This window comes from Streptomyces sp. CB02959 (genome assembly GCF_002803155.1).
Lineage (GTDB): Bacteria > Actinomycetota > Actinomycetes > Streptomycetales > Streptomycetaceae > Streptomyces.
The window spans coordinates 57,672-282,467 of record NZ_NNBP01000005.1 but is presented as its reverse complement, the minus strand read 5'-3'; the positions used below and the strand labels follow the sequence as shown (position 1 = coordinate 282,467).

The window sequence follows — 224,796 nt, the reverse complement described above, 5'->3', positions numbered from 1 at the left end:
TCGGCCTGTACGCCGGGTTCTGTCTCCGGGCGACCTTGCGGTCGGCCGGGAGGCGGCCATCCATCTAGGGCTGCCGTTGCCGACAGCCTCGTGCGGTCTACCCGCGGACTCGGGCTGGCAGCCCTCGAACGTCCGCGCAGGGCCATCAGCCGATGGCCCCTCTTGACCTTGCTCCGGGTGGGGTTTACCTAGCTGCCCAGGTCACCCTGGGCACTGGTGGTCTCTTACACCACCGTTTCACCCTTACCTGGGCCGTGCGGCCCTGGCGGTCTGCTTTCTGTGGCACTGTCCCGCGGGTCACCCCGGGTGGGCGTTACCCACCACCCTGCCTTGTGGAGCCCGGACGTTCCTCGGGGGGATCGATGATCCCCACGCGGCCGCCCGGCCGGCTCGTCCGCCGTGCCGACCATGCTACCTGGCGGATTCCGGCGGCTTGACCTTGCCGTTGCGGCAACGTTTCTACTGGGCTCATGCGTATCGGGGAACTCGCCGGGCTTGCCGGCGTCAGCACGCGGACCATACGGCACTACCACCAGCTGGGGCTGCTTCCGGAGCCGGTCCGGCGGGCCAATGGCTACCGGGAGTACGGGCTGCGGGACGCGGTCGCGCTGGCGCGGGTGCGGCGGCTGACGGAGCTGGGGCTCGGGCTGGAGGAGGTTCGGGACGTGCTGGCCGACGACGCCGGCCGGGAGCTGCGGGAGGTGCTGGCGGAGCTGGACGAGGACCTGGCGCGGCAGGAGGCGGCGATCCGGGCCCGGCGGGAGCGGTTGGCGGAGGTGCTGCGGCGCAGCGAGGAGCCGGGTGGGCTGCCGCAGGAGGGCCCGGTGTCGGAGCAACTGGCCGAGCTGTTCGCGGAGATGGCGCGGACGTCGGCGACGCTGCCGGGGCCGGAGCCGGCGATGGCGGTGCGGGAGCGGGAGGTGCTGGCCCTGCTGGACGCGTCGGGCGACGGCCGGGCGCAGGGGGCGATGGCGGCGGCGCTGCGGGAGATGTTCGTGGCGCCGGGCTCGATGGAGCGGGCGTATGCGGCGTACGGGCTGCTGGACGAGCTGGCGGGGGCGGCGACGGACGATCCGCGGGTGGTGGAGGCCGCGCGGGCGCTGGTGGAGTGCGTGCCCGACAGGGTGGTGGCGGCGATCGCCGCCGGGGCCGGGCCGGTGGCGGACTCGGGGCGGGCGACCGAGGTCTGGGCGGACCTGATGTTGGCGGAGCTGGCGCCGGCGCAGGCGGAGGCGATGCGGGTGGCGATGCGGATGATCGGGGAGGGGACGCGATGAGCGCGAGGAACGACGCCCGGTTCGGGGAGCGGGTGCGGCGGCTGCTGCGGCACGAGGGGCAGTGGCTGGCGAGCCTGGTGTGGTGGGTGGCGCGGCGCCGGGTGGGGGTGCCGGAGGGTGCGCGGGCGCTGCCGTACGCGGGCGCGCAGGCGGCGATGTCGTACGGGCTGGCGTTCGTGTTCGTGGTGGAGACGGTCGGGGTGAGCCTGCTGTTGCAGGACCATCCGGAACTGCACGCGGTGGCGCTGGTGGGCGACATCTACACCGTGCTGCTGGTGCTGGGGAGCCAGGCCGCGGCGGTGACCCGGCCGCATGTGCTGGGCGCGGAGGACCTGCTGGTGCGGAACGGTGCGCGGATGGAGCTGCGGATTCCGCTGGCGTCGATCGCGTCGGTCCGGTACGACCTGCGGTCCCGGCAGGACGGGCACAGCGGCGCGGGCGACGGCCGGCAGGACGCCGGCCGGCTGGAGTTGGCCATCGCCGGGCAGACCTCGGTGACGGTGGAGCTGACCGAGCCGGTGGTCGTGGTGCGGCTGCTGGGGCGGCGGGAGACGGTGCGCACGGTCCGGTTCCACGCGGATGACGCGCGGGGCGCGGTGGGCGCGGTGCGGGGCGCGGTGGAGGCCGTACGGGCGGCGCGGTCCGTGGCGGAGCGCGGGGAGCCGGTCACACCGGGGTGAAGCGGACCGGTTCGCGGCCCGGTTCGGCGCCGGCCAGGCGGACCCGGATGCGCCGGCCGAGGGGCAGCGCGGGGCCGCCGGGGGCGGTCTGGACGGGGCCGATGACGGCCGGTTCGCAGAGGTGGACGGTCCCCTGGGTGGGGTCGTCCTCGTGGCGGTCGACGACCAGGGCTTCGAAGGTCTCGCCGACCCGGTCGCGCAGCAGGGCCGCCTCAACGAGGTCGACGCAGGCCCGCTCGACCTGGTTGGCGCGCTGGCTGCCGGTCTCCATCTGGTGCGGGAGGGCGGGCAGGGCGGCGCGGACCCAGCCGGGCGGGGCGTGGCCGGCCGCGGCGGCCAGGCACAGCTCGGAGGCGTAGCGGTCGACGAGCCGCCGCAGCGGTGCGGTGGCGTGGGCGTACGGGGCGGCGACCGCGGCGTGCACGGTGGCGGTGGGCGGTGGGGCGGTGCCGTCGAAGACCGTGTAGCCGGCGCCGCGGAGCAGGGCGGTGCACTCCTGGAGGAAGGCCGCGTGGCCGGCGTCGCGCGGGTCCAGGGTGCGGAGCAGCGCCGCGTACGAGGTGTGGTGGGGCCAGTCGACGCCGAGGGCCTGGGCGGTGAGGCGGAGCCGGGCGACCGAGCCGTCGGGGGCGGAGGGCAGGGTGCGCAGGATGCCAGTGCCGGCGGCGAGCATCAGCTCGGCCGCGGCCATGCCGGTGAGCAGGGAGATCTGGGCGTTCCAGGCGGCGGACGGGAGCGGGGCGCGGTAGGCGAGGGTGTAGCGGCCGTCGCGTTCGACGATCTCCTGCTCGGGAACGTCGAGGGAGATCGCGCCGCGGGCCGCCGCCAGCTCCTCGCGGCGCAGCCCGATCTCGCGGAGCAGGGCGAGCGGTTCCTCGGCGGTGCCGTCGTCGAGGACGCGTTGGACGCCGGCGTAGTCGAGGCGGGCGCGGGAGCGGACCAGGGCGCGGCGGACGGTGGTGGCGGTCGGCGCGCCGTCGGCGTCGAGGGTGAACTCCCACAGGACGGCCGGACGGTCCTGGTCGGGCAGCAGGCTGGCGGCGCCCTCGCTGAGCACGGTGGGGTGCAGCGGGATCCGCTCGTCGGGGAAGTACAGGGTGGCCACCCGGTGGTGCGCCTCGGCGTCCAGGGCGCCGCCGGGGGTGACGAAGGAGGCGACGTCGGCGATGGCGTAGTGGACGCGGTAGCCGCCGCCGGGCCGCCGGGCGAGGAACATCGCCTGGTCCAGGTCCTGGGCGCCGGGCGGGTCGAGGGTGAACAGGGGCAGGTCGGTGGCGTTGTCCAGGGTGTGCTCGGTGGCCACCTCGCCGTCGCCCGCCGGGATGCGCGGGGCGCGGGCGGCGCTCTCCGCCTCGGCCTGCGCGGTGGGCGGGAAGTGGTCGGGGATCTCCAGCCGCATGCGCAGCTCCTGCAGGGCGGCCCGGAGGGGGGCCTCCGCTGCGTCGGTCACATGCATATGGCGACGGGGCATGGAATCGAGCGTATGGCCGCCGGGCGCTCCCGGCGCGGCGTACGGGGGCCGGGCGGGCGGCGTCCGGGGTCGGCCGGGCTTCTAAGCTTTCGGCGGGGCCGCACCCCTGCCCGTACCGCCGTGAAGGAGAAACACCGTGCTCGTGTTGTTGCCGCCGTCCGAGGGGAAGTCCGCGGGAGGGAGCGGGAAGCCGCTGGATCTGGGGGCGCTGTCGCTGCCGGGGCTGACCGCGGCGCGGACGGAGGTCCTGGAGGAGCTGGTCGGGCTGTGCGCGGCCGATGCGGCGAAGGCCCAGGAGGTGCTGGGGCTGAGCGAGGGCCTGAAGGGCGAGGTCGCCAAGAACGCGGGGCTGCGCACCGCGGCCACCCGGCCGGCCGGGGAGATCTACACCGGGGTGCTGTACGACGCCCTGGGGCTGGCCTCCCTGGACGCGGCGGCGCGGAAGCGGGCGCAGCGGTCGCTGCTGGTGTTCTCGGGGTTGTGGGGCGCCGTGCGGATCGGTGACCGGATTCCGTCCTACCGCTGCTCGATGGGGGTGAAGCTGCCGGGGCTGGGCGCCCTGGGGGCGTACTGGCGGGGGCCGATGGCGGAGGTGCTGCCGGCGGCGGCCGGGGACGGCCTGGTGCTGGATCTGCGGTCGGCGGCGTACGCCACGGCGTGGAAGCCCAAGGGGGAGGTGGCCGGGCGGACCGCGACGGTGCGGGTGCTCCAGTCGAAGATCGTGAACGGGGTCGAGAAGCGGTCGGTGGTCAGCCACTTCAACAAGGCGACCAAGGGGCGGCTGGTCCGGGACCTGCTGGTGGCGGGGCTCGAACCGGCGGACCCGGCGGAGCTGGTGGCGGCGCTGCGCGGGCTGGGGTACGTGGTGGAGGCGCTGGCCCCGGCGAAGGGTGGCAAGCCGTGGGGGCTGGATGTGATCGTCACGGAGTTGTGAGGGGCGACGGGGTGCCGGTGCCCGCCCGGAGGCCGGCGGGCCGCCGCACCCTCCCTCATGTTGCAACATGTGCAACGCTCGTTGCGGAGGGTGTGAAGCCGGCACAGTATGGGCGGCGTGACTGACGCCGCCGCCTCGCCCGCGCCCCCCGCCGTCCTCGGCCTCGCCCCCGTCCTTCCGGTCGTGGTCCTCCAGGACGCCGCGGATGCCGTACCGCTCGCCCGCGCGCTGGTCGCCGGCGGGCTGCCGGCGATCGAGGTCACCCTGCGCACGCCCGCCGCGCTGGACGCGATCCGGGCCGTCGCCGAGGAGGTCCCGGAGGCGGTGGTCGGCGCCGGGACCCTGCTGAATCCGGCGCACGTCGCGGCGGCCGGGGCGGCCGGGGCGCGGTTCCTGGTGAGTCCGGGCTGGTCGCCGCGGCTGCTGGGTGCGCTGCGGGACTCCGGGCTGCCGTTCCTGCCGGGCGTCTCGACGGCCTCGGAGGTGGTGAGCCTGCTGGACCAGGGCCTCACCGAGATGAAGTTCTTCCCGGCGGAGGCGGCGGGCGGTACCGCCTATCTCAGGTCGCTGGCCGCTCCGCTGCCGCAGGCCCGCTTCTGTCCGACCGGCGGGATCGGCCTGGCGTCGGCCCCCTCGTATCTGGCGCTGCCCAACGTCGGCTGTGTCGGCGGCACCTGGATGCTGCCGGGTGACGCGCTGGCCGCCAAGGACTGGGCGCGGGTCGAGCGGCTGGCCCGGGAGGCGGCGGCGCTGGGCGGCTGACCTGCTTCGCGGACGGCGCACGGGGGTCGGGGCACCGGCCCCGGCAGTCGCGCAACGGCCCGGCACACCGTGGTGGTGTGCCGGGCCGGGCGCGACGCGGGGTTCCGCGGGACCGCTACCGCAGGTGCGACGTGTCGTTCAGCAGCCGCAGGGAGGCGTTGCCGTCGGAGTAGTACGCGACCGCGGAGAGGGACGCCGCGGAGAGCTCCATGCGGAACAGGGACTCCGGTGGGGCACCGAGGGCCAGCCGCACCAGGGTCTTGATCGGGGTGACGTGGGTGACCAGGAGGACGGTCTTGCCGGCGTAACGGGCGATCAGCTTGTCGCGGGTGACGGCGATCCGGCGGGCGACCGTCGCGAAGGACTCACCGCCGCCGGTGGGCGCCGCCTTGGCCGAGCCGAGCCAGGCGTCCAGGTCGTCGGGGTAGCGCTCGCGGACCTCGGCGAAGGTCAGCCCCTCCCAGGCGCCGAAGTCGGTCTCGCGGAGCCCGTCCTCGATGCGGACGTCGACGCCGAGCCGGGCGGCGACCGCTCCGGCGGTCTCCTGGCAGCGGCGCAGCGGCGAGCTGACCACGGCCTGGACGGTGCCGCGGGCGGCCAGCGCGGCGGCGGTCGCCTCGGCCTGGCGGCGGCCGACCGCGGAGAGTTCGGGGTCGGTGCCGCCGCTGCCGGAGAAGCGCTTCTGGGGCGTCAGGGCGGTCTCGCCGTGCCGGAGCAGGACGAAGGTCGCCGGGGTGCCGAGGTCGGGCGAGCCCCAGCCGACCGGTGGGGCGGCGGGCGCGGCGTCCGCGACCTCCGCCGCTTCGGCGGCCGCGTCGGCGGCCCGGGCCGCGGCGCTGCGGGCGGGCGCCGCGTCGGCCGGGGCGGCGAGCGCCGCCCGGGAGTCGCGCGGCTCCCACTGCTTGCCGTTCTTGCCCGCGTCCATCGCCTCGTTGGCGAGCCGGTCGGCGTGCTTGTTCCGGGCGCGCGGGATCCACTCGTAGGTGACCCGGGCGGGCGGGAGGATCGCCGCGGCCTCGGCGGCGAGCGGCTTCATGTCCGGGTGCTTGATCTTCCAGCGGCCGGACATCTGCTCGACGACGAGCTTGGAGTCCATCCGGACGTGGACAGTGGCCTCCGGGTCCAGGTCCCGCGCGGCGCGCAGCCCGGCCAGCAGGCCCTTGTACTCGGCGACGTTGTTGGTCGCCGTCCCGATGAACTCGGCGGCCTCGGCCAGCGCCTCGCCGGTCGCCGGGTCGAGGACCACCGCGCCGTAGCCGGCCGGCCCCGGGTTGCCCCGGGACCCGCCGTCCGCCTCGACGATCAGCTCACGCGCCACGGCCTACAGCCCCGAGTCGGGCGTGCGCACCAGGATGCGGCTGCAGTTCTCGCACCGGACGACGGTGTCGGCGGCGGCCGCACGCACCTCGTTCATCTCGGTGATGTCCAGCTCCAGCCGGCAGCCCTCGCAGCGGCGCTGGTAGAGGCGGGCGGCGCCGATGCCGCCCTGCTTGGTGCGGATGCGGTCGTAGAGGGTGACCAGTGCCTCGGGGATGTCGGCGACGGTGAGTTCGCGCTCCTTGGCGACCGTGGCCACCTCGGCGTCGATCTCGGCGTGCGCGGCGTCCCGGCGGGCGGTGGCGTCATCGGCCTTGGCCTGGATGGCGGCGAGCCGGTCGGTCAGCTCGCGGACCCGCTCCTGGGTGGCCTCGCGGCGCTCCATGACCTCCAGGACGACGTCCTCCAGGTCGGCCTGGCGCTTGGCCAGCGAGGTGAGTTCGCGCTGGAGGTTCTCCAGGTCCTTGGGGGAGCTCACGGCGCCGGAGTCGAGACGCTTCTGGTCGCGGGCGGCGCGCTGGCGGACCTGGTCGACGTCCTGCTCCGCCTTGGTCTGCTCGCGGCTGGTGTCGCTCTCCTCGGTCTGCGCGGCGACGAGCAGGTCGCGCTGCTGGGTGAGGTCGGACTCCAGGGTCGTCAGCTCGGCCAGTTCGGGGAGGTTCTTGCGCCGGTGCGCGAGCTGGGTGAGCCGGACGTCGAGGTTCTGGACGTCCAGGAGGCGGATCTGGTCGGCGGGCGCGGCGTTCAGCGGGGGGCTCCTGTGGTGTGCGGGTTTTCCGGGGGACTGGTGAGCTGGGTGGACGCCGCGTGGGCGGTCCAGGGGTCGGTGACCGTGCGGGAGACGTGCGTGCGCAGTCCCCAGCCGTGCCGGTCGGAGACCGCGTCGAGTTGGGCCGCGGCCTGCTCGCACCACGGCCACTCGGTGGCCCAGTGGGCCGCGTCCAGCAGCGCCAGCGGGCCGTTCCGTTTGGTGGTCTGGGTGGCCTCGGAGGCCGGGTGGTGGCGCAGGTCGGCGGTGAGGAACGCGTCCACGCCGGCCGCCCGTACGTCGTCGAAGAGGCTGTCGCCGGAGCCGCCGGAGACCGCCAGGGTGCGGATCTCGCGGTCCGGGTCGCCGGCCGCCCGGATGCCCTGCGCGGTGGCGGGCAGGTGGGCGGCGGCGTACGCGGTCAGCTCGGTCAGCGTCATCGGGTGCGGGAGTTCGCAGATCCGGCCCAGGCCGCGGCGGCCGGCCGGATCGCTCGGGTCCGGCACCAGGGGGCCGAGGATCCGCAGGTCCAGTGCGCCGGCGAGGGCGTCGGAGACGCCGGGGTCGGCGGTGTCGGCGTTGGTGTGCGCGACGTGCAGGGCGATGTCGTGCTTGATGAGGGTGTGCACCACCTTGCCCTTGAAGGTGGAGGCCGCGACCGTGGTCGTGCCGCGCAGGTAGAGCGGGTGGTGGGTGACCAGCAGGTCGGCGCCGAGCCGCACGGCCTCGTCGGCGATCTCCTGGACCGGGTCGACGGCGAACAGCACCCGGTGGACCTCGGCGTCGGGGTCTCCGCAGACGGTACCGACCGCGTCCCATCCTTCGGCCCGCTCGGGGGGCCAGAGGACGTCGAGCGCGGCGAGGACTTCAGACAGTGCGGGCACGGGGGGAAGGTTACCTCTCCCCCGCGCCCGCGCGCCGGGCCGCGGTCCGCACGGGAACCGCGGGCCCGCAGGGGCAGCGGGGTTCCGGCCACCGGCCCCGACCGCCGCGGCAACCGCGTGCACGCGGGCCGCTACTTCACGAGGAAGCCGCGCAGGTCGTCCAGGACGCTGTCGGCCGCGGTGACGCCGAGGCCGAGGTACCAGGTCTCGTCCTTCACGTTCCGGGCGTGGCCGTCCTTGACCGCCTTGAGGTTCTTCCACAGCGGGTTCTGCTCGGCGGTGTCGCGCTTGGTGGACTTGGGGTCGCCGTAGACGCCGGTGAAGATCCAGTCGGCGTCGGCCTGGTTGATGTTCTCCGGGCTGACCTCGGTGGCGAGGTCGTCGACCTGCTGGTTCTTCGGACGGGGCAGGCCGACGTCCTTCAGGATGGTGCCGATGAAGGAGCGCTGGGCGTAGAGCCGGGTGAACTGCGGCATGTAGCGCAGCATCGTCACGGTCGGCTTCTTCGGGCCGATGTCCTCGCCGAGCTTCTTCGCCTTGGCCTCGTAGGCGGCCAGTTCGGTCCTGGCCTGCGCGGTCTTGTCCAGGGCGGCGGCGTTGAGCAGGTAGTTCTGCTTCCAGGTGAAGCCGGGGCGGATCGAGAAGACGGTCGGCGCGATCTTGCTGAGCTGCTGGTACTGCTTCTCGGCGCGCAGCTTGCTGCCCAGGATGAGGTCGGGCTTGAGGGCGTTGACGGCCTCCAGGTTGAGGCCGTTGATGGTGCCGACGCTCTTGGGGTGGCCGGCCTTCTCGGCGAGGTAGTCGGGGAGGGCGGCGTCGCCCTCGGTGGGCGCGTAGCCGACCGGCTTGATGCCGAGCGAGACGACGTTGTCGAGCTCGCCGACGTCGAGGACGACCACGCGCTTGGGCGCGGCGGGGAGGGTGGCGGTGCCCATGGCGTGCCGGACGGTGCGCGGGAACTGGCCCGGCTTGGCGTCGGTGCCCATCTTCGCGGTCTCGTCGGCGGCCTTGCCGAAGTCCTTGCCGCCCTGGGCCACGGACTTCGAACCGGCGCCGCGGTCGCTGCCGCCGTCCGCGCCGGACGAACCGCAGCCGGCGAGGGCGAGGGCGCCGGCGGTGGCGAGGGCTAGGGCGGCGCCGCGGCGGCGAAGGGGCATCAGGTCACTCCAGGTCGTATGCAGGCACCACGGGCATACGGGGAGATGCCCGGCCGCCCGACGGCAACTTAGGTCCGCCTAACTTTAAGCATCCTTGAATCTCGAAGCACACCCACCCCTCCCAGCACCGGCGAACCGGACAACAGCCACCCTTATGCGTGAAGACCAGCAACTGCCGTTGATCGGCCGGAAGTGCGAAAACTAACGTCCCTCCACTGGAGGTGGCCCCGATGACGATCTGTGCCGGTCAGGACGCCGCGGCGCTCGACAGCCCGCCCCGCGCGGCGCTGACCCTCGCCGCCGACGGCTCGTACGCGGCCCGGCTCACCCGTCACGACGACGCCGCCGGAAGCTGGTACCCGGAGCGCTGGACGATCGGCGGCCCGGAGCCGTACGCGGTCCCCCTGCCGGGCAGTCAGCCCGAGGAGCCGGACAGCGCCCTGCTGCCGCTCGCGGACGGCCGGGTGGTGATCGTCCGCCGGGTCGCCGACCGGTTCACCGTCTCCCTGCTCTCCCCGACCGGGCCGGGGACCCAGGAGGTCCTGGTCGGCGCGGTGGCGGCGCGGGCACTGACACTGCTGCCGCCCGCCCCCGGCGGGCTGCTCGGCTACGCGCTGGTGCCGGGCGCCGGGAGCACCGCGGTGTGGCGGGTGCACGGCGGGGCGGCGGGGCCCGAGCGGGTCGCCGTGGTGCCGGGCGGCTGCACCGGCGGGGTCTGGCTGGACCACGGCGGGCGGCTGCTGGCGGTCGACCGGGAGTTGGACGGCCGCACCAAGACCGTGGTGGTCGACCTGGCGCGCGGCGGGGAGGTCAGCCCGCTGCTCCAGATCACCGAGGAGAGCGACGACCGGCTGGTGCTCGCCGATCCGGACAGCGGGCTGCTGCTGGTCCGGTCCGACGCCCCCGGCCATGACCGGCTGGGCTGGGGCGTCCTGGGCAGCAGCCTGCCGGTGCGCTTCCCGGAGTGCCTGCGGGTGCCCGATATGGCGGTGACGCCGTTCGCGGTCCGACCGGGGCGGACGCTGCCGCCGGAGGACTGCGCGGTGGCGTTCCGGCTCGACGGTCCGGCCGGGACCCGGCTGGGCGTGTGGCGGCCCTCGGAGCGGCGGCTGCGGCGGTTCCCGGCCCCGGAGGGCTGGTTGGCGGGCAGCGGCCGGTGGGCACCGGACGGTGAACTGCTGCTGCCGTACGCGACGGAGGCGGTGCCGTGCGGGGTGGCGCGGATGGCCATACCGCTGGAGCCGGTCGCCGGAGCCGGAGCGCGGGCGGCGACGAGGGGGGAGACCGGGACGGAGGGGGAGCCGGGGGCAGGGGAGCCGGAGGGGGGAGAGCCGGAGGCGGGGGCGGGCGTTCCGGTGGAGGCGAGCAGCCCGACGGGGGCGGGCGTTCCTGCGGAACCAGGGGTTCCGGTTGCGGTGGGCGGCGCTGCGGAGGCCGCCGTTCCGCCAGGCGGTATCGCGGAAGCAAAGGTTGCGGATGTCGCGGTTCCGCCCGATCCGGGGGCCACGGAGGGCGCGTTGATTGTCCTGGATACGGTGGAAATCGGCGTTGACTCCACAGCATCTCCACAATCGGAGCCCCCGGCCGGGGAACCACTCGACCTCTCACCGCATCCCCGGATGTGCAGGCCAGTTCCCCTGCAACAGGCACCTCTCGCGACCCAGGAGTCCCGGTGGAGCGCCGATTCCCGCCCCGTTAGTATTCCGGCGGGGGCTGTGCAGCCGGTTGACCCGGCCACCGACGGCACCGCACGGGTCACGTCCCGGCGGGAGCCGGGGGAGGTCCCGACGCGTACAGCTGCAAGCGATCTGACGGAGTGACTCTTTCATGTCCGAAGCCCGAACCGACACGACCCAGGCGCGCCCGCAGGAGGCAGCCGCCCAGGCCGCAGGCTCCGGCAGGCACCGCGGTCCGGCCGCCGCCAGCACGGAGGAGACGCAGGACGCCGCGCACGGCCGGCACCGCCGGGAACACCAGGTCCCGACCGCCTGAGCGGACCGGACAGCGCAGGCCGTGGCCGCCACCCGCACCCGCGGGCGGCGGCCACGGCCGTTGTGCGCCCCGCCCCCGGCGGGCGCGGTCAGTCGTGCTTGAGGCCCAGCACCTCCGGGGCCGCGAAGGTCTCGTGCGCGGGCCGCCCGGCGTAGTACGGGGTGAGCAGACCGTCCAGCTCCTCGTAGCTGAAGACGTCCTTCGCGGTGTCGAACTTCGCGGCGATCCGCGGGCGTTCGGCGACCGCGACCATGCCGCCGTGCACGACGAGCAGCTGGCCGTTGATCCCGGCGGCGGCCGGCGAGGCGAGATAGCCGACGAGCGGCGCGACGTGCTCGGGCGCCAACGGGTCGAGCCGCCCGCCCTCCGGGACCTCGCCCCCCTGATAAGCGGGAACGGCGGCGAAGACGTCCTCGGTCATCCGGGTGCGGGCGCGCGGGCAGATGGCGTTGGCGGTCACGCCGTACTTGGCCAGCGCCAGCGCGGTGGACGTGGTGAGGCCGACGATGCCGCCCTTGGCCGCCGCGTAGTTGGGCTGGCCCGCCGAGCCGGCCAGGAACGCCTCGGAGGAGGTGTTGACGATCCGCCCGAAGACCGGGCCGCCGGCCTCCTTGGAGCGGGCCCGCCAGTACGCGGCGGCGAAGTGGGTGGTGTTGAAGTGGCCTTTGAGGTGGACCCGGATCACCGAGTCCCACTCGTCCTCGGTCATCGAGAACACCATCCGGTCGCGCAGGATGCCCGCGTTGTTGACCAGGATGTCCAGCTGTCCGTAGGTGTCGATCGCCAACTGGACGAGTGCGCCCGCCTGTTGGTGGTCGGCGACGTCGCCGGTGTGGGCGACGGCCTGGCCGCCGGCCGCGCGGATCTCCTCGGCGGCCTCCTCGGCGGGGGCGGCCGAGGCCGTGCCCGAGCCGTCCCGGCCCGGCTGGCCGAAGTCGTTCACGACGACCCGGGCGCCGAGCCGGGCGAGTTCCAGGGCCTCGGCCCGGCCCAGTCCGCGGCCGGCACCGGTGACGATCGCGGTCCGGCCCTCCAGTGGCTGTGCCATGCGTGTCCTCTCCTGTGCAGTCCCGTGCGGTCCGTCCCGGTGGCCGCCGCTCAGATCTCTATGCAGGTGCGCAGCGCGGTGCCCGAACGCATCTGGTCCAGGGCGTCGTTGATGCCGTCCAACCGGACCCGGTGGGTGATCAGCCCTTCGAGGTCGATCCGGCCGGCCCGCCACAGGGCGATGGCCCGCTCGTAGGAGCGCAGCACGTCCGCGCCCCCGTAGAGCGACGGCAGGATCCGCTTCTCGTCGAAGAACAGCTCGAACATGTTGACCTGGAAGGTGTCGTCCAGCGCGCCGGCGCCGACCACGCAGAGGGTGCCGCCGCGCCGGGTCGTCTCGTAGGCGGTGCGGGCGGTGGCGGACTTGCCGACGACCTCGAAGACGTAGTCGAAGCCCTCTCCCCCGGTGACGCGGGCCTTGGCGTCGGCGAGTTCCTCGGGGGCGACGGCCTCGGTGGCGCCGAACCGGAGGGCGGCCTCCCGGCGGGCCGCCACCGGGTCGACGGCGATGATCTGGGCCGCTCCGCAGGCCCGCGCCCCCTGGATGACGGAGATGCCCACGCCGCCGCAGCCGATCACCGCGACCGAGGACCCGGCCTCCACCTTCGCGGTGTTGAAGGCCGCGCCGAGCCCGGTGGTGACCCCGCAGCCGATCAGGGCGGCGATCTCGTAGGGGACGTCGTCCGGGATCGGGACCGCGCAGTTGGCGGCGACCACCACCTCCTCGGCGAAGGTGCCGGTCCCGGCGAAGCCGAAGACGTCGCCGCCGGGGCGCTTGAAGTTGGGGGTGCCGGCGTTCATGAAACCGGCCAGGCAGAGGTGCGTCTGCCCTCGCTTGCAGGACGGGCAGCTGCCGCAGGCGGGCAGCCAGCACATCAGTACCCGGTCGCCCGCCTTCAGGCCGGTGACCCCGTCGCCGACGTCCAGGACCTCCCCGGCCCCCTCGTGCCCGGGGACGAACGGTGCGGGCTGCGGCAGCACCCCGTTCATCGCGGAGAGGTCGGAGTGGCACAGTCCGGTCGCCCGGATCCGGATCCTGACCCGGCCCGGTCCGAACCCCACCGCCTCGACGTCGTCGAGCACCTCCAGCTTGTCCCGTCCCGTCTCGTGCTGTACGGCTGCGCGCATCCGAGCGGCTCCTCTCGTACGTACGACATTCCGGCGGGTCCGGCCGTACTCCGCCGGCCCGGACCCAGGGCGTGTCCGCCCTAGCTGTGCTCGACCACCGTGTCCGCCAACACCGGTGCGTCGTCCCGCTCGGCCGCGGTGACCGACACCCGGATGCGGCCGCCCGCGCCCTCCTCCGCCGGCTCCCGCCACAGCCGGATCCGCAGCGTCTCCCCCGGGAACACCACCCCGGCGAACCGCGTGGTGTACGACCGCACCCGCGAGACGTCCCCGCCCAGCGCGGTGTCCACCACCGCCTTGAGGGTCACGCCGTAGGAGCACAGGCCGTGCAGGATCGGCCGGTCGAAGCCGGCGAGCGCGGCGAACTCCGGGTCGGCGTGGAGCGGGTTCCAGTCGCCGGAGAGGCGGTACAGCAGCGCCTGGTCGGCGCGGACGAGGCGTTCGGTGGTCAGGTCGGGCGCCCGGTCGGGGAGTTCGCCGCGGACCGAGGGGCCCCGTTCGCCGCCGAAGCCGCCCTCACCCCGGACAAAGATCTGGGTGTCGCAGGTCCACAACGGGCCGTCGTCGTCTGCCACTTCGGAGCGCAGCACGATGACGGCCGCCTTGCCCTTGTCGTAGACGGCCGGGACGGTGGAGGTCTGGGTGGCGCGGCCGCGCACGGGGAGGGCGCGGTGCACGGTGACGGTCTGCCCGCCGTGCAGGACGGCGGCCAGGTCGACCTCGATGCCGGGGGCGGAGAGCCCGCCGGCCAGTGCCATTCCTTCCCCAAGCTCTCGGCTTCGCTCGACCAGGGGAGACCCCATCCCCGCGACGGTGGCGAAGCTGGGGAGCACGTGCAGGGCGCTCTCCAGGGTGTAGCGGAGTTCGTCGGGGTCGGTGGCGGCGTGCGGGTTCTCCGGGGTGGCGGCACCGGCGCCGATGCCGAGGTGGTAGAGCTGGACGTCCTTGTGGTCCCAGGCGAGTTCGGTGGTCCGCGGCTCGGCGGAGGTGGCCTTGGCGGCATCGATGGGCATGGAGGTGCTGCTCCTTCACCACGGTGTGAGACCCCGGCCCGACCGTCCGCACCGTCGGCCGCGCCGGGGTCGTATCGGATCGGCGGGCCCGCGCCCGTGCGTACGGTGCGCCGGCGTCCGGCACACCCGCACTTCTAGAACGCGTTCTAGCCGATGGCAGTCATGTATAGCCGATGCGGGCCACACCCGGAAGCCCCCTGACGGTATGTCAGATACGGGCGGCGACCGGGGTGGCCGCCGCGGCCGACCGCACCGGCCGGCACCCGGGGGCCCCGCCTCCCGGCCCGCCGACCCATGACATTTGTCAGGCGCGTTTCCCCACATTCGCATCTGCCGCCCCGACGGCGACTCTCCGTAATCTCTGAGACAGCCGGTGAAGACGTCACCGCGCACCGCACGACACGGACCGCAGGCGGCCGGTCGGCGACGACGGTCGGCCCGGAGAGCGGCGCCGGCACAACGGGGAGGCAGGGATGGCGGGGACCACGAGCAGGGTGCGGGCGCCCGGCGCGGCACGGGCGGCCGGGCCGGCGGGCAGCGCGGTGACGTTCACCGGCGTCACCCGGAGTTACGGCGCGGTGCGGGCCGTGGACGGGCTGGAGCTGACGATCGCCCCGGGCGAAACCGTGGCGCTGCTCGGGCGCAACGGCGCGGGCAAGTCCACCACCCTCAACATGCTGCTGGGCCTGCTGCCGCCCACCGAGGGGGAGGTCCGGCTGTTCGGCGGCACACCGGAGTCGGCCGTGCGGGCCGGCAGAGTGGGGGCGATGCTCCAGGACGGCAAGCCCGTCCCCCGGGTCACCGTCCGCGAGCTGGTCGGCTTCGTCGCCGCCACCTACCCCCGCCCGATGGACGTCGACGAGGCCCTGGCGCTGGCCGGGCTCGACGCGTTCGCCGGGCGCCGGATAGACCGCCTCTCCGGGGGCCAGGCGCAACGCGTCCGCTTCGCCGTGGCGCTCGCCGGCAACCCCGAACTCCTGGTGCTGGACGAGCCCACCGCGGCGCTGGACGTGGAGGCGCGGCGCGCCTTCTGGACCTCGATGCGCGGCTACGCCCGCCGCGGCAACACCGTGCTGTTCTCCACCCACTACCTGGAGGAGGCCGACGAGCACGCCGACCGGATCGTGGTGCTCGACCGCGGCCGGGTGGCGGCCGACGGCAGCGGTGCGGAGCTCCGGCGGCGGGCCGGCGGCGCGCTGGTCTCGCTCGACCTCGGCGGCGCGGGCAGCGCGCCGCTGGCCGGGCTGCCCGGGGTGAGCGCGGTGGAGATCCACGGCGACCGCGCCCGGCTGCGCTCCACGGACCCCGACGCCACGGTCCGCGCGCTGGCCGACCTCGATCTGATCCGCGGCCTCCAGGTCGCCCCGGCCAGCCTGGAGGACGCCTTCCTGGCCCTGACCGCCGCCACGCCCCCGGCCACCGGTACCCGCCCCGCGAAGGAGACGGTGTGATGCTCGACTACGTCCGCCTGGAAGTCCGCCGCACGCTGCGCGACAAGGGCTATGTGATCTTCGGGATCGGGATGCCGGTGCTGATGTACCTGCTGTTCACCCACGTCGGCGCCGGCGCGGGCGGGGCCGGCGCCGAGTGGAGGACCTACTCCATGGTGGGCCTGGCCGCGTACGGCGCGCTGGGTGCGGCGCTCACCCCCGGCAGCGGCGTCGCCGAGGACAAGAGCCTGGGGTGGCTGCGGCAGCTGCGGATCACCCCGTTGAGCCCGGCTCAGGTCGTGGCCGGGCGCGGGCTGACCGGTTCGGTGACGGTGCTCCCGGCCATCGGGGCGGTCCTGCTGGTCGGCGCGCTGGTCAACGGCGTGCGGATGGCCGCCTGGCAGTGGGCGGCGCTGGTCGTCCTGCTGTGGCTGGGCACCGTCCCGTTCACCCTGCTCGGCCTCGGCAACGGCTACCGCCTCTCCTCGCAGGCCACCGGCCTGGTCAACACCGGCTGCCTGCTGCTGCTCTCCCTGGTCGGCGGCCTGTGGTTCCCGGTCGAGGCGTTCCCCGGCTGGCTGCGCACGCTGTCCTCCTGGACGCCCGCCAACCGCTTCGCCGACCTCGGCCTGAGCGTCGCGCACGGCGACGCACCGGGACTGACGACGGTGGCGGTACTGGCCGCCTGGCTGGCACTCTTCGGCGGTTACGCGGTGTACGCGTACCGCAGGGCGGCACGGACGCTGTGACCGGCGGTACGACGGACGGCGGGCACGTTCCCGCCGGGCGGCACGAGCGGCGGAGCACACGGCATGAGGCAAGGAACGACATGCGACTGGGACAACCGCGGCAGGACGGGTGCGAAGGCCCCGACGGCGGAGCGGAACGGCACTCCTGCGGGCCGGCGCGGCCCGCCGAACGGGAGGAGAAGGGCCCCGGCCGGTACGCCTTCCTGCCCTGGCTGCTGATGGGGATGGGCGCGTTCTCCAACATCATCGAGGGCAAGTCCGGCAACCCCTGGCTGGCCGGCGTCGGCCTCCTCGCCTTCAACTCCCTCTATGTGAGCGTCGTCTTCACCGCCTTCAGCCCCCGGCGGCGCGACACCCGCTACCCGCTCTACGCACTGGCCGCGCTGACCGCCGTGACCTTCGCCATCGCGCTCGGCTTCGGCGGCGAGTGGTTCCTGTTCTTCCCGCTGCTGTCGCTGGCCTCGGGCACCGTGCGGGCGCTGCGCGGCAAGGCGCTCGGAATCTGGCTGATCGCGCTCAGCGGTACGGCCGGGTTCCTGACCGGCTGGTGGGACAACGACGCCTGGAACTCGTTCAGCATCGGCTACGGCACGTTCCTGTCCGGGATGGTGACGGCCACCGTCCTCAGCCTCTTCGACACCATCCACGAACTTCGGGCCACCCGCCAGGAGTTGGCCCGCAGCGCCGTGGAGAAGGAGCGGCTGCGGTTCTCCCGCGACCTGCACGACCTGCTGGGCCACACGCTGTCCGTGGTGGTGGTGAAGGCCGAGGCGGTCCGCCGGCTGGCGCCCCGCAACCTCGACGCGGCACTGACCCAGGCCGCCGACATCGAGGCGGTGGGCCGGCAGGCCCTGACCGAGATACGGGAGGCGGTCAGCGGCTACCGCGAGGGCAGCCTGGCGACCGAACTGGACCGGGCCCGTTCCGCGCTGGACGGCGCCGGGATCGAGGCGGTGGTGCGGCGCGCCGGGCCACCGCTGCCACCGCAGGCCGAGGCGCTGCTGGGCTGGGTGGTCCGCGAGGGCGTCACCAACACCGTCCGGCACAGCGGCGCCACCCGCTGCGAGATCGACGTGCACGCGGACGACGACCGGGTGCGGCTGACGATCACGGACGACGGGCACGGTCCCGTAAGCTCCGGTGCGTCCGAGGCGGGCGGGACCACCGCGCCGCCCGGCGCCGTCCCCGGTCCGGTGGGCGGTACGGGCCTGACAGGGCTGACCGAGCGACTGGCCGCGGCGGGCGGCACACTGCGCAGCGGCCCCGACGGCCGGCGTGGCTTCCGCGTCACCGCCGAACTTCCGGTGGGCGCGGGCGATCTGGCGGATACGGAGGAGTGGGCCGGGTGATCAGGCTCCTGCTGGCCGAAGACCAGCGGATGATGATGGGCGCGCTGGCGCTGCTGCTCGACCTTGAGGACGACATGGAGGTGGTGGCCCAGGTCCCGGCGGGTGATCAGATCGTCGACGCGGCGCTGGAGACCCGTCCGGACGTCGCGCTCCTGGACATCGAACTCCCCGGCCGCAGCGGCCTGGACGCCGCCGCCGACCTGCGCGACCAGCTGCCGTCGTGCAAGGTGCTGATCGTGACGACGTTCGGTCGGCCCGGCTACCTGCGCCGCGCCATGGAGGCCGGGGCGTCCGGCTTCCTGGTGAAGGACGGCCCGGTGGAGGACCTGGCGGCGGCGATCCGCCGGGTGCTGGCCGGTGAGCGGGTGATCGACCCCGGCCTGGCCGCCGCGGCCCTGAGCGCCGGACCCAACCCGCTGACCCCGCGCGAACGCGACGTCCTCACCGCCGCCGTGGACGGCGCAACGGTCGCCGACATGGCCGCCAAGCTGCACCTCTCGCAGGCCACGGTCCGCAACTACCTCTCGGCCGCCATCGGCAAGACCGGCACCCGCAACCGCATGGAGGCGGTCCGCGCGGCCCGGCGCAACGGCTGGCTGTAGCGGCGGGGGCGCCGGGCCGGGCCGCGGGCCGGCCGGTGTTCAGCCGTGGGCGACGTCCGTCCGCCGGCGCGGCAGGGCCAGCAGCATCAGCACGATGCTGACGCTCAGCGCCACCGCGCCGACCGCGAAGGCCGTGCCGTAGCCGTCGGCCAGGGCCGCCCGGCCGTGCCCCGCGGCGACCCGCGAGGCCGCGACGGTGGAGAGCACCGACAGGCCCAGCGCGCCGCCCATCTGGCGCGAGGTGTTGATCAGGCCGGAGACCAGGCCCTGGTCGGCCGGGTCGGCACCGGAGGTGGCGATGGCGGCGACCGGCGTCGCGGTCAGTCCGGCGCCCAGCGCCATCAGGATGCCGGGGCCGAGGATCGTCCCGAGGTACGTCCCGTCCACAGTCAGCGTGCTCTGCCACACCATCCCGGCCAGCGAGATCACCGCGCCACAGATCGCCAGCGTCTTGGCTCCGAGGCGGTTCATCAGCCGGGGCGCGGCCTTCGAGCCCAGCACGATGCACAGCGAGTGCGGGAGGAAGGAGAGTCCGGCCCACAGGGGCTGGTAGGAGAGGACGTTCTGCATGTAGAGCGACAGGAAGTACCACATGGAGAACATCGCGGCGCCGGACAGCACCATCGCCGCGTTCGCCGAGGAGACCGACCGCAGCCGGAACAGCCCCAGCGGCATCAGCGGCGCCTTGGTGCGCGCCTCCACGGCGACGAAGACCGCGACCACCATCAGCCCGGCCGCCAGCGGAAGCAGGGCGGTCGCCGACCCCCAGCCGTGCGTCTCGGTCTGCACGATGCCGTACGCCACCAGGCCGAGCCCGCCGGTCACCAGCAGCGCACCGGGCACGTCCAGCCGCCGCGCCGCGCCCTGCCGGCTCTCGGCGAGCCACAGCGCCGCGCCGGTCAGCACCGCCGCCCCCACCGGCACGTTGATCAGCAACACCCAGCGCCACGACAGGTATTCGGTGAGCACCCCGCCGACCAGGCCACCCACCGCGCCGCCGCCCGCGCCGACCGCCGTCCAGGTCGCGATGGCCCGCGTACGGGCCGGACCGGCCGGGAACGACGTGGTCAGGATGGTGAGCGTGGCCGGGGAGAGCACCGCGGCCCCCACGCCCTGGATGGTGCGCGCGGCGATCAACTGCCAGGGCTGCTGGGCGAGCCCGCCGGCCGCGCTCGCGACGGTGAACAGCGCCAGCCCGACGACGAAGATCCGCTTGCGGCCGAAGATGTCGGCGGCTCTGCCGCCGAGCAGCATGAAGCCGGCGAAGGTGATCACGTAGGCGTTGACGATCCACTGCAGGCCCAGCTCGGACAGACCCAACCCGGAGCGCATGGCGGGCAGTGCCACGTTCACGACGGAGACGTCCAGCACGACCAGGAACTGTCCGGCGCAGACCAGCAGCATCACCAGCCAGGCCGGCGCGGCCGTCCGGCGCGCGGACGCGGACAGCGTGGAGGAGGTGGCTATCGGGGGCATGCGCACCATGCTCGCACCGGACGCTCGCCCACCGCATCGGGATATCGGTGCATCTGACAACCTCTCGGGTCCTAGGCCCGGGGACGTAGGGCGAGAGGCGTAGGGCGGGGCAGGATCGGCGGGGAAATCTCTCGGCGCCGGTCGCGCTCGGCGATGTTCCCGGCGCGTGTCCAGGGTAGTGCCGAGGTGGTCAGCCGACGGGTGGTCAGCCGATGGGGTTGACGAAGGTGCCCGGGTGGGTGGCGGCGCGCTGGTCGACGAGGGTGCCCCAGGGCCAGGCGATGGTGATCGACTTGGTCTCGTTGGGCGGGGTGATCTGCGCCCAGGCCGGCTGGTAGAAGCCCTCGTTCTCCTCGGTCATGGCGAGGTTGATCGTGAAGTCGGTGCTGTCGCCGGGACCCAGGGTGATCGAGCCGTGCTTGGCCGAGGAGCGGGCCAGCGACCAGCGCTCGCCCCCGTTCTCGGACGTCAGGTCCACGCCCGGGAAACCACCGATCACGCAGGTGCGGCCGCTCTTGTTGGTCAGCACGACGCTGGTGGTCGTCGCGCCGCCCGCCTTCGGGTCCGGAGCGGCATCCCCACCGGTGGCGAACGACGCCTTCAGGCCGGAGGTGTGGCAGCGCTCGACACCCGACCCACGACCACCGGTGGCGTGCGCACCGCCCGACCGCTTGGCCTCCGCCTTCGCCTTCGCACCCGAACCCGCCCCGGTACCCGAGCCCGCCGCGTCGGCGGACGAACCGGAACCATCAGCGGACGAACCGGAATCGGAAGAGCCGGAACCGGAAGAACCGGGACCGGAGGAACCGGGAGCGTCCACGCCCGCGGCGTTCACACCGCTCGCCGTCCCGCCCGGGGCCTTCGCGCCGGTGATGTCCGCACCGGAGCAGGCGGTCAGGGTCAGACCGGCGACCGCGGTCAGGGCCGCGGCGGCGACGCGCAGGGTGCGGCGACGGGTGGTGCGAACGGCGGTGTCGGAGCTCATCTCAGGTCCCCCAGGACAGTCGGTGTCGTCGGTGCTTCCTCGGTACGACACCCACTTTGGCCGGGGTCCCTATCGCAGGGCTGCCGCGCCGCTAACAGCCGGCTAACACCGTCGTGAGCAGCGGAAAGACGCCGAGGAGGACCCGCACGGCCCCGCCGTCGCCCCCGCGCGCACCCGCCGCCCGCCGCCCGCCGCCCTCACTTCCGTAGCAGGGTGACCACCGCCGCGCCGCCCAGGCCGATGTTGTGGGCGAGGCCGACGCGGGCGCCGGGGACCTGCCGCTCGCCGGCCGCGCCGCGGAGCTGCCAGACCAGCTCGGCCGCCTGGGCCAGGCCGGTGGCGCCCAGCGGATGCCCCTTGGAGATCAGGCCGCCCGACGGGTTGACGACCCAGCGGCCGCCGTAGGTCGTGGCGCCGTCGGCGACCAGCTTCCCCGACTCACCCGCCGCGCACATGCCCAGCGCCTCGTACGTCAGCAGTTCGTTGATCGAGAAGCAGTCGTGGAGTTCGATCACGTCGACGTCCTCGATGCCCAGACCGCTCGCCTCGTAGACCTTCCGGGCCGCGGCCCGGCTCATCGGCGCGCCGACGACGTCGATGCAGGAGCCGGAGGCGAAGCTCTCCTCGGTGTCCGTGGTCATGGCCTGTCCTGCGATCTCCACCGCGCGCTCCGCCAGGCCGTGCTCGCGGACGAAGCGTTCGGAGACGACCACCGCCGCCGCGGCACCGTCGGAGGTCGGTGAGCACTGGAGCTTGGTGAGCGGGCGGTGCACGGTGCGGGCGGCGAGGATCTCCTCGACGGTGTACACGTCCTGGAACTGGGCGTTCGGATTGTGTGCGGAGTGCCGGTGGTTCTTGGCGCCGACCATGGCGAGCTGCTCGGCGGTCGTGCCGTGGCGCTCCATGTGCTCACGGGCCGCGTTGCCGAAGATCTGGGCGGTGGGCGGGGTCATCTCGAAGCCGTGCGCCGCGGCCATCACCCCGTAGTGGCGGGCGACCGGTGAGGACGCGAAGTCGCCGCCGTCCGAGCCGGCGCCCAGCGCGCCGCGCTTCATCTTCTCGAAGCCCAGTGCCAGGACGCAGTCGTTGAGGCCCGAGGCGACGAACTGGCGGGCCATCATCAGCGCGGTGGACCCGGTGGCGCAGTTGTTGTTGACGTTGTAGACGGGGACGCCGGTCAGGCCCAGTTCGTACACGGCGCGCTGGCCGGCCGTGGACGCCTGGTAGCAGTAGCCGACCGGTACCTGCTCGACGGCGTCGTAGCCGATACCGGCGTCGGCGAGCGCCGCGCCGCCCGCCTCCTTCGCCATGTCCCAGTACTGCCAGTCGCGGGTCTCCGGCTTCTCGAACCGGGTCATCCCGACGCCGATGATGTACGCCGTGCCGGCCATGCGAATCCTCCTGGGGCCAGGTGACGGGCAAATGCGGAGCGGAGGGGGAACGGGGTGGGGGAACGGAAGGTCAGATGAGGGGGCGGGGTTCCGGGTCGCGGGGCAGGCCGAGGAGCCGTTCGGCGACGACGTTCAGCTGCACCTGGGTGGTACCGCCGGCGATGGTCAGGCAGCGCGACATCAGGAAGCCGTGCAGGGCCCGTTCGCCGGGGCCCTCGCGGACCGCGCCGACCGGGCCGAGCAGTTCCAGGGCCAGGTCGGCGACCTTCTGCTGGTGTGCGGTCTGCACCAGCTTGCGGATGCTGGCACCGGCGCCCGGCTCCCGGCCCGACACCTGCTGGAGCGTGGTGCGCAGCCCGATGCAGCCGAGCGCGTGCGCCTCGGCCAGCAGCGCGCCGACCCGGGCGCGGACCGCGCCGTCCAGTTCGGCGGAGCGGCCCAGCAGCGCCTCCAGTCCGGTGTCGAAGGCCATCTGGTCGGCCATGTGGACGCGTTCGTTGCCGAGAGTGGTGCGGGCGACCCGCCAGCCGTCGTCGACCGCGCCGACCACCGCGTCCGCCGGGAGCAGCACGTCGTCGAAGTAGACCTCGTTGAAGAGGGCGTCGCCGGTGATCTCCTTCAGGGGGCGGATGTCGATCCCCGGTGTCGACATGTCGATGACGAAGAAGGTCAGGCCGCGGTGCTTGGGCGCGTCCGGGTCGGTGCGGGCGAGCAGGATGCCGTGGCCGGCCGTTCGGGCGGCCGACGTCCACACCTTCTGGCCGTTGACCCGCCAGCCGCCGTCCGCGGTGCGCTCCGCCCGGGTCCGCAGGGACGCCAGGTCGGAACCGGCCTCCGGCTCGGAGAACAGCTGGCACCACAGGAGGTCGCCGCGCAGTGTCGGCGGCAGGTACCGCTCCTGCTGCGCGGCGGTGCCGTGGGCGAGGAGCGCGGGCACCACCCAGGTGGCGATGCCCAGTTCGCTGACCCGGACTCCGGCGGCGGCCATCTCCTGCTGGATGGCGAGCTGTTCGACGGGGCCGGCGCCCAGTCCGTACGGGGCGGGCAGATGGGGTGCGGCGTACCCGGTGGGGGCCAGTGCGCGGCGGGCGGCGGCGGGGTCCAGGCCGCGCGCCAGGTCGACGGCGGTGCGGGCCCGGTCGCGGAACTCCGCTGCCTCGGCGGGCAGTTCCAGTCGGAGTGCGCGGCGGGCGCCGGCCGCGGCGTGCCGGGCGGCGTGCAGCCGGTGGGTGTCGGCGCCGCCGAGCAGTTGGCGGGCGGTGACCGCGCGGCGCAGGTGGAGGTGGGCGTCGTGTTCCCAGGTGAAGCCGATGCCGCCGAGGACCTGGATGCAGTCCTTGGCGCAGCCGGCGGCGGCGTCCAGGGCGGTCGCGGTGGCCAGGGCGGCGACCAGCCCGCGCACCTCGGACGGCGCGTCGGCGGCCCGGGCCGCGTCCCAGACCAGGGCGCGGGCCTGCTCGCAGCGGACGAGCATCTCGGCGCAGAGGTGTTTGACGCCCTGGAACTGGCCGATCGGACGGCCGAACTGCTCGCGTACCGCGGCGTGTTCGGCGGCGGTGTGCAGTGCCCAGGCGGCGGTTCCGCAGCCCTCCGCGGCGAACAGCGTCCCGGCGAGGTCGCGGACCAGGGCCCCGTCGACCGCCAGCCGCCGGTCGGCGGGGACCGCCGCGCCGTCCGCGCGGACCTCGGCGGTCGGCCGGGTCGGGTCGGCGCTGTCCTGGATGCGGACGGCGAGTGCGGCGGCGTCCACCGCCAGCCACACCGTCCCGGTGGCGGCCTCCGCGGCGAGCACGATCAGGTCGGCGTCGCCGCCGGCGAGGACGGGCGGGGCGGTGCCGTCGAGGAGGTAGCCGTCGGCCCCCTCCACCGCGGTGAGCGAGCCGCTGCCGAGGCCGACGGCGGCGATCCGCTCGCCGGTGACCAGCGCCCGTACCAGGTGCCGGGGTGCGCCGCCGCGGTGCAGCAGCGTGGCGGCGAGGACGGTGGGCAGGTACGGGCCGGGGAGCGCGGCGCGGCCGAACTCCTCCAGGACGACGGCGAGGTCGAGCAGGTCGCCGCCGCCCCCGCCGTCGGCCTCCGGGAGGTGGAGGCCGAGCAGTCCCTGTTCGGCGAGCCCGTCCCAGTGCGCGGGGCGGCCGGTCCGCGCCGGTGCGGCGTCGAGCAGTTTGCGCACGTCCTCGGGCGGTACGGCCCGCGCCGCCCAGCCACGCGCCGCCTCCGCGAGGTCACGATGGTCCTGCGTGATTCCGATGCCCATGCCCGGCAGAGTAGAACACGTTTCAATCTGACGGAAGGTCAGATGACCGTCGACTGCCCACCGCCCGGCCACCAGCCGCCAGCGGCCAGCGGCCAGCGGCCAGCGGCCAGCGGCCAGCGGCCAGCGGCCAGCGGGAAACGGTCCGGGTCCGGACCGGAAACGGTTCGGTGAATTTCGTGCGGGCCGTTCACTATTACGGCGCGGATCCGCGCGGCGGTTTATCGGCCGACCTTTCCCCGCGCGGTTTCGGGCCGCTTCCGGCATCCGTTCCGGAGTGGTTCGGCATCCGTTCCCGACGCCACCGCGAGCGGCGTTTGAACGCGTACGCGTTCCCCGCTCCTTCCCTCTCGCGTTCCCCCTCTCCTTCCCTCTCCCGTTCCACGGGTGTGGAATGCGGCGAATTCACGGATGCCGGGAACCGCCGTCCGGTAACCGGAGCGGGCGCGTCGCGAACGGAAGAGGGCGGAGCGCGAACGGGAGGGGCGGGAGCATCCCGCGGGACCGGCGCCCCGGCCGCCCCGCGGGCGCGCGGCGCGGCCCGGCGACCGCCCGGAATCCGGCCGGGAAACGGGCCATACGAACCCCCGTTCCTTTATCCCCGGGCCCGTACGGCACCATCCATAGCGCACGACCCGGACCCTGCCGGGCCGTCGACCGTCCACCGCCGCCGCACCACGGCCGCATCCACCAGGAGGAAGCCCATGACCGCCCCTACGGCCCCGACCGCACCCCGGCCGGAGATCCTCGCCGCGTTCGAGGCGGCGAAGGGTTTCATGCCGGTGGACGAGGGCCTCGCCCTGTACGCGGCGGCCGGTGAGGCGGCCGCGCTGGGGCTGCCGCTGGTGGAGATCGGCACCTACTGCGGCCGGTCCACGCTGCTGCTCGCCGAGGCGGCGCGCGCCGCCGGGGTGACGGCCGTCACCGTGGACCACCACCGGGGCAGCGAGGAGCAGCAGCCCGGCTGGGAGTACCACGATCCGGAGGTCGTCGATCCGGTCGTCGGCCGGATGGACACCCTGCCCGCCTTCCGCCGGACCCTGCACGCGGCGGGCCTGGAGGACCGGGTGATCGCACTGGTGGGCCGTTCGCCGCAGATCGCGGCCCTGTGGCAGGCGCCGGCCGGGCTGGTCTTCATCGACGGCGGGCACACCGACGAGCACGCCACCGCCGACTACGAGGGCTGGGCCCCGCATGTCGCGGACGGCGGGCTGCTGGTGATCCACGACGTCTTCCCGGACCCGGCGGACGGCGGGCAGGCCCCGTACCGGATCTACTGCCGGGCCCTGGCGTCCGGCGCGTTCACCGAGGTCGGCGCGCATCGTTCGCTGCGCGTCCTGCGGCGGACCGGGGCCGGAATCTGAGCAGGCTACGATCGCGCAGGTGTCGAACGGCAGTACTTTCCCTCCGCCCCGCCGCTCGCGCGGCATCCTGCTGATCGCGTTGGCCGTGGTGATGGCCGTCGGGGTCGGCGGCTGGCTGGTGTGGCGGTCGCCGGGTGGCGGCCCCTCCCCGGCCGGCGGCACCTCCGGCTCGTCGTCCGCGCACGGGGGCGAGGCCGGCAGCGGCGCCCCCACGGCCGGTGCGGGAAGCCCGGCCCCCGTGGGCGGGCCGCACAGCCTCCAGGGCAGAACCGTGTTGCTCGACCCCGGTCACAATCCGCGCAACCGCGACCACACCGCGCAGATCGCCCGGCTCGTGGACATCGGCAACGACCGCAAGGAGTGCGACACCACCGGCACCGCCACCGACGGCGGCTACGCCGAGGCGGAGTTCACGCTGGACGTGGCCCGGCGGGCCCGGACGCTGCTCCAGGAGGAGGGCGCCAAGGTCGTGCTCACCCAGGACGGCGACCGGGCGTACGGGCCGTGCGTGGACGGGCGGGCCGCCGCGGGGAACCGCGTGCACGCCGACGCCGCGGTCTCGGTCCACGCCGACGGGTCGGCCGCCGGCAACCGCGGCTTCCATGTCATCCTGCCGGCGCCGGTCGCCGCGGGCGCGGCGGACACCTCCCGGATCGTCGGGCCGTCGCGGAACCTGGGCGAGCGGCTCGCCGACCGTTTCGCGGCGGTGACCGGAAGTGCCCGTTCCAATTACGTCGGCCACGGAACCGGGCTGGACATCCGCTCGGATCTCGGCGGACTGAACCTCTCCACGGTGCCGAAGGTGTTCATCGAGTGCGGCAATATGCGCGATCCGAAGGACGCCGCGCAATTGACCGACGCGGAGTGGCGGGAAAAGGCGGCCCACGGGATCACGGAGGGCATTACGGACTTCTTGACGCGCTGAACGGACTTCCGGACCCGCCGAACGGACTTCCGACCGCGCCGCATCGATACCCGCGGGCGGCCCACAGGATTCGACGATAGGTTCCCTTTACGATGGGGGGCCATCGCCGTGCCTCGCACCGCGCGCCAGCGACAGCGTCGACGCCCTCACCGAGTCGACCAGGAACACGAAACCGACAAAGGACCTTTACGTGAACATCCGCTCCCTCAGTCGAGGCGACGGCGTGGTGATCGGAGCAGCGGTACTGCTGTTGATCGCCTCGTTCCTCAACCTCTCCTCGTACGGCAGCGCAAACGCCTGGCAATCGCTGGCGCTGCTGATGAGCGTCTACCTGGCCGGCGTCATCGCGGCCGCGCTGATCGTCACGGCGCGGGCCCTGCCGCAGCCGCGCAAGGTCGCCGGACTGGAGCTCGGGCAGTTCGGCGTGGCGCTGTCCGTGTTCGCCGCCTGGACCGCGTTCTGGGCGACCCTCGGCAGCGGTGGTGCGGGCGTGGGCCTGATCATCGGCCTGATCGCCGCGCTGGCGCAGGCGGGCGCCGCGGTGGCCACCCCGCTCGTCCCGGCGCTGAAGGTCGCCCTGGTCGGCGCGCCTCGCCCGCAGGCCCCCGGCCCGTACGGCGGCGGTGCCGCCGGCGGCACCCAGGGCTACGGCTACCCCGGCGCCCAGCAGCAGGGCGGCTACGGCTACCCGGGCGCCCAGCAGCAGCCCGGCGGCCCCCAGCAGCCCGGTCAGGGCTACGGCGGCCAGCAGGCCCCGGCCGGGGAGTCCGACGCCACCGTCGCCGGTGCGGCGGGCACCGGCGCGGCGGACTTCGCCCCGTTCTGGTTCGCGGTGCCGGTGGCCCGCCCGCTGTACGGCGAGGAGGGTTCGCCGTCGCCGATCGCCGAACTGGCGCCCGGCACCTGGTACCTCGCCGTCGAGCAGCGCGGCGCCGCGCTGATCGCGCAGACCCAGGACGGCCGGCGCGGCATCCTCCAGGACACCACCGGCATCCAGCGCGGCTGACGCCGCCGCACCCCGCGGTCCTGTCGCGGCCTCCGGGCCGGTCCGGCCCCTCGCCCTCGCGGGCGGGGGGCCGTTGCCATGTCCGCGGCGGCGCCGTACAGTGCGCGGACCAGCGAACTGACGCTCCGTCAGGACGCGGGTAGGCAACCGGTCGTCGAAAGAGGAGCGGACCCATGCGTCTCGGTCTGGCACTCGGCTACTGGGGCCGCGGCCCCGACCCCCGGCACCTCGAACTCGCCCGCGAGGCCGAGCGCCTGGGCTACGACTCGGTGTGGACCGCGGAAGCCTGGGGCTCCGACGCGTTCACCGCGCTCACCTGGATCGCCGCGCACACCTCCCGGATCAAACTGGGCACCGGCATCGCCCAGATGGCCGCCCGCACCCCCACCGCCACCGCGATGCACGCGCTCACCCTGGACCACCTCTCGGGCGGGCGGGTGCTGCTGGGCCTGGGGCTGTCCGGGCCGCAGGTCGTCGAGGGCTGGTACGGCCGCCCGTTCCCCAAGAGCCCGCTGACCGCGACCCGGGAATACGTGGCGGTCATCCGCCAAGTACTGGCCCGCGAGGGCCCGGTGACGGTCGACGGCCGCTTCCACCCCCACCCGTACCAGGGCCCGGACGGCACCGGCCTGGGCAAGCCGCTGAAGCCCATCACCCATCCGCTGCGGGCCGACCTGCCCGTCCTGCTGGGCGCGGAAGGGCCCCGGAACATCGCCCAGACCACCCGGATCGCGGACGGCTGGCTGCCGCTGTACTGGTCGCCCGCCCGCCCCGAGGTCTACCGGGAGTCGCTGGCCGACGCCCCGGAGGGCTTCCTGATCGCCCCCATGGCGCGCGCCGTGGTCTGCGACGACATCGCCGAGGGACTGCTGCCGGTCAAGGCGATGCTCGGCTTCTACATCGGCGGGATGGGGCACGCCGCCAAGAACTTCCACGCCGACCTGATGGCGCGGATGGGCTTCGCCGAGGAGGCCCGGCGGGTGCAGCGGCTCTTCGCCGAAGGCCGCAGGGAAGAGGCGGTACTGGCCGTTCCGGACGCCTTCGCCGACGAGATCTCGCTGGTCGGGCCCCGGGAGCGGATCGCGGAGCGGCTGGAGTCGTGGCGCGCGGGACCGGTCACCGACTTGCTGGTGACCGCCCCCGATCCGCGGACGCTGCGGGTGCTGGCCGAGCTGAACGGCTAGGCGCTGCGCTGGGCTTCTTCCCACGTTGTCGGCTGCGCCGAGCCTCGTCGTACGTTGTCGGGTTTCCCGCCGTTGCGCCTGCGGCGGGCGTTGCCGCTGCGCGGGGCTGATCGGCCGCGGTGCCGGGGGTGCGGGGTGGGGGTGTGCCGGACTGCTTCGCTTTACGTCCGGCACACCCCCACCCCGCACCCCCGTCCCCTCCCGTATGTGGGTGGGAAAGACAGGTGGGTGGGGCCCGAGGTGAGCGGTCCCCTTCCGGTCGTTGCCCGGCCGTCACTGGACCACTGGGCGATGCCGGCCCGGCTGCACCATGCCCACGGACCGCACCAGCCCGCTCACATCAACCCCACTCACTCGTATTCCCCCCATACGGGAGGGGACGGGCCGGAGGGGGTGGTGTGCAGGACGTAAAGCGCAGCAGTCCTGCACACCATCCCCGCAGGCCCGGCACCGGCACCCGACAGCCCCGCGCAGCGGACAACCGCCCGCCGCAGGCGCAACGGCGGGAAACCCGACAACGTACGAGGCAGCCCCGTGCATCGGACCCGCTACGCGCCGCAGGCGCACCAGGCAAACGCCCCACGGCGGGACGGCCGACAACGTGGGAAGCACGACCAAGCGCAGCGGCCCGTCAGCCCCCGCTCAGCTGCGAGGCGCTGGGGACCTGGTTCGTCACCTCGGCGCCGTTCTTCTTCCCGACGTCCTTGACGTTGTTGATGACGTTCTGGAACTGGTCGACGTCGCCTGTGCCGGCCTCGCCCTTGCGGAGCTTGGTGCCGAGGTTCTTCAGCGACTCGATGCCGCTGTTGAGCGGGGCCAGTGCCTTGGCGAGGGTCGGGTCGCCCTGGGCGTTGCGCACCGCGGCCTTGAGCCGGTTGTAGGTGAAGACCCCGGCCAGGCCCGCCTTGACCAGCGCGGTCTTGCGGTGGCTGGCGCCCGGCTTGAACCCTCCGGCCTTGTACGGCTTGATGATCCACTGGTAGGTGGCGCCGGCCGCCAGCCCGGCGTTGGCCACGAAGCGGGTCTTGGCGAACTTCTGCTTCTCCACCGAGCTGGTGGGGCTGGGCGAGGCGCTGGGTGAGGCGCTGGCCCCACCCTCGCTCTTCTTCGAGCCGCCGCAGGCGACGGCGCCCAGGGTCAGCGTGCAGACCAGCGGCAACGCGATGACGGCCCTGCGCAGGGCGGCGCGGTTGCGGACGGGGGACTGCGAAACGGTCACGGAGCGCCTCCGGCGGGCTCGGTTCGGCTGGGGAGCATCGTCCGCAGCCTGTCCCGCCCGCCGGAGCGCCGCCACTCGGAAACGGCCGTATGGGGGTGGCCCGTTGCCCGGGCGGGTGCACGGCGCCCGGGGCCGGGGGCTACCGGCAGCAGTCCGGCGCCAGCCCGGTCGGCAGCCGTTCGCCGCCGAAGACCGAGGTGGTGGCCTCGTCACCGCCCAGCGCGGCCACCGCCAGCAGCACCGAACCGGCCGTCCAGGACGTCAGCTCCTGCGGCCAGACCGCCTCGTCCTCGAAGACGTAGCCGGTCCAGTACATGCCGTTCTCGGCGCGCAGGTGCTGGATCCAGCGGAGGATCGTCACGGCCCGGTCGGACTCCCCCATCGCCCAGAGCGCCAGTGCCAGTTCCGCGCTCTCGCCGCCGGTGACCCAGGGGTTGGGCACCACGCAGCGCACTCCCAGGTCGGGGACGACGAAGCGGTCCCAGTCCGCGTCGATCCGCTCCCGGGCCGCCGCGCCGCGCACCGCTCCGCCCAGGACCGGGTAGTACCAGTCCATGGAGTAGCGGGACTTGTCCAGGAACCGCTCGGGGTGGTGGCGTATCGCATGGCCGAGGCGGCCGAGGGCCAGTTCCCAGTCCGGCTGCGGCTCCTCGCGCTGCTCGGCCATCGCCAGGGCGCAGCGCAGCGCCTGGTAGACGGAGGACGAGCCGGTCAGCAGCGCGTCGCGGACGGGTGTGCCGTCGTCCTCGCGCTTCCAGCCGATCTCGCCGCCGGGCTGCTGGAGTTCCAGGACGTACCCGATCGCCGCGTGCACCGCCGGCCACATCCGGTCCAGGAAGGTCTCGTCCCCGGTGGACAGGTAGTGGTGCCACGCCCCGACCGCGAGGTACGCGCAGAAGTTGCTCTCCCGGCCGCGGTCGGTGGGGGCACTCGCGTCGCCGTCGGCGTAGGCGGCGTACCAGGAGCCGTCCGGGTTCTGGTGCCGGACCAGCCAGTCGTAGGCGGCCTCGGCGCGCTCGTGTTCGCCGGCCGCGTCCAGCGCCATGGCGGCCTCGGTGTGGTCCCACGGGTCGAGGTGGTGGCCGCGGAACCAGGGGATGGCGCCGTCCGTGCGCTGGGTCGCCAGGATGCCGGCGACGGTTTCGGCGGCCTGTTCGGCGGTGAGCACCCCCGGCAGGACGAGCCGTTCGGTACGCCCGGGACTCGTCACTTGGCGGCCCCGCGGGCGGCGGCCGGCTTGGTCGCGGACCGGGTGCGCTTGGCGGCGGGCCGGGCGGGCTCGGCGGCGGCCGGCTCGGCGGCGGGCTCCGCGGCCCCGGTCTCGTCCCCCGACCCGGGCAGGTGCGGCTTGGTGGCGTAGGCGACGAAGCTCTTGCCGATGAGCGGGTTGAGGGCCTGCTCGGCGAGGCGGGTGGCCAGCGGCTTCTTCATGATGTCCCAGACCAGCAGCTTGTGGTACGCCTTCACCGGCAGCGCCTGGTCGTTGTCCACGCCGAAGGCGCACTTCAGCCACCAGTACGGGCTGTGCAGCCCGTGGGCGTGGTGGGTGCCGTAGGGCTCCAGGCCGGCTTCCCGCATCTTGCCGAGGAGTTCGTCGCCGCGGTAGATGCGGATGTGGCCGCCCTCGACCTCGTGGTAGGCGTCGCTCAGTGCCCAGCAGACCTTCTCGGGGCCGTAGCGCGGCACGGTGACCGCGATCCGGCCGCCGGGGCGCAGCACCCGGACCATCTCGGCGAGCACGCCCTTGTCGTCGGGGATGTGCTCCATCACCTCGGAGATGATCACGACGTCGAAGCTGTCGTCGGGGAACGGCAGCGCGAGGGCGTCCCCCTCCATGGCGACCGCGGAGGCGCCCGCCGGGGCCTCGCCGGCCTCCTTCATCGCGGCGAACCACTTGGCGACCTCGCGGATCTCCTCGCCGTTCCGGTCCAGGGCGACGACCTGCGCGCCGCGCCGGTAACACTCGAACGCGTGCCGGCCGGCGCCGCAGCCCAGATCGAGTACGCGGTCGCCGGGAGCGAGCGGGAAACGGGAAAAGTCGACGGTCAGCACGGCGTTTACGCTTTCGTCCGGCGGTCAGGGGCGGGGTGAAGTGCGGCGTGGGCTCCGGGAGGGCGGCATGGTGCGGTTCACCGGCGGCCGGTGGCCGTCGAGGCGGCGGAGCGGCCCGCCTGACGGGCGATCGCCTCGCGGTAGCGCTCGGCGGTGCCGATGGCCGCCTGCCGCCAGGTGAAGCGGGCCAGTACCCGCTCCCGGCCGGCCGCGCCCAGGCGGCGGCGGAGCCCCTCGTCGCCCAGCAGCCGGAGCAGGCCGGCGGCGAGCGCCCCGGCGTCGCCCGGTGGCACCGCGAGGCAGGTCTCGCCGTCCGGCCCGGCGACCTCGGGGATGGCGCCGCCGGTGGTGGCCAGCAGCGGGGTGCCGGTGGCCATCGCCTCGGCCGCGGGCAGCGAGAAGCCTTCGTAGAGGGAGGGCACGCAGGCGATCTGGGCGCCGCGCACCAGGTCGACGAGGTCGGCGTCGCTGATGCCCTTGACGAACTCGATGGCGCCGGACAGGCCGAGCCGTTCGATGGCGGCGGCGACCGGTCCGTCGTCGGCCCGCTTGCCGACCACGACGAGGTGGGCGTCGGGGTTCTCGGTGCGCACCTTGGCCAGCGCCTCGACGAGGTGGATCAGCCCCTTGAGGGGGACGTCCGCGCTGGAGGTGGTGACGATCCGGCCGGGCACCTCGGGGACGGCCGGGTCCGGGGAGAAGAGGTCGGTGTCGGCGCCGATGTGGACGACGTGGATCCGGCCGGGGTGGACGCCGAGGTCCTCGACGATCTCCTGGCGGGACGAGCCGGAGACGGTCAGCACCGACGGCAGCCGCCGGGCCACCCGCTTCTGCATCCGGGTGAAGCCGTACCAGCGGCGGACCGAGGCGCGGCGCTTCCAGTCGTGCGCGGCGGCCAGGTCGAGGCGCCGGTCGACGGTGATGGGGTGGTGGATCGTGGTGACCAGGGGGGCGCCGAGCGCCTCGGGGCCGCCGAGCAGGCCGTAGCCGAGGGTCTGGTTGTCGTGGACCACGTCGAACTGGCCGCGGCGGGCGGCGAGATGGCGCCGGGCGCGGAGGGAGAAGGTCAGCGGTTCGGGGAAGCCGCCGGTCCACATCGTGGCGACTTCGAGGCCGTCGATCCAGTCGCGGAACTCGTCGCGCCCGGGGGTGCGGAACGGGTCGGGCTGCCGGTAGAGGTCGAGGCTGGCCAGCTCGGTCAGCGTCACGCCCTCGTCGAGGACGGGGTAGGGCTGGGCGCCGATGACCTCGACGGTGTGGCCGAGGCGGGCCAGTTCGCGGGAGAGGTGCCGGACGTAGACGCCCTGTCCGCCGCAGAACGGGTTCCCTTTGTACGTGAGCATGGCGATGCGCAGGGGGCGCTCACGGTCCGTCGGAGCGGAGGCCGAGGGGGTCTCCGCCGGGCGGGGCGCGGCTGCCTGGACGGCCTCTGCGGTCACGCACGGCCCCCTTCTCACTGGACTTTCGCCGGAGCGTAACCGCTGGCGGTAATCTAGAACAAGTTTCAGAACTGAAAAGCTACTGATCAGTTCACCGAGTTTCGAATCTACCGGCCGGGAACGGAGCAAAAAGAGCCACACCAGGTGATTCGCGCCACGGCACGGGCCCTGCCATGCTGTGCCGATCGCACCACCGGCGCTCACCGCATCGCGGACGGAAAGCCATGGAATGGGACACATGACTACGGAATCCAAGGCGGCCAGGCCGGCGCTTCCGGCGAGTCCTCCCCTGACCGAGCGTCAGGAGGCCCGGCGCCGCCGCATCCTGCACACCAGCGCCAGGCTGGCCAGCCGCGGCGGCTTCGACGCCGTCCAGATGCGCGAGGTGGCCGAATCCTCCGGCGTCGCCCTCGGCACCCTCTACCGCTACTTCCCGTCCAAGGTGCACCTGCTGGTCGCCACCATGCAGGACCAGCTCCAGCACATGCACGAGACGCTGCGCAAGCGCCCCCCGTCGGAGGAGGACCCCGGCGCCCGGGTCGCGCAGACCCTGATGCGGGCCTTCCGCGCCCTCCAGCGCGAACCGCACCTGGCGGACGCGATGGTGCGCGCGCTGACCTTCGCCGACCGGTCGGTCAGTCCCGAGGTGGACACCGTCTCCCGGCTGACCACGGCGATCATCCTGGACGCCATGGCCCCGCCCGTCGCCCACCACCACCCTTCGAAGGAGCTGGCGCGCCCCTCCGTCTCGCCCACCCCCGAGCAGCTCTCCGCGGTCCGGGTCATCGAGCACACCTGGCACTCGGCGCTGATCACCTGGCTGTCCGGACGGGCCTCGATCGCCCAGGTGAAGATCGACATCGAGACGGTCTGCCGGCTGATCGACCTGACGGCCCCGGGCCGGGCACAAGACGGCCGGCCTCCCTCCGCATAACCGCCCGCCGCCTACGGGTAGTAGGCCCGCAAGGGGTCCGCCCGCCCCCTACAGGCCGGACCGCCCCACCCCTTACGGGCCCCGCTCCCGCCCCCGCTCACTCGTCCGGCGGGAAGACCGCCTCCCCGCCCTCCGCCGCGGTGATCGCGATGGCCTCCACCGGGCACCCCTCGGCCGCCGCCAGCACGCCGTCCGCGGCCTCCGTCTCCGGTTCGACGGGGTGCGACTGCCGTGCCGCGTCCAGGCGGAACCGCTCCGGCGCGGTCCCGGCACACAGCCCGGAACCGATGCAGACCCGCCGGTCCACCACCACCCGCCAGCGCTCCGCCATCAGGCACCCGCCGGCAGGTGGATCATCTTGTGCTCCAGGTACTCGGCGAACCCCTCGGGCCCGAACTCCCGCCCGATCCCGGAGTTCTTGTAGCCGCCGAACGGCCCGAGCATGTCGATGCTGAAGGTGTTCACCGAGTACGTCCCGGTGCGCACCCGCCGCGCGAGGTCGACGCCGTGCTCGGTGTCCGCCGTCCACACCGACCCCGACAGCCCGTACTCGGAGTCGTTGGCGATCCGCACCGCCTCCTCCTCGTCCCCGTACGGCAGCAGGCAGATCACCGGCCCGAAGATCTCCTCCCGGGCGATCCGCATCCCGTTGTCGACCTCGCCGAAGAGCGTCGGTTCGACGTACCACCCGGTCGGCTGCCCCTTCGGCCGGCCGCCGCCGGTCAGCACCTTGGCGCCTTCCTTCTGCCCCAACGCGATGTAGTCCAGCGAACGCTGCTGCTGGCGGCGGGCGACCAACGGCCCGAGTTCGGTGGCCGGATCCAGCGGGTCGCCTACGGTCAGCGCGCCCGCCGCGGCGGCGAACCGCTCGGCGATCTCGTCGTAACGGCTGCGCGGGGCGAGGATCCGGGTCTGCGCCACGCACGCCTGCCCGTTGATCATCCAGGCGAACGGCATGATCCCGGCCACCGCCGCGTCCAGATCCGCGTCCGGCAGGATCACCGCCGCCGACTTGCCGCCCAACTCCAGCGTCACCCGGGTGAGGTTGCGGGCCGCGACCTCCATGACCCGCTTGCCCGCCGCCACCGATCCGGTGAACGACACCTTGTCCACGCCCGGGTGCCCGACGAGGTACTCGCTCACCTCCCGGTCGGCCGGCAGGATCGACAGCACCCCCGCCGGCAGTCCGGCCTCCGACACGATCTCCGCGAGCAGATACGCGTCCAGCGGGGTCTCCGGCGAGACCTTCAGCACCACCGAGCACCCGGCCAGCAGCGCCGGCGCGAGCTTGGCGGCGGCGGTGAACTGCGGGACGTTCCACGGCACGACGGCCGCGACCACCCCCACCGGCTCCCGGCGCACCAGCAGCGGCCCCAGCACCCCGGCCCGCCGCTCCTCGAACGTGAACTCCCGTGCCACGGTGAGCGCCGCGTCCCACACCAGCATCGCGGCCAACGACTGCACCATCACGCCCGAGGTGACCGGCGTCCCGTTCTGCGCGCCGATGACCCGCGCGAACTCCTCGCTGCGCACCGCGAACGCGTCCTTGATGCGGGTCACCACCGCGATCCGCTCGTCCAGGGGGGCGTCGGCCCACACCCCGGACTCGAAGGACGCCCGGGCCGCGGCCACCGCCCGGTCGACATCGGCCCGCGCGGCGTGCGGGACCCGGCCGATGACCCGTTCGGTGTGCGGCGAGACGACCTCGATCGTGTCCGGCCCGGCCGGATCGACCAACTCACCGCCTATGTAGAGCTTTCCGTGCTCGACGAGGTCGCTCATAGCTGGCCGCCTCCCGACGGTCTCGACGGATCACGCTCTCGACGGACGATGATTTCTGACGCTCCATCAGAATCACGTACCACCAGAACTGATACCAGTTCCACCCCGCGGAGTCCACGCCGCGACCCGAATCCCAACACCCGCCGCCGGCAGGGCAGTCACTCTGTCAATGAAACGCGTTCTAGTTATAGTTGAGGCGACAACGGCACAGGAGAGGGCGGGACCCATGGCACCGCAGGTGATCGACCACAAGGGCGGGGTGTGGAGCATCGCCGTCCCCATCCCCGACAACCCCCTCGGCCACACCCTCGTCCACCTCCTGGAGACCGACCGCGGCCCGGTCCTCATCGACACCGGCTGGGACGACCCGGACTCCTGGGACACCCTCACCGCCGGCGTCACCGCCTGCGGCTTCGACCCCACCGACCTCCACGGCGTGGTGATCACCCACCACCACCCCGACCACCACGGGCTCTCCGCCAAGGTGCGGGAGACCTCCGGGGCCTGGATCGCCATGCACGCCGCCGACGCCGAGCTGGTCCGGCGCAGCCGCGCGGCCGCACCGGGGCAGTGGCTCGACTACCTGCTCGTCAAACTCACCGCGGCCGGGGCGCCCGACGACCACCTGGAGCCCCTGCGGGCCGCCCGCGCCGCCGGGCGCGGCCGGAAACGCCCCGGGCCGCGGGCCGCACTGCCCGACCGGGCCATCGAACCCGGCGCACTGCTCGACCTCCCCGGCCGCCGGATCCGCGCGATCTGGACACCGGGCCACACGCCCGGCCACGTCTGCCTCCACCTGGAGGAGGCCCACCCCGCACAGCGGGACGCCCCCGCCGCCACCCGCCCCACCGGCTTCGGCCGGCTCTTCTCCGGCGACCACCTCCTCCCCGGCATCACCCCGCACATCGGCCTCTACGAGGACCCCGACGACGTCGCCGCCGACCTGCTCGACCGCGGCGACCCGCTCGGCGACTACCTCGACTCCCTCGAACGCATCGCCCGCCTCGCGCCGGCCGAGGTGCTGCCGGCGCACCAGCACGCCTTCCCGGACGCGGCCGGCCGCGTCCGGGAGCTGATCGCCCACCACGAGGAGCGCCTCGCCGACCTCCGCACGCTGCTCCACGAGCCGCTCACCGCCTGGCAGCTCGCCACGTCCATGCAGTGGAACCGCCCCTGGGAGCAGATCCCGCCCGCCTCCCGGAACATCGCCGTCTCCGAGGCCGAGGCCCACCTCCGCCACCTGGTCAAACGGGGGCACGCCGAGCCGGTCGCCGACTCGGCGCCGGTGCGGTACGTGGCGGTCTAGCCGGGCCCCGGCGGGGCGGGGGCGGGGCGGCGGGCGCGGTGGGGGCGCTCCCGTCGCACTCCGATGCGCGCCCCACCGCCGTCGGGCCCGGCGTTAAGGTGTGCGGGACAACTTCATCCGTACCCGATCGGGGGAAGCCGGTGGAAATCCGGCGCTGACCCGCAACCGTGAGCAGGCCGCCCCGCGGCCCTGTAAGCCGGAGCACCCGATGGGGCACGACCAAGGCTCCCGCCACCGGACCCTCCCCCACTCTCGACTTCGCTTGAGCGGGGGACCCCCATCCCGCTTCTGCGGCTGGCCGGTGCGCGACACCGTCGAGGTATGCGGAACTGAGCCCGGTGCCACCGCGCCGCACCCCGGGGTGCGGCGGACGGTCGCCCGAGCGCGGCTGACGCTCCGCATCCCGCCGTGACCCGACCGACCCGAGAGGCACCCACCCGATGGCCCGCATGGCCCCCACGGCTGCGCCGCAGCCGCACTCCGCCGCCCCCCGAGCGCGCCGCGCCGCCACGGCGCTGGCCGCCGTGGCGACCGCCGCCGTGCTGGCCGGTGCCGCGGCCCCGGCCGCCTACGCCGACGGCCCGGCGGCGCCGTCACCGCAGAAGCTGCCGAAGGGGCTGTACGGGAGCGCGGATCCGCAGTACGACGGCGTGTGGCGGCAGTCGCTGGCGCTGCTGGCGCAGCACACCGTCGGGGTGCGCCCGGCGGCGTCCGCCGTGGACTGGCTGGCGGGCCAGCAGTGCGCCGACGGCGCGTTCACGGCGTTCCGGGCCGATCCGGGCAAGGCGTGCGACGCCGGCACGATGCGGGACACCAACCAGACGGCCGCGGCGGTCCAGGCGCTGACCGCGCTCGGCGGGCACGGCGAGGCGGTGCAGAAGGCCGTGGGGTGGCTGAAGTCCGTCCAGCACACGGACGGCGGCTGGAGTTCGATGCCCGGCGCGGAGGGCGGCGCGGACAGCGACGCCAACTCCACGGCCGTGGTGATCGGGGCGCTCGCCGCGACGGGCGCCAAGCCGGAGTCGGTGACGGCGAAGGGCGGCAAGTCGCCGTACGACGCGCTGCTCGGCTTCCAGCTCGGGTGCGACGCGAAGGAGGCCGAACGCGGGGCGTTCACCTTCCAGCTGAAGAACGCCGCGCCGAACGCCGACGCGACCGCGGCCGCGATCACCGCGGCGCTGGGCAAGGGCTTCGTCGTGGCGCCTGCGGGGAAGGCCGCGGACCAGCCGGTCAAGGCACTGGACTGCGCGAAGGGCGGCGTGTCGGGCAGCGGGGCGGATGCCCGCGCGGCGGTCGCGGACGGCGGCGCCGGCTGGCTGGTCGGGCAGTTGGACGCCGGTGGGCAGCATCTGAAGTCCGCGATGCCGGGCGCCGAGCAGCAGCCCGACGTCGGCAACACGGCGGACGCGGTGGTCGCGCTGGCGGCCGGCGGGCACGGTGCGGCCGCGCAGCAGCCGCTGGCCTGGCTGGAGAAGAACGCCGCGGGCTGGGCGAAGCAGCACGGCCCGGCCGCGTACGCCCAGCTGATCCTCGCCGCGCACGCCACCGGCACCGACCCGCGGTCCTTCGGCGGCACCGACCTGGTGGCCGCGCTCAACGCCACCGGCCCCGCGCCGGCCGGCAACAGCGCCGCGTCGCCGGCCGCGGACGACGACACCAAGGACGCCAAGGACAGCGACGGCGGCGGCATCGGGATGTGGTGGGTGATCGGCGTCGGGCTGGCCATCGGCGCCGGTGTCGGCTTCCTGATCAGCGGCCGCAACAAGAACAAGACCGGGCTGTGATGCGGGCGCGGCGGACCGCCGGGGTGCTGCTGCTGGCGGGGGTGGTGGCCGGTCTGGGCGCCGGGCCCGCGCAGGCGCAGCAGTACCGGTACTGGTCGTTCTGGGACGGGAAGCCGGCCGCGGCCGGCGCCGCCGCTTCGTGGGGGTACGCCACGGAGGGGCCCGGTACCGCGCGGCCGGCCGACGGCGCCGTCGTGGGGTTCCGCTTCACGGTGAGCGTCGATTCGGCGAAGGCGGCCGGACCGCGCACCGCCCCGGACTTCGCCGCGCTCTGCGACCGGACCCCGGCCCGGGCCGGTGCCAAGCGGGTCGGCGTGGTGATCGACTTCGGTACCGCGGCGGACGCCCCGTCGGGTGAGCGTCCGCCGGCGGGCCGGACGGCCTGTGCGCAGGTCCCGGCGGACGCCTCGGCGGGCGAGGCGCTGGCCGCGGTCGCCAAGCCGCTGCGGTACGACGCCGATGCGCTGCTGTGCGGGATCGCGGGCTATCCGCGGTCGGGCTGCGCGGAGCAGGTGGCCGGTGGCGGGGCGGAGTCGTCGGCGGCGCCCAAGGCCCCGAGCGCCGCGGGCAAGGACGCCGGCGGCGGACCGTCGGCCGGTCTGGTCGGCGGGATCGGGGCCGTGGTGGTGCTGGGCGCGGCCGGCGTGTGGCAGGCGCGCCGGCGGCGCGGATGAGCGCGCCGCGCGCCACCCGGAGTACCGCACTGCACGCGGGCGCCTGGTGGGTGTGGGCGCTCGGCCTGGCGACCGCGGCGTCCCGGACCGGCAATCCGCTGCTGCTGGGGCTGCTGGCGGCGGTGGCCGGCTACGTCGTGGCGGTGCGCCGGACGGATGCGCCGTGGGCGCGGTCCTACGGGGCGTTCGTCAAGCTCGGGTTGATGGTGCTGGGCATCCGGTTGGTCTTCGCGTTCGTGCTGGGTTCGCCCATCCCCGGGACGCACACCTTGGTGACGTTGCCCGAACTCCCGCTGCCCGACTGGGCGCAGGGGGTCCGGGTGGGCGGCCGGGTCACCGCGGAGGGCATGGTCTTCGCGCTGTACGACGGGCTGAAGCTGGCCGTGCTGCTGATCTGCGTGGGGGCCGCGAACGCGCTCGCCAACCCGGCCCGGTTGCTCAAGTCGCTGCCCGGTGCGCTGTACGAGGTGGGGGTGGCGGTGGTGGTCGCGATGACCTTCGCGCCGAATCTGGTGGCGGACGTGCAGCGGCTGCGGGCGGCGCGGCGGTTGCGCGGTCGGCCGGACCGCGGGGTGAAGGCGCTGCTCCAGGTCGGGATGCCGGTGCTGGAGGGGGCGCTGGAGCGGTCGGTGGCGTTGGCCGCGGCGATGGACGCCCGGGGGTACGGCCGGACCGCGCAGGTGCCGCCGGCGGTGCGGCGGTTGACGTCGGTGCTGACGCTGGGCGGGCTGCTCGGGGTGTGTGCGGGGTCGTACGGGTTGCTGGGTGATGCCGGCGGGGGTTACGGGCTGCCGCTGTTGCTGGTCGGACTGGTGGCGGCGCTGGCCGGGCTGTGGCTGGGGGGCCGGAGGTCGGTCCGTACCCGCTACCGGCCGGAGTCGTGGGGGCTGCGGGCCTGGCTGGTGTCGGGGTCGGGGGTCGCGGTGGCGGCGTTGATGATCGCGGCGAACGGGTACGCGCCGGGGGCGCTGCATCCGTCGGCGGTGCCGTTGGCGGCGCCGGTGCTGCCGCTGTGGCCGGCGTTGTCGTTGCTGGTGGGGCTGGTGCCGGCGGTGGTGGCGCCGGTTCCGGTGCGGGCCGGGGGCGGCGCGCCGACCGGCCGGACCGCCCCGTCCGGCTCGTCCGCCTCATCTGACTCGTCTGCCATGTCTGACTCGTCTGCCGCATCTGCCGCGTCTGCCGCGTCGGCCCGACGCTCCGATCCCGGTCCGTTCACGAAGGAGCCCACCCAGTGATCCGCTTCGAGCAGGTCTCGGTCACCTATGGGGACGCCGCCGCGCCGGCCGTCCAGGGGGTCGATCTGACCGTGCCCGAGGGGGAGTTGTGCCTCCTCGTCGGCCCGTCCGGGGTCGGCAAGTCGACCCTGTTGAACGCGGTGTGCGGGCTGGTGCCGCACTTCACCGGCGGCACCCTGCACGGCCGGGTGACCGTCGACGGGCGGGACACCCGGACCCATCCGCCGCGTGAACTGGCCGATGTGGTCGGCACGGTGGGCCAGGACCCGCTGGCGCACTTCGTCACCGACACCGTCGAGGACGAGTTGGCCTACGGCATGGAGTCGCTGGGGCTGGCGCCGGACGTGATGCGCCGACGGGTCGAGGAGACCCTGGACCTGCTGGGGCTCGCGGAGCTGCGGGACCGGGCGATCGGCACGTTGTCGGGCGGGCAGATGCAGCGGGTGGCGATCGGTTCGGTGCTGACCGCCCACCCGAAGGTGCTGGTGCTGGACGAGCCGACGTCGGCGCTGGACCCGGCGGCCGCGGAGGAGGTGCTGGCCGTACTGCAGCGGCTGGTCCACGACCTGGGGACGACGGTGCTGATGGCGGAGCACCGGCTGGAGCGGGTGGTGCAGTACGCGGACCAGGTGATCCTGCTGCCGGGGCCGGGTGCGGCCCCGGTGATGGGCGAGCCGGCCGGTGTGCTGGCCGCGTCCCCGGTGCGGCCGCCGGTGGTGGAACTGGGCCGGCTGGCCGGCTGGTCGCCGCTGCCGCTGTCGGTGCGCGACGCCCGCCGCAGGGCGGCGCCGTTGCGGGAGCGGTTGGCGGCGGTGGCCGCGCCGTCGCCCGGCCCCGCGGCGGCACCGGCGGACGCGGAACCGGTCGCCGCGGTCGAGGGGCTGGGCGTCCACCGGGACCGTACCCCGGTGCTGCACGGGGTCGGGCTGACGGTCCGGCCGGGCGAGACGGTCGCCTTGATGGGGCGCAACGGGGCGGGGAAGTCGACGTTGCTGCGCACGCTGGTGGGGATGCACCAGCCGGCGTCGGGGTCGGTGCGGGTCGGCGGGCTGGCCCCGCACCGGACCCGGCCGCGGGATCTGGTCCGCCGGGTCGGGTTGGTGCCGCAGGAACCGCGTGACCTGCTGTCGGCGGACACCGTGGCGGCCGAGTGCGTCGCGGCGGACCGGGACGCGGGCGCGCCGGAGGGCAGTTGCCGGGAGCTGGTGGCCCGCCTGCTGCCGGGGGTGCGGGACGCGGCGCATCCGCGGGATCTGTCCGAGGGGCAGCGGCTGGCGCTGGCGCTGGCGGTGGTGTTGACCGCGCGGCCGCCGTTGCTGTTGCTGGACGAGCCGACCCGGGGGCTGGACTACGCGGCCAAGGCCCGGTTGGTCGAGGTGGTGCGGGGGCTGGTGGCCGAGGGGCAGGCGTGCGTGTTGGCCACCCATGACGTGGAGCTGGCCGCCGAGTTGGCGCACCGGGTGGTGATCCTGGCGGACGGCGAGGTCGTCGCCGACGGTCCGACCGAGGACGTGGTGGTCTCCTCCCCCGCGTTCGCCCCGCAGGTCGCCAAGGTGCTGGCGCCGCTGCCGTGGCTGACCGTGGCGCAGGTGGCCCGTGCGCTGGACGGGGCTCCGTCGTGACGGCGGCCGCGCGGCGGGTGCGGGCGGTCCGGCTCGGTCCGCGGTCGGTGGCCGCGCTGTGCCTGGTGTCGGCGATCGGTGTGGTGGCTTTCGGGTGGCCGTTGTTGGCCGGTTCCGGTTCGGGGTTGGCGCATTCCCAGGACGCGCCGTGGCTGTTCGCCGCGCTGTTGCCGTTGTTGCTCGCGGTGGTGGTGGCGACCGTCGCGGACGCCGGTCTGGACGCGAAGGCGATCGCCATGCTCGGTGTGCTGGCCGCGGCGGGGGCCGCGCTGCGGCCGCTGGGTGCGGGGACCGCGGGCATCGAGCCGATGTTCTTCCTGATGGTGCTGTCGGGGCGGGTGCTGGGTCCCGGTTTCGGTTTCGTGCTGGGGTCGGTGGCGATGTTCGCGTCGGCGCTGCTGACCGGCGGGGTCGGGCCGTGGATGCCGTTCCAGATGCTGTCGATGGGGTGGGTGGCGATGGGCGCGGGCCTGTTGCCGGGGCCGGACCGGTTGCGCGGCCGCCGGGAGCTGGCGCTGCTGGCGGGGTACGGGGCGGTGGCGTCGGTCGGCTACGGGCTGGTGATGAACCTCCAGGGCTGGCCGTACATCGGGGGGTTGGCGTCGGGCGTGTCGTTCGTGCCGGGTGATCCGCTCGCCGCCAATCTGGCGCGCTACCTGGCGTACTGCCTGGCCACGTCGCTGGGGTGGGATCTGCCGCGGGCGGTGGTCACCGTCGTGCTCACGTCGACGCTGGGCGGCACGGTGCTGAAGGCGCTGCGCCGGGCGACGCGGCGGGCGGCGTTCGAGGCGCCGGTGGCGTTCGCGGATCCGGCCGGGCCGCCGGGCAGGCCCTCGGAGCCGGCCCGGCCCTGATCCGCCGGACCGGCCCTACAGCCGCTGGATGATCGTCGCGGTCGCCAGTGCCCCGCCCGCGCACATGGTGATCAGGGCGAACTCCTTGTCGCGGCGTTCGAGTTCGTGGAGCGCGGTGGCCAGGAGGCGGGCGCCGGTGGCGCCGACGGGGTGGCCGAGGGCGATGGCACCGCCGTTGACGTTGACCTTCTCCAGGTCCTGGCCGAAGACCTGGGCCCAGGACAGCACGACGGAGGCGAACGCCTCGTTGATCTCGACCAGGTCGATGTCCTTGAGGGACATGCCGGCCTTGCCCAGGACGGCCCGGGTGGCGTCGATCGGCCCGTCGAGGTGGAAGTGCGGGTCGGAGCCGACCAGTGCCTGGGCGACGATGCGGGCCCTGGGCTTGAGGCGGAGGGCGCGGGCCATCCTCTTGGAGGCCCACAGCAGGGCGGCGGCGCCGTCGGAGATCTGGGAGGAGTTGCCGGCGGTGTGGACGGCGGTGGGCATCACGGGTTTGAGGCCGCCGAGCGCCGCCATGCTGGTGTCGCGGAGTCCTTCGTCGCGGTCGACCAGGCGCCACATGCCGTGGCCGGCGGCCTGTTCCTCTTCGGTGGTGGGGACCTGGACGGCGAAGGTCTCGCGCTTGAAGCGCTCCTCGGCCCAGGCGGTGGCCGCGCGTTCCTGGGAGAGCAGGCCGAGCGCGTCGACGTTCTCGCGGGTCAGGCCGCGGTGGCGGGCGATCCGTTCGGCGGCCTCGAACTGGTTGGGCAGGTCGACGTTCCACTCCTCGGGCCAGGGCTTGCCGGGGCCGTGCTTGGAGCCGCTGCCGAGGGGGACGCGGGACATCGCCTCGACGCCGCAGCCGATGCCGATGTCGATGACGCCGCCGGCGATCATGTTGGCGACCATGTGGTTGGCCTGCTGGGAGGAGCCGCACTGGCAGTCCACGGTGGTGGCGGCGGTCTCGTAGGGGAGGCCCATGGCGAGCCAGGCGTTGCGGGCGGGGTTCATGGACTGCTCGCCGGCGTGGGTGACGGTGCCGCCGACGATCTGCTCGACGCAGTCGGGCTGGATGCCCGTACGGGCGAGGAGTTCGCGGTACGTCTCGCCCAGGAGGTAGGCGGGGTGGAGGTTGGCGAGCGCACCTCCGCGCTTGCCGATGGGGGTGCGTACGGCTTCGACGATGACGGGTTCCGCGGCCATGACTCAACTCGTCCTCTCCTCGCGTCCGTGGGCGTCCCGACGCCCACGGAGGGAAGAACTAGTACGCGTTCTAGTTCTGCGAACAGTCTCATGAGCCGTCCGGTATGGCGCAAGAGGGCTGCAACGCCCTTGTGCGCAAGATGTGTTGCCGTGGCCCTTGCCACTTGTAGAACTCGTTACTACCTTCACCGCGACCCGCATCTGATGGTCCGTCAGACCTTGTCGGGTGACGGTACCGTCAGGGCGTCCGACGTCAGCTCGACCAGGAGTCGCCGATGCACTGCCCCGCGCTGCCCGAAGGGTTCGACTTCACCGATCCCGACGTCTACCAGTCCCGGGTCCCGCTCCCGGAGTTCGCGCGGCTGCGGCAGACCGCGCCCGTGTGGTGGAACGCCCAGCCGCACGGCCTCGCCGGCTTCGACGACGACGGCTACTGGGTCGTCACCCGCCACCAGGACGTCAAGGAGGTCTCCACCAGACCGGAGGTCTTCTCGGCCAATCTCAACACCTCGATCATCCGGTTCAACCAGGGCATCTCCCGCGACCAGATCGAGGTCCAGAAGCTGATCATGCTGAACATGGACCCGCCGGAGCACACCCGGGTCCGGCAGATCGTGCAGCGCGGCTTCACCCCGCGGGCCATCCGCGCCCTGGAGGAGGCGCTGCGCCACCGGGCCGAGCACATCGTCGAGGAGGCCCGGCACAAGGGCTCCGGCGACTTCGTCACCGACGTCGCCTGCGAACTCCCCCTCCAGGCGATCGCCGAACTCATCGGCATCCCGCAGGAGGACCGGTCCCGGATCTTCGACTGGTCGAACAAGATGATCGCCTACGACGACCCGGAACTCGCCATCACCGAAGAGGTCGGCGCCAACGCGGCCGTGGAGCTGATCTCGTACGCGATGAACCTCGCCGCGGCCCGCAAGGAGTGCCCGGCACAGGACATCGTCAGCCGGCTGGTGGCGGCCGAGCACGAGGGGAACCTCGGCTCCGACGAGTTCGGCTTCTTCGTGCTGCTGCTGGCGGTGGCCGGCAACGAGACCACCCGCAACGCCATCACCCACGGCATGCACGCCTTCCTCACCCACCCCGACCAGTGGGAGCTCTACAAGCGCGAGCGGCCGGAGACCGCCGCCGAGGAGATCGTGCGGTGGGCGACCCCGGTGGTCTCCTTCCAGCGCACCGCCACCCAGGACACCGAACTGGGCGGCGCGCGGATCAAGAAGGGCCAGCGGGTCGGGATCTTCTACTCCTCCGCCAACCACGACCCCGAGGTCTTCGACCGCCCCGAGGTCTTCGACATCACCCGCGACCCCAACCCCCACCTGGGCTTCGGCGGCGGCGGCCCGCACTTCTGCCTGGGCAAGTCGCTGGCCGTACTGGAGATCGACCTGATCTTCAACGCCCTCGCGGACGCCGTGCCCGGGATCTCCCTGGCCGGCGACCCGCGACGGCTGCGCTCCGCCTGGCTCAACGGGGTCAAGGAACTCCAGGTGCACTACCGCTGAGGGAGAGCACCGCCAGGGCGAGCACCTCCAGGACGCCGACGCTCAGCAGCGCCACCACCAGGCGGCACCGCAGCGTGCGGTAGGCGCTCTCGTATTCGGTCCGCAGCGACGCGCTGCGGACCGCGATGCGCTCCAGATAGGAGCGGGACATCTCGCGCTGCTCGCGGCAGTAGTGCCGGACGACGTCCTCCCGCTGGGAGTCGGTGAGCCAGGGCAGCCGGTCGCAGAACTCCGCCGCCTGGCCGCGGGCCCGCTCCTTTTCCGCCTCCCACAGCAGATAGCCCTCGATCTCGTGGATGGTCCGCGCCGTCCGGAGGTCCTCTCCCCCGCCTGTCTCCTCGGCCATGGGGATGTCCTCACGCCTCGATCGCGGACGCGATGTCCGGGTGGTGCAGGTCGAATGCCGGGGATTCGGAGCGAATACGCGGCAGAGACGTGAAATTGTGCCGCGGCGGCGGACAGGACGTCACCCACTCCAGCGAACGGCCATAGCCCCACGGGTCGTCCACCTCGATCTTCTCGCCGTACTTGGCGGTCTTCCAGACGTTGTAGAGGAACGGCAGGATCGACATGCCCAGCAGGAACGAGAAGATGGACGAAACCGTGTTCAGGGTGGTGAATCCGTCGGCGGCGAGATAGTCGGGAATGCGGCGCAGCATGCCCTCGGCACCCAGCCAGTGCTGGACCAGGAACGTGCCGTGGAAACCGATGAACAGCGTCCAGAACGTGATCTTGCCGAGCCGCTCGTCGAGCATCTTGCCGGTGAACTTCGGCCACCAGAAGTGGAAGCCGGCGAACATCGCGAAGACGACCGTACCGAAGACCACGTAGTGGAAGTGGGCCACCACGAAGTACGAGTCGGAAATATGGAAGTCCATCGGGGGCGACGCCAGGATGACGCCGGTCAGACCACCGAAGACAAAGGTGATCAGGAAGCCGACCGCCCAGAGCATCGGCGTCTCGAAGGACAGCGAGCCCTTCCACATCGTGCCGATCCAGTTGAAGAACTTCACACCGGTCGGAACGGCGATGAGGAACGTCATGAAGGAGAAGAACGGCAGCAGGACACCTCCGGTCACGTACATGTGGTGCGCCCACACCGTCACCGAAAGGCCGGCGATGGAAATCGTCGCGGCGATCAGACCGATGTAACCGAACATCGGCTTCCGGGAGAAGACCGGGATGACCTCGGAAATGATGCCGAAGAACGGCAGGGCGATGATGTACACCTCCGGATGGCCGAAGAACCAGAAGAGGTGCTGCCAGAGCAGTGCGCCGCCATTGGCCGCGTCGAAGATGTGCGCGCCGAATTTGCGGTCCGCCTCCAGGGCGAACAGCGCGGCGGCCAGCACCGGGAAGGCGAGCAGGACCAGCACACCGGTCAGCAGCACGTTCCAGGTGAAGATCGGCATCCGGAACATCGTCATGCCCGGGGCGCGCATGCAGATGATGGTGGTGATGAAGTTGACCGAACCGAGGATCGTGCCGAAGCCGGAAAAGGCCAGACCCATGATCCACATATCGGCGCCGGCACCGGGGGAATGCACGGCGTCGGAGAGCGGCACGTACCCGAACCAGCCGAAGTCCGCCGCCCCTTGCGGCGTCAGGAATCCGCCCACCGCGATCAGCGACCCGAAGAGGTAGAACCAGTAGGCGAGCATGTTCAGCCGCGGGAACGCCACGTCCGGCGCGCCGATCTGCAACGGCATGATCCAGTTCGCGAATCCGGCGAACAGCGGCGTCGCGAACATCAGCAGCATGATCGTGCCGTGCATCGTGAACGCCTGGTTGAACTGGTCGTTCGACAGCAACTGGTGGCCGGGCCGGGCGAGTTCGGCGCGCATCAGCAGCGCCAGCAGACCGCCGAGGCAGAAGAAGGCGAAGGCGGTCACCAGGTAGAGCGTGCCGATGGTCTTGTGGTCGGTGGTCGTCAGCCACTTCACCGGGTTCCGCGGCGCGGCGGACCGCGCCGCGCCGGGCGGTTGCGCGGCGGACCCGGCCGCCGGTGACGACAGTGCGGGGAGCTTCATGCCCCGTAGGTGTCCGCCTCGCCGTGGAACGTCACCGCCGGCGGGCCGCGACGGCCGTCCCGAAGGGGTGTGAAGTCTCACCCCACCGGGGTGTGAAGATCGGGGCGATGCCGGACACAGGGGGTTCATGAGCACGGACGACGCCTTCGCCGAGGCCTATCGCGCGCACTACTGGGCGGTCAGCCGCTTCGTGGCGCGGCGGTTGGACGCCCCGGCACACGAGGTCGAGGAGGTGGTGGCGGACGTCTTCTCCATAGCGTGGCGGCGCCGGGCCGAACTCCCCGACGCGCCGCTCCCCTGGCTGTACGGGGTGGCCCGGAACTGCCTGGCCAATACGGTGCGCGGGATCGGCCGCTACCGGCGGCTGCTGAACCGGCTCGGCAACCACGAGGCGGCGCACGGCCGGCAGACCGTTGCGAGTCCGGACGCCGAGCGGCCCGGCTCCTGGGTGCACGAGGCGCTGACCCGGCTGTCCGCCGGCGACCAGGAGGTGCTGCGGCTGACCTCCTGGGAGGAACTGACCGTCGAGGAGCTGGCGGTGGCCCTCGGCTGCGGCCGGAGCGCGGCGGCCATGCGGCTGCACCGGGCCCGGCGCCGCCTCCGCACCGAGATCGACCGCACCCGGACCACCGTGTCCGTACGAGCAGGAGGCGACGGCAATGCGTGACGAACTGGAGCTGCTGCGGGCGGCCAACCCGGTACCGGCCGGTGAAGGCCGCTGGCGGGACCGCCCGTTGGACGCCACCGCGGAGCGCGGCCTGAACCGCCTGCTGCACCTGACCCGCACCCGGCGGGCCCGCCGCCGGCTGGTGCTGCGCGCCGAGGCGGCCGTGCTGGCACTGGTCGCGGTGCTCGCCTTCACCCTCACCGACGCCGGCAGCAGCCCGGCCGTCGCGGCGCCCGCCGCGCTCGTCCCGCACACCGCCGGCACCGGTGCCGCGCTCTCCCTGGACGGGCTGGCCCGCATCGCGGAGGCGCGGGCCCGGACGGCCGGCCCCCAGGACGGGCCGCGGCGCGGCAGCCACCTCCAGAGCTGGAGCCTGTCCATGGGGACGGGCCCGGACGCGGCGTCCCCGGTGACCGTCCCCGAGGAGCGCATCACCCGGTGGAACGCCGACGGCAGCGGCTCCGAACTGGTCGTGGCCACCGACCCGCGGCACCCGGGCCGCCCGGTCATCCACGACGACGACGGCCGCTGGCGGACCGTCAGCGACGGGAAGGTGCTGCACCGCGCGTCCTACCCGGCGGGTTCGGGCGCCCGGCACGACGGGCTCGCCGCCCGGACGAAGCCGCCCACCGACCCCACGGCGCTGCGGGCGCTGCTCACCTCCCTCTACGGTGCGGCCGACAGCGACGGCACCGACGCGTCGGCCGTCCCGCAACTGCTGATGGCGCTCTCCTCGTACCGCCAGGAGTGGACGCCGGGGCCGCGGGAGACCGCGGCGATCGTGCGGATGCTGGCGGACACCGAGGGCCTGCGGCCGGCCGGCGCGGTCACCGACCGACTGGGCCGTCGCGGGCAGGCGTTCGTGCACGACGGGCCCGACGGCGCGATGGACGCCACCCGGCAGATGGTGATCCTCGACCCGCGCACCGGCCGACTCCTGGGCACGGAGATCACCTTCACCAAGGACCTGCCCGACTTCCGGATCACCGCGGGCCAGGTGATGTCCTACGAGGCGTGGATGCCGTGACGCCTCCGTGCGGGGGCGCCGGAGAACGCCCACCGGGGGGCGGAGTGCCGAGGGCGGGCGCACACAGCGGTCCGGTCGCGGTGCGTAGCCGCCCGAGTGGCGGGGCAACGGCCGGTGGCCGATCCTGGAGGGACGCGACGATCCTTCGGCGCGGTGGTGCCCGGCGCACCGCCGCGCCGTTTCCGTATGCGAACGAACACGCGCCGGAGCGTCCATTCTTGCGTGACCCAGACCACAATTCACCTGCGGTTGCGGTCGATCCCCGCGAGATGGATCACAAAAGGAGGGTCCGCAAAAAAGTTCACGGATGCACGTTTACCCAGTATGGAGCGGGTAGGCGAGCGACTGTGCAGCCATCCGCACACCGTCCGTGATGACCCGGTCTGCCCCTATGGTCGTCCTTTGCCCCTCCACGCCATGGCGGGGCATGTCCTTGTAGTCGTCCCAGAGAGCGCAGGCGAGCGAACACGTGCCGACGCAGTCCCCCCTCGCAACCGGACCCCGTACGGGCGTCGGCAGAAGCGCCGACGCCGCCCCCGAGCCGCGGCAGACGGCCCCCGGGCAGCAGACACCCGGCGAGGTCACCGTCGTCGAGCCCGCGATGGTCAAGCGCGCGGTATCGGCGGCCGCCCTCGGCAATGCGATGGAGTGGTTCGACTTCGGCGTCTACAGCTACATCGCGGTCACCCTCGGCCACGTCTTCTTCCCGTCCGGGAACCCGACCGCGCAGCTGCTGTCGACCTTCGGCACGTTCGCCGCGGCCTTCCTGGTGCGCCCGCTCGGCGGGATGTTCTTCGGCCCGCTCGGCGACCGCATCGGCCGCCAGAAGGTCCTCGCCATCACCATGATCATGATGGCCGCGGGCACCTTCGCCATCGGCCTGATCCCCTCCTACGCCACGATCGGCGTCGGCGCACCGATCCTGCTGCTCCTGGCCCGCCTGGTGCAGGGCTTCTCCACCGGCGGTGAGTACGGCGGCGCCTCCACCTTCATCGCCGAGTACGCGCCCGACAAGAAGCGCGGATTCCTCGGCAGCTGGCTGGAGTTCGGCACCCTCGCCGGATACGTCGGCGGCGCCGGCCTGGTCACCCTGATCACCGCGCTGCTGTCCACCGACGCCCTCCACTCGTGGGGCTGGCGGATCCCGTTCCTGATCGCCGGCCCGATGGGCATCATCGGCCTCTACCTGCGGATGCGGCTCGAAGAGACCCCGGCCTTCGCCCGGTTGGAGAAGGAGGCGCAGGCCAAGGAGAAGGCGCGCCGCGAGGCCGAGAAGCGGATCGGCCTGCGCCAGATGATCTTCGGCCAATGGCGGGCGATGCTGCTCTGCGTCGGCCTGGTCCTGGTCTTCAACGTCACCGACTACATGCTGCTGTCGTACCTGCCGAGCTACTTCACCTCGGAGCTGAAGTACGACGAGACGCACGGCCTGATGGTCATCCTCGCCGTCATGGTCGCGATGATGTGCGTCCAGCCGTTCGTGGGCAAGCTGTCCGACCGGTTCGGCCGCCGCCCGATCATCGCCACCGGCTGCGTGGGCTTCCTGGTGCTGTCGGTGCCCGCGCTGCTGCTGATCCGTCAGGGCTCGCTGGCCGCCATCGCGGTGGGCACCGGCGTCCTCGGCCTGCTGCTGGTGTGCTTCACCGCCGCTATGCCCTCCGCGCTGCCCGCGCTCTTCCCGACCAAGGTGCGCTACGGCTCGCTGTCGATCGGCTTCAACATCTCGGTGTCGCTCTTCGGCGGCACGACGCCGCTGGTGGTCACCGCCCTCATCGGCGCGACCGGCAACAAGATGCTGCCCGCCTACTACATGATGGCGGCCGCCGTGATCGGCATCGTCGCGGTCGCACTGATGCCGGAGACCGCCCGCAAGCCGCTGCCCGGCTCCCCGCCGGCGGTGGAGACCGAGGCCGAGGCCCGGGAGCTGACCGCGGCGGCCGCGGCCCGCTGAGCCGCACCCGACCCGCGCGACGTCCGGTCGCCGGACCCCCTGGGGCCCGGCGACCGGCCGTCCGCCATACGGGGCAGCGGGCCGAAAAAGGGGAACCGGTGACACCGCCCATCCCGTCTGTGACCCTGGCGATCGTGGGATCGCCGGGCACGGAACAGGGGACCACCATGGCTGTGGCGGCAGGCGGAACGACGGGTACGGGCGGCGGGGCGAGGCGCCGACGGGCACTGTGCCTGGTCCTGGTGCTGCTGGCCGTGCAGCTGGGCTGGCTCGCGCGCCCCGCGTACGCCTGCGGTTGCGGCGCGATGGTGCACGGCCCGGACACCACGATGGCGGTGCACCGCGAGACGTCGGCGGTGCGCTGGGACGGCACCACCGAACGGATCGCCATGCGCCTGGCCGTCGACGGCACCGCCCCGGACGCCGCCTGGATCATGCCCGTCCCGCACCGCGCCACCGTACGGCTGGGCGACCCCGAACTCCTCGACGAACTGGACGAGATCACCGCCCCGGTCACCCGGCACCGCCACTACTTCTGGCCGCGCGCCGGCGACTGGCCCTTCGAACCGGACTTCGACGGCGCCACCGCCCCGCCACCCGCCGAGGCGTCGGTCGGCGTCGTCGACCGCGAGCGGCTGGGCCCCTTCGACGTCGCCCGGCTGACCGCCGACGACCCCGACGCGCTGCGCGGCTGGCTCACCGCCCACGGCTACCGACTGCCGCCGGCCCTGGCCACCGCCCTCCGCCCGTACGTGGACCGGCACTGGGAATACGTGGCCGTCCGGCTCGCCCCCGCCGACCACGGCACCCCCCTCACCGGCACCCTCGACCCGCTCCTCCTCTCCTTCGCCACCGAGCGCCCCGTCTACCCCATGCGGCTCTCCCGCCTCGCCACCACCCCGCAGGCGCTGAGCCTCTACTTCCTGGCCCCGCACCGGATGGAGCCCCGCAGCGCCATCGGCGGCGCACCACCGCACGTCGTCTACGCGGGCCGGATCCAACCGCAGGACGCCGTCCGCGACTTCGCCGGCCCCGCCCCCGCCTTCCTGACCGCCCTCGACCAGAACTTCCCCCGGCCGCAACACATCAACGGCGACCACGAGTTCCGACGCGCCACCGCGGACACCCCGTACCAGCGGGTGCGTTACACCGACACCCTCCTGGAAGTCGGCGGCATCCCCCTCTGGATCCCCACCGTCGGCGCCGCCCTGCTCCTCCTGATGGCCACCGCCGCCCTGACCGCCGGCCGCCTCAGACGCCGCCCGACCGTCCCGTACTTCCGCACACCGGCACCACCGGCCTGAACGAGGACGGCCGCCGGAGTCGGGCGCCATGCGGCACGATGGGGCCATGAGCATCGTGAAGATCAATGATGCTGCCAAGGCACGCGCATAGAGACCGCCCGCGCGCTACAGGGCAGCACACGGGCGGTTCGGATCGGGCTGGCTGTCAGCCGTCGCTGGGCGGGATGATGAAGCCCCGCGTAGGACCGCTCTGCGGCTTCCCGGGCGGCTCCGGGTTGGCCTCCCTGAACTTCGCCACAAAGGCGGCCAGGACGTCAGCGGTAACATCCTTGCGGTTCGCGGGATCGGCGCCGTCGTACACCCGCCACGCGCCCGCCGCGTGCTCCGGATCCTCCCGGCTGCGGCGTGTGCGAGCAGTTGGCCGCCACGGAGACCAGGGCTTCAGTCGGCCCCGTCCACAGTTCGCGGTCCACGCGGTGCCCTGCCTCCTCGATCAGTGCCATCGTTCGCGTCAGTACCTGCGGGTCGTGGCGCTGGGAGTCGGGCCGCTCCGGGTAGTGGTGCACGAAGCGCCCCAGGCCCTCGCACAGCTTGGCGTACGGCCCGGTGTGCAGAATCAGGGCGTGCCAGCCCTCGTCCACCACGTTCGACGGCGTGATCTTCACGGTGGGGAACTTGGCCGCCGTGTGGACGAACTTCAGCGCTTCCGTACTGATCCGGGCCGCCGTAGCCTCGTCCATACCCGGGTTGTTGTCGAGAACCGTTGCGACGACACCCCCGAACGCGGCAGGGGTGAGTAATGCGCGTACGTCCTGCATGTGCGTGCCTCCTTGTTGTGGTTCGTCGATAGCCCGTCCCGACTGCTGACCTGCCAGGGTTTCCCGCAGTCGGGGCGGGCGTTGGACACTTCGGCTTCCCTGGGTCCGAAGCGTTTGCCCTCACCGCCCAGGACGGCACCCCAGTGAAGGGGCGGACCGGAGCTTCAGCCTGAGCCGGTCACCTCAGAACGGGCACGTCTGCCCGTTCTCGGGGCTCGTCCGGTCGGGGGCGTCGCCGGTCCGGGGTGCGGAGCTGTCTTGCTTGCCATCGCTGAACGGACCGAGCTGGAAGGCCCCCAGCTCTGCAACGAGCGTCCCGCCGTTCACCGGGACACAGGAACCTCGTACGTTTCCCACTTTGGGACGTCCCGCGGGTGCTAGAACGTCCCTGGCAACGTCCAGCGATGCGGGGTGACACTGACCATGCCGAACGAACGCCTACGGGCTGCCATAACGCCGTGTTCCTGCACGAGGCGTACCCCAGGCTCAACGACCTTCTGCGGGAACGGGCGGCGGAGGGGTGCAGCGTCCGCATCGCCGTCGGGGACGCCGACAGCGACAACGTCCAACAGCGGGGAAGGGAAGAGAAATTCGGGCACGGCATCGAGTCCCGTTGCCGCCTCGCGCTGATGCATTACCGACCCTTGCTCGCGGTACCCGGCATCGAAGTGCGGACCCACGGAACGACTCTCTACAACAGCTTGTACCGCGCGGACGACCAGCTCTTGGCCAACGCTCATGTGTGGGGCGTGAACGCCTATGGGGCACCCGTATGGCACCTACGGCGCAACAACGACGGCGGCATGTTCGACACTTACACGGACAGCTTCGGCGCCGTATGGGGGACCGCACATCCCATGGAAAGCTGAGCCCATGGCACGGACCGAGTTCTACAACGATCCCGACGCGCCCGAGCCCAACAGTCTCGTCGTCGCCGCCTCCGCCGTCGTCACCGACGAATCGGGACGCGTCCTGCTCCAGCGGCGACAAGACAACGACCTGTGGGCCCTGCCGGGGGGAGGCATGGACATGGGCGACAGCCTGCCCGGCTGCGCCGTACGGGAGGTCAAGGAAGAGACCGGGCTGGACGTCGAGATCACAGGTCTCGTCGGCACCTACACGGACCCCGAACACGTCATCGCCTACAGCGACGGGGAGGTACGCCGCCAGTTCAACATCTGCTTCACCGCCCGCATCGTGGGCGGGACACTGACAATCTCCGACGAGAGCACAGAACTCCGATTCGTCGCCCCGGGTCAATTGGGCACCCTCGCCATGCACCACACTCAGCGCCTCCGAATTCAGCATTATCTGGAGCGGCGGTCCGCTCCTTATCTCGGTTAGACGCCTTGGCGGCCTTGGAACCCGTACAGAATCAGATCCAGGCATCCGTCGTTACCCGGGCACGACCACACGCAGGACGCTCGCCTCCGCGCTCGGGGTTACCAATGGCGGGGAACTTGGTTCCGGCGATTGCGGTGCCCACGCTGTCCACAGCTTCCGAGCCCGCCGAGCCCCCTCCCCGGAGGCAGCCGCGTCGCCGGTGAGCCCCGCCCGCCGGAGCCCGGCGCCATGCGGCACGATGGGGCCATGAGCATCGTGAAGATCAATGTGCTGACCGTCCCCGCCGAGCAGCGGGAAACCCTTGAGAAGCGTTTCGCCTCCCGTGCCGGTGCGGTGGAGAGTTCGGACGGCTTCGAGTGGTTCGAGTTGCTGCGCCCCGTCGAGGGGACCGACGACTACCTCGTGTACACCCGGTGGCGTGACGAGGAGTCTTTCCAGGCGTGGATGGAGGGCCCCATGAAGGCGGCCCACCAGGGCGGCGGCGACCGGCCGAAGCCGGCCGCCAGCGGGTCGACGGTGTGGTCGTTCGAGGTCGTGCAGCAGGCCGCGCCGAAGGGCGCGTAACTCCGTACCGAGTGGCCCCCGGCGGTAACCGGCGACACCGCGCGCCTGCCCAGGCGCTGCCGGCCGGACCGTGGACGACGGTCCGCGGCCGGCACCCGTGCGCGCGGTGTCGCCGGGGGCCGTCAGGTGTCGGGGGCGGCTCGCTTCGCGCGGTTCTCCAGGTGGTTGACGACCCCATCGGCCAGGGCCGCCAGGAAGGTGGCCGACCGGGCAGGGCGGAGGAAGACCGCGGCGAGCAGTCCGCAGGGCGGGCACAGCGCGGCGCCCGCGGCGGGCAAAACCGGTTGCGCCGCGGGCTCCGGCGGCGTGACATGGCCGCCATGAGTGATGCCGCCGCCCCGTCCTGGACCCTCGCCGCCGAGCCGGCCGCATCGCCGGTGGCGCTGGCCCTGTTGCGCGAGTACTACACCGATGTCGCCGACCGCTATTACCTGTTGCACGAGGGGCGCCGCTCGACGCCCGAGGAGATCGACGGGGGCGTGGCCGAGTATCCGAGCGACGCCCTGATGCCGCCGCACGGGGTGTTGTTGGTGGCGCGGTACGGCGGCGAGCCGGTCGGGTGCGCCGGGGTGCGGCTGCTGGACGCCCGTACCGCCGAGCTGAAGCAGGTGTTCGTCCGGCACGCCCGGCGGGGTCTGGGGGCCGCGGGCCGGCTGCTGCGGGCCGCGGAGGCGGCCGCGGCCGGACTGGGTGCCGAGCGGATCCGGCTGGACACCCGGCTGGACCTGACGGAGGCGGTCGCCCTCTACCGGCGGCGCGGTTACGTCGAGATCGCCCCGTACCACGACGATCGCTATGCGGAGATCTTCTTCGAGAAGCGGCTGGTGGGAGCGGCGGCGGGAACGGGGACAGGGGCGGAGACGGCCGTCGGTCGGTGACGGCCGTCTACTTGGTGAGGTCCGGTGGCCGCGGTGACCGCGGCGGGGTGCGGGTCGGGGTCCGCGGTACCGGCTGGCGGGCGTCGCCGTTGTGCGGCTCCTCGTCGTCGGAGCCGCACAGTTCCGCGGTCAGCTCCCGGACGAGGTCGGTGAGGTCGGTGGGCCGGTCCTTGGTCCACCAGTCGCCCAGCAGCCGCGCCAGCGACGCCTGGCGGGCCTCCGAGAGCCGCTCCGCGGCGTCCCGGCCCTCGTCGGTGAGCAGCAGCATCAGCCCCTCGCGTCGCGCCAGTCCGCGTTCCTCGACCTGCCGGACGCCCTCGGTGATCACGCCGAGCGGTACCCGGCTGCGCTCCGCGAGCAGTGCCGGTTCCACCGAGCCTTGGCGTTGGATGCGCAGCACCAGCCAGCTGGCGGCCGGTTTGAGGTCCAGGCCGGCGCGGGTGGTGATCTTCTCGTAGATGTCCTTGCGGCCCGCCAGGCTGCCGAGTTTGGACAGCGCGCGGGCGACCTCCTCGCGGGAGGACCGCTCGACGGGGTTGGAGCAGAGGACCTCGCTGGTGTCGGGGGCGGTGACGCTGCCGCGCAGCGGCTCCTCCCTGAGGAACCAGGCCAGGACGAAGGCGACGAGGACGACCGGCACGGCGTAGAGGAAGACGTCGGTGATGGAGGCGGAGTAGGCGCCGAGGACGCCGGCGGCCTGCGCGGGCGGCAGTTTGGTGATCGCCCGCGGGTCCTGGGCGATCACCGACGGGGAGATGCCGGGCGGGAGCTGCGCTCCGGCGAGGGCGTCGGCGATCCGCGGGCCGAGCCGGTTGGCGAAGATCGTGCCGAAGAGGGAGACGCCGAACGAGGCGCCGATGGAGCGGAAGAAGGTGGCGCCGGAGGTGGCCACCCCGAGGTCCTGGTAGGGGACGGCGTTCTGCACGATGAGGACCAGGACCTGCATGACCAGGCCGAGCCCGAAGCCGAAGACGAAGAAGTAGGTGCTCATCAGGGCGACGCCGCTGGTCGGGTCGAGCTGGTGCAGGAGCAGCAGGCCCAGGGCGACCACGGCGGTGCCCGCGATGGGGAAGACCTTGTAGCGGCCGGTGCGGGAGACGATCTGCCCGGAGGCGGTCGACGAGAGCAGCATGCCGAACACCATCGGCAGCATGTGCACGCCGGACATGGTCGGCGAGACCCGCTGGACGACCTGGAGGAAAGTCGGCAGGTACGTCATCGAGCCGAACATCGCGAAGCCGATGACGAAGCCGATGACCGAGCAGAGGGTGAAGGTGCGCGAGGTGAACAGGCGCAGCGGGATGACCGGTTCCGCGGCCCGGCGTTCGACGACGACGAACGCGGCGAGCAGCACGACGCCGAGTCCGGCCAGCAGGGCGGTCTGCCAGGAGCCCCAGGGGTAGCTGACGCCGCCGAGCGAGGTCATCAGCACGAGGCAGGCGGCGACCGCGGCGATCAGGGCGGTGCCCAGGTAGTCGATGCGGTGCGGGGTGCGGCGGGCCGGGATGTGCAGCACGGCCGCGATGACGGCGAGCGCGACGATGCCGATGGGGAGGTTGACGTAGAAGACCCAGCGCCAGCTGAGGTGGTCCACGAACAGCCCGCCGAGCAGCGGTCCCAGGACGCTGGTGCCGCCGAACACGGCGCCGAACAGCCCCTGGTACTTGCCGCGTTCGCGGGGCGGCACGATGTCCCCGACGATCGCCATCGACAGCACGATCAGGCCGCCGCCGCCCAGGCCCTGCAAGGCCCGGAAGGCGATCAGCTCCCCCATGTTCCGGGCGAGGCCGCAGAGCGCCGAGCCGATCAGGAAGATCACGATGGCGGCCTGGAACAGCTTCTTGCGGCCGTACTGGTCGCCGAGCTTGCCCCACAGGGGGGTCGCGGCCGTGGACGCCAGCAGATAGGCGGTGACCACCCAGGAGAGGTGTTCGAGGCCGCCGAGGTCGCTGACGATGGTGGGCAGCGCGGTGGCGACGATGGTCTGGTCGAGTGCCGCGATGAGCAAGCCGAGCAGCAGCGCGCCGATCGCGACGAGGACCGTCCGCCGGGAACGGTCCTCGCCGGGAACGGCAGGAGCGCCGGTGTCCTGCGCCATGAGCGTCGTCTCCCTCGTGTCCGGCTCGTACGCCCGTGACCGGCTCGTACGCCCGTGACCGGCTCGTACGCCCGTGACCGGCGCGCACGTCCGCTCCGGTCCGGGTGGTGTTCTCGGCCTTCCGGGCCTTCACTCCATCGTGGGCGTTTCCGTCCGATATGGCCCGCTGAACGGCCGCGGCCGGCTGCCGCCCCGGCGACCGCGGAACGGACCAGGGGCGGGGAAACGGGCCCGGAGGGAGGGGGGACGGGGCGGGCGGTACCGGGAGACGTCGGGCGGATGTCGTGGAGCGCCTGCGGGGACTGCGGGCGCTCTGAATAATCGGCTGCCGGTTCGCGCCTCCAGAGAGGGGACCACTCGTGACGGCAGCATCCACCTGCCCGCACTGCTTCGCCCCGGTACGCGGGGACGGTCGGCCGACCTGCCTGTGTGCGGCGGTCGAGTCGGAGGACTTCGATCCGCTGCGCGTACGGCCGTACGTCTCCCTGCCGGACCGGGGCGGCCGGGAGGACGACGGCAGGGGCGGGAGCGGGAGCAACGGCGAGGACGGTGGCGGATGGCGGCGGCCGGACGCGCTGGAGGACTTACCCGGGGTGGACGCCGCGGTCCACCGAGTCCCCCGCCCCACCGGCCCGGCCTCCGAGACCTTTCATTCCTCTGGTTCGCCCGACCCATCCGATTCGCCCGACTCACCCGATCCCTCCGATTCCTTTCGCCCCGCCGGTTTCGCTCCCTCCTCCGGGGCGGCCGCCGCTCCACCCGCACCGGCGGGGCGGCGCCGTACCCGGTCGGCCTTCCTGGCCGTCACCGGTGCCGCGGTGGCCGCCGCGGCGATCGTGCTCGGCAGCGGGGCGCTCCAGGGCGGCGACCGGGACCGGGCGGCGCCCCCGGACGGCGGCACCCCCGCCCCCACCTCGACGGTCCCCACCACCGCCGGTCCCACCGGCTCCGCACCGGCCCCGGACCGCCCCTCTCCCGCCACCTCGCGGTCCAGGAGTCCCGGGGCGACCACCCGCCCGCGCCGATCTCCGGCCCCCTCCCTTCCGCCAACCCCGGTACGGGCGTCCGGCAGCGTCGCGGTCCCCACGGGCGACGCCGCTCCCAGTGCGCCGCCGAGCGGGCCGATCGTGCTCCGTGAGGGATCCAGCGGCCCGGAGGTGGCCGAGCTCCAGGGGCGGCTGCGGCAGGTGGCCCTCTATACCGGGACGGCGGACGGCCAGTACGGCACGGCGGTACGGGAGGCGGTGGCGCGCTACCAGCGGACCTACGGGGTGCAGGGCGATCCGGACGGCGTCTACGGGCCCGCGACCCGGGTGTCCCTGGAGGCGCGCACCCGGCAGCCGTGAGCGGAGCGCCGCTCGCGCGGCTCCGGAGCGTGACATGTTCCGCGGACCGTGACGAATGCCATGCCGTTCGGGGCGGTGGGCGGTTGTCGGCGACCGGAACTGTTTTGTATCGTGAAAAAACAAAGTGGTTCCGCCCGCACTCCCTGACCGGCGGGCGGGACCGCTTGTGTTCTCCCGCCCGTCCTGACAGTGCAGCTGCCAGCCCCACCGCGCCCAGGAGCCCGCCCATGACGGCCACCACCACGCTCATAGCCCGCGCCCTGCTGCTGGACATGGACTCGACGATCGTGAACTCCGAGGCCGTCGTGGAGCGCTGCTGGCGGCGCTGGGCGGCCGAGCAGGGGCTGCCGTCGGAAGACGTACTGGCGGTCGTCCACGGCCGACAGGGTTGGGCCACCATGGCGGCGCTGCTGCCGGACCGCCCGATGGAACTGAACCTGGCCGACAACCGGCGGATGCTGGAGCAGGAGACCGCCGACATCGAGGGCGTCGTGCCGGTGCCCGGCGCGCCCGCGTTCATGGCGGCCCTCGCCCGGCTGCCGCACGCCCTGGTGACCTCCGCCGACATCGCGCTGGCCGAGGCCCGCATGGGCGCGGCCGCGCTGCCCATGCCGGAGGTGCGGATCACCGCGGAGTGCGTGAGCGCCAGCAAGCCGGACCCGGAGGGCTTCCTCAAGGGCGCCGCCGAGTTGGGCTTCGCACCCGAGGACTGCCTGGTCTTCGAGGACTCCGAGGCGGGTATCGAGGCCGGCCGGGCCGCCGGGATGCGGGTCGTCGGGGTCGGCGACCGCGCCGCCCGGTTCGCGCCCACCGCGCACGTCCGCGACCTCACCCAGGTCCGCGTCGAGGCGCTGATGGACGGCGGGATCGCCGTCCGGATCACGGCCTGAGCCACCGGCCGGACCACGCCCCGGGGGCGGGCCCCGGCCCTGCCGCGTGACGAGCGGTCAGCGTGTCGCCGGCGTGCGGTGGATCAGTCCGCGGGCGACCAGTTCCAGGACCACCGCGCACGAGACCACCTGTACGGCCAGGAGCGCGACCAGGACGAACAGTTGGACCGCACCGGCCTGTACGGGTGAGGCGCCGCCCAGCAGCATGCCGACGAACGCCCCGGGGAGGGTGACCAGCCCGACCGTCCGGGTCTGGTCGAGGCCCGGCAGCAGGGCGTCCGACGCGGCGGAGCGGGCCACCTCCATCCGCGCCTCCCGGTCCGGCAGCCCGAGCGCCAGCCCCGCCTCGAACTCCCCCCGCCGCAGCTCCAGTTCGTCCAGCGCCCGGCGGCCCCCGAGGACGGTGGCGGTCAGCGCGCCGCCGATGAGGATGCCGGTGACCGGGATCAGGGTGAGGCCGCCCGGCGGGAGCAGGCCGGTGAGCAGCAGCACCCCGACCACCGGCAGGACGCCGGCGGCGATCGGCGCCGCGGCCCACCACCAGGTGCGGTTGGCGGTGATCCGGCGGCCCGCCGTGCGGACCGCCACCGCGAACATCAGGACCAGGAAGCTCAGCAGCCAGGGCAGGGCGTGTACGACCCAGCCGATGAGGTAGGAGACGGCGGCGAGTTGGGCCGCGGCGCGCAGGCCGGCGAGGGCGATCGCGCGGGCGTGGCCGAGGTGGGCCAGCGCGGCGACGGCCACGGCGGCGAGCAGGAGGACGGCGAGGACGATCCCGAGGGTGGCGTTGACCGGCAGCAGCACCCGCTCACTGTAGGCGGCGGGTGCGGGCCTTCCCCGCGTACGGGCGCCGGGCGCCGGCACCGTCCCGCCCTCTCGCCCCCACCCCTTGAAGTGACGTGGACATGTCGTCACCCTGTTACCTGGTGCCCATGTCCCGGCAACCCCACGAACCCAGCATGGGCCCGATCGCACACCGACTTCCCCCCACTCCAAGGGAGTTCCGATGCCGCTGGGCTACGCGCGTCGCATGTCCCTCGCCGCGGCCACGACCGCCGCCCTGACCTGCATCCTCGTCCTGAGCGGGCAGACCGCCCAGGCCGCCCCGCCCGCTCCGCCCGGCGCCGCCACCGCGCGGACGTACCTCGCGCAGATCAAGGAACAGCCCGAGGGCCCCCAGGACGGTTACAGCCGCGCCAAGTTCCCGCACTGGATCGACCAGGGCAGCAGCTGCAACACCCGCGAGGTGGTGCTCAAGCGCGACGGCAGGAACGTCCAACAGGACGGCAGCTGCGCCGCGGTGAGCGGCACCTGGGTCTCCGCCTACGACGGGGCGACCTGGAGCAAGGCGTCCGATCTGGACATCGACCACGTCGTCCCGCTGTCGGAGGCGTGGAAGTCCGGCGCCGCGCAGTGGACCACCGCGCGCCGCCAGGAGTTCGCCAACGACCTGACGCACTCCCAGCTGATCGCCGTCACCGACAGCGTCAACCAGGCCAAGGGCGACAAGGACCCGGCGAAGTGGCTGCCGCCGAAGACCTCGTACCACTGCGAGTACGCCCGGATGTGGGTGTGGGTGAAGCACACCTACGGGCTGACCGCGGACCAGGCGGAGAAGGCCGCGCTGAAGAAGATCCTCGACGGCTGCTGAGGCGGCGGGGCGGGGTGCCGGTACGTCGCGACCGGATTTGCGCGGGTTCGCCGGCGCCGGCACCCCGCCCACCTGCGGATCCGGCCGATTTTTTGCCCACCCGGGTGCCGCGACGGCGCACCGGACGGTGATGATGGGGCGCACGTTCGCCGTCGTCCGCCCCCTGATGGCCGGCACGCTTTCCCGCGCGCCGGCCGTCCGCCGCCCCAGGGAGAGCCGCTCTTGGCCGCCGCCCACCCCGCCGACCGCTCCGACCGCCCCGCCGCCAGCCTCGCCGTCGTCGGGGCGGGGCCGCGCGGGACGAGTGTCCTGGAGCGGATCTGCGCCTCGGCCGCCGGGCTGGCGCCGGGCACCCGGCTGACCGTGCACGTCGTCGACCCGGCACCACCCGGCGCCGGCCAGGTATGGCGTCCCGACCAGCCCGCCGACCTGCTGATGAACACGGTGGCGTCCCAGGTCACCCTGTTCACCGACGCCAGCGTGGAGTGCACGGGGCCGATCCGCCCCGGGCCGAGCCTGTACGACTGGGCGGAGGGCGACGTCGGACCGGACGACTATCCGGGGCGCGCGCTGTACGGCCGCTATCTGGAGTGGGTGTTCCGGCACACGGTGCGGACCGCCCCGCAAGCGGTGACCGTCGTCCCGCACCGGGCCCGCGCGGTACGGCTGACCGAGGCCGCCGACGGCACCCAGACGCTCGCCCTCGACGACGGCCGGACGCTGTCCGGGCTGGGCGCCGTGGTGCTGGCCCAGGGCCATCTGCCGGCCCGCCCGGACGCCGGGCAGCGGCATCTGGCCGACCACGCCGCCGCCCACGGGCTGCACTACCTGCCGCCCGCCAACCCGGCCGATCTCACCGCCGAGTTGGCGGCCCTGCCCGCGGGCCGCCCGGTGCTGCTGCGCGGTCTCGGGCTGAACTTCTTCGACCATGTGGCGCTGCTGACCTCGGGCCGCGGCGGCCGGTTCGTCCGCGGCCCCGGCGGCACCCTGGCATACCGGCCCTCGGGCCGCGAGCCCCGGCTGTACGCGGGCTCCCGGCGCGGCGTCCCGTACCACGCGCGGGGTGACAACGCCAAGGGCGCGCACGGCCGGCACCTGCCGCTGCTGCTCACCGCTGACGTGATCGCGGCGTTCCGCAAGCGGGCGGACTCCGGCGACCCGCCGGACTTCCTGGCGGAGGTCTGGCCACTGGTGGCCAAGGAGGTGGAGGCGGTCTACTACGAGGCGCTGCTGGCGCGCCGGGCCGCCGCCCGCGGCGGCCCGGCGGGCGCCGAACGGGACCGCTTCCGGGAGCGCTTCCTGGGCAGCGCGCACCGCAGCCCCGAGGAGGCCGCAACCCTCGACGCCTTCGGCCTGGGGCCCGCCGACCGCTGGGACTGGGACCGGATCGCCCGGCCGTACCCGGACGGGCCGTTCGCCGACCGGGCCGCGTTCCGCGCCTGGCTGCTGGACCTGCTGCGGGCGGACGTCGCGCACGCCCGGCAGGGCAATGTGGCCGGCCCGGTCAAGGCGGCCCTGGACGTGCTGCGGGACCTGCGGAACGAGCTGCGGCAGATCGTCGACCACGGCGGGCTGGCGGGCACGTCCCGCCGCGACCACGTGGACCGCTGGTACACCCCGCTGAACGCGTTCCTGTCCATCGGGCCGCCGCGGCGCCGGATAGCGGAGCTGGCGGCGCTCATCGAGGCGGGGGTGCTGGAAGTGGTCGGCCCCGGCATGGAGGTCCGGGTGGCGGGCGCGGACGGGGCGGCGCCCGGTTTCACGGCACACTCCCCGGCCGTCCCGGGGTCGCGGATCACCGCGGAGGCCCTGATAGAGGCCCGGCTCCCGGAGCCGGACCTGCGGCGGACCGGGGACGCGCTGCTGGCCGGCCTGCTGGCGGACGGCGGCTGCCGGCCGCACACCGCGGACGGCTACGAGACCGGCGGCCTGGACGTGTCGCCGAGCCCGTACCACGTGATCGGGGCCGACGGCCGGCCGCATCCGCGGCGGTTCGCGGTGGGGGTGCCGACGGAAGGGGTGCACTGGGTGACAGCCGCGGGGGCGCGGCCGGGGGTCGGTTCGGTCACGTTGTCCGACACGGACGCGGTGGCGCGGGCGGCACTGCGTGCCGCAAAGGGAGCCTCAAATCTCATTGGTTCGGACCAATAACTCCCGCTACGCGCAGAATGTTGAACTTGCAAGCATTAGTTAGGTGGCCCTAATCTACAGGACTCCGACGGTCGCGACGTCCCCCGCGCCCGTCCGTCCCGAAGACCTAGGAGTCACCGCATGTCCGCTCCCCTGAGCTCCTTCACCCAGAAATCGACCCCGCACGCGCTGGCGCTCTTCCGCGTCGTCGTCGGGCTGCTCTTCGCCTGCCACGGCGCGTCGTCGCTCTTCGGCGTCCTCGGCGGCGCGATGGGCACCGGCCACGCCGTCCCGACCGGCACCTGGCCCGGCTGGTACGCCGCGGTCATCCAGCTGGCCGGCGGCCTCCTGGTGCTGCTGGGCCTGGGCACCCGCGCGGCGGCGTTCATCAGCTCCGGCTCGATGGCCTACGCCTACTTCTCGATGCACCAGCCCAACTCCCTGTGGCCGATACAGAACGGCGGCGAGGCGGCCGCGATGTTCTGCTGGGCCTTCCTGCTGATCGTCTTCACCGGCCCCGGCTCCTGGGCGCTGGACCGGCTCTTCTTCCGCGGGTCGGAGCCGGCGCAGGCACCCGTCGCCGAGCCCGCGACGACCGCCGTCTGACACCTTCCGCGACGGCCGAACGGGCCGGGGCCGGGGCCGCTTCCCGCCCCGGCCCGTTCTGCCGTTCGGGCCCGGCGTACGCTGTACAGCCGTAGTGCCGCCCCTGCCGCGCCGAGCGACGTCGCGGCGGGGACCGGACCGGGAGCAAGACGTTGGTGGAAAGCCTGGGGTCGCTCAGCGGCACCCCCTGGGTGTATGTGATCGTCGGCCTCTCGGTCGTCCTCGACGTCTTCGTCCCGATCCTGCCGAGCGGGGTCCTGGTGATCACCGCGGCCACCACGGCCGCCGGTTCCGGCCCCGCCGCCGACGTCGCCGCCTCCGTCCACGACGGGAACCACCTGGCCGAAATGGCCTCCCTGGTGCTCTGCGCGGCCACCGCATCCGTTCTCGGCGACCTGGTCGCCTACCGGCTGGCCTGGCGCGGCGGCGACCGTTTCGACCGCGCCATCGGCCGCTCCCGACGGCTGTCCGCGGCCCAGCAGCGACTGGGCGCGGCACTCACCCGGGGCGGCGGCGGCATCGTGGTGCTGGCCCGCTTCGCGCCCGCCGGCCGCTCCGTGGTCAGTCTGGGCGCCGGGGTGGCCCACCGGACGGTCCGCGAGTTCCTCCCCTGGTCGGCGCTGGCCGGCCTGGTCTGGGCCGCGTACAGCGTCAGCCTGGGCTACTTCGGCGGCCACTGGCTCGGCACGTCGTGGGTGAGCACCGGCTTCTCCGTCCTCGCGCTCTTCATCGCCGGCTCGGCGGCCGCCTACCTCATGCGGCGCCCGCGGCGGGAGACCACCGCGCACTGACCGGCGACCGCCCGCCGCGCGCCCCGGGGCCGCCCTACGAACCGCCGCCCTCCGAGCCGCCGCCCCCGCCACCGTCCTCGGCCGGGGTCTCCGGCACCACGGCGACCGGGCAGACCGCGTGCAGCAGCACCGCATGCGCCACCGAACCCAGCCGCGGGCCGACCGGCAACCGGCGCCGGTGCCGGGCCACCACCACCAGGTCGCTCCCGGTGGACGCGGCCACCAGCTGCCCCGCGGCATCCTCGGCGCGCAGCTGCACCAGCACCTCGACCCCGGGGTGCCGGACCCGGTGCGGAGCGAGCGCGTCCACCAGCCGGAGGCCGAGCGCGTCCTGGTACTCGGGCTGCGTGGACTCGTAGACCGCCGCGTACTCGAAGGCGGGCGGCAGCAGCATCGGCCAGGTGTAGCCGGAGACGACCCGGAGGCGGGCGCCCCGCCGGGCGGCCTCGGCGAACGCGAAGTCCAGCGCGGCGGGCTCGTCGGCGGACGCGTCCACGCCCAGGGTCACCTGCCGGACGGCCGGCGGCACCGCCTCGCCGTCCGGGCCCCGCTCCGTACCGGCGCGGTCCGGACGCGGCACCACCACGACCGGGCAGGCGGACCGGGCGGCGCAGGCCAGCCCGTTGGAGCCGAGCAGCAGACTGGCGAAGCCGCCGCGCCCGCGCGATCCCAGGACGAGCAGCTGCCCCTCGGCGCCGAGCGCGGGCAACTGGGTGTCGGCCAGTCCGCTCAGCCCGCGGAACTCCACGTCCGGCAGCTCCGCCAGGAACGGCCGGTCCCTCAGGCCGGCCAGCACCGGGTCGCCGCCCTGCTCACCGGCGGCGGCCCGCTCCGCGGTGGCGTACGGCCACACGTGCACGATCCGGAGCGGCGCCGACCGCGCCCGGGCCGCGTCCGCCGCCCAGCGCAACGCCCGCTCGCTGTCCGGGGATCCGTCCACGCCGACGATGACCGGCAAGGTGCCCATACATGCCTCCACCCATGAACCCGTTGAACCCGCGTACGCCGGTGCCCGCCCCCGTACACCGATCCCGGCGCCCGTACGTCCATGCACACGCGAATACGTCTACTTACACCGCTTACATCGCTTACACCGCTTACACCGCTTACACCGCTATAAAAACCGATCTGATCGCACCGGGCGGCTTTTGACCGACTCACCTCCATCCTGCCCCGGCACCCATGGGGGACACAGGGACGAAGGTCCCGCTCCCGGCACGGAGTAGAGTCGAACGTCCCCACCCCCGCCCCTCCTCCCGCCCCGGGCGCGGATCCGAACCACTGACGCGAGGCACACTGCGGTGAACCACCCCCCGGTCGTCGAATGGACCGAGGACGAGCAGGTCCGTACCGCCCACTGGCGTTCCGAGAACGGCGCCCGGCCACCCCGCCGGATCGCCATCGCGGACGACCGCACCCGGGCCGACGAGGCATACCGGCTCGCCTGCGAGGGCACCGCGCTGCTGTGGCGCGGCGACTTCCACAACGCCCGCCAGCTGCTCACCGCGCTGGCCCGCCGGGTCGACCGCCGCCCGCGCAAGGCACCGCCCGCCGACGTCACCCAGGCGTTCCACCTGCACCGCGCCGCCCAGAACCAGCGCGCCCGCATCCTCGGCATGCTGCTGGTCCCCCTGGACGCGGAACTGGCCGTCCCGTTGCACCGCGCCCCCGACGTCCGCGAGGCGTGCACCCGGGCCTACGGTCCGCCGGACGGGACCGGGCTGCCCGCCGGCGCCTCCGGCGACACCGCCGTCCTGGTGTCCCTGCGGGAGCTGCTCGGCGTGATCGGCGCCAACGAATGGCGCCGCAAGGGCGTGGAGATCCCGGCCCTCGGCGGCGACCGGATCCACCCCCACTACGGCGTCTTCTCCCCGGCCCGCGGCGAATACGTCGACCTGGTCGCGGAGGCCCCGCTGCCCGACCGGGACCTGGCCTTCGACATCGGCACCGGCACCGGCGTCCTGGCCTCGGTGCTGGCGCGCCGCGGCGTGCGGCGGGTCGTGGCCACCGACCAGGATCCGCGCGCCCTGGCCTGCGCCCGGGAGAACACCACCCGGCTGGGCGTCGCGGACCAGGTGGAGATCGTCGCCGCCGACCTCTTCCCGGCCGGCCGCGCCCCGCTCGTCGTCTGCAATCCCCCGTGGGTCCCCGCCAAGCCGACCTCACCCGTGGAGCACGCGGTCTACGACCCCGGCAACCAGATGCTGCACGGCTTCCTGGCCGGTCTCGCCGACCATCTGACTCCGGGCGGCGAGGGCTGGCTGATCCTCTCCGACCTGGCCGAACACCTCGGCCTGCGGTCGCGCGCCGAACTCCTCGCCGCATTCGCCGAGGGCGGCCTCACCGTCCTCGACCGGCTCGACATCGCCCCCCGCCACCCGCGCGCCCGGGACACCTCCGACCCGCTGCACGTGGCCCGCGCCGCGGAGGTCACCTCCTTGTGGCGGCTGGGCGCGGCGGAGTAGCGCAGCGGCGGCCGGGGAGCGGGGCTCGGGGCGGTAGCGGCACGGCGTCGCGGCGACCGGCCGGAGGACCGCTTCGCGCCGGGCTCCTCGACCGGCTGTGTGAGACCGGCGGCGGCCCGAGGGAGCCGAACACCGCCTCGACGGCCGCGGACAGCCCACGCTCGGCGTCGCGCGCCGCCGACGCCACTGGCCGCACACCGGGCGGAACCGGACGCCGGACGCCGAGCCTCCCCGACCGCCCGGCGGGCACCCCGGCCCATCAGGCACGATGGACCCATCATGAACCTCGACGACCTCGTGGCCCGTGCCCGCCGGCTCGCCGCTTCCGCGACGCCCGGCCGACGCCGGCTGCTCGGCATCGCCGGGCCGCCGGGCGCCGGAAAGTCCACCCTCGCCGCCCGGCTGGCGGCGGAGCTGACCGGCCAGGCCGCGCTCGTCCCGATGGACGGCTTCCACCTCGCCGAGGCGGAGTTGCGCCGCCTGGGCCGTACGGAGCGCAAGGGCGCACCGGACACCTTCGACCCCGCCGGCTACACGACCCTGCTGGCCCGTCTGCGCTCCCCCGAACCCGGCACGCCCGTCTACGCGCCGGCCTTCGACCGGCGTATCGAGGAGCCGGTCGCCGGCAGCATCCCGGTGGCCCCGCACATCCCGCTCGTCATCACCGAGGGCAACTACCTCCTCCTGCACTCCGACCCCTGGGCACAGATCCGCGAACTCCTCGACGAAGCCTGGTACATGGAGCTGGAACCCCAGGAACGGGTACGGCGGCTGATCGACCGGCACGAGCGGTTCGGCCGACTGCGGGTGGACGCCGAGGACTTCGTCCGCACCTCCGACGAGGCCAACGCCCGCCTCGTGGCGGCCACCCGCCCCCGGGCCGACCTCGTCGTCTCCTTCACCGCCGACGAGGCACCACCCCCACTGGACGACTGACCCCGCCCCGCCCTCCCTTCACGTTTCCCCACCGCGCATCAACACCCCTTCCAAAACGACATCATGAATGTCACCATGACATCAGCAGTGTCATTGCAGGGGATGGGGATGGGGCACGGACGGGCACGGCGGCGGTCGTGAACGGGGATGGGGACGGGGATGGGGATGGGGACATGGAGGGGGACATGGACACGGACAGGCGCCGGAACGTGAACGGGGACGGGGACGAGGGCGCGGAAGGGGACGCGGCGGCCGCCGAAGAGCTGCTGTACGACGTCATCCGGCGGCTGCGACCGCTGCACCGGACGGTCGTGCGCGCGACGGAGCGCGAGCTCGAAGGCACCGGCCTGACCGCCGGCGAGCACACCCTGCTCGACGCGCTGCGCGCCCACGGCCCGCGCACCGTCCCGCAGTTGGCGCGCTCGCTGGACCTGGACCGGCAGCCGGTGCAGCGCTGGGTGAACCACGCGGCGGAGCTCGGCCTGGTCGTGACGGCTCCCAATCCCGTACACCGCCGCTCCTCGCTGATCCGGCTCACCGACGAGGGCACGGCGGTCGTGCGCGGGATCCGGGAAGCCGAGGCGACGGAGCTCCGGCGCGGCCTGACCGACCTGTCGGCCGGGGAGGTCCGTACGGCGCTGCGGGTCCTGGACCGGCTCGGTGAGGAATTCCGGCACTTGGCGGACGGCTCGCGCGTTCCCCCGGAGGAAAGCGGCAATCCCGAAATGCGGGACGCCGCAGCCCTGGACGCCGCAGAGGACGCGATACCGCCCACAACAGGGCACCGGTCTCCGGCGCCCGCCCGTCCGACCGACCACCCGAAGCGCACAGAACGGCCCGCAGAATGACGCACGACTTCCAGGCCTGGTCCGAGATCGACAACGACACCGTTCCGGTCGACGACGGCGAGCTGTTCTACGAGACGGCCGGCTCGGGGCCCGCGGTGATACTGCTGCACGACGGGATGCTCGACCAGCACATGTGGGACGAGCAGTTCGCCTGGCTGGTCAACTCCGGCCTGCGGGCGGTCCGCTACGACGCCCGCGGTCACGGCCTCTCCTCCACGGTGACCGGCGACTGGGCCAACCACGACGACCTGGCGGCCCTGCTGGACGCGCTCGACATACCGCGCGCCGTCCTCGTCGGCCTCTCGCACGGCGCCCGGATCGCGCTGGACACCGCGCTCGCCCACCCGGACCGCGTCACGGCCCTCTTCCTCGCCTCGCCCGGGATCAGCGGCCGCGCCTTCACCGACCCCTTCCTCCTGGAGCACATCGGGGAGCAGGTCGCCGCGCTCGGCGAACCGGGCGGCGCCGAGCGCTATGTGGAGCACTTCCTGCGGATGTGGGTGGACGGCCCGCACCGCGCGCCGTCCGCCGTGCACCCCGGCTTCCGGGAGCGGATGCGCGCCTCCGCGTCCGCCAATGTCGAGGTGCACGCCGACGATGCGGGCCCGGGCATGCCCCTGGAGGTCGGCGCCTTCGACCGCCTGGGCGAGATCCGGGTGCCGACCACCGTCCTCGACGGCGACCTCGACTCCTCCGACATCTCCGCGAACGCCCACGCCATAGCGCTGCACGTCCCCGGCGCCCGCCGCATACGCGTGCCGGCCGCGGGCCACATGGTCAACCTGGAGAACACCCCGTTCTTCGACCAGGAGTTGCACGCCTTCCTGTCGTCCCTGGCCCTCTGACCCCAGCCTCCCGGCGCCCGGCAGCCGCCGGCGCCGGGCACCGGGCATGGCCGGTTCTCACCGGTGCCCGCTAGAGTGTCCGGGCCGTGGTGTTCGGGAAGACCGGTGCTGGACCTCGTGTCCCAAGCCGGCGCGGCCCTCGCCACTGTGATCGGGGAGTTTCCACCCCTCTCCGTACGCGCCGAGCGCGCGTACGGCGCCACTGACCGCAGCCTGCGGCCGGGAAGGCGGGGTGGACGCGTGCACCCGTAAGCCAGGAGACCGGCCACGGCATCTCACGAAGCAATCCACGAGGTGCTGGAGCGTGATGGCCTGATGGCCCTGTCCACTGATTCCACTGGCAACCCCTCTTCTCCCCGCAATTCCCCCCTGCTCGGCATACCCGGATCCACCGGGTCGTTCCGCTGGCAGCGCCGTGACACCGTCCGCACGGCGGGCCTGATGGCGGTGATCGCCGCACTGCACGTCGTCGCCTTCGGCGTGCTCTTCCTGCTGGTCGTGCCGGGCCACTACACGGTCGGCAGCCAGGTGTTCGGCGCCGGACTCGGCATCACCGCATACACCCTGGGCATGCGGCACGCCTTCGACGCCGACCACATCGCGGCGATCGACAACACCACCCGCAAGCTGATGGCCGACGGCAAGCGGCCGGTCTCGGTGGGCTTCTGGTTCGCCCTCGGCCACTCCAGTGTGGTCGTCGTGATGGCCGCGCTGGTGGCGGGCGGCGCCCAGCTCGCCGGCGCGCTGATGAACGACAACTCCGCCACGCACCAGACGCTCGGCCTTGTCGGCACGACCGTCTCGGGCACCTTCCTCTACCTCATCGCCGCCCTCAACCTGGTCGCCCTGGTCGGCATCCTGAAGGTGTTCCGGGCGATGCGGGCGGGCGCGTACGACGAGCAGGAGCTGGAGGCGCACCTGGATTCCCGGGGCTTCATGAACCGGATCCTCGGCCGGCTCACCAAGTCCATCAGCCGCCCCGGCCAGATGTACCCGCTGGGCTTCCTCTTCGGCATCGGCTTCGACACCGCGACCGAGGTGACGCTGATGGTGATGGCGGGCAGCGGCGCCGCGGCGGGCCTGCCCTGGTACGCGGTCCTGTGCCTGCCGCTGCTGTTCGCCGCCGGGATGAGCCTGTTCGACACCCTCGACGGCACCTTCATGAACTTCGCGTACCAGTGGGCGTTCGCCAACCCGGTGCGCAAGGTCTACTACAACCTCACCATCACCGGGCTGTCGATCGCGGTCGCGTTCCTCATCGGCACCATCGAGCTGGTGACCGTCCTGCACGACAAGCTCGGTCTCGACGACCCGCTGACGACCGGGATCTCCGCCCTCGACCTGGACAACGTGGGCTTCATCATCGTCGGCGTGTTCGTCGTGGTGTGGGCGGCGGCACTGGCGTACTGGCGACTGGGCGGCGTCGAGAAGCGCTGGGCCGCCAGGACCCAGGAGGCACCGCCCGCCCAGGGCACCGCCCCGGCCCCCCGCGCGGAGGAAACCGACACCGCCTGACACCCCTTGAGCGCATGACCGCCCATGCCTGCGGCCCTCCCCACCCCCGGTGGGGAGGGCCGCGGCACACCAACGGGCCATGCCCGGGCAGCGCCTCAGGTGGCCGAACCGGCCGCCGCGCCCGTCAGCAGGTCCGGACCCCAGCGCTCCAGCGCCGACGCCAGGTCGAGCGGCCGCAGCCGGTCCGACACGTCCGCCCCCGGCCAGTCCTTCCGGGGCACCCGCCACATCACCTCGAACTCGTTCCCGTCCGGGTCCCGGGCGTAGAGCGACTTGGAGACCAGGTGGTCGGTGGCGCCGACCAGCGCGCCCCGCTCCCGCAGCTGCGCCGCGATGGCCGAGAGGTCGCCGAGCGTCCCGACCTCCCAGGCCAGGTGGTAGAGCCCGATCCGGCCGCTCTCCGGCCCGGGCGCGTCCGGCCCCACCGCGAACAGCCCCAGGTCGTGGTCGTTGTCCGAACCGGGCGCGCTCAAGAAGGCCGCCCGTCCCGGAATCTCCACGTCCACCGTGAATCCCAGCACCTCGGTGTAGAACGCCACCGACCGTGCCACCTCACGGATGTACAACACCGCATGGTTGAGCCGCCGTACGGACATCAAAGCCTCCCGTCTTCCCTCACGTCGTTACTCGGCCGTTCCCCGGCCGTTCCTCTGACCGACCCCTCGACCGATCCCCCGGCCGATTCACCGACCTGACCGATCTCCCGAGACCGCCGCGCCGAGGCCGCCACCGCACCCCGACGGGCGCCCGGACTCACTTCCGGAGCAGCAGCACCATCGCCGCGAGCACCACACTCAGAACCAGCGCGCCCGCCCCGTACGCCAACCGGTGCGCACGCAGTCCGGGCAGGAAGCGGTCGACGGCGTAGCGGCCGGGCCCGGTCAGCGCCAGCGCGCCCGCCCCGGTGATGATCAGCAGCTCGTACTCCACACCCTGGGGCGCGAAGAAACCGCCGCCCCACTTCACCGCCAGCGCATTGATCATCGTGCCGACCACGGCTGCGCCGGCGAGCGGCGCCAGCAGCCCGAGCACCAGCCCGAGCCCGCCCAGCGTCTCGGTGAGCCCGGCGATCAGGGCCATCACCTTGCCCGACGGATAGCCGCTCGCCTCGAAGAACTTCCCGGTGCCGGCCAGGCCCGGACCGCCGAACCAGCCGAACAGCTTCTGGCCGCCGTGCGCCGCCATGGTCAGCCCGAGGACCAGCCGCAGCAGAAGCAGCCCGGCGTCATAGCCGTGCAGAGAAGGGGCGTACCGCACCGCGGCACCGGCGCGATCGGCTCCGTACGTGCTGTGGGGGGTTGTCATGACAAACGCTCATTCCCTCTGAACCGCGTGCCGGACCGACCGCACCGTGTGGCGGACCGGCCGGTCAGGCCACCGGTTGATCACTCCCGAACAATTTACTTGAAAGTTCAAGTCATCACCCACCATACACATCGCCCCGGAAACGCCAAAGACCCCCGATCTCCACCGATCGGGGGTCTTTCAGTCAGCACCGGCCCGGCGGCCGGTTCCCCATGGCCGACCAGGCCGTCTTGCACGGCCTCACGTTCCGTGGTGACCTCGACACGGATGATCGGCTTCGGGGGGAGCGCCGTGGACGAACTGGTGGTCAAGCGTTGGCGGAAGGGCGGCAAGGACCGGCTCTACGTCAATCGCCCGGGCCCGAAGGGCGAGGCCGTCGCCTGGTACGACTGCAAAACCGGTGAGCTGCACGTACACGTCGAAGAGCTACGCAAGGCCGCCTCGACGAAGATCACCGAGTGGCTTCGACACCAGGACGCTCCAGGCCGACGCAAGAGCGCCCACCCGACAACACCGAACCCACCCAGCTCATCAAGCCCAGCCGGCCCACCCAGCTCACCCAAACCGCCACAAAAACCTCCCCCAGCCACCCGTCAGCCCCCACCCGCCCGCCAGGCCGCTCAGACCCCGCGGGCGGCGGCCGTCCCTCCGCTCCCCACCCTGACACCGGGCGACGACCTGGCGTCGAACCGCCCGGGAGCCGCCCTCCAGGAAATGGCCCGCGCCGCGGAGTTGGAGCACAAATGGCTCGTCCGCATCGCCTCCCGCCTGACGCGGGGAACCCTCGTCCCCGAACGCATCCGCAGCGGCCTCGCCGGCGAGTTGGCCGTGGGAACCGCCCTTGAGCGGCTGACTCCGACCGGTTGGCACATCCTGCACGGGATCAAGTGGCCGCGGGGAAGCGACATCGACCACCTGGCCATCGGCCCGTCGGGCGTCTTCACCGTCAACGCCAAACACCACGCGGGCGCGAGCGTATGGGTCGGCGACGTGATGCTGCGGGTCAACGGCGGCAGCACGGACCACCTGCGCAACAGCATGTCCGAGGCGACGAGGACCGCCGAGCTGCTTCGCCACTGGTGCGGGCGGGACATACCCGTGCAACCGGTGATCGGAGTCGTGGGCGCCCAGTCCATCAAGATCGACGCACCCGATCCGCGGGTACTCGTGATCGACGGCACCACCATCGATCACACCCTGGCCGCCCGACCCCCGATCCTGTCGGCCGGCCAGGTGGCCTCGATCTACGCGGTCGCACGGCACCGCCAGGTCTGGCTCACCAGCCGACGCAGGAACCGGCCGCACTGACCTCTCGACGGCCCCGCGACGCCTTCACCCCGGCCCCGCGTGTGCGCTCACGCCCACACGTCCCGTCCACCGCCGCGCCATTCGAGCAACGCCGGGTCGTCGAACCACACGGGGTCCGGATCAAGCCCGGCAAGGGACAGGAACTCGACGATGTCACCGGGCTCGTATGCCGTCCCCAGGGTTTCAGCCCGCACCGTCACCCGCCGGCCACCGGTCGACGACGGCGGGTGCACCACCACGAGCGGGCGCTCGTCCATACCCCCAGAGTGCGCCCGCGCCACAAGCACGTCAACGACCGTTGGCCGACCACGTCCCCACCGGTGTGATCCCCACCAGACCAGACTGCGCCCGAGAACCCCGCTGTCAACCGGAGCACCACCCCATCCGCACTCCCCCCGCCCCGGCACGGCACAAGGCCGCCGCGGATACGAGAACCGCCGCAGCACCCGTACGGGCACAGCCGAGCCACGATCACCGACTCGGCGCCAACCTCCACACCAGCCCCAACTGCGCCGCACTGTCCTATCGTTGACCGATGCGCGCACACCGAATCGACCGCCCAGCCGATCTCGACGCGGTACGTGAGTCCTATGACCGGGTGGCCGACAACTACGCCCACATGGTGGTGACGACGGGAATGGGCGACATCCGTAGCCACCCATGGCTCAAGGCGTCCATAGACGCCTTCGCCGACACCGTGAGCGGGCTCGGGCCGGTCCTCGACGTCGGCTGCGGCCCCGGAACGGTCACCGCCTACCTTGCCGAACGCGGACTCGACGTGTCCGGGGTGGACCTCTCCCCTCGCATGATCGAGAACGCGCGCCGCCTGCATCCCCAGTGCCGCTTCGGCGTCGCCTCCGCCACCGAGCTCGACCTCGATGAAGCGTCCCTCGGCGGCCTGCTCGGGTGGTGGTCGCTGTTCAACCTCCCCCGTGACGTCCTGCCCCAGGTTCTCGCCCGGTTCGCGCGTGCGTTGAAGCCGGGCGGACACTTCATCACCGCAACACACGTCGGCGACGAAGACGTGGCGCGCACCGAAGCCTACGGAGGCGTACCCGTGCGCTGGACGACACACAAATGGCAGCCGCAACAACTCGTCGACCTGATCGAGCAGGCCGGACTGCGCCCGGTCGCCGAACTCCGACTCCCCCCGGACGAGCAAAGCGGGCCGGCCGTGGTCGTCATGGCCGAGCGGACGGGCTGAGGATCAGACCAGGCATCGGAAAGCGGCACAGGTTCTCGTGCCGTGCCGGGTACGGCCCCTTCGGACGGTCGCGGCGGCGATGGAAACGGCCGCCTCAGCAGGCCAGGCGCCCGCGAGATGATCTTCCATGCCCACCCCGCGCACAGGCCGCGCGAAACCGTGATCACAACGGGAGCGACGACGAAGGCCCAGGCTCCCCCTACGGGGCCGGCCTGGGCCTTCAACGTGATCGACGCTGGTGGAACTGGTGGAACTGGTGGGCACAGACGGATTTGAACCGCCGACATCTGCTTTGTAAGTTCGATCGGCCATCTCGCCTACCTTGCGACCAAGCTCGTCGTGAGGTTCAGCTCATGCATGCAAGGGCGTACACGAACACTCATGTGCGCCGACGTTGCCGTCACAAACTGCCGTCACCTCAACTGGCTGGTTGGGTCGTTGCCGGAAGTCGCCGAGCCCCTCTCCGGCCCAGGGACAGCCCAGCACCGTCGAGAAAACGCAGCGGTCGTTGTCAGTGCGGTGATCTACGGTGTCGCTCATGGCTCCTTCTGAGATCACCCGGGCGGGCATCTTGCAGGCGATTGCAGAGCATGACCAGCTCGGTCCGGAGGCTTTCCGGGGCACCTACGGCTACCGCGCCGCAGCTACGTACGTCCTCGTGCATGAGGACCGGCAGTACGACTCCAAGGCCATAGCTGGCGTGGCCCACAAGTTCGACTTCGGAACCGCCCTCAAGCCCTCCGAGTTCAGCGGCGGTCTCAAGCATGCGGTGACGTGGCTGAGGCGTGAGGGCTTCACAGTTGTCGAGCCACCGAGGTCGTTTCGACGGCGCGTGGGGGATGTACGGCCAGGGCGCAGTAAGTCTGGTGCGGCCCTGCATCGTCCGGTGCTTCTCTTGTGGGCGATCGGGCAGGCCGCGGCGGGGGCTCCCCGCATGCGGTCCTGGTCGACCGTTCGCGACGCAGTGGCGCCACTGCTGGAGAAGTACGCCCAGGTTGAAGATGGCGTGGACGCTGCCCGTTACCCCTTCTGGGCCCTCGTGCGTGACGGCCTCTGGAACGTCGAGCACGGGCAACAGCTCACTCTCACGAGCATGGGCCGGCGACCGACCGCGGAGTCCTTGAACCGCACCGACCCGGGCGGCGGACTTCCGGAGGAGGACTACGCACTTCTGCGCTCACATCCCGACGCAGCTGCGGAGGCTGCCGCCGGGCTGATCTTGCGCTACTTCCATCCCCTGCCTAAGGGGCTGTTGGAAGACTTTGGCCTTCATGGCTTGCTCGCCGGGAGGTGGGCAGACGGCCTGCGCCCACTACTTGGAGAGACCTTCAAGGACCGGGATGCCATCTGGCGGGCCTACGGCGGTCAGAAGATGGCGGGTATCGGCTGCCTCGGTGATGGCATCCTGAGCGTCTTCGCCGACGAGAAGGGACCCTATGCCGACGGACGCATCCCGGACACGAACTGGATCGCGTACGTTGGCGACGGCCTCACCGGTGACCAGAAGATCATCGACGGCAACGAGGCCATGGCCACTTACCAGGCTGATTGCCGCCCACTGCGCTACTGGCACAAGCCGCATCAGGGGCAATTCAACTTTGAGACCTGGGCCGTCATTGTGCAGCGCAGGCGGCGGTGGGGCGTTGGCTCCGACGGCAACTGGCGTCGCGAGTTCCTCTGGGTGCTGGCCCCAGTGCCCTCCCCTGAGCGTGACACATGGCCCCCCGAGGTCTTCGACGCGTTGGACATCGGCAAAGACGTCCTGCACGACGACACCGACGACTACCGTCCAGGCGACGTAGACCCAGAGGCCCGGGACACCTCCGAGAGCGACGAGGACGCGTACAAGCGCTTGGCAGCAAAGGCAGAAGCGAACGCCAAGCGACGCGGCCTGCTGAAAAAGCCAACGCTTGCCGACCGCTACGTCCGCGATCCCAGCGCCCGAGCCGCGGTCATAAGGCGCAGTACGGGAAACTGCGAAAGTCCCGAGTGCGCCGGCCACCCCAAGGAACGAACCACCGCGGGGTTGCCGATCCTGCAGGTCGACCACGTGCACGACCTCGCCAAGGGTGGGCCCGATGCCCCGTGGAACATGATTGCTCTCTGCCCGAACTGCCACGCCCTCAAGACCTATGGCGAGAACAAGGAAAAGCTTCGCCGGGTTCTCTCGGTCACGGCCAAGCGCCTACACAATGAGGCGCTTCGCTAGCAGTGGAATTACCGCCTTAGGCGGTGCGGAGGTGGTGCGCCATCAGTGCAGTGTTGATGACGCACCCAGCTCCACCTAGAACCGGTGCTCCGTAGCAACGGATCAAGCGTGTCACGAACGGCCCGATTACCAGTGCATCAATGAGCTTCACGTGCGATGACGTCCACCGCCTTGCGGTCAAAGACTTCTGTATAGGTAGAGGGCTAACCGTCCCTGTCCACAATCGCTCGGGCCAGGTCATCCATAGAGGTAACCACCGCCACGGCTCCAGCCTCAGTCAGTGCCGCGTCCTTGCCCGGCTTGTTCGCGTACCCAATCGCCTCCATGCCGGCAGCATGGGCGGCCTCGACATCACGCACCGCATCGCCGACGAAGATGCAGTCGCTCGGTTTCGCCTCAGCCGCCCCCATAGCCGCCGACAGGAGCCGCGGGGATGGCTTCATGGACTTCGGCTGACCGCTCACCCGGCCGAACTGGCCTGCGACGAACCGACCGAGACCATGGGTGCTCAGGTAGCGGTCGATGGCCACCGTCGCATTGTTGCTGACCATCCAGACCGAGCGCCCGCTCGCGGCGCACGCCTCAAGGAAGGCCACCCCGCCCGGTGTGGGCTGCGCCCGGTCGACGGCCTCCACCTCCAGCCGTGCCAGTACTTCGTCGGCCACGGGTACCAGGTCTTCCCGCTCTTCAGCGATCCGACGAAGCAATGCCAGCGGATCGGACTCTTCGCACCCCGGCGGCGGACCGTCAGGACCCGACAGCAGTTCAACCATGCGCCGCGCGACATCAGGGGCCGGAAACCCCGCGAAGACCGAGCACACAGGACCGTCGAAGTCGAGCAGTACGTGGCGCACCGGAGCGAGAACGGAGGCCAGCTCCTCCGGGGCCGCGCTCACGTCTCACGCTCGTACGCGATGCTGGTCCAGACGCTCTCGAACCACCTTGTGGCCTGCTGGACGTACTGCGACCCCATGGACTCACCGTCGGAGCCCGCGGCGTGGTGGAACAGCGTGGCGTCCTTACCGGTGACGTCGTAGAAGGTGCGCGACTCGCCAGCCACCTCCATCGTGCGTTCCCGAAGCGGGTAGAAGCCGAAGAACACGTCGCGGCGGTTGAGGACGTAGAGCTTGAACAGAGACGTGGCCCGGTAGACCTTCACGTTCACCGACGCCTTCTCGACCAGCCCGAGTTCGGCCAGCACTTCGACTGAGTGCCGGATCCCGGCTGCGTTCGTCAGCGCGATGTCCCTGGCTCGATCGCGGAGCACGGGGTCGTCTTCAAGCCCGTCGACCAGCGTCGGCACTGCCATCGGCGCCGTGGTGTCCGGCAACAGGAGCCGGACTTCAATCGACTCCGGGCGGAGTCGACCAGCGCGAATCTTGTCGAGCGGCTCTTGCATCGCGCTGTGGAGCGTCTCACTGCTGAATCCAGCGAAGTCGACCGTGACGTGAGGATCGGCGAAGGCCATCTCCAGGTGCGGCCGCAGGCCGACCGGCCGCTCCGTCCGCTCACGGACGAAAGACCCGGAGCCCTTGCGGGTCACGATCAGCCCTTCGTCCCTCAGCATGTCGAGGGCCCGAGTCACCGTTCCGCGGGCGACTTCGAACCGCTTGGCCAACTCAGGCCCAGACGGCAACTGCTTCCCGGGCTCGAACTTCTTCGTGAGGATTTCCGCGCGAAGCACGCTGCTGACCTGCAAGTACGGCGGACGCTCGTCGTTCGGGTCGAGGCTCATGCCCCCATGCTACCCACCTGCCTAACCTGAGCGACCTTGCCAACCATCTTGACCTGCTTAAGCAGGTTGCCTATGTTGAACATGTCGCCGTCGAGGAAACGAGGAGGCGGCCCGGAGGCCCTTCTTTGGGCTGCACGGATGCGTGACCAGAACCCGCCCGGAGGGCCCGTGAAACGGGTTCGAAGGAAGCGATTGTTCTTTGAGAACTCAACAGAGATTTGAAGGGACGGGGCATGTCCCCGTCCTCCCGCAACGGCCCGGGTGATGGCCGCCGGCGGCCACTTAGCGGCAGGTGAACTGGTCCTGCCCCGCGCGCCAGCTCTGGAGAACAGTCCTGGGGCTGACCTCCATCAATGGAGGTCAGCCCCAGGGGTGCCACCTGGTACGCGCCGCCCTGCTGGCGTCAGAGCAGTGACGATGACGCGCCCGATCCCGGCTCGGGACCGGTGCTCCGTGGCAACGGCGCACCGGTGAAGCCGTGCTCCATCAGCCCCGCCGTCTCTAGGCGGCGGCCGGTTGCCTCCTCCGCCCGTCCGGCTGTTTGCCGTACGGGCGGAGTGCAGGGAGCCGGACACCCTGAGCTGGCCCGCTTCACCTCAAACGGCACGCGCCCCGGAGTAGCCGCTCCGGGGCGCTGTCGGGCCGTTCCGCTGAAAGGAACCACGACCCATGAAGACCATCATCGCATTCACCCCCGACCCGGATCGCCAGCCCACGGCCGCGGAGTTGGACGCCATCGCCGCCGAGACGCCGCTGATCGAGGCGGAGGTCGAGCTGCTGGATGTACACATCGCCCTGCTGGACCGCAGGGCGACGGAGCTGGACCGGCGGCGTCTGCGCCGGGCAGAGAACAAGGTGCTGGCTGAGCGGCTGATGCTTGCCAACCGCCTCAACACCCCTGGGGAGGCGGCGTGAGCTACACCATCGATTCCGCTCTGACCGCCACGCACGCGGAGGTGAAGAGCGAGATCGCTCGGACCGACACCAAAGCTTCCCTGCTGCTGGCCTTCAACGGGGCCGTGCTCGCCGGGATCTGGTCGGTGGCCGGCAGCGTCCACCTGTCGACCGCGGCCCGGATCGTCGGCGCGGCGGGTGTGGTGGTGCTGCTGGGGGCGGTGGCCCTGCTGCTGCGCACGGTCCGCCCGAACTTGGGCGGCGCCCAACCGGCGGGGTTCCCGCGGTGGGCAACGCTGACCGCGGGTGAGATCGCGGACGCGCTGGAGGTGGACGGCCGAGCCGAGGACATCGCGGTTCTCTCTCGGATCGCGGTCGCCAAGTTCCAGCGGCTGCGGTGCTCGATCGATTGGACCCTGGTCGGCGGAGTTCTGCTGGTCGTCGCGGCTGTGGTCACGTGGGTGGGTGCGTCGTGATGAGTGCACGAAAGCCCCTGACCTTGGCGCAGAAGGTGGTCCTGACGGCCGCGTTTGTGCCGATGCTTGCCACTGGTGCCGCGGGTGCGGCGGGAACCTTCAGCAACGTCTCCAACGCCTACGGCACGGGCACGGCGTTGGGTGCGGTGGCCGCCGGTGAAGGTGCCACCGCGGTACTGGCGCTGGTGCTGCTGGGCCTGACGATGCTGGGCCAGTCCTCCCCGCTCGTGGTCCGGATGGGCCTGTGGGCGCTGCCGACGGCCGCATCGGCCATGTCGGCCATGGCTGCCCCTGATGCTGGCCGTACCGTCATCTACGCGATCACCCCGTTGGGCATGTGCGTAGCGGCGGAGGGCATGGCGTTCCTGGCTCGGCGCATCGTCGTCCATCAGGACGGTCGGGACGCTGAGGCGGAGCGGAAGGCAGCCTCGGTGGTTCAGGCGTTGGCGTATCACCGTGCTCGTGCGGCGAACCACCCTGATGCGGAGCTGCGGGCGGAGTCGGAGCGGACTTCGTGGAAGCTGGCCCGCAAGGTCGGTGCCGGGGACACGTCCCTGGGCCTGCGGCTGGTGGAAGTTCAGCGGGACCGCGTCACGGACGGCGCTGATGCTGCGTTGGCGTCGATGTTCGCCGTGACGCCTGCCGTCACGCCCGTCACGGCCCCCGTGACGCTGCCTCTGTCCACCAGGAGCCCCCGGCCGGAGCTGGACAGCACCGCACAACCCACCCGTGACGCTGAAGACACGCAGGTCAAGCCGCACACGCCCGCCTCGACCACTCCGGCCGTCACGGGCCCGCGGCCCGATGTCGAGACGCCCGTCACGGTGCCCTCGACACCGGCCCCGACCGAGGACGACACCGAGGACGACGGGCGGGCCGCGAGTGAGGCCGTGACGCTGGAGGAGGTGGCATTCGTGGCGGGCGTGACGTCCCCGCGTCCCGGCGACCAGCTCAGTGATGAACAACTGGTCGTAGTGCTGCGGCACCTGCGGTACTCGGTCGATCCGCCGATGTCCTACCGGCAAGCCGCCGCCGCGTTCCGGGAAGCCGGGTACGTCGGTGCGGAGAGCCGTGTGCGTGCCGCTTGGGGTGTCCTGATGGAGCAGGAAGCGGGTACCCCGTGACTGCCCTGCCGGTCTACCTGTGGCGCCTTGCCCCGGACGGTCTGGCTACCCGCCGTCAGCTCCGTACCCGCGGGCTGCGGCCGGGCGGTCAGCCGGTCGTAGCTCAGTTGGAGCGGCCCCGCCGTCGGCGCGGGCCGCTGGTCGCCTACCTCTACCGCATCGACCTCGCCCAGCCCGTCCGGCCGATGACCCCGGCCAAGTGGGCGGCCCTGGACAAGGCGCTCGCCGCTCGCCGCACCTGCCCCAACTGCGGCCGGGATGCGGGCTACACCCTCCCTACTTCCCTCAGCGTCTGCGCGACCTGCCCTCCGTGGCTGACGCCGTGAACCACTCGCCCAAAGGGGCCCGCGCACCGGTCGGTGCGCGGGCCCGTCGCTTCCTGGGAGTTTCGTCGTGCCTCGACCTCGTTCTCGTTTCCGCAAGGTGGCCCCGGAGGTCACCGCCGTCCACATCCCGCACCAGCGAGGCCACCGGCGCCAGGACGCGCCGTTCGTCGTGGTGGTGCCCCAACGCCCGACCCTGACCGCCCGCGCCGCGGCCGCTGTGGGGTGGTGGGTGTGGGAGCACCGGCTGGCCCTGGCCCCGACTCTGCTGGGCCTGGTCGCGTTACCGCTGTCGGCCGTCCTGCATCTGCTGGCCTGGTGGTCGGGGGTGCTGCTCACCCCGCTCGCCGTCGTCCCGCTGGCTTGGCTGATCACCCTCCAGCGAGACGCCCCGGCCCCTGACCGCGCCGCGTTCGGCTGGCGCCTGGCCCTGACCCTGGCCGCCATCACCGCGGTCGCGTGGCTGGCGCTGGCCGCCGCTTTCGGCCCGCTGACCGGCCCGCTGGGCTGGCTGTGGGTGTTCCTCCTGATCGCCGCTCAGACCATCTGGTCCCTCGTCCGCCGCTCGCACTGAAGGAGACCACCCCATGACCACGCCCGGATACGCCCACCGCGCCCCCGGCGCCGGCGCCAACGGCTCCCACACCAAGACCGACACCAACAAGGCCAGCACCTTCGCCTCGTTCGCCCCCGGTTTCACCGTGAACATCAACAAGACCACCAACGGCGCCGTCCCCGCCCAGCAGGGCGGTGGCGGCCCGGCCTCGGTCGGATCGCTGATGCCTGCACCGGAGTTCACCTCCCCGGCCCAGGTCCGCGACTACTGCAACTCCTTGCGCTCCGCCGCGGTGACGCTGTCCATCGAGGTGGCCATGGCCGCCGAGATCATGAAGGCCGTTCTCAGCGCCGTGCCCGACCCCGAGGGCCGGATCGGCGGTTCGAAGATCCGGGCGTTCAAGGTGGCCCACAAGCTCCAGAAGTCCGCCGACGCGCTGCGCGATGCGGCGAAGAACGCCGGCGCCACCTACGCCCTGTTCCAGCAGCAGTACGAGGAAGAGATCAACCGCGTCCGGCACCGGGCCCGGCGTCCGCAGACCCCCCGCATGGACTGGGCCCAGCAGTAAGCGAAGGAAGGAGAGTTGGTGATGGTCGAGCGCAACGCTGCTGAGCAGCAGCACGAGGAACAGCTCCGCGGTGCGACGGACGCCGCGGGCATCGGCCGGTACCTGATGCACCGGGCCAAGCCGCACCTGCCGCCCTGGATCGGCATGGGCGGGGTCGGTCTGGCCGGCGCGCTGGGCAGCTTGAAGTGGGCCAACGACACTGCTGCCGGCGTCGGGTTGACGCTCGCGTCGGTGGCGTTGACCAGCGCGACCTGGTGGGCGGGGCGGGCCAGCGGCCAGCAGCGGCGCCTGCACTCGGCCATCACCGTCGCCGCCGGCTCCGCGTGGCTGACCGCCGCGTGCCTGGCCGGGCCGACGGCGGGCCCGCTGCCGGACCTCTACCTGATGGGCGGGCCGGCGTTCGCGCTGTCGTGGAACATCCGGATGGTCATGCGCCGCAACCCCGACGCGTCCGGCGAGAGCACCGACAAGGGGCTGCTGGCCAAGGTCGGCCTGGCCCGCGCCCAGATCGGCGCGGTCAAGGTCGAGCCGAACCGCGTCACCGCCCCCGTCGCGCTGGAGGCCGGGGAGCAGACCAACGACGACGTGGCCAAGACGCTGCCGCGGCTGGCCTCCGCCCTGGACCTGCCGCGCGGCGCCGTCCGCTACATGCCCGACCCCGCCTCCGAACGACGCGGGGAACTGGTCATCGTCCCCGAGGACATGCTCGCCCAGGTGGTGGAGTGGGAAGGCCCCTCGAACCTGGGCGGCTCGATCGCTGAACCGCTGGTCATCGGCCAGTACGACGACGGCGCCGCACTGGTGATCTGGTTGCCCGGCGACCCCGAAGCCGAGCGCAACTCCACGCACGTGCTGATCGCGGGTGGCACCGGATCCGGCAAGGGCGACACTGCCCTGAACCTGCTCACCGAGATCCTGTCCCGGCGAGATGTGCTGGTGTGGTTCTCCGACCCGAAGGCGTTTCAGGACTTCGGCCCGCTGCGGCCGGGCCTGGACTGGAGCGCGGAGGGCGGAACCGACACGGAGGTCATGGTGGAGGCCATCAGGGCCGCCATCCCCGCCCGCACCCGCTGGCTGGGTGCTCACGGCTACCGCCAGTGGGTACCCGAGGCCGCCGGGCCGCAGAACAGCAGCAAGCACACCTGCCGCCCTGACGGTAAGGCGTGCGGCTGCGAGGGCATGCCGTTCCTGGTCGCCTGGGCCGAGGAAGCGGCCAACACGCTGCGCGCGTTGGGTGACGACACGTTCACCGGCATCGCCCAGGAGGCTCGGTCGGCGGGCATCTCGCTGATCATCTCGCTCCAGCGGCCGTCCTACGACCAAATGTCCACCAGCACCCGCGCCTCGCTGCCCTCCACCATCGCTCTGGGCTGCGACCCGCGCGATGAGGGGTTCTCGCTGCCGGAGGCGGTTATCGACGCAGGCGCTCACCCCGGCGCGTGGGGGAACCGCCGGCCCGGCTACTGCTACGTGGTCTCGCCCGGTATCTCGGAGGACCGCTACTCCTCCCCGGGCCGCACCAAGAGGTTCACCCACCGCGCCGTCTCCGTCATGGAGGTCCTCGCCTCCTGGGCGCAGCGCAACGGTGCCCAGGCCGACCCGATCACCGCTGGCGCTGCCCGCGGCGTTGCCGGACAGCTCTACACCGGCCGCCCCACCCCCGGCCACGAGCACACGGCGCCCGTCGCCGTGGAGGAGGACCAGATGGGCAGTGGGCCGTTGGTGGACCCCGAGGACGCCGACATCGACCCCACCGTCGACCTCCCCGACGCCGAACTCGGCGACGACTACCCCCTCTTCGGCCAGGAGCCGGGGCGCAAGCCGTCGCCGGAGGAAGCCCGCAAGCTCTTCGCCGACGCGCTCGCCCAGTTCGAGGAAGAGGGCCGCATGGTCGTCGGGCCACGGGACTTCACCGACTGGTGCGACGCACACAACTACAGCCGCCCCTGGGTCTCCGAACGCCTCAAGGAAGCCGCGCTGGAGGGGCGGTTGGAGCCGACGAACCAGACGGGCCGCTGGCGGATCTGCCCGAGCCTGACGGCCGCCTGACACCCCTGACACGTCACGCGCCCTGACACCCAAACCCCTAGGCAAACCCGCTGTCAGAACACCTGACACCCCCGCCTGACACCCCTGACACCAAACCCCTGACACCTCGCCCGCGGGCCCGCGCCACCTCCGGCGCGGGCCCGCTCACATCCCCCGAGGAGCCCGCCATGCCCCACCCCGACCCGCCGACCACCCAGCCGCCGATCCTGGCCCCGCACGAGATCCCGCCCGGCGTCCAGGAAGTCATCCTCCCCTCCGGGGAACGCGCCCTGGCCTACAGCACCGAACCCGCCTCAACCCCGGCCCCCCTGCCCGTCCCGGCGCCCCCGGCCGCGCAGCCGATCCCGACCTGGGCGAAGTCCACCGCGCTCCTGGCGCCGACCGTCGGGGGTGGAGTCGCGGTGGCCGCGGTCGGGTTGTCCGCCGCCGCCCCCGGGCTGGAGGCAGCCAGCCACGTCCTGTGGTCCACCGTCGCCGTCATCGCCGCCGGCGGGGCCGCCGCTGCCGCCCTCATCGGTCGCATCAAGGCCCGCGCCACCGCAGCACAGCGCCCACACATCACCCAACACATCACCTCAACCGGCCTTTTCGGCCGGGCCAACGGCACCATCAACCACCGCTAAGGAGCACCTGTGTACGAGGACGACGAGTTCATCGACTGCGAGCTGTGCGCCCCCACCGACGACAGCGACCCCTACCCCCACCCGCACTGCTGCCAGTGCGGCGACACCGGCTACGGCGACGTACCCGACTGCACCTGCGAGTGACAGCTAGGAGAGCCCCCGTGCGTATGCGTATCCGGCGTACCTACTGCCCCCGACCGGCCCTGATCCTCACCGACACCCCGCGCCCCGACTGCCTCGACTGCGAGGGCAACGGCGGCAACCCGCACGACTACGCCGACGACACCGGCGAGTACGCCGGGACCTACTGGGAGTCCTGCACCTGCTGGAACGAGGACCACTGCTGGCTCGTGCTGCCCCTGCCCCGCGCCCTGCGGCGCACCCCGCCCGGCGGCTACAGCGACGAACCGCCCTTCTAACCAGCCGAGAGGGACCACGCGATGAGCACCGCAGAGACCACCACCCGCGACGAACACCGCTGGCAGCTCCGCACCGCGGAAGTGCTAACCCGGCTCCTCAAGCACGGCATCGACGCCGAACTGCCCGCACTGATGTGGACCGTTGCCAGCAACGGCACGTTGATCGGCGAAGCCAGCGTTCTGCAGCCCAACACCGACCGCCGCGCCGCCTTCGAAGCATGGGCCCAGCTCCTCGGCCGCTACGGCCGCCGCTGGCCCGAGCACGACCGCATGAACGGCGGCACCCACCTCCACCTGGTGTTCAGCTACCCGACCAACCGCGGAGACGTCAAAGGCGCGATCCGCGCCGACCTCGACCCCGCCGACTCCGACCAGTAGCTACGCCAGGGGCGACCGCACCTCTCGCCAAAGATCCGCGGTCGCCCCTGGTCTCCAGTCCTCAACAGACCTATGGAGGTCTCCAGCATGACCCAACCCACCGACATCCCGCGACCTGCCCCGCAGGTGCTGGACGTCGATTTGGCCAGCCTGCCCCTGCTCGCATCAGCCCTAGACGCGGCCGAGCGCAACTGGCCCGTGATCCCTTTGCGGCCCGAAGGCAAGCCTCCCGCTGGTCACAGCGAACAGCGCTGCCCGAAGTCCGGCCGGTGCGCGAGCGGGCACCTCAAGCCCGAACAGCGTGCAACCACCGACGAAGCCCTCATCCAGGCCACTTGGGCCAAGGGCCGCTGGAACGTCGGCATCGCTACCGGTCCTGCCGCACTGGTCGTGGTGGACCTGGATGTGCCCAAGCCTGACGGCACCAAGACAGAAGGGGCCCCTTCGGGGATGGCTTCTTGGCAGGCGCTCTGCGAGCGCGCCGGCAACCGCCCAGTGACCCGCCAGGTCCGCACGCCGTCCGGCGGCGAGCACTGGTACTTCACCGCACCGCCCGGTGCTCGGTACGGCTGCACTGTCGGCAAGCTCGGACCGCACATCGACACCCGAGCATGGGGCGGCTACGTCGTCGCCCCCGCCAGCACCACCCCCGAAGGCACCTACACCCTCCTGGACCCCGACACTCCCGTCGCCCCGCTCCCGCCATGGCTCGCCGCGCTGCTGCGCGAGCCCTCGCGGCCAGCGCGGCCGGTGTCGGCACCGCGCAACGGCTCCCGTGCCGCCACCGTCGCGCTGGAGCGGGAGTGCGCCACCGTCATGGGCACCGGTGAAGGGGCCCGAAACCGCACGCTCTACCAGTGCGCGGCGAAGGTGGCACGGTTCGTGGCCTGGGGCGACCTCGCGCCGAGCGTGTTCGAGGAGGCATTCCAGGGGGCGGGAGAGGCTGCCGGTCTGCCCGCGGCCGAGTGCGTAGCCACCATCCGATCCGCCCTGAACTGGTCCCTGCACAACGCCAAACCGCGGGAGGCCCTGTGAGCCCCCAGCGCCCCGCCCCCTTGGAATGCACCACCCCAACCCCCAACGGCCCGCAGGCGCCCACGCGCCGTCCGCAGAACGCGGCACGGGGCGGCTCGAAGGACGTCGCCGAAGGCGTCCGATCAGCTCTTCGCCCTGACCCGCACCCGACCACCCACCGCCCGCCGGAACAGGTGCTCTTCGGGCTGCATGTCATTGCGCCGCCGCAGTGGAGCGCTGTTACCCGCGCGACCGCGATCTGCCGTTGCGGCGCCTACGACCGCGAGGCCCGCGGCCGGGCCGCCGTCCTGCGGCTAGTCGAGGACTGGGACCTCCACCGCATCAAGACGTGCTCGCTGCTCGCTCCTGAGGTCGGGAGGGTCACCGCATGACTGCCGCTGTCCGGCATGTGGTGATGATGAGCGGCGGGATTGGGTCCTGGGCGACCGCCAAGCGCGTCATCGACGAACACGGCCCCGAACAGGTGGTGCTGCTGTTCGCGGACACCAAAGTCGAAGATCCGGACCTATACCGCTTCCTCGACGACGCAGCGGCCAGCCTCGGGGCACGTCTGGTCAAGATCGCCGACGGCCGCACCCCGTGGGAGGTCTTCCGGGACCGGCGGATCATCGGCAACAGCCGCATCGCGCCGTGCAGCCAGTACCTCAAGCAGATCCCCTGCCGCAGGTGGCTGGAGGAGAACACCGACCCCGCCGAGTGCGCGGTCTACGTCGGCATCGACTGGAGCGAAACGCACCGCCTGCCCGCCATCCAGCGGGCCTACCAGCCATGGACCGCGCTCGCCCCGCTATGCGAGCCGCCCTACCTCGACAAAGAAGACCTCCTCCGCGGAGCAGCAGCACGCGGTCTCACACCCCCACGCCTGTACGCGCAGGGTTTCCCGCACAACAACTGCGGCGGCGCCTGCGTGCGGGGCGGTCAGGCCCAATGGGCGCTGCTGCACGAGACCAACCCCGCCCGGTTCGCCGCCGAGGAGCGCCAGGAAAACGCCCTACGCGCCGAGCTCGGGAAAAACGTCTCGATCCTGCGAGACCGCGTTGACGGCGTCACGATCCCCCTCCCTCTCACCGTGCTGCGCTCGCGCATCACCGGCCAGCAGATCGACTCCGACGACTGGGGCGGCTGCGGCTGCTTCACCGACCCCACCCCGAACGCCGAAGGAGGCGACAGCACCGTGACAGCTCAGCCGGTCGACAGCAGCGAAGACATGTGGGCCGGGCTGACCAACCTGGAACCGCCCACTGGCCCCCTGCGGCCCATCTGGGACGAACCCGTCCCGCTCAACGCCCGCCCAGCCCTCCCCGACTTCCCCGTCGGTGCCCTGCCCGGATGGCTGGCTGCCATGGTCCGCGGGGTCGCCGAAGAGACGCAGACCCCCGCTGACCTGGCCGGGTCCCTGGCGCTGGCCGTCCTCGCCACGGCCGCCGGCGGGCGGGTGAAGGTCTGCGTGCGTGGCCACTGGCGCGAGCCCGTGAACCTCTACACCGCCGTGGCCCTGGACCCCGGCAACCGCAAAAGCGCGGTGTTCGACCTGATGGTCCGCCCCCTCCTGGCCGCCGAGAAAGCCCTGATCGAACTCTCCGGCCCCGTACGGGCCGAAGCCGAGACCACGCAGCGGCTGGCCAAGGCCGCAGCTGACAAGGCCGCAGCCAGGGCCGCGAACGCGGACCCCGAGCAGCGCGACCAGCTCACCGCCGACGCCATCTCCCTGGCACAAACCGCGGAGGAGGTGAGCGTGCCGTCGGTGCCGCAGCTCGTGGCCGACGACGTGACCCCGGAGAACGTGGGCACGCTGCTGGACCAACAGGGCGGCCGGATCTCCTGTTTGAGTGCCGAGGGCGAGCTGTTCGACATCATCGCCGGGCGCTACACCGGTAAGCCGAACATGGGCATGTTCCTCAAAGGCCACGCGGGCGACATGATCCGCGTCAACCGGCAAGGCCGCGAAGCCCAGCACATTGACGCCCCGGCCGTCACCATCGGCCTGGCCGTCCAGCCGGAAGTCCTCGAAGCCCTCAACCGCATCGACGGAGCCGACGGCCGCGGCTTGCTCGCCCGGTTCCTGTACTCCAAGCCCCTCTCCCTGGTCGGCCACCGCAACCTCACCCCCGACCTCCTGAGTGAAGAGGTGGCCGCCACCTACGCCAAGCACATCGGCGGGCTTACCCTCGCCCTGGCTGGCTGGACCGACCCCGCCCTGCTGCAACTCACCCCGGAGGCCGACGCGGTACTGCTGGCCTTCCAGAAGGTCACCGAATCCCGCATCGGAGAGGACGGCCCCCTCCGACCCATCGTGAAGTGGGCATCCAAGCGAGACGGCGCTGTCGCCCGTATCGCCGGGCTCCTGCACCTGGCCGCTCACCCCGAGGACGGATGGCACCGGCCCATCGAGGCCGCCACCATGGCCGCCGCCACCGAACTCGGGGACTACTTCACCGCCCACGCCCTGGACGTCTTCACCGTCATGAGCGCCGACCCCGCCCACGACGCGGCCCTCACCGTCCTGGCCCAGCTCGGCACCAGCCGCCCCGAACAGTTCACCAAGCGCGAGCTGTTCCGGACGCTGCGCCGGGCGGACTTCCCCGCCATCGGCGACCTCGACCCCGTCCTGGCACTGCTGGAGGAACACGGCTGGATCCGCCAACTCCCCCCGCCCCCGCGCACCGGACGCGGCGGCCGACCCCCCTCGCCCCGCTACGAGACCCACCCCCGCATCACACGGGCCGCCTGACAGAACCCCCACCCCGCTGACAGAACTGACAGAACCTCCCACATAAACCGTTGACCTGCGCAAACGGGCATGATCACGGTTTCGACAGAACCCAATTAAAACTCGACAGAACCCCCCAGCACTCGCGTCGAGGCCCGCTGACAGAACCCCCTCCCCGGAGGTTCTGTCAGCAATTAATTCAGTTCTGTCAAAGATCACGGACCCCCGGAAACCGCAGGTCAACGGCATGCCGCGGGGGTTCTGTCAGTTCTGTCAGCGCCTGCGGCCCTTGCCGCGACGAATCTCGACTCACAACAGCACAGAGAGCCCGGCCCATGGAGGCAGCCGTGAGCAAAGCTCCGCCCACCTCGATCGAGGCACTGATGGTGCCGGAGGTCATGGAGGCGCTGCGCGTCAGTCGCAGCAAGGTCTACGACCTCATCCGCTCCCGTCAGCTCGAAAGCTTCACCATCGGCCGGTCCCGCCGGATCGCTGCCGACTCCCTTCGAACCTTCATGTCCCAGAGAATCGAGGAGGCCGCCTGATGGCGCGCAAGAGGAACCCGAACGGTGCCGGCAGTATCTGGCAGCGCAAAGACGGCCGTTACGAAGCCCGCGTCTACGTCCCGCAGCCCGATGGCACCCGTAAGCGCAAGACCGTCTACGGCGCCACCTGGGAAGAGTGCGACACCAAGCGCCAGGAGCTGGTTCGCCGTGACCGGCAGGGCATCCCGACCCCGACCCGATCGGCCAAGCTCTCCGAGTGGTTGCCGTACTGGCTGGAGGAGTACATCAAGCCCGAGCGTAAGAAGACGACGCACTCGAAGTACGAGACGCATGTGCGTCTCTACCTGACGCCACAGATCGGAGCGAAGCGGCTGGAGACCTTGGGCGTCACCGACGTGCGCCGCATGCTTACCGCCGTACAACGCCAGGTGTCGGCGGCCACGGCCAAGGAGTCGCACCGTGTCCTGCGCTCGGCCCTCGCTGCCGCGTGCCGGGAGGAACTGATCAGCCGGAACGTGGCCCAGTTGGTTCCCGCCCCGCGCGTCCAGCCCAGGGAGCTGAAGCCGTGGACGCTGGACGAGACCGCCGTGTTCCTGGAGGCAGCTCGGACGGATCCGCTGTACACGGCGTTCGTGCTGGCCGTGACGCTGGGCCTTCGACGGGGCGAGATCCTGGGCCTGCGCTGGTGCGACATCGATCTGGACCGCCGGACGCTCACGGTACGGACTCAGCTCCAGCGCGTACAGAAGGAGCTGTACGCGGACACCACGAAGAACCGCCGGAGCAGGACGATCCCCTTGCCCCTCATGTGCGTCGCTCCCCTGCGGTGGCAGCGCCTGCGGCAGGAAGCTCAGCGACTCGCTGCGAAGGCCGAGTGGGCGAACGACGGTGGCTACGTCTTCACGACGCGTACAGGGCGACCGATCGAGCCCCGGAATCTCAGCCGGTCCTTCGAGCGGATCGGGCAGGCCGCGGACCTGCCGCGGATCCGGCTGCACGATGCCCGGCACGGGTGCGCGTCGCTGCTGTTCGCCGCCGGCGTCCAGCCGCGCGTCGTGATGGAGATCCTTGGGCACTCGCAGATCGCGGTGACCATGAACGTGTACACACACGTTTCGGAGGACTCGCGGCGGGAGGCAGTGGGGCACATGGACCGGCTCTTGCGGCGCCGCCGGGGGCGTCCGGAGTAGGGACTGCCGTCAAGATCTACCGTCAACGCCCCCGTGGAGAGGTCTCCGCGGGGGCGTTTTCCCTGGTGGGCACAGACGGATTTGAACCGCCGACATCTGCTTTGTAAGAGCAGCGCTCTACCGCTGAGCTATGCGCCCTGGTCGAGCCGACAGACTACCTTGCCGTAGGGCCGGGGTCGCAATCCCGGGCCGGGGGGTGGAAACGGCGCAGCGTTCGTGTGCGGGTCGGGTGGTTCGGGCCGGTGGGCGGGGGTGGGCTGGGTGGTCGTGAACTCGCCGGTCGGGATGTTCGTTGGGGTGGGTGGGAGAATGTCAGCCGGTCCTGGGGCGATCCGATCGGGAGAGGGATGTGACGGCGACACACATGCAGCCGCAGCCGCGGCCGTCCGGGCGGGAGATCCGCCGTCGCACCCGCGGAGGCCAGGTGCGCCAGGCGGCCCGGGAGATGGCGGGGCTCGTCCTGCTGCCGTTGCCGCTGCTGGTGGCGATGGCGCCGATGGCGTTCGCCGGGGGCGGCACCCGGCGCTGGTTCGGGCGCGGGGAGAGCCATCGGGCCGATGCGCAGGCCGCCAAGGACGCCGCGGCGGCGGCGTTCTACGAGCTCGACACCGCACACCGGGACCTGCGGATCTCGGTGGAGACGATCACCGCCGTCGACGATTCCCAGCGGGCCCGCCAGGCCGCGGTGGAGTACGAGAGCTTCGGGCAGCGGATCGACCAGGTCAGCCAGGGGTACATCACCGCGGTCGACTCCCATGATCTCGATCGGGACGACATCGACGGTGCCGCGCTGGCGCGGGCCCGGGCCGATCTGACCCGGGCGCGGGAAGAGCTGGAGCGGGTCCGCGGGGAGCTGGACTGGTTCGCGCAGAGCCTCACGCCGCTGCTGCAGAACGCCGAGACCCAGCTGGCGCGGGTGGCCCCGGCGGTGGAGCAGGCCCGGCAGGCGCTGCTGGGGGCGAGCAACGCGCTGGACGCGGTCCGGGGGGAAGGGCTGCAGGCGGACGACCTCGCGGCCCGGTTGGCGGCGCTCGGGCCGGAGCTGACCAAGCTGAACCAAGGGGCCGGGCAGCACGGCGTACCGGCCACGATCCAGCGTGCGGAGGAGGTGCAGCGGCAGGCCGGGGCGATCCGGTCGGAGGCGGAGCGGCTGCCGGCGACCGCCGCGGAGATCGACAAGCGGCTGGTGTCGCTGCGGACCCGTGCGGAGGCCATCACCACCCGTGCCCAGCAGGTCGCCCCGGTCCTCAGTGAGTTGCGGCGGCGGTACAGCGCGGCGTGCTGGCAGGACCTTCAGAAGGTGCCGGAGCAGGCGGTGGAATCGGTCGGACGGGCGCGGGCCGCGCTCCAGGAGGCCGGGCAGGCCCGCGCGGAGCAGCGCTGGGCGGACGCCACCAGCCGGCTGGCGACGGTGCGGGCGCTGCTCAACACCACCGACGAGGCGGTGTCGGCGGCCGGTGACCGGCTGCGGCGGCTGGACGCGGTGGCGGCCGACCGGGAGCAGGAGGTCGAGCGGACCCGCTTCGCCGTCCGGGATGCGCAGCGGCTGGCGATGTCCGGGCGCAGCACGCCCGACCCGCGGCACGCCGGGCCGCTGGACGAGGCGGTGGCGCGGCTGGACCGCGCGGTCGCGGGCCTGGAGGGGCGGCATCCGGACTGGTGGCACTTCCTGACCGAGACCGAAGCGGTGCGGGAGACGGCGGCCCGGGTGGTGCAGGAGATCCGGGACGCGCGGGGCGGGGCGCCGGGCGGTCGGTGACGACGGCGGGGCGGTAGGGCCAAGGGCTCTGTAAGGCCAAGGGCTGTGCGGCCAAGGGCTGTGCGGCCGGGGGCCGGGTCCTGTGGCCCCGCCCGCACCACCCGCCTCACCTTGCCCGCTATGGCATGAAATGCCCCCGTGGCGGATGCTGGAGTTCTGGAGTGAGTACGGCCCAGGCGGCTCATCTGTGCGAAGGAGGCCGGACATGGCTGCTACCGGTGCACCTGGCCACGTGCTGCACAAGCCCGCGAACCCCCTCCGCCGGTTCAAGCGGCGGCACACCCAGATCAACGAGCACCTGCCCGTGGACCACCGGCTGAGCCGGGTCTACCGCATCGGCGCGGGCGTGATGGGGCTGGTGCTGGTCGCGTTCGGCACTCTCGGCCTGACCCACAACATCGGGTTCTTCGACACCGGCGGTTCGACCGCGGCCGGGCTCAACACCAACGGCGCGCTCAGCGTGCTCTCGATCGTCGTCGGGGCGCTGCTCTTCGCCGGGATGGTGATCGGCGGGAATTTCGCCTCCACTCTCAACATCGTGCTCGGCGGGCTGTTCCTGCTGAGCGGTTTCGTGAACCTCGCGCTGCTGCAGACCGACTCCAACTTCCTCGCCTTCAAGATCCAGAACGTGCTCTTCAGCTTCGTGGTGGGGCTGTTGCTGCTGGTGTTCGGGATGTACGGGCGGGTCAGCGGCGGTCTGTCGCACGACAACCCCTACTGGCGCGCCCGGCACCCGGAGGAGGCCGAACGCTTCGAGCGCGGGGAACTGCACCCGGTGTCCGGAATGACGGCCGGGCGGCAGTCGGCACGGGTGCGGATGCAGGGCGCCTGGCACGGTGGGCTCGGCTCGCTCGGCCCCGGCACCAGCCTCACCGGCCCGCACCCCCGGCACACCGGTGCGCACGCCGAAGCGGGCACGGGTGCGGGGGCGGTGAGCACGAAGAAGGGCACGCGCCCCGGCGGAGCGCCCCCGGCCGGCAGCTCCGAGGAGTTGTGACGCGTGGAAGGAGTCGCGGCGCGGGGGGAGCGGTCCGGGCGGTAGGAGCCGGTAAACGAGACGGCAGGACGTCGGGGCGTACCGAGGCGGGGTCGTGTGCCCGGTGCGCCCGGCGGCTGCGGGGCGGCGGCCCACCGCGGGGCGGACCGCCGGGGCGCGGGGATGAGGAGTGCGGGGGCAGCGCGGGGGTACCGGGTACCTGGGAGCGACCATGGGGCAGTTGGGGAATCCCACCTCGTACGCGGGCCACGGGCGGCACGGAGCGGCCGTCGAGGTGCTTGCCAAGCGGATCTGCGAGGGCCGTTACGGCGAGGGGGACATCCTCGCCATGACCGAGCTGGTGGCGGAGCTGGACGTCAGCCAGACCGTACTGCGCGAGGCGGTGAAGGTACTGACCGCCAAGGGGCTGCTCGCCACCCGTCAGAACCACGGCACCTACGTCCGCCCCCGTGAGGAGTGGAACCTCCTCGACTCCGACGTGCTGCGCTGGAAGCTGGCGGCCGGCGCCTCGTCCGACTTCTTCGCCGACGTGCTCGAACTCCGCCGGTCCATCGAGCCGGCGGCCTCCGCCCTGGCCGCGGAGCGCCGTACCGACGACGACCTGGAAGCCCTCAGCGCCGCACTGAGCGCGATGTCCGCGACCGAGGACGACCCCGTGCTGCTGGTCCGCGCCGACGCCTCCTTCCACACCGCGATGCTGCTCGCCTCCAACAACCGCTTCTACGCGCAGATGCACCGGGTGATCGTGCCGGTGATCATCCAGCGCGGCCGGGACGTGTACGCCTCCGGCGGCGCCTTCGTGCATCCGCACGCCGTGCACGCGGCGGTGGCCGAAGCCGTCCGGGACCGGGACGTGGACGGCGCGTACATGGCGATGCTGGAACTGCTCGACAAGTCGGCGCGCGAGCATCCGTAGGGCGGGGCGGGGACGCGACCGGCCGGGAAGGGGCCGGGGCCGCCGGGCGCGGGTAGGGAGAGGGGTGGACGCCGCTCGACGGAAACCGCGACGGAAGGACGGTCCCCGCGCCATGGCCGACGCCCTGGAGATCACCCGTATCGAGACCTTCCTCGCGCCGCCGCGCTGGCTGTTCGTCCGGGTGGAGACCGACCAGGGCGTGGTGGGCTGGGGCGAGCCGGTGGTCGAGGGGCGGGCCGAGCCGGTCCGGGCGGCGGTGGCGGTACTGGCGGAATACCTGCTCGGACAGGACCCGGCGCGCATCGAGGACCACTGGCAGGTGCTGACCAAGGGGGGCTTCTACCGCGGCGGCCCGGTGCTCTCCTCCGCCGTCGCCGGCCTGGACCAGGCGCTGTGGGACATCAAGGGGAAGCACTGCGGGCTCCCCGTCCACCAACTGCTGGGCGGGCCGGTCCGCGACCGGGTGCGGGCCTACGCCTGGGTCGGTGGCGACGAGCCGGCGGAGATCCGGGACGCGCTGGCCGAGCAGGTCGAGGCGGGCTTCACCGCCGTCAAGATGAACGGCTGCGGGCGGATGTCCCCGCTGGCGACCCGCGCCGAGGTGCGTGCCTGTCTGCGGCGCGCCGAGACCGCCCGTGAAGTCCTCGGTGACGAGCGGGACTTCGCCCTCGACTTCCATGGCCGCGTCTCCCCTGCCGCTGCCCGCCGGCTGCTGCCGCTGCTGGCGGAACACGCGCCGATGTTCGTCGAGGAGCCCGTCCTCCCCGACCATCCGCAGGCCCTCCCCGGCCTCGTCGCCGCGTCCGGCATCCCGCTCGCACTCGGCGAACGCCTCTTCACCCGCCGCGAGTTCCTGGCTCCGCTCCAGGCCGGGGTCGCGGTCGTGCAGCCCGACGTCTCGCACGCCGGCGGGATCTCCGAGCTGCGCCGGATCGCCGCCCTGGCGGAGACCTACGGGGCCCATCTCGCCCCGCACTGCCCGCTCGGCCCGGTCGCCCTCGCCGCCAGCCTCCAAGTGGCCTTCACCACCCCGAACTTCCTCATCCAGGAGCAGTCCCTGGGCATCCACTACCACCGGGACGCCGAGCTGCTGGACTACGTCGTCGACACCGCGCCGTTCCGCTTCGTCCGCGGCGCGCTGCCGCGGACCGACCGCCCGGGGCTCGGGGTGGAGGTGGACGAGGCGGCGGTCCGCGCGGCGGACGCGGCGGGCGGGCACACCTGGCGGAACCCGGTCTGGCGGTACGAGGACGGCGCGTTCGCCGAATGGTGACGGATCGGGACGACGGTGAGGGACCCGGGGGGACGGTGAGGGATCCGGAAGACAGTGACGGACCCGGAAGACGGTGAGAGATCCAGAAGACGGTGACTGATCCAGAAGACGGTGAGGGGCCCGCAATCGATGAGCACCACCCACCGCGTGCCAAGTGACGCGCACGCACCGTTCGCACGGCCCAGGGGAGGACAGGTGGACGCCACCGCACACGACGACGCCACCGCACACGACGGCACCGGCATACCGGCCGACGCCGGGACAGCGGTCGGCACCGGGACACCGGCCCGACCCGCCGGCCCGGACGTGCTCACCTTCGGCGAGACCATGGTGGCGCTGCGCGGCAGCGGGCCCCTGAAGCTCGGCGGGACGCTACGGGTCTCGGTCGCCGGCGCGGAGAGCAATGTCGCGATCGGCCTGGCCCGGCTCGGCCACCGCGTCCACTGGACCGGCGCGGTCGGCGCGGACGAGGCGGGGGAACTGGTACTGCGGACGCTGCGGGCCGAGGACGTCGAGGTGTCCGGCGCCACCCGCGACCCGGACGCGCCCACCGGCCTGATCCTCTTCGAGCCGCGGCTGCCGGAGGTCACCCGGGTGCACTACTACCGCACCGGCTCGGCCGGCTCCCGGCCCGCGGCGGCCGCCGTCGCACGCGCCTACGCCGCCGGGCCGCCGCGGGTGCTGCATCTGACCGGCATCACCCCGGCGCTGGGCCCGGTGGCCCGCGCGACGGCCGGGCACGCCCTCCGCCTGGCCCGCCGGCACGCCACGCTCGTCTGCCTGGACGTCAACTTCCGCGCCCGGCTGTGGACCGCCGCCGAGGCCACCGAGGTGCTGCGGGACTGGCTCCCCTCGGTGGACGTGCTGATCGCCTCCGACGACGAGCTGGCGCTGTGCCTGCCCGGACCGGCCGGCGGCACCGACGAGGACGCGGCCCGGCTGCTGGCCCTGGGGGTCCGCGAGGTGGTGGTGACGCACGGCGCGGACGGCGCGACGGCCTACGCCGGGGACGGCGGCCCCCGCCACCAGCCCGCCGTCCCGGTCCGGGCGGTGGACCCGGTGGGCGCCGGCGACGCCTTCACCGCGGGCTACCTCTCGGCGCTGCTGGACGGCGCGGACCTCGCCGGGCGGCTGGCGCGGGCGGCCACCACCGGTGCGTTCGCGGCCGCCTCCACGGGCGACTGGGAGGGCGCGCCGACCCGCGCGGAGCTGGACCTGCTGGGCGCGCCGCCGGGCACCGTGGTGCGCTGAGCGGGGACGCGGCGGGGCGCGGCGGGGGCCCGTCCGGTGGGTCGGGCCGGGCGGGCAGGCCCTAATCTGTGGCCATGCCCCGTTACGAATACCGCTGCCGTCCCTGCGGGACCACCTTCGAGCTGAACCGGCCGATGGCCGAGTCGTCCGACCCGGCCGCCTGCCCGGAGGGCCACCAGGACACCGTGAAGCTGCTCTCCACCGTCGCCGTCGGCGGGACCGCGTCCGCGCCGTCGGCCGCCCCGCGCGGCGGGGGCGGCGGCTGCTGCGGGGGCGGCTGCTGCGGCTGACCGCGGTCCCGGCCCGCCCTCCGGGCGGACGACGGGACTTCGCGGACCGGACCTAGCGCTTGCGGGCCAGCGTCACCCCGTCCGCCACGGTGAGCAGCACCGCCTCCATGCGCGTGTCCTCCAGGACGTGGTCGTTGAACTCCCGGATCGCCAGGGCCGGTCCGGTCGCCGCCGGGTCGGTGACGTCGCCGTGGTACAGGACGTTGTCGGCGACGAGCAGGCCGCCGGGCCGCAGCCGCGGCACCAGCTCCTCCCAGTACGCGATGTAGCCGCCCTTGTCGGCGTCGAGGTAGACCAGGTCGATGTGCGGCTCGGCCGGCATCGCCCGGAGGGTCTCCAGCGCGGGGGCGATCCGCAGCCGGATCCGGTCCGCGACCCCGGCCTCCGCCCAGGCTTCCCGGCCGTAGGCGGTCCACTCCTCGGAGACGTCGCAGGCGGTCAGCGTTCCGCCGGCGGGCAGCGCGCGGGCCATGGCGAGGGTGGCGAAGCCGGTGAAGGTGCCCACCTCGACCACGTGCCGGGCCCCGGTCAGGCGGACCAGGAAGGCCAGTAGCGACGCCTGCTCGGGCGCCGAGAGCATCCCCGCCGCCTCGGGGAACCGCTCGCGGGTGCGCTCCGCGAGGTCCAAAAGTGCGGGGTCCAGCGGTGGGTTGTGCGCCAGCACGTAGTCGTACAGCTCCGGTGTGAGCGGGGCGCTCTTGGGCTCGGCCACGGACTCTCCTCCCAGTCGCCGGCAGCCTATTGCCGGCGACCGGGCGGCGTCATCAGGCGCGCCCCGGGTCCGTGGCGCCGTCCAGGAAGGCGCGGGCGATCAGCTCGCCGGCGGCCACCCCCCGTTCGGTGAGCGCGGTGACGTGCGGGGCCCGCCAGCCGGTGTCGGCCAGTTCGCCGTGGCCCGGCCGCCAGCCGCGGTCCGCGGCCAGCAGCAGGTCGGTGTCGAGCAGCGAGTCACCGGCGGCGAGGATCTCGGTGGCGCCGGTGCGGCGGGCGACCTCGGCCACCGCGGCGCTCTTGGTGAGCGGCTGGGGGACGGCATAGATCTTGCGGCCCTGGAGGGAGACCGTCCAGCCGCGCGGCTCCGCCCAGGCGGCCAGGTCCTTCACCCAGGTCTCCGGCAGCAGCGACCGCTCCACGACGAGGTAGGCGAAGAGGTCCTCGGCGGTGCGTTCCGAGCGCAGCCAGGCCGGGTCGGCGGTGCGGACCAGGTGCGCGCGGATCTCGGCGAGCGGCGCGCACCGGGCGGCGAGCCGGGCGGCGACGGTGCGCTGCCAGTCCGGGTCGGACTCGCCCCGGACCAGCAGGTGGCCGCCGTTGGCGCAGACCGCGAACTCCGGCGGCGGGCCGGGGAGGTGGATGCGCCGGTACTGCTCGCGGGTGCGGGTGGTGGCCGGTACGAAGGTGGTGCGGCCGGCGAGTTCGGTGAGCAGCGCGGCGGCCGTCTCGGTCAGGTAGGAGAGCGGCCGGCCCTCGTAGACCTCGACGCAGAGCAGGCGGGGGGCCGCCGCGTCCGGGCCGGAGAGGTAGAGCGCGGCGGCCGAGAAGATCAGGGTGCGGTCGAGGTCGCTGGCGACCAGCGGTGCGGGTGCGGTCATCAGGAGGCCACCGCCCTGCCGTCGGCGCCGGTGGCCCCGCGGGTGAAGCGGGGATGGATCAACCCGACGCAGGTGTAGGGGAGTTCGTCGACCTCCTCGACGGGTACGCCGCGCTGCTCGGCGAGCAGGCGGACGTGGTCGAGGTCGCTGCCGGCGCCGCGCCGGGCGAGGATCCGCCAGGGGACCCGGCGGAGCAGGACCCGGGTGGTCTCGCCGACGCCGGGTTTGACGAGGTTGATGTCGTGGATGCCGTACTCCTCACTGATGCGTTCGACGGCCGCCCAGCCCGCCCAGGTCGGGGCGCGGTCGGTGGCGGCCAGTTCCCGTACGTCGGCGGCGACCGCGTCGGCGACCGGATCGAACCGGGCGGCGACGGTGTCCAGGAACGTCGCCGACAGGTCGCCGTCGGCCAGTTCGCGGTAGAACTTCGCGCCGTGGAAGTCGTCCGGTCCGACCAGGTCGGTGCGGAGCACGGTGCGCGAGATCAGCCCGGAGACGGTGGAGTTCAGGCAGGCGGACGGGATGAGGAAGTCGTCGCGGGTGCCGTAGGTCGTCACGCAGCCGCCGGGGTCGGCGAGGACCGCGATCCGCGGGTCGAAGCCGGGGAGGTCCGGGAGCGCGGCCAGCGTCCCGGCGAGTTCGCGGGTGATGGCGCCCTTGCCCGTCCAGCCGTCCACGAAGACCACGTCCGCCGGGTCGTGGTGGGCGGCGAGCCAGCGCAGGGCGGTGGTGTCGATGCCCCGGCCGCGGACGATGGAGACCGCGTAGTGCGGCAGGTCCAGGCCGTGGACGTGCGCGGCCCAGCGGCGCATCAGGATGCCGACGGGGGTGCCGGCCCGGGCCAGCGAGACCAGGACGGGGCGGGGGCTCCGTTCGGCGAGGACGGTCTCGGTGACGGTCCCGACGGCGCGGGCGATCCGGTCCGCGGAGGTGCGCAGCGCGGCGTGGAACAGCTCCCGGTACTCCTCGCTGGGCTGGTACTCGACCGGCAGCGACTCCGCGTAGTGGGCGCCGCCGCGCTGGATCGCCTCCTCGCGCTCCTCGGTGGGCGCCTCCAGCGTGACGTCGGACAGGTCCTGGAGCAGCCAGCCGACCTCCTCGGGGGCGTAGGAGGAGAAGGCGGGGCCGCGCAGCGGACCGGGGACCGCGCCGCGCGGGGTGTGGGCGGGCACGACGGCCAGCAGCAGCCGGTCGGTGTGGCCGGCGAGCCGGTCCAGGAGGCCGCCGGGGGCGTGCAGTTCGGGGCGGTCGCCGGCGGAGTCGACGACCGCGACGACGGCGTCGAAGCGGCGCTCCGGGTCGCTTCCGGGCGCGACGTTGTACGCGTAGCGCTCCCCCGGGCCGTCCGCCGGGTGGTCGTGGGCGGGGAACGCCAGCCGGGTGCGGATGGCGTAGCCGGGGTCGTCCACGGCGAGCACCGGGGAGCGGGTGGTGGTCGAGAAGCGGACCGTCCCGCCGGCCGGGGCGACCTGCGCGTCCAGGGCGCCGGCCAGGCGCAGCGGGGCGTACATCAGCTCCTCGTTGCCGAGGACGAGGATGCGGCGGGCGCCGCCGAGGTGCGCCGCGAGCCGGGCTGCCATGGCGGGCAGGCGCTCCTCCAGGAGCGCGCGGTGGGCGGGGGTGAAGCCGTGCCGTCCGCCGTCGGGCAGCCCGGCGGGCCAGCCGAGGTCGACGCGCACCGCTTCCGGGCGCGGGGCCGCGCCGCCCGCGGGGGGCGCGGGCGGCTGCTCGTGGGCGGCGACCAGTTCCCGGCCGCGGTCCAGGGCGTCGTCGGGCAGGTGGACGCCGCCGTCGGCCAGGGCGACCAGGTCGACGCGGGCGCCCAGTTCGGCGGCGAACTCCGCGAGCCGGGTGCGGTCCGCGGCGGAGCGCATGTCCACCAGGGCGACGACGACGTACCGCTTCCGCGGGTAGCGGGCGTGCAGTGCCCGGATGGTGTTCAGGACGGTGCGCCCGGTGGAGAACTCGTCGTCGACGAGGACCAGCGGGCCGTCGCCGGCGAGCAGGGTGCGGTCCTCGGGGAGCAGCAGGTGCGCGGTGGCGTGGCTGTGCTCCTCCTCGAAGCCGGCGGCGTGCGGCACTCCGGGGACCGGGCGGCGGGTGGAGTGCAGGTACGGCGCGAGCGCCAGCCCGTCGGCGACCGAGTGGCCGAGGCCGGTGGCGGTCTCGGCGTATCCGAGGACGACGGCGCGGGCGGCGTCCGCGTCGCCGAGCAGTGCGCGCACCCGGCGGCCCAGCCCGACACCGGTGCCGTGCACCACGTCCGGGCGCTGCGGTACGTGCTTGCCGAGCACGTTGGAGACCAGCAGATGGGCCCGCTTGGGGTTGCGCCGGAGCGCCAGCCCGAGCAGTTCCGGCAGCTCGTCGCCGCCGCTCAGCGCGACGCCGAGCCGTCCGGCGACCCATTCTCCGCTCCACACCACGTGCCGTGTCTCCTCCGTCGTCGCGTCCATGCCGTCGTTCATGCCAGTGCTCTTGCCGTCGTTCTCGCTGGGGTCGGGGGCCGTCGGGCCGCCGGGTTCAGGCCGGTTGGAGGCTCGCGGTGAGCAGTTCCACGAAGCCGACGTCCTCGCGGGCCACGCCGAACACCTCGGCGCGCAGCAGCGTCCGCTCGGCCCAGGCCCGGTGCGGCTTCACCTCGTTCATCTTGTTGGTGTACGCGGAGCGCAGCACCCCGCCGTCGCCGCGCTCCGGCCGCAGGATGTCGGTGGCGTCGCTGTACTCCTCGTGGCTGACGACGGACAGGGCGTGCACCGGGGCGACGTGCGAGGGGTGGATGCAGGTCTTGCCCGTCAGGCCGTTGGCGCGGTCGAGTTCGATCTCGCGCAGCAGGCCGTCCATGTCGTGCTCGATCAGGGTGGTGCGCAGCTCCTCGGCCTCCCCCAGGAACGGGCTGCGGCGCAGCTGCGGTTTGAACATCCGCTCGTGCAGCCGGAAGTACTCCCACACCGGGCCGGTGACGGTGAAGCCGGTGCCGTCCGCGCGGCCGAGGACGTTGACCACGTCGGCGATCACGGAGGCGACGATCTGCACGTCGTACGCCGTCATGTCGGGGGCCCGGCGCAGACCGTAGGCGGAGCAGAAGTCGGTGACGCCGAGGCGCAGCGCCAGCACCCGGTCGCGGTGGTCGCCGACGGTACGGGCGATGCCCGCCAGGGTCGCGGTGCGGCTCTCCAGGTGGAGCAGCTGCGGGGATTCCAGCACCGGCATCGCGAACAGCCGCCGCCCGCAGGAGGATTCGGCGGCGGCCAGCGCCTCCAGGAAGGGCCGGCCGCGCTCCGCGGTGAACTTGGGAAGTACGAATCCGGACAGGCTGCGCACGGCCGGTCCCATCCGGCGCACCAGGTCCGGAATCTGGTCCGGTTCGCGGACGCGGATGAAGAGCAGGGGGAGGTCCTCGCCACGGCCGGCCGCCTCGTCGAGCAGGCCGAGCTGCCGGACGAGGTTCTCCTCGCCGGCCGCCACGTCGCCGTCGCCTATCGAGTCTTCGAGGCAGAGCACCATGGACGTGACGCCGTGGGCGGCCTGCTTGAGGACGTCGGCGGCGAGGCGGGGGCGGGTGGCGGGGCTGTACAGCGTGGCACCGAGGGCGGCTGCGAGCGTGCGGGCCGGGGAGTCGGCGGTGAACTCCACCGGCTCCTCATGGAACAGAGCCTTCCGGATATCGGGCGCAAGATGCCCAAAGTGACGCATACAACTCCCCGTATAGAAGCGGGACCCGGGCCCCCCGCTGCACCTCGCTGTCTGGATCCAGCCGGTAATCGTACGTGCGCGGGGGTCCGAAAAGTTCCCGCGCACGCGAAATTCTCGCCACCGTCCGGCCATTCCGACGCGGCCGCCAGATGTCCGGGAAGCACCGTGCCCGGCCCCCGCGTTGTGGCCGCCACCGCGGGGAAGGCAGGATTGCGGCATGACGCACGCGATGCTGAAAGGGTCGAACGTACCCCTCGACGCCACGGCCGTCCGGGCCGTCCTGCGCTGGACGCCGGGGGCCGGCGTCCCCGACGTCGATGCCTCGGCCCTGCTGGTGGGACCGGACGGGCGCGTGCGCTCCGACGAGGACTTCGTCTTCTACAACCAGCCGCGGCACCCCAGCGGCCTGGTCCGGCACCTGCCCAAGGCCCTCCTGGCCGACGCCCTGACCGACACCATCGAGGCGGAGCTGACGCCGCTCGACACCTCGGTGGCGCGGGTGGTCCTCGCCGCCTCCTCGGACGGCGGCCCGTTCGGCGGGGTGACGGACCTGCGGGTGCTGCTGTACGACGCGGCGACGGACGGCGCGGAGCCGCTGGCGGTCTTCGACGTGGTGCCCGAGACGGGCGAGGAGACCGCGCTGATCTGCGGTGAGCTGTACCGGCGCGGCGACAGCTGGAAGTTCCGGGCGCTGGGCCAGGGCTACGAGAGCGGACTGGTCGGCCTGGCCACCGAATTCGGCATCTCGGTGGACGAGAACGACGCGCCCACCGGCCGGACGGCCCCCAAGCCACCCACGCCCCCGGAGGCGGGCGCCGCGCAGCCGCCGGCCGCCGACTCCCCGACCCCCGAGGCGACCCCCGAGGTGTCCGCCGCGGACCCGCAGGGCGAGGACCCCACCGCGGCCGTCGAACGCCCCGCGGCCGCCGCCCCGTCCGGCCCCGCCCCGTCCGGCCCGGTCTCCCCGCCGCCCGGCGCCTGGCCCGAGGAGGCCACCGCCCCGCCGGCCGGCGCGCCGCAGTCGGACCCGGCGGCGGTCACCCAGCACGTACCGGACCGGATGCCGGAACCGTTCTCCGCCGCTCCGCTGCCCCCCGCCCCCACCGGCGGCTACGGCTACCCGGCCAACGTCCCGCCCCCGCCGGTGCAGCCCCCGGCCCAGCCCGCGTACGGCTACCCGGGCCCGCCGCCGCAGCAGCCGCCCTACCCGCCCCAGCAGCCGCCTGCCTACGGCTATCCGCAGCAGCCGCAGCCCGCCCCGGCGTACGGCTACCCGGCGCCGCAGCAGCCGCAGCCGTTCGTGCCCGACCCGGCGTTCGTCCTGCCGCCCCAGGGGCCGCAGTTCCAGCGCCGCTGACGCACCGGAAACGGCCGGGGTGCCGGGGGACACGCGCGGTGTCCCCCGGCACCCCGGCCGTGCCGGGCGCGCCCGCCCGGTTGCTCAGACCTTCGACTTGTAGCCGCGGCCCCACTGGAGCCCCCAGCCGTACAGCCGGTCCAGCTCGGCCTGGAAGCCGTAGACGTACTTCACCTCGCGGCGCACCGACAGGCCGTCCTTGCCGTTCTCCAGCATGAAGATGGCGCAGGACCGGGCCTGCGGCGCCCGCTCGTCCAGCTTGACCTCGACCCGCGGCCCGGTGCTCGGATAGAGCGTCACCACCGCGTGCGTGCGGTCGAACGCCGGGGTCCCGTCGTAGATGTAGACGAAGATCAGCAGCCGCTTGATCTCGTCGCGGTGGTCCAGGTTGATGTACAGCGTCTCGCCGGACCCGGAACCGAACCGGTCGTCGCCGCTGAGCTTGACGAACGGCGCGGCGTTGAGGTCGCCGAGGAAGTCGCCCAGCGGCTGCACCACGCCCTTGCTGCCGTCCGTGAGCTCGTACATGCAGGCCAGGTCGAGGTCCACGTTGACCACGGCCGGACCCTGCGCCTGCACGATCTCGGGCCGGAACAGCTTTCTCGGGTCGCGCAGCAGACTGCCGGAGCGCTGCCCGCCCCGCTCGCCGAAGTCCGAGGTCCGCATCTGCCAGCTCAGATTGACCCGCAGATGGCCGCTGGCCGCCCCCTGCTTCGTCAGCGAGACGACCGGATTCCGCTTCGTCAGCTCGACGACGTACGACGCGCCACCGCCGTCGAACTTCGGCGCGTTGCCACGCCACAAGTTCCCCAGGAACGACACTTTCCCCACCCCATCGTTGTGGCCCCTACCCAGTGCGGGGCGACCGTGGGTGTGTCCCCGTGGCCGCCCCGCAGAAAGCGTTCCTCATTCAGAGGTCCGTCACACTCCGGACGACACTTCCGACTGCGCCGGCGACTCCGCGCCCGGCTTGCCCTCGCGCCGGTTGCGCAGCACCGACGAACCGAAGGAGAGCGCGATCAGGACGATGCCGACCAGGCCGGTGACGACCTCGTTGATCTCGTACCGGATCGTGGCCAGCAGGATGACGCCCAGCGCACCGATGGCGTAGTGCGCCCCGTGCTCCAGGTAGACGTAGTCGTCCAGGGTCCCCTTGCGGACCAGGAAGACGGTCAGCGAGCGGATGTACATCGCGCCGATGCCCAGACCCAGTGCCATCGCGAAGATGTCGTTGGTGATGGCGAACGCGCCGATGACGCCGTCGAAGGAGAACGAGGCGTCGATGACCTCCAGGTAGAGGAACATGAAGAACGCCGCCTTGCCGGCCAGGCCCACCGTGGCGCCGGCCCCGCCGCCCTTCTTCTGCACCGCGGCCCCGGCGCCGTCCGCTTCCTCGTCCTCGTCCTCGTCCTCGTCCTCCAGCCGGCCCTCGAAGTAGCCGGAGACGCCGCCGACGACGAGGTAGGTGATCAGGCCCGCGATGCCGGCCAGCAGCACCGTGGTGGTCTTGTCACCGGCGCCGTGCGCGGCGTGCGGCGCCACCGTCATGGCGCTCACCAGCAGGACGATCAGCGCGACGATGACGGAGAGGGTGTCGAGCTTGCCGATCCGGGCGAGCGGCTTCTCGATCCACGACAGCCACTTGTAGTCGCGGTCCTCGAAGATGAAGTCGAGGAAGATCATCAGCAGGAAGATGCCACCGAAGGCCGCGATGGCCGGGTGGGCGCTGGTGACCAGCGCCTCGTAGTGCGCCTTGTCGTTGATGGCGAGCTTGACCGCCTCTATCGGCCCCAGCTTCGCGGTGATCGCGACGATGACGACCGGGAAGACCAGCCGCATGCCGAACACCGCGACGAGGATGCCGACGGTCAGGAAGATCTTCTGCCAGAAGGCGTTCATCTTGCGCAGGATGCCCGCGTTGATGACCGCGTTGTCGAAGGACAGCGAGATCTCCAGGATGGACAGGATCCCGACGATCGCGAGCCCCTGCCACCCCCAGAGCACGCCGGCCAGGCCGAGGCCGAGCACCGTGATGGCGAACGACCAGCCAAAGGTTTTCAGGAGCACTGCCTACCCAATCCTTCGCTGTGTGGGTCCCCCGCGCGCAGTGCGCGGCGCTTTGCAAAACGTTGACCCGAAGTCTAGAGCGCGCGCTTCACGGACGGGGCGGTCGACCCCCAACCGGTTGGAGAGCCGCAGGTCGGGACCCGTACCCCCGCTCTGAGGCAGCCGGGGAGCGCCGCCCACCGCGTCCGACCGGCGGGCGGCACCACTTCCGTCACCGCCGACGACCGGGCGGCGGCATGACGGCCTACGAGACGTTTACCCCGAAGTCCAGGGCGATGCCCCGCAGACCGGACGCGTACCCCTGGCCCACGGCCCGGAACTTCCATTCGCCGTTGCGGCGGTAGACCTCTCCGAAGATCATCGCGGTTTCGCCGGCGGCGTCCTCGCTGAGGTCGTAGCGGGCGAGTTCGCTGCCGTCGGCCTGGTTGAGGATCCGGATGAAGGCGTTGCCGACCTGCCCGAAGCTCTGACCGCGCAGATCGGCCTCGTGGATCGAGACCGGGAAGACGATCGCCTCCACCTGCTCGGGGACCTGGGTGAGGTCGACCAGGATCGTCTCGTCGTCGCCCTCGCCCTCACCGGTCAGATTGTCCCCGGTGTGCTCGACGGACCCCTCGGGGCTCTTGAGGTTGTTGTAGAAGACGAAGTACTCGTCCCCCAGCACCCGGCCCGACCGGCACAGCAGCGCGCTGGCGTCGAGGTCGAAGGGTGCTCCGGTGGTGGACCGTGCGTCCCAGCCGAGGCCGACCGTGATCTGCGCGAGATTCGGAGCGGCCTTGGACAGGGAGACGTTGCCCCCTTTGGCGAGCGTGACGCCCATGGTGTTCGCTTCCTCCCCGGTGTCGGTACGGGGCGCGGCGCACGCCCCGGAAACGCGCCCGGCGCCGCACTCCCCGAGCGGGGCGTACGGCGCCGGACACGGTTGCGCCGTGCGGTCAGACGTTGACCCCGAAGTCCTGCGCGATGCCGCGCAGGCCCGAGGCGTAGCCCTGGCCGATGGCGCGGAACTTCCACTCCGCGCCGTTGCGGTACAGCTCGCCGAAGACCATGGCGGTCTCGGTCGAGGCGTCCTCGCTCAGGTCGTAGCGCGCCAGCTCCTTGCCGTCGGCCTGGTTGACCACGCGGATGTAGGCGTTGCGGACCTGGCCGAAGCTCTGCTGGCGGGTCTCGGCGTCGTAGATCGACACCGGGAACACGATCTTGCTGACGTCGGCGGGGACACCGGCGAGGTTCACCTTGATGGCCTCGTCGTCGCCCTCGCCCTCACCGGTGGTGTTGTCACCGGTGTGCTCGACCGAACCGCACGGGCTCTTGAGGTTGTTGAAGAACACGAAGTTCTGGTCGTTGGCGACCTTGCCCTGGTCATTCGTCAGCAGGGCGCTGGCGTCCAGGTCGAAGTCCGTACCGGTGGTGGTACGCGCGTCCCAGCCCAGACCGACGAGAACGGCGGTCAGATTGGGGGCTTCCTTCGTCAGCGAGACGTTGCCGCCCTTGCTGAGGCTGACTCCCACGAGTCCTCCCGTAGATTCGAGGGGTACGTCAAGATGTGCGCCCCCATCGTGCATGGCATCGGATCAACGATTTGATCCTAGTGACCGGTTCCCGCCGAATGCAGACAACGCACATGGATCTTGACGGATGTCCGACCCGGCCATGATCCACCGGGCAGTCCCTAGAGGGCCGCGAGCGCCTTGACGTAGTCGTTGAGGTCGCGGGCGTCGGGCAGGCCGTTGACGATCGTCCAGCGCACCACGCCCTCCTTGTCGACGACGAAGGTGCCGCGGACCGCGCAGCCCTTCTCCTCGTCGAAGACGCCGTAGGCCCTGGATGCCTCGCCGTGCGGCCAGAAGTCCGACAGCAGCGGGTACTCCAGGCCCTCCTGCTCGGCGAAGATCCGCAGCGAGAACGGGGAGTCGTTGGAGACGGCCAGCAGCTGCACGTCGTCGTTGACGAACTTCGGCAGCTCGTCGCGGAGCGCGCACAGCTCACCGGTGCACACACCGGTGAAGGCGAAGGGATAGAAGAGCACCACGACGTTCTTCTCACCGCGGAAGTCCGAGAGCCTCACCAGCTCGCCGTGCTGGTTCCTCAGCTCGAAATCCGGAGCTTCGGTGCCGACCTCGATCGCCATGGGACTGCTTCCTTCCCGCGTCACCCTCTACTGGACGCGACCACCCTACGCGTCCGCCCGCAGGGCCCGCGCACCGCTCCTGAACTGCACCGAGCCCCTTCCGGAACGCTCCGGAAGGGGCTCGGCGAGGACGTCGGGTGACGCGGCCGGTCAGCGCTTGGGCGAGACCAGCCGGCTGCCGGTCCAGTCCTTGCCGGCGTTGATGCTCCGGGTCTGGGACAGGCCCGCGGTCTGTGCGGCGTCGTTGATGTCGCTCGGCTCGATGTAGCCGTCGCGCCCTGTCTTGGGCGTCAGCAGCCAGATCATGCCGCCCTCTTCGAGCAGGCCGATGGCGTCCACCAGCGCGTCCGTGAGATCGCCATCGTCGTCCCGGAACCACAGGAGGACGACGTCGGCGACATCGTCGTAATCCTCGTCCACAAGGTCCTGGCCGATGACGGACTCAATGCCTTCTCGGAGCTCCTGCTCGACGTCGTCGTCGTAGCCGATCTCCTGGACCACCTGTCCGGGCTCGAACCCCAGCTTGGCGGCAGGGTTGGTCCGCTCCTCCGCGTGGTCCGCGGTCGCGCTCACGGATTGCCTCCTGTCATGTTTCGGAAAGTACTCGGGGACTCCGCGCGTGCGCGGAGCATTGGCCGTAGTCCACACGTGCCGGGCGGATCGCGCAAGTACCCGACGGTCGAGACCGCCGAAACGGTGACGATCGACGGGCCCACCGCCGCGGCCCGGCCCCCACCAGGACACCATGAAGTGATACGCACCACAGCATTGTGCCGGGTATATGGGGTAGGCGGGAAGGAATGGCCCCCGCGCAGGGTATCGGAGCATCCCGACTCCCCCGACCGGCGCCGCACGGCCGCACGCCGGGGCGTTTCGAGATGGGCGTATGGTTGCGATTTGGCCGACCACAGGAATCGGCCCTTTCAGCGCCCTCTCTCTGCGGGTGGTTACCCATCGGTAGAGGTGACGTATCCCAGTGGCTCGGTACACGATGGAAGACGGCGCGACACAAGGCACACACAGCATTCGTCCCCGTGCGCAGCGGCAATAGCAGGCAGAGCACGATACGAACCGAACACGAAGGAACAGCGTGGCTTCCGGATCCGATCGAAACCCGATCATCATTGGCGGCCTTCCCAGCCAGGTCCCGGACTTCGATCCCGAAGAGACCCAGGAATGGCTCGACTCGCTCGACGCGGCCGTCGACGAGCGAGGCCGGGAACGTGCCCGCTACCTCATGCTCCGCCTGATCGAGCGCGCCCGCGAGCGGCGTGTGGCCGTGCCCGAGATGCGGAGCACGGACTACGTCAACACCATCGCGACCAGGGACGAGCCGTTCTTCCCGGGCAACGAGGAGATCGAGCGCAAGGTCCTCAACGCGACCCGGTGGAACGCCGCCGTGATGGTCTCGCGCGCCCAGCGCCCGGGTATCGGCGTCGGCGGCCACATCGCCACCTTCGCCTCCTCCGCCTCGCTGTACGACGTGGGCTTCAACCACTTCTTCCGCGGCAAGGACGAGGGCGACGGCGGCGACCAGATCTTCTTCCAGGGCCATGCCTCCCCCGGCATCTACGCCCGCGCCTTCCTCCTGGACCGACTCACCGAGGCCCAGCTCGACGCCTTCCGCCAGGAGAAGTCCAAGGCCCCCAACGGCCTCTCCAGCTACCCGCACCCGCGGCTGATGCCGGACTTCTGGGAGTTCCCGACCGTCTCGATGGGCCTCGGCCCGCTCGGCGCGATCTACCAGGCCCGGATGAACCGCTACCTGGAGGCGCGCGGTATCGCCGACACCTCCAAGTCGCACGTCTGGGCGTTCCTCGGCGACGGCGAGATGGACGAGCCGGAGTCGCTCGGCCAGCTGTCCATCGCCGCCCGCGAGGGCCTGGACAACCTGACCTTCGTCGTCAACTGCAACCTCCAGCGGCTGGACGGCCCGGTCCGCGGCAACGGCAAGATCATGCAGGAGCTGGAGTCGCAGTTCCGCGGCGCCGGCTGGAACGTCATCAAGCTGGTGTGGGACCGCAGCTGGGACCCGCTGCTGGCGCAGGACCGCGACGGCATCCTGGTCAACAAGCTCAACAGCACCCCCGACGGCCAGTTCCAGACGTACGCCACCGAGACCGGTGCGTACATCCGCGAGCACTTCTTCGGTGACGACCACCGACTGCGCGCGATGGTCGAGAACATGACGGACGACCAGATCCTGCACCTGGGCCGTGGCGGTCACGACCACCGGAAGATCTTCGCGGCGTACGCGGCGGCCAAGGCCCACAAGGGCCAGCCGACCGTGATCCTGGCCCAGACCGTCAAGGGCTGGACCCTCGGCCCGAACTTCGAGGGCCGCAACGCCACCCACCAGATGAAGAAGCTGACGGTCGAGGACCTCAAGCGCTTCCGCGACCGGCTGCACCTGCCGATCCCGGACAAGGACCTGGAGGACGGCCTGCCGCCGTACTACCACCCGGGCCCGAAGTCCGAGGAGATCCAGTACATGCACGACCGCCGCCAGGGGCTGGGCGGCTACGTCCCGACCCGGGTCGTGCGCGCCAAGCCGCTGGAGCTGCCCGGCGACAAGGCGTACGCCACCGCCAAGAAGGGCTCGGGACAGCAGAAGATCGCCACCACCATGGCGTTCGTCCGCATCCTGAAGGACCTGATGCGGGACAAGGAGATCGGCAAGCGCTTCGTGCCGATCGCCCCGGACGAGTACCGCACCTTCGGCATGGACGCGTTCTTCCCGTCGGCCAAGATCTACAACCCGCTGGGCCAGACCTACGAGTCGGTGGACCGCGAGCTGCTGCTGGCCTACAAGGAGTCCCCGACCGGCCAGATGCTGCACGACGGCATCACCGAGGCCGGCTGCACCGCGTCGCTGATCGCGGCGGGCTCCGCCTACGCCACCCACGGCGAGCCGCTGATCCCGGTCTACGTCTTCTACTCGATGTTCGGGTTCCAGCGGACCGGCGACCAGTTCTGGCAGATGGCCGACCAGCTCTCCCGCGGTTTCGTGCTCGGCGCGACCGCCGGCCGCACCACGCTGACCGGTGAGGGCCTGCAGCACGCCGACGGCCACTCCCAGCTGCTCGCCTCGACCAACCCGGCCTGTGTCGCCTACGACCCGGCCTACGGCTACGAGATCGCGCACATCGTCAAGGACGGTCTGCGGCGGATGTACGGCGAGACCGCCGACGGCCGGCCGGGCGAGGACGTCTTCTACTACCTGACCGTCTACAACGAGCCGATCCAGCACCCCGCGGAGCCGGAGGACGTCGACGTCGAGGGCATCCTCAAGGGTCTGCACCGGATCAAGCCGGGCGAGAAGGGCGAGCACCGGGCCCAGATCCTCGCCTCGGGCGTCGCGGTGCCGTGGGCCGTCGAGGCCCAGCAGATCCTCGCCGACGAGTGGAACGTCAAGGCCGACGTGTGGTCGGCGACGTCCTGGAACGAGCTCCGCCGCGAGGCGGTGGAGGTCGAGGAGCGCAACCTGCTCCACCCGGAGGAGGAGCAGCGCGTGCCGTACGTGACGCGCAAGCTCCAGGGTGCCGAGGGCCCGAAGGTCGCGGTCTCGGACTGGATGCGTTCCGTCCCGGACCAGATCGCGCGCTGGGTGCCGGGCACGTACCAGTCGCTGGGCGCCGACGGCTTCGGCTTCGCGGACACCCGCGGCGCCGCCCGCCGCTTCTTCCACATCGACGTCCAGTCGATCGTGCTGGGTGTGCTCACCGAGCTGGCCAGGGAGGGCAAGGTCGACCGCTCGCTGCTCAAGCAGGCCATCGACCGCTACCAGCTGCTGGACGTGACGGCCGCCGACGCGGGTGAGGCCGGCGGCGACGCCTGACCTTCCCGCGGCCGTCCGCCGCACCGTCTCCCCCGCGCCCCCCGACCGGCGAAGCCCGCCGGTCGGGGGGCGCGGTGCGTCCGCCGGGGCCGGACCGTTCAGTGCTCCCACAGCTTGAACGCCCTTACCTGGTAAGGGGAACGGGGCACCCATGTTTTCCCGAGTAAGGCATACTCTCGGGACTGATCATCAGGGGGTGCTATGGCTTCTCAGGATCTGGAGGGGCTCAGGGGCGGGATATACGCCCGAAAGAGCAACTATCACGGTAAGAAGTACAACCGCGGTCGGTCAGTGAAGGAGCAGCTCGACAACGGACACGCCGACGCCGACGAGCTGAAGATCAAGGTTGTCGAAGAGTACGTGGACGATGGCCAGTCCGCGTCGCGGCATGGCGCCAAGGACGAGCGCGACGGGTTCGAACGGCTGATGAGCGACATCGAGGCAAAGAACCTCGACATCGTGATCGCGTGGGCCGCAACCCGCCTCCAGCGCGATCTGACCGTCTACACGAGACTGCGCGACGCCTGCGCGAAGCACAGTGTCCTGTGGTGCTATGGCGGCAAGGTCTACGACTTGTCGAACAAGGATGATCGTTTCCGTACCGGTCTTGACGCCCTACTCGGCGAGCGCGAGGTCGACGAGCTGCGGGACAACGTGCTGCGCGCAATGCGAGCAAACGCGGTTGGCGGCCGTCCGCACGGCCCCAGTCCTTACGGCTACCGGCGTGTGTACGACCCGGACACCGGAGCGTTCGTCCGGGTGGAGCCCGATCCGGATGAGGCGCCCATCGTCCGAGAGATCTGTGTACGTGTAGCGGCCGGCCAGTCATACAAGGCCATCGCGCAGCGACTGAACGAGCGAGGCGTACCGGCCCCTGCTCTGATGTGGGGCGCAGGCATGGTGAAGCGGCTCGCTCGGGAAAAGCCGGACAACCTCGAACACGAGTCGCTGTGGCGGGAAACTCAGGAACGGCTGGAGGGTGGCGAGAGGGCCGAGGCCATCGCCAAGGACTTCCACGCCCGCGGTGAGCCGATGATCGCGGCGGTGTGGCGCCCCGACGCCATCAAGACGTTCGCAGGCGACGTGCGCTACATAGGCGCGCGAACCTACCACGGCGAGGTCACCGCCGATAACGCGTGGCCAGCGCTGGTCCGGAAAGCGACATTCACGCGATGTCAGGCGATCATCAAGGACCGAGGCAAGCTTGGACGGAACTCCCGCCCCGGAAAGGCCCGCTACTGGCTAACCTCAATCATGGTGTGCGGCGAGTGCAATTCACCAATCCAGTCGCAGAAGACCGCGTCCGGGAAGGTGAACTACGTCTGCAAGCAGCCGGGGCGGGATGGCGAAAGGGGCTACCACACCAGCGCACAGATGACACCAGTGGACAGGTACGTCCGGGACTGGCTGTTCGGATGGCTGTCGTCACCGAGGTTCGTTGAGGCGTATACGCGCGGCGATGAGAAATTGGTGCGGCAGATCGAGGAGGCACAGGCAGAAGCGAAACTGCTCCGAGAGCGCCTGGATGGCTTCTACCTCCAGGCAGCCAAGGGGGGACTTTCCCCCGAGGGGCTCGGCGCTATCGAGGCCGAGATACAGCCACACATCACGGCAGCAGACGAGCGGGCGCGCACACTTCGGGCACCGTCCGTCGTACGTGACATCGTCGGGGTGACGCCAGAAGAGGTGGCGGCGGCCTGGGGGAAGCTGGAATTGCCGCAACAGCGGATGATCGCCGAGGCGCTGCTGGATGTTCGACTGTCGCGGGTCGGGCGAGGTATGAACCGTAAAGAGGCGGTCCCCGCAGAGAGGTACGTCTCAGTGAAGCCGCGGAAATTGTTCGCGCCGGCTGCATAGGCCGGTCCGTCGAGGGCGGGGTCACGCAGCCTGTGTCGCGTGACCCCATGTCGTCTAGCGGGCTTTGCGCTGCTCGGGGAGCAACTGGCGGTTGTGCGGCGCGCTGCCAGCGGCCCGTCTCATCATCACGACACCTCGCGTTGCGTCAGCAGGGTGGGGAGATCTCCCGATCTGGCAATCGGCCACGCGGCGAGCCATCCAGTTTCGAATATGGGCGCGATTCAGTCGCCGGGCACTCTGTTCCGGTAGTTATTCGCCATAACGTGGCCCATTTCATCGGGGAGGGCGACCGCTGCGGGGTGATGATGCGTCACACATCATCACGCTCTTCCCATCGCTGTACCCACAGCCCAGCCTTGACGGCACGCCGGAGGTGCTCGTTGGTTTCGTCGCATGCTTGCTGAGACATGTGGTGCTCACGGATGAGCCAGACGAACTCTCCCGGGCGCTCCTGCGGCAGGCAGACGAGGTCTTTGGGGAAGGCGTCGGCCGGGCGGATCTCGAACCGCACTTTGAGCAGGGCGTGTTCACTGGGCTCCGTGCCCTCATCTGCGCCCCAGCGTTGCGCCCAGAGGCCGTGGCGGAAGATGTGGCGGCAGACACTGTTCAGCTGCTCGCACAGGATCTCGCTGGCGTGACCTGGCCGATAGGTCCCCACAACGAGGCCGGGCTCCTGCGTCAGGAGCAGCACCCGTCCAGGTGCCACCCGGTCTTCCGTGTCAATCTCGTAGCGCATCTCAGGCATGAGCATCTCTGGCTCTGTCATTTCTTTGAACCCCCGTACGGAGCACGCGCTGAACCAAGGATCATCGCATGCGAGTTCGATCTTTGCCAGGGCGATGGCTTCGCCCCGCGAGGTGCCTCGCGCACGCCGAGCCGGGCGTGCGCGAGGCGATCAGGGTGCTTCGTCGCGCGCGCTCTTGCTGCCCCAACTTTCGATGAGCGCGCGGACTTTGGCCCTGTCGTCTGGGGGCAGTTCCCAGTAGTGGTGGACGAGGGTGCGCGTCTCGCCGTCGTCACTCCATGCGGTGTCGATGCCGAGATACTGCACGCCGGCGGCCTCTTGGAGCAGCCGTAACGGCAAGTCCAGGCCGGCGGCGAGTGCGCGAAGTTCCGGCACCCCGGGCGCCTTGATCGACTTTGTCTCCAAGTTGGCGAGGGTGGCATGGGTCCACCGTGATCCAGCGCCGGGGTCCTTCGGGTCAACGCAGCGCGACGCGAGAGCGCGGAGGCTCAATCGCAGCTGCGCGCGCCGCTTGCGCACCAGATCGCTTAGGTCCGTCCTCGGCGCCTCGACCATCTGTTCCCCATTTCCGACCGGTGCGGGCAGAGCCTCGCACCCTGGTTTGCCTAACCTTCGTAACGCCTTCTAGACAGATTGTCCAGGTTCTTGCCGGTGGATCGCCAGCTGACCTCGTGTTACTGACCAGATTTTGACGCACTGTAAAAGTATCTAGACACCGGGTCACGCGCCGTGCGAACCTCCCTGTCCAAGTTCTTTGACAGAACGGCGAGGAGGTTCGAGATGACGGATCCCACCCATGTCCCCCGCTACCTGCTGATCGACGCCGACCTGTTGCGCCGACTCATGGCACGCACGGGCACCGGCCGCGGCATCAGCGTTCGCCAGCTGGCCGCCGCATCCGGCGTGTCCCACGGCACCATCGAGAACCTGCTGCGAGGCCGAATCCAGACAGCAAGGCACGACGTCGCGCACAAGATCTGCGCCGCGATCGGCGTCGATTTGCTGATCTTGTGGGCGCCGACAGGCCGAGCGGTGCCGCAAGACGGAGACAGCGAGGCCGTAGAAGTGGGTGAGCGATGAGCGCCGAAGCGCGGGTCGAGAACCAGATAAGGCCGACAGTCAGCGGCGAGACCACGTGCGAGTGGCCGGAGCCCACTCCTGATCAGATCAAGGTGATCTCCCGCGTCCTCGCCCCGCTGATTCGCCAAGTGCGCGCCGAGCGTGCGGAGCGGAGGGCGGCAGCGTGATCGCGGTACGGCTGAGTAAGGACGGGCGCCGCGTGGTGCTCGGGGCTACCGATATCGCCGAGGTGGTCGTCGGCGTGCTCGCTGTGGAGTACGCCGAGGCGCCGCGCGCTGTGGGCGCGGACTTGGAGGAGATAGCGGCGCGGCGTGCCACGTTTGAGGGGCTTGCCGGTCTCGAAGAGGTCTGGGACCTGCCGGACCACGTGTTGACCGTCGCCGCGGCGGCGCTGGATGCCGCGCGGGAAGAGTTCATCGCCGCGCTGTCGGAGTCGGTCGAGTTCTCACTGGGTGAGCGGGAGGCGCGGCGCCTGGCCGTGGAACTCATGAGGTATGCCGGCCTGGCCGCGGTGGCGCGCGTGCGGGACGGGGGTGTGCGGTGACGCTGGTACGCACAACGGCCGGACGCGGCTACACGTACACGCTGGATGGCAAGCCCGTGATGGGGGTGCCATCGCTCGTCGGAGGGGGGTTGCCGAAGCCTGCCCTGCTGGGGTGGGCGGCGAGGTCTGCCGCTCGCTATGCAGTGGATCACTGGCGGTGCCTGGCTCCCCGTGTGGCTTCCGGTGAGGCGGAGTCGGTCTTCGAGGAGATCCGCGGCGCGCCGTTTCGTGAGAGCAATACCGCGGCAGTCCGCGGCACGGAGGTACACCGATACGCCGACGCCCTCCTCCGGGGCGAGGATGCTGAGGTGCCGGAGGAGTTGGACGGGTACGTTGCCTCGTGCTCCGACTTCCTCGACGACTGGGGAGTACGGCCACAGCTGACCGAGGCCCTGGTCGGCTCTCGCACGCACGGCTATGCCGGAACCGCGGACCTGGTGGCCGAACTCCCTGGTGGGGAGTGGGCGTTGTTCCTCTACACGACCCGGCCGTCCGGTGTCTGGCCGGAGGCCGCGTTGCACGCAGCCGCCTTCCAGTTCGCGGACTTCTACCTCAGCGTCGCCGACGTTGAGGTGCCCATGTCGGCGCTCGGAATCGGTGCCGCCTATGGCGTGCATCTGCGGGCGGACGGGTATGCCGTGCACCCGCTTGATGCAGGCGAGCCCACGTTTCAGCGCTTCCTGGAAGCATCCGCCGTTGCCCGGGCGGCCAAGGGGCTCAGCACCCTCGTCCACGCCCCCGTGCCGCCCCCACATCTGCTCAAGACCGTTCGCCCGGTCAGCGATCCGCGCACCGGTCGGCGTCGCGATGTGGCCGCCGCAGGTGAAGCCGCTCCCGAGCTTGAGGAGCTGCTGTGGGCGGTCAACCACGACGAGCAGTGAGGCCACCTGGGCGCGGCAGGGTGACCGGCTGCATGTGCTGATCGCCCTTCCGCGCCCCGTCGCCTGTCCGTACTTGCCGCTGAGGAAGACCACGCCATGGCCTGGGTCCGCATCTCCGACGACTTCTACGACCACGCGAAGTTCGATGCCGCCGGCGCGCTGGGAACGGCGCTATGGGTGGCCGGCTTGGCGTGGTGCAATCGCAACCTGACCGACGGGTTCATCCCGCGCCGCGTCGCCCTACGCCTCCTCGACTTCGAGGACGCAGCCGAAGCCGTGCAGCACGCCGAACGTCACGCCGGCGGTAACACTGTTACGAACGACTCCGATCACGAGGACCTCGGGCCACTGGTTGCCCGCTTCGCGGTGCGCCGCCTGGTGGCCGCAGGGCTATGGGTGGAAGCCGACGGCGGCTACCGCGTCCACGACTACCTCGACTACCAGAAGTCCGCCGACCAGATCGACTCCGAACGCAAGAGCAACGCCGCACGTCAAAAGGCATTCCGGGACCGGAAGAAGCCCTCGAAGCCGACGCCGGCTGCCCCCGATACCGAGCCGAGGCGCGCCGGAGGTAACGGCGTTACTCACAGCGGCGTAACACCTGCTCCCAACCCCAACCCCCTTACCTCTCCTGACGGAGAGGTAAGCAGGCAGCGCGCGAGCACCGGGACGCAGCAGCGGGCCGTAGAGGTCCCGGCGCAGGCGGTGCCGGCGACGGCTGTGCCGTTGGTAGACGCCTGCACCACGGCCGGCCTGGTGGTGGCCTGGCGACTCACCAGCGCGGAGTGGCTGAAGATCGAGGCACTCATCGACCGGGTCGGCATTCCCGCCCTGGTCGAACACGCTCGCCGCCTGCACGCCGCCCGCGGTACCCCGGCACACTCCGCCCGCGCCTGGATCAAGGACTGGGCTGGCCTTCCCACCGGAGCAAGCGCCGCCCCGCCACCGCCAGGCCAGGCCGGCGGGGGCAGCGGTGAGGTGGTGCCGCTGCGCCGCTCGAACTCGTACACCGACAACCTCCTCGCCGGACTCGCTCTGCTGGAAGAACGGGGGAACTGATGAATCCTCGCGAGACCGCCGCGCTCCTGCGACTGCTGGCCGCCCTCGACGGCCGCCTCCGCCGCGCGATGACCGACCCGCAGCAGGCCGCGCGGACCATCGACGAATGGAACGAGGCCACCGTGCACATCCCGGCCGCCACCGCGGACGGCACCTGGGACGTCATGCACGCAGTGCGCCGCTTCTACGAACAGCAGCGCGGCGACCACACCGCACGCTACTTCGCCTACGAGCCGCACCACCTACTTGCCGCCTGGGCCGACCACCGCGGCTCCCGAATGGAACGGCACACCGACCCAGTGCCGGCCGCCGACCCCGATAACGAAGCCGCCTACCGCGCCGAACTCGCCGCCACCCGCACCGCCGTCGCCACCGGCCAAAGCGCGCCGGCCCCCCTCCGCCAAGCCATCGACCCGGCCGGCCAGCGCCAAATCGAAGCAATGACCGACCGATTGGCCGCGTCGTCGTACTTGCCGGAGAAGGCGGCCCAGGAACTCGCGGCCTTCCGGCCGCGGCGAGCCGAGCGCGAAACCGCACTCCGCAAGGGCGAGCCAGACCCACTCGACCAGGTGTGCACCTGGTGCGGCGCCGGCAAGGGCGAGCCATGCCGCGGCGGCTTCCGCCCACGCGGCAAGGGCCGAGCCGTCCGCGTCAAGCCGCACCCCTGCCGCATCGATGCCGCCCACACCGCCCTGAAAGAGGCCAGTTGATGTACGAAACCCACGAGCTGCCCGACACCCCTTGCCCCGCCTGCGGCGCCTACGCCCTACGGGTTGAACTGCGTCTTGCCGTCCTTCCCCTGTCCGTGCTCGCCGGCGGGCAGCCGAAGCTGTCCGCAACCACACGTCCATGGCTGGTATGCGGTGCCTGCGGCATCGAGGCCAAGGGACGTAAAGACACAGAGTCCTGAACGACCGTCGGGGCGCGCCCCTTTGTCCGGCCAGACAGGAACGGCGCGCCCCACGTGGTGAGACCACCGTACAGCCGATCTTGCCCGGAGGCTCACCGTGAATCCGACGTACGCCATCGCCGCCGAGACCGTCGCCGCCCTGCGCCGCATCCGCGAATTGTGGGGTGACCTCCTGGCCGCGATCGACATCCCGCCCGCCGAGGTGTGGCCTCCCCGCCAGCTGTCCCACACCCTCAACCCCGAGCCGGACGAACCGCTCCTCCAGCGGCTCCCGTTGACCCTGCGCGAGTACCCGGCGCCGGTCAATCTCGGTGTCCTGGACGCCGGCCGGGCTGTGGAGGAGGCCGTGTTCGCACTGGCCGACGTCCTCGCCGCCGCATGCCAGCGCGCCGCGCCCGGCGACCCGCGCCGCTGGGAGATCCGGAGCGAGACCCGGCCGGGAAGCCGCGCCCACGGCCTGCACTGGGCCTGCGTATGGATCGAAGGCCGCGTCCGAGGTGAAGACGTCAGCCCCGAACATGAGTTGGCCGGCGCTCCACCGTTCCGGCCGCTGCGCGAGGCCGAACAGATCGAGGCACGCCACGTCGCCCGCACCAGCGAGGCCCGCCTCCTACGCGCCCTCGGCCTCGACCACCGCGACACGGTGATCCCCGGCCGGCCCTGCCCCTGGTGTGCTGGCCAACTCACCCTGCATACCGGACCGGACATCCCGCCGGCGGTCACGTGCAGCACCGGGCCGAGCTGCACCGCCCCCGTCCTCATTGACGATCGTGGGCGTCGCGTGTGGCGGTGGCGTGACCTGCCCGCCCTGGCGACCGCCCTCAGCGCCCGAGCATCCGCGCCGTTCGCCAACTGCTCGCGAATTACTCGAAGTTGAGGGCCGCAGCCCCTCGCTGGACCATACGGAAATCGCTACCGTATCTATTACCGCATTCATTGCGGGGCCGGACGTCACCCGGCACCCATCCAGCGAGAGGGAGTACCCCCTATGCACTACGCCACGACCAACAAGGACGACGACGTCCTGCACCGGCAGGACGAAGGAACCACGCGGGCCCTTTGCGGCGAGGACGCGCCCTACGACGTGGACGCCGACGAGGCCGCCTTTGGCCTCATCGCCGGCACCCGGTTCACCTGCGGCCCGTGCGACGTGGCCGCCGCCCACCGGGCGCCGGTCAACTACGGTTTCCGCGCGGCGGACGCCGACAACGCCGACGTGCGCACCGCGGTGCGAGTCCTGGGCGTCGCTGGCTTCGAGCCGGCCCGCGACCCGGACGAATTCCGCACCACGGCCCGCGGGTTCCTGGTGGAGTCGATCGCGCCGGGATGCGTGGACGTGTGCCGCCTCCTGAACGGCCTGCCCGACAAGGGCGAGGAGGCGGAGACGATGCTCACCGCCTATATCCGTGCCTTCCGCATCGCGGGCTGGGAGACCAGCGTGATCTTCGAGGACGACGGCGTCGCCTGCTTCGTCGCCTACCGCCCGGAGGGTGAGGGGGAGATCGCTACCGTGACCGACGACCAGCCGCACAGCCACCCACACTGATCGAGTTCACCGCCGGCCGGGCCCCGCGCCCGGCCGGCGCCTACTCATGAAAGGCATTTCCCCATGGCCGATCCCACGCCGCAGCTGACGTACGACGACGCCGTCCGCATCCGCGGTGACGTCGTGAACCTTCAAGAGCAGCTCGGCCGGATCATTGCCGAGGCGCGGCGCGGAGATGGCAGGCAGAAGCCACGATCCGTCGCGCAGATCGCGCGGGATCTCCAATTCACCGAGGGCCGCATTCGCCAGATCTTGCGCGCCGAGCAAGACGCCGACCCCACCGAATAGAACGGGTCCGCCTCTGGCGACGTCACCGCCGGGCGGACCCTGACCGATACGAAGGAGTACCCCTCCGTATGGCTACCGCCTACCCTACTCGCCCCCGGACTTCAGGCCTTGCCCACTGGGTGCCGCTCATCACGTCCGCGGCGATCACTGCCGGGTTCGCCTATCTGGCGTTCCGGCTGTCCTTCGCCGCCCTGACTGCGCTGGGCCTCCAGCACGGCGTACCGGGGGACATCGTGTGGATGTTCGCAGTCCTCGTCGATGGCGGTGCGGTCGTCGGCACGGTCGGCGTCGTCATGGCCCAGCACGCCGGCCGTGGCGCCCGCCCGTACTGGGCTACCGTGATCGCCTTCGCCGCCATCTCCCTGACGTTCAACATCGCCCACAGCGACGGCACCCCGCTGGGTATCGCCATCGCCGTTACCCCGCCCGTCGCCCAGCTTGCTGCTACCGAACTACTCGTGCGCCTCCTACCAACGCCTGGCAGTGCCACAGTTGCCGCTGCTGCGCCATCGGTTGCCGCTGCCATCGCTGCGGCAGACCGCGCGACCGCCGCCGCCAGCGCCACCACCGCCGCCGCAAACACCGCACGCGCCGCAGCTGATGAGGCGGCAACCGCCGCAGAAGCTGCCGCCCGCGCAACACGGCAGTCCACCGCGGGCGGCACTGCCAACGGCACGCCGGCGACCGACCTGGACCTTGCCGCCCTCATCGCCGCCGCCAGCGAGACACCGCCGTTCACCGCCACCGGCGACGATGAGGCAGCGCCACCAGAACCTCAGCCGCTCGCCGCCACCTTCACCGCCCCACCGTGGCCGGCCGGCGATGAAGCGGACGTCGCCGGCACGGCGCCGGGCCCGGACCTCGTGGTGCCGCAAGAGTGGGTGAACGCCTACCGGCAGGTGTGGCAGGCACTCGGTAAGCGACCCACCCAGAACGCGCTGGGCGATGCGCTCGGAGTTAAGCGCACCAGGGCGAGCCAGATTCGCGAGCGGGTCGAAGAGGCGATCAACACCCCTTGCGCCGTTACCGTTCCGTGATCTAAAGTTGGCGGCGCTTCCGGCGTGCCCGGAAACACCCCAACCCCATAGCCAACCCCGCCACGTTCCCCCGTCGTGGCGGGGTTTCTTCATGCCCGCCGGGAGGTGATCATGCCGACCAGCTCCCCGGGCCTCTTCGACGACGCCCCTATGCCCCCCACGACGTTGGGTCCGCTGCCCGGCATCCAGCCGTTCTCTGTCATCCGAACCGACCTCGGCCCGTGGCGCGAGCGCCGCCGGGCCTGGCACGACCTCGGGATCACCAGCCGCGCCGGCCGTGAACACGTGACCACCTATGCCAGCCGCGGCAAGTTCGCGCAGGAGAAGCTCACGGAGATCAATGGTGGGCTTTCGACCTTCGACCCTGTCCTGGCCGAGACCAGTTATCGCTGGTACTGCCCCGAAGGCGGCAACGTCCTCGATCCGTTCGCGGGCGGCTCCGTCCGCGGACTCGTCGCTGGCAACGGCGGATACCGCTACACCGGCATCGACCTCTCGCCGGTGCAGCTCGACGCCAACGAAGAGCAAGCCGCCGCCTGGCGTGAGAACGACCTACTCGCCGCCCAGCCCGAATGGCTGCTCGGCGACGCCGCCGACGTACTGCCAGAACTCGAAGAAGGCGCGTACGACTACGTGTTCACGTGCCCGCCGTACCACAACTTGGAGAAGTACTCCGATCACCCGGCCGACCTCTCCGCGATGCGCTGGAAGGAATTCGCCCAGGCGTACCAGGAGATCATCGCCGCGTCCGTGCGCTGCCTCGCCGAGGACCGATTCGCCACCTGGGTCGTGGGTGAAGTCCGCAACTCCCTCGGCATGATCCGCGGGCTCATCCCGCTGACCATCTCCGCCCACGAGGCCGCTGGCGCCAGCCTCTACAACGACGCCGTTTTGATGAACACTCTCGGTACGGTGCCGCTGCGCATCGGCAACCAGTGGCGCGCCTCCCGCAAGATCGGCCGCCATCACCAGTACGTCTTGACGTTCGTCAAGGGCGACCCGAAGAGCGCCACCGCCCACATCACCGAAGCCGCCTCGTGAACGGGCTCAGCCTCAGGGCCGTCCAGCCCGAGCGGTCCCACTGCCGCTGCCGTAGTGGTCGGAGTTCGTTGGCGGGTCGTGTTGATCTCGCCGTCCACGCGCGGCGTGCTGGCGTCGGGGTTGCCCGAGCGGGCCGTAGGAGTCCGGTTGGTTTTTCGCAGGACGCCGCTCACACTGGTCGAGTGACCCGCATCCCTTGGCCGCGACGGTCTGGCGCCGCTCCTCCTGCTGCCCCAACGACGAACCCTGGACTTCCTTCGGTGGCAGTGCTGATGGGGGTCGTAGAGCGAGAATACGACCGCCGCTTGGCCAACCTGCGAGCCCTTGATGGGAAGGCAGGTGTCCTCCTCGCGTTCGACGGTGCCGTGGTCACATTGAATCGGGGCCTGCCGTTCGTCTGGCAGGTCCCGAGCATTGCCTTCAGCGCTGCCAGCGCAGTGTTCGCAGCGATGGTGCTGTGGCCACGGGAGATCCGGACTCTCAATCCGAGCCGCCTCGTGGAATACGTCGCCGTCGAAGCCGAGGCGACCATGCTGGCCCTACAGGACCACACCGCTTTGGCGGTGGAACAGATCGAGGCTGCCGCACGGCCCAAGAGAAAGTGGATCAAGATTTCGCTCCTGTGCCTGGCGCTGGCCGCGGCAGCGTTCAGCGTCGGAGTGATCAACCCACATCTTCCTAAGGGAGCCCGCACCCCCCATGGACACCACACAACCGCCAGTCCCCGCCCCGGGTCCCTAAGCGACGACGGCGCCGCCCGGAGCTCCGGCTCTCCCAAGCCGTCCCCAATTGCGCGTTGATCCGCGGATGCTGACCTCCATCGGTGAGGCCCGCTTCTATATCCCGCCCCTGAGGCGGATTGATCCGCTGAGTGGTACGGGTGCAGGAGTCCTCGCCGAAGAACCAACGGAACAGCCCCTGGCGTCTTTTAGTCCATCAGCACATCGACTGCCCCCGGAGCGCACTGACGCGGCGTCGGGGTCAGCGATAGCGTGCTTGCGATGCCGATTGGCCTAGGAGGGCACCGATGCTGGAGCAGGAGTTGAGGGCACTGTCCGCGGCATGCGGGGCCTCGTTGGTAGATGCCGTGGGGACTGACGCCTGGACCGGGCTGCGGCAGGCGGTGGCGGGTTGGTTCGCCCAAGGCGACGCCCAGCGCGAGCGGGTGGAACGGGACCGCTTGGACCAGATCGCGGGCGAACTACAGACCGCGGAGGCCACCGAGAAAGAAGAGGTCAGCGTCTCCTTGAAGGCAGTGTGGCAGACCCGCATCGAAACCCTGCTGAGCAGCTTGGACGACACCGAACGCACCCTCGCCGTCACCCGATTGCGCTGCCTGCTCCTCCAACACGCCCTCAGCACCATCACTCTCCCTTCGCGCCCTCCATTGCAGGTTGATCCGCAGATGCTGACGTTCTTCGGTGAGCTCCGCTCCCGCCCTGAAGCCGATTGATCTGCTGCGTGGTAGAACCGCGGTTCGGGTTCTCCCGAGGGTTCCTAGCCCTGTGTGCTTGGGGCCGGGATCCTCGGTTCCCGGCGGTGTTCGCGTCGCCGATTGGCCTTCGCGGATCGCGTTGGGCGTTTCAGTAGCGCCAAGGTAGAGCGGGGGCACCTGATGGCCTGGGCATCGAGTCGGCGCCGCGCCGAACTGCCGGCGGACTGGGCAACCACGATCCGCCCCCGCATCCTCGCTCGCGACGGCTACCGGTGCACCGCCTACATGCGGGACGGCGGCCGCTGCCCCGCCGCCGCCACGGACGTGGACCACATCGGCGACCGTCACGATCACGGCGACAACAACCTTCAGTCGCTTTGCCGTTGGCACCATAGGCGCAAGACCGCCGCTGAGAGCGCCGTCGCGCGCCGCGCTAAGCGCCCGCCGCTGCGCCGGCGGCCGGCGGAACGCCACCCCGGCCTGCGGTGATCCTCGGCCGCCCTGGGGGGAGCCCCCTCCCCGGCCGGCCTGAACACCGCAAGCGTATTGCGGCTCGGCAGATGTACGAGTCTGGGAACTCTGATTCACATGGTCACGGACAGCCATGTGACGCTGAGTAGCAGGAGGATCCACAGCAGTCCAATGGTGAGCCCTAGGGTGTAATACGTCTCCGCCTTCGTGGGCCAGCCATAATGATGGCTGGCGCGTAGCTTGTTCCAATCTTTGATTGCCTTATCGAGTTCCCTTCTCGCTCTGTCAAATTTCACGCGAGCCACACCAAAGAAGACTGCGTCAACAATCAGTAGGGTGATTTGCAGTGCGGTTAGGTACTTAGGTAGATGGGGCATTAAGTTTGAGTACAGCGTACCCCCAGTCAGTGCCACCCCACCGGCCAGGCCGACCCCTAGCCACGTAATTACATTCGAGCGATTTTGATACGATTCAATTCGCTGTTTCTTGCTATGTTTGGCCAGCTCCTCGGAATCGGATGGCATCCCTAGAAAGTTTTCGAGGTTCTTTGTCACGGGCACTTGAAGCTATTAAAGAAGTCTGCGAATTCGTCGATGTAATGCATGATCTCCTCTTCTTCTAGTCCCGGTTCTCCATTCGCCAGGCGTGCCCCCACCGCGATGGTGAGGAGCTCGGAGAATAGCCGCCAGAACTGAGGGCTGTATTGCGGTCTCCTCTTGGCGTGACGCTTGACAATGGCTGCAATTTCCTCGAAATAGAGCCCGTCAGTAACTAGGTGAGATTCTTCGAGTCGAGACTTCCCTGATTTGAATCCAGTAAGCAATGGGTTGCCGGGGGAAAACCATCGCGCCCCGAAGTCATCTGTCATTAGCTAGCTCGCCGTTCCTCCAGTAGGTGTCGCCAACCAGTAGATCTAATCTGTTTTAGATCAGGCAACTGGCCAATTGGGTGATGACGTGGCGTATTGATGTGGGGGTGTTGCTGATGGCCGGCCGCGGCCCTGCCCCGAAGGATCCCGTGAGGCGTGCCCGCCGCAACGCCGACGTCATGCTGCAAACGATCTTGCCCTTCGAGCGGGCCGCACCGCCCGAACTACCCGACTGGCCGGGGGAAGATGGGGACTGGCCGGTGCGGACGCGGGATTGGTGGCAGGTGTGGCGGGCGTCCCCGCAGGCCGAGCATTTCTCCTCGACGGACTGGGATTTCTTGCTGGATACGGCCCTAATTCACGCTCGCTTGTGGTCCGGTGAGCTCTCGGCTGCTGCTGAACTTCGCCTTCGAGTCGCCAAATTCGGAGCAACGCCAGAGGATCGAGCCCGTTTGCGCATGCAGTTCGCGCCGGATGAGAGTCGCGAAAATTACCCCGAAAGCAATTCGCCTCAATCGGCGAAGAAGCGCTATTCGGCACTGAAGGTCATACATCCCGACGCGAGAGCGTGAGGGATTCCTGAATTGCTGAATTCGCAATGCCGGTATTCCTGCGCCGAGCGAGTGGGCGAGTGGGTAAGTGAGTAAAGTACGTGCGCCAGTGAACGTGCAGGTCAGAGGCTGTACGGTCGTCGGAGCATAGAAGGGCCACCCGACTTGGTGGCCCTTCGGTAGACGTCAACGCGGCCTACGAATCCCTGGTTAGGTGCACGAGTTCGATGAACATCCACACCAAGCTCACAGCGAGCGCGGAAAGCCCCAAAATCGACTGCCCTCCGCTATGATGCTTCGAGTGGCGCCACATCCGTGCGCACCTCCCCTCAAGAGCGTGAATTAATGGGCGCAAGTAAGTGGCATGCAGCACGCCCTAAGTCAATGACGATAAACTGGTGAGCGATTCCTGTCGGCGACTTCTGAAATGAAGTATTTCCGGTTGGGTTTTCCTGGGGGGCGCCGTGCCGTGGCGAGGTCCGAACTACCGGGGAGAAGTTCCGACGTTGGGGTGGCAGGTACTTGATTGGATGGCCGAGTACCTGATCGTCCCGGACGGCCCGGCGGCCGGCGAGCCACTGCTGTTGACCGATGAGCAAGCTCTGTTCGTGCTCCAGCTCTACGCCCTCCGCCCTGACTTCGACGGCCCCGCGATTCGCGGGCGCACTCTGACCAACGGGCGACGCATCCGAAGGGGGGTCCTGTCCCGGCCAAAAGGCTGGGGCAAGTTACGTCTCCTCTCTTAGCTGCGCTCTGCCTTGCGGAGGCGCTTGGCCCTGTAGTTCCGGACGGCTGGGACGCAGACGGCGAGCCTGTGGGCCGGGAGTGGACCTCTCTTGGGTTAAAGGCGAAGGTCCAGATCGTTGCCGTTTCCGAGGACCAGACGGCGAACACGTGGGAGCCGTTGTTGGAGATGGCCCGGAACGGTGGCGTACACGATGCCTACGCCATCGAGCCGATGGAGAGCTTCGTCAATGTCCCCGACGGCCGTATCGAGTACGTCACCTCCGCGGCTTCCTCTCGCGAAGGCTTCCGGCCAGTCTTCGCTGTGCTGGACCAGACGGAGTCGTGGCTCCCCAACAACGGCGGGCGCAAGCTGGCGGCCACGATCCGCCGGAATCTGACCAAGGTCAACGGCGCCAGTGTCGAAACTCCCAACGCCTTTGTGCCTGGCGAGGACTCGGTGGCGGAGCGGTCGTTCGAGGCGTGGAAGAAGCAGCTCGAAGGGAAGACCAAGGCCGACGACGGGCTGCTCTTCGACCACCGCGAAGCACCAGCGGACACCGATCCGGGTGACGAGGCGTCGCTCCTGGCCGGCCTCGCGCACGCCTACGGTGGCAGCGCGGACATGAACGGCGGCTGGGTGAACCTGCGCCGTGTCCTCATGGACTACTGGGATCCCGACACAGACCCACAAGACGCTCGCCGGTACTTCCTGAACCAAGTCACACACGCCTCCGACTCGTGGTTGTCCCAGCCCGAGTGGTCCGGCTGCGCCGCACCGGACAAGGCGGTCCGGGACGGCGAGCGGATCGTGCTCGGCTTCGACGGCTCGCGCCGGCGCCGCAAGGGCGTGACCGATGCGACCGCCCTCATCGCGTGCCGGGTGGATGACGGTCACCTGTTCCCGATCCACGTGTGGGAACAGCCGGACGGCCCGGCCGGTGATGACTGGGAGGTGCCGGTCGCTGAAGTGCTGGCCGCGGTCGATGACGCCTTTCGGCGCTTCGACGTGGTCGGCTTCTACGCCGACCCCGCCAAGTGGGAGGGGCACGTCGCGACCTGGGAGGCCAAGTACGGCGCGAAGCTCCCGGTGAAGTCCACGCGCCAGCACCCCATCGAATGGTGGATGACCGGCGGCCGGTCAGGGTTGATCGTCCGGGCGCTGGACAAGTTCCACGCTGCGGTCGTGGACCGAGAGCTCACCCACAACGGCTCGTCCGTCCTGACCCGGCATGTGCTCAACGCCCGGCGCAGGCCCTCGACCTCTGGCCTCCAGATCGCCAAGGAACACCCTGACAGCCCGCGGAAGATCGACGCCGCGGTCGCCTCCGTCCTGGCCTGGCAATGCCGACTGGACGCCGTCGCTACCGGCGCCCGGAACCGCTCTCGCAAGGTCACGATCCTGCGCTGAAGAAACGGGGGTGCCCTATGACCACCCCGGCCGACCGGCTCACCGACGAGGAAGAGCGCACCCTCAACCGCCTCCATCAGCGGCTCCTCAATGCCCGCGCCGCGTCGGTGCACAGCGGTGGCTTGGACATCCTGGGCCGGTACTACGACGCCGACCGGTACATGCGCTCCATCGGCCTCAACGTCCCGCCCGGGTATGAAGATCTTCGGACGGTGATCGCGTGGCCGGCGCAGGCCGCCGACACCATCGAGGAGCGCCTCGACGTCGAAGGCATTCGCACCTCAACGACTGACGCGCCCTCTGACGTGCTGTGGGACATCTGGCAGGCCAGCGGCCTGGATGAGGAGTCTCAACTCGCCCACGCTGACGCCCTGATCTATGGGCGCTCCTATGTGGTGGTCGGTGCCGACCACAGCGGTGATCCCGCGATCACGGTGGAGTCCCCCTTGTGGATGGCGCACGAGCGCGATCCGCTGACGCGCCAGGTGCGGGCGGCGGCGCGGTTCGTGCAGGACCCGCGCGAGGTGGATCTGCCGCAGTACGCGCGCAGCACCACCACGGTGGCCGCCTCCCTCTTCCTGCCGGGCCAGACCGTGCAGGTGGTCCGCGACGACGGTGGCGAGGCCGGCGCTTGGGTGGTCGTGGACCGGGACGTTCACGGCATGCCGCAGGTCCCGGTGGTGCCGTTGGTCAACCGCCCGCGGGTAGCGGACCGCGCCGGCCGCAGTGAGATGCTCCGCGTGATCCCGGTGGCCGATGCCTGCTGCCGCGCGATCACGAACATGCAGATCGCCACCGAGTTCCAGGCAGTGCCGCAGCGCTACATTCTCGGCGCAAGCCAGGAGGACTTCGAGGACGCTGACGGGAACCCCGTCCCCGCCTGGGAGGCATACCTGGGACGGGTATGGGCGCTGGCCAACGACCAAGCCAAGGCCGGCCAGTTCCCGGCCGCCGAGCTGCGCAACTTCACCGAAGCCATCACCGCCTACGGCAAGATCGCCGCATCGTTGCAGGGCGTGCCCCTTTCCTACTTCGCCGTCGGCGGGGACAACCCCGCCTCCGCGGATGCGATCCGGGCGGAGGAGGCCCGGCTGGTCAAGGCGTGCGAGCGCCGGCAACGCGCGTTCGGGGGGCCGTGGGAGCAGGTGATGCGCCTGGCCATCTGGATCGCCGAGGGCGGCACCCTGCCCCAGGGGCTGGATCGCCTCGCGCTGGTGTGGCGCGACCCGTCCACGCCGACGATGGCGGCGAAGGCGGACTACGTCTCCAAGATGGTGGCCGCCGGCGTCTTCCCGCCCGCCTATGGCCCCGAGGCTCTCGGCTTGCCGGTGAGCGAGCAGGAGCGCATCGCGGAGCTGTGGCGGGAGGCTGACCCTGCCGCTCGCCTGGCCGCATCGCTCGACCGTGCCAGTCGCACGCCTACGCAGCCGGCGACCGCGGATGAGGGGGTGGCCCATGGCACCGGTCAGCAGCCCCCGACAGCTGGCTGACGCGCACCGCCGCGCCCAGGTCGCACTGGCCTCCCACACGGCAGGCCGGGTCATGAGTGACTGGCAACGCATGGTCCAGCCTCGGCGGATCGAGGAGACCGCGCCGCAGTGGATGGACGCGTCTCTGGGCGCCATCACTGCCTCCCGGTCCCGGTCGCGGGGCCTGGCCGCCTCCTACCTGCGGCTCCACCGCGCGCTGAACACCCACACGACGCTCCCGCCCTACGCCCCCGCCCCCGTGACGGAGGCGACCACCCTCGGCAATCTCCGCCGCGACTTCGCCGGCCGGGCGCAGATCCACCTGCCCCCGGCCACGGACGATGGCCGGGCCGTGGTCATCGAAGACGACTACACCTGGCCCGATGAAGACCGGGAAGCCCTCGATGCTGCGGCCCGCACTTCCCTTGCCGTCACCGGCCCCGTGCAGGCCCGGCGGCGCCTTGCCGCAGTCGAAGGCACCGCGGGCCGCGGGCGACTGGATGACACCGACTTCCTCGACGAACTCGACACCCTGATGCGCGACGCCGGCGCATCGGCCGCCGCCGCGGCCGACCGCGAAGTCCTCCGTGGAGGCCGCGATCTCCTTCACCGCGCTTCGTCGGCCGACCCGCGGGTGGTCGGCTGGGCGCGGATGACCAGTTCCGACCCGTGCGCCTGGTGCGCCATGCTCGCCAGCCGCGGCGCGGTTTACCGGTCCCGGGACGCCGCCCAGCTCAAAGGGCACGCCGGGCGGAACGCGCCGCCGATCGATCCCGAAGACCTGGAGAAGTACCACGACCAGTGCCATTGCCAGGTCGTGCCCATCTACTCCCGCACCGCCTGGCTCCCCGAACAGGGCCGGGCTTTCCGGGAGTTGTGGGACGAGGCGACCGACGGGCACACCGGGCGGGACGCGATCAACGCCTATCGGCGCGCCATCGACGCCCGCCGGCGCCGCGCTCGATCCCGCGGCGTGCTGCCCGCACAGGACAGGCCCTCTTTGACCATCCACCGCGCCGCGACCAAGGGAGCGGATCATGACTGACGCGCAGGACACACCGACCACCCCGGAGACGTCACCGCCCGACGCCGTCCATGCCGAACCGCCGGAGCCGGCCCCGGGCAACGATGAATCGGCGCTCCCGGAGTGGGCGCGCGGTGAGCTGACCCGTGCCCGGGACGAGGCGGCCCGGCGCCGGGTGCAGTTGCGCGAGCTGAAGAACCAGCTCGCCGGCATGGCCGACCCCGAAGAGGCCCAGGCCGCCATCCAGCTCGCCCACGACCGGCTCGCGGAGACCGAGCAACAGCTCACCCGCGAGCGCCTGGGCCGCAAGTACGGCCTCCCCGACGCCCTCATCCCCCGCATTGAGGGAGAGGACGAGGAAGCCATGGAACGGGATGCCAAGGCCCTCGCCGACCTGGCCCCGACCGCAGCCGGCCGTCCGCCGCGGCCCGACCCCCTGCAAGGGGGCGGCGAGCCCGCGCCACTGTCCCCGGCGGACCGCTTCGCTCAGATCATCCAGACCCGGCTGCGCTGACGTACGCCCCAACCCTTGTGAAGTGAGGGCCAGTTATGGCTGCACCCCCCGTCAAGCTCTCCGCCATCGAGTCGATACTCCTGCCGCCGGAGATCACCACCCCGATTTTCGACCGGGCGGTGGAGGAGTCCGCGATCATGCGTCTGGCCCGCAAGGTGCCGCTGTCCATGACCGCGCAGACCGCTATCCCCGTCCCGATGGACCTGCCGGTCGCCGGCTGGGTCGATGAGGGCGGGCCGAAGCCCACCGGCACCGCGGGCATGGGCGTCAAGACCATGCAGGGGAAGAAGGTCGCCTGCCTCGTGCCGGTCTCCCAGGAGGTCGCGAACAGCAACGCAGCCGGTCTCTACACGCAGATCCAGCAAGACCTGCCCAAGGCCCTTGCCCGCGCCTTCGACCTCGCCGCGATCCACGGCAAGACCCCCACCGGCGGCCCCGGCCCGTTCGCTGACTTCCTCACCGAGACCCCCTACACCGTCCAGCTCGGCACCGCGCCGCAGAACAAGGGCGGCATCTGGGCCGACCTCGTCGCGGCGATGAAGTTGGTGGTGGACGGGGACGACGACCCGTCGCACCCCTCCGAGGGATACGACATGACCGGCTGGGCCGGTGACCCCCGCCTACGCCCGGACCTGCTGCTGGCCACCGACGTCAACGGCCGCCCGATCTTCCTGGACACCACCACCCCCGGCGTCGGCGCGGTCGGCTCGGGGAGCCTGGTGGGTCTGCCCCTTTCCTACAGCCGCGGTATCTCCGGCAAGGTGATCCGGCAGAGCGGCGCCCGCGACACCGGCCTGCGGCTGATCGCCGGCGACTTCGGCCAGTGTGCCTACGGCGTCGGCATGGACATCACCCTCAAGATCTCCACCGAAGCCGGCTACGTGGACGCAGACGGCACCTGGCACTCCGCGTTCCAGGAGAACCTCGTCCTGCTCCTGGCCGAGGCCCACTTCGGCTTCGTCATCGGCAACCCCAAGGCATTCGCCACCCTGACCTCCAAGGGCGGCGGTAGCTGATGGCCGACCCCCGCCCGCTGAAGATCACGGCCCGGGTGCACGCGTACCCACCCGCCCACAACGCGGGCGGGGAATGGATGCTCCACTCCATGCTCCGCGCCCTGGTGGAGCACGGCCACGAGGTAACGGTGTGGCTGTCGCGGTATGGGCCGATCCCGCACCGCTACGACCTCGATGGGGTGCAGGTGGTCCCGTTCCAGGCGCGCATCGACTTCGCCGACCACGCCCGCCAGTCCGATGTGCTGCTGTCCCACCTGGAGAACGTGCCGCTGGTCGCCTCGCTGGCCCGGGAGTACCGGGTGCCGATGGTCGCGGTCTGCCACAACACCCACGCGCCGACGTTCCGGCACGCGGCCGGCGTCGATCTCGCCGTCTACAACTCGCACTGGATGGAATCCGAGGCCGAGGTGTTCTACGGCGAGTTCGCCGACCACGCCCGGCCGCAGACGACCGCGATCGTGCGGCCCCCGGTGTATGCGGAGGAGTACCGCACGATGCCGGGGGAGTGCGTGACCCTCGTCAACCTCAACGGGGAAAAGGGCGGGGACCTGTTCTGGCGGATCGCTGCCCGGATGCCGGAGACGAAGTTTCTGGGCGTCCTCGGCGCCTATGGGGACCAGATCCGCCCGCCGCAGCCACTGCCGAACCTGGAGATCATCGATCACGTTCCCGGGCACGGTATGCGCGACCGCGTCTATGCCCGGTCCCGTGTGGTGCTTATGCCCAGCGCCTACGAATCCTGGGGCCGGGTCGGCGTCGAGGCCCTCGCCTCCGGCATCCCCGTCATCGCTCACCCCACCCCCGGCCTTGCCGAATCCCTCGGCCACGCCGGCATCTTCGCTGACCGCGACGACCTCGACTCCTGGCTCTCCGCCCTCGCTGCGGTCCTGGAGCCGGACCAGTGGGAGGCGGCCTCACAGCGCGCGCTGGAACGCTCCGCCGAGCTGGACCCCACCGCGGACCTGAAGTTGTGGGCCGACGCCATCGAGGCCCTCGGTGAACGGAGGCGTGGTGACGGCGAGCGTTGATCAGGTCAAGGCGCTGCTCCCGGAAGGGACCGAACTGTCCGACGAGCAGATCCGCGCGCTCATCGCGCAGGCGGAGACGTACCTGTACGGACGCGTTCGGGACCTTGATCGGCGCATAGGCTCCGGCCAAGTCACCCAGGCCACGGTGGATTTCGTAGAGGCGTCCATGGTCGCCCGCGTCGCCCGGAACCCCGAGGGCTACCGAGCAGAGGGCGACGGTGATTACTCCTACCAGCTGGATTCCCGTGCCGCGGCCGGCTTCCTCACCCTGCTCCCCGACGAACTGGCCATGCTCGGGATCAACCGTGGCGCCTTCACCGTCGCGCCCGCCACCCCCCGCCGCTGCCGACACCACCACCGCCCGTGCAACTGCCGGCCCGATCCACCGTGGCCACCGGGGTGGTGCTGGTGAGTCTCCTGGATGACGGCCCCGAGGAGATCGTGATCTATCCCGCGGGGCCGGCACTGCCTGACGGGACCCGCGGGCCCGAAGGGGATCCGGTCACCGTGCGCTGCCGTGTCCAGCCCTTGGCCTCTACCGAATACCCCGAGGGCGGCTACCTCGTGACCACTACCTACCGGGTCATTGCCCGTGCCCTACCCACCGGCCCCTGGTCCCGCATCGTCTGGCGCGACCAGACCTGGACCATCGCCGGCGACCCGGCGCACCGTCGCGGATCACGCCGCACCCAACACGACACCGCGATCATCCGCCGGAGGTGACCATGGTCCGCGTCAACCCCGCACTTGACGCCCACATCGCCCACCTTGCTGCCATCCGCGCCGCGGTGCGCGCGGAGCTGGAGGGCCGGGCCGCCCGTGTGCAGGCCGTAGTCGATAGCCACGTACGCACCGGCCGGCTCCGCGACTCCCTGCGCGTGGAGACGAGCGCAACCGACTCCACCGTCTCCCTCTCCCACCCTCAGATTCTGGCCATCAACTACGGCTACATCGCCGCCAACGGTCGATTCGTCGAAGGCATCCATGCCATCGAGGCAGGCCAAGAATGACCCCCGTTCTTCCCGACACCGACGAGCTGGTGCGTGCTGCCCTGGCCGCCGGGCTACCGGCGGCGAACGTATTCACGCTCTGGCCAGACGACTGGCCCGACCGCCTACCACTCGTAGTCGCCCGGCGGGTTGCCGGCGCAGCCCCGGACCCCCGTGGTTTGGACGCCGCACTTATCGACGTCCAGGCCGCGGCCGGCGACCGGCGCGCCGCCCACCGCCTGGCCAGAGAGGTCCGGGCTGTCCTCTTCGACGCGTGCACCGCTCAGTTCGCGCACGCCGGGGCCGACGGATACCTCTCCCACTTCCGGGCCGAGGCCTCCGGGCCGGCCGAGCTCCGCGACAGCCACCCCACCCCCGGCTCCGACCTCTTCCGCTTCCAAGCCACGTACCAGATCACCGCCCGTCCCCTGCCCACCCACACGCACTCCCATGGAGGTTGACACATGCCCCTCATCGACGAGGCAGCCATCATCCCGGGCACCGGCTTTATCTTCCTTGCCGACCCCGACACCCCGAAGCCGATGGCCATCACCGACCCCCGAAACCCCGGCCCGGCCTGGACCAACATCGGCCACACGTCACTCGACGACATGCCCGAAATCGCCCGCGACGGCGACGACCCCGAAACCATCGGCACCTGGCAGAACGCGAAGCTGCGCCAGACCAGCCCAGACGTGACGTACTCGATCACCTTCCAATCGGTGCAGGCCACCGCGGACACCTACCGGCTGTACTTCGGCGCCGGAAAGGACCGGGTACAGCCCGACGGTTCCTTCCGCATCCCCGCCCGCCCCGAGCCGCAGGTGGCCGCGCTCCTCTTCGTCATCGTGGACGGGCAGCACCTCCTGCCGCTCTGGCACCCACGCACCTCTCTCCTCGGCTCCGACGCTGTGAGCCTGGACGCCACCAAGTTCATGCAGTTCCCCATCACGGCCACCCTCCTCGGCTCCGACAGCCTCGGCGGCGACATCGGTGAATGGGCCACCGTCACCAGCACCGGCCCCAGCTCCTGACCGCTTCAGCTGCTTGCCCCGCTACCTCCTGGCGAGAGGCCCAAATTCCTGCCCCACGATGCGACTACGAACGTCGCAATTACCGTGGCGACAGCGGCGCCAACCTCAGCCCACGACAGAGCCAGAACGACGACGACGCCGGTCAGTGCCAGAGTGAAGATCGCCAGGGTGAGCGTCTGTCGTTGCCACGTCGTATGGTCACGATGGGCGTCGAGCAGGCTCTCGTCGTCGCTGTTGACCGTAACCAGGTCCCGAAGGTTCGGCCCCGCCAGCACCGTAAGCATCCGCCCTACTTCGAGTAGCGCTTGCTTGCGTCCGTCCTCCCGATCGAGTTCCACTTCGTCTCGGAGAGTGCGCACATGTGCTGCGGCCGCAGCGTAGATTCTGACTACCTGAGGCATGGGGTTTCGACTGTCGGGCAGTGCTCTTTTCGTTGCATATTTCTCTAAGGCGCGAGCAAAGTCCTCCAAGGCCCGAACCGCTGGAATGTGTAGGGAATGGTATGGCTGACCTCCTGTAGGTTGCGCACCTGTCGTTTCGAAGCAATCCAGCAGGGCCTCGTACGAACGCCGCGCTGTCGCCGTCACCACTTCGGTCGTCCATCGCTGCATTCCGTGCCCCAAGGTCAGCAGGTTCAGCCAGATCGTGACCGTGAGCGGCCCGACCAGTAGCGGGAACGCAAGAAGCGCTAGCCGTCGGCTCGAATTGCCAATCAGTAGAACTGCGAACAAGGCGCCACCGACGTTAAGAGCCAGCACGGTTGTAACGATCGCCTTGGCCTTCCATGCCTGTGTAGACGCTTGGAGGAGCACATCGTCACGCTCCAAGTAGTCCATGGCTGGCCTCGGAAGAGCCGCCAAATCGCTCCTATCCATCTTCGCTTCAAAGGCAGCTCGTCGCCTTTTTGCTTGGTTGGTCGCCCGCTTCCACGACACTCGCTCCAACCAAGTTCGTTTGCCGCGGCGCTGAGATGCCACCGTCATCGCCTGCACCCAGAGAGATGCCGCCCAGGCAATGGTCGCCAGTGCCCCTAAATCACTTCGTGTCATTGCGTCCCTTCAAATAATCGGCCTACGGCGCACTTTCCATCAGCGCTTCACTTACACCGCACGCGCTGATTTGCGCCTCGGTTCCACAAGTCACCCGTACGAGGAGCCCAAACATGCCCCAGCCACTGTCGATAGCCGCACTGCGCGCCGAGGCCCAGGTGACCTACGAAGCCCTGCCAGTCCTCCTAGACTCCGGGGCCGTGGTCGGCCTCCAGTCCGTGCTGATGCTCGACGATGGCGATGACGCCACTGTCGAGCAGCTGCTCGGCGAGATCACGACGGCAGGCAGCGAGAACCGACTCGATGCAGTCAAGGGCGCCATGCGGCGCCTCCTGCTCACCGTGGCGGACGACCGTGCCCTACTTGAGTCCGAGCTCGCCACCTGGGAGTTGGGGGTCTTGATGGGCCTCATTGAGAGGTGGCAGGCGGGTACCCAGGTCCCGGAAGCCTCCAGCTCGGCCAGCTGATCAGCCAAGGACACGGCGCGGCCCTTCGGGCCGACCTTCAGCATCATTACGGCCTGGACCTGGCCGATGTGTGGCGCGGCCGGCTCGCGCCGCGCCGTGTCCGTGATCTGGTCGAGCACCTCCCCTCCGGCTCCGCGCTCGCCACCGCGCTCGGCGGCGATCCGGCCGACCGCGGTTGGGACCTTCACGCCCACCTGCTGGCCCACGTCGTTGACGCCGCCCAGCACACCGCATGGACCGTCGCGCAGGCGCACAGCCGAAAGGCGGTCCCGCCGCCCGAGCCCGTTCCCCGCCCGCGCAGCCGGCCGCGGAGCGCCGGGCCGTTGGACCTTTCCCAGCACCCCCTGGCGCAGGCGCTCCCCGAGCGGCTTCGCAGCGCACCAGCCGACGACTAGGAGGTGATGCGGCGATGGCAGGATCCCCGGGCGGACGCGAGGTGGACCGCCTCGCAATCCGCGTCCTGCCCGATACCTCGGGATTCGCCAGCACGCTTCAGCGCTACCTCGACAGGATCGAGCAGCGCGCCCAGGTAGGCGTGCAGGTCGTCCCGGACTTCACCGGCTTCGCGGAGCAGCTCCGGGCGCGGCTGGACCGCGTCCGGGCGCAGCTGAAGGTGCCGGTCGTCGCGGACGCGGCGCGGTTCGTCGCCGGCGTGCGCGCCGCGGCCGCCGGCGCCGACGCTCGCGTGAACGTACCTGTCGATCCCGACGTGGCGGGCTTCGCGGAGCAGCTCCGCGTCCGTCTCGGCCGTGTCCGGGTGCAGCTGAAGGTGCCCGTCGTCCCGGACACCGCGCGGTTCGTCGCCGCCGTGCGTGCCGCCGCGGCTGGCGCCAACGCCCGTGTGGCCGTGCCGGTCGTCCCGGATGCGAGCGGGTTTGACGAGCGTCTCCAGGTCGCCGTTGACCGGGTGCGGGCGCGCGTAAAGGTGCCCGTGTTTCCGGACATGCGCGCTTTCAAAGAACGGCTCCGGGCAGAGCTCCGCAAACCCATCTATGCGCGGGCCACGGTCCCCGTGGTGCCGTCCCTCGCCGGATTCGCTACGCGGGTCCGCGGTGAACTTCGGGGCATGGGGCCGCTCCCTGTCCGGGTGCAGCCGACGACGAACAGTGCGGCGATTGCCCGGCTCCGCGCCGAGCTCGCCCACCTCGCCCCGCCGATCCTCGTGCCGGTCCGGGCCGAGGGGGACCGCCGCTCCATCGCCAGCACGTCCTCGGCGCTGAGTCGGCTGCGGAGTATCGCCGCCGGCGTCGGCGGCATCGCCGGGACCTTCGGGAAGATCTCGGCGGCGATCGGTGCCTCCGTGCCGGTTACGGCCGGCTTGACGGCCGCGCTTCAAGGGATGGCGCCCGCCGCAGCCCTGGCGGCGACCGGGATCGTCGGCATTGTCTCGGCAGCGGCGGCCCTGAAGATCGGCGCCCACGGTGTCGGTGATGCCATGGCGGCGGCATTCGATCCGGAGAAGGCAACGCAGTTCAACGAGGCCATGGCGAAGCTGACGCCGAATGCCCGCGCGTTCGTGTCCGCGTTCAAGGAGATGCAACCGCAGTTCGCCGCGATCCGGACCGCCGTTCAGCAGCGATTGTTCGACGGGCTGGCCGCCCAGATTACCGCCGCCGGTGCCGTGGCACTTCCAGTGTTCCGCCGCGGGTTGGTCGCCACCGCCGGCGCCTTGAACCAGATGGGCGCGGGTGTCGTGGCCGCCGTACGGCAGTTGTCCGCCAACGGCCTCCTGGGGCAGGCACTGGCCGGCGCCGCGAAGGGGCTGAGCGCCTTCTCCCGGGTGCCAGGGCAGTTCGTCACCGCGCTGACGCAGGTTGCGGTGGCGGCTGCGCCAGCGTTCCAACGGCTGAGCAACGTTGCCGGCGCGAAGCTCGACCAGCTCTCCGCCAAGATGGCCGGCGCGTTCAAGAGCGGTGCCATGGAGCGTGCCATCGAGACCGCGATCAGACTCCTCGGCCAGCTCATCAACATCGCCGGCAACGTGCAGGGGATCTTCTCCACGATCTTCTCCGCCGCGCAGGTCAGCGGCGGAGGCTTTCTAGGGTTGTTGCAGTCCATCACGAGTTCCATGCGAACAGCGTTTGCCGGTCCGGAGGTTCAGGGTGGACTGAAATCCCTCTTCGCCACGATGGCGCAGCTCGGCAAGACCGCCGCTCCGCTGCTGGGCCAGGCACTGCGTGTCGTCGGGCAGGTTCTTTCCCAACTCGGGCCCCCGGTGCAGACGTTGATCAAGGCGCTCGGTGCTGCGCTCCAGCCAGTCCTACGAGCGCTCGGCCCCGTCCTTGCCTCCCTCGCCGGTGCGGCCGGGAAGCTCGTTGTCGCCTTCGCCCCGCTGCTCACCGCCGTCGGCAAGATCGTCGCCGCTCTACTGCCTGCGATCGAGCCGATTTTCGGCGCCCTCGGGCGCGTTTTCAAATCGCTTGCTCCCGTAATTTCGCAACTAGCAAATGGGATTTCCAAATACCTAGGACCCGTACTTTCCGGGCTCGCCACGATTATCGCGAAACTGGTTAGCGGATACGCCGATCAGCTAGTCGTAATCTTCAATTCGCTCGCCCCGATCATGCCGCAAATCGCTACCTCGATGGGCGAGGTAGGTGCAGCGTTCGGCCAGCTCTTCACCGCGCTCGCCCCGCTCCTTCCGCAGCTCACGCAGCTTGGAACGCAGTTCGCCAGCCAGCTCCTGCCCGCCCTCCTCCCGCTTATCCCGCCGATCGTAAAACTGTCCTCGGCGTTGATCAGTATGGGCGTAGGGGCAATTACACAGTATGCCATTCCGGCGCTTCAGAAGCTGATCACGTTCATATCCGGGCTTCAAAAATTCCTGGCTCCGGGAATTGCCGCGGTGAAGTCGGTGGTCAACGGTATTTCGGGCGCCTTCGAATGGCTCTACGACCACCTGGTTGGCCACAGCGTCATCCCGGATATGGTCCGCGGCATCGTCTCCTGGCTCGCCGGCCTGCCCGGAAAGGCGCTCTCGGCCATCGCCTCCCTGCCTGGCTTTCTGGCCGGCGAGGCGGCGCAAGCGGCCTCGGGCTTCTTCGCGGCCGTGCGCGGGGGCATCGGGCGGGCCGTGGACTGGCTGGCCAGCGTCCCGTCCATGGCCGTAAGCGCTTTGGGGAGCGTCGGCTCCCTACTGTGGGATGCCGGCGCCAGCTTGATTCAGGGCTTCATCGGCGGCATCAAGTCCATGATCGGCTCGGTTCGCTCCCTCCTCGGCACCATCACCAGCAGCCTGACTTCCTGGAAGGGGCCGCCGCCCCGGGACGCCCGCATCCTGCGGCCGGCCGGCCAGTTGGTGATGACCGGTTTCATGGACGGCATCCGCACTTCCGTCCCCACCCTGCGCGCCCAACTCCGCGGCGTCACGGACGAGGTGGCCGCATACCGGCCGCGCCTCGCCCCGCAGATCGAGCCCGGACTCGGCGGTGCCGCGGTGATGGCCGGTACGGCGGGCGGTCCGGTCCTCTCCATCGACACCTTCGTCGCCCAGGAAAGCCAGACACCGGCCGGCATCGCCCGTGAACTGGCCTGGCTCTCCAAGGGGAGGGGGTGATCCGGTATGCGCGCAGCGCCCGCCGAAGTGCTGGTCAGCAATGACGGGCAGATCCAGTTCGGCACGTACCTCATGGGGGAGGGCACGCATATCCACGGTCGGCAGCTCACCGGCTGGGACGACCTCCCCGACCTGGACGACGCCTCCGTGGCCATGCCGTCCGCCCACGGGGCGTGGCCCGGCCAACTACTGTCTGGCCCACGGGTGCTGGGCTTCGACTTCCTCATTGATGACGGCCGCGGCACGGCCGGCCTGCCCGAGATACTCGAAGGGCTGCGGCGGGCCACCGCAGTCCGGCAGGAGGAATCGCCGCTCATCATCCAACTGGCCGGAGCCCGACACCTGTTGTGGGGCCGGGTGACCCGCCGTGCGCTACCGGCCGACCGGAAGTACACCTGGGGCAACCCCAGCGGGTCGGTCGAATGGACGTGCTCCGATCCCCGCCGGTACGAGGTGGCCGAGCAGGTTGCCCGCACCGGCCTTCCCGCCCCGGAGCCCGGCCTCGACTGGCATGAGGCCGAGGCCGATCCGCCGCCGGGCGCGGAATGGGAACTGGACTGGGGCGGCAGCGCCACCCCCGGCGCCGTCGGCATCGACAACGCCGGCGACGCAGACACCTACCCCGTTCTCGCCATCACCGGCCCCGTCCGCCGACCGGCGGTCATCAACGCGGCGACCGGTGCCGTCCTTGAATACGACATCACCCTCGCTGACACCGACCGCCTCGTCATCGACACCCGCGAGGGCACCGTCACCCTCAACGACACCGCCCCACGCCTATACACAGCCACCTACCGCAGCAGCCCGGAGCGCGCCTTCACCCTCCCGCCGGGCGAGACGCTGCTCACCTTCCGCGCCGAGGAGTTCACCGACACCGGCGCCCTGACGGTCCTGTGGCGCTCTGCCTGGTGGTAACCCGCCCCTTCCCGAAGAGAGGCCCTTCATGACCGTACGCGCGGCGTGGCTGACCAACCGCGGGGATCCCGCGGGCGGGCAGACCCGCAATGACTCCCGCCTCACCCCCCTCGGAACCATGACGCCGGCCGGGGAACTCACGACCCTCTCCGGTGTGATCCCGGGCGGCGCCCCGTTCGACCTTGGGATCACCGGCCCCATGGGCGTCACTCTCGGCCCCGGCCGTGCCGTCGTGCAAGGCACTGATATCCAGGGTGCGTACCCGGTCGTCATCACCGCCCCCGAGGCCCTGATCTTCACTGACGGCGACGCGGCCAACCCCCGGCTCGACGTCATCGTCCTTCGCGTCTACGACGGTGCCTACGACGAGTCCGGGCAGGTGCTGGCCACCGCCGAAATCATCCCCGGCACGCCGGCCGCCGCCCCGACCCCGCCGCCGCTTCCCGCCGGCGCCCTGCCGCTCTACCGCGTCGCCGTTCCCGCCGGGGCTTCGGCCGGTGGAGGCGGTATCGACTTCCGCACTGCCACCACCGACCTACGCCGTCCCACCGTCTCCGTCGGCGGTATCAACCCCAACCCCGATGCGCCGGGCACCTACCGGGCGCAGTACCGCGACCGCTCCGGCCTCCAGCGGTGGAGCGGCTCAGCCTGGGTCGGCATGGCGACTGAACTGATCACCTGGACGAAGGCACCGCTGGCCGCCGGGTACAGCCACAACGGCAACTCCAACGGGAACGTGGAGTACCGGGTCGTCGAACTCGTCGGGACGCGCCTTGTTCAGTGGCGCGGCGGGATGAACGTCACCTACCGCAGCGGTGCTCCCGCCCGCGGCGGCGCGTTCCTCACCAGCGCGCTGCCGACCACCGCCCGGCCCACCGGCCTGCGCTCCCTCGCCGTGGCCTGCTCCGCCGCCGACAGCAAAACTCTCGCCCTGAAAATCGACTTCCTCAGCAACGGCACCGCGACGTTGGTGACCGACAGTTCCAGCACCCCGCCCTGGGTGAGCTTCCACGGCGTCATGTACTCCGCCTGATGAGGAGGGGAAATGACCGCCTCCTACCGGGCCCTGTTCTGCGACCTGCGCACCGATCAAGTCCTGGACTCCCTGCCCATCTCCAGCGTCAGCTTCGAGGACTACATCGGCAAGACCGGCACCCTGAGCGGCACCCTCGCCGCCCCAGATCGCGGCACGGCAGACCGGATCCGGGCAGCGGTCGTTCCCGGCCGCACCATGGTCTGGATCGAGCGCGACGGCGTGATCTGGTGGGGCGGCATCGCCTGGACCGTCACCGTCAGCTCCACCGGCCGCGGGGCGCCGGCGAAGGCGGAAATCCAGGCGGCCACACTCGACAGCTACCTCGACCACCGGCTGCTCACCTACGACTTCACCGCCACGGAAGTGGAGCAATTCGAGATCGCCCGACGCCTGGTCGGCTACGCCCAGGCCAGCGCCGGCGGCGACATCGGCATCCGCCTCAGCCAGGGCACCTCCGGCGTGACGCGGACACGGAAGTACGGCCGGTACGACCTGCCCAAGATCAGGGACCTCCTCGACCAACTCGCCGCCGTGCAAAACGGCTTCGAGTGGCGCATCCGCTGCTACCGCAACGACACCGGCGAGCGGATCAAGGAACTCCAACTCGGGCACCCGAGGATCACTAGCAGCCGGGGGCCGGCAGAGACCATCCTCGACTACCCCGGCCCGGTCACCGCGTACAGCTTCCCGTACGACGCCACCGTCCGCGCCACCCACTGGCAATCCCGTGGCGCGACCAGCGCCAGCAGCAACCGGCCTTTGATGTCAAAGCTGTTGCAGGTCACCGGTGCCATCGAGGCCGGCTGGCCCCGACTCGACGGCACCAGCGATTACACCAGCGTGTCCAGCGCACCGGTGCTCGACGCCCACGCCGCCGCGGACCTCCAGGAAGCAGCGACCCGCGCAGTCGTCCCGGAGATCACAGTCGACCTCGAAGCTGCCCGCCTCACCCCCGCCATCCTCGGCACCACCATCCGCCTGCGCATCGCCGACGTGTGGTCGCCCACCGGCTTCGCCGGCCGCTACCGCGTCATCGGCATCACCGTCCGCGCCGCGGACCGCGGCCAGGCCGAGACCGCCACCCTCCTCCTCGACGCCGCCACCGGCAGCGCCGACCTCGCCCCCGCCGAAGAGGACTAACGCCCATGGCCGTGATCCCGCCCGACCTGCTGGACCGCATCCGGCGCCTGGAAGAGGACGTCCGAGACATCCGCGGCCGCCTCCCGGCCCCGCCCACCGACGAGCCCGCGCAGCCGGACACCGCCCCCGACAACAAGCCGTAGACCGAAGGAGCTGCCTCATGGCCACACCACTGACCGCCGACGACTTCATCACCGCCCTCCGAAAGGAAGGCGTCAACGTCGTCGAACACCCCGGATGGCGCGCCCACAACAGGGCCGGACACGGCCCGTGGGGGCCAGTGCACGGCGTGGTCATCCACCACACCGTCACCCGCGGCACGGACTCCTCCGTCTCCATGTGCTGGTCCGGCTACGACGACCTGCCCGGCCCCCTGTGCCACGGCGTCATCGACAAGAACGGCGCCGTTCACCTCGTCGGCAACGGCCGGGCCAACCATGCCGGCACCGGCGACGGCACCGTGCTGGACGCCGTCATTTCCGAGGACTACGCGACCGCCCCGCCGCGGCCGAGGAGCGACAACACCGACGGCAACCGCCACTTCTACGGCTTCGAGTGCATCAACCTCGGGGACGGCCACGACCCGTGGCCGGCCGAGCAGCTCGACGCCATCGAACGCGTCGCCACCGCCATCTGCCGGGCCCACGGATGGACCGCGAAGTCGGTGATCGGCCACAAGGAGTGGACCGCCACCAAGACAGATCCCCGCGGGTTCGAGATGCCGGACCTGCGCAACCGCGTCGCCAATCGGCTCACCACCAAGACCTCCGACGCGAATGCCGAGGATCACGGCGGGATCCCCGTGGTGCCGCGCGTCAGCCTCGCCCACCTCCAGGAAGCCGCCCGCAAGGACCCGGACGCGCAGCAGGGTCACGCCACCTACCCGGAGGAGGTCCGACGGGTGGAGTACGGGCTGCTCGCCGCCGGACTGCTCCCCGCGAAGTGGGCCGACGGCTCGTACGGAACCAAGACGATCGCGGCGTACGCCGCGTGGCAGCGGCGTCTCGGCTACACCGGTCGCGACGCCGATGGGATCCCCGGCCGCAAGTCCCTCACCGCTCTCGCAAAGTACGCCGGCTTCGCCGTCACCGACTGAATCAGGAGTCCCTCATCATGATCACGACCAAAGCCTTCTGGCTCGCCACCTCCGAACGCGCCGTCCGCACCTTCGCACAGACCCTCCTGGCAGCACTCGGCCTCGACACCGCAGATCTGCTCACCCTCCCCTGGGCACACAGCCTCACCCTGGCAGCCATAGCCGCAGTGCTCTCCGTCGTCACCTCTCTCGCCACGGCCAGCACGGGCAAGCCGGGGCCGGGCATCACCGAGACGGCAGCCGCCAGTGGGGCCGAAGGCCTCGACCAGCGAACGCCCGATCTGCCCCAGCCGTAGTGCGAATCCGACACTGAAATATCGCAGTGCCCCCGCTCCGGCCAGGTGCCGGAGCGGGGGCGCTTTGTGTTTCCGCGGCGCTACGGGGCTTCCTTCAGATCACGAACCATCACCGCGAACCTCGGCGAGTCAGGAAACGGCTGTCGTTCTCCAACCTTCCGGTACTTCCACGACTCGTAGAGAGACTGAACCTTGGGGTGAGTGGTATCCACCAACAGAACAGCCAGGGCTTCGTCCCGAGTGCCCAGCAGGGCCTCGTGCAGGCGTTCGGAAAGACCCTGCTTACGCCATTTCACCCGCACCATCAGCTCCGACACCGCGAAGGTCGAAGGATCGGTCGGAACCGGAGCGAGGTGCTCACGCCACCATTCGCGTCCATCGGTGGCCGGCGCCCCGTAGGCGAAGCCGACCGGCTCCGAACCGTCGTACGCGATGACACAAGCGAACCCGAGGTGACCACCCCAGTGGTTCACGAACCATGGAAACCGCTGATTGAAGGGGTCATCCATCTCCGCTGCATAGGCGTCAGCATGAACGCCGAGCAGGACGTCGCGGATCGTGTCGAGGTCGTCGTGCGCGTACCTGCGTAGCTCTATGGTCGCGGTCACGTGGTGCTCCATTCGCTGCGGTATCGGTCGCCCCACGCTCGCGCTGTTGCTGCGTTCGGCGCAAGTGTGAGGAGATCGCGGTAGAAGTCCCCAAGCAGGGAGCGCATACGCGCCGGCAGCGGCGCACCCGCCATTAGGGCGAAGACCTGCTCAGTGGTTGCGCACCCTTGTTCCACTTCGCCCTGATGGAGTTGCGCGAGAGCAAGTCTCGTGGTGGCCAGGGCCCGGTTGCGGCGGAAGTGATCCGGCAGAGCGGAGAGCGCTCTGTAGGAGGCCGCCTCGGCGGCAGCATGTTCCCCTAGCCTGTCAAGGACAATAGCGGTCAAAGCGTGCAGCTCTGCGGCGCCGTAGAACTGCAACCATGCTGGCCGTGGTTCGGGGTGCGCCTTCGAAAGTGCCGATTCCGCATAGCGGAGGGAGCGCAGAGCAGCCGTTCCGTCCCTGAGGTTGGAGTGGCCGAGGGCCGTACGGGCATGGGCGAGCGAGGCCACCATCGGATCACGCCGGGTGGCGCTGAGTGCCTGCGCAGCCTGGGCTGCTGCCACCGCTCCGCCGTGATCGCGTCGTTGGTGAGCAAGCATCGCGGTGGCGTTCCAGACCTGCACCTGAGCTGTCGAGTCTTGAGCCATCCCGGCCAACCGCAGCGCCTCGTTGAGGTGCACCTGCGCCCGGTCGAGCTGGCGTAGATCGATGCATGACCAAGCCGCGGCTGCGCTATAGCTGGCGGCCAGGCTGAACAAACGCAACCTGATTCGCTGAGAGGCGGAGCCCTTCTGGAGCTCAACTGCTTTGCGGGCCCCGTCTAGCGCTGCCTCCTCCAATTCCGAATGCCCGCCGCGCCGGTCGTCCAACGCGGTCAATGAGTCGAGACCCGCCCGGAGGCGAGCCACGTCGGATGCGCCAACAGTGGATTGCCGTGAACCAAGCAGAGGTGAGGCTGCGGCGCCAAAGGTCGAAGTGACGAAGGTGCGGCGGAACACGCTTGAGTCCTCCTTCGGGCGTGCGTTCGAGGCTGGCGGGGTGAAGCCCAACTCCTCGACAGGGCATCGGAATACTCCCTCCAATGCCCGTCGCTTCGCCTTGCGCGGCCAGGCCGACTTTCCGGTCAGCCACGTCCGAACTGTGCGCTCACTCACTGTGTCGTACTCACCGGCGGCGCGCAGATGCGCGTTCAGTGCCTTCGCCAACTCGCGCTGGGTAAGCCCGAGTTGCTTCATCGCGCCCTTCAGGCGGGAATTTCCGGTCACCCAACTCACAGTAGCCAGGTGACCGCCGGCTGGCTGCGCTGGAACCGGAAATTTCCGGGTGCGTGCAAGCAGAAACCCTGCCTTCTTTCCTCCCACTCGCCGCCCGACAGCCGTTCAACTGGACGCATGCCATTGCGGCCTCCTAGCTCACGGCTCCGTGAATCCGGAAGCCAAAGGTCAGGTGGGCAGTGAGCGCCACAGCGGCACCGTGGGCCGGCCCTACCTCCGTCCAGGGCCGGCCCGCACTCAGCAGCGATCCGTCTGGAGGGTCACCCGATGCCCCCTGCACCACACCTGCGCCACACGTCCACCGCTGGTCCGCGCTCGCAGTCGGTGAACGTGCGGGCGACCACCAAGGTCAAGCCCGCTCCGAAGGAGGCAAGGGAGTTCCAGGCGCGGAGGGGAGACGTTCGTGCCTGGGACACCAGTGCATGGGAGACGTGGCTCCACTACGGCGGTTTGGCGTGACCTCCCCGGCCGATCCGCCGGCACCCAGCGCGGATCCGGCGGGGGCCGAGCGGGGGCAGGAGGGGCGCGCTGATGAGCGGTGACGCACAGCCCACCGGCGACCCCACCGAGCAGGCGGAGACCGTGAAGCGACCCACCGTTCAAGACCTCCTGGCGCAGGCCGAGAGGTTGAAAGAAGCGATCGACAAGCATCAAGAACAGCTCGGAGGCCGTCCGGAATGACTTACCCCTCGATGCATGGCTGGCCCGAAGTCCCCCAGCCCGTCGCGGGCTGCGACCGGTGCGCAACGCTCCACCAGAACCGCGCAGGGGCGATCCGGCGCGGCGACGGCAGCGCGGAGAGCGACTACAACGTCCTGATTCGGCGTCATCACGCCGGGGCTCACGAGTGATACCGCGCATCTTGCGGCCCCGACTGCTGCACCTCGTCGGCCGGGCGGACGAGCACTGGTACTGGCTGTATCAGAGCTTGTTGTGCCGCCTCGACACCGATCCGCGGGCTGCCGATGCGATGTATGACCGCGACCTGTCCGGCCGTCTGGCCACATGCGACACCGCCACCACCCCCTGCCTCAAAGGGAGGCGCTAGCCCTCATCCAGCAGTGCCTCGACGGCCGTTGGCCCGGCCGCCGAGGCGGAATGCGCCACTACCTGAATCACAAGGGATGCAACGCAATGCGAGACTTTATCGGTTGCCTGTTCATCTGGTTAGGGGAACCCCTCCGCCAGCTCCTACGCGCCTGGCGCCAACGTGCGACCTCCTGGCTCTCCACGGCTCCGCCACCGGCACCCGCGCACGCCATTGCGCCGAGGCCGAGGTACGACCGGGGACCGCTGCCCGACCACGTGGTGGCTCGCCGCCAGCCGTTCACCGGACATGACGTCAACCCCGTGCGGCCGTACTACACCGAGTGGGAACGCACCCTCGTTCCACCGACCCTAAACCGTCGCACCACCACCCCAGCCTCGATCTACACGGGCGCCACACGATGACCACAGAAACCAACCTGCCCATAACCGACCTCCCCACGGCCTCCGTCATCACGCCTGATGAGACAGCCGCCGTGCGGAGGCTCGTGAACCGGCACACACGCAACCCCGATCACCGCACCACGATCCTCTCCGCCCTGGGCCTCGCCCCAGAGGGCAACAGGCCCAACCCCGCACGCCGCCCTGCGCCATCGAGCCGTTCCCCGATACCGCCACCGGGAACGGACTGCGTCACGGCCAAAGTCAGCAGGCGATACGACGTGGTTCAAGTCGAGGACGACATCGCGGAGCACCTACTCGCCCTCGGCGACGTCACGTCGGCCCACATCGCCGCCCCTGGGACCCGCTACTTCCTTCTGACCCGCGGCACCGCGAGGCAGCGCCCCTGGGCATGGGAACGGATCTCCCGCTACGTCACCCTGCACACCGCGGACTGCACCCTGACGGTCCCCGGCACAGAACGCATCGCCGCCCCCACGCCGTACTGGGTGGTTCCGGAGCGGTGGAACGGCAGCTACCTCTGCGACAAGTGGTTGCCCGACGAACTCTCGGTGAGCACCCTCGCTCTCCGCGGGCCGCCAGCTCGACGGTGCAACTTCTGCCCGGCGCCGCTGTGGCCCGAGGAGCACGTGACAACCATCGTCCCGGCGCCATACCCCTCACACGCCTCCCGCGAAGTGTCCGCACACATCGACTGCACCCCCCGCAATCGCTCACGGCCCCGAGCGCCACGTCGAACTCACCAACCGAACTAAGAGAAAAGTGTGTTGGCAGGCCGACTCTTTGACCACCGCGCCCCAGACCGCTCCGCGGCCGGGCGGCTGCCCGACATCCCGGCCACCGGCCGCGGAGCACCTACGCCGCCGACAACGCTCTGATCAAGCATCGTCAGCGGCCCGGGACAGGACGGAGTGCTGCGCCACTCCTAACAACCTCGTCCCACCGGCCGCCCGCCCATACCCATGTCAGCCGGCGTGGGCGGGCGGCCACCACACCACACCAGCGCACTACAAGCACCAAACCCATGGCGGCCGTCCGGGTTAGGGCCGCATGCACCACCGCACGGTGAACGCGATGAATGCCGTAGCGCTCCCCATCACAACTCCCGCTCCGGGCGATGAGCTCGTTCACACCGCCCGCCGCCCGGAGCGGGGCACCAAGCCACGACGAAGCGCCGCCGGCCGCACCGCGGCCCGGCGCACCCAATCCCCGCCCCAGCCAGATTCGGCCGAACCCCGCGCTGCACCTCGTTCGGAGTTCCAGCAGGGGCGGCACCAACCACCCCGAGGGCGTACGGCCCCATTGCGGCCAGCGCACCCCGGGGAGGGTCAAGCAACGCCGGTTACGAGACGAGAGAACAACACGTGGGCAAGCCCAAAGAGACAGTGAATGCCGCCAAGGGGCGCCAGAAGCGCGATGCCGAGGAACAGGGCGCCGAAACGCCGAGGGAGAAACAGCAGGTGGTTGACACCCAGTTGCTCAAGAGGCATTCCAGGCAAGGCCGCTAGCAGAGCGAGTGGCGCCCCGGGCCTTGACCGGGAGGCTACGGCCACTCACACCAGCGCCGTAGCTGCCCCCACTGCCGTCATGCGCCAGCCATCACAGACCCCGCCCTCTTGCGGCCGGTACAGCGGAACCCGACCGTACGAAGGCGGCAGTCCCACCCCAACGACAACCACGAGAGGAAGTGCAGATGTTGAATCCCCAGAACGGAGACGCGCGACAGGAGCCGGAGCAGGTCGATGACCAGCCGGAAGTGATCGCCCTCGGCAATGCCTCCACGCTGACGCGCGGCGGCGATGACACGGGCGTGGAGAACAAGCGCGCACCCTACGACTGCTAAGCGCTCCACATCACCCCGGTGGCCCCCGTGTCTCTGGCACGGGGGCCACCCCTCTCGTCCCCAACACTGCTGAAAGAGGTGGCCATGCGCTGGTTTGGAGGATGCGCTCCGGACGGGCCGCAGATCACGCCGGAGGGCGCCCGGGTCCTCTGGAGCGAACCCCGGCTATGGATGATGGGCAAATGGCCGACACCGCTGATACGGATGGCCAAAAACAGAACGGCTCTCCTGGCCATCATCGGCCCGTGCGCCGCAACCCGGCAGGACCTCACCCCGGCCCTCACCGCCCCCGACCTCGCCCAAGCCGTCGGGCACTGGCCCGGTTCCTACATCGCCGTACGCTTCACCGCCCGAGCGGTCGTGGAGATCATCACGGACCCCTCCGGCGCCTGCCCCCTCTACACCGCCCAAACTCCCAACGGCATCGTGTGGGCCTCCAGCGCCCGCGCCCTCGCCTCCCTCACCGGAGGCCAGATCGACACCGGATGGCTCGCGAGCTACCTCTGGGATACCGCGGCACCCGCCGACGACCGCAGCCCGTGGAAAGGCGTCCGCCCCGTACCGCCCGGACACGTCCTCACCCTCGCCGCGGGCGGCGGCCGCTTCACAACCCCCTGGTGGTCACCGCCCACCCCGCGCCCACGCACCGAGGCCCTCCGCAGCCTTCGCCACGCACTGAGCGAGGGCATTCGAGCCCGCGTCGAAAACACACCCTCCGCCACCGACCTCGGCGGCACGGACTCCACCACCCTCGCCGTCATCGCCGCCCGCCACCGCCCCCTCACCGCCATCACCGCCCACCCCCTCGGCCACACCGAAGGCGGGGACCTCGACTACGCCCGAGCCCTCCGCGTACCGGGCCTGACCAAGATCGAATTCCCCGTCGAAGCAGGACACCTGCCGTTCTCGGCCGGCACAACACCGATGCCGGCGACCGACGAACCACCACCCTCCACCGCCGTGTGGGCCATGCTCTCCGCCCAACTCCGCCTCGCAAGAGCACACGGAACCCTCCGACACCTCACCGGCGACGGCGGTGACCACCTCTTCCTCGCCTCACCGCGGCACCTTGTGGACTACGCCCACAACCGGCGCTGGCTCCCCCTCGTCCGCGACGCCCTAGCCTGGGCACGCCTTCGACGGCAGCCCCCCGGCCCCCTTATCACCGCCGCACTCCGGCGCGACACCGAAGGCATCGGCCGCCCCTGGCTGGCACGCCCGCCCTGGCTCACCGCCAACATCTCCGAACCACACTGGCGCCCGGCCACCGCCACCCAGGCCCTGATCGCCTCGATCCGCACCGTGGCACGAACTGCCCACGCTGACAGCCAGCTCTGCGACGCGGTCGGCGTGGAACTGCACAACCCCTACCTGGACGGCGCCGTCTTGAACGCCGTCGCCTCCGCCCCGGCCGAGGCCCGGTTCTCCGCCCACCGGTACAAGCCCCTCCTCGTGGACGCCGTGGGCGACCTCCTTCCCGCACTCCACCGCGACCGCGCGACCAAAGGCACCTTCACCGCCTCGTTCCACCACGGCCTCCGGGCCCACCTCGGCCGTGCCCTTGACCTCAGCGACGGCCGGCTCGCCGCCCGCGGCCTCATCGACCCCGCCCCCCTCCGCACCACCCTCCACGCCGCGGCGATGGGCGCGGAGACCAACTGGTCCATGCTTCTCCCCACATTGGCCGCCGAGCAGTGGCTTGCCACCATCGACCACACCCCGGCCGTCCGATGGGACACCACCGCTCCCGCCCCGGTAGGAGGACGATGAACACCGCCGCACACATCGTGGTCGCCATCACCCCCAGCGCCCGCGTGATCATCAACTACGGCACCGGCGAAACCGAAATGCGGCGCCTGGACGGCCGGCCCGTCGCCGGCACCGTCGTCCCCATTCCCCCCACCGCTCCCACCTGGGGCACAACCGAAGCACGCGCCACCCTCGCCCCCACCGGCTACGCGCCCCAACCCTGGCGCCTGGCAGCCATCCCAGCCGTACTCCTGACGGCCGCGATACGGACCTGTGGACCACGCCGCCGGCGCTTCCGCCGACTCGTGCAACTCGCCTGCTCCGGAAGGCTCCTCGCCCCCGCAACTTCCACCCAGGCCGAATACGCCGTCCGCGCCGTTCGGTGGGCCTCCTACGCCATGCCCACCGGCTGGGCCTGCTTGGAGGAGTCCACCGCGGCCGCCGTGCTGCTTGCCCTCGCCGGCCGCCGCGCCGAATGGCGCCACGGCCTGGCCACCGACCCCGTACGGTTACACGCCTGGCTCGTTGACGCCCAGGGGAAGCCTGTCGAAGAACCCCAAGACACCCTGCTTTACACCCCGACCTACACGCCAGACGGGCCCGGCCCCGCCCGCCGGTCCCGAAGGGAGAACGCAACGTGAGCGACCCGCACATCCTGCTGACCGGCGAGCGCCTCGCCCTGGGGATGCCACGCGAAGACATGCTGCCGGAATACCACCGGTGGGAGACCGACTACCGCACCCTCCTCGGCTACGGCGCCCAATTCCCCCAGTCCTGGGAATCCCGCGCCGCCGGCTGGGAACGCCTCCGCAAAAGCTCCAGCTCACCGCAGTTCGAAGTCGTCCGCACCGAAGATCAACAGGCCGTCGGACTCACCACGCTCCACATCAACCAGGTCACCAGGACCGCCGAGTTCGTGATGATGCTGGCCCCACACGAACGCGGCAAACGCTACGCAACCGAAGCCGCCCGCCTCACCCTCGACTGGGCCTTCCACATCGGCGCCCTACGCACCGTCTGGCTCAAAGTTCTCGATCCCAACCACGCCGGCATCGCCGCCTACGAGAAAGCCGGGTTTCAGCACGCCGGCCGCCTGCGAAAGACCGGGTATTGGCTCGGGGAACCCGTAGACGAGCTTCTCATGGACGCGTTGCCGGAAGACCTACCTGGATCTTCCGCCATCGCCAAGTAGCACAACGCCTCCCCCGCCGGCCGCAGCTCCTACAGCTGCAGGCGGGCGCCGTCGTTAGACGGTGCAGCGGCCGGGAGCCCAACGTTCGGACGGTGGACGGCCAACGAGGGCTCGCTCCTCTGATGTTGTGTGTGGTTAACTCATCAAAACCCAGCTGCCGCCGCCCGGGTAGGTGTCGAACTCGCCGGTCTCGGCGCAGACGGCGCTCTGGTAGGTGGTGACCGGGCGGCCGGTGCGGTTGGCGAGCGAGGCGGCGGTCATCCCCTTGGGGAGGGGCACGCAGCTCTCGATGTCGGTGCCGGACAGCTCGTAGCTCTGCCGGCGGCCGCCGAAGTCGGTCTTCGGCCACAGGCACAGCTGGCCGGCCGAGCAGTCGCCGGACCCGGCGGCGGTGCGGCCGCCGCCGGCCGCGTGGGCGGCCGGGGTGCCCAGGAGGTACGGCGTGGCGAGCGCCGCGGCCAGCGCGGCGAGGCCGGTGGCGAGTGCGGTGCCGCGGGCCGTGCGGGACGTGCCGGACGTGTGGATGCGCATAGGAGTCGCTCCCCCGTGTCGTGGCCGTGGCGGGCCGCGCGGGTCTCGGCGCGGGCCACGGCCGTGCTGTCCGCGGCGGGCGGGTGCCCGCAGCGGGTTCGGGATCGAGCGTGCGGCGGAGCGGGCGCGTCCGCCAAGCCCGCGGCGACTCCTCCACCCGGATCAGGTATGGGGATGACCCGCTGGCCCTGAATCGGGCCGCCGGTAACCGGAGTTGACGTTCCGGGGGCGGCGGGGGCGGGGTGCGGAAACCGTTCTTCCGGTCCGCGGCAAGGGGGTTGGGCGGGGCCGCCGCCCAGGAGGCGGGTACCGGGCCCGGTGGTTCCCGCTTCGGGTCATCCGAAGGAGGGATCCGCCTCCGAGGCGGAGGCCAACTGCGGCCCGGGGAGCGGCGATCGCCGGCGGCGGGCGGCGCGGGAGTGCGGGTTGACGGCGGAAGGCGGCCGGCAGGGCCCGGTCTCCGGCCCGGCGCGGGTCCGTACGCACAACGGCGCGCGGCCAGCCGAGGGGGTGGTTCGGCCGGCCGCGCGCCGCTGGGGCGGACCGGGTGGCGCCGTGGAACTCCGGGGCGCCGGGGATCAGATGTGGCCGACGCCGGCGCCGGCCTCGGCGTTCGCGCCGCGCTTGGTGAAGAGCGCGACGACGGCGGCGAGGACCGCCACGCCGCAGGCGACCGAGAAGGCCAGGCCCATGCCGGAGACGAAGGTGTCGTGGGCGACCGCGAGGATCTTCTCGGCGAACGGCTTCGGGGTGCCCTTCGGCACCGGGGCGATGCCCGCCGAGACGGCGTCGGCGACCAGGGACTGCTTCTCGGGCGGCAGCGGCGGGAGGCCCGCCTTCTGCCAGTTGCCCGCGAGGTCGCGGTCGACGCGGGAGGCCATCACCGCGCCGAGCACGGCGGTGCCGAGGCTGCCGCCGACCTGCATCGCGGCCTGCTGGAGACCGCCGGCGACGCCGGAGAGCTCCAGCGGGGCGTTGCCGACGATGACCTCGGTGGCGCCGACCATGACGGGCGCCAGGCCCAGGCCGAGCAGCGCGAACCAGACGGACATCGGGCCGGTGGTGGTGGAGGCGTTCAGCCCGGACATGCCGTACATCGCGACGGCGGTGACGACCATGCCGCCGACCAGCGGGATGCGCGGGCCGAACTTGGTGATCAGGGCGCCCGCGAGCGGCGAGCCGACGATCATCATGCCGGTCAGCGGAAGGAGGTGCAGTCCGCTGTCGACGGGGCTCATGCCGTGGACGTTCTGGAGGTAGAACGTCACGAAGAACAGGCCGCCCATGAAGGCGAAGGCCATCAGCACCATCAGGACCGTGCCCGCGGTCAGCGGCACGGAACGGAACATCCGCAGCGGGATCAGCGGCTCGCGGACCTTGGTCTCCAGGACGCCGAAGACCACGAAGAGGACGACCGCGCCGATCAGGAAGCCCCAGGTCTTCATGGAGCCCCAGCCCCAGTCCGTCGCGTTGATCAGCGGCCAGATGAGGCAGAACATCGCGCCGGACAGCAGCGCGATGCCGGGGATGTCGAAGGAGCGGGGGGCGTTGTCCGCGCGGTGGTCCTTGAGGATCACCAGGCCGAGGACGAGGGCCAGCACGCCGACCGGGACGTTGATGAAGAACACGGACTGCCAGTTGACGTGCTCGACGAGCAGTCCGCCGACTATCGGGCCGCCGGCGGTGGAGGCGCCGATGACCATGCCCCAGATGCCCAGGGCCATGTTCAGCTTCTCGGCCGGGAAGGTGGCGCGCAGCAGGCCCAGCGCGGCGGGCATCAGCAGTGCGCCGAACAGCCCCTGGAACACGCGGAAGACGATGACCAGCATGACCTGGTCGGAGAAGCCGATGGCGGCGGAGGCGGCGGCGAAGCCGACGATGCCGATGAGGAAGGTCTGGCGGTGGCCGAAGCGGTCGCCGAGCTTGCCGGCCGTGATCAGCGAGATGGCCAGGGCGAGCATGTAGCCGTTGGTGATCCACTGCACGTCGGCGAGGGACGCGTCCAGCTCGTCCTTGATGGCCGGGTTGGCGATGGCGACGATCGTGCCGTCGAGCGCCACCATCATCACGCCGATGGCGACGGAGAAGAGAGTCAACCAGGGATGGCCCCGCAACCCCTTGCGAGGCTCCGGTACGGGAAGTTCCGGTGCGCGGCGGGCGACCGGGGTCTGAGAGCTCATGTTTCGAGGCTAATGTCAGCTACTGACAGTTGACAAAATATTTCATGAGTCGGTAACTGTCATTTTGCTCACAGGTATCCTGAGCAGCGAGAACACCTCGGAAAGGCGGCGCAGGATGACGGAGCCGACGCCGCAGGCGGCCCCCACCGGCGGACTGCGCGAGCGCAAGAAGCAACGCACCCGGGACGCCCTGATCCGTGCGGCCCTGGAGCTCTTCACGGAGCAGGGCTACGAGGAGACGACGGTCGACGAGATCGCCGAGGCGGTGGACGTCTCCCAGCGCACCTTCTTCCGGTACTTCAGCAACAAGCAGGAAGTGACCTTCGCCGTCCAGGACATGGTCGAGGCGCGCTTCCTGCAGGAGCTGGCGGCCCGGCCGGCGGACGAGCCGCCGCTGCTCGCCCTGCGCAGCGCGGTACTGACCGCCTGGGACGAGATCGGCAACGCCATCGCGTCGGTGATCCCGGTGGACCTGCACATGCGCACGTTCCAGATGATCGAGTCGACCCCGGCACTGGTCGCCGCGCACCTGCGGCGCTACACCGAACTGGAGGAGCAGATCGCCCAGTTGATCGCCCGCCGCGAGGGACTGGACGTGGACGCGGACCCCCGGCCGCGGGTACTGGTCGCGGCGTTCAGCGGGGCGATGCGGGTGGCCGGGAAGGTGTGGGGCGAGGGGCCCGACTGCAGCGTGGCGGGGATCCGCGAGGTGACCCGCTCCTATCTGGACCACATCGGGCCGGCGATCGAGACCGACTGGCGGACGGGCCGGAAGCTGTCGCATTGACCTGAACACGCCTACGACCAGGCGTAACGAGCCTCGCCCGGCGTGTAACCGGCCCCTTTCCGAACGAGAGCGGGTCTGCACGACTGAGCGTCGGACGTCATTGCGATGTGTCCGATTTGGTGCAAATACCCTGCCTGAAACGTGAGATGCCTCACGGTGGTCGGCGAGCACCCTGCCCCGTCTCCTAGGGTGGCCCGCGGTGACTTCTTTCCCGGGCCTCGGCCCCTCCTCCGGTTTCCTGCAGTCCACCGTGTGGCGCGCGTCGCTCGCCCTGCTGGTGGTGTTCGTGATGCTCGCCCTGACAGGTTGGACGGCCATCAGAAACACCAAGGAGGACGCCGACCCGCTGGCCACGGCGAGAACCGCCTGGCGGCACGCCACCTTCCACGGACGGCCGCTGCCCGCCCCGGACGCCGCCCCGGCCACCCTGCGCGCCTTCTTCGGCTCCCTCGGCCGGGCCGAGCGCGGGCAGCTCGCGGCCCGCTACCCGCTCGTCGTGGGCAACATGGGCGGCGCCCCCGTCGCCCTCCGCTACCGCGCCAACCGGATGGCGATCGACGCCGCCCGCAAGATCGAGAAACGGCGCATGGGCGACCAGCGGCTCACCCCTGTCGGCCGCCAGGAGGCGAGCCGGCTGATGCACCGCATGGAATCGCTGATGAGCCCCGACCGCCAGATCCTGGCGTTCGACCCGGCGGGCGACGGCCGGGCCGCCGAGGTCTTCGGCGACCTCGCCACCGCCGACCGGGTCTCCGTCGTGGTGCCCGGCGTGGACACCAACCTGTCGACCTTCGAGCGCACCGCCAAGGCGACGGCCGCCCCCGTGGGCATGGCGGAGTCCCTGTACGGCGCCGAGCGGGCGGCCAGCCCCGGCGCCCGTACCGCGGTAATCGCCTGGGCCGACTACACCACGCCGTCCGGACTGGGCGTCGAGGCGGCCACCGGGCAGCTCGCCCAGGCCGGCGCGGTCCGGCTGCGCGCCCTGGTGGACGCCCTGCCGTCCACCGACTCCGTCTCGCTGTTCTGCCACAGCTACGGGTCCGTGGTGTGCGGCCTGGCGGCCCGGAACCTCCCCGACGACGTCACCGACATCGCGGTGGCCGGCAGCCCCGGCATGCGGGCCGGGAGCCTGTCGGGCCTGGACACGCACGCCCGGGTCTGGGCGATGCGGGACGCCGACGACTGGATCCAGGACGTGCCGTACCTGGAGGTCGGCGGGCTCGGCCACGGCGCCGACCCGGTCGACCCGTCCTTCGGGGCCCGGGTCCTGTCGGCCGAGGGCGCGGACGGCCACGCCGGCTACTTCGCGTCCGGCACCCAGAGCCTGCACAACTTCGCGCTGATCGGGGTCGGCGACCTCGGGTCGGTGGACTGCGCCGCCAGCGACCCGCACTGCAGCGTGGACCTGGCCTGACGGCCGTCCCGCACCGCCCGCGGCCGCGGGTACGGCCCGGCGCCCGGGGACGGGCCGTACCCGCGGGAACCGCGACCGCGCCGAGTGACGTGAACAGGGCAAGGGTGACCACCGGGCGACCGGGTTCCCTTGACACGCGCAGCGCAGGTGTCCGGAAGGGGGACGGGCGGGCGACCACCCGCATACGATGAGCCACATGGGTGATGTGCTGGCCGGTTTTCACGCCGTCTGGGAGTTCGACTCGGACTCCGTACTCATCCGCTTCGAACGGGGGATCCGCAGGCCGAAGCTGTTCCAGGCTCTCGGCGAGCGACGCATTCCGTACGAGGCGCTGAGATCCGTCGAGGTCTCCACGGGCAGGCGCGGCACGGTGGTGCTGCATGCCGTGCCGCGATCGGGCGCCGATCCGCTGATGGAGGCGGCGAGCGGACAGCTCAAGGAGGACGCCGACCCGTACCGGCTGGTGCTGCCGGCCGAGCGCGAGACGCTCGCCTCGTACTACGCCGACGAGCTGCGCACGGCGCTGGGCCCCGCCGCCCGGGAGCCCGCCGACCGGCACCTGGTGGCCGCGCCGGACCCCCCGCTGCACTTCAAGGCATACGACGGCAAGGCGTCCTTCGACGGCAGCTCGGTGGCCTTCCGCTGGTTCTGGACGGGCGCGTCGTCGGCGAAGTGGAAGAGCGGCGACCAGACCTTCGCGATCGGCGAGCTGACCGGTGTCGAGTGGCGCTCGCCGGAGATCTTCAACGGCTACCTGCGGCTGCTGGCGCGCGACGCCCCCGAGGCGCGGTCGGGCGAGGCGGACCAGGACCCGGCCGCGGTGGTCTTCGGATTCGGCTACGGCCCGGTCCACGAGTCCCTGCCGTTCGCGGCCGCCGTCCTACAGGCCGTGCGGGCCGCCGAGCCGGGATCGGACGACCCGGAGCGGGCACCGGTGCGGCGTGCCGGGAGCACCGGCCGGGACCCCGCCGACATCGCGGACCGGATCCGGCACCTCGGCGAGCTGCACGGGGCAGGACTGCTGACGGACGACGAATTCAGCACGAAGAAGGCGGAGTTGCTGGCGGAGCTGTAGCGCCGGGCCGCCGGCACCGGGTCCGGCGGCGCCCGCGTCATACCGTGGTACGGGGCGGAAGCCCGCACCACGGTATGACGCCGGGGTGCGTGCGGTCCGCTTACCTTGATCCCGCGATGTCCAAACGATCTCCTTCCCCCGAAGACGAGCCGGCCGGCGGCGTGTGGCACCGGCCGACCCGCGCCACCGCGCTGCGCGTCGCCCGCCGGGTGCTGCGCGCCGCACGCCCGGCGCTGCGGGTGCTCGCCACCGAGCTCGGCACCCCGACCCAACCCGGCACCCCGCTGTTCGGCAGCGTCCGGAAGCGCTGGGTGCGCCGGGTGCCGTATGCGGTGGCGTTCGTGTTCGCGGTGGCGCTGCTGCCGTCGGGGGTCAACGTCCTCCACAACGACTACGGCATGCCCGGCGGCCTGGCCGGTGCGCTGGCCACCGCGCAGAGCGTGCCGCTGCTGCTCGCGGTGACCCGGCCGCTCCAGGTGTGGTGGGTGATGTTCGCGGCGGACGTGGTCTGCGCCGCGGCGCTGATCGGCGCCGACGGTGTCGTGGGCCGCCCCTGGCCGTGGCCGCCCACGGTGATCGTCGGCTATCTCGCGCTGATGGTGGCGCTGTCGGTGCGCGAGCGCCGGAGAACGCTGATCGCGGTCTGGCTGACCACCGGCGCGGCGGGGATCCTCGGCGAGGCGGTCGCGCCGCAGGGCAGCCAGAGCACCTGGGTGCTGATGTTCGTGCTCTCCGGTGTGGTGCTGCTGCTCGGCGCCGCCCTGCGCGAACGGGGCGACGCCCAGCGGAAGTTGCAGGAGCAGGAGACGATCAGCGAGGCGGAGCGGGCCCGGCGCACCCTGCTGGAGGAGCGCACCCGCATCGCCCGTGAGCTGCACGACGTGGTCGCCCACCACATGTCGGTGATCACGGTCCAGGCGGACAGCGCGCCGTACCGCATCAGCGGGATACCCCCCGAGGCCCAGGAGGAGTTCGGGGCGATCGCGGCGAGCGCCCGCGAGTCGCTGGCCGAGATGCGGCGGCTGCTCGGGGTGCTGCGCAGCGAGGAGACCGAGCGGCAGGGCGGCCCGGAGAAGGCCCCGCAGCCGGGGATCGGCCAGCTGCCGAAGCTGGTCGAGGCGACCGTACGGGCCGGTGTGCCGGTCGAGTTGGCGCTGCCCGGGGAGCCGGTGGCGCTCGAACCGGCGGTGGACCTGTCGGCGTACCGCATCGTCCAGGAGGCGCTGGCCAATGTGGTGCGGCACGCTCCGGGCGCACCGACCCGGGTGTCGGTGACGACGGCCGAAGACGGCTCGCGGCTGACGGTGCTGGTGGTCAACGAAGCGCCCGCCCCGCCGGTGTCCGCGCCGTTGGAGACCAGCGGTACCGGGCACGGTCTGGTGGGGATGCGGGAGCGGGTGCGCCTGGTGGATGGCACGCTGGACACCGGGCCGCTGCCCGACGGCGGCTTCCGGGTCGCCGCCCGACTCCCGCTCTCCGCCCCGCTCTCCCCGCCCGTCCCCCACTCAGCGAAGGACCCCGACGCCCCATGACGACCCGCGTGATCATCGTCGACGACCAGGCCATGGTGCGGGCGGGGTTCGCCGCGCTGCTCGCCGCGCAGAGCGACATCGACGTGGTGGGCGACGCGGCGGACGGTGTGCGGGGCGTGGAGCTGAGCCGGCGGATGCACCCCGACGTGGTGCTGATGGACGTCCGGATGCCGGAGATGGACGGACTGGAGGCGGCCCGCCGGCTGCTCGATCCGCCGCCCGGGGTCACCCACCGCCCGAAGGTGCTGATGCTGACCACCTTCGACGTCGACGACTACGTCTACGAGGCGCTGCGCGCGGGCGCGTCCGGCTTCCTGCTCAAGGACGCGCCCCCGGCCGACCTGATCTCCGCGGTCCGCGTGGTGGCGGCCGGGGAGGCGCTGCTCGCGCCGTCGGTGACCCGCCGGCTGATCGCCGACTTCGCCCGCCAGCGGCCGGCGCCCCGCACCGACCGCACCGCACTCCGGCTCAACGGCCTCACCCCGCGCGAGACGGAGGTCCTGGAGCTGATCGCCCGCGGCCTGTCCAACCAGGAGATCGCCGACCGGCTGATCCTCGCCGAGCAGACCGTGAAGACCCATATCGGCCGGGTGCTGGCCAAGTTGGAGCTCCGCGACCGCGCCCAGGCCGTGATCTTCGCCTACGAGTCGGGACTGGTCACGCCCGGCGAGCGCTGATACCGCCGTTTCGGGTTGTCCCCACCCGCCCTTGGGGGTAGCCCCACCATCCCCTAGGAGCCAGCCCCCGGCTCCTCCTCCCGGGGGACGACCGCCGGCCCGGACCCCCTACCCCGGTATCACCCGGGAGTTGGCTCCGCGGCGTGACGCCGCGCCACCCGCCGGTTTCCTACCTTTCCCTCCGCCACACCGCTGGAAGAGGGAGAGACCACCATGACCGTGCTGCGGAGCGCCGCCCGGCGCAGCAAGCGGACGCTCGCCGCCGCCGTCCTCGCGCTGGCCGTCGTCGCGGGGACCGGCGGCTGGGCGGCCGGTTCCACGCAGACCGCGGTCACCGGCCCGGCCCCCGGCGCCGCCGCCTGGCGCGCCGACCACACGCTCGGGGTCCGGCTGCCGGATCCGGCGAGCGCCTCCCCCGCCGAGGTCGCCCGGTTCTTCGCCGGGCTGACCGACGCCCGGCAACGGGCGCTCGCCGCCCGGCACCCGCTCACCGTCGGCAACCTCGACGGGGCGCCGATCGCCCTGCGGTACGCGGCCAACGCCCGTGCCCTGCGCGCGGAACGGGACCGGGAGTCGGCCCGCGCCACCGACCCGGCCGGCACCCTCCAGGACCACCGGCGGGCCGAGCAGGCGGTCCGGCGCTACACCGCGCTGCTCGCACCCGGCCGCCGGATCCTCGCCTTCGACCCGCGCGGCCGCGGCCAAGTGGCCGAAGTCCACGGCGACTTGGCGACCGCCCGGCGCGTCGCGGTGATCGTGCCGGGCTCCGACATCGACCTGACCACGTTCGACCGCACCACCGACCCGTACGGCACGCCGACCGGGATGGCCACCTCGCTGCGCCGGCAGATGGCCGCCGAAGCGCCCGGCGTGCGGACCGCGGTGATCGCCTGGGTCGGGTACACCACCCCGGTCGGCCTCGGGCCGGACGCCGCGACCGGCCGGCTCGCCGAGGCCGGCGCGCCCCGGCTGACCCGCTTACTGTCCGGTCTGGCCGCCACCGGCGCGCCCGCCCCGGCGCTGCTGTGCCACAGCTACGGATCGGTGGTCTGCGGACTCGCCGCCCCGCACACCGGCCGAGGCGACCTCGCCGACCTGGTGGTCTTCGGCTCCCCCGGGATGCGCCGGGACAACGCAGCGGAACTGCGCACCACGGCCCAGGTCTGGGCGGCGCGGGACGCCTCCGACTGGATCGGCGACGTCCCGAACGTCGAGCTGCTGGGCCTGGGGCACGGCGCGGACCCCACCGATCCGGCGTTCGGCGCCCGCCGGGTCCCCGCCGAACGGGCCGAGGGCCACACCGGCTACCTCGCCCCGGGCACCGACTCCCTCCGCAACTTCGCCGCGATCGCGCTGGGGCGCTACGGCGACGTGCGCTAGGCCGCACACCCGGGCCCGCCGGGCCCCCGCCCCCACCCGCCTGGAAGGACACCAGATGACCACCGAGCCGAGCGCCGGAGCGCCCCCCGGGAACCCCGTCTCCCTCCTGCGCTCCCGGGCCCGTACCGCCGTCCGCGCCCTCGACGCCCGCACCCCGGCCCACCGCGACCGGGCCATCGACGGCCTCCGGGCCCTGGCCCTGCTCGCCGTCCCCACCGGGCACTGGCTGCTGGGCGGCTTCGCCCGGGACGCCGACGGCACGCTGCACAACGCCAGCCCGCTGACCGCGCTCGGCTTCCTCGCCCCGGCGAGCTGGCTGCTCCAGACGCTCGGCATCTTCTTCCTGGTCGGCGGCCATTCCTCGGTGCTGTCCCTGCGGCGGACCACCGCACGGGGCGGCTCCACCGCCCGGTGGCTGGGCGGCCGGGTCGCCCGCCTGGGCCGCCCGGTGCTGGGCGTGACCGCCGTCTGGGCCGTGCTGATCCCGCTGCTCCACGACCTGGGGGTGTCCACCGCGACGCTGCGCACGGGCGCGACGCTGGTCATCCAACCGCTGTGGTTCGTCGGCATCTACGCCGTGCTCACCGCGCTCACGCCGTACTGCGCCGCGGCCGCGCGGAAGCTGGGCGCCTGGAGCGCGGTGCCGCTGCTGGTGTCGGTCGCCGCCGTGGACTTCCTGCGCTACGGGCCGTTCGCCGCGGCCGTGCCGTCCTGGCTGAGCCTGCTCAACCTGCTGCCCGGTTGGCTGTTCGCCTACCAGCTCGGCGTCTGCTGGGGCGAGCGGCGGCTGGGCCGGCGCACCGCCTGGGGCCTGCTGTGCGGCGGCGCCGCGCTGTTCGCCGCGCTGCTGCTGTACTTCCACTACCCGGCGAGCATGGTGGGCGTCCCCGGCCAGGACCGGACCAACTCCCACCCGCCGTCGCTGCTGGTCCTGGCGCTGGCCGCGGCCCAGTCGGGGGCGGCGGTGCTGCTCCGGGACAGGCTGGCCCGGCTGCTGCGGCGGCCCGCCCTGTGGGCGCCGGTGGTCGTGATCAACCTGTCGGCGATGACGATCCTGTGCTGGCACCAGACGGCGATGCTCGCGGCGGCCGTACCGGCGTCGTTCGCGGGGGCCGTACCGGGCCTGACCACCGTGCCGGACACGCTCGGCTGGTTCGCGGCGCGGCTGGCGTGGCTGCCGGTCTTCGCCGCCCTGCTCGTCCTCATCGGCTCGGTGACCCGCCGCTTCGAGGCACCGTGGACGGGGGCCGGCCGGGGCCGGCGGGCGGTCGCGGCGGTGCTGGCGGCGGCCTTCGCGGTGTTCGCGCTGGGGTACGCGTAGGGCCTGCCCGGTGGTGCGGGGGCGCTGCCCGGCCGTGATCCACCGGGCAGGCCCCCGCCGGAGCGGGGCTACTCCCGCCCGGCCGACGTGAACCGCATGTCGGCGTAGCGGTCGCCCGCCACCTTGCCCGCGATCGGCTCCAGCAGCGCCAGCTCCTGCGCGCTCAGCTCGATCCGGGTCGCGCCGGCGTTCTCCTCGATCCGGCTGCGCCTGCGGGTGCCGGGGATCGGGACGACCGTCAGCCCGCGGACGGCGGCCTGCTGCTGCACCCAGGCCAGCGCGATCTGCCCGAGCGTGGCGCCGTGCGCGTCGGCGACGGTGCGGACCGGCTCCAGCAGGGCGGCGTTGGCGGCCGCGTTGTCGCCGGTGAAGCGGGGCTGCTGGCGGCGGAAGTCGTCGTCGGCCAGTTCCTTGTCGGCGCGGACGAAGGAGCCGGTGAGGAAGCCCCGGCCGAGCGGGGAGTAGGGGACGAGGGCCACGCCGAGGTCGGCGGCGGCCGCCACCACGCCCACCTCGACGTCGCGGCTGAAGAGCGACCACTCGGACTGGACCGCGGCGATCGGGTGCACGGTGCGCGCGGCGCGCAGTTCGGAGGCGGTCACCTCGCTCAGGCCCAGGTACTTCACCTTGCCCTCGGCGACCAGCTCGGCCATCGCGCCGACCGTCTCCTCGATGGGGACGGCCACGTCGCGGCGGTGCATGTAGTAGAGGTCGATCTGCTCGACGCCGAGCCGCTGCAGGCTGCCCTCGACGGCCTGGCGGATGTACGGCCGGTCATTGCGGATGGTGCGCTTGTAGGGGTCCTCCGGGTCGCTGCTCAGCGCGAACTTGGTCGCCAGCACGACCTCTTCGCGGTGTGCCCGGACGAAGGGCGCGATGAACTTCTCGTTCTCGCCGTCGCCGTAGACGTCGGCGGTGTCGTAGAGCGTGACGCCCAGCTCCAGTGCGCGCTCCAGGGTGGCCCGCGCCTCGCCGGGGTCCTCGGTGGGGCCGTAGGCCCAGCTCATGCCCATGCAGCCGAGGCCCTGCACACCGACCTGCGGGCCTTCGGTGCCCAGCCGGACAGTGCCGATCTTCGTGTCGTTCGCCATGAACTTCAGACCCTCCCGGACGCCCGCCGGGCGTCGGCGTAGATACCGAGCTTGTAGTCGAGGACGTCGGCCGTGCTCTCCAGTTCGGCGATCCGCCGCCGCACGTCCTCGCGGTGCTTGGTGAGCAGCTGCTCGCGCTCGGCGAAGGTGCTCTCGCCCTCCCGCACCAGTTCCGCGTACCGGACCATGTCGGCGACCGGCATCCCGGTCAGCCGGAGCTTGGAGACCAGGTCCAGCCAGTCCAGGTCGCGGTTGGTGAAGCGGCGCTGCCCGGTGTGCGTCCGGTCCACGTGCGGCATCAGGCCGATCCGCTCGTACCAGCGCAGGGTGTGGGCGCTCAGACCGGTGTGCTGGGCCACCTCGCTGATGGTGTACCGGTCGCGGCCGGCCGGCCGCGGATAGCCGCCGGTGGTCCCGCAGCCCCGGGCCGTCGCCGGCCGCGGCCTGGGGCACACCGTCTCCGGCAGGCCGGCCACGACCGTGCCGCCGGTCACCGGTTCGCTCTGCGTCACCGTCATGCCGCGTCTTCCCCCTCGTCGTCCCCGGTGCGCGCGCCGCCCCGGATGCCGTGGCGCCGCCGGACGTTCCGCCGGGCGCCTTACGACGTCCTCAACGCTAAAGAGTTGGAGTGCACTCCAGGCAAGCACCGGCCGCGGGCAGTCTTGACCGGAATTTGAAGGCGTGGGGGCACCCCGTAGGCTCGGGGCCATGCAGAGCCTGGGGTTGATCGAGAACTGGCCGGTGCCCACCGCCGCGGCCGCCGTCGTACGGGCCGATGGCTCGGTGGCCGGATCGCACGGCCCGCTGGAGCACCGCTTCCCGCTGGCGTCCGTCACCAAGCCGCTGGCCGCCTACGCCGCGCTGCTCGCCGTCGAGGAGGGCGCCGTCGAGCTGGACGAGCCGGCCGGCCCGGAGGGTTCCACGGTCCGTCATCTGCTCGCCCACACCTCGGGGCTGGCGTTCGACGAGGCGCGCCAGGTCGCCGCCCCGGGCACCCGCCGGATCTACTCCAACGCCGGCTTCGAGGCGCTCGGCGACCACCTCGCCAAGGCCACCGACATCCCGTTCCCCCAGTACCTGCACGAGGCGGTGCTGGTGCCGCTGGGCATGACCGCGACCGAGCTGGCCGGCTCCCCGGCCAAGGACGGCGTCTCCACCGTCGCGGACCTGGTCCGCTTCGCGGCCGAACTCCAGGCGCCGCGGCTGCTGGCGCCGGAGACCCTCGCGGCGGCGACCCAGGTGGTCTTCCCCGGGCTGACCGGGGTGCTGCCGGGCTACGGCCACCAGAAGCCCAACGACTGGGGCCTGGGCTTCGAGATCCGCGACGGGAAGGCCCCGCACTGGACGGGCGCCGCCTCCTCGCCGCGCACCTTCGGGCACTTCGGGCAGTCCGGGACGTTCCTGTGGGTGGACCCGGCGGCCGGGGCGGCCTGCGTCGCGCTGACCGACCGGAACTTCGGCCCGTGGGCCGTCGAGGCGTGGCCGGCGCTGACCGACGCCGTCCTGGCCGAGCTCGCCGGCAACGGCTGAAACCGTACGCCCCGGAGCCGGCGCGCTGCCTCACCCGTACACCGGCTCCGTCCCCATCTCCCACACCAGGCACTCCGCCCCCGCCGGCGCCACCACCTCCAGCCCCTCCGCGTCGCTGATCCGCGCCGCGTCCCCGGCTTCCAGACGCTCGGCGCCGAGCCGCACCTCGCCCCGTACGACGTGGACGTAGACCCGCGCGGCACCGGGGACGGCGGCGCGCCCGCCCGCTCCGAGGCGGCACACCCGCAGCGCGGCGCCGGCCCGTGGCAGCGGGTGCGGCGTGCCGTCGGCGACCTGCCGCACCACCTCGTACTCCGGCTCGCCGCCGGGGGCGAGGGGTGTCAGCCACATCTGGACGAAGCGCAGGGGGGCCGGGCCGTCGTTGCGCTCGATGTGCCGGACCCCGCCCGCGGAGCTGAGCCGCTGGAGGTCGCCCGGGCGTACGGTCGTGGCATGGCCCGTCGAATCGCGGTGGGTCAGCTCGCCCTCGACGACCCAGGTGACGATCTCGGTGTCCCGGTGCGGGTGCTCGCCGAACCCGGCGCCGGCCGCCAGGCGCTCCTCGTTGCAGGCGACCAGCGCGCCGAAACGCAGGTTGTCCGGGTCGTAGTGGGGACCGAAGGAGAACGCGTGCAGCGACTCGATGCCGGCGCCGTCGTCGCCGCCCCGATAGCGTTCCGCGCCTCTGCGCACCTGAATCATCGGGCCACCGTAGCCCCACCGCTCCACCCCCTCATCCCGATAGGGCAGGCTTGGTCCCGTGTCTGAACCCGCATCGCGCGACGCGCACCCGCACTCCGCGACCCTCCGGCGGCTGGAGAACTCCTCCGGCAAACTGGCGGCCGCTGCGATCTCCCGCATGGACGCCACGCTGCCGTGGTACCGCGCGATGCCCCCGGAGAACCGTTCCTGGATCGGCCTGGTGGCGCAGGCCGGTATCGCCGCGTTCACCGAGTGGTTCCGCCATCCCGAGACGCCGCAGGCGATCAGCACCGACGTCTTCGGGACGGCGCCGCGCGAACTGACCCGGGCGATCACCCTGCGGCAGACCGTCGAGATGGTCCGCACCACGATCGAGGTCATGGAGTCCGCGATCGACGAGGTCGCGGCGCCGGGCGACGAGTCCGTGCTGCGCGAGGCGCTGCTGGTCTACGCCCGGGAGATCGCCTTCGCCACCGCCCAGGTCTACGCGCAGGCCGCCGAGGCGCGCGGGGCGTGGGACGCCCGCCTGGAGTCCCTGGTGGTCAACGCGGTGCTCTCCGGGGAGGCCGACGAGGGCGCGGTCTCCCGGGCCGCGGCCCTCGGCTGGAACGCGCCGGAGCATGTGTGCGTGGTGCTGGGCACCGCCCCGGACGGCGACAGCGAGCTGACCGTCGAGGCGATCCGGCGGGCCGCCCGGCACGCCAAGCTCCAGGTGCTGACCGGCGTGCTGGGCAGCCGGCTGGTGGTGATCGCGGGCGGTTCGGACAATCCGCTCAAGGCCGCCAAGGCGCTGATCGGGCCGTTCGCCGCCGGTCCGGTGGTGGCCGGCCCGGTGGTCTCCGACCTGCTCGCCGCGACCCGCTCCGCGCAGGCCTCGGCCGCCGGACTGCGGGCCTGCGCGGCCTGGCCGGACGCCCCCCGGCCGGTGCTCGCGGACGATCTTCTGCCGGAGCGCGCGATGGCCTCGGACCCGGTCGCGCGGGAGCAGCTGGTGGAGGAGATCTACAGACCGCTGGAGGAAGCCGGTTCGGCGCTTTTGGAAACGCTGAGCGTCTATCTGGAGCAGGCGAGCAGTCTGGAGGGCGCCGCCCGGATGCTGTTCGTCCACCCCAACACCGTGCGCTATCGGCTGCGACGTGTGACAGACGTCACCGGCTGGTCGCCGTCCGATGTGCGCTCCGCGTTTACGCTGCGTATCGCACTGATCCTGGGGCGCCTCGCTGACGGTGAGGTCCAGCCCTAGACTTTTGTCGAACACCAACAATTCCCCCGATGGTTCTTCGTCCCTGTCCCCACGGGCGGGCGGGACCTCCCGCAAGAGAGAGTGTGAGGGTGCTCGTACTCGTCGCTCCCGGCCAAGGCGCTCAGACGCCCGGCTTCCTGATCCCCTGGCTCGACCTCCCCGGGGTCGAGGACCAGCTTCGCGAATGGTCCGCGGCCATCGACCTGGACCTCGTCCACTACGGCACCAAGGCCACCGAAGACGAGATCCGCGACACCGCGGTGGCCCAGCCGCTGCTGGTAGCGGCCTCCCTGATCTCCGCGCGGCAGCTCTTCCCGACCTCCGACGGCCTCGCCGCACAGGTCGGCGCGACGGCCGGCCACAGCGTCGGTGAGCTCGCCGCCGCGGCCCTGGCCGGCACCCTCTCGGACGCCGAGGCGATGACCCTGGTGCGCCGCCGCGGACTGGCGATGGCCGAGGCCGCCGCGGTCACCGAGACCGGCATGGCCGCGCTGCTGGGAGGCGACGAGGACGTCGTCCTGCCCCATCTGGAGAAGCTGGGCCTGACCCCGGCGAACGTGAACGGCGCCGGGCAGATCGTCGCCGCCGGCACCGCCGAGCAGATCGCCGCGCTGGTGGAGGACAAGCCGGAGGGCACCCGCCGGGTCGTACCGCTGAAGGTGGCCGGCGCGTTCCATACTCACCACATGGCACCCGCAGTCTCGGCCCTGGAGGCCGCGGTCACCGAGCTGTCGCCGGCCGACCCGGGCATCCGCTACGTCTCCAACAGGGATGGCCAGGTGGTCACTTCCGGCCAGGACGTGGTGCGGCGGCTGGTCGGCCAGGTGGCCAACCCGGTCCGCTGGGACCAGTGCATGGAGACCTTCAAGGAGCTCGGCGCCACCGCGCTCGTCGAGGCCGCTCCGGGCGGGACCCTCACCGGCCTGGCCAAGCGCGCGCTGCCCGGGGTGAAGACGCTCGCCCTGAAGACGCCCGACGACCTCGACGCGGCCCGTGAACTGATCGCCACCGCAGCGGACGCTGCTCCCGCAGCATCGGCCGAATAGGAGTCCGTAGCGCATGACCTCGAAGATCAAGCCTTCCAAGGGCGCCCCGTACGCACGGATCATGGGTGTCGGCGGCTACCGCCCGACCCGTGTCGTGCCCAACGAGGAGATCCTCAAGCACATCGACTCGTCCGACGAGTGGATCCGTTCGCGGTCGGGCATCTCCACGCGCCACTGGGCGGGTCCCGACGAGACCGTCGCGACCATGGCGGTCGAGGCGTCCGGCAAGGCCATCGCGGACGCCGGCATCACGCCGGAGCAGATCGGCGCGGTGGTCGTCTCCACCGTCTCGCACTTCAAGCAGACCCCGGCCATCGCGACCGAGATCGCGCACCTGATCGGCGCGGGCAAGCCGGCCGCGTTCGACATCTCCGCGGGCTGCGCCGGCTTCGGTTACGGGCTGACCCTGGCCAAGGGGATGGTCGTCGAGGGCTCCGCCGAGTACGTCCTGGTGATCGGCGTCGAGCGGCTCTCGGACCTGACGGACCTTGAGGACCGCGCGACGGCCTTCCTGTTCGGCGACGGCGCCGGCGCGGTCATCGTGGGCCCGGCCAAGGAGCCGGCGATCGGCCCGACCGTGTGGGGCTCCGAGGGCGACAAGTCCGACACCATCAAGCAGACCCTCTCCTGGGACGTGTACCGCACCACCCCGACGCCCGGCGGCGACGGCCCGGAGGAGCGTCCCGCGTTCGAGGCGATCCGCTACCCCGCGATCACCCAGGAGGGCCAAGCGGTCTTCCGGTGGGCGGTGTTCGAGATGGCGAAGGTCGCCCAGCAGGCGCTGGACGAGGCCGGAGTCAGCCCGAACGACCTGGACGTCTTCATTCCGCACCAGGCCAACATGCGGATCATCGACTCGATGGTGAAGACTCTGAAGCTGCCGGAGAGCGTCATGGTCGCCCGCGACGTGGAGACCACCGGCAACACCTCGGCCGCCTCGATTCCGCTCGCCATGGAGCGGCTGCTGGCGACCGGACAGGCCAAGAGCGGGGACACCGCGCTGGTCATCGGCTTCGGGGCGGGTCTCGTGTACGCCGCGACGGTCGTTACTCTCCCCTAGGCAGGATCTGCGCAGCCCGGCATCGAGCACGATGTGCCGGCCGCTGCGGGACCTTCACCGCTTCACCGTAAAACAGGCAGTTTTCCGCTAATCGAAGGAGCGCCATCATGGCCGCCACTCAGGAAGAGATCGTCAAGGGTCTCGCCGAGATCGTCAACGAGATCGCCGGCATCCCCACCGAGGACGTCAAGGTGGACAAGTCCTTCACCGACGACCTGGACGTCGACTCGCTGTCCATGGTCGAGGTCGTCGTCGCCGCCGAAGAGCGCTTCGACGTGAAGATCCCGGACGACGACGTCAAGAACCTCAAGACCGTCGGCGACGCGACCGACTACATCCTCAAGCACCAGTCCTGATCTGGCGCAGCGCATGTCGCCACCCCGCGGTGGCGCCGTCGATTCAGACACCTCTACCCGTGGAGTAAGAATTCCCGTGAACGCGACCAATCGCACCGTGGTCGTCACCGGTATCGGCGCAACCACACCGCTGGGTGGCGACAGCGCTTCGACCTGGGAGGGTCTCCTCGCCGGCCGGTCCGGCGTCAGCCCCCTGGAGCAGGACTGGGCAGCCGAGCTTCCGGTCCGCATCGCCGCGCAGGCGGCCGTGGACCCGACCGAGACGCTGCCCCGGGCCCAGGCCCGCAAGCTCGACCGTTCGGCGCAGTTCGCGCTGATCGCGGCCCGTGAGGCGTGGGCTGACGCCGGCTTCACGGTCAAGGCCGGCGAGCCGGACACGGCCGCCGGGCCGGCCGGCTCGGTCAACCCCGACCGGCTGGGCACCGTCATCGCCTCCGGTATCGGTGGCGTGACCACGCTCCTGGGCCAGTACGACGTCCTCCGCGAGAAGGGCGTCCGCCGGGTCTCCCCGCACACGGTGCCGATGCTGATGCCCAACGGGCCGTCGGCCAACGTCGGTCTGGACGTCAACGCCCGCGCCGGTGTGCACACCCCGGTGAGCGCCTGCGCCTCCGGTTCGGAAGCCATCGGCTACGCCATCGAGATGATCCGCACGGGCCGTGCCGACATCGTCGTCGCGGGCGGTACGGAGGCGGCCATCCACCCGCTGCCGATCGCCGCGTTCGGCAACATGATGGCGATGTCGAAGAACAACGACGACCCGCAGGGTGCCTCCCGCCCCTTCGACTCCGACCGCAGCGGCTTCGTCCTCGGCGAGGGCGCCGGCGTGATCGTCCTGGAATCCGCCGAGCACGCCGCCAAGCGCGGCGCCCGGGTCTACGCGGAGGCGATCGGCCAGGGCATCTCCGCCGACAGCCACGACATCGTGCAGCCGGAGCCGTCCGGCAACGGCATCGCCCACGCGCTGCAGAACCTCCTCGACAGCAGCGACCTCGCCGCGTCCGAGATCGTGCACGTCAACGCGCACGCCACCTCGACCCCGCAGGGCGACCTGGCGGAGCTGAAGGCGCTGCACAAGGTCTTCGGCGACGACGTGAACCACATGGCGGTCTCCGCCACCAAGTCGATGACCGGCCACCTCCTGGGCGGCGCGGGCGGCGTGGAGACGGTCGCCACGATCCTGGCGCTGTACCACCGGACGGCCCCGCCGACCATCAACATCGACAACCTCGACCCCGAGGTGGACGCGGACATCGTCCGCGGCGAGCCCCGGGCGCTGCCCGCCGAGGGCCGGATCGCGGCGCTGAACGACTCGTTCGGCTTCGGCGGCCACAACGTGGTCCTCGCCTTCCGCACGGTCTGAGGCACCGTCAGGCAGCCGTAGGCGCACACCGTACGAGGGCCCGCCCGGTCAGGACGACCGGGCGGGCCCTCGTGCGCTCAGCGGCGGCCGGTCAGCCGTCGAAGCTGGCGAAGTACGCGGCGACGCCGTCCTCGCCGCCGTGCCCCTGCTCCTCGGCCCTGCGGAAGCGCTCCGCGGCCGCGGCGGCCAGGTCCAGCCGGACGCCGGACCCCTCGGCGGCCTCGGCGATCAACCGGGCGTCCTTGCGCGCCGCGGAGACCGTGAAGCTCGGCGCGAGATCGCCGGAGAGCAGCAGGTCGGACTTCATCCGCAGGTAGGTCATGTCGAGCGAGCCGCCGGCGATCGCGTCCAGGAAGTCCCGCGGGTCGACGCCCAGCCCCTTGGCGAGCGCCAGGGTTTCACCGGTACCGCCGATGATGGTGAGCACCCAGCTGTTGACGACCAGTTTGAGCCGGCTGGCGGCGCCGCTCGCGGCGTCGTCGCCGACCCACTGGGTGCGGCCGCCGACGATGTCGAAGACCCGCTCGGCGCGGGCCCGCAGTTCGGGGGCGCCGGCGGCGAGGACGATCAACTGCCCCTTCTCGGCGGGCGCCTTGGTGCCCAGTACGGGGGCGTCCACGAACCGCAGGTCCTGTTCGGCGGCGAAGCGGACGAGCGGTTCGAGGGCCCCGGGTCCGACGGTGCTCATCTGGAGCCAGAGGGTGCCGGGCGCCAACTGCGGGGCGGCCCGGCGCACGGCGTCGAGGGCGGCGGGGCCGTCGAGCAGCATGGTGAGGACCACGTCGGCGCCGTCCACCGCCTCGCCGGGGGTGTCGGTGACGCGGACCCCGTCGGCGGCCAGCGGCTCGGCCTTGGCCCGGGTGCGGTTCCAGGCGCGGACGTCCAGCCCGGCGCGGGCGAGGTTGCGGGTCATCGCCGCGCCCATGATCCCGGTGCCGAGGACGGCCACCGAGAGGGTGTCAGAAGTCTTGTTGTCGGCCATGGCCGCACGCTAGGACGTGGAGTGCACTCCAGGTCAACCGTGCGCCGTGTGTCGCGGTACGGACCCGCACAAGGCTCCGTACGGGCGTGTACGGGGCGTCAGACGACCTGGTGGAGCCAGCGGACGGGGGCGCCCTCGCCGGCGTACCGGAAGGGCTCCAGCTCGTCGTCCCAGGGCTTGCCCAGCAGCTTGGCGACCTCGGCGGCGAGTTCGGTCTCGCCGCGGGCGGAGCGGGCGACGGCGGCGCGCAGCCGGTCCTCGGGGATGAGGATGTCGCCGTGGATTCCGGTGACGGCGTGGAAGATGCCGAGGTCGGGGGTGGCGCTGTAGCGCTCGCCCTCGGCGCTGGAGCAGGGCTCCGCGGTCACCTCGAAGCGGAGCAGGTGCCAGCCGCGCAGCGCGGAGGCGAGCTTGGAGGCGGTGCCGGCCTCGCCCTGCCAGGAGAACTCGGCTCTCCAGGTGCCGGGCGATGCCGGCTGGCGGATCCAGTCGAGGTTGACGCGCACCCCGAGGACGCCCGCCACCGCCCATTCGACGTGCGGGCACAGCGCTCGTGGAGCGGAGTGGACGTACAGGACTCCACGTGTCGTCACCGGGACCTCCCGTGCGGATCGAGGTTCGCCTTCCCCAGCGGCCTCGTGCCCGTTCCGGTCGCGGCCGGGACAGCTGCCGACATTCTGCCCCAGTGATCACTTCGGCACCAGCTTGCGAGGTGACCTACAGTAAACACCACTAGGCGGAATTTGCCGCAAAAGGGACAGGAAATGACGTGTTGTAATTTATCTGTGCCGATTGCACATGCCACTTCGGGTCACCGCCCGGCAGGCACGGGGCCAAAGCTACCGCGCGGTGCCGGACCCGAAGTGACGTACCGTCGGTACCCGAAGAGATATCACTCGCACGCCGGAGGGGACAGGGGATGACGACGACCGATCGATTCGCCCGCCCTCGGCGCCACCGCCGGGCGGCCCGCGCCGCGCTGGCCTCGGCGACGGCTTCGGCACTGCTGGCCGCGCTCACCGCCTGCGGCGACGGCTCCGCCCCGCACGGTCGCGCCGCGGTCAAGCCCACCGCGAAACCGGCGCCCGCCTGGCGGACCGACCCCACCTCCATCGCGGCCCTCGGCGACTCCATCACCGTCGGCTTCGACGCCTGCACGGTGCTCTCCGACTGCCCGGAGGTCTCCTGGTCCACCGGCACCAACCCCAAGGTCGACAGCCTGGCCCGGCGGCTGCTGAAGAAGGACCCGGCCAAGCACAGCTGGAACTACGCCCGGACCGGGGCCCTGATGAGCGACCTGCCGCAGCAGATCACCACGGCGGCGGCCCGCAGGCCCGAGTTGGTCACGGTCCTGATCGGCGCCAACGACGCCTGCCGCAGCGACGTCCGGACGATGACCTCCCCCGCCGCGTTCCGCGCCGGATTCGAACGGTCCATGAAGACCCTGCGGCACGCCCTGCCGCGCACCCAGGTGTACGTCGCGGCCGTACCGGACCTGCTGCGGCTGTGGTCCGAGGGGCGCAAGAACCCGCTCGGCAAGCAGGTGTGGAAGCTGGGCATCTGCGGGTCGATGCTGCGGGACCCGGACGACCTGACGAAGCCGGCGCAGGACCGGCGGACACTGGTCCGGGAGCGGGTGATGGCGTACAACGAGGCGCTGGCGGCGGTCTGCGTCGAGGACGCGCTGTGCCGCTTCGACTGGTCGGTCTTCGACTACCGCTTCACCGGGCAGCAGTTGAGCACCTGGGACTGGTTCCATCCGGGGCTGCAGGGCCAGCGGCAGTTGGCGGAGCTGGCGTTCCGGACGATCACCCGCAAGGGAAACCCCCTGAAGAGTGAGGCGGCTTCCGCGGGGTGAGGCGGCCCGCCCCCGTACGACATCAGGGGAACCCCTAAGGGCACGGCGGTGCGGGTCATACCCTGCGGCGATGTCAGCGAGGCGCCGGCGCGGGACGATGGAGAGCGAGCGGATCCGGACCGATCCGCCCGCTCGTACCGCACCTTCACCACTGCCTCGGGGGAATCACCATGGCCCGTCTCCGCGCCGCCCATCTCGTCCTGCCCTGTGCGGCCCTGACCCTGCTGACGACCGGCTGCTCCCTGGTGGTGGGCGGCCCCCTCACCTCCGCCCAGCAGACGTACGGGGTCGACGGCACCGTCCGCGCGCTGTCGGTGACGACCCACGGCGGGGACATCGAGATCGTGCCGGTGGACGCCGGCGGCGCGGTCAAGGTGACCGAGAAGGCCAAGTACAACGGCGACAAGCCGCAGACCACGCACACCGTCAAGGACGGCCGGCTCACCCTGACCGCCGAGGAGTGCTCCTTGGACCACCACTGCGAGGTGGGGTACCGCGTGCTGCTGCCGCGCGGCGCCTCGGTCGATCTGCACACCAGCGGCGGGGACGTCACCGTCCGCGGCGCCTCCGGCGGGATCACCGCGGACACCAGCGGCGGCGACGTCACCGTCACGGACACCGAGGCCCGCACGGCGAAGGTGAAGACCAGCGGCGGGAACGTGGAGTTGACGCTGGGCGCGGTGCCCGACGACGTGTCGGCCCGGACCAGCGGCGGCAACGTCACCCTCCGCATACCGAAGGGCACCTACGCCGTCGACGCGGGGACGAGCGGCGGGAACCGCACGGTGTCCGTCACGACGGACAGCGGCTCGGCGCACAAGATTTCCGCCCGGACCAGCGGCGGCGACGTCTCGGTGCTCAGCGGGAAGTGATCTGCGCGGCCAGCCGGATGTCGGCGCTGCTGTGCGCCGCCTCGACGGTGTAGGTGCCCGGGACCCGGCGCCAGCCGCCGTCCGGTTCCGACCAGACCTCGAAGGCGCGCCCCGGCAGCGGGATCTCGGTCTCCGCGCTCTCGCCGGGTCCCGCCTCGACGGTGGCGAAGCCGACCAGCCAGCGGGCCGGGCGCTCCGGCGTGCCGGAGGTGTCGCCGGTCGGCGCGAGGTAGATCTGGACGACCTCGCGTCCGGGGCGGTCCCCGGTGTTGCGCAGACGGACCCGGACGGAGTCGGGGGTGGTGTCCAGGGTCTCGTACTCCCAGCGGGTGTAGCCGAGGCCGTGGCCGAAGGGGTACGCGGGGGCGGTGGCGGCGCGCTGCCAGGCGCGGTAGCCGATGAACAGCCCTTCCTCGTAGGGGAGCGTGCCGTCGGTGGGGGTCACGGTGGAGACCGGGGCGTCGGCGAGGCGGGCCGGCCAGGTGGTGGGGAGTCGGCCGCCCGGTTCGTGGGCCCCGAGCAGGACGTCCGCCAGCGCGGCCCCGGCCTCCTGGCCGGGGAACCAGCTCAGCAGCACCGCGGGGACCCGGTCGCGCCACGGCAGCTCCACCGGGGAGCCGGAGTTGACCACCACGACGGTGCGGGGGTTGGCGGCGGCGACCCGGGCGACCAGCTCGTCCTGCCGGCCCGGCAGCCGGAGGTCGCCGCGGTCGAACCCTTCCGACTCGACCTCCTCGGTGGTCGCCACGACGACGATCGCGGCATCCGCCCCGGTGGCCGCCCGGACCGCCTCCTCGATCTCGCCGTCGCCGTCGAGCCGCGGTTCGCCGTGGCCGAGGACGAAGTTCAGGGCGCCCATGCCTTCCCCCAGGCCGAGGCTGTGCGGCACGAAGCGCAAGGTCAGCGAGACCTCCTGATCGGCAGTCAGCTCCGCGTCGATCCGGTGCTCGGCGGGCTGCATGAACGCCTCGAAGGGGTCGGAGCCCTCCCTTCCGGCACCGTCGCCGTCGAAGACGACCTCGCCGCCCAGGGACAGCCGGAGCCGCCCCGCGCCGGCCACCGCCAGCGTGTGGGTGCCGGTGGCCCGCGGGGTGAAGCTGCCGGTGAGTTCGACCGCGTGCAGGTCCCGCCGGGTGACGCCGTCGGGGAAGCTGCCGAGCACCTGGACCCTGCCGTCGAACTGCGGCGTCTCGGCGAGCAGCCGGCCCTCGGCGGTGAGGTAGCGGGCGCGCAGGGTGAACCCCTCGCGGGCGTGCGGGATACGGGTGCGCGGGTCGGCGCCGGTCGCGAACGCCACCTCGACCCCCTCGGGCAGCGCGGCCCGCAGACCCGCGAGCGGAGAGACGATCCGCGCGGGGAAGACGGTCGCGGAACCCCCGCCGAGCACCCGGGCGTCGCGGGCGGCCGCACCGATGACGGCGACCCGGCGCAGCGCCGCGGGGTCGAGCGGCAGGATCGGGCCGGCGCCGTCCTGCGGGCCCTCCCCCGCAGGCTCGTTGCGCAGCAGGACGACGGCACGGCGGGCCAGTTCGCGGGCGACGGCCCGGCCGTCGATGCCCTGGGGAGCGTCGGCCGGGGCCACCGCGGGCGGCACCCCGTCCAGGCAGCCGGTGCGGGCGGCGAGCAGCAGCACCCGGCGGACCGCGGCGTCCACCTCCGACTCGGCGATCTCGCCCGCGCGGACGGCCGCCGCGAGCGGGGCGCCGAAGACCGTGCGGGGCCCGGGCATCGCCACGTCCAGGCCGCCGTGCAGGGCACGGACGGTGTTCCGGGCCGCCGTCCAGTCGGAGACGTTGCAGCCGTCGAAGCCCCAGGCGCCGCGCAGGACTTCGGTGACGAGGTGGTGGTGTTCGGTCATCGTCGAGCCGTTGACCTGGTTGTAGGCGGTCATGATGCCCCAGGGCCGGGCGTGGGTGACGATGTGCTCGAAGGGCGCGAGGTACAGCTCGTGCAGCGGGCGCGGGGCGATGCGGTTGTCGACCGTGAAGCGGTCGGTCTCGGCGTCGTTGCCGACGAAGTGCTTGACCGTGGTGCCGACGCCGCCCTCCTGCACGCCGCGCACATAACCCGCGCCGATCGCGCCGGTCAGCAGCGGGTCCTCCGAGTAGCACTCGAAGTGGCGGCCGCCCAGCGGCGAGCGGTGCAGGTTGACGGTCGGTGCCAGCAGGACGTGCACGCCCTTGCGGCGGGCTTCCTGGGCGAGCAGGTGGCCGGCCCGGCGGGCCAGTTCGGGGTCCCAGGTGGCGGCCAGGGCGGTGGGGCTGGGCAGCGCCACCGAGGGGTCCTCCGCGCTCCACTGCCGGCCGCGGACGCCGATCGGCCCGTCCGACATCACCAGCGACCGCAGTCCGATCGCGGGCACCGCCGGCAGGCTCCACATGTCCTGCCCCGAGAGCAGCCGGGCCTTGCCGTCCAGATCGAGCCTGCCGAGCGCCCGCTCCACCGCGTCGGCACAGTCGTGGGCTCCGGCGCCCGCGCCGGGGCGACGGCCGGCGTCCGGGCCGGGGGCGGTGCGGGGGCCACCGGGCTCGGTGTGGCGGGCGTGCGACTGATCGGTCATGTGCGGCGCTCCCTTGCGTGGACGTGCGGGCCCCCTGGCCGAATTCTTACTCTCATACCGGACGGCAGGTAGGTATCGATATCCTTCCGTTACCAGCGGGTCGCGGGCGCCGGAGGGGCGGACGGGGGAGGGTTACGCTCGGCCGGTGAGTGCACGAGAGCAGGACGCGCGCCGCGGTTCCCGGCGGGTCGGCGGCGGGCGGGAGGTGCAGCGCGCGGAGCGGCGGGCGGCGATCCTGGAAGCCGCCATGGAGCTGATCGCCGAGCGCGGCTACCGCCGGACCTCGCTCGCCGCCGTCGCCGAGCGGGCCGGGCTGACGCAGCAGGGCCTGCTCCACCACTTCCCGTCGAAGGAACTGCTGCTGGTCGGCGTACTGGAGGCGCGCGACCGCTGGGATGCGGCCGCCGCGGCCTCCGGTTCCTGGCGCACCGACACCCTCGCCCAACTCGTCGAGTACAACGCCACCCGCCCCGGCATCGTGCAGGCGTACACCGTGCTCTCCGCCGACAGCGTCACCGAGGACCATCCGGCCCGCGCCTTCTTCGAGGCCCGTTTCCGCGCCGTGCGCGAGGCGCTGGCCGGGGCGCTCCGGGCCGAGTTCGGCGACACCCTGCCCGGCGGCCTGACCCCGGAGCGGGCGGCGCCGCTGCTGGTCGCGGTGATGGACGGACTCCAACTGCAGTGGCTGCTGGACCCGGAGCGGGTCGACCTGCCCGCGTCGTTCCGGGACTTCCTGCGCCTGCTCGGAGGCGGGGAGGCGGGCCCGGTGGCGGGGGAGGGCTCAGGCGCGGGGCGCGCCGAGGGCGCGGGGCCTGTCGAGGGCGCGGGGCGTGAGGGGGGCGCCGGCGATGACGCGGGGGCGGGCAAGGGCGGTTGCGCGCGGTAGGTGCGGGGCGGGCATCGGGGCCGGAGGCGGCTTGAGGGCGGTGGGCGCCGGGGAGGACAGGCCGGGGTGGGGCGTCGGGCCCTGTGCGGGGCGGGAGTTATCCACAGGCTGCCGCGGGCGGGGCGCGGGGCGGGCATCATGGGCGAATGATCATCGCTGCCGCACAATTCCCCTCTGTACCAGGCGATATCGCCGCCAACGCCACGCGGATGGGCGGGCTCATCGCCGAGGCCGCCGAGCGCGGCGCCGGGCTGGTGGTCTTCTCCGAGCTGGCCCTGACCCACTACGACCTCGGGCTGATAGCCGCCGATCCGGTGGGGCTGGCGGTGCTGCCCGACGACCCCCGGCTGGCGCCCGTACGGGAGGCGTGCCGGGCGACCGGTGTCGCCGCGGTGGTCAACGGCCCCGGTCGCGGCACCGGGGACGGTGCGAAGCCCACCCTGACCAGCTTCGTCTTCGGGCCGGACGGCACGCTGCTGACCCGCTACGACAAACGGCACCTGTTCGAGACCGAGAGCACCGTGTTCGCACCGGGCGGCGCGCACGGACGGTTCACACTGGGCGGAGTCCGCTTCGCGCTCGCCACCTGCTTCGACAGCTCCTTCCCCGAGGTGCCGGAGCGGGCCGCGGCGGACGGCTGCCGGGTGTATCTGGCCAGCGCCTTCCACAGCGACGCGGAGCGGGTGGCGCGGTACGCCGGGTTGGCGCGTGAGCACGGGCTGCATGTGCTGCTCGCCAACGGCATCGGCGTCGGGAGCGCCGAGCCGGGCGGCATCGGGCTCAGCGGCTGCTGGCTGCCGTCCGGCGAGCAGGTGGCGACGGCGTCCGCCGGGGCGGGCGGTGACGGCGCGGAGGTGGTGCTGTGCGACGTCCGGGACGCGATCACGCTGATGGCCGACCCGGCGGTGGCCGCGGTGCCGGTCCGGGAGTGCGGTGAGCCGCTGGTGGACCTGCGTGCCGCGGCGCCCGGGTTGCTGGTGGACGGGCTCACAGACGGCGCGGACGGGGCGGACGGCGCGGTGGAGGACGGCGCGTTCGCCCATCTGCGGGAGGGGGTGCTGCGGCGGCTGCTGGCCGCGCAGGAAGCGCTGCCGGACGGGCTGCGGCTCCGCTTCGTCGAGGGCTACCGTCCGCCGGCCCTCCAGCGCCGCTACTTCACGCGGTACGGGGACGAGCTCCGTGCGGCCCACCCCGACTGGGACGCCGCGCGGATCCACCGGGCCGCCAGCCGCTACGTGTCCCCGCCGGAGATCGCCCCGCACAGCGCGGGCGGTGCCGTGGACCTCACCCTGGTCACGGCGGACGGCGGCGATGTCGACATGGGGACTTTGATCGACGCGTCCCCGGAGGAGAGCGGCGGCGCGTGCTACACCTCCGCGCCGGGGCTGACTCCCGCGGCCCGCGCCAACCGCCGGATCCTGTCCGCCGCGCTGCGCGGGGCGGGCCTGGTCAACTACCCGACCGAGTGGTGGCACTGGTCCTACGGCGACCGCTACTGGGCGCTGGCGACCGGTGCGGAGCACGCGCTCTACGGGCCCAAGGAGCTGGGCGGCGAGCCGGTGGGCGACCACGCGGACGGCTCGGACCGCGCGAACGGCTCGGACCACACGGACGACTCGGACCACGCGGACCGTGCGGCTCACGTGGGCGAGGCGGCCTGCGCGGACAGTGCGGGAGTCGAGCGGTGAGGTACGGGCGGGGCCGCGGGAGCGGGGCGGCGCAGTGGGCAACCGCCGTACCGCGCCATCCTGTTGGGCCTGCCGGCCTCCTCGGCCCCGCCCGCCCCCGAGCGCTCCCCCGGTCCGCCGCATCGGGCGGCTCCTCCGGCCCGGCAGCCTCGGCCGGAGGTCGCAGCCCGGCCGCAACCGCCGCCGGCTCAGCGCCGCGGCGGCTGCGGCGACGCGGGCCCGCGCTGTGCCTAGGACTGCCCCGGCTGCTCCGGCAGCTGGGCCAGTTCCTCGGTCGTGGGGTACGAGGGCTGGGCGCCCGGCTTGGTGACGGCCGCGGCGCCGACGCGTACCGCGAAGCGCGCCGCCTCCGGGAGGGTGGCGCCGCCGGCCAGTCGGGTGGCCAGGGCGCCGGTGAAGGCGTCGCCGGCGCCGGTGGTGTCCACGGCCTCGACCCGCACGCCGGGGACGGTGGTCGTCCCGGCGTCGTCCAGCACCAGCGCGCCGTCGCCGCCGAGGGTCACCACGACCGAGCGGGCGCCCCGCTCGTGCAGTGCGGCCGCCCACTCGGCGGCGGTGCCGTCGGTGTGTCCGGACAGCTGCCGGGCCTCGTGCTCGTTGACCACCAGCGGGTCGGCCGCGGCCAGGAGTTCGCAGTCGAGGTCCTCGGGGGCCGGGGAGGGGTTGAGGACGACTCGGGTACCGGCCTCCTCGGCGGCCGCGACGGCCGCCCGCACGGTCTCCATCGGGATCTCCAGCTGGAGGGAGACCACCGCGGAGGCCGCGATGACGTCCTTGGCGGCGGCCACGTCGGCCGGGGTGAGGGCGGCGTTGGCGCCCGGCGAGACGACGATGCTGTTGTCGCCGTCCGGGCTGACGATGATCATCGCGGTGCCGGTGCGGGCGTCCTCGTCCACGATGACGGGGGCCACGTCGGTGCCCGCCGCGCGCTGGGCGGCCAGCAGCAGTTCACCGTAGGCGTCGCCGCCGACCCGGGCCAGCAGGGCGGTGCGCCCGCCGATCCGGGCCGCCGCGGCCGCCTGGTTGGCGCCCTTGCCGCCGGCCGACTCCATCAGGTCCGTGCCGAGCACGGTCTCCCCCGCGCCGGGCCGCCGGGCCACCCGTACGGTCAGGTCCGCGTTGGCCGAGCCGACCACCAGGACGTCGTACATGCGCCGTTCCTCTTCTCTGTCCGGGCGTCGTTCTCTCGTGTCCATACGCCGCTTTCCCGTTTCTTCCTGCGTGCCGCCGCCCGGCGGCACCGTCAGCCGCCGAACGCGGCGGCGTTGGCCGCCGTCACCAGTACCACCGGCACCTTGACCATCCGCGGCAGCTTCTCCCCGCGGGCCGCTTTCAGCGCCCAGTCCACGGCCTGTCTGCCGAGGAGTTCGGGCTGCTGGGCGACGGTGGCGGTCAGAGTGCCGGCGCGGACGGCGCCGACCCCGTCCGGGGTCCCGTCGAACGCCACCACCTTCACGTCCTTGCCGGAGCGGGCGCCCAGCGCCTTGGAGGCGCCGAGTGCCATCTCGTCGTTGGCGGCGAACACCCCGCCGATGTCGCGGTGCGCCTGGAGCATATTGGACATCACGTCCATGCCCTTGGTGCGGTCGAAGTCGGCGGGCTGCCGGGCGACCACCTCGATACCGGGGTACCGCTTGATGCCCTCCTCGAAGCCCTGGCCTCGTTCGCGGGCGGCGGAGGTGCCGGGCTGGCCTTCGAGGAAGGCCACCTTGCCCTTGCCGCCGAGCGCCTCGGCGAGGGTCTTGGCGGCGAGCCGGCCGCCGGCGACGTTGTCGGAGGCGATGGTCGAGCCGACCTGCCCGCCGTTGACGCCGCGGTCGATGGAGATCACCGGCACCTCGGCCCGGTTGGCGACACCGACGGCCGGGACGGCGGCGTCGGAGTCCACCGGGTTGATGATGGCCGCCTTCACCTGCTGGCTGGTGAAGGTCTCCATCTGGTTGATCTGCTGCATGGGGTCGTTCTGCGCGTCGGTGATGTTGATGTGCAGTCCGCGGGCGTCCGCCTCGGCCTGCGCGCCTTTCTTGATCCCGACGAAGAACGGGTTGTTCATCGTGGACAGGGCCAGGCCGAGGTCGGTGTTGCCGCCGCGGTCGCAGCCGGCCAGGGCGAGGGCGCCGACCGCGAGGGCCGCGCCGAGCAGTGCCGTGCGCCGCCTCATCGCGCGCTCCTGCGCCGCAGGGTGTCCAGGAGGACGGCGAGCGCGATCACCAGTCCGGTGGCGACCTGCTGCCAGAAGGCCGAGACGCTCAGCAGGTTGAGGCCGTTGCGCAGCACGGCGAGGATCAGCGCGCCGATCAGGGTGCCGGACGCCTTTCCGGAGCCGCCGGAGAGGCTGGCCCCGCCGATCACGACGGCGGCGATGGCGTCGAGTTCGTAACCGCTCGCGGCCTGCGGCTGGGCGGAGGTGAGCCGGGCCGCCAGCACGATGCCGGCGACGGCGGCGAACACCCCGGACAGCGCGTAGATCACGAGCTTGCGGCGCTTGACGTCGATGCCGGAGAGCCGGGCGGCCTCCTCGTTGCCGCCGATCGCGAACATCGCGCGGCCGGAGTACGTACGGGCCAGGATCAACGCGGCGACCAGCCCCATCGCGACCATGACGAGGACGGGTACCGGCAGCCAGCCGCCGAGGGTGTCGCCGAGCGCGTCGACCGCACCGGGGAAGGGGATCGGCGTGCCGCCGGAGACGACCAGGGCCAGGCCGCGGCCGACCGACAGCATCGCCAGGGTGGCGATGAAGGCGGGCAGTCGGCCGTAGGCGACCAGGGCGCCGGAGAGCAGTCCGGCGGCCGCGCCGACCGCGAGGCCGAGCAGCACCGCGAGCCAGACCGGCAGTCCCTCGTTGGTGGCGGCCCAGGCGACGACGGTGGCGGACAGGGCGGCGACCGAGCCGACCGACAGGTCGATGCCGGCCGAGACGATCACGAAGGTGACGCCGAAGGCCAGGATCGCGGTGACCGACGCCTGCACGCCGACGTTGAGGAGGTTCTGCCCGTTGAGGAAGTCCCGGGACAGCACCGCCATCACCACGACCAGGGCGATCAGGCCGCCGAGCGGGCCGTTGCGCAGGACGGCCCGGGAGAACCACGGCCCGAAGCCGTCCGGGGCCGGTTCCCCACCCGCCGCCTGCGGGGCGGCTGCTGTCTTCACGTCAGCGGACATCGGAGCCCTCCATCGCGCTCTCGTTCGTGTGCGTGCCGTCCCCGGTGCCGTGCGGGGACTGGAGCGCCAGTTCCATCACGGCGTCCTGGGTGGCGTCGGCGGCGGGGAGTTCCCCGGTCAGCCGGCCCTGTGCCATCACCAGCACCCGGTCGCTCATGCCGAGCACCTCGGGCAGGTCGCTGGAGATCATCAGCACCCCGCAGCCGGCCGCCGTCAGCTCGTTGACGAGCTGGTAGATCTCGACCTTGGCGCCGACGTCGATACCGCGGGTCGGCTCGTCCAGGATCAGCAGCCGGGTCTTCGCCAGCAGCCACTTGCCGATGACGATCTTCTGCTGGTTGCCGCCGGAGAGGGTGCGGGCGGGCTGCCCCAGGCCGCTCATCCGGACCTTCAACTGCCCGGCCACGGCGGCCGCTTCGCGCCGCTGGCCGCGTCGGTCGACCAGTCCGCCGCGGGTGTCCCGGTCGAGCCGGGCCAGCGTCAGGTTGTCCTGGAGCGAGGCGTCCAGGACCAGGCCCTGGCCCTTGCGGTCCTCGGGCACCAGTCCCAGCCCGGCCCGCATCGCGGCCCGGACGTCACCGCGGACCAGCCGCGCGCCGGCCACCTCGACGGTGCCGGCGTCGTAGCGGTCCACGCCGAAGACCGCCCGGGCGACCTCGGTGCGGCCGGCGCCGACCAGCCCGGCCAGCCCCACCACCTCGCCGGCCCGGACCTCGAAGTCGATGCCCTCGAAGACCGGCCGGGCCGGGGCGCCGCCGGTGCGCTTGGCGCCGTGCCGGGTCAGGCCGCGTACGCGCAGCAGGGGCGCGCCGGGCTCGTCGGGGCGGCGGCGGGGGTACTGCTCGGCGATGTCCCGGCCGACCATCAGCCGGATGAGTTCCTCCTCGCCGGTGGTGGCGGGCACCTGGTCGACCGAACGGCCGTCGCGCAGGACGGTGACGCGGTCGCCGAGGGCGCCGATCTCGTCGAGGTGGTGGGTGATGAAGATGATGCCGACGCCGGCTTCACGCAGTTCGCGGACGATGCCGAAGAGCGTCTGCACCTCCTCGGAGGTGAGCACCGCGGTCGGCTCGTCCATGATCAGGACGCGGGCGTCCAGGCTGAGCGCCTTGGCGATCTCCACCATCTGGAGCCGGGCGATGCCGAGTTCGGCGACCGGGGTGTTCGGGGAGACGTCGAGACGCACCCGGCGCAGCAGCTCGGCGGCGCGGGCGCGCATGGTCTTCTTGTCGATCAGGCCGAGCGCGGTGCGCGGCTGGCGGCCCAGGAAGATGTTCTCGGCGACGGTCAGCCCGGGGACGAGATTGAACTCCTGGTAGATGGTGGCGATGCCGAGCCGTTCGGCGTCCTGCGCGGAGCGGATCTGCACCTCGCGGAGCCCGTCGGACGCGCCCGCCCCGCCGCCCTCGACGAGGATGCGGCCGCCGTCCGGGCGGTGGGCGCCGGAGAGCATCTTGATCAGGGTGCTCTTGCCGGCGCCGTTCTCGCCGAGCAGGACGTGCACCTCGCCGGCGCGCAGGCTCAGGTCGACGCCGTCCAGCGCGCGGACTCCGGGGAACTCCTTGGTCACCCCCTCGACGCGCAGCAGTTCGCGGCCGCCCGGTACGTCGTCGTTGACGCCGGTCATGCGCTGCCCCTCTCTCCTCGGTGTCTTCCTCGGCTGGCGGATGGTCTCCGGGCGGTGTGCCCGGGCGGTCTTGCGGCAGTGGGTCCTGACGGGGTGGACGGGTCGGGCGGAACCGTTTCCGGCGCCGGCGGGCGGGTGGGGTCAGTGGGTCGGCGCTTCGCCGCAGGAGCGACGCGGCACCAGGCGGGCGGGCAGCAGCACCGACGCGGCGGGGCGGCCCTCGATGCGCTCCAGCAGGGTGCGCACGGCGGCCCGGCCGAGGTCGCGGGTGGGCTGGGCGATGGCGGTCAGCGGCGGGTCGGTGTGCGCGAACCACGGCACGTCGTCGTAGACCACCAGCGCCATGTCGTCGGGGACCCGCAGGCCGCGGGCGCGGAGCTCGTCCATCGCGCCGAGCGCCATGAGGTTGTCGGTGGCCAGCACCGCGTCCGGCGGCTCGGGCAGGTCCAGGAAGTCGCGCATCGCCCGGCGGCCGCCGGTGGGCTGGAGGTCGGGGGTGGCGCCGACCCGCTCGTCGGGGAGCGCGATGCCGTGCCCGGCCAGTGCGGCGCGGAAGAGTTCCAGGCGCTCGTCGCCGGTGGGGGTGCCGGCCGGGGCGACGATGATCGCGGGGCGGCGGCGGCCGAGCGCGGCGAGGTGCGCGGCGAGGTCGGTGAGCGCGGCCCGGCCGTCGGCGCGGACGCAGGGCGCGTCGATGCCGGGAACGGCGCGGTCCAGCAGGACGAGCGGGGTCCCGGAGGCGACGACCTCGCGGAGCATCGCCGAGCCGGTGCCGGCCGAGCTGACCAGCAGCCCGTCGATCCGGCGGTCGAGCAGGGTGCGGATGTAGTCGTCCTGCTGGGTGGGGCGTTCGCCGGCGTTGCCGATGACGAGGCTGTAGCCGAGGCCGCGGGCGGCGTCCTCGACGGCGTCGGCCAGTTCGGTGAAGAACGGGTTGGTGAGGTCGCTGATCACCAGGCCGAGTGCGCCGGTGCGGGCGGTGCGCAGGGCGCGGGCGACGTTGTTGGGGCGGTAGCCCAGTTCCCGTACGGCGGCGAGCACCCGGTCGCGGGTCTCGGCGACCGGGCTGTTGCCGTTGAGGACCCGGGAGACGGTGGCGACGGAGACTCCCGCCCGCTCCGCCACGTCTTTGATGTTCGCCATGGCTCCGTCGCCGTCCTGTCGCCCTGCCGTCGTGTAATCGATTACGCGTCTCGCGTGAGGGCTACGAAATCGATTACATGGCCGGCGCGTCAAGGCCACCCGCATGTGACCTGCGCCATACCGGGCGAGGGGTGGGGCGGCGATCCGGGGTGTGGGAACGGCGGAGGGCCGCACCCCACAGCGGGGGTGCGGCCCTCGTTCTGCCGGTGCCGCGTGCGGCCCGTCAGGCCGCGTCGGCTGCCGAACCGCCTCAGGCGACGGTCAGCGTGACCTCGATGTTGCCGCGGGTGGCGCTGGAGTAGGGGCACACCTGGTGCGCCTTCTCCACCAGGTCCTTGGCGGTGGCCGCGTCGACGTTGGGGATCGAGGCGACGATCTCGACGGCGAGGCCGAAGGCGCCCTCCGGGGTCTTGCCGATGCCGACCTTGGCGGTCACCCGGGAGCCGGAGACGTCGGCGCTCTCCCGGCGGCCGACGACGCTGAGCGCGCCCTGGAAGCAGGCGCTGTAACCGGCCGCGAAGAGCTGCTCCGGGTTGGTGCCGGCGCCGCTGCCGCCCTGCTCCTTGGGCGGGTTGACGACGACGTCGAGCTTGCCGTCGTCGCTGGCGACGCGGCCGTCGCGGCCGTTCTCGGCGGTGGCGACGGCGGTGTAGACGACATCGACGGTCTGGATGGACATACCGAATCCTCCTGTGGTTCGCCGCGACTCGCGCCCACGCATCGCGACGGCTTGCCGCTGAGCCTAACGGGCGAAGGCGCGGCGGCGGGAGGCGAGTCTCACAGTGCGGAGGCCCCGGCGCCCACCGCGCCGCCGGGGGCGTGCGCCGACCACCCGGAGCGGGGCGGCCGATTCCGGGTGCGGGCCGGCCGGCGCCCGGTCGAGCGGCACCAGGCCCGTGCCGTGGTCCTCACGGAGCCGCGGGTCGGCGCCGTGCGCGAGCGGTTCGCGCACGGCTGCCGCATGGCCCCAGCAGGCGGCGGCGCACAGCGGGGTGCCCTCCCGGCCGAGCCCGCCGCTCTCGGCGCCGGGCGGGGCACCCGACGCCAGGAGCACGCGGACGGTGTCGGCGGCGCCGCGCGCCCGGCCCGCGGTCCGGGCCTCAGTCGGCCAGGCTCACGATCATCTTCCCGGTGTTGGCGCCGCGGAGCAGACCGAGGAACGCCTCGACGCCGTTCTCGATGCCGGCGACCTTGGTCTCGGAGTACTTCAGCTCGCCGGAGCGGATCCAGGCGGAGACCTCCTCGACGAACTGCGGCTGCAGTGCCTGGTGGTCGCTCACCAGCAGGCCCTCCAGCCGGAGGCGCTTGCCGATCACCAGGGGCATGTTGCGCGGGGCGCTGCTCGGCTCGGTGGCGTTGTACATCGAGATCATGCCGCAAATGGCCACCCGGCCATGGACGTTGAGCGTGCTGATGGCGGCTTCGAGGTGGTCGCCGCCGACGTTGTCGAAGTAGACGTCGATGCCGTCGGGGGCGGCGGCCTTGAGCTGCTCGGCGACGTCGCCGTTCTTGTAGTTGAAGGCGGCGTCGAAGCCGTACTCCTCGGTGAGCAGGCGGACCTTCTCGTCCGAGCCGGCGGAGCCGATGACCCGGGAGGCGCCCTTGAGGCGGGCGATCTGGCCGACCTCGCTGCCCACCGCACCGGCCGCGCCGGAGACGAAGACGGCGTCGCCCTCCTTGAAGTCGGCGACCGCCAGCAGGCCCGCGTACGCGGTCAGGCCCGGCATGCCGAGGACGCCGAGGTAGGCGGTGAGCGGGGCGAGCGAGGCGTCCACCTTCGCGGCGCGGTCGGCGCCCACGACGGCGTACTCGCGCCAGCCGAGGCCGTGCAGGACGTGGTCGCCGACGGCGACGCCCTCGGCGCGCGAGGCGAGCACCTCGCCGACCGCGCCGCCGTCCATCGGCTGGTCCAGCTGGAAGGGCGGGACGTAGGACTTCACGTCGTTCATCCGGCCGCGCATGTACGGGTCGACGGAGAAGTGGAGGTTTCTGACGAGGAGCTGGCCGTCGGCGAGCTCGGGCAGCGCGGCCTCACGGAGCGCGAAGTCGTCGGGGGTGGGCCAGCCCTGCGGGCGGGCGACGAGGTGCCATTCGCGACTGGTCGTCGGCAGCGGTGCGGACATGAGCGTCATCCTCCAAATGCTTCAGGTACTGAAACAATAATGCGCCTGAATATTTCAGCTTGTCAAGCAATTGGGTATCCTGGCGTGTATGACTGCGCGCCCAGACCCGCTGACCGTCGAGGTGGTCGATCTCATCGGCACCGTCGTCGCCCGCTTCCACGAGGAGTACGAGCGCGCCGCGGCCGAGCACTCCCTCACGGGCGCCCAGGCCCGGCTGCTGCGGCTGCTGGCGATGGAGCCGCTGCCGATGCGCAAGCTCGCCCAGTGCCTGAAGTGCGAGCCGTCGAACGTCACCGGCATCGTGGACCGCCTGGAGTCCCGCGGCCTGGTGGAGCGGCGCCCCGATCCGGCCGACCGCCGGGTCAAGATCGCCGTCCCGACCGCCGAGGGCCAGGCGACGGCCGAACGACTGCGCACCTCGCTGGACTTCGCCCGCGAGCCGCTCGGCCGGCTGACGACCCCCGAGCGCACCCTCCTCAGGCAGCTGCTCCAGCGGATGCTGGGGCCGGACGGCACCCCGGAGACGACCGACCGGGCCGGGCAGGCCGGGGAGCGCGGCGGCGGCGGGGAGTGACGGGGCCCGGCGGAGGGGCAGGGCGGGCAGACAGTCGGGCGGGCAGGGTAGGTCCGGGCGGATGCGTCGGCGCCGGGCCGCGGGCCGATGCCGCCGGAATTGGCCCAGGATCGCCGAGGTGGAGTGTCCCGTCCGACCGGGCCGGTGGCGCCTTAACCTGGATCGCATGACGCACCAGAGCACCACCCGCCACACCGTCGACTTCTACTTCGACCCCATCTGCCCGTTCGCCTGGATCTCCTCCCGCTGGATCCTGGAGGTGGAGCGCCTCCGGGACATCGACCTGCGGTTCCGGGTGATGAGCCTGTCCGTGCTCAACGAAGGCCGCGAGGACCTCCCCGAGAAGTACCGCGACCTGCTGGACGCCGGCTGGGGCCCGGTCCGCGTGTGCATCGCGGCCGCCCAGGAGCACGGCGAGGAGGTGCTGCGCGACCTGTACACCGCGCTCGGCACCCGGATCCACAAGGAGGGCCGGGAGGACACCGCGGCCGTCATCGAGGAGGCGCTCGCCGAGGTCGGGCTGCCCACCGAACTCGCCCGCGCCGCCGAGCAGGACACCTACGACGACGCGCTGCGCAAGAGCCACCACGAGGGCATGGACCCGGTCGGCGAGGACGTCGGCACGCCCACCCTCCACATCGACGGGGTGGCGTTCTTCGGCCCGGTCCTGATGGCGATCCCCCGGGGCGAGGACGCGGTCCGCGTCTTCGACGGCGCCCGGCTGCTCGCCGGCTACGACCGGTTCTTCGAGCTGAAGCGGACCCGCACCGGGGAATTCGACTTCAGCTGACCTCAGTTGACGGCGGCGGGTGCGGCGGCCTGGTGGTCGCCGCCCGTCTCCTCCCCCGCCTCCGCCGTCGTCCGCAGGCCGCGCAGCAGCACCACCGCCAGGACCGCCGCCGCGGCCATCACGCCCGCGGCGCACAGGGTCGCGGCGTGCAGTCCGTGGACGAAGGCGTCCCGGGCGGCCGCCAGCAGGGCGTGGCCGGCCCGGCCCGGGAGCCGGGCGGCGGCCGCGACGGCGCCGGCCAGGGTCTCGTGGGCCGCGTCGGCCACCCGTGCCGGGAGCTCCGCGGGCAGCGCGCCCTGGATGTCGTGGCGGTAGACGGCGCTCCCGATGGTGCCGAGGGCGGCCATGCCCAGCGCGCCGCCCAGTTCGGTGCCCGACTCCAGGACCGCCGAGGCGGAGCCCGCCCGCTCCGGGGGTGCGGCGCCGACCGCCAGTTCGTTGCCGAGCGACATCACCGCCACCAGGCCGGAGGCGTAGATCGCGGAGCCGACCAGGGGGAACCACAGCGGCGAGGACGGTTCCAGCCAGGACAGCGAGAGGAAGCCGACGGCCGCGAGGGCGAAGCCGGCGGCGATGACGACGGCCCGGTCCAGGCGCCGGGCGAGCGCGGCGGACAGCGGCGCCATCCCGCCGATCGCGAGGGTCGGCACCATGTTCCACAGTGCGGCCCGCAGCGGGCTCATGCCCCGTACGGTCTGGAGGTACTGGGTGAAGAACACCGCGCAGCCGACGACCGCGAACATCGCCAGCAGGTTCATCAGGACCGAGCCGCTGAACCCGCGGTGCCGGAAGAGTTCCAGGTCGAGCATGGGGTGGCGGGCGGTGCGCTGCCGCCCGACGAACGCGGCGGCCGCCAGCGCTCCGACGACCAGGGCGGCGACCGGCAGCGCCGCCACGCCGTTCCGGGCGATCTCCTTGATGCCGTAGACCGCGGGCAGCATCGCCGCCAGGGAGAGCGCGGCGCCCGGGAGGTCGAAGCGGCCGACCGCCGGGTTCCTGAACTCCGGGAGCAGCAGCGGGCCGCAGATCAGCAGCAGCGCCATCGCGGGGGCGTTGATCAGGAAGACCGAGCCCCACCAGAAGTGTTCCAGCAGCGCCCCGCTGAGCACCGGGCCGACCGCGATCCCGCCGGCCGTCGCCGCCGACCAGATGGCGATGGCCTTGCCGCGCTGCCGTCCGTCGGTGAAGAGGTTGCGGATCAGGGCGAGGGTGGAGGGCATCAGCGTGGCGCCGCCGACGCCGAGCAGGGCCCGGGCGGCGATGAGCATGCCGGGGGTCTGCGCGTACGCGGCGAGGCAGGAGGCGAGGCCGAAGAGGACCGCGCCGCCGAGCAGCAGCCGGCGGCGGCCGATGCGGTCGCCGAGCGCACCCATGGTGATCAGCAGGCCGGCGAGGACGAAGCCGTAGATGTCGAGGATCCACAGCTGCTGGACGGAGCTGGGCTCCAGTTGGGCCGTCAGGAACGGCACGGCGAAGTAGAGCACCGAGACGTCCATCGAGACGAGCAGGCAGGGAAGGAGGAGGACGGCCAGGGCGGTCCACTCGCGACGGCCCGCGGTCGGGGTCGGCGTGCCCGGCGCCGGAGCGGTATACGGGGTAAACCTCATGGCGGACAGCGTAAGCACGCGGGGTTTACGGCACAAACGTCTTGCGGGACAAGGGGATTGGGGGTTCGTCACACTAGTGCACTACGGCGACGAAGGGGCCGGCAACGGCGGCGCTGCTACGCTCAACGCCACGGAAATCCCTGGGAGAACCCAGCAGGATCCCCCTAGTGCACTAGTACGGAGGTCGTCGCGTGAAGCAGTCCGCACCACCGCCCTACCGCCGGATCGCGGACGCCATCCGGGCGCGCGTCGAGTCCGGCGAGCTGGCCCCGGGCGACCGGGTGCCGTCGACCCGGCGGATCACCCAGGAGTGGGGCGTGGCGATGGCGACCGCCACCAAGGTCCTCACCGCGCTGCGCCAGGAGGGCGTGGTCCGGGTCGTACCGGGAGTGGGGACGGTGGTCGCCGAACGGGGCAGTGGTGCACCGGATTCTGACGCTCCGTCACACAAGGTGGGGGGCCCGCCCGAGGGCGCGCAGCCGGAGCGGCGGGCGCGGGAGGCCGACGGCGCGCTGAGCCGCGAGCGGATCGTCCGGGCCGGGATCGCGGTCGCCGACGCGGAGGGGCTGCGGGCACTGTCGATGCGGCGGGTGGCGGCCGAGTTCGGGGTCTCCTCGATGGCGCTCTACCGCCATGTCGCCGGCAAGAACGAGCTGGTGCTGCTGATGGCGGACGCCGCGTTCGCCGAGGTGCGGCTGCCGGATCCGGCGCCGGCCGGCTGGCGGGCCCGGATGGAGGCGGGCGCGCGCCTCCAGTGGGCGCTCTACCGGCGGCACCCCTGGCTCGCCCAGTACCTGTCGATCACCCGGCCGCAGCCGATGCCGCGGGCGATGGCGCTCATCGAGTGGACCATGGCGCAGGTCGCGGGGATGGACCCGTTGACGCTGCTGCACATGGCCGTGACGCTGCTGAACTACGTGCGCGCCACCGCCGCCGGCTTCGAGGACGACCTGGAGGCCGAGCAGCACACCGGGATGGACCGGGACCAGTGGATGGCGGCCATGGAACCGGCCTACGAGCACATCCTGGAGTCCGGCGGGTATCCCATGTACGCGGGGGTGGACGGGACCGAGGGTGACGCGGTGAGCCTGGACACGCTCTTCGCGTTCGGGCTGGCGCGGCTGCTGGACGGGATGGGGTTGCTGCTGGAGGGGCGCGCGGGGGAAGGCGGGGTTCAGGGGGAGCGGGGCACCCAGGGGCCGGGGGAACGGATCCCGTAGGAGCGGCGTGCGCCCCCTTGGGCTACCCGAGTTTTCCCCGTAACCGCTGGGCGCGCAGGACGAGTTCGAGTTCGAAGCGGCGGTCGGGGTCGTCGACGTCGTCGCCCCACAGTTCGCGGATCTGGCGGAGGCGGTAGCGGACGGTCTGCGGGTGGACGCCGAGGCGGGCGGCGATCTCGGGGGCGCCGCCGCGGGTCTCCAGCCAGGCGAGCAGGGTCTCGGCGAGCCGCCGGCCGTGGGTGGGGCCGCAGTCGTCCAGCGGGGCGAGCCGGCGGCGACTGAGGTCCTCGATCAGCTCGCCGGGCGGCAGCAGGACCAGCGCCTCGGTGTGCTCGGTGCACTGGAGCAGTTCGCCCGCGGGCAGCAGTCCGCGCTCCATCAGGTCGACCGCGGAGGCCGCCCAGCGCAGCGACTTCCCGGCGTCCAGCAGCGGCACGGCGGGGCCGATGGCACCCGACCAGCCGGCCGCGGCGCGGGCCAGCAGTTCGCTGCGGCCGGGGGCTTCCGGATCCGGCACCACCAGCCGGGGCCGTTCACACTCCATGTCCAGCAGGATCTCGTCGGCCACCGCGGGCGCCACCGCCTCCCGGTCCGGGCGCAGCAGGACCGCCACCGCGACCCGTTCGGGCAGCGGCCAGCCGATCGACCGGGCCCGTTCGGCGAGCAGCGGACGGGGGTCCCCGCGGTCCTGGAGGTGCCCCCGTCCGCCCGGAGGCGAGGGGGAGAGCGAGGGGGAGCGCAGGGGCGAGGGGGAGGGCGGCTGCGACGGAGAAGGCGGGGGCGAGAGTGCGGGAGAGGGCGGGGGCGGGTCGCCGGGGTCCTGGAGAGGGCCTTGGCGGATGCCGTCCCGGTGGTGGCGCCGCCCGTCGCGGGCCACCGGGTCCGGCTCGGCGAAGAGCTGGTCCATCAGGCGGCGTTGCATCCGCAGGCGTTCGCCGGCCTGGCGGGCGGCGGCCTCCGCGTAGCCGCGGACGGATTCGGCGACCAGCCCGTCGAGGTACTCGAAGCCGGACTCGGCCAGTTCGTACATCGCGGGGGCCGGGATGGCGACCTGCTGGCCGATCTCCGCGAGCCGCCGCCAGGCCAGGCGCACCCCCAGCCGGTAGATCGCCTGGAGGACGTCCAGGCTGCGGCCCTGGATGCCCTCGCCGCGGCCGAACTCCTGGAAGACGCGCGGGTGGACGTGCGGCCGGTCCAGGCCCGCGGTGAGGTGCGCGACGAAGTGCTCCAGGGACTGGCGGATGCCCACCAGGGCCCTCGGCTCCCCCGACTCGTCGGGAACCAGGTGGAGTTGGGGGTACTCGCGGCGGATCTCCCGGAAGATCTCCTGCGCCAGTGCGGGGACTTCCTCCAGTGCCAGGGCGGCGAACCGGTGCACCTGAGGGGGCGGGACCTCCCGCCACGCCGAACGGACCGCGGTCACCACGGCCGGCCCTACGCGCCGGGCCGGCCGAAGGTCACCAGCGGCACGTTCGGTTGCTCGGGGGTGGCTTCCAGGGCGGCGACGATGCCCAGCGCGGCGCCCACGGCCAGGGCGGCGGCGGCCAGCGCGGTCAGCGCGGCGGCGAGCGTGCGGTGCATGGCGCGGCGATCCCTTCGTAGGCAGCCGGTACCGGGAGAGCGGCGCGAGCCGGTACCGGAGAGCGGCACAGGAGGAGCACGTCGGTATGCGGACGGCCGCGGGGCGGACGGCCCTGCGGCCCCGCGGCCCGCAGGCCCAACGGCTCGGAAGACCGGCGGCGGTGCCGCGTTCCCACCGCGCGGCGCCGCTTCGGTCACGGTGCCTGCCGAGTGTGGAAGGGCATTGACGCGCTGTCAAGGGTTCGCTTACGTTCCCGGCCCATGACGCCGCGTCGCGGCGCCGCACGTGCACCAGGGCGTGTTCCCCTCACCGCTTCCAGGAGTGCTCGTATGCGCCAATCCAGGCATCTCGGCCGTCCCGCGGCGGACCCCGCGGCCCCCGCCCCCGCCCCCCGCACCGCCACGCCGCTCGCCCTGGCCGCCCTGGGCGCCGGCGTGTTCCTGCTGGTGCTGGCCCCGCTGCTGGCCTGGTACGTGACGCCGCGGGCCGCGGTCACCCCCGTCGACGTCGACGTCACCACGGTCTTCACCGGCACCGGCAGCTACTTCGACACCGGGGCGCTGGCCACCCGGGACCGGCAGCGGATCACCATCACCCGGCACGTGCTGGGCGATGTCGCGGCGAGCGAGCAGAGCGGGCGGGCGGTCTGGGACGTGTCCACGACGGTCGACACCCCGCACACGCTGCCCCTGGAGGACCCGCGCCGGGCGTTCCAGTGGACCACCGGCCGCTGGGTCACCGACCGGCGCAGCAACGCCCCGGTGCACTGCTGCGGGGAGAACCCGTCCCGCTTCGACGGGGACGCCTACCTCAAGTTCCCCTTCGCCGTGGAGAAGAAGACGTACCGCTGGTGGGACGACACCCTCGGCGCGGCCGTCCCGCTCCGCTTCGCCGGCACCACCCGGCTGCCGGGGATCACCGGCTACCGCTTCACCGGGACCGTGCCGGCCACCCGGACCGGCACCCGGCAGGTCCCCGGGCGCCTGGTCGGCCGGCCCGGTCAGGCCCAGATCCAGGCCGAGGAGTGGTACGCCAACACCGGGATCAGCCTGGTCGTCGAGGAGCGCACCGGGCGGATCGTCGACGCGTCGATCTCGCCGGTCAAAACGCTGCGGGCACCCGGCTCCCAGCATGACGCGGTGGTCCTCCTCCGGGCCCGGAACCTCGCGTTCACCCCCGACACCCGCCGGGCGCAGATCGCTCTGGCACGGGCCGACAGCGACAAGCTGACCCTGGTCGGGCGGACCCTGCCGGTGACCGCCGGCGCGGCCGGTGGGGCGCTCGCGGTGGCCGGCGGCGTGCTGGTGGCCCGTGGCGGGCGGCGAGGTGGCCGATTCTCAGCGGCGTGACGAGAAAGCGGGCGGGACCGGAGCGGATTTTGTCACCCCGGTGAGTAGCCGCGGCCCCGCCCGGCCGCGAAAACTGTCCTCCCACCCGGAACACGCCCCGCACCGGAACGCCCCGTTCAATCCGTTCAGCCCGTTCAATCCGTTCAATCCGTTTGATTTGTTTGGTTCGTTCAGTCCGCTCGACCCGCTCGCCCCACACAACCCGCACGACCCGCACGACTCAGCACGCAGTACGTCCCCCACCGCAGGTACCGCACCCTGAGACGAGTTGGATCGCACATGCCCCAGCATGTACCCGCTTCCCCACCCCTGCCCGTCGCGTCCCCCGCGCCCGCCCCGCCCGCGCCACCGGCGTCCCCCGCGCCGTCCACGGCCACCGCCGCGCCCCCGGCCCCGATCCCCCGCCGGATCGTGTTCCTGGCCCGCCGCGATCTGGGCAACCCCGCCGCCGGCGGCTCCGAGCTGCTGGTGGACAAGATCGCCGACGGGCTGACCGCGCACGGGCACCAGGTCACCCTGGTGTGCGGCGGGCCGGCGGCCGACCGCGACTACCGGGTCGTCTCCGCCGGCGGCGACGCCGGCCACTTCCTGCGCGTCCCCCGCCAGGTGACGCGCCGGACCGGCGGCTGCGACCTGCTGGTCGAGGTCTGCAACGGCATGCCGTACCTCGCGCCGCTGTGGCACCGCGGCCCGACCCTGTGCCTGGTCAACCACGTCCACACCGACCTGTGGCGGATGCGCTACCCGGCGCCCGCCGCCCGCCTCGGCCGCCGCCTGGAGCACTGGGCGCTGGCCGGCACCCACCGCGGCAACCTGATGGTCGCGGTCTCCGACTCGACGGCCGCCGCGCTCCGGGACCTCGGTGTCGCACCGGACCGGATCCGGCTCGTCCACAACGGTGTGGAGGAACCCGGCCCGCTCGTCCCCGAAGACCCCGAACCGCTGTTCCTGGCCATGGGCCGACTCGTCGAGTACAAGCGGATCGACCTGCTGCTGCGGCTGTGGGAACGGGTCCGGCCGGTCACCGGCGGCCGACTGGTGATCGTCGGCGACGGCCCGGAACGCGACCGGCTGACCGCGCTGGCCGGTCCGGACGTCACCTTCACCGGCCGGATCTCCGAGCAGGAAAAACACCGCCTGCTGTGCTCCGCCTGGCTGCTGCTGCACCCCTCCCTCGTCGAGGGCTGGGGCCTGGTGGTGATGGAGGCCGCCGCGCGCCGCACCCCCACCCTCGGCTTCGACATCCCCGGGCTGCGGGACTCCGTCGAGGGCGGCACCACCGGGCTGCTGGCGCGCGGCGAGAGCGCCTTCGCCGCGCACTGGTGCACCCTGGCGCTGAGCGCCCGGCGACGGCACGCCCTGGGCGCCGCCGCCGCCGACCGCGCCGCCCGCTTCAGATGGAGCCGGACCGTCCGCAGCTTCCGGGCAGTCGCCGCGGAGGCGTACCTCCAGCCGTTCCCCGGGCGGTGACCGCCCCGTGCGCGACCCCTCGCTGCGCAGGTCCCTCGCCCTCTTCCGGGCCTTCCTGAACGAACCGACCGACCCCGACCACTGCTACCGGCTGCTCGCCCGGGACGCCGCCGACCAGGTCGAACGGTACGCACCGCTGAACGGCGCGGTGGTCGCCGACATCGGCGGCGGCAGCGGCCACTTCACCGAGGAGTTCCGCCGCCGCGGCGCCCACGGCTACCTCTTCGAACCCGACACCGCCGAACTCACCGCCCGCGGCCGCACCCCCGACGGAGCGGTGCGCGCCGACGGCTACCTGCTGCCGCTCGCCGACGGCACCGCCGACGTCTGCTTCTCCTCCAACGTCCTGGAGCACGTGGCCGACCCGCAGACCTTCCTCAGCGAACTGGTGCGGGTCACCCGCCCCGGCGGCCTGGTCTACGTGGCGTTCACCAACTGGCTCTCCCCCTGGGGCGGCCACGAGACCGCGCCCTGGCACTACCTCGGCGCCGAACGGGCCCGCCGCCGCTACCACCGGCGCACCGGCCGCCCCGCCAAACACACCCTGGGCGAGAACCTCTTCGCCGTGCACGTCGGCCGCACCCTGCGGCAGGTCCGCGCCCGGGACGACGTCGCGGTCCTCACCGCCCGTTCCCGCTACGCGCCGTTCCTCGCCGAGACCATTCCCCGCCTCCCCGGCGTCCGCGAGATCGCCACCTGGAACCTCCTCCTCATCCTCCGGCGGTTGCCATGACCCAGACGCTGAAGATGTCCCCGTCCCCCGGAGCGCCCGACGCCGGCGGCACCGCGGCCACCGCCCCCGCCCCACCGCCCGACGCGCCCCGGCGCAGGCGCTGGTTACTGGCCTTCTGGGTGACCGTGCTGGTCGCGTTCCTGGCCCCCTCGCCGGGGAAGATGACGTTCGAGACCAAGCTGGGCGTGGCCACCGACCCCTGGCGGTTCCTCGCCGACCTCGGGCAGCTGTGGCACGACCGGGCCGGCTTCGGCGGCCTCGCCGACCAGTACGTCGGCTACGCCTTCCCCGCCCTCCCGTATTACGGCGCGGCCCACCTCGTCCACCTGCCCGTCTGGCTCGCCGAACGGCTGTGGATGTCGCTGATCGTCACCGTCGCCTTCTGGGGCGCCCTGCGGCTCGCCGAACGGTTCCGCACCGGCACCCCGCCGACCCTCCCCCAGCTACCGCTGGGAGGTGCCCCCATCCTGGGCGCCGCCTGCTACGCCCTGTGGCCCGCCTTCACCATCGTCGTCGGCTCCACCTCCGCCGCGGCCCTGCCCGGCGCGCTGCTGCCCTGGGTGCTGCTGCCGCTCACCGACCCGCGGCTCACCGCCCGTACCGCGGCGGCCCGTTCGGCACTGCTGATCCCCTGCATGGGCGGCGTCAACGCCGCCTCCACCCTGGCGTCCCTCCTGCCCGCACTGCTGTACCTGCTCACCCGGACCGGACCGCGCCGACGCGCCCTGCTCACCTGGTGGCTGCCGGGCGTCGTCCTGGCCACCGCCTGGTGGGTGATCCCGCTGCTCCTGCTGGGCCTGCACGGCGAGAACTTCATGCCGTTCATCGAACAGGCCGACACCACCACCGGCACCATGTCCGCCACCGAACTGCTGCGCGGCGCCGGCAACTGGGTCGGCTACCTCAACTTCGGCAAACCGTGGCTGCCCGCCGGCTGGACCATCACCGGCAACGCCGTCGCCGTCGCCGGCTCGGCGCTCGCCGCCGCCCTGGGCCTGGCCGGCCTGGCCCGCCGCGACCTGCCCGAACGCCGCTGGCTGCTGCTGACCGTGCTGACCGTCGCCCTGATCACCCTCGCCGGCTACGGCGGCGCCCTCGGCGGCCCGCTGCACGGCCCCTGGCAGGACTGGCTGAACGGCTGGCTGCGCCCGTTCCGCAACATCTACAAGTTCACCCCCGGCCTGGGCCTCGCCCTCGCCCTGGGCCTGGCCCACCTGCTGGGCGCCGCCCGGTGGACGCGCTCCGGACGGCGCGGGACCCGCGCACCCGTCCGCCGGCTGCCCGCCGCCGTCACCGCGCTCCTCGTGCTGCCCGCCCTCGCCCTGCCGTACCTGAACGGGAACATCCTCCAGCCCGGCGCCTTCCGGCAACTCCCCGCCTACTGGCAGCAGACCGCCGGCTGGCTCAAGGACCACACCCACGGCAGCCGCGCCCTGGTCGTCCCCGCCACCGCCCACGGCCTGTTCACCTGGGGCTCCCCCATCGACGACCCCCTCGACGTGCTCGCCCGATCCCCCTGGGCGCAGCGCGACTTCGTGCCCTTCGGGACCCCCGGCTCCCGCCGCGCCCTGGACGCCGTCGAACAGGCCCTGCTCACCGGCGCCGAGGTCCCGGGCCTGCGCGACTACCTGCACCGGGCCGGCCTCCACGACGTCGTCGTCCGCAACGACCTCGACCCCGACCAGATCGGCTACGTCCCCCCGCAAACCGTCGAACGCACCCTGGAGGCGTCCGGCTACCGCAAGGTCGCCGCGTTCGGCCCGCTCACCACCGCCGGCCGGATCCCCGCCGAAGCGCCCCTCCAGGTCCAGGGCCTCTACCCGCGCCAACGCGCCGTCGAGATCTACCGGCCGCAGGACGTCGCCGAGCCCGGCCCCGTCACCGCCCCCGCCGTCGCGGACACCGCCCAGCTCAGCGGCGGCCCGGAAGCCCTCCTCCAGCTCTCCGCCGACCCCGCACTGCGCAACCGCGCCACCGTCCTGTCCGGCGACCGCCACCCCGGGCTCGGCACCCCGCCGCTCCAGCTCACCACGGACGGCCTGCGGCGCGCCGACACCCGCTTCGGCCTGGTCAACAGCAACACCTCGTACACCTACACCGCCGACGAGACCAACCTCCCCGGCAGCGTCCAGGACCCCGGCCGGCCACCCCGGCAGATCCTGCCGACCTCCGGCACCGACCACCAGACCACCGCCGTCCTCCGCGGCGCCGCCTCGGTCACCGCGTCCTCCAGCGGCAACTGGCTCTTCCACCTGCCGCAGTACGACCCGGTCAACGCCTTCGACGGCAACCCCGACACCGCCTGGGCGGAAGGCAGCGCCGGCAACCCCGTCGGCCAGTGGATCCGCATCGCCTTCACCACCCCCACCACCCTCCCCGCCACCCTCTCGGTCACCCCCCTTCCCGGCGACGGGCTGCGCGCCGCCCCCACCGCCGTCCGGATCCAGACCGACCGCGGCAGCGCCGACAGCACCCTGCGCCCCGACGGCTCCCGCCAACAGATCAAGGCCCCGCCCGGCAAGGCGACCTGGCTCCAACTCACCATCACCGGCTCGCAGTCCCCTCGCGCCGGACTCTCCGGCGCCGGCTTCACCGAGATCGCCATCCCCGGCGTCCAGGTCACCCGGATGCTCCAACTCCCCACCGACGCCGCGAAGTCCGACTCCCCCTCCGAGACCGTCTCCCTCCACCGCGGCAGCGACCCCGGCGGCCTCTCCCCCGCCTCCGCCGAGGTCGGCCTGCACCGCCAGTTCAGTACCGGCCGCACCGCCCCGTACGCCGTCACCGGCACCGCCCTCGCCGTCCCCGGCCCCGCCCTCGACCGGCTCCTCGACAAGATCGCCCCCGAGCAGAAGGACCGCATCACCGCCACCGCCGACTCCACCAGCTTCGGCTTCGGCCAGTCCCTCAGCCCCCGCAACCTCGTCGACGGGGACCTGACGACGGCCTGGATCGCCGGCGCCCGACCCACCATCCACCTGCGCTGGCCGGGCAAGAAGAAGATCGACCAGATCGTGCTGGCCGCGGCCGGCGGCATCTCCACCCGCCCCGAGCAGATCCAACTCGACTCGCCCTACGGCGCGGCCACCGCCGGCGTCGACGAGAACGGCCTGGCCCGCTTCGACCCGATCACCACCGACCGCCTCGACATCACCATCAGCAAGGTCAAGGAACTCACCCTCAGCAACCCCGTCGCCGGCCAGGCCCTGCAACTCCCGGTCGGCCTCAGCGAGGTCTACATCCCCGCCCTCGACGCCTACCGCACCCCCCGCCCGGACCCCGGCAAACGCTTCTCCCTCCCCTGCGGCCAGGGCCCGATGCTCGCCGTCGACGGCATCCTGTACGCGACCAGGGCCGACGGCGCGGTCCCCGACCTCACCGACCGCCGCCCGCTCACCGTCCGACCCTGCGGCCCCGCCGTCACCGACGGACGCCTGCTGCTCCGCGCCGGCCAGCACCGCGTGGAGGCCGGCGACCAAGGCCCGCTGGCCCTCACGGACGTGACACTCAGCCGAGGCCCGGAGGCCGTCGGCATCCAGTCCGCCGACAGCCAGTCCGGCAACGCCCGGACCACCGGCGCCCCGTCCGCCCTCGGCACCCGCGCCCCCGGCTCTTCCGACGTCTCCACCCCGGCCCCGGCCCGCACCGCCACCCCCGGGGAATGGACCGGCGACCACCGCACCGTCGCTCTCGGCGCCGGGCGGGCCGCCTACCTCCAGCTCCACGAGAACGCCAACGACGGCTGGCACGCCACCCTCGACGGCCGGGAACTCACCCCGCTCCGCATCGACGGCTGGCAACAGGCGTTCCTCGTCCCCGCCGGCGCCGGCGGCACCGTCGAACTCACCTACACCCCGGCCACCCTCTACCACCTGGGCCTCATCGGCGGCGCCCTCGGCATCGCCCTGCTCCTCGCCGCCGCCCTGATCCGCCGCACCCCCCGCACCCCACCGCCCGCCGCACAGCAACCACCCGCCCCGTCCTGGGTCCTGGGCACGCTGGCCCTGACCGGCGTACTGGCCATGGCCGCCGGCCCGTACGCGCTGATCGTCGCGCCCCTGGCCCTGCTGGCCCGACTCCGGCCCCGGGCGCTGGCACCACTGGCCGGCGCCGCCATGCTCGCGGCCGGGATCACGGCGGCCCTCGGCGCCGGCCGCCCGGTCGCCGAGCACCAGGGCGCCTTCAGCACCCTCGCCCAGGCCCTGGCCCTCCTGGCCCTCACGGCGGCCGTCATCACCCTGCCGACACCCACGCCCGGCACCCCGGCCGCCGCGAACGGGACCGGTACCCCCACCCCCACCGGCACAGGCATCACGCCTGCCACTGCTGCCGCTCCCGCCACTCATGCCGCCACGGCCGCCGCGGATACCGATGCCGCTCCTCCGACCGGCGCGCCGACCGGCCACCCACCACTGCCCCATCGCGGCCGGGACCACCTCCGGGAGAACACCGGGCGGCCGACCGAGAGTCCGACGCCGACCGAGAGTCCGACTGAGGCACTGGCCGGGGGCCCGGCTGACGGACTGGCCGGAGGGCCGACTGCGGGGGCAACCGGGCAGGCGGCCGGCAGAAAGGCCGGGCAGCCGGCCGGGGCTCCACCGGAGCCACCCCCGCCACCGCGCACAACACCGCCGCCACGCACCGCGCCGGCACCGGCGCCGCACACCGCACCTCCGCAGCGCGCCACGCCGCCAACGGGTACGACCCGACCACCGGGAACGAGCCGCCCCCCGGGCGCCCTCCAACCGCCCACCGGCCAGGAGGACACCCCACGATGACCGCCCTGCAGCCGGCCCGCCCCGACCCGCCTCGGAGCCGTGGCGCCCGCCCGCACACCCCCTTCAGCCCACCCGCCCGCATCCCCTTCCCCCTCGTGGACGAGATCTCCCGGCACTGCCTGGAGGACGACGAACCGGAGACCGTCCACATAGAAGTGCACCTCCCCGGCCGACTCGACCACGACCGGCTGCGCACCGCGTTCCACCAGGCCCTCGCCCGCCACCCGCGCATCCTCATGCGCCAGGCACCGACCCGCTGGTGGCACCGCCACTACACCTGGCAGCTCACCCCCACCCCCGACACGGACCCGGTCGCCTTCCCACCCCCGGGTCCCGACGCCCTCGCACGCGCCCGTACCCGCGCGCTCACCGAGTGCCCTCCCCTGGACGCCGCACCCCCCGTCCGCCTGGAGGTCATCGAGCCCCCGCACACCACCGGGCACCACCGAACCGAGGACCACCGACCAGCCGCCGCCGGCACCGTCCTGCTGCTCACCGTCCACCACACCGCCCTGGACGGCCCGGCCTGCCTACGCATCCTGGCCACCGCCGCCGAACTGTACGGCGGAACCACCCCCGCCTCCGTCTCCGCCTCGGCACCCACCCCCCATCCGGAGCCTCCAGCCCCACCGCCCCACTACCGCCCCAGGCCCCTCACCCGCCCCGCCCGCCTGGCCCCCGACCACACCCACACCACCCGCCCCGGCAACGTCAACGGCAACGGCAACGGCATGCTCCTCACCGAACTCCCCGTCCCCACCCGCCCCCCACGCCCCACCACCGGCGCACGGCCCCCGTACACCGTCAACGACCAACTCCTCGTCGCCACCTACCTGACGGCCGCCCGCTGGAACGAACTGCACGACCGCCCCACCGCCCCCGTCGTCATCACCATGCCCATCGACGACCGGCCACGAGGCCCGCACATGCCGATCGGCAACGGCACCCGCCTCACCCCCGTTCCGTTCCCCCCACCACCCACTACCCCCGGCACTCCCCTCACCCCCCTCGCCCCTCTCACCTCACTCCTCCACCAAACAGCCGCCCGCACCCGCGCCCTGAAATCGGCCACCCCGGGCAGCCAACTCGGACTGCCGGCCACCCTGTTGACCTCCCTCCCCCTCCCCGTCGGGACACGCCGCGCCCTCACCCGCGCCCTCCGCTCCCTCGCCGCCCCCTGGACGCCCACGACCCTCCTCTCCAACATCGGCCGCGTCCCGTACCCCCTGGACTTCGGCGCCACCGGAGGCCGGGCGACCGCGGTGTGGTTCTCCGCCCCGGCCCGGATGCCCCGCGGCCTGAGCATCACCACCGCCTCCACCCACGACGGCAACCGCATCCACCTCGCGCTCCGCTGGTCCCGCGCACTCCTCGACGACGCGGCCGCCGCCCACCTGCTCGCCCTCTTCCGCTCCTCCCTCGCCGCCACCGCCTACCGACCACCGGAAGGCGCCGCACCCCGGCCCGAAGGGGGCACCCCATGACAGCCCTGCGGAACTTCTACGAGAACCCGGCGGTACCGGTCGCGTCCGGCCACGCCCGAAGCCGACGGCAGGCCCGCCTCCTGGCACGCGCCCTCGGCCCCGTACACGCCGACGCCCCGCCCGCCACCGTCCTGGACATCGGCTGCGGCGACGGCACCGCCGCCGCCACCGCCGCGGACGTCCTCACCGGCCACCGCGTCGTCGGCGTCGACTGGTCCCAGGACGCCCTCCGCCGCGCCACCACCCACATCGGTCACGTCGTACGCGGCGAACTCACCGACGGCGGGCTGCCGTTCGCGACCGACTCGGCCGACGCCGTCCTCTTCAGCGAGGTCATCGAGCACCTCGTCGACCCGGACGCCGCCCTGGACGAACTACGCCGCGTCCTCCGCCCCGGCGGCCACCTGCTGCTCTCCACCCCGAACCTCGCCGCCTGGTACAACCGCGGCCTGCTCCTCGCGGGCGTCCAGCCCGTCTTCTCCGAGGTCAGCCTGCGCGCCATCCACGGCCGCCCGGGCACCCAGGTCGTCGGCCACCTACGCCTCTACACCGCCCGCGCACTCCGCGCCTTCCTCACCGCGTCCGGCTTCGACGTCATCCGCATCGCCGGCGCCCCGTACCACGACGTCCCCCGCCCCCTCCGCCCGCTCGACCGCGCCGCCTGCCACACCCCGTCCCTGGCCTCCATCCTCCTGGCCCACGCCCGCCCCCGCCACACTCCGTAACGAACCCGGGAACAAAACTACACTCCGTAATCGTTGCCGAAACAGCAAGGACAGAGGCCCCCGCAAGGCCCACCCCGCCCCATCCACCCACCCACAACCGCCACGCACCCGGCCGCCTGGCATCCCGAGCACCCGACATCCCGACCACCCGACCACCCGAGAGGAGGAAGGCCCATGCTCTGGTGGGGCGTGGCGTCCGCACTGCTCGCCAACGTCCTGTACAGCACCGGCTTCGTACTGGAAAAACGCGCACTGGCCGCACTGCCCGCACTCAACACCCGCCACCCGGCCCGACTCGTACGCCACCTCCTCAGCAGCCCCCTGTGGCTCGGTGGCTCACTCGCCCTCGCCGCCGGCTTCGCCGCCCAACTCGCCGTCTACCGCGCCCTCCCCATCGCCGCCGCCCAGGGCATCTTCATCTCGGGCCTGGTCCTGCTGCTGCTCATGTCCTCGGTGGTGCTGGGCGAGCGAACCAGCGGCCGGGAACGGCAGAGCATCGCGGCGATCGTCCTGGCACTCGTACTGGTCGTCGCCTCCCTCCGGAACGAGGACTCCCAGGCCATCGCCCGCACCGCCCCACCCGCGACCCTGCTCGCGATCGCCATACCGGCCCTGGCCGTGGGACTGCTGCTGTACCGCTCGGCGGAACTGCGCGCCCGACGCCGCCACCGCCTGCCGACCGCCGGCGTCCCGTACGGGGTGGCCGTCGGCCTCCTCTACGGCGTCAGCTCACTGGCCATCAAGGGCGTCTCCGGACTGCTCGACCTCCACAACATTCCGGCCGCCGCGGCAACCCTCCTCCGCTCGCCCTACCCCTATCTGCTCCTGGTCACCGGGGCCACCGGCCTGGTCCTGTCACAGACCGCCCTACAGCGCTGCCGAGCCTCGGTGATCGTCCCCGTCTGCACCACGGTGACCTGCGTCTTCACCGTCGCCTGCGGCACCATCGCCTTCGGCGAACCACTGCCCGCCGACCCCTGGCGCCTGACCCTGCGGCTGGGCGGCACGGCCGTGGCACTAACGGTCCTCCTGGCACTACCACGGCACGAGGAACCCCCGATGCCCCACCGCACCTCACCCGCCCCACCCCGGCCTACGCCCCGCCCCACACCCCGACCGACGCCCGGGGAACCACCGGCACCCGCCGCACCGCCAGCAGCCGACCGCACTTGCCAGGTTCCCACCAAGTCAGGCGAGTTGATCCTCGAAGCGGGACAGGGAGGGAGGCGAACGGGGAGAGCGGAAGGAAGCAAGAAGGACACAACACAATCAACCTGAGCAGCCTGCGACCTGTGCGACCTGTGCGACCTGTGCGACAGAAGAGTTACAAGCGACGAAGGGATCGATCAATGGCGAGGTTGAACGATGGCGAAGTTGTGCCGGGCGAGGTCGTGCGTGACGGGAGTGAGTCGTGAAGGCCGACGATGCGTTGTTGAAGATTCTCGCGTGCCCGATCGACAAGGGACCGCTGATGTTGCTGGCCTCAGAGGACGCGCTCTACAACCCACGGCTACGGCGGCGCTACCCGATCCTCGACGGCATTCCGCAATTGCTCCCGTCCCTGGGAGAGCAGCTCTCGGATGCGGAACATGAGCACGCGGTACGCCAGATCAAGGAGGCGGAGACGACAGCCGAGACAGCCGACACAGCAGGCACAGCCGAGACAGCCGAGAAACGGGAGACAAGGGAGACGGGAGAGATAGAAGAGACAGCAGAGGCAGAAGCACCAAAGGCACCGGAAGATCCAGAAGGCCGGGACGGCACAGAAGACGCAGAAGCCACAGAAGCCACAGAACAAACAAAACTCCCGGCAGGAACAGCCGAGCCCGGGGCGGAGGCAATGGCATCCGGGGCGGGGGCAGGGTCGTGACGCTTGCCGCGCGGTTGGGGCGCTGGTTGCCGGGACGGCTGGTGTCGGCGCTGGCGGCCGGGCTCTACCCGCGGTTCGAACCGGAGCTGGGCCGGCTGCCCGACTTCTGCCCGGCGGGCGGCACTGCCGTGGACGTCGGCGGCTGGTACGGCCCGTGGACCCGGCGCCTGGCGCGGCGCGCGGACCACGTCGTCACCATCGAGCCCGTCCCCCATCTGGCCCGGCTGCTCGCCTCGGTCACCCCCGCGCACGTCGACGTCGTGTCGGCCGCCGCCACCGACCACGCCGGCTGCGCCACGCTCTGGCTCCCGCCCGACGGCCGCGGCGACCGCGGGGTCTCCTCCCTCGTACGCCGCGAAGTGCACTCCGCCACCCTGGACGTGCCCTGCCTCCCCCTGGACGCGCTGGACCTCACCGCCGTCACCCTCATCAAGATCGATGTGGACGGCGGTGAACTGGCAGTACTACGCGGCGCGGCACACACCATAGAGCGCGAACTCCCCGCGCTCTTCATCGAGTTGGAGACGCGCATCCAGCCGCTCACGCCCGTACTGGAATGGACGGCCGCCCGCGGGTATCGCGGCTGGGTCCTGCCGCACGACCGCTGGCTGCCGCTGGCCGACTTCGATCTGCCCACCCATCAGTCCCGCACCTCCTACGTCGCCGAACACGGCCTGCTGCGGCGCTCCCTCGCCCCGCACCGCCGCTACGTCAATTCCGTGCTCTTCCTCCCCGACGGCGTCCGCCCCGGCCCCGCGCACACCGCCTCGACCACCGCTTCCGCGCCTCCCCCGGCCACCATCCACGACCATGTCCATCATGAACCCCGCCACTGACAATGACCCGCCCACCGGCTCCGGCACCCCCTCCGACCTGCCAGGACCTCTTACCTTCCAGCTCGTGCTGCTGCGCCGCATGGCCGACCACCAGCCGGCTCTCGTCGAGGACGCCCTCCGCCAACTACGGGTGTCCCGCGCGCAGATGCGCGAGGCCAACCGCCGCTGGCAGGCCCGGATGCACGCTCCGCGGGCGCGCGCCGGCGCCCAGCCGTACCGGGCGCTCCTCGGTACGCCCGACACCGTCACCACCCGCCGCATCGGCGACCTGACCTGCGAGGCGCTGACCTGGCCGGTCCCGCTCTGGCCGGAGCTGCGGTTCGAGGTCCTCACCGCACCCGGGGGCGGCGTCTGGAACGCCTGGCTCGTCCGCGCCCCCAACGCCCCCGCCCCGGACCTCCGTACGACCGCGGATCTCGTCCCGTGGTCCTGCACGGTCGACGAGGTCGCCCGCGCCTTCGCCCCGGCCCGCCCGATGGAGGGCAGCGCCCCCACCCGCTGGCGCCTGGCCTGCACCGCCCCCGGACCGGACGGCGCCCGGCAGGATGTCGTCGCGGAGTTCACCTGGGGCCTCTACCAGCGCCGGGTGGACAGGGCCGGGGAAGCGCCGGCCGCGACGGATCAGCAGCGCTGATACCGCGTCACATGACGCTGGTAGGGCGCCGCGGCGTGCCCTGACGCCCCGTCACGCCCTATAGACAGGACCAGCGGTGTTGCCACGTCAGCTCCACAGCGACATCGCCACACAGCAGACCAACAAGCCGCACTCCCACCCACAGCCCCCATCCCCACCCCGAGACCCCCGCCCCCACCTCCTCTCCCGCCCCTCTCCCGCCCCTCCCCCAAGCGGACGCGCTCAACAGGCGGGGGCCGGTGCGGGCCCGGAGGATGGCGCACGAGCGCTCACGTGCGGGCGCTCGTGCCCAGTACCGGTCCACCCGGGACGTTCACACCGGCCCGTCGGGGAGGAATCCACCATGACCATCAGCCTCGCCCAACTGCGACGCTGCTCGGCCGCCGTCGACCTCGGCGCGGCCCGGACCAGGGTGTATGTCAAGAACCAGGGGCTGGTCGTCGACGAACCGACCGTCGCCGCGGTCAACACCCGCACTGGGTCGATGCTGGCCGTGGGCGCCCAGGCCGAGCTGATGGACGGCCGCACCCCGGACTACATCCGTGTGGTCCGGCCGGTCTCCAACGGGACGGTCGTGGACATCGACATGGCTCAGCGCCTGCTACGTCACCTGGTGGGCGACAAGCTGCGCAAGACCTGGCGGCGGCGCCCCACGATGCGGGCCGCGGTCTGCCTCCCGTACGGCAGTGAGCCGCTGGCGCAGCGGGCGGCCGTGGAGACCCTGACGGGGCTGGGTGCGCGCCGGGTCGAACTGGTCGACACGCTGGTCGCGGCGGCCGTCGGTTGCGGGCTCCCGGTGGAACAGCCCGAAGCGACCATGATCGTGGTGTGCGGTGCGGGCACCACGCAGGTCGCGGTGCTCTCGCTGGGCTCGATCGTGGCCGCGGAGACCGTTCCCGTGGGCGGCAACGCCATCGACCACGCGGTGATCCAGCACCTCCGGCTGCACCACGAGCTGATGCTGCCGAACCAGTCCGTGCGTCCGCTGCACCTGATGCTGTCCGGGGACGGCGAGCTCACGCCCGGTTCCACGGAGGTGCACGGGCGGGACGTGGTCAGCGGGCTCGCCCGGTCCGTGCACGTGGACACCGAGCGGGTGCGGCGCGCCATCATCACGCCGTTGACGGCGATCCTCGACGGTATCGGGGCGGTGCTGCGCCGCTGCCCGCCCGATCTCGTGGCCGACCTCGGGGAGCGCGGCATCATGCTGGCGGGCGGCAGCGCGCTGATCCCGGGTCTGGAGCCGATGATCCACGAGGCCACGTCGATGCCGGTGCACATCGCGGACCAGCCGGGCACCTGCGCGGTGCAGGGGCTGGGCGCCATGATCGAGGGCAAGGTGCAGCCCCTGCATCTCGATCCGATGGCGCCGTGAGCCCGCGCCCGGACCGCGGATCGACGGCATCGGCCCGCACACGCGCCCACCCACCGGACGCCACGAGCGAAGACGGAGACGGCGAGGCAGACGGAGACGGAGGGGCAGACGGAGCGGGCGAGGGGGAGGGAGTGCCGTCCCTCCCCGCTACAGGCTCCGCGCGTTCCAGGCGATGACCGCGGGGCGGTCGTGTTCGGTGCCCAGGACGCCGACCGTGCCGGTGCCGAAGGTGAACAGGCCACCAGCGGCGGGCGGTAGGCCCAGGCGGCGGGCGGTCAGTACCCGCAGGAAGTGGGCATGGGCCACCAGCGCCACGTCGCCCTCGTCGACCTCCAGGTGGGGCGTGACGAGCGCCAGTACGCGGTCGGCGCGCGCCCCGACCTCCTCGGGCGACTCCCCGGGGTGGTCGGCCGGGCCGGGGGCGACGCCGTCGTCGAAGAGGTACCAGTCGGGTCTGGTCCGGTGGATCTCCGCGGTGGTGATGCCCTCGTCGCCGCCGTAGTCCCATTCCCGCAGGTCATCGACGACGTGCGGGGAGGGGAGGCCGGCCAGTTCGGCGGTCCGCAGGGCCCGCGTCATCGGGCTGGCGTACGCCCGCGCGATCTTGCGGCTCGACAGCAGCGGCCGCAGAGCGCGGGCCTGCTCCTCGCCGTTGGCGGTGAGCGGGAGGTCGGTCCAGCTGGTGTGCCGGCCGTCGCGGCTCCACTCGGTCTCGCCGTGGCGGACCAGCAGCAGCTCGCTCACTCGCCCTGCGCCTGCTCGCCGGCGCCCCCCTGTCCCTGCTGGGCCTGGGCCTCGGCGACCGAGGCGCGGACCTCGTCCATGTCGAGGCCGCGGGCCTGGCCGATGACGTCCTCCAGGGCGGCTTCGGGGAGCGCTCCGGGCTGGGCGAACACCGCGATGTTCTGCCGGACGATCATCAGGGTGGGGATGGAGCGGATGTCGAAGGCGGCCGCGAGCTCGGGCTCCTTCTCCGTGTTGACCTTGGCGAACACCAGGTCGCCGTGCTTCTCGGACGACCGCTCGAACACCGGCCCGAACTGCTTGCAGGGACCGCACCATTCGGCCCAGAAGTCGATCAGGACGAAATCGTTGCCGGAGACGATCTCGTCGAAGTTGTCCTTGGTGAGCTCCACGGTGCTCATACGCGCTTCCCTACTTGCGGGCCGTCGGGGGCGCCGGCGGGTTGACGCCGGCGCCTCCCAGGCGACTGTCGTGTGTGGCTGGATCCGGTGTTCGGTTGGTTCGGGTGTACGACGCTACGGCGGGCCGGCGGCGCGTCGGGCGCCGACCGTACGCCCGGCCGGTGCCCGCCTCCCGATACTGCCTCCGTCTCCACTTCCCTGACGGTTTTCGTAACAGGATCGACCCGTACGGTATTCCGCACACCGGACCGTCGGGCTCCCCTGCCCACACCGCGCCGCCCCAGACGCGCCGTGGCCGAGATCACATGGTCCGAGGCGCCCGCCTCGCTCCCCGACCTCACCGCCGCGCCCCGGGGCCCGTCCCCTCGCCCCGGCCTTCGAACTGCCGCGCCCGGCACCCCCGCCCTACGATGGACGAGGGGCCGCCCCGGAAAAGGAGGCGTCGGCCCGATGGACCCGACGGACACGCGCGTCGACGAGATCGCCGACGGCATCTACCGGATCTCCACCTTCCTTCCCGATGTGGCCGCGCCGGCCGGCTTCACGTTCAACCAGTTCCTCATCGACGCGGAGGAGCCGCTGCTCTTCCACACCGGCATGCGCCATCTCTTCCCGCGGGTCTCGGAGGCCGTCGGCCGGGTGGTGCCGCTGGACCAGTTGCGCTGGCTGGCGTTCGGGCATGTGGAGGCCGACGAGTGCGGCGCGATGAACGCGTTCCTGGCCGCGGCCCCGCACGCCCAGGTGGCGCACGGGCTCCAGGGGTGCCTGGTCTCGCTCAACGATCTCGCCGACCGGCCGCCGCGGCCCCTGTCGCACGGCGAAACGCTCGACCTGGGCGGCAAGGAGCTGCTGCGGCGCCGGGTGATGCACCTCAACACCCCGCATGTTCCGCACAATTGGGAGGCGCGGGTGCTGTTCGAGGAGACCACCGGCACCCTGCTGTGCGGGGATCTCTTCACCCACCTGGGCAAGGGCCCGCCGGTCACCGACCGCGATCTGGTGGGGCCGGCGCTGGACGCGGAGGAGCTGTTCCGCCAGACGTCCTGCCTGACGGCGGCGGTGGAGACGCTGCGTTCCCTGGCCCGGCTCGCGCCCAGGACGCTGGCGGTGATGCACGGGTCGTCGTACTACGGGGACGGTGCGGCGGCACTGCGTGCCCTGGCCGACGGCTTCGAGGAGCGGTTCGGCCCGGAACTGGCCTTCGCCGCCCGACCGAGCGCCCTCGCCGGCGCCACCGCCCCGCAGGGCTGACCGCGGGGCCGCCGTCCGGACCCGGGCATGGACGCCTCCGGTCGGGCCCCGATGGGATGTCGTGGCGCCTGCGTCGTGGCACGCAGTGGTCTGTGGCGGCGGCTAGCATCGCTGAAGAGACCGCCAAGAACGGAGTGTTCATCTGTGCGTCAGCTGCGCGTAGGCGTCGCCATCTTGACCATGGGAAACCGCCCCGCCGAACTCCAGGACCTGCTGGATTCGGTGGCGAAGCAGGACCTCCCCGCGACGCACATCGTGGTCGTCGGCAACGGCTCGCCGCTGCCGCCGCTGCCCGAAGGCGTCACGGGTGTGTCGCTGAGCGAGAACCTGGGTGTCTCCGGTGGCCGGAACGTCGCCCTGGACGAGCTGCGCAAGCTCGGTGACCTGGACGTGGTGGTCGACCTGGACGACGACGGGCTGCTGATCAGCACGGACGTCTTCAGCCGGCTTGCGGAACTGTACGAGCAGGACCCGAAGTTGGGGATCGTCAGCTTCCGCATCGCCGACGAGCTGGGCCGCACCCAGCGTCGCCACGTGCCGCGCCTGCGGGTCGGCGATCCGCAGCAGGGCGGGCTGGTCACCACGTTCCTCGGCGGCGGGCACGCACTGTCCGTACCGATGCTGGACCGGACCGGCGGCTGGCCGGACGAGTTCTTCTACGCCCATGAGGAGACCGATCTGGCCTGGCGGGCGTTGGACGACGGCTGGCACATCCGCTACGCGCCCGAGATCGTGCTGCAGCACCCCTACACCTCGCCGACCCGGCACGCGGTCTACCACCGGATGGTCGCCCGGAACCGCGTCTGGCTGGCGAAGCGCCATCTGCCGGCGGTGCTGGTCCCCGTCTACCTCGGTGTCTGGGCGGGCCTGACGGCGGTCCGCAGCCCGTCGGCGGCGGGCCTGCGGGCCTGGGGCGCGGGCTTCGCCGAGGGGGTCCGGACCCCGTGCGGACGCCGACGGCCGATGCGCTGGCGCACCGTGTGGCGCATGACGCGGCTGGGGCGCCCCCCGGTCATCTAGCCGGCGGTCGTCTCGTAGGCGGCCGGGCGGCGCGGCCCGTGGCCCCGCCCCCTGCGCCGTCCACAGGAAAGGCCCCCGCGGTTTCCCGCGGGGGCCTTTTCCCGTCTTCTCGCCGTGCGCCGTCCGGCCAGATCGTTTCTGCGCCGGGTGGCTGTGGTGGGGCGGGTGGGACTCGAACCCACGGCCGACGGATTACGAGTCCTTTTCGGATCTTCCGATCAACGCATCATCTTGCCTTGATCTTCCTGTTTCCGCAGGTCAGAACGCTGAACGTGTTGGCGTCCTGCGCCGGCCTTCCTGATCCGTGGATTTGCCGGCCACCGAGCGCAGCGACCTGGTCATCCTGGACGCCGACAACCTGCCCGCGCCGCCCATCGCCACCGCGCACCTGCCCGCCGCGTCCCGGCCGGCTTTCACGGCAACTGGCTCGATCGTTAGGGGCCGTCCGGTCGGTTATGCGCGAAGCCAAATCGCGAGGGCAGCTACCGTGACGGTGCCGAGGAAGGTGCAGCCGCGCTTGTCGTAGCGTGTGGTCCGGGGGCGTCCGCGTCACCGGCCGGGCCGGCTGTTCGCCGACCGTGGTTACGACTACGACAAGTACCGCCGCCTTCTCCGGGCCCGCGGCATCACACCGAAAATCGCCCGCAAAGGCACACCCCACGGCTCCGGTTTGGGCAAGACCCGCTGGGTCGTCGAGCGCACCTTCGCCTGGCTCCACCAATTCAAACGCCTGCGCATCCGCTGCGAGATACGCGCCGACATCCACCAGGCACTGCTCGAACCCGCCTGCTCCATCATCTGCTTGAGGAGACTCCGGACCTCATTTTGAAATGATCAGTAAGCGAGCGCCTCCGCGGGCCTGTCCCGGCCGGCTGGATCGAGGCATGAACCAATGCGGGCACCTTCTTGGCGGTGGCCACGGGTATCTCGAACGAGCTGTCGGTGACATCCGGCGTCTTCACCTTCGCTGCGGCCGCTTCCGGCTCGCCTTCGGCGACGGCTGCTGCACCAGCCATGCACCCGAACCGACCTCCGCGTCAGCAGGTTGCAGCTGCGGATGAAGCGACCGTCCAGCGAGAAGTTCAGGACGGCCAGGTCATAGCTGAGCCCCCTCACCGCTCGGGCGGAAGGGGGCTCAGGCCGTGCTCGGTCAGCGGGACGCGGGTGGGATGCTCTGGTCGTACTGGAAGACGTTGCGGGGGTCGTAGCCCGCCTTGATCCGGCGCAGCCGGCTGAAGTTGGACCCCCAGTAGGCGGTCTCCCAGTCCTGCATTCCGATGTTCGGCACGTTGACGTAGGCACCGTCCACGTAAGAGCGCAGTGCCTGGCTGAACTCGGCGATCCAGGCCTGGGCCTGCGGGGTGAGCGGGTCGCACACGCCCGGCCGGTCACTGCGCTTGCCCCAGCCGACGCCGGGCTCGGAGTAGAAGAGTGCGTCGCGGTGCGGGAACGCCGTACCGCCGCGGGGACTCCTCCTGACCACCCCGCCGAATGCCTGAGCAAAGAAGTTGCTTTCGTCGGTGGGGGCGTCCGCCATGAACGAGGAGATCACGTCGATCGCCTTGGTCGGGAACGGCTTCTTGGTGAACTACGAAGAGAACTTCCAGTTCGCGGGTTCTTCCCCGATCGGGGTCTGGAATCCCGCATACACGTCGCCCCAGTTGCCCAACTGCGTCGAAACCTTGGGGCTGCCGATCGACAGGATCGGGGCCAGCAGCTTCTGCGCCTCTGCCGGCGTTCCTTCCGCCAGGACCGCGAACAGCAGGGTCCGGTTCCGGTGAACTTCGAGCTGGGTTCCCAGTCGGTCGTCGATGTACGGCGCAGTGCGCTGGTAAGCGTCGAAGATCCTACGCAGGTCGGCGATTCCGTCCCACATGGCCTGCACATACGTGACGCTCTTCAGCGGTGTCACCTTGTAGGTGAGTGAGGTGACGATCCCGAAATTGCCGTTACCCGCGCCGCGCAGCGCCCACAGCAGGTCCGAGTGGTTCCTCAGATCCACCTCGATCACCTTGGCGCACTCGTCGCCATCCGCCACCACGACCTCGGCGCCGATCAGGCTGTCGCAAGCCATACCGAGCCAGCGGGTGAGGAATCCGAAGCCGCCCCCCAGCGTCGCACCGGAAAGGCCCACACTTCCCTCGGTTCCCGTCGTCACCGCGAGGTTCTGCTTCGCGAGCGTGGTCACCGCTTCCAGCTGGTTGAGCCCGGCTCCGACCTTCGCGATGCGAGAGCGGGTGTCGATGTGGACCGACTTCAGCGCGCTGATATCGATCACGAGGCCGCTGTCGACGTTCGACCAGCCCTCAAGGCTGTGGCGACCACTCCGGATCCGCAGCGCGACGTCGTTCTGCCGCGCCCACGTCAGGGCGTTCACCACGTCCTGGGTGTTCTGGGCGAAGACGATGACCAGCGGATAGTGGGAGAAGAGCCGGTCCCAGCCGAGGCGCGCGTCCGTGTACCCAGGGTCGTTGGGGCGGACGATGCGGCCGGTCAGCTGCGCCGGCGGGCACTTCGCCCCGTGCTCACCGCTCACGGAAGTCTCAGTCACGGCGCTTGCGCCTGGGGCTTCGACGGCCGCGTCGCCCGACACGACGACCGCACCGGCACCGGCGACCGCACCAGCACCGGCGACCGCCGTCGCCTTCAGCAATCCGCGACGGGAAAAGTCATTCATGGTCCGTGTCCTCCTCACCGCCAACGGGCACAAATCGGTTTCTTGCTACGCGATTTATGCGAAGTGGAAGGTAGCAAGGGCGATCACGCTAAACGGTTGGACACGCTCACAACCGCAGCCGAGGACCTGACGCCGCAGCTCCGCACCTCGCGCGTCGACCTCCTGGAGGGGGACGCGAGGCCACCCAGCGTCCCGCCCAGCCTGACCCAACAACACGACGACCGCCACCCGCAGCAGCCATACGGGTATGACACACCAGAGCCTTGTCTCGGCAACCCAGTCGAGCGATGCCCTTCCCGTCCCAGGGAAAGAGTGCACCCTGCCCCCGGGTACCGTCCGGGATGGCGGGGCTACACCAGCGTGCTGCCCGAGATGATGCGAGCCGAGGCCGAGTCGGTCATGGCCGTCGTCCCCCGCGACGTGCCCTTCGAGTTGCGCACACCACTAGCGATACCGGAGAGGGCCTGGCAGAACGACATCGCCGTCTTCTTCGCCCACGGCGCGAGGCAGTCAAGGGGCACCTGGGTCATTGGAGCCCAGACGCAACCGGACGCCGATCTCCTCGGCGTGATCACCCTCACCGACCGGGGCCAGGACGACGCCGCCAACGCGGCCGTGAAGTGGGTCAGGGACCACGGCACCGCCAACGACCTGGAGCTGGTTCGAGTCGAAAACTTCAACGACCGGTACCCGGAGGAGCAGAGATCGGACTTCTCGCTCACGCGGTTCACGGTTGCCCGATCCGAGACTCCGAGCGTCGATGGTTGGGCCCTGCCGACGGGCCTGCCGCCCGCCGCGACCCGCGCCTCTCGCCGAGCCTCGAAGGAGCGCCGGAAGGCGGCGTGAGGGGTGCTCTGTCCCCTGTGAAGGGTCGCCGGTCCGCTGAAGCGGTCCCGTGTCCCCTGGATGTCCCCTGGATCTTGGTCCGAAGGAATGAACGAGGGCCGCCACGTTGCCGTGGCGGCCCTCGATGCCGTGTCTTAGCTGGTCAGATCGTTCTTGCACTGACCTGCCGGTGTGGGGCGGGTGGGACTCGAACCCACGGCCGACGGATTATGAGTCCGCTGCTCTAACCGGCTGAGCTACCGCCCCTCACGGCGCGTCGCGCACATTTGTGCGCGCCGTCTGCCGCAGCATAGCCGCTCATACGATCTGCTGCCCGTGCGGGCTGCCGCCGGGCGACCTTGCATGCCCAAGAGGACTTCGATCACCGGGGATTCGGTTCCCGGGCACAAGAAAAAGGACCCCTTCCGGGGTCCTCGTTCCTCTGCTCCCCCGACTGGACTCGAACCAGTAACCCTCCGGTTAACAGCCGAATGCTCTGCCAATTGAGCTACAGGGGATTGAGCTCCCCCGACTGGACTCGAACCAGTAACCTGCCGGTTAACAGCCGGCTGCTCTGCCAATTGAGCTACAGGGGATTGCTCTGCTTGCCTCGAATGCATCGCTGTCCGGGGCTCCGGACGGCGTGCGCTCGCTGCGACACATACATTAGCGCAAGCAGGGGGGTGCTCCGCCAATCGGTATGGCCGGAGGTCGCCGCGGGCGGCCCGGGTGCCGGTGGGCAGGTGCCCCGCCCGGCGTCCGGTGCCGGCCGGCACCGGACGGGATCGAGCGGCAAGGGAAAGGTGGAGCGATGCGCTACCGGCTCACGTTCATCGCGGGACTGGCGGTGGGATACGTGCTCGGCACCCGGGCCGGGCGGGAACGGTACGAGCAGCTCCGCAAGAGCGCCCGGCGGATCGCGCAGAACCCCGCGGTCCGCAATACCGCCGAGTCGGCGGCGCTGAGCGGGCGGCAGGCCGCGTCGAAGGCGTTCGTGACGGTGTCGACGAAGGTCGAGGGGCGGCTGCCCGCGACGGTCGCGGAGCGGGTGCGGTCGTTGCGGGAGCAGCGGGCGGCCGATGAGGACGAGTGGGGCACCAGCAATACGTGAGTCCGGGCCCCGGCGGGCAAACCCTGACTCTTTCCCCATGGGGTTCATGGGGCATCATCTGGGGCCATGGGGATAGTCGCCGGGTTGGACAGTTCGTCCGAGAGCACACGGATCGTGGTCTGCGACGCGGACACGGGTGCCGTCATCAGGCAGGGGTACGCGCCGCACCCCGTCGAGAAGGGGTCCGAGGTCGATCCGCAGGCGTGGCTGATGTCACTCGGCGAGGCCGCGGGGAACGGGCTGCTGGAGGGCGTGCAGGCCATCGGGGTCGCGGCGCAGCAGCACGGGCTGGTGCCGTTGGACGCCGACGGGAATCCGGTGCGGCCGGCGCTGGTCGGCAACGACAAGCGGGCGCAGAGCGCTGCCGCGGACCTGGTGGATGCGCTGGGCGGGCGGGCGGCCTGGGCGCATGCGGTCGGGGCGGTGCCGCAGGCGCAGCATCCGGTGACGAAGTTGCGGTGGCTGGCGCGGTCCGAGGCGGCGCATGCGGCTCGGATCGCGGAGGTCATGACGCCGCACGACTGGCTGGCCTGGCAGCTGCTGGGGCGGCCGGCGCGGCGGACCACGGATCGGGGCGGGGCGTCCGCGACCGGTTACTGGTCGGCGGCCACGGGTGCGTACCGGCCGGATCTGGTGGAGCTGGCGCTGGGGCACCAGGTGCGGCTGCCGGAGGTGCTGGGGCCGTCGGGGACGGCGGGTTTCACGCCGGAGGGGCTGCTGATCTCGGCCGGGACCGGCGAGACCATGGCCGCCGCCTTCGGGCTGGGGGTCGGGGTGGGTGACGCGGTGGTGTCGCTGGGTGCCTCGGGGTCGGTGTTCGCCATCCACGAGGAGGCGCTGGCGGATCCGACCGGGACGATCACGTCGTTCGCGGACGCGACCGGGCGGCATCTGCCGGTGGTGCACACCACCAACGCGGTGCGGGTGCTGCGCGGTACCGCGGAGATGCTGGGGACGGATCTGGCGGGGCTGTCCGAGCTGGCGCTGGCGTCGTCGCCCGGTGCGTACGGGATGGTGATGCTGCCGTACCTGGAGGGTGAGCGGACGCCTCATCTGCCGCACACCGCGGGGTCGTTGCACGGGATGCGGCGGGAGAGCATGAGGCCGGAGCATCTGGCGCGGGCGGCCGTGGAGGGCATGCTGTGCGGGCTCGCGGACGCGCTGGACGTGCTGCGGGGCCGGGGGGTGGCGGTGCGCCGGGTGTTCCTGCTGGGTGCGGCGGCGGAGCTGGGTGCGGTGCAGGCGGCCGCGCCGGGGCTGTTCGGGGCGCAGGTCGTGGTGCCGCAGCCGGCGGAGTACGCGGCGCTGGGCGCGGCCCGGCAGGCGGCGTGGGCGTGGCAGGTGGCGCACGGCACGGCCGCCGGTGGGGACGACGGTGCGGGGTACCCGGAGCCGCCGCGGTGGCCGGCGGCGGCGAGCCAGGTCTTCGAGCCGGGTGAGGAGCTGCCGGTGTGGCAGGCGGTGCGGCAGCAGTACGCGGCGGTGCGGGACGAGGCCCATCCGGGGGCGTTCCAACGGGAGGGCTGAGCGGTGGGCCGGCGGTTTCAGTCGAGGTAGCCGCGGAGCTGGTCGGCGAAGGCGTGGTCGCGGAGTTTGCCGAGGGTCTTGGACTCGATCTGCCGGATGCGTTCGCGGGTGACGCCGAAGATCCGGCCGATCTCCTCCAGGGTGCGGGGGCGGCCGTCGGCGAGGCCGTAGCGGAGCTGGACGACCTTGCGTTCGCGTTCGGCGAGGGTGGAGAGGACCGCGTCGAGGTGTTCGCGGAGCAGGAGGAACGCGGCGGATTCCACGGGTGAGGCGGCGTCGCCGTCCTCGATGAGGTCGCCGAGGGCGACGTCGTCCTCCTCGCCTACGGGGGCGTGCAGGGAGACCGGTTCCTGGGCGAGTCGCAGGACGTCGGTGACGCGTTCGGGGGTGAGGCCGAGGTGGGCGGCGACCTCCTCGGGGGTGGGTTCGCAGCCGCGTTCCTGGAGCATGCGGCGTTGGACGCGGACGACGCGGTTGATCAGTTCGACGACGTGGACGGGCACGCGGATGGTGCGGGCCTGGTCGGCGAGGGCGCGGGACATGGCCTGGCGGATCCACCAGGTCGCGTAGGTGGAGAACTTGTAGCCGCGGGCGTAGTCGAACTTCTCGACGGCGCGGATCAGGCCGAGGTTGCCCTCCTGGACGAGGTCGAGCATGGTCAGGCCGCGGCCTACGTAGCGTTTGGCGACGGAGACCACCAGGCGCAGGTTGGACTCGATGAGGCGGCGTTTGGCGATCCGGCCGCGGACCACCAACGTGTCGAGTTCGTGGGCGAGTTGGGAGTCGAGGTCGGGGGTGCGGGTGAGTTTCTCCTCGGCGAAGAGGCCGGCTTCGACGCGGCGGGCCAGGTCGACCTCCTCGGCCGCGGTGAGCAGGGGGATCCGGCCGATCTCGCGGAGGTACTGGCGGAAGAGGTCGGAGGACGGGCCGCTGGTGTCGGCGCGGGGGGCGGGATCCGTGGTGTCGGGGGTGTCGGGGGCCTCTGTCGCGTCGGGGGTGTCCGGTGGGGTGAGGAGTTCGGCGGCGGGGGGTTCGGCTTGCTGCGGCACCGTGACCGGGGCGGTGCGGAGGCCGATATCGGGCGGGGCGGCCGGTGCGCCACCGGCAGGTGCGGCGGAGAGGGTCCGGGTCTGCACGGGGGCGACCTCCAGGGTGATCGCTGCTGGGCGGCACGAGGCCCGGGGCGGGGGCGGCCGAGCCTGCCGGGTCCGCCCCACGTCACGAGCGGCTGCGCGGGGGCTCACGGCCCGTACGGCGGCGCGTACGGCCGGATGTGCCGCGCTCCGGGGACTTGCGGCACCGCTCCTCAGTGTGGAGTACGACACATGTCCGCCACGAGGGGCGTGCGAGCACTTTTTGAGTCCGGTCCGTGACCGAATGGCTACCGGGAGGTGCCGGCGGAGGGCGGCGGGATTCCTGGGGCGGGTGGGGTCGGCCGGTGCGGGGCGTGGAGGCCCGGGGCCCGTCCGGTGGGTCCGGATCGGGGCGCCCTAGAGGGCGGTGGCGCCGCGTTCGCGGAGGGACTGGCCGTACTGCTGGAGGACCCAGAGTTCGTTCTGGACGGCGGTGAGTTGCTGGGGGTCGGCGCGTGGGCCCAGGCGCTGGAGGGTGCCGCGGATCTCCATGACGCGCTGGTTGACGGCGGCGAGGCGGACGGCGACCAACTGGACGCCCGCGTACGCCTCGTCGGGGTCGCGGCGGGTGTGCAG

The 224,796-nt window shown here is 72.0% G+C and carries 216 protein-coding genes, 4 tRNA genes, 1 other RNA gene, 5 pseudogenes and 2 riboswitches (2 of these 228 running past the window's edge); of the genes and pseudogenes, 149 read left to right on the top strand and 77 right to left on the bottom strand.

The features are described 5' to 3' along the window. An RNA gene (gene rnpB, locus CG747_RS11105) (RNase P RNA component class A) lies at nt 1-393 on the bottom strand (it extends 8 nt beyond the left edge of the window). 77 nt (nt 394-470) lie between these two features. Here rnpB and CG747_RS11100 point away from each other — a divergent pair. After that, nucleotides 471-1,277 (top strand): MerR family transcriptional regulator, encoded by an 807-nt coding sequence (locus CG747_RS11100; protein WP_100601501.1) that lies wholly within the window; start codon nt 471-473, stop codon nt 1,275-1,277. Next, on the top strand, nt 1,274-1,957 hold the full coding sequence (locus CG747_RS11095; protein WP_100601500.1) for a hypothetical protein: 684 nt from the start codon (nt 1,274-1,276) through the stop codon (nt 1,955-1,957). Before CG747_RS11100 ends, CG747_RS11095 begins: the two co-directional genes overlap by 4 nt. Here CG747_RS11095 and CG747_RS11090 read toward each other — a convergent pair. Then, the gene (locus CG747_RS11090) at nt 1,944-3,428 is read right to left on the bottom strand and encodes an RNB domain-containing ribonuclease (RefSeq protein WP_100601499.1); all 1,485 of its coding nucleotides are present in this window, start codon (nt 3,426-3,428) and stop codon (nt 1,944-1,946) included. The genes CG747_RS11095 and CG747_RS11090 overlap by 14 nt on opposite strands. Nucleotides 3,429-3,564: 136 nt before the next feature. On the opposite strand from CG747_RS11090, the gene yaaA reads away from it, so the two are divergent. Together yaaA and eda are read left to right on the top strand one after the other, a co-directional pair. Beyond that, nucleotides 3,565-4,362, top strand: coding sequence for a peroxide stress protein YaaA (yaaA, locus tag CG747_RS11085; protein WP_100601498.1), 798 nt, complete (start codon nt 3,565-3,567; stop codon nt 4,360-4,362). A 108-nt stretch (nt 4,363-4,470) separates the two neighbouring features. Next, the gene (gene eda / locus CG747_RS11080; RefSeq protein ID WP_100601497.1) at nt 4,471-5,124 is read left to right on the top strand and encodes a bifunctional 4-hydroxy-2-oxoglutarate aldolase/2-dehydro-3-deoxy-phosphogluconate aldolase; all 654 of its coding nucleotides are present in this window, start codon (nt 4,471-4,473) and stop codon (nt 5,122-5,124) included. 115 nt (nt 5,125-5,239) lie between these two features. Here the strand turns inward: eda and CG747_RS11075 are convergent, their stop codons facing one another. The 4 genes from CG747_RS11075 to CG747_RS11060 form a co-directional block, all read right to left on the bottom strand. Further along, nucleotides 5,240-6,442 (bottom strand): bifunctional RNase H/acid phosphatase, encoded by a 1,203-nt coding sequence (locus tag CG747_RS11075; protein WP_100601496.1) that lies wholly within the window; start codon nt 6,440-6,442, stop codon nt 5,240-5,242. 3 nt (nt 6,443-6,445) lie between these two features. Further along, nucleotides 6,446-7,189 (bottom strand): zinc ribbon domain-containing protein, encoded by a 744-nt coding sequence (locus tag CG747_RS11070; protein ID WP_180985486.1) that lies wholly within the window; start codon nt 7,187-7,189, stop codon nt 6,446-6,448. After that, on the bottom strand, nt 7,186-8,073 hold the full coding sequence (locus CG747_RS11065) for a Nif3-like dinuclear metal center hexameric protein (protein WP_100601495.1): 888 nt from the start codon (nt 8,071-8,073) through the stop codon (nt 7,186-7,188). Before CG747_RS11065 ends, CG747_RS11070 begins: the two co-directional genes overlap by 4 nt. A 131-nt stretch (nt 8,074-8,204) precedes the next feature. Then, nucleotides 8,205-9,230: an ABC transporter substrate-binding protein gene (locus CG747_RS11060; protein WP_100601494.1), complete on the bottom strand. Its 1,026-nt coding sequence runs from the start codon at nt 9,228-9,230 to the stop codon at nt 8,205-8,207. Nucleotides 9,231-9,460: 230 nt separating this feature from the next. Here CG747_RS11060 and CG747_RS50945 point away from each other — a divergent pair, with 230 nt between their 5' ends. After that, on the top strand, nt 9,461-11,050 hold the full coding sequence (locus CG747_RS50945; protein WP_374701758.1) for a hypothetical protein: 1,590 nt from the start codon (nt 9,461-9,463) through the stop codon (nt 11,048-11,050). A gap of 7 nt (nt 11,051-11,057) precedes the next feature. Then, entirely contained in the window at nt 11,058-11,222 is a 165-nt protein-coding gene (locus CG747_RS47900; protein ID WP_180985480.1) for a hypothetical protein, read from the top strand. Nucleotides 11,223-11,310: 88 nt separating this feature from the next. Here CG747_RS47900 and CG747_RS11050 read toward each other — a convergent pair whose 3' ends face one another. From CG747_RS11050 to CG747_RS11040, 3 genes are all read right to left on the bottom strand, one after another. Continuing rightward, on the bottom strand, nt 11,311-12,270 hold the full coding sequence (locus CG747_RS11050; RefSeq protein ID WP_100601493.1) for a 3-oxoacyl-ACP reductase: 960 nt from the start codon (nt 12,268-12,270) through the stop codon (nt 11,311-11,313). Between the two features lie 50 nt (nt 12,271-12,320). Further along, the gene (locus CG747_RS11045; RefSeq protein ID WP_100601492.1) at nt 12,321-13,397 is read right to left on the bottom strand and encodes a Zn-dependent alcohol dehydrogenase; all 1,077 of its coding nucleotides are present in this window, start codon (nt 13,395-13,397) and stop codon (nt 12,321-12,323) included. Between the two features lie 80 nt (nt 13,398-13,477). Further along, nucleotides 13,478-14,410 (bottom strand): MaoC/PaaZ C-terminal domain-containing protein, encoded by a 933-nt coding sequence (locus CG747_RS11040; protein WP_100601491.1) that lies wholly within the window; start codon nt 14,408-14,410, stop codon nt 13,478-13,480. A gap of 542 nt (nt 14,411-14,952) precedes the next feature. On the opposite strand from CG747_RS11040, the gene CG747_RS11035 reads away from it, so the two are divergent. The 4 genes from CG747_RS11035 (at nt 14,953) to CG747_RS11020 (ending at nt 18,540) form a co-directional block, all read left to right on the top strand. Beyond that, on the top strand, nt 14,953-15,861 hold the full coding sequence (locus CG747_RS11035; RefSeq protein WP_257980338.1) for an ABC transporter ATP-binding protein: 909 nt from the start codon (nt 14,953-14,955) through the stop codon (nt 15,859-15,861). Further along, nucleotides 15,861-16,589 carry an ABC transporter permease gene (locus tag CG747_RS11030; RefSeq protein ID WP_100601489.1) on the top strand — a complete coding sequence of 243 codons (729 nt, stop codon included), beginning with the start codon at nt 15,861-15,863 and terminating at the stop codon, nt 16,587-16,589. The genes CG747_RS11035 and CG747_RS11030 overlap by 1 nt, the downstream gene beginning before the upstream one ends. 80 nt (nt 16,590-16,669) lie before the next feature. Beyond that, a complete protein-coding gene (locus CG747_RS11025) occupies nt 16,670-17,938 on the top strand; it encodes a sensor histidine kinase (RefSeq protein WP_100601488.1) in 1,269 nt (422 codons plus the stop codon). Then, the gene (locus tag CG747_RS11020) at nt 17,935-18,540 is read left to right on the top strand and encodes a response regulator transcription factor (protein ID WP_100601597.1); all 606 of its coding nucleotides are present in this window, start codon (nt 17,935-17,937) and stop codon (nt 18,538-18,540) included. Before CG747_RS11025 ends, CG747_RS11020 begins: the two co-directional genes overlap by 4 nt. Nucleotides 18,541-18,579: 39 nt before the next feature. Here the strand turns inward: CG747_RS11020 and CG747_RS11015 are convergent, their stop codons facing one another. The 4 genes from CG747_RS11015 to CG747_RS11000 form a co-directional block, all read right to left on the bottom strand. After that, entirely contained in the window at nt 18,580-20,025 is a 1,446-nt protein-coding gene (locus tag CG747_RS11015; protein WP_180985479.1) for an MFS transporter, read from the bottom strand. 196 nt (nt 20,026-20,221) lie between these two features. Further along, nucleotides 20,222-21,001, bottom strand: a complete 780-nt coding sequence (locus CG747_RS11010) for a DUF4232 domain-containing protein (protein WP_100601487.1) — start codon at nt 20,999-21,001, stop codon at nt 20,222-20,224. A gap of 197 nt (nt 21,002-21,198) precedes the next feature. Continuing rightward, nucleotides 21,199-22,392: a lipid-transfer protein gene (locus CG747_RS11005; RefSeq protein WP_100601486.1), complete on the bottom strand. Its 1,194-nt coding sequence runs from the start codon at nt 22,390-22,392 to the stop codon at nt 21,199-21,201. Nucleotides 22,393-22,462: 70 nt separating this feature from the next. Continuing rightward, complete coding sequence (locus CG747_RS11000) at nt 22,463-24,649, bottom strand: acyl-CoA dehydrogenase (protein WP_100601595.1); 2,187 nt, start codon at nt 24,647-24,649, stop codon at nt 22,463-22,465. Nucleotides 24,650-25,350: 701 nt separating this feature from the next. Between CG747_RS11000 and CG747_RS10990 the strand changes: the two genes are divergently transcribed. The 4 genes from CG747_RS10990 to CG747_RS10975 all read left to right on the top strand — a co-directional run bounded on the left by CG747_RS10990 (nt 25,351) and on the right by CG747_RS10975 (nt 29,125). Continuing rightward, nucleotides 25,351-26,010: a class I SAM-dependent methyltransferase gene (locus CG747_RS10990; RefSeq protein WP_100601485.1), complete on the top strand. Its 660-nt coding sequence runs from the start codon at nt 25,351-25,353 to the stop codon at nt 26,008-26,010. Between the two features lie 19 nt (nt 26,011-26,029). Continuing rightward, nucleotides 26,030-26,935, top strand: coding sequence for an N-acetylmuramoyl-L-alanine amidase (locus tag CG747_RS10985; protein WP_100601484.1), 906 nt, complete (start codon nt 26,030-26,032; stop codon nt 26,933-26,935). A 190-nt stretch (nt 26,936-27,125) separates the two neighbouring features. Beyond that, complete coding sequence (locus CG747_RS10980; RefSeq protein WP_100601483.1) at nt 27,126-27,941, top strand: DUF5336 domain-containing protein; 816 nt, start codon at nt 27,126-27,128, stop codon at nt 27,939-27,941. Between the two features lie 173 nt (nt 27,942-28,114). Further along, nucleotides 28,115-29,125: an LLM class F420-dependent oxidoreductase gene (locus CG747_RS10975; protein WP_100601482.1), complete on the top strand. Its 1,011-nt coding sequence runs from the start codon at nt 28,115-28,117 to the stop codon at nt 29,123-29,125. A gap of 631 nt (nt 29,126-29,756) precedes the next feature. Here CG747_RS10975 and CG747_RS10970 read toward each other — a convergent pair. The 4 genes from CG747_RS10970 to CG747_RS10955 all read right to left on the bottom strand — a co-directional run bounded on the left by CG747_RS10970 (nt 29,757) and on the right by CG747_RS10955 (nt 33,835). Then, the gene (locus CG747_RS10970; protein ID WP_100601481.1) at nt 29,757-30,344 is read right to left on the bottom strand and encodes a hypothetical protein; all 588 of its coding nucleotides are present in this window, start codon (nt 30,342-30,344) and stop codon (nt 29,757-29,759) included. Nucleotides 30,345-30,483: 139 nt separating this feature from the next. After that, entirely contained in the window at nt 30,484-31,554 is a 1,071-nt protein-coding gene (locus CG747_RS10965) for a prenyltransferase (RefSeq protein WP_100601480.1), read from the bottom strand. Continuing rightward, the gene (locus CG747_RS10960) at nt 31,551-32,396 is read right to left on the bottom strand and encodes a class I SAM-dependent methyltransferase (protein WP_100601479.1); all 846 of its coding nucleotides are present in this window, start codon (nt 32,394-32,396) and stop codon (nt 31,551-31,553) included. Before CG747_RS10960 ends, CG747_RS10965 begins: the two co-directional genes overlap by 4 nt. 77 nt (nt 32,397-32,473) lie before the next feature. Further along, the gene (locus tag CG747_RS10955; RefSeq protein ID WP_100601478.1) at nt 32,474-33,835 is read right to left on the bottom strand and encodes a glycosyltransferase family 4 protein; all 1,362 of its coding nucleotides are present in this window, start codon (nt 33,833-33,835) and stop codon (nt 32,474-32,476) included. A 238-nt stretch (nt 33,836-34,073) separates the two neighbouring features. Here CG747_RS10955 and CG747_RS10950 point away from each other — a divergent pair, with 238 nt between their 5' ends. Beyond that, nucleotides 34,074-34,769 carry a TetR family transcriptional regulator gene (locus CG747_RS10950; RefSeq protein WP_100601477.1) on the top strand — a complete coding sequence of 232 codons (696 nt, stop codon included), beginning with the start codon at nt 34,074-34,076 and terminating at the stop codon, nt 34,767-34,769. Between the two features lie 97 nt (nt 34,770-34,866). Here the strand turns inward: CG747_RS10950 and CG747_RS10945 are convergent, their stop codons facing one another. Together CG747_RS10945 and CG747_RS10940 are read right to left on the bottom strand one after the other, a co-directional pair. After that, on the bottom strand, nt 34,867-35,100 hold the full coding sequence (locus CG747_RS10945) for a ferredoxin (protein ID WP_100601476.1): 234 nt from the start codon (nt 35,098-35,100) through the stop codon (nt 34,867-34,869). Further along, complete coding sequence (locus tag CG747_RS10940; protein WP_100601475.1) at nt 35,100-36,551, bottom strand: aldehyde dehydrogenase; 1,452 nt, start codon at nt 36,549-36,551, stop codon at nt 35,100-35,102. Before CG747_RS10940 ends, CG747_RS10945 begins: the two co-directional genes overlap by 1 nt. 226 nt (nt 36,552-36,777) lie before the next feature. On the opposite strand from CG747_RS10940, the gene CG747_RS10935 reads away from it, so the two are divergent. The 6 genes from CG747_RS10935 (at nt 36,778) to CG747_RS10910 (ending at nt 44,026) form a co-directional block, all read left to right on the top strand. Beyond that, complete coding sequence (locus CG747_RS10935; protein ID WP_100601474.1) at nt 36,778-37,857, top strand: MBL fold metallo-hydrolase; 1,080 nt, start codon at nt 36,778-36,780, stop codon at nt 37,855-37,857. Between the two features lie 97 nt (nt 37,858-37,954). Next, nucleotides 37,955-38,085, top strand: a riboswitch (cobalamin riboswitch). A 221-nt stretch (nt 38,086-38,306) separates the two neighbouring features. Further along, the gene (locus CG747_RS10930) at nt 38,307-39,641 is read left to right on the top strand and encodes a prenyltransferase/squalene oxidase repeat-containing protein (RefSeq protein WP_100601594.1); all 1,335 of its coding nucleotides are present in this window, start codon (nt 38,307-38,309) and stop codon (nt 39,639-39,641) included. Next, the gene (locus CG747_RS10925) at nt 39,641-40,315 is read left to right on the top strand and encodes an SCO2322 family protein (protein WP_100601473.1); all 675 of its coding nucleotides are present in this window, start codon (nt 39,641-39,643) and stop codon (nt 40,313-40,315) included. The genes CG747_RS10930 and CG747_RS10925 overlap by 1 nt, the downstream gene beginning before the upstream one ends. After that, nucleotides 40,312-41,550, top strand: coding sequence for a CbiQ family ECF transporter T component (locus CG747_RS10920; protein WP_308303770.1), 1,239 nt, complete (start codon nt 40,312-40,314; stop codon nt 41,548-41,550). Before CG747_RS10925 ends, CG747_RS10920 begins: the two co-directional genes overlap by 4 nt. Beyond that, nucleotides 41,547-43,172, top strand: coding sequence for an ABC transporter ATP-binding protein (locus CG747_RS10915; RefSeq protein WP_100601471.1), 1,626 nt, complete (start codon nt 41,547-41,549; stop codon nt 43,170-43,172). Before CG747_RS10920 ends, CG747_RS10915 begins: the two co-directional genes overlap by 4 nt. Continuing rightward, complete coding sequence (locus tag CG747_RS10910) at nt 43,169-44,026, top strand: ECF transporter S component (protein WP_100601470.1); 858 nt, start codon at nt 43,169-43,171, stop codon at nt 44,024-44,026. Before CG747_RS10915 ends, CG747_RS10910 begins: the two co-directional genes overlap by 4 nt. Before the next feature lie 15 nt (nt 44,027-44,041). Here the strand turns inward: CG747_RS10910 and CG747_RS10905 are convergent, their stop codons facing one another. Then, nucleotides 44,042-45,211, bottom strand: a complete 1,170-nt coding sequence (locus CG747_RS10905; RefSeq protein WP_100601469.1) for a steroid 3-ketoacyl-CoA thiolase — start codon at nt 45,209-45,211, stop codon at nt 44,042-44,044. 275 nt (nt 45,212-45,486) lie between these two features. Here CG747_RS10905 and CG747_RS10900 point away from each other — a divergent pair, with 275 nt between their 5' ends. Beyond that, a complete protein-coding gene (locus CG747_RS10900; RefSeq protein WP_100601468.1) occupies nt 45,487-46,719 on the top strand; it encodes a cytochrome P450 in 1,233 nt (410 codons plus the stop codon). Here CG747_RS10900 and CG747_RS10895 read toward each other — a convergent pair. Together CG747_RS10895 and ctaD are read right to left on the bottom strand one after the other, a co-directional pair. Beyond that, nucleotides 46,691-47,065: a hypothetical protein gene (locus tag CG747_RS10895; protein WP_100601467.1), complete on the bottom strand. Its 375-nt coding sequence runs from the start codon at nt 47,063-47,065 to the stop codon at nt 46,691-46,693. The genes CG747_RS10900 and CG747_RS10895 overlap by 29 nt on opposite strands. A 10-nt stretch (nt 47,066-47,075) precedes the next feature. After that, entirely contained in the window at nt 47,076-48,749 is a 1,674-nt protein-coding gene (gene ctaD / locus CG747_RS10890; RefSeq protein ID WP_100601466.1) for a cytochrome c oxidase subunit I, read from the bottom strand. 127 nt (nt 48,750-48,876) lie between these two features. On the opposite strand from ctaD, the gene CG747_RS10885 reads away from it, so the two are divergent. The 4 genes from CG747_RS10885 (at nt 48,877) to CG747_RS10870 (ending at nt 53,698) form a co-directional block, all read left to right on the top strand. Beyond that, entirely contained in the window at nt 48,877-49,416 is a 540-nt protein-coding gene (locus CG747_RS10885) for an RNA polymerase sigma factor (protein WP_100601465.1), read from the top strand. Next, the gene (locus CG747_RS10880) at nt 49,409-50,443 is read left to right on the top strand and encodes a CU044_5270 family protein (RefSeq protein ID WP_100601464.1); all 1,035 of its coding nucleotides are present in this window, start codon (nt 49,409-49,411) and stop codon (nt 50,441-50,443) included. Before CG747_RS10885 ends, CG747_RS10880 begins: the two co-directional genes overlap by 8 nt. A gap of 469 nt (nt 50,444-50,912) precedes the next feature. Then, nucleotides 50,913-52,394, top strand: coding sequence for a glycine betaine/L-proline transporter ProP (gene proP, locus CG747_RS10875; RefSeq protein WP_100601463.1), 1,482 nt, complete (start codon nt 50,913-50,915; stop codon nt 52,392-52,394). Nucleotides 52,395-52,561: 167 nt separating this feature from the next. Continuing rightward, the gene (locus CG747_RS10870; protein WP_100601593.1) at nt 52,562-53,698 is read left to right on the top strand and encodes a DUF2330 domain-containing protein; all 1,137 of its coding nucleotides are present in this window, start codon (nt 52,562-52,564) and stop codon (nt 53,696-53,698) included. A gap of 254 nt (nt 53,699-53,952) precedes the next feature. Here CG747_RS10870 and CG747_RS10860 read toward each other — a convergent pair whose 3' ends face one another. Next, nucleotides 53,953-54,456, bottom strand: coding sequence for a hypothetical protein (locus tag CG747_RS10860; RefSeq protein WP_257980328.1), 504 nt, complete (start codon nt 54,454-54,456; stop codon nt 53,953-53,955). A gap of 452 nt (nt 54,457-54,908) precedes the next feature. On the opposite strand from CG747_RS10860, the pseudogene CG747_RS10855 reads away from it, so the two are divergent. The 3 genes and pseudogenes from CG747_RS10855 to CG747_RS10845 all read left to right on the top strand — a co-directional run. Then, nucleotides 54,909-55,325, top strand: a pseudogene (locus tag CG747_RS10855) (XRE family transcriptional regulator); the annotation flags it as partial. A 4-nt stretch (nt 55,326-55,329) separates the two neighbouring features. Next, nucleotides 55,330-55,800: an NUDIX domain-containing protein gene (locus CG747_RS10850; protein ID WP_100601462.1), complete on the top strand. Its 471-nt coding sequence runs from the start codon at nt 55,330-55,332 to the stop codon at nt 55,798-55,800. 246 nt (nt 55,801-56,046) lie between these two features. Then, complete coding sequence (locus tag CG747_RS10845; protein ID WP_100601592.1) at nt 56,047-56,364, top strand: antibiotic biosynthesis monooxygenase; 318 nt, start codon at nt 56,047-56,049, stop codon at nt 56,362-56,364. A gap of 122 nt (nt 56,365-56,486) precedes the next feature. Here CG747_RS10845 and CG747_RS47895 read toward each other — a convergent pair whose 3' ends face one another. After that, on the bottom strand, nt 56,487-56,642 hold the full coding sequence (locus CG747_RS47895) for a hypothetical protein (RefSeq protein WP_180985478.1): 156 nt from the start codon (nt 56,640-56,642) through the stop codon (nt 56,487-56,489). Between the two features lie 33 nt (nt 56,643-56,675). On the opposite strand from CG747_RS47895, the gene CG747_RS10840 reads away from it, so the two are divergent. After that, on the top strand, nt 56,676-57,242 hold the full coding sequence (locus CG747_RS10840; RefSeq protein ID WP_374701757.1) for a GNAT family N-acetyltransferase: 567 nt from the start codon (nt 56,676-56,678) through the stop codon (nt 57,240-57,242). Nucleotides 57,243-57,249: 7 nt separating this feature from the next. On the opposite strand, the gene CG747_RS10835 is transcribed toward CG747_RS10840, so the two are convergent. Next, on the bottom strand, nt 57,250-59,340 hold the full coding sequence (locus tag CG747_RS10835; RefSeq protein WP_100601461.1) for an MFS transporter: 2,091 nt from the start codon (nt 59,338-59,340) through the stop codon (nt 57,250-57,252). 359 nt (nt 59,341-59,699) lie between these two features. Here CG747_RS10835 and CG747_RS10830 point away from each other — a divergent pair, with 359 nt between their 5' ends. After that, a complete protein-coding gene (locus CG747_RS10830; RefSeq protein ID WP_257980327.1) occupies nt 59,700-60,686 on the top strand; it encodes a peptidoglycan-binding protein in 987 nt (328 codons plus the stop codon). Nucleotides 60,687-60,913: 227 nt separating this feature from the next. Beyond that, entirely contained in the window at nt 60,914-61,576 is a 663-nt protein-coding gene (locus CG747_RS10825) for an HAD-IA family hydrolase (RefSeq protein ID WP_100601460.1), read from the top strand. Nucleotides 61,577-61,633: 57 nt separating this feature from the next. Here CG747_RS10825 and CG747_RS10820 read toward each other — a convergent pair whose 3' ends face one another. Then, complete coding sequence (locus tag CG747_RS10820) at nt 61,634-62,380, bottom strand: ABC transporter permease (RefSeq protein ID WP_100601459.1); 747 nt, start codon at nt 62,378-62,380, stop codon at nt 61,634-61,636. A 202-nt stretch (nt 62,381-62,582) separates the two neighbouring features. Here CG747_RS10820 and CG747_RS10815 point away from each other — a divergent pair, with 202 nt between their 5' ends. The 4 genes from CG747_RS10815 (at nt 62,583) to CG747_RS10800 (ending at nt 66,754) form a co-directional block, all read left to right on the top strand. Continuing rightward, entirely contained in the window at nt 62,583-63,227 is a 645-nt protein-coding gene (locus tag CG747_RS10815) for an HNH endonuclease family protein (RefSeq protein ID WP_100601458.1), read from the top strand. A gap of 222 nt (nt 63,228-63,449) precedes the next feature. After that, entirely contained in the window at nt 63,450-65,378 is a 1,929-nt protein-coding gene (locus CG747_RS10810) for an FAD/NAD(P)-binding protein (protein WP_100601457.1), read from the top strand. Nucleotides 65,379-65,498: 120 nt separating this feature from the next. After that, a complete protein-coding gene (locus CG747_RS10805) occupies nt 65,499-65,963 on the top strand; it encodes a DoxX family protein (protein WP_100601456.1) in 465 nt (154 codons plus the stop codon). A 152-nt stretch (nt 65,964-66,115) separates the two neighbouring features. Then, complete coding sequence (locus tag CG747_RS10800; protein WP_100601455.1) at nt 66,116-66,754, top strand: DedA family protein; 639 nt, start codon at nt 66,116-66,118, stop codon at nt 66,752-66,754. 34 nt (nt 66,755-66,788) lie between these two features. Here CG747_RS10800 and CG747_RS10795 read toward each other — a convergent pair whose 3' ends face one another. Next, the gene (locus CG747_RS10795; RefSeq protein WP_100601454.1) at nt 66,789-67,721 is read right to left on the bottom strand and encodes a universal stress protein; all 933 of its coding nucleotides are present in this window, start codon (nt 67,719-67,721) and stop codon (nt 66,789-66,791) included. 334 nt (nt 67,722-68,055) lie between these two features. Here CG747_RS10795 and CG747_RS10790 point away from each other — a divergent pair, with 334 nt between their 5' ends. From CG747_RS10790 to CG747_RS10770, 5 genes are all read left to right on the top strand, one after another. Beyond that, complete coding sequence (locus tag CG747_RS10790) at nt 68,056-69,219, top strand: class I SAM-dependent methyltransferase (protein WP_100601453.1); 1,164 nt, start codon at nt 68,056-68,058, stop codon at nt 69,217-69,219. Between the two features lie 279 nt (nt 69,220-69,498). After that, a complete protein-coding gene (locus CG747_RS10785) occupies nt 69,499-70,155 on the top strand; it encodes a nucleoside/nucleotide kinase family protein (protein ID WP_100601452.1) in 657 nt (218 codons plus the stop codon). A 185-nt stretch (nt 70,156-70,340) separates the two neighbouring features. Continuing rightward, nucleotides 70,341-71,003, top strand: coding sequence for a MarR family winged helix-turn-helix transcriptional regulator (locus CG747_RS10780; protein ID WP_100601451.1), 663 nt, complete (start codon nt 70,341-70,343; stop codon nt 71,001-71,003). Next, nucleotides 71,000-71,848 (top strand): alpha/beta fold hydrolase, encoded by an 849-nt coding sequence (locus tag CG747_RS10775; protein ID WP_100601450.1) that lies wholly within the window; start codon nt 71,000-71,002, stop codon nt 71,846-71,848. Before CG747_RS10780 ends, CG747_RS10775 begins: the two co-directional genes overlap by 4 nt. A 70-nt stretch (nt 71,849-71,918) precedes the next feature. Then, nucleotides 71,919-72,133, top strand: a riboswitch (cobalamin riboswitch). A 30-nt stretch (nt 72,134-72,163) separates the two neighbouring features. Beyond that, the gene (locus tag CG747_RS10770) at nt 72,164-73,363 is read left to right on the top strand and encodes a HoxN/HupN/NixA family nickel/cobalt transporter (protein ID WP_100601449.1); all 1,200 of its coding nucleotides are present in this window, start codon (nt 72,164-72,166) and stop codon (nt 73,361-73,363) included. Nucleotides 73,364-73,458: 95 nt separating this feature from the next. On the opposite strand, the gene CG747_RS10765 is transcribed toward CG747_RS10770, so the two are convergent. After that, nucleotides 73,459-73,959 carry a VOC family protein gene (locus CG747_RS10765; RefSeq protein ID WP_100601448.1) on the bottom strand — a complete coding sequence of 167 codons (501 nt, stop codon included), beginning with the start codon at nt 73,957-73,959 and terminating at the stop codon, nt 73,459-73,461. 157 nt (nt 73,960-74,116) lie between these two features. Further along, nucleotides 74,117-74,668, bottom strand: a complete 552-nt coding sequence (locus CG747_RS10760) for a DoxX family protein (protein WP_100601447.1) — start codon at nt 74,666-74,668, stop codon at nt 74,117-74,119. Nucleotides 74,669-74,920: 252 nt separating this feature from the next. Here CG747_RS10760 and CG747_RS47125 point away from each other — a divergent pair, with 252 nt between their 5' ends. After that, on the top strand, nt 74,921-75,976 hold the full coding sequence (locus CG747_RS47125; RefSeq protein ID WP_146022061.1) for a nuclease-related domain-containing protein: 1,056 nt from the start codon (nt 74,921-74,923) through the stop codon (nt 75,974-75,976). A gap of 47 nt (nt 75,977-76,023) precedes the next feature. Here the strand turns inward: CG747_RS47125 and CG747_RS10750 are convergent, their stop codons facing one another. After that, nucleotides 76,024-76,233 (bottom strand): hypothetical protein, encoded by a 210-nt coding sequence (locus CG747_RS10750; RefSeq protein WP_100601445.1) that lies wholly within the window; start codon nt 76,231-76,233, stop codon nt 76,024-76,026. Between the two features lie 278 nt (nt 76,234-76,511). On the opposite strand from CG747_RS10750, the gene CG747_RS10745 reads away from it, so the two are divergent. Together CG747_RS10745 and CG747_RS10740 are read left to right on the top strand one after the other, a co-directional pair. Beyond that, entirely contained in the window at nt 76,512-77,180 is a 669-nt protein-coding gene (locus CG747_RS10745) for a class I SAM-dependent methyltransferase (RefSeq protein ID WP_100601444.1), read from the top strand. Nucleotides 77,181-77,718: 538 nt separating this feature from the next. Continuing rightward, nucleotides 77,719-79,389 carry an HNH endonuclease signature motif containing protein gene (locus CG747_RS10740; RefSeq protein WP_100601443.1) on the top strand — a complete coding sequence of 557 codons (1,671 nt, stop codon included), beginning with the start codon at nt 77,719-77,721 and terminating at the stop codon, nt 79,387-79,389. Between the two features lie 203 nt (nt 79,390-79,592). On the opposite strand, the gene CG747_RS10735 is transcribed toward CG747_RS10740, so the two are convergent. Together CG747_RS10735 and CG747_RS10730 are read right to left on the bottom strand one after the other, a co-directional pair. Further along, nucleotides 79,593-80,285, bottom strand: a complete 693-nt coding sequence (locus tag CG747_RS10735; protein ID WP_100601442.1) for an HAD family hydrolase — start codon at nt 80,283-80,285, stop codon at nt 79,593-79,595. Next, nucleotides 80,282-81,124, bottom strand: a complete 843-nt coding sequence (locus CG747_RS10730) for a GntR family transcriptional regulator (protein WP_100601441.1) — start codon at nt 81,122-81,124, stop codon at nt 80,282-80,284. Before CG747_RS10730 ends, CG747_RS10735 begins: the two co-directional genes overlap by 4 nt. Before the next feature lie 669 nt (nt 81,125-81,793). Between CG747_RS10730 and CG747_RS10725 the strand changes: the two genes are divergently transcribed. The 16 genes from CG747_RS10725 to CG747_RS10650 all read left to right on the top strand — a co-directional run bounded on the left by CG747_RS10725 (nt 81,794) and on the right by CG747_RS10650 (nt 93,975). Next, a complete protein-coding gene (locus CG747_RS10725; protein ID WP_100601440.1) occupies nt 81,794-82,039 on the top strand; it encodes a DUF6284 family protein in 246 nt (81 codons plus the stop codon). Continuing rightward, nucleotides 82,036-82,494: a Pycsar system effector family protein gene (locus tag CG747_RS10720; RefSeq protein ID WP_100601439.1), complete on the top strand. Its 459-nt coding sequence runs from the start codon at nt 82,036-82,038 to the stop codon at nt 82,492-82,494. Before CG747_RS10725 ends, CG747_RS10720 begins: the two co-directional genes overlap by 4 nt. Beyond that, nucleotides 82,494-83,618 carry a hypothetical protein gene (locus tag CG747_RS10715; RefSeq protein WP_100601589.1) on the top strand — a complete coding sequence of 375 codons (1,125 nt, stop codon included), beginning with the start codon at nt 82,494-82,496 and terminating at the stop codon, nt 83,616-83,618. Before CG747_RS10720 ends, CG747_RS10715 begins: the two co-directional genes overlap by 1 nt. After that, the gene (locus tag CG747_RS10710; RefSeq protein ID WP_100601438.1) at nt 83,615-83,944 is read left to right on the top strand and encodes an RRQRL motif-containing zinc-binding protein; all 330 of its coding nucleotides are present in this window, start codon (nt 83,615-83,617) and stop codon (nt 83,942-83,944) included. Before CG747_RS10715 ends, CG747_RS10710 begins: the two co-directional genes overlap by 4 nt. A gap of 67 nt (nt 83,945-84,011) precedes the next feature. Beyond that, the gene (locus CG747_RS10705; RefSeq protein WP_100601437.1) at nt 84,012-84,515 is read left to right on the top strand and encodes a hypothetical protein; all 504 of its coding nucleotides are present in this window, start codon (nt 84,012-84,014) and stop codon (nt 84,513-84,515) included. A 13-nt stretch (nt 84,516-84,528) separates the two neighbouring features. After that, the gene (gene traA / locus CG747_RS10700; protein WP_100601436.1) at nt 84,529-85,065 is read left to right on the top strand and encodes a plasmid transfer protein TraA; all 537 of its coding nucleotides are present in this window, start codon (nt 84,529-84,531) and stop codon (nt 85,063-85,065) included. 21 nt (nt 85,066-85,086) lie between these two features. Further along, nucleotides 85,087-87,114, top strand: a complete 2,028-nt coding sequence (traB, locus tag CG747_RS10695) for a plasmid transfer protein TraB (RefSeq protein ID WP_180985477.1) — start codon at nt 85,087-85,089, stop codon at nt 87,112-87,114. Nucleotides 87,115-87,281: 167 nt separating this feature from the next. Beyond that, nucleotides 87,282-87,737 carry a hypothetical protein gene (locus CG747_RS10690; protein WP_100601434.1) on the top strand — a complete coding sequence of 152 codons (456 nt, stop codon included), beginning with the start codon at nt 87,282-87,284 and terminating at the stop codon, nt 87,735-87,737. 9 nt (nt 87,738-87,746) lie between these two features. Beyond that, nucleotides 87,747-87,881 (top strand): hypothetical protein, encoded by a 135-nt coding sequence (locus CG747_RS49245; RefSeq protein WP_257980326.1) that lies wholly within the window; start codon nt 87,747-87,749, stop codon nt 87,879-87,881. Nucleotides 87,882-87,904: 23 nt separating this feature from the next. Next, complete coding sequence (locus CG747_RS10685; protein WP_100601433.1) at nt 87,905-88,156, top strand: hypothetical protein; 252 nt, start codon at nt 87,905-87,907, stop codon at nt 88,154-88,156. 21 nt (nt 88,157-88,177) lie between these two features. Further along, nucleotides 88,178-88,534 (top strand): hypothetical protein, encoded by a 357-nt coding sequence (locus tag CG747_RS10680; RefSeq protein ID WP_100601432.1) that lies wholly within the window; start codon nt 88,178-88,180, stop codon nt 88,532-88,534. An 87-nt stretch (nt 88,535-88,621) separates the two neighbouring features. Then, nucleotides 88,622-89,569 carry a bifunctional DNA primase/polymerase gene (locus CG747_RS10675; RefSeq protein WP_100601431.1) on the top strand — a complete coding sequence of 316 codons (948 nt, stop codon included), beginning with the start codon at nt 88,622-88,624 and terminating at the stop codon, nt 89,567-89,569. Further along, the gene (locus CG747_RS47120) at nt 89,566-89,940 is read left to right on the top strand and encodes a hypothetical protein (protein ID WP_146022060.1); all 375 of its coding nucleotides are present in this window, start codon (nt 89,566-89,568) and stop codon (nt 89,938-89,940) included. Before CG747_RS10675 ends, CG747_RS47120 begins: the two co-directional genes overlap by 4 nt. 836 nt (nt 89,941-90,776) lie before the next feature. After that, nucleotides 90,777-92,300 (top strand): YfjI family protein, encoded by a 1,524-nt coding sequence (locus CG747_RS10660; RefSeq protein ID WP_100601588.1) that lies wholly within the window; start codon nt 90,777-90,779, stop codon nt 92,298-92,300. Between the two features lie 326 nt (nt 92,301-92,626). Next, entirely contained in the window at nt 92,627-92,824 is a 198-nt protein-coding gene (locus CG747_RS10655) for a helix-turn-helix domain-containing protein (protein ID WP_100601587.1), read from the top strand. Continuing rightward, entirely contained in the window at nt 92,824-93,975 is a 1,152-nt protein-coding gene (locus tag CG747_RS10650; RefSeq protein ID WP_100601429.1) for a tyrosine-type recombinase/integrase, read from the top strand. Before CG747_RS10655 ends, CG747_RS10650 begins: the two co-directional genes overlap by 1 nt. Nucleotides 93,976-94,038: 63 nt before the next feature. Here CG747_RS10650 and CG747_RS10645 read toward each other — a convergent pair. After that, nucleotides 94,039-94,113, bottom strand: a tRNA-Val gene (locus CG747_RS10645). A 307-nt stretch (nt 94,114-94,420) separates the two neighbouring features. On the opposite strand from CG747_RS10645, the gene CG747_RS10640 reads away from it, so the two are divergent. From CG747_RS10640 to CG747_RS10615, 6 genes are all read left to right on the top strand, one after another. Beyond that, nucleotides 94,421-95,734, top strand: a complete 1,314-nt coding sequence (locus CG747_RS10640; RefSeq protein WP_180985485.1) for a hypothetical protein — start codon at nt 94,421-94,423, stop codon at nt 95,732-95,734. A 205-nt stretch (nt 95,735-95,939) separates the two neighbouring features. Next, nucleotides 95,940-96,731 (top strand): DUF4383 domain-containing protein, encoded by a 792-nt coding sequence (locus tag CG747_RS10635; protein WP_257980325.1) that lies wholly within the window; start codon nt 95,940-95,942, stop codon nt 96,729-96,731. A gap of 211 nt (nt 96,732-96,942) precedes the next feature. Beyond that, the gene (locus CG747_RS10630) at nt 96,943-97,647 is read left to right on the top strand and encodes a FadR/GntR family transcriptional regulator (protein ID WP_100601426.1); all 705 of its coding nucleotides are present in this window, start codon (nt 96,943-96,945) and stop codon (nt 97,645-97,647) included. Nucleotides 97,648-97,771: 124 nt separating this feature from the next. Continuing rightward, nucleotides 97,772-98,920 carry a galactonate dehydratase gene (gene dgoD, locus CG747_RS10625; RefSeq protein ID WP_100601586.1) on the top strand — a complete coding sequence of 383 codons (1,149 nt, stop codon included), beginning with the start codon at nt 97,772-97,774 and terminating at the stop codon, nt 98,918-98,920. Nucleotides 98,921-99,247: 327 nt separating this feature from the next. Continuing rightward, complete coding sequence (locus tag CG747_RS10620; RefSeq protein ID WP_257980335.1) at nt 99,248-100,171, top strand: sugar kinase; 924 nt, start codon at nt 99,248-99,250, stop codon at nt 100,169-100,171. A 74-nt stretch (nt 100,172-100,245) separates the two neighbouring features. Then, entirely contained in the window at nt 100,246-100,461 is a 216-nt protein-coding gene (locus CG747_RS10615) for a zinc ribbon domain-containing protein (RefSeq protein WP_100601585.1), read from the top strand. A 52-nt stretch (nt 100,462-100,513) separates the two neighbouring features. Here CG747_RS10615 and CG747_RS10610 read toward each other — a convergent pair whose 3' ends face one another. The 4 genes from CG747_RS10610 to CG747_RS10595 are packed head-to-tail and all read right to left on the bottom strand — an operon-like array spanning nt 100,514 to nt 105,746. Next, nucleotides 100,514-101,173, bottom strand: a complete 660-nt coding sequence (locus CG747_RS10610) for an O-methyltransferase (RefSeq protein ID WP_100601424.1) — start codon at nt 101,171-101,173, stop codon at nt 100,514-100,516. Nucleotides 101,174-101,225: 52 nt separating this feature from the next. After that, nucleotides 101,226-102,053, bottom strand: coding sequence for an HAD family hydrolase (locus tag CG747_RS10605; protein WP_100601423.1), 828 nt, complete (start codon nt 102,051-102,053; stop codon nt 101,226-101,228). Beyond that, complete coding sequence (locus CG747_RS10600) at nt 102,053-104,518, bottom strand: phosphoribosyltransferase (protein ID WP_100601422.1); 2,466 nt, start codon at nt 104,516-104,518, stop codon at nt 102,053-102,055. Before CG747_RS10600 ends, CG747_RS10605 begins: the two co-directional genes overlap by 1 nt. A gap of 55 nt (nt 104,519-104,573) precedes the next feature. After that, nucleotides 104,574-105,746, bottom strand: coding sequence for an HpcH/HpaI aldolase/citrate lyase family protein (locus CG747_RS10595; RefSeq protein WP_100601421.1), 1,173 nt, complete (start codon nt 105,744-105,746; stop codon nt 104,574-104,576). 217 nt (nt 105,747-105,963) lie between these two features. Here CG747_RS10595 and CG747_RS10590 point away from each other — a divergent pair, with 217 nt between their 5' ends. Then, complete coding sequence (locus CG747_RS10590) at nt 105,964-107,103, top strand: TerD family protein (protein WP_100601420.1); 1,140 nt, start codon at nt 105,964-105,966, stop codon at nt 107,101-107,103. Nucleotides 107,104-107,187: 84 nt separating this feature from the next. Here CG747_RS10590 and CG747_RS10585 read toward each other — a convergent pair whose 3' ends face one another. From CG747_RS10585 to CG747_RS10560, 6 genes are all read right to left on the bottom strand, one after another. Next, on the bottom strand, nt 107,188-107,925 hold the full coding sequence (locus tag CG747_RS10585; RefSeq protein WP_100601419.1) for a Tellurium resistance: 738 nt from the start codon (nt 107,923-107,925) through the stop codon (nt 107,188-107,190). Nucleotides 107,926-108,024: 99 nt separating this feature from the next. Beyond that, the gene (locus tag CG747_RS10580; protein ID WP_100601418.1) at nt 108,025-109,170 is read right to left on the bottom strand and encodes a DUF475 domain-containing protein; all 1,146 of its coding nucleotides are present in this window, start codon (nt 109,168-109,170) and stop codon (nt 108,025-108,027) included. A gap of 244 nt (nt 109,171-109,414) precedes the next feature. Next, nucleotides 109,415-109,990 carry a TerD family protein gene (locus CG747_RS10575; RefSeq protein WP_100601417.1) on the bottom strand — a complete coding sequence of 192 codons (576 nt, stop codon included), beginning with the start codon at nt 109,988-109,990 and terminating at the stop codon, nt 109,415-109,417. 115 nt (nt 109,991-110,105) lie between these two features. Beyond that, on the bottom strand, nt 110,106-110,681 hold the full coding sequence (locus CG747_RS10570) for a TerD family protein (RefSeq protein ID WP_039636901.1): 576 nt from the start codon (nt 110,679-110,681) through the stop codon (nt 110,106-110,108). Nucleotides 110,682-110,842: 161 nt separating this feature from the next. Next, the gene (locus CG747_RS10565; RefSeq protein WP_100601416.1) at nt 110,843-111,301 is read right to left on the bottom strand and encodes a peroxiredoxin; all 459 of its coding nucleotides are present in this window, start codon (nt 111,299-111,301) and stop codon (nt 110,843-110,845) included. A 150-nt stretch (nt 111,302-111,451) separates the two neighbouring features. Further along, nucleotides 111,452-111,874 (bottom strand): DUF3052 domain-containing protein, encoded by a 423-nt coding sequence (locus CG747_RS10560; RefSeq protein ID WP_100601415.1) that lies wholly within the window; start codon nt 111,872-111,874, stop codon nt 111,452-111,454. 517 nt (nt 111,875-112,391) lie between these two features. Here CG747_RS10560 and aceE point away from each other — a divergent pair. Both aceE and CG747_RS10550 read left to right on the top strand, forming a co-directional pair. Then, a complete protein-coding gene (aceE, locus tag CG747_RS10555) occupies nt 112,392-115,139 on the top strand; it encodes a pyruvate dehydrogenase (acetyl-transferring), homodimeric type (protein ID WP_100601414.1) in 2,748 nt (915 codons plus the stop codon). Between the two features lie 201 nt (nt 115,140-115,340). Beyond that, nucleotides 115,341-116,996 carry a recombinase family protein gene (locus CG747_RS10550; protein WP_100601413.1) on the top strand — a complete coding sequence of 552 codons (1,656 nt, stop codon included), beginning with the start codon at nt 115,341-115,343 and terminating at the stop codon, nt 116,994-116,996. A gap of 310 nt (nt 116,997-117,306) precedes the next feature. On the opposite strand, the gene CG747_RS10545 is transcribed toward CG747_RS10550, so the two are convergent. Together CG747_RS10545 and CG747_RS48785 are read right to left on the bottom strand one after the other, a co-directional pair. Continuing rightward, nucleotides 117,307-117,732 carry a hypothetical protein gene (locus CG747_RS10545; RefSeq protein ID WP_146022059.1) on the bottom strand — a complete coding sequence of 142 codons (426 nt, stop codon included), beginning with the start codon at nt 117,730-117,732 and terminating at the stop codon, nt 117,307-117,309. Nucleotides 117,733-117,891: 159 nt separating this feature from the next. Next, nucleotides 117,892-118,146, bottom strand: a complete 255-nt coding sequence (locus CG747_RS48785) for a hypothetical protein (RefSeq protein ID WP_219621429.1) — start codon at nt 118,144-118,146, stop codon at nt 117,892-117,894. A gap of 375 nt (nt 118,147-118,521) precedes the next feature. On the opposite strand from CG747_RS48785, the gene CG747_RS10535 reads away from it, so the two are divergent. The 13 genes from CG747_RS10535 (at nt 118,522) to CG747_RS10475 (ending at nt 128,051) form a co-directional block, all read left to right on the top strand. Further along, nucleotides 118,522-118,821, top strand: a complete 300-nt coding sequence (locus tag CG747_RS10535; protein WP_100601410.1) for a helix-turn-helix transcriptional regulator — start codon at nt 118,522-118,524, stop codon at nt 118,819-118,821. Between the two features lie 163 nt (nt 118,822-118,984). After that, nucleotides 118,985-119,365 carry a hypothetical protein gene (locus CG747_RS10530; protein WP_100601409.1) on the top strand — a complete coding sequence of 127 codons (381 nt, stop codon included), beginning with the start codon at nt 118,985-118,987 and terminating at the stop codon, nt 119,363-119,365. Then, nucleotides 119,362-120,246, top strand: a complete 885-nt coding sequence (locus CG747_RS10525; RefSeq protein ID WP_146022058.1) for a hypothetical protein — start codon at nt 119,362-119,364, stop codon at nt 120,244-120,246. The genes CG747_RS10530 and CG747_RS10525 overlap by 4 nt, the downstream gene beginning before the upstream one ends. Before the next feature lie 96 nt (nt 120,247-120,342). After that, nucleotides 120,343-121,305 (top strand): hypothetical protein, encoded by a 963-nt coding sequence (locus CG747_RS10520; RefSeq protein WP_100601407.1) that lies wholly within the window; start codon nt 120,343-120,345, stop codon nt 121,303-121,305. Beyond that, complete coding sequence (locus tag CG747_RS10515; RefSeq protein ID WP_100601406.1) at nt 121,305-122,015, top strand: hypothetical protein; 711 nt, start codon at nt 121,305-121,307, stop codon at nt 122,013-122,015. Before CG747_RS10520 ends, CG747_RS10515 begins: the two co-directional genes overlap by 1 nt. Before the next feature lie 297 nt (nt 122,016-122,312). Then, nucleotides 122,313-123,092 (top strand): hypothetical protein, encoded by a 780-nt coding sequence (locus CG747_RS10510; RefSeq protein WP_100601405.1) that lies wholly within the window; start codon nt 122,313-122,315, stop codon nt 123,090-123,092. Between the two features lie 111 nt (nt 123,093-123,203). After that, on the top strand, nt 123,204-123,761 hold the full coding sequence (locus CG747_RS10505) for a hypothetical protein (protein WP_100601404.1): 558 nt from the start codon (nt 123,204-123,206) through the stop codon (nt 123,759-123,761). 63 nt (nt 123,762-123,824) lie between these two features. After that, nucleotides 123,825-124,049 carry a hypothetical protein gene (locus CG747_RS10500; protein WP_100601403.1) on the top strand — a complete coding sequence of 75 codons (225 nt, stop codon included), beginning with the start codon at nt 123,825-123,827 and terminating at the stop codon, nt 124,047-124,049. Between the two features lie 68 nt (nt 124,050-124,117). Continuing rightward, nucleotides 124,118-125,086: a DUF2637 domain-containing protein gene (locus CG747_RS10495; RefSeq protein WP_100601402.1), complete on the top strand. Its 969-nt coding sequence runs from the start codon at nt 124,118-124,120 to the stop codon at nt 125,084-125,086. 111 nt (nt 125,087-125,197) lie between these two features. Next, a complete protein-coding gene (locus CG747_RS10490; RefSeq protein ID WP_100601401.1) occupies nt 125,198-126,127 on the top strand; it encodes a class I SAM-dependent methyltransferase in 930 nt (309 codons plus the stop codon). Between the two features lie 260 nt (nt 126,128-126,387). Continuing rightward, entirely contained in the window at nt 126,388-126,927 is a 540-nt protein-coding gene (locus CG747_RS10485; protein WP_146022057.1) for a hypothetical protein, read from the top strand. A gap of 227 nt (nt 126,928-127,154) precedes the next feature. After that, nucleotides 127,155-127,580, top strand: a complete 426-nt coding sequence (locus CG747_RS10480; protein WP_100601399.1) for a hypothetical protein — start codon at nt 127,155-127,157, stop codon at nt 127,578-127,580. A 162-nt stretch (nt 127,581-127,742) separates the two neighbouring features. Further along, nucleotides 127,743-128,051, top strand: a complete 309-nt coding sequence (locus tag CG747_RS10475; protein WP_100601398.1) for an HNH endonuclease — start codon at nt 127,743-127,745, stop codon at nt 128,049-128,051. A gap of 95 nt (nt 128,052-128,146) precedes the next feature. Here the strand turns inward: CG747_RS10475 and CG747_RS47115 are convergent, their stop codons facing one another. After that, complete coding sequence (locus tag CG747_RS47115; protein WP_146022056.1) at nt 128,147-128,587, bottom strand: hypothetical protein; 441 nt, start codon at nt 128,585-128,587, stop codon at nt 128,147-128,149. Continuing rightward, nucleotides 128,584-128,901, bottom strand: a complete 318-nt coding sequence (locus tag CG747_RS47110) for a hypothetical protein (RefSeq protein WP_146022055.1) — start codon at nt 128,899-128,901, stop codon at nt 128,584-128,586. Before CG747_RS47110 ends, CG747_RS47115 begins: the two co-directional genes overlap by 4 nt. An 83-nt stretch (nt 128,902-128,984) precedes the next feature. Here CG747_RS47110 and CG747_RS49240 point away from each other — a divergent pair, with 83 nt between their 5' ends. The 13 genes from CG747_RS49240 (at nt 128,985) to CG747_RS10415 (ending at nt 138,660) form a co-directional block, all read left to right on the top strand. Next, entirely contained in the window at nt 128,985-129,473 is a 489-nt protein-coding gene (locus CG747_RS49240; protein WP_257980324.1) for a hypothetical protein, read from the top strand. Between the two features lie 509 nt (nt 129,474-129,982). Next, nucleotides 129,983-130,198: a hypothetical protein gene (locus CG747_RS49235; protein WP_257980323.1), complete on the top strand. Its 216-nt coding sequence runs from the start codon at nt 129,983-129,985 to the stop codon at nt 130,196-130,198. Between the two features lie 167 nt (nt 130,199-130,365). Next, the gene (locus CG747_RS10465; RefSeq protein WP_257980322.1) at nt 130,366-131,586 is read left to right on the top strand and encodes a terminase; all 1,221 of its coding nucleotides are present in this window, start codon (nt 130,366-130,368) and stop codon (nt 131,584-131,586) included. A 17-nt stretch (nt 131,587-131,603) separates the two neighbouring features. Next, complete coding sequence (locus CG747_RS10460) at nt 131,604-133,076, top strand: phage portal protein (protein WP_180985475.1); 1,473 nt, start codon at nt 131,604-131,606, stop codon at nt 133,074-133,076. Continuing rightward, a complete protein-coding gene (locus tag CG747_RS10455) occupies nt 133,042-134,100 on the top strand; it encodes a hypothetical protein (protein WP_100601396.1) in 1,059 nt (352 codons plus the stop codon). The genes CG747_RS10460 and CG747_RS10455 overlap by 35 nt, the downstream gene beginning before the upstream one ends. Further along, entirely contained in the window at nt 134,093-134,593 is a 501-nt protein-coding gene (locus tag CG747_RS10450; RefSeq protein ID WP_100601395.1) for a hypothetical protein, read from the top strand. Before CG747_RS10455 ends, CG747_RS10450 begins: the two co-directional genes overlap by 8 nt. Nucleotides 134,594-134,628: 35 nt before the next feature. Continuing rightward, nucleotides 134,629-135,609 (top strand): phage major capsid protein, encoded by a 981-nt coding sequence (locus tag CG747_RS10445; RefSeq protein ID WP_100601394.1) that lies wholly within the window; start codon nt 134,629-134,631, stop codon nt 135,607-135,609. Then, nucleotides 135,609-136,637: a glycosyltransferase family 4 protein gene (locus tag CG747_RS10440; protein ID WP_100601393.1), complete on the top strand. Its 1,029-nt coding sequence runs from the start codon at nt 135,609-135,611 to the stop codon at nt 136,635-136,637. The genes CG747_RS10445 and CG747_RS10440 overlap by 1 nt, the downstream gene beginning before the upstream one ends. After that, on the top strand, nt 136,621-137,049 hold the full coding sequence (locus CG747_RS10435) for a Gp19/Gp15/Gp42 family protein (protein WP_180985474.1): 429 nt from the start codon (nt 136,621-136,623) through the stop codon (nt 137,047-137,049). The genes CG747_RS10440 and CG747_RS10435 overlap by 17 nt, the downstream gene beginning before the upstream one ends. Beyond that, complete coding sequence (locus tag CG747_RS10430) at nt 137,046-137,360, top strand: hypothetical protein (RefSeq protein ID WP_100601583.1); 315 nt, start codon at nt 137,046-137,048, stop codon at nt 137,358-137,360. Before CG747_RS10435 ends, CG747_RS10430 begins: the two co-directional genes overlap by 4 nt. A gap of 2 nt (nt 137,361-137,362) precedes the next feature. Further along, nucleotides 137,363-137,647: a DUF5403 family protein gene (locus CG747_RS10425; RefSeq protein WP_100601391.1), complete on the top strand. Its 285-nt coding sequence runs from the start codon at nt 137,363-137,365 to the stop codon at nt 137,645-137,647. A gap of 158 nt (nt 137,648-137,805) precedes the next feature. Then, on the top strand, nt 137,806-138,087 hold the full coding sequence (locus CG747_RS49230; RefSeq protein ID WP_257980321.1) for a hypothetical protein: 282 nt from the start codon (nt 137,806-137,808) through the stop codon (nt 138,085-138,087). Nucleotides 138,088-138,090: 3 nt separating this feature from the next. Then, nucleotides 138,091-138,660, top strand: coding sequence for a hypothetical protein (locus tag CG747_RS10415; RefSeq protein WP_100601389.1), 570 nt, complete (start codon nt 138,091-138,093; stop codon nt 138,658-138,660). Between the two features lie 5 nt (nt 138,661-138,665). On the opposite strand, the gene CG747_RS10410 is transcribed toward CG747_RS10415, so the two are convergent. Then, nucleotides 138,666-139,496 carry a hypothetical protein gene (locus CG747_RS10410; RefSeq protein WP_257980320.1) on the bottom strand — a complete coding sequence of 277 codons (831 nt, stop codon included), beginning with the start codon at nt 139,494-139,496 and terminating at the stop codon, nt 138,666-138,668. A 326-nt stretch (nt 139,497-139,822) separates the two neighbouring features. On the opposite strand from CG747_RS10410, the gene CG747_RS10405 reads away from it, so the two are divergent. Genes CG747_RS10405 through CG747_RS10370 form a run of 9 tightly spaced genes read left to right on the top strand, consistent with a single transcriptional unit; the run spans nt 139,823 to nt 148,215 of the window. Next, a complete protein-coding gene (locus CG747_RS10405; RefSeq protein ID WP_100601388.1) occupies nt 139,823-140,176 on the top strand; it encodes a phage tail assembly protein in 354 nt (117 codons plus the stop codon). Next, entirely contained in the window at nt 140,128-140,571 is a 444-nt protein-coding gene (locus CG747_RS10400; RefSeq protein ID WP_146022054.1) for a hypothetical protein, read from the top strand. The genes CG747_RS10405 and CG747_RS10400 overlap by 49 nt, the downstream gene beginning before the upstream one ends. Nucleotides 140,572-140,585: 14 nt before the next feature. Further along, the gene (locus tag CG747_RS10395) at nt 140,586-143,732 is read left to right on the top strand and encodes a hypothetical protein (RefSeq protein ID WP_146022053.1); all 3,147 of its coding nucleotides are present in this window, start codon (nt 140,586-140,588) and stop codon (nt 143,730-143,732) included. 6 nt (nt 143,733-143,738) lie between these two features. Continuing rightward, the gene (locus CG747_RS10390; RefSeq protein ID WP_100601385.1) at nt 143,739-144,647 is read left to right on the top strand and encodes a phage tail domain-containing protein; all 909 of its coding nucleotides are present in this window, start codon (nt 143,739-143,741) and stop codon (nt 144,645-144,647) included. 28 nt (nt 144,648-144,675) lie between these two features. Beyond that, complete coding sequence (locus tag CG747_RS47890; protein ID WP_180985473.1) at nt 144,676-145,680, top strand: hypothetical protein; 1,005 nt, start codon at nt 144,676-144,678, stop codon at nt 145,678-145,680. A gap of 12 nt (nt 145,681-145,692) precedes the next feature. After that, entirely contained in the window at nt 145,693-146,823 is a 1,131-nt protein-coding gene (locus CG747_RS10380) for a hypothetical protein (RefSeq protein ID WP_100601384.1), read from the top strand. 5 nt (nt 146,824-146,828) lie between these two features. Next, nucleotides 146,829-146,966 carry a hypothetical protein gene (locus tag CG747_RS47885; protein ID WP_180985472.1) on the top strand — a complete coding sequence of 46 codons (138 nt, stop codon included), beginning with the start codon at nt 146,829-146,831 and terminating at the stop codon, nt 146,964-146,966. A 17-nt stretch (nt 146,967-146,983) separates the two neighbouring features. Next, nucleotides 146,984-147,919 (top strand): N-acetylmuramoyl-L-alanine amidase, encoded by a 936-nt coding sequence (locus tag CG747_RS10375; RefSeq protein ID WP_100601383.1) that lies wholly within the window; start codon nt 146,984-146,986, stop codon nt 147,917-147,919. A 17-nt stretch (nt 147,920-147,936) separates the two neighbouring features. Continuing rightward, nucleotides 147,937-148,215, top strand: a complete 279-nt coding sequence (locus tag CG747_RS10370) for a holin (protein WP_100601382.1) — start codon at nt 147,937-147,939, stop codon at nt 148,213-148,215. Between the two features lie 80 nt (nt 148,216-148,295). Here the strand turns inward: CG747_RS10370 and CG747_RS10365 are convergent, their stop codons facing one another. Next, nucleotides 148,296-148,835 (bottom strand): GNAT family N-acetyltransferase, encoded by a 540-nt coding sequence (locus CG747_RS10365; protein ID WP_100601381.1) that lies wholly within the window; start codon nt 148,833-148,835, stop codon nt 148,296-148,298. After that, on the bottom strand, nt 148,820-150,070 hold the full coding sequence (locus tag CG747_RS10360) for a helix-turn-helix transcriptional regulator (protein WP_180985471.1): 1,251 nt from the start codon (nt 150,068-150,070) through the stop codon (nt 148,820-148,822). Before CG747_RS10360 ends, CG747_RS10365 begins: the two co-directional genes overlap by 16 nt. Before the next feature lie 540 nt (nt 150,071-150,610). Between CG747_RS10360 and CG747_RS47880 the strand changes: the two genes are divergently transcribed. The 8 genes from CG747_RS47880 to CG747_RS10335 all read left to right on the top strand — a co-directional run bounded on the left by CG747_RS47880 (nt 150,611) and on the right by CG747_RS10335 (nt 156,312). After that, on the top strand, nt 150,611-150,760 hold the full coding sequence (locus CG747_RS47880; protein ID WP_180985470.1) for a hypothetical protein: 150 nt from the start codon (nt 150,611-150,613) through the stop codon (nt 150,758-150,760). Between the two features lie 166 nt (nt 150,761-150,926). After that, nucleotides 150,927-151,127, top strand: coding sequence for a hypothetical protein (locus CG747_RS10355; protein WP_100601379.1), 201 nt, complete (start codon nt 150,927-150,929; stop codon nt 151,125-151,127). A gap of 661 nt (nt 151,128-151,788) precedes the next feature. Further along, complete coding sequence (locus CG747_RS10350; protein WP_100601378.1) at nt 151,789-152,283, top strand: hypothetical protein; 495 nt, start codon at nt 151,789-151,791, stop codon at nt 152,281-152,283. 609 nt (nt 152,284-152,892) lie between these two features. Further along, nucleotides 152,893-153,036: a hypothetical protein gene (locus CG747_RS47875; protein WP_180985469.1), complete on the top strand. Its 144-nt coding sequence runs from the start codon at nt 152,893-152,895 to the stop codon at nt 153,034-153,036. 185 nt (nt 153,037-153,221) lie between these two features. Then, complete coding sequence (locus CG747_RS46885; protein WP_107490307.1) at nt 153,222-153,371, top strand: albusnodin family lasso peptide; 150 nt, start codon at nt 153,222-153,224, stop codon at nt 153,369-153,371. An 84-nt stretch (nt 153,372-153,455) separates the two neighbouring features. Next, the gene (locus CG747_RS10345) at nt 153,456-155,141 is read left to right on the top strand and encodes an albusnodin/ikarugamycin family macrolactam cyclase (protein WP_107490306.1); all 1,686 of its coding nucleotides are present in this window, start codon (nt 153,456-153,458) and stop codon (nt 155,139-155,141) included. Further along, nucleotides 155,138-155,761 carry a lasso peptide biosynthesis B2 protein gene (locus CG747_RS10340; protein WP_219621428.1) on the top strand — a complete coding sequence of 208 codons (624 nt, stop codon included), beginning with the start codon at nt 155,138-155,140 and terminating at the stop codon, nt 155,759-155,761. The genes CG747_RS10345 and CG747_RS10340 overlap by 4 nt, the downstream gene beginning before the upstream one ends. Beyond that, nucleotides 155,758-156,312: a GNAT family N-acetyltransferase gene (locus tag CG747_RS10335; RefSeq protein WP_100601376.1), complete on the top strand. Its 555-nt coding sequence runs from the start codon at nt 155,758-155,760 to the stop codon at nt 156,310-156,312. The genes CG747_RS10340 and CG747_RS10335 overlap by 4 nt, the downstream gene beginning before the upstream one ends. A 135-nt stretch (nt 156,313-156,447) precedes the next feature. Here CG747_RS10335 and CG747_RS10330 read toward each other — a convergent pair whose 3' ends face one another. Together CG747_RS10330 and CG747_RS10325 are read right to left on the bottom strand one after the other, a co-directional pair. Continuing rightward, nucleotides 156,448-156,843 (bottom strand): peptidase inhibitor family I36 protein, encoded by a 396-nt coding sequence (locus CG747_RS10330; RefSeq protein WP_100601375.1) that lies wholly within the window; start codon nt 156,841-156,843, stop codon nt 156,448-156,450. A gap of 578 nt (nt 156,844-157,421) precedes the next feature. Beyond that, on the bottom strand, nt 157,422-159,023 hold the full coding sequence (locus CG747_RS10325) for an MFS transporter (RefSeq protein ID WP_100601374.1): 1,602 nt from the start codon (nt 159,021-159,023) through the stop codon (nt 157,422-157,424). Between the two features lie 115 nt (nt 159,024-159,138). On the opposite strand from CG747_RS10325, the gene CG747_RS10320 reads away from it, so the two are divergent. The 7 genes from CG747_RS10320 to CG747_RS10290 all read left to right on the top strand — a co-directional run bounded on the left by CG747_RS10320 (nt 159,139) and on the right by CG747_RS10290 (nt 167,209). Beyond that, nucleotides 159,139-159,810 carry a TetR family transcriptional regulator gene (locus CG747_RS10320; RefSeq protein WP_100601373.1) on the top strand — a complete coding sequence of 224 codons (672 nt, stop codon included), beginning with the start codon at nt 159,139-159,141 and terminating at the stop codon, nt 159,808-159,810. A 199-nt stretch (nt 159,811-160,009) separates the two neighbouring features. Beyond that, a complete protein-coding gene (locus tag CG747_RS10315) occupies nt 160,010-161,224 on the top strand; it encodes an alpha/beta hydrolase (RefSeq protein ID WP_100601372.1) in 1,215 nt (404 codons plus the stop codon). A gap of 196 nt (nt 161,225-161,420) precedes the next feature. Then, a complete protein-coding gene (locus CG747_RS10310; RefSeq protein WP_100601371.1) occupies nt 161,421-162,299 on the top strand; it encodes a DUF4429 domain-containing protein in 879 nt (292 codons plus the stop codon). Nucleotides 162,300-162,415: 116 nt separating this feature from the next. After that, complete coding sequence (locus CG747_RS10305) at nt 162,416-163,831, top strand: sensor histidine kinase (protein ID WP_100601370.1); 1,416 nt, start codon at nt 162,416-162,418, stop codon at nt 163,829-163,831. Continuing rightward, nucleotides 163,828-164,508, top strand: a complete 681-nt coding sequence (locus CG747_RS10300) for a response regulator transcription factor (protein WP_100601369.1) — start codon at nt 163,828-163,830, stop codon at nt 164,506-164,508. The genes CG747_RS10305 and CG747_RS10300 overlap by 4 nt, the downstream gene beginning before the upstream one ends. Nucleotides 164,509-164,721: 213 nt before the next feature. After that, nucleotides 164,722-165,888, top strand: a complete 1,167-nt coding sequence (locus CG747_RS10295) for an alpha/beta hydrolase (RefSeq protein WP_100601368.1) — start codon at nt 164,722-164,724, stop codon at nt 165,886-165,888. 55 nt (nt 165,889-165,943) lie between these two features. Beyond that, nucleotides 165,944-167,209 (top strand): acyltransferase, encoded by a 1,266-nt coding sequence (locus tag CG747_RS10290; protein ID WP_257980319.1) that lies wholly within the window; start codon nt 165,944-165,946, stop codon nt 167,207-167,209. A gap of 68 nt (nt 167,210-167,277) precedes the next feature. Here the strand turns inward: CG747_RS10290 and CG747_RS10285 are convergent, their stop codons facing one another. Together CG747_RS10285 and CG747_RS10280 are read right to left on the bottom strand one after the other, a co-directional pair. Further along, on the bottom strand, nt 167,278-168,300 hold the full coding sequence (locus CG747_RS10285; RefSeq protein ID WP_100601367.1) for an aldo/keto reductase: 1,023 nt from the start codon (nt 168,298-168,300) through the stop codon (nt 167,278-167,280). Nucleotides 168,301-168,305: 5 nt separating this feature from the next. Continuing rightward, the gene (locus CG747_RS10280) at nt 168,306-168,818 is read right to left on the bottom strand and encodes a MerR family transcriptional regulator (protein WP_100601366.1); all 513 of its coding nucleotides are present in this window, start codon (nt 168,816-168,818) and stop codon (nt 168,306-168,308) included. 190 nt (nt 168,819-169,008) lie between these two features. Between CG747_RS10280 and CG747_RS10275 the strand changes: the two genes are divergently transcribed. Then, entirely contained in the window at nt 169,009-169,830 is an 822-nt protein-coding gene (locus CG747_RS10275) for a serine hydrolase (RefSeq protein ID WP_100601365.1), read from the top strand. 30 nt (nt 169,831-169,860) lie between these two features. On the opposite strand, the gene CG747_RS10270 is transcribed toward CG747_RS10275, so the two are convergent. Continuing rightward, nucleotides 169,861-170,532 (bottom strand): pirin family protein, encoded by a 672-nt coding sequence (locus tag CG747_RS10270; RefSeq protein ID WP_180985468.1) that lies wholly within the window; start codon nt 170,530-170,532, stop codon nt 169,861-169,863. Nucleotides 170,533-170,590: 58 nt separating this feature from the next. Here CG747_RS10270 and CG747_RS10265 point away from each other — a divergent pair, with 58 nt between their 5' ends. From CG747_RS10265 to CG747_RS10245, 5 genes are all read left to right on the top strand, one after another. Beyond that, the gene (locus tag CG747_RS10265) at nt 170,591-171,775 is read left to right on the top strand and encodes a CdaR family transcriptional regulator (protein WP_100601363.1); all 1,185 of its coding nucleotides are present in this window, start codon (nt 170,591-170,593) and stop codon (nt 171,773-171,775) included. A gap of 89 nt (nt 171,776-171,864) precedes the next feature. Next, nucleotides 171,865-172,821 (top strand): ACP S-malonyltransferase, encoded by a 957-nt coding sequence (locus tag CG747_RS10260; protein WP_100601362.1) that lies wholly within the window; start codon nt 171,865-171,867, stop codon nt 172,819-172,821. 13 nt (nt 172,822-172,834) lie between these two features. Continuing rightward, a complete protein-coding gene (locus CG747_RS10255; protein ID WP_100601361.1) occupies nt 172,835-173,881 on the top strand; it encodes a ketoacyl-ACP synthase III in 1,047 nt (348 codons plus the stop codon). 107 nt (nt 173,882-173,988) lie between these two features. Then, nucleotides 173,989-174,237, top strand: coding sequence for an acyl carrier protein (locus CG747_RS10250; RefSeq protein ID WP_100601360.1), 249 nt, complete (start codon nt 173,989-173,991; stop codon nt 174,235-174,237). Between the two features lie 76 nt (nt 174,238-174,313). Further along, on the top strand, nt 174,314-175,600 hold the full coding sequence (locus tag CG747_RS10245) for a beta-ketoacyl synthase (RefSeq protein ID WP_100601359.1): 1,287 nt from the start codon (nt 174,314-174,316) through the stop codon (nt 175,598-175,600). 91 nt (nt 175,601-175,691) lie between these two features. Here CG747_RS10245 and CG747_RS10240 read toward each other — a convergent pair whose 3' ends face one another. Beyond that, nucleotides 175,692-176,582: an NAD(P)-dependent oxidoreductase gene (locus tag CG747_RS10240; protein ID WP_100601358.1), complete on the bottom strand. Its 891-nt coding sequence runs from the start codon at nt 176,580-176,582 to the stop codon at nt 175,692-175,694. 98 nt (nt 176,583-176,680) lie between these two features. After that, nucleotides 176,681-177,175, bottom strand: coding sequence for a DUF3145 domain-containing protein (locus CG747_RS10235; RefSeq protein WP_100601357.1), 495 nt, complete (start codon nt 177,173-177,175; stop codon nt 176,681-176,683). Between the two features lie 326 nt (nt 177,176-177,501). On the opposite strand from CG747_RS10235, the gene CG747_RS10230 reads away from it, so the two are divergent. Together CG747_RS10230 and CG747_RS10225 are read left to right on the top strand one after the other, a co-directional pair. Next, nucleotides 177,502-178,440, top strand: a complete 939-nt coding sequence (locus CG747_RS10230; RefSeq protein ID WP_100601356.1) for an SGNH/GDSL hydrolase family protein — start codon at nt 177,502-177,504, stop codon at nt 178,438-178,440. Between the two features lie 170 nt (nt 178,441-178,610). Beyond that, nucleotides 178,611-179,312 carry a DUF4097 family beta strand repeat-containing protein gene (locus tag CG747_RS10225; protein ID WP_100601355.1) on the top strand — a complete coding sequence of 234 codons (702 nt, stop codon included), beginning with the start codon at nt 178,611-178,613 and terminating at the stop codon, nt 179,310-179,312. Here CG747_RS10225 and CG747_RS10220 read toward each other — a convergent pair. Beyond that, on the bottom strand, nt 179,299-181,872 hold the full coding sequence (locus CG747_RS10220) for a glycoside hydrolase family 3 protein (protein WP_100601354.1): 2,574 nt from the start codon (nt 181,870-181,872) through the stop codon (nt 179,299-179,301). The genes CG747_RS10225 and CG747_RS10220 overlap by 14 nt on opposite strands. 205 nt (nt 181,873-182,077) lie before the next feature. On the opposite strand from CG747_RS10220, the gene CG747_RS10215 reads away from it, so the two are divergent. Both CG747_RS10215 and CG747_RS10210 read left to right on the top strand, forming a co-directional pair. After that, nucleotides 182,078-182,758: a TetR/AcrR family transcriptional regulator gene (locus CG747_RS10215; protein ID WP_100601579.1), complete on the top strand. Its 681-nt coding sequence runs from the start codon at nt 182,078-182,080 to the stop codon at nt 182,756-182,758. 146 nt (nt 182,759-182,904) lie between these two features. After that, entirely contained in the window at nt 182,905-184,446 is a 1,542-nt protein-coding gene (locus CG747_RS10210; RefSeq protein ID WP_100601353.1) for a nitrilase-related carbon-nitrogen hydrolase, read from the top strand. Nucleotides 184,447-184,676: 230 nt separating this feature from the next. On the opposite strand, the gene rbsK is transcribed toward CG747_RS10210, so the two are convergent. The 7 genes and pseudogenes from rbsK to CG747_RS10170 form a co-directional block, all read right to left on the bottom strand. Next, nucleotides 184,677-185,597 carry a ribokinase gene (rbsK, locus tag CG747_RS10205; protein WP_100601352.1) on the bottom strand — a complete coding sequence of 307 codons (921 nt, stop codon included), beginning with the start codon at nt 185,595-185,597 and terminating at the stop codon, nt 184,677-184,679. Between the two features lie 92 nt (nt 185,598-185,689). Continuing rightward, nucleotides 185,690-187,611, bottom strand: a pseudogene (locus CG747_RS49225) (substrate-binding domain-containing protein). Continuing rightward, nucleotides 187,601-189,238 carry a sugar ABC transporter ATP-binding protein gene (locus CG747_RS10190; RefSeq protein ID WP_100601349.1) on the bottom strand — a complete coding sequence of 546 codons (1,638 nt, stop codon included), beginning with the start codon at nt 189,236-189,238 and terminating at the stop codon, nt 187,601-187,603. The pseudogene CG747_RS49225 and the gene CG747_RS10190 overlap by 11 nt, the downstream one beginning before the upstream one ends. Before the next feature lie 141 nt (nt 189,239-189,379). Further along, entirely contained in the window at nt 189,380-190,381 is a 1,002-nt protein-coding gene (locus CG747_RS10185; protein WP_100601348.1) for a LacI family DNA-binding transcriptional regulator, read from the bottom strand. Nucleotides 190,382-190,631: 250 nt separating this feature from the next. Then, complete coding sequence (locus tag CG747_RS10180) at nt 190,632-191,060, bottom strand: organic hydroperoxide resistance protein (RefSeq protein WP_100601347.1); 429 nt, start codon at nt 191,058-191,060, stop codon at nt 190,632-190,634. Between the two features lie 63 nt (nt 191,061-191,123). Next, nucleotides 191,124-191,456: pseudogene (locus CG747_RS10175) on the bottom strand (hypothetical protein); the annotation flags it as partial. Nucleotides 191,457-191,481: 25 nt separating this feature from the next. After that, nucleotides 191,482-192,504 carry an NADP-dependent oxidoreductase gene (locus tag CG747_RS10170; protein WP_100601346.1) on the bottom strand — a complete coding sequence of 341 codons (1,023 nt, stop codon included), beginning with the start codon at nt 192,502-192,504 and terminating at the stop codon, nt 191,482-191,484. Between the two features lie 88 nt (nt 192,505-192,592). On the opposite strand from CG747_RS10170, the gene CG747_RS10165 reads away from it, so the two are divergent. Next, nucleotides 192,593-193,078, top strand: a complete 486-nt coding sequence (locus CG747_RS10165) for a MarR family winged helix-turn-helix transcriptional regulator (protein WP_100601345.1) — start codon at nt 192,593-192,595, stop codon at nt 193,076-193,078. A gap of 166 nt (nt 193,079-193,244) precedes the next feature. After that, on the top strand, nt 193,245-193,868 hold the full coding sequence (locus CG747_RS10160; protein WP_100601344.1) for a disulfide bond formation protein DsbA: 624 nt from the start codon (nt 193,245-193,247) through the stop codon (nt 193,866-193,868). A gap of 2 nt (nt 193,869-193,870) precedes the next feature. Here the strand turns inward: CG747_RS10160 and CG747_RS10155 are convergent, their stop codons facing one another. After that, complete coding sequence (locus CG747_RS10155; RefSeq protein ID WP_100601343.1) at nt 193,871-195,475, bottom strand: MFS transporter; 1,605 nt, start codon at nt 195,473-195,475, stop codon at nt 193,871-193,873. Nucleotides 195,476-195,666: 191 nt separating this feature from the next. Between CG747_RS10155 and CG747_RS10150 the strand changes: the two genes are divergently transcribed. Next, nucleotides 195,667-196,695, top strand: a complete 1,029-nt coding sequence (locus tag CG747_RS10150) for a GntR family transcriptional regulator (RefSeq protein ID WP_100601342.1) — start codon at nt 195,667-195,669, stop codon at nt 196,693-196,695. Nucleotides 196,696-196,717: 22 nt separating this feature from the next. Here the strand turns inward: CG747_RS10150 and CG747_RS10145 are convergent, their stop codons facing one another. Beyond that, entirely contained in the window at nt 196,718-198,121 is a 1,404-nt protein-coding gene (locus tag CG747_RS10145) for a helix-turn-helix domain-containing protein (RefSeq protein WP_100601341.1), read from the bottom strand. An 8-nt stretch (nt 198,122-198,129) separates the two neighbouring features. Next, nucleotides 198,130-198,276: a hypothetical protein gene (locus CG747_RS47870; RefSeq protein WP_167739071.1), complete on the bottom strand. Its 147-nt coding sequence runs from the start codon at nt 198,274-198,276 to the stop codon at nt 198,130-198,132. A 330-nt stretch (nt 198,277-198,606) separates the two neighbouring features. On the opposite strand from CG747_RS47870, the gene CG747_RS10140 reads away from it, so the two are divergent. The 11 genes and pseudogenes from CG747_RS10140 (at nt 198,607) to CG747_RS10085 (ending at nt 213,531) form a co-directional block, all read left to right on the top strand. Beyond that, the gene (locus CG747_RS10140; RefSeq protein ID WP_100601340.1) at nt 198,607-199,626 is read left to right on the top strand and encodes a DUF3068 domain-containing protein; all 1,020 of its coding nucleotides are present in this window, start codon (nt 198,607-198,609) and stop codon (nt 199,624-199,626) included. Between the two features lie 279 nt (nt 199,627-199,905). Next, entirely contained in the window at nt 199,906-201,096 is a 1,191-nt protein-coding gene (locus tag CG747_RS10135; RefSeq protein WP_100601339.1) for a glycosyltransferase family 4 protein, read from the top strand. A gap of 7 nt (nt 201,097-201,103) precedes the next feature. Further along, nucleotides 201,104-201,829: a class I SAM-dependent methyltransferase gene (locus CG747_RS10130; protein ID WP_100601338.1), complete on the top strand. Its 726-nt coding sequence runs from the start codon at nt 201,104-201,106 to the stop codon at nt 201,827-201,829. Next, a complete protein-coding gene (locus CG747_RS10125; protein ID WP_257980318.1) occupies nt 201,826-206,607 on the top strand; it encodes an alpha-(1->3)-arabinofuranosyltransferase in 4,782 nt (1,593 codons plus the stop codon). Before CG747_RS10130 ends, CG747_RS10125 begins: the two co-directional genes overlap by 4 nt. Continuing rightward, nucleotides 206,604-208,091, top strand: a complete 1,488-nt coding sequence (locus CG747_RS10120; RefSeq protein WP_257980317.1) for a condensation protein — start codon at nt 206,604-206,606, stop codon at nt 208,089-208,091. The genes CG747_RS10125 and CG747_RS10120 overlap by 4 nt, the downstream gene beginning before the upstream one ends. Further along, nucleotides 208,088-208,816, top strand: coding sequence for a bifunctional 2-polyprenyl-6-hydroxyphenol methylase/3-demethylubiquinol 3-O-methyltransferase UbiG (locus CG747_RS10115; protein WP_100601337.1), 729 nt, complete (start codon nt 208,088-208,090; stop codon nt 208,814-208,816). The genes CG747_RS10120 and CG747_RS10115 overlap by 4 nt, the downstream gene beginning before the upstream one ends. Before the next feature lie 174 nt (nt 208,817-208,990). Next, a complete protein-coding gene (locus CG747_RS10110; protein WP_257980316.1) occupies nt 208,991-210,094 on the top strand; it encodes a DMT family transporter in 1,104 nt (367 codons plus the stop codon). Nucleotides 210,095-210,227: 133 nt separating this feature from the next. Further along, nucleotides 210,228-210,428, top strand: a pseudogene (locus CG747_RS48775) (Trm112 family protein); the annotation flags it as partial. A gap of 254 nt (nt 210,429-210,682) precedes the next feature. Beyond that, nucleotides 210,683-211,522, top strand: a complete 840-nt coding sequence (locus tag CG747_RS10100; RefSeq protein ID WP_100601335.1) for an FkbM family methyltransferase — start codon at nt 210,683-210,685, stop codon at nt 211,520-211,522. Further along, nucleotides 211,506-212,156 (top strand): hypothetical protein, encoded by a 651-nt coding sequence (locus tag CG747_RS10095; RefSeq protein WP_100601334.1) that lies wholly within the window; start codon nt 211,506-211,508, stop codon nt 212,154-212,156. The genes CG747_RS10100 and CG747_RS10095 overlap by 17 nt, the downstream gene beginning before the upstream one ends. 343 nt (nt 212,157-212,499) lie before the next feature. Further along, entirely contained in the window at nt 212,500-213,531 is a 1,032-nt protein-coding gene (locus CG747_RS10085) for a rod shape-determining protein (RefSeq protein ID WP_016571861.1), read from the top strand. A 147-nt stretch (nt 213,532-213,678) separates the two neighbouring features. Here the strand turns inward: CG747_RS10085 and CG747_RS10080 are convergent, their stop codons facing one another. After that, the gene (locus CG747_RS10080) at nt 213,679-214,275 is read right to left on the bottom strand and encodes a histidine phosphatase family protein (RefSeq protein WP_100601332.1); all 597 of its coding nucleotides are present in this window, start codon (nt 214,273-214,275) and stop codon (nt 213,679-213,681) included. Beyond that, nucleotides 214,272-214,676: a thioredoxin gene (gene trxA / locus CG747_RS10075; RefSeq protein ID WP_100601331.1), complete on the bottom strand. Its 405-nt coding sequence runs from the start codon at nt 214,674-214,676 to the stop codon at nt 214,272-214,274. The genes CG747_RS10080 and trxA overlap by 4 nt, the downstream gene beginning before the upstream one ends. Nucleotides 214,677-215,126: 450 nt before the next feature. Here trxA and CG747_RS10070 point away from each other — a divergent pair, with 450 nt between their 5' ends. The 3 genes and pseudogenes from CG747_RS10070 to CG747_RS10060 all read left to right on the top strand — a co-directional run. After that, complete coding sequence (locus tag CG747_RS10070) at nt 215,127-215,927, top strand: MBL fold metallo-hydrolase (RefSeq protein ID WP_100601330.1); 801 nt, start codon at nt 215,127-215,129, stop codon at nt 215,925-215,927. Nucleotides 215,928-216,071: 144 nt separating this feature from the next. After that, nucleotides 216,072-216,947: a glycosyltransferase family 2 protein gene (locus CG747_RS10065; protein WP_100601329.1), complete on the top strand. Its 876-nt coding sequence runs from the start codon at nt 216,072-216,074 to the stop codon at nt 216,945-216,947. A gap of 526 nt (nt 216,948-217,473) precedes the next feature. Next, a pseudogene (locus CG747_RS10060) lies at nt 217,474-217,776 on the top strand (transposase); the annotation flags it as partial. A 321-nt stretch (nt 217,777-218,097) separates the two neighbouring features. Here the strand turns inward: CG747_RS10060 and CG747_RS49215 are convergent. Beyond that, nucleotides 218,098-218,499, bottom strand: coding sequence for a BBE domain-containing protein (locus CG747_RS49215; RefSeq protein WP_257980315.1), 402 nt, complete (start codon nt 218,497-218,499; stop codon nt 218,098-218,100). A 36-nt stretch (nt 218,500-218,535) separates the two neighbouring features. Beyond that, a complete protein-coding gene (locus CG747_RS10055; protein ID WP_257980314.1) occupies nt 218,536-219,624 on the bottom strand; it encodes an FAD-binding oxidoreductase in 1,089 nt (362 codons plus the stop codon). Between the two features lie 360 nt (nt 219,625-219,984). On the opposite strand from CG747_RS10055, the gene CG747_RS10050 reads away from it, so the two are divergent. After that, nucleotides 219,985-220,470 carry a hypothetical protein gene (locus CG747_RS10050; RefSeq protein WP_100601328.1) on the top strand — a complete coding sequence of 162 codons (486 nt, stop codon included), beginning with the start codon at nt 219,985-219,987 and terminating at the stop codon, nt 220,468-220,470. Nucleotides 220,471-220,642: 172 nt separating this feature from the next. Here CG747_RS10050 and CG747_RS10045 read toward each other — a convergent pair. The 3 genes from CG747_RS10045 to CG747_RS10035 form a co-directional block, all read right to left on the bottom strand. Then, nucleotides 220,643-220,716 (bottom strand) — tRNA-Ile (locus CG747_RS10045). 178 nt (nt 220,717-220,894) lie between these two features. After that, nucleotides 220,895-220,967: transfer RNA gene (locus tag CG747_RS10040), tRNA-Asn, on the bottom strand. A 5-nt stretch (nt 220,968-220,972) separates the two neighbouring features. Then, nucleotides 220,973-221,045: transfer RNA gene (locus CG747_RS10035), tRNA-Asn, on the bottom strand. Nucleotides 221,046-221,260: 215 nt separating this feature from the next. Between CG747_RS10035 and CG747_RS10030 the strand changes: the two genes are divergently transcribed. Both CG747_RS10030 and CG747_RS10025 read left to right on the top strand, forming a co-directional pair. After that, nucleotides 221,261-221,560 (top strand): hypothetical protein, encoded by a 300-nt coding sequence (locus tag CG747_RS10030; RefSeq protein WP_100601327.1) that lies wholly within the window; start codon nt 221,261-221,263, stop codon nt 221,558-221,560. 66 nt (nt 221,561-221,626) lie between these two features. Next, nucleotides 221,627-223,087, top strand: coding sequence for an FGGY family carbohydrate kinase (locus tag CG747_RS10025; protein WP_100601326.1), 1,461 nt, complete (start codon nt 221,627-221,629; stop codon nt 223,085-223,087). Between the two features lie 17 nt (nt 223,088-223,104). Here the strand turns inward: CG747_RS10025 and CG747_RS10020 are convergent, their stop codons facing one another. Both CG747_RS10020 and dnaG read right to left on the bottom strand, forming a co-directional pair. Next, nucleotides 223,105-224,223: an RNA polymerase sigma factor gene (locus CG747_RS10020; protein ID WP_374701756.1), complete on the bottom strand. Its 1,119-nt coding sequence runs from the start codon at nt 224,221-224,223 to the stop codon at nt 223,105-223,107. Nucleotides 224,224-224,577: 354 nt separating this feature from the next. Beyond that, nucleotides 224,578-224,796, bottom strand: partial view of a DNA primase gene (gene dnaG, locus CG747_RS10015; protein WP_100601324.1) — the 3' end only. 1,692 nt of this gene lie beyond the right edge of the window; the window shows 219 of its 1,911 coding nt (coding positions 1,693-1,911); its start codon lies off the right edge, out of view; it ends in the stop codon at nt 224,578-224,580.

What these genes read in the sequence shown, in the direction of transcription:
- CG747_RS11100 (WP_100601501.1), top strand. Translation starts at nt 471, where the DNA reads ATGCGTATCGGGGAACTCGCCGGGCTTGCCGGCGTCAGCACGCGGACC.
- CG747_RS11095 (WP_100601500.1), top strand. Translation starts at nt 1,274, where the DNA reads ATGAGCGCGAGGAACGACGCCCGGTTCGGGGAGCGGGTGCGGCGGCTG.
- CG747_RS11090 (WP_100601499.1), bottom strand. Translation starts at nt 3,428, where the DNA reads ATGCCCCGTCGCCATATGCATGTGACCGACGCAGCGGAGGCCCCCCTC.
- eda (WP_100601497.1), top strand. Translation starts at nt 4,471, where the DNA reads ATGGGCGGCGTGACTGACGCCGCCGCCTCGCCCGCGCCCCCCGCCGTC.
- CG747_RS11060 (WP_100601494.1), bottom strand. Translation starts at nt 9,230, where the DNA reads ATGCCCCTTCGCCGCCGCGGCGCCGCCCTAGCCCTCGCCACCGCCGGC.
- CG747_RS50945 (WP_374701758.1), top strand. Translation starts at nt 9,461, where the DNA reads ATGACGATCTGTGCCGGTCAGGACGCCGCGGCGCTCGACAGCCCGCCC.
- CG747_RS47900 (WP_180985480.1), top strand. Translation starts at nt 11,058, where the DNA reads ATGTCCGAAGCCCGAACCGACACGACCCAGGCGCGCCCGCAGGAGGCA.
- CG747_RS11050 (WP_100601493.1), bottom strand. Translation starts at nt 12,270, where the DNA reads ATGGCACAGCCACTGGAGGGCCGGACCGCGATCGTCACCGGTGCCGGC.
- CG747_RS11045 (WP_100601492.1), bottom strand. Translation starts at nt 13,397, where the DNA reads ATGCGCGCAGCCGTACAGCACGAGACGGGACGGGACAAGCTGGAGGTG.
- CG747_RS11040 (WP_100601491.1), bottom strand. Translation starts at nt 14,410, where the DNA reads ATGCCCATCGATGCCGCCAAGGCCACCTCCGCCGAGCCGCGGACCACC.
- CG747_RS11030 (WP_100601489.1), top strand. Translation starts at nt 15,861, where the DNA reads ATGCTCGACTACGTCCGCCTGGAAGTCCGCCGCACGCTGCGCGACAAG.
- CG747_RS11025 (WP_100601488.1), top strand. Translation starts at nt 16,670, where the DNA reads ATGCGACTGGGACAACCGCGGCAGGACGGGTGCGAAGGCCCCGACGGC.
- CG747_RS11015 (WP_180985479.1), bottom strand. Translation starts at nt 20,025, where the DNA reads ATGGTGCGCATGCCCCCGATAGCCACCTCCTCCACGCTGTCCGCGTCC.
- CG747_RS11010 (WP_100601487.1), bottom strand. Translation starts at nt 21,001, where the DNA reads ATGAGCTCCGACACCGCCGTTCGCACCACCCGTCGCCGCACCCTGCGC.
- CG747_RS11005 (WP_100601486.1), bottom strand. Translation starts at nt 22,392, where the DNA reads ATGGCCGGCACGGCGTACATCATCGGCGTCGGGATGACCCGGTTCGAG.
- CG747_RS11000 (WP_100601595.1), bottom strand. Translation starts at nt 24,649, where the DNA reads ATGGGCATCGGAATCACGCAGGACCATCGTGACCTCGCGGAGGCGGCG.
- CG747_RS10990 (WP_100601485.1), top strand. Translation starts at nt 25,351, where the DNA reads ATGACCGCCCCTACGGCCCCGACCGCACCCCGGCCGGAGATCCTCGCC.
- CG747_RS10975 (WP_100601482.1), top strand. Translation starts at nt 28,115, where the DNA reads ATGCGTCTCGGTCTGGCACTCGGCTACTGGGGCCGCGGCCCCGACCCC.
- CG747_RS10950 (WP_100601477.1), top strand. Translation starts at nt 34,074, where the DNA reads ATGACTACGGAATCCAAGGCGGCCAGGCCGGCGCTTCCGGCGAGTCCT.
- CG747_RS10945 (WP_100601476.1), bottom strand. Translation starts at nt 35,100, where the DNA reads ATGGCGGAGCGCTGGCGGGTGGTGGTGGACCGGCGGGTCTGCATCGGT.
- CG747_RS10940 (WP_100601475.1), bottom strand. Translation starts at nt 36,551, where the DNA reads ATGAGCGACCTCGTCGAGCACGGAAAGCTCTACATAGGCGGTGAGTTG.
- CG747_RS10935 (WP_100601474.1), top strand. Translation starts at nt 36,778, where the DNA reads ATGGCACCGCAGGTGATCGACCACAAGGGCGGGGTGTGGAGCATCGCC.
- CG747_RS10930 (WP_100601594.1), top strand. Translation starts at nt 38,307, where the DNA reads ATGGCCCCCACGGCTGCGCCGCAGCCGCACTCCGCCGCCCCCCGAGCG.
- CG747_RS10925 (WP_100601473.1), top strand. Translation starts at nt 39,641, where the DNA reads ATGCGGGCGCGGCGGACCGCCGGGGTGCTGCTGCTGGCGGGGGTGGTG.
- CG747_RS10920 (WP_308303770.1), top strand. Translation starts at nt 40,312, where the DNA reads ATGAGCGCGCCGCGCGCCACCCGGAGTACCGCACTGCACGCGGGCGCC.
- CG747_RS10905 (WP_100601469.1), bottom strand. Translation starts at nt 45,211, where the DNA reads ATGGCCGCGGAACCCGTCATCGTCGAAGCCGTACGCACCCCCATCGGC.
- CG747_RS10900 (WP_100601468.1), top strand. Translation starts at nt 45,487, where the DNA reads ATGCACTGCCCCGCGCTGCCCGAAGGGTTCGACTTCACCGATCCCGAC.
- CG747_RS10895 (WP_100601467.1), bottom strand. Translation starts at nt 47,065, where the DNA reads ATGGCCGAGGAGACAGGCGGGGGAGAGGACCTCCGGACGGCGCGGACC.
- ctaD (WP_100601466.1), bottom strand. Translation starts at nt 48,749, where the DNA reads ATGAAGCTCCCCGCACTGTCGTCACCGGCGGCCGGGTCCGCCGCGCAA.
- CG747_RS10885 (WP_100601465.1), top strand. Translation starts at nt 48,877, where the DNA reads ATGAGCACGGACGACGCCTTCGCCGAGGCCTATCGCGCGCACTACTGG.
- CG747_RS10880 (WP_100601464.1), top strand. Translation starts at nt 49,409, where the DNA reads ATGCGTGACGAACTGGAGCTGCTGCGGGCGGCCAACCCGGTACCGGCC.
- CG747_RS10870 (WP_100601593.1), top strand. Translation starts at nt 52,562, where the DNA reads ATGGCTGTGGCGGCAGGCGGAACGACGGGTACGGGCGGCGGGGCGAGG.
- CG747_RS10860 (WP_257980328.1), bottom strand. Translation starts at nt 54,456, where the DNA reads ATGCAGGACGTACGCGCATTACTCACCCCTGCCGCGTTCGGGGGTGTC.
- CG747_RS10850 (WP_100601462.1), top strand. Translation starts at nt 55,330, where the DNA reads ATGGCACGGACCGAGTTCTACAACGATCCCGACGCGCCCGAGCCCAAC.
- CG747_RS10845 (WP_100601592.1), top strand. Translation starts at nt 56,047, where the DNA reads ATGAGCATCGTGAAGATCAATGTGCTGACCGTCCCCGCCGAGCAGCGG.
- CG747_RS10840 (WP_374701757.1), top strand. Translation starts at nt 56,676, where the DNA reads ATGGCCGCCATGAGTGATGCCGCCGCCCCGTCCTGGACCCTCGCCGCC.
- CG747_RS10835 (WP_100601461.1), bottom strand. Translation starts at nt 59,340, where the DNA reads ATGGCGCAGGACACCGGCGCTCCTGCCGTTCCCGGCGAGGACCGTTCC.
- CG747_RS10825 (WP_100601460.1), top strand. Translation starts at nt 60,914, where the DNA reads ATGACGGCCACCACCACGCTCATAGCCCGCGCCCTGCTGCTGGACATG.
- CG747_RS10815 (WP_100601458.1), top strand. Translation starts at nt 62,583, where the DNA reads ATGCCGCTGGGCTACGCGCGTCGCATGTCCCTCGCCGCGGCCACGACC.
- CG747_RS10805 (WP_100601456.1), top strand. Translation starts at nt 65,499, where the DNA reads ATGTCCGCTCCCCTGAGCTCCTTCACCCAGAAATCGACCCCGCACGCG.
- CG747_RS10795 (WP_100601454.1), bottom strand. Translation starts at nt 67,721, where the DNA reads ATGGGCACCTTGCCGGTCATCGTCGGCGTGGACGGATCCCCGGACAGC.
- CG747_RS10785 (WP_100601452.1), top strand. Translation starts at nt 69,499, where the DNA reads ATGAACCTCGACGACCTCGTGGCCCGTGCCCGCCGGCTCGCCGCTTCC.
- CG747_RS10780 (WP_100601451.1), top strand. Translation starts at nt 70,341, where the DNA reads ATGGACACGGACAGGCGCCGGAACGTGAACGGGGACGGGGACGAGGGC.
- CG747_RS10775 (WP_100601450.1), top strand. Translation starts at nt 71,000, where the DNA reads ATGACGCACGACTTCCAGGCCTGGTCCGAGATCGACAACGACACCGTT.
- CG747_RS10770 (WP_100601449.1), top strand. Translation starts at nt 72,164, where the DNA reads ATGGCCCTGTCCACTGATTCCACTGGCAACCCCTCTTCTCCCCGCAAT.
- CG747_RS10765 (WP_100601448.1), bottom strand. Translation starts at nt 73,959, where the DNA reads ATGTCCGTACGGCGGCTCAACCATGCGGTGTTGTACATCCGTGAGGTG.
- CG747_RS10760 (WP_100601447.1), bottom strand. Translation starts at nt 74,668, where the DNA reads ATGACAACCCCCCACAGCACGTACGGAGCCGATCGCGCCGGTGCCGCG.
- CG747_RS10750 (WP_100601445.1), bottom strand. Translation starts at nt 76,233, where the DNA reads ATGGACGAGCGCCCGCTCGTGGTGGTGCACCCGCCGTCGTCGACCGGT.
- CG747_RS10745 (WP_100601444.1), top strand. Translation starts at nt 76,512, where the DNA reads ATGCGCGCACACCGAATCGACCGCCCAGCCGATCTCGACGCGGTACGT.
- CG747_RS10740 (WP_100601443.1), top strand. Translation starts at nt 77,719, where the DNA reads ATGGCTCCTTCTGAGATCACCCGGGCGGGCATCTTGCAGGCGATTGCA.
- CG747_RS10730 (WP_100601441.1), bottom strand. Translation starts at nt 81,124, where the DNA reads ATGAGCCTCGACCCGAACGACGAGCGTCCGCCGTACTTGCAGGTCAGC.
- CG747_RS10725 (WP_100601440.1), top strand. Translation starts at nt 81,794, where the DNA reads ATGAAGACCATCATCGCATTCACCCCCGACCCGGATCGCCAGCCCACG.
- CG747_RS10715 (WP_100601589.1), top strand. Translation starts at nt 82,494, where the DNA reads ATGAGTGCACGAAAGCCCCTGACCTTGGCGCAGAAGGTGGTCCTGACG.
- traA (WP_100601436.1), top strand. Translation starts at nt 84,529, where the DNA reads ATGACCACGCCCGGATACGCCCACCGCGCCCCCGGCGCCGGCGCCAAC.
- traB (WP_180985477.1), top strand. Translation starts at nt 85,087, where the DNA reads ATGGTCGAGCGCAACGCTGCTGAGCAGCAGCACGAGGAACAGCTCCGC.
- CG747_RS10690 (WP_100601434.1), top strand. Translation starts at nt 87,282, where the DNA reads ATGCCCCACCCCGACCCGCCGACCACCCAGCCGCCGATCCTGGCCCCG.
- CG747_RS10685 (WP_100601433.1), top strand. Translation starts at nt 87,905, where the DNA reads ATGCGTATCCGGCGTACCTACTGCCCCCGACCGGCCCTGATCCTCACC.
- CG747_RS10680 (WP_100601432.1), top strand. Translation starts at nt 88,178, where the DNA reads ATGAGCACCGCAGAGACCACCACCCGCGACGAACACCGCTGGCAGCTC.
- CG747_RS10675 (WP_100601431.1), top strand. Translation starts at nt 88,622, where the DNA reads ATGACCCAACCCACCGACATCCCGCGACCTGCCCCGCAGGTGCTGGAC.
- CG747_RS10660 (WP_100601588.1), top strand. Translation starts at nt 90,777, where the DNA reads ATGTGGGCCGGGCTGACCAACCTGGAACCGCCCACTGGCCCCCTGCGG.
- CG747_RS10650 (WP_100601429.1), top strand. Translation starts at nt 92,824, where the DNA reads ATGGCGCGCAAGAGGAACCCGAACGGTGCCGGCAGTATCTGGCAGCGC.
- CG747_RS10640 (WP_180985485.1), top strand. Translation starts at nt 94,421, where the DNA reads ATGGCGGGGCTCGTCCTGCTGCCGTTGCCGCTGCTGGTGGCGATGGCG.
- CG747_RS10635 (WP_257980325.1), top strand. Translation starts at nt 95,940, where the DNA reads ATGGCTGCTACCGGTGCACCTGGCCACGTGCTGCACAAGCCCGCGAAC.
- CG747_RS10630 (WP_100601426.1), top strand. Translation starts at nt 96,943, where the DNA reads ATGGGGCAGTTGGGGAATCCCACCTCGTACGCGGGCCACGGGCGGCAC.
- CG747_RS10620 (WP_257980335.1), top strand. Translation starts at nt 99,248, where the DNA reads ATGGTGGCGCTGCGCGGCAGCGGGCCCCTGAAGCTCGGCGGGACGCTA.
- CG747_RS10615 (WP_100601585.1), top strand. Translation starts at nt 100,246, where the DNA reads ATGCCCCGTTACGAATACCGCTGCCGTCCCTGCGGGACCACCTTCGAG.
- CG747_RS10605 (WP_100601423.1), bottom strand. Translation starts at nt 102,053, where the DNA reads ATGACCGCACCCGCACCGCTGGTCGCCAGCGACCTCGACCGCACCCTG.
- CG747_RS10600 (WP_100601422.1), bottom strand. Translation starts at nt 104,518, where the DNA reads ATGAACGACGGCATGGACGCGACGACGGAGGAGACACGGCACGTGGTG.
- CG747_RS10595 (WP_100601421.1), bottom strand. Translation starts at nt 105,746, where the DNA reads ATGCGTCACTTTGGGCATCTTGCGCCCGATATCCGGAAGGCTCTGTTC.
- CG747_RS10590 (WP_100601420.1), top strand. Translation starts at nt 105,964, where the DNA reads ATGACGCACGCGATGCTGAAAGGGTCGAACGTACCCCTCGACGCCACG.
- CG747_RS10575 (WP_100601417.1), bottom strand. Translation starts at nt 109,990, where the DNA reads ATGGGCGTCACGCTCGCCAAAGGGGGCAACGTCTCCCTGTCCAAGGCC.
- CG747_RS10565 (WP_100601416.1), bottom strand. Translation starts at nt 111,301, where the DNA reads ATGGCGATCGAGGTCGGCACCGAAGCTCCGGATTTCGAGCTGAGGAAC.
- CG747_RS10550 (WP_100601413.1), top strand. Translation starts at nt 115,341, where the DNA reads ATGGCTTCTCAGGATCTGGAGGGGCTCAGGGGCGGGATATACGCCCGA.
- CG747_RS10545 (WP_146022059.1), bottom strand. Translation starts at nt 117,732, where the DNA reads ATGCGCTACGAGATTGACACGGAAGACCGGGTGGCACCTGGACGGGTG.
- CG747_RS10535 (WP_100601410.1), top strand. Translation starts at nt 118,522, where the DNA reads ATGACGGATCCCACCCATGTCCCCCGCTACCTGCTGATCGACGCCGAC.
- CG747_RS10520 (WP_100601407.1), top strand. Translation starts at nt 120,343, where the DNA reads ATGGCCTGGGTCCGCATCTCCGACGACTTCTACGACCACGCGAAGTTC.
- CG747_RS10515 (WP_100601406.1), top strand. Translation starts at nt 121,305, where the DNA reads ATGAATCCTCGCGAGACCGCCGCGCTCCTGCGACTGCTGGCCGCCCTC.
- CG747_RS10505 (WP_100601404.1), top strand. Translation starts at nt 123,204, where the DNA reads ATGCACTACGCCACGACCAACAAGGACGACGACGTCCTGCACCGGCAG.
- CG747_RS10500 (WP_100601403.1), top strand. Translation starts at nt 123,825, where the DNA reads ATGGCCGATCCCACGCCGCAGCTGACGTACGACGACGCCGTCCGCATC.
- CG747_RS10495 (WP_100601402.1), top strand. Translation starts at nt 124,118, where the DNA reads ATGGCTACCGCCTACCCTACTCGCCCCCGGACTTCAGGCCTTGCCCAC.
- CG747_RS10490 (WP_100601401.1), top strand. Translation starts at nt 125,198, where the DNA reads ATGCCGACCAGCTCCCCGGGCCTCTTCGACGACGCCCCTATGCCCCCC.
- CG747_RS10480 (WP_100601399.1), top strand. Translation starts at nt 127,155, where the DNA reads ATGCTGGAGCAGGAGTTGAGGGCACTGTCCGCGGCATGCGGGGCCTCG.
- CG747_RS10475 (WP_100601398.1), top strand. Translation starts at nt 127,743, where the DNA reads ATGGCCTGGGCATCGAGTCGGCGCCGCGCCGAACTGCCGGCGGACTGG.
- CG747_RS47110 (WP_146022055.1), bottom strand. Translation starts at nt 128,901, where the DNA reads ATGACAGATGACTTCGGGGCGCGATGGTTTTCCCCCGGCAACCCATTG.
- CG747_RS49240 (WP_257980324.1), top strand. Translation starts at nt 128,985, where the DNA reads ATGACGTGGCGTATTGATGTGGGGGTGTTGCTGATGGCCGGCCGCGGC.
- CG747_RS49235 (WP_257980323.1), top strand. Translation starts at nt 129,983, where the DNA reads ATGGCCGAGTACCTGATCGTCCCGGACGGCCCGGCGGCCGGCGAGCCA.
- CG747_RS10465 (WP_257980322.1), top strand. Translation starts at nt 130,366, where the DNA reads ATGGCCCGGAACGGTGGCGTACACGATGCCTACGCCATCGAGCCGATG.
- CG747_RS10460 (WP_180985475.1), top strand. Translation starts at nt 131,604, where the DNA reads ATGACCACCCCGGCCGACCGGCTCACCGACGAGGAAGAGCGCACCCTC.
- CG747_RS10455 (WP_100601396.1), top strand. Translation starts at nt 133,042, where the DNA reads ATGGCACCGGTCAGCAGCCCCCGACAGCTGGCTGACGCGCACCGCCGC.
- CG747_RS10450 (WP_100601395.1), top strand. Translation starts at nt 134,093, where the DNA reads ATGACTGACGCGCAGGACACACCGACCACCCCGGAGACGTCACCGCCC.
- CG747_RS10445 (WP_100601394.1), top strand. Translation starts at nt 134,629, where the DNA reads ATGGCTGCACCCCCCGTCAAGCTCTCCGCCATCGAGTCGATACTCCTG.
- CG747_RS10440 (WP_100601393.1), top strand. Translation starts at nt 135,609, where the DNA reads ATGGCCGACCCCCGCCCGCTGAAGATCACGGCCCGGGTGCACGCGTAC.
- CG747_RS10425 (WP_100601391.1), top strand. Translation starts at nt 137,363, where the DNA reads ATGGTCCGCGTCAACCCCGCACTTGACGCCCACATCGCCCACCTTGCT.
- CG747_RS10415 (WP_100601389.1), top strand. Translation starts at nt 138,091, where the DNA reads ATGCCCCTCATCGACGAGGCAGCCATCATCCCGGGCACCGGCTTTATC.
- CG747_RS10410 (WP_257980320.1), bottom strand. Translation starts at nt 139,496, where the DNA reads ATGGACTACTTGGAGCGTGACGATGTGCTCCTCCAAGCGTCTACACAG.
- CG747_RS10405 (WP_100601388.1), top strand. Translation starts at nt 139,823, where the DNA reads ATGCCCCAGCCACTGTCGATAGCCGCACTGCGCGCCGAGGCCCAGGTG.
- CG747_RS10395 (WP_146022053.1), top strand. Translation starts at nt 140,586, where the DNA reads ATGGCAGGATCCCCGGGCGGACGCGAGGTGGACCGCCTCGCAATCCGC.
- CG747_RS10390 (WP_100601385.1), top strand. Translation starts at nt 143,739, where the DNA reads ATGCGCGCAGCGCCCGCCGAAGTGCTGGTCAGCAATGACGGGCAGATC.
- CG747_RS47890 (WP_180985473.1), top strand. Translation starts at nt 144,676, where the DNA reads ATGACCGTACGCGCGGCGTGGCTGACCAACCGCGGGGATCCCGCGGGC.
- CG747_RS10380 (WP_100601384.1), top strand. Translation starts at nt 145,693, where the DNA reads ATGACCGCCTCCTACCGGGCCCTGTTCTGCGACCTGCGCACCGATCAA.
- CG747_RS47885 (WP_180985472.1), top strand. Translation starts at nt 146,829, where the DNA reads ATGGCCGTGATCCCGCCCGACCTGCTGGACCGCATCCGGCGCCTGGAA.
- CG747_RS10375 (WP_100601383.1), top strand. Translation starts at nt 146,984, where the DNA reads ATGGCCACACCACTGACCGCCGACGACTTCATCACCGCCCTCCGAAAG.
- CG747_RS10370 (WP_100601382.1), top strand. Translation starts at nt 147,937, where the DNA reads ATGATCACGACCAAAGCCTTCTGGCTCGCCACCTCCGAACGCGCCGTC.
- CG747_RS10365 (WP_100601381.1), bottom strand. Translation starts at nt 148,835, where the DNA reads ATGGAGCACCACGTGACCGCGACCATAGAGCTACGCAGGTACGCGCAC.
- CG747_RS47880 (WP_180985470.1), top strand. Translation starts at nt 150,611, where the DNA reads ATGAGCGGTGACGCACAGCCCACCGGCGACCCCACCGAGCAGGCGGAG.
- CG747_RS46885 (WP_107490307.1), top strand. Translation starts at nt 153,222, where the DNA reads ATGTTGAATCCCCAGAACGGAGACGCGCGACAGGAGCCGGAGCAGGTC.
- CG747_RS10345 (WP_107490306.1), top strand. Translation starts at nt 153,456, where the DNA reads ATGCGCTGGTTTGGAGGATGCGCTCCGGACGGGCCGCAGATCACGCCG.
- CG747_RS10340 (WP_219621428.1), top strand. Translation starts at nt 155,138, where the DNA reads ATGAACACCGCCGCACACATCGTGGTCGCCATCACCCCCAGCGCCCGC.
- CG747_RS10330 (WP_100601375.1), bottom strand. Translation starts at nt 156,843, where the DNA reads ATGCGCATCCACACGTCCGGCACGTCCCGCACGGCCCGCGGCACCGCA.
- CG747_RS10325 (WP_100601374.1), bottom strand. Translation starts at nt 159,023, where the DNA reads ATGAGCTCTCAGACCCCGGTCGCCCGCCGCGCACCGGAACTTCCCGTA.
- CG747_RS10320 (WP_100601373.1), top strand. Translation starts at nt 159,139, where the DNA reads ATGACGGAGCCGACGCCGCAGGCGGCCCCCACCGGCGGACTGCGCGAG.
- CG747_RS10310 (WP_100601371.1), top strand. Translation starts at nt 161,421, where the DNA reads ATGGGTGATGTGCTGGCCGGTTTTCACGCCGTCTGGGAGTTCGACTCG.
- CG747_RS10305 (WP_100601370.1), top strand. Translation starts at nt 162,416, where the DNA reads ATGTCCAAACGATCTCCTTCCCCCGAAGACGAGCCGGCCGGCGGCGTG.
- CG747_RS10300 (WP_100601369.1), top strand. Translation starts at nt 163,828, where the DNA reads ATGACGACCCGCGTGATCATCGTCGACGACCAGGCCATGGTGCGGGCG.
- CG747_RS10295 (WP_100601368.1), top strand. Translation starts at nt 164,722, where the DNA reads ATGACCGTGCTGCGGAGCGCCGCCCGGCGCAGCAAGCGGACGCTCGCC.
- CG747_RS10290 (WP_257980319.1), top strand. Translation starts at nt 165,944, where the DNA reads ATGACCACCGAGCCGAGCGCCGGAGCGCCCCCCGGGAACCCCGTCTCC.
- CG747_RS10285 (WP_100601367.1), bottom strand. Translation starts at nt 168,300, where the DNA reads ATGGCGAACGACACGAAGATCGGCACTGTCCGGCTGGGCACCGAAGGC.
- CG747_RS10280 (WP_100601366.1), bottom strand. Translation starts at nt 168,818, where the DNA reads ATGACGGTGACGCAGAGCGAACCGGTGACCGGCGGCACGGTCGTGGCC.
- CG747_RS10275 (WP_100601365.1), top strand. Translation starts at nt 169,009, where the DNA reads ATGCAGAGCCTGGGGTTGATCGAGAACTGGCCGGTGCCCACCGCCGCG.
- CG747_RS10270 (WP_180985468.1), bottom strand. Translation starts at nt 170,532, where the DNA reads ATGATTCAGGTGCGCAGAGGCGCGGAACGCTATCGGGGCGGCGACGAC.
- CG747_RS10255 (WP_100601361.1), top strand. Translation starts at nt 172,835, where the DNA reads ATGACCTCGAAGATCAAGCCTTCCAAGGGCGCCCCGTACGCACGGATC.
- CG747_RS10250 (WP_100601360.1), top strand. Translation starts at nt 173,989, where the DNA reads ATGGCCGCCACTCAGGAAGAGATCGTCAAGGGTCTCGCCGAGATCGTC.
- CG747_RS10240 (WP_100601358.1), bottom strand. Translation starts at nt 176,582, where the DNA reads ATGGCCGACAACAAGACTTCTGACACCCTCTCGGTGGCCGTCCTCGGC.
- CG747_RS10230 (WP_100601356.1), top strand. Translation starts at nt 177,502, where the DNA reads ATGACGACGACCGATCGATTCGCCCGCCCTCGGCGCCACCGCCGGGCG.
- CG747_RS10225 (WP_100601355.1), top strand. Translation starts at nt 178,611, where the DNA reads ATGGCCCGTCTCCGCGCCGCCCATCTCGTCCTGCCCTGTGCGGCCCTG.
- CG747_RS10220 (WP_100601354.1), bottom strand. Translation starts at nt 181,872, where the DNA reads ATGACCGATCAGTCGCACGCCCGCCACACCGAGCCCGGTGGCCCCCGC.
- CG747_RS10210 (WP_100601353.1), top strand. Translation starts at nt 182,905, where the DNA reads ATGATCATCGCTGCCGCACAATTCCCCTCTGTACCAGGCGATATCGCC.
- rbsK (WP_100601352.1), bottom strand. Translation starts at nt 185,597, where the DNA reads ATGTACGACGTCCTGGTGGTCGGCTCGGCCAACGCGGACCTGACCGTA.
- CG747_RS10190 (WP_100601349.1), bottom strand. Translation starts at nt 189,238, where the DNA reads ATGACCGGCGTCAACGACGACGTACCGGGCGGCCGCGAACTGCTGCGC.
- CG747_RS10185 (WP_100601348.1), bottom strand. Translation starts at nt 190,381, where the DNA reads ATGGCGAACATCAAAGACGTGGCGGAGCGGGCGGGAGTCTCCGTCGCC.
- CG747_RS10180 (WP_100601347.1), bottom strand. Translation starts at nt 191,060, where the DNA reads ATGTCCATCCAGACCGTCGATGTCGTCTACACCGCCGTCGCCACCGCC.
- CG747_RS10170 (WP_100601346.1), bottom strand. Translation starts at nt 192,504, where the DNA reads ATGTCCGCACCGCTGCCGACGACCAGTCGCGAATGGCACCTCGTCGCC.
- CG747_RS10165 (WP_100601345.1), top strand. Translation starts at nt 192,593, where the DNA reads ATGACTGCGCGCCCAGACCCGCTGACCGTCGAGGTGGTCGATCTCATC.
- CG747_RS10160 (WP_100601344.1), top strand. Translation starts at nt 193,245, where the DNA reads ATGACGCACCAGAGCACCACCCGCCACACCGTCGACTTCTACTTCGAC.
- CG747_RS10155 (WP_100601343.1), bottom strand. Translation starts at nt 195,475, where the DNA reads ATGAGGTTTACCCCGTATACCGCTCCGGCGCCGGGCACGCCGACCCCG.
- CG747_RS47870 (WP_167739071.1), bottom strand. Translation starts at nt 198,276, where the DNA reads ATGCACCGCACGCTCGCCGCCGCGCTGACCGCGCTGGCCGCCGCCGCC.
- CG747_RS10140 (WP_100601340.1), top strand. Translation starts at nt 198,607, where the DNA reads ATGCGCCAATCCAGGCATCTCGGCCGTCCCGCGGCGGACCCCGCGGCC.
- CG747_RS10135 (WP_100601339.1), top strand. Translation starts at nt 199,906, where the DNA reads ATGCCCCAGCATGTACCCGCTTCCCCACCCCTGCCCGTCGCGTCCCCC.
- CG747_RS10125 (WP_257980318.1), top strand. Translation starts at nt 201,826, where the DNA reads ATGACCCAGACGCTGAAGATGTCCCCGTCCCCCGGAGCGCCCGACGCC.
- CG747_RS10120 (WP_257980317.1), top strand. Translation starts at nt 206,604, where the DNA reads ATGACCGCCCTGCAGCCGGCCCGCCCCGACCCGCCTCGGAGCCGTGGC.
- CG747_RS10115 (WP_100601337.1), top strand. Translation starts at nt 208,088, where the DNA reads ATGACAGCCCTGCGGAACTTCTACGAGAACCCGGCGGTACCGGTCGCG.
- CG747_RS10110 (WP_257980316.1), top strand. Translation starts at nt 208,991, where the DNA reads ATGCTCTGGTGGGGCGTGGCGTCCGCACTGCTCGCCAACGTCCTGTAC.
- CG747_RS10095 (WP_100601334.1), top strand. Translation starts at nt 211,506, where the DNA reads ATGAACCCCGCCACTGACAATGACCCGCCCACCGGCTCCGGCACCCCC.
- CG747_RS10085 (WP_016571861.1), top strand. Translation starts at nt 212,500, where the DNA reads ATGACCATCAGCCTCGCCCAACTGCGACGCTGCTCGGCCGCCGTCGAC.
- trxA (WP_100601331.1), bottom strand. Translation starts at nt 214,676, where the DNA reads ATGAGCACCGTGGAGCTCACCAAGGACAACTTCGACGAGATCGTCTCC.
- CG747_RS10070 (WP_100601330.1), top strand. Translation starts at nt 215,127, where the DNA reads ATGGACCCGACGGACACGCGCGTCGACGAGATCGCCGACGGCATCTAC.
- CG747_RS10055 (WP_257980314.1), bottom strand. Translation starts at nt 219,624, where the DNA reads ATGAATGACTTTTCCCGTCGCGGATTGCTGAAGGCGACGGCGGTCGCC.
- CG747_RS10030 (WP_100601327.1), top strand. Translation starts at nt 221,261, where the DNA reads ATGCGCTACCGGCTCACGTTCATCGCGGGACTGGCGGTGGGATACGTG.
- CG747_RS10025 (WP_100601326.1), top strand. Translation starts at nt 221,627, where the DNA reads ATGGGGATAGTCGCCGGGTTGGACAGTTCGTCCGAGAGCACACGGATC.